This is a genomic window from Pollutimonas sp. M17, assembly GCF_025836975.1.
Taxonomy (GTDB): Bacteria; Pseudomonadota; Gammaproteobacteria; order Burkholderiales; family Burkholderiaceae_B.
On record NZ_CP107548.1, the window covers coordinates 562,989 to 783,126 of the forward strand.

Sequence of the window (220,138 nt, forward strand, 5' to 3'; positions counted from 1 at the left end):
CGCCGCCAAGCACGGCGTGATCGGCTTGACCCGGGCGCTGGCCCTTGAGGTCGCCCGCAAGGGAATCACGGTCAACGCGGTGTGCCCGGGCTACACCGAAACCGACATCGTCCATGGCGCCGTCGAGAACATCGTAAACAGGACGGGCGTGTCGCCCGACCAGGCCCGGGCCACGCTGGCCGAGCGCAATCCGCAGGGCAGGCTGGTACAGCCCGACGAGGTGGCCCGCGCCGTGGCGTGGCTATGCCTGCCGGACGCCGGGTCCATCAACGGGCAAGCCATCCCCGTGGACGGCGGCGAGGTCATGGCGGGTTGATCGCCGCCGGCCGGCGGCGGCTTGCCTTTTAGCGTTAACAGGCCCTAGGGGAAAAAGGAAACAGCATGCGGGAAACAGAACACACCATGGCGGGACACAAGCGTCCCTGTGCGGGCTACCAGGCCAGGAACTTCCTGTGGACCGCCTCGGAGGACGGCAAGGTGGCCACCATCACCCTGAACCGACCGGAACGCAAGAACCCCCTGACCTTCGATTCCTATGCCGAACTGCGCGACCTGTTCCGGGCGCTCGTCTACGCCACCGACATCAAGACCGTCGTCGTAACGGGCGCGGGCGGGAACTTCTGCTCCGGCGGCGACGTGCATGAAATCATCGGCCCGCTGACGCAAATGAGCGCGCCCGAACTGCTGGACTTCACCCGCATGACGGGCGACCTGGTCAAGGCCATGCGGGCCTGCCCTGCGCCTGTCATCTCGGCCGTGGACGGCATCTGCGCCGGCGCGGGGGCCATGATCGCCCTGGCTTCCGACCTGCGGCTGGGAACGCCGCAGGCGCGCACCGCCTTTCTGTTCACGCGCGTGGGCCTGGCGGGCGCCGACATGGGCGCCTGCACGCTTTTGCCGCGCATGATAGGGCAGGGGCGCGCGTCGGAGCTGCTGTACACCGGCCGCTCCATGAGCGCGCAAGAAGGGGTTGAATGGGGCTTCTTCAACAGCCTGCACGAATCCGGCCAGGTGCTGGACGCGGCGCAGGCGCTGGCGCGCCAGTTGGCGGACGGGCCCACTTTTGCGCATGGCATGACCAAGAAGCTGCTGCACCAGGAGTGGAACATGGGCGTGGACGAAGCCATCGAGGCCGAGGCGCAGGCCCAGGCCATCTGCATGCAGACCCGCGATTTCCGCCGCGCCTACGATGCCTTCGTGGCCAAGCGCAAGCCTGTGTTCGAGGGTGATTGAATGAGCGATATGAGCTGGCTCGACTGGCCTTTCTTCGACGCCCGCCACCAGCAACTGGCCTCGGGCCTGGAGAGCTGGTGCCGGGAGGGCCTGCAAGACATCGACCATGCGGACACCGATGCGGCCTGCCGCGGGCTGGTCGCGCAGCTGGGCCAGACCGGCTGGCTGCGATTTGCCGTGCCGCAAGGGCCGGAAGGCGCCTGGGGAGGGCGCTGGCCGGAAATCGATTCACGGTCTTTGTGCATACTGCGGGAAACGCTGGCCCGCCATGACGGCCTGGCCGACTTCGCCTTCGCCATGCAGGGTCTGGGCAGCGGCGCCATTTCACTTGCGGGCAGCGAGGCCCTGCGCCGCCGCTATCTGCCCGAGGTCGCCGCCGGCCGCGCCATTGCCGCTTTTGCGCTATCGGAACCGGAGGCGGGGTCGGACGTTGCCGCCATGTCGTGCTCCGCGGTTCAAGAGGGCGAAGACTATATCCTGAATGGCGAGAAAACCTGGATATCGAATGGCGGCATCGCCGACTTCTATTGCGTCTTCGCCCGGACCGGCGAGGCGCCGGGCGCGCGCGGCATCAGCGCGTTCGTGGTCGACGCGGACGCCCCCGGCCTGAACATCTCGGGGCGCATCGATGTCATTGCACCCCATCCGCTGGCGACCTTGCGCTTCGAGGATTGCCGTGTAAAGGCCGGCAACAGGCTGGGCGCGGCGGGGCAGGGATTCAAGATCGCCATGATGACCCTGGATATCTTCCGGGCATCGGTGGCGGCGGCGGCCCTGGGCTTTGCCCGCCGCGCCCTGGACGAGGCGGTGGCGCGCGCCAAGTCGCGGCGCATGTTCGGCCAGGCCCTGGCCGATCTGCAACTGACTCAGGCGGCGCTGGGCGACATGGCCTGCGAAATCGATGCCGCCGCCTTGCTGACCTACCGCGCGGCCTGGCTGCGCGACGTCAAGGGCGTGCGCACCACGCGTGAGGCGGCCATGGCCAAGATGGCGGCGACCGAGTCTGCGCAACGCGTCATCGACCGCGCCGTCCAGATGTTCGGCGGCGCGGGGGTGGTGTCGGGCGCGCCCGTCGAAAAACTGTACCGGGAGATCCGGGCGCTGCGCATCTATGAAGGCGCCACCGAGGTTCAGAAGCTGATCATCGCAAGGGAGCTGCTGAAGGGCGGCTAGGTTCCGGCGCGCTGCAAGCGACGCCGGCGCATGCACAAGAAGACAGGAGACGACAATGGAAGCATCCGCTCACATCGATACCTTTGCGCGGGATCATCTTCCGCCGCCCCGGGAATGGCCCGAGCTGCTGCTGGATGGCAACCCCGACGTGGCCTATCCGGCGCGGTTCAATTGCGCCTGCGTCCTGGTCGACGACCTGGTGGAGCAGGGGCATGGCGAACGCGTGGCCCTGCGCTGGCGCGAGGGCGCGGAACAGCGCGCGATGAGCTACCGCGAACTGATGGCGCTGACCAACCGCATTGCGCATGTACTGGTGGACGACATGGGCCTGCAGCCCGGCAACCGGGTTCTGCTGCGCGGGCCGAACAACCCCATGATGGCCGCGTGCTGGCTTGCCGCCGTCAAGGCGGGGCTGGTGACGGTCCCCACCATGCCCTTGCTGCGGGCCGTCGAATTGCAGAAAGTCATCAGCAAGGCGAAGGTCCAGGCGGTTCTGTGCGACGAGCGCCTGTGCGCCGAGATCATGCACTGCGCCGACCCGGCCCACCCCAGCCATTGCCCCGACCTGCGCCAGATACGCTATTTCCATAAGGACGGCCCCGAGGGCATCGAGGCGCTGGCCGCCGGCAAGCCCGCCGATTTCACGCCTTGCGACACCGCCGGCGACGATATCTGCCTGATTGCGTTTACCAGCGGCACCACGGGCAAGCCCAAGGGCTGCATGCATTTTCATCGCGACGTGCTGGCCATGTGCGACACCTTCTCGCGCCACACGCTGGGCATGCGCGCCCAGGACATCGTCTGCGGCACGCCGCCCCTGGCTTTCACCTTCGGCCTGGGAGGGCTGCTGTGCTTCCCGCTGCGCGTCGGCGCCTCCACGGTGCTGAGCGAAAGGCTGACGCCCGACGAGCTGCTGCAGACGGTGCAGGATTTCGGCGCCACCATGACCTTCACCGCGCCAACCTTCTATCGCCAGATGGCGGGCCAGGCGGGGAAGTACGATCTTTCCTCGCTCAAGAATTCGGTGTCGGCGGGCGAGGCCCTGCCCGATGCGACGCGGCAGCTCTGGAAGCAATGCACAGGCATCGAAATGATAGACGGCATCGGCGGCACGGAGATGATCCATGTGTACGTGTCGAGCTCCGGCAGCCAGGTGCGCGCCGGCGCCATCGGCAAGGCGGTGCCCGGCTACGTGGCCCGGGTGGTCGATGAGGATCTGCGGCCCGTGGCCAGCGGCGTGGCCGGCCGGCTGGCGGTGAAAGGCCCGACGGGCTGCCGCTATCTGGACGACGAGCGCCAGCGCGTCTTCGTTCAGCAGGGTTGGAACCTGCCCGGCGATACCTTCATCATGGACGACGACGGCTACCTGTATTACCAGGCGCGCAATGACGACATGATCATTTCCGCAGGCTACAACATCGCGGGCCCCGAGGTCGAAGGGACTTTGCTGCGGCACGAGGCCGTGGCCGAATGCGGCGTGGTGGGCCAGCCCGATGCCGAGCGCGGCAATATCGTCAAGGCCTATGTGGTGCTCAAGCCCGGCTTCGTGGGCGATGCCGCCATGGTCAAGGCCTTGCAGGAGCACGTCAAGGCCGCCATCGCGCCCTATAAGTATCCCCGGTCCATTGAGTTCATGGATAGCCTGCCCCGGACCGAAACCGGCAAATTGCAGCGCTTCGTCCTGCGCAACAGATCAACCCAATAAGGAAAACGGCATGGAGTTTCTGCATCCCCCAGGCTGGCTGGAGCCCCGCGGCTACGCCAACGGCATCATGACGGAGATGAAGGTGGGCAGCCGCCTGCTATTCGTGGGCGGCCAGGTCGGCTGGAATGAGCGGCAGGAGTTCGAAACCGACGACTTCGCCGAACAGGTGGGCCAGGCCCTGAAGAACATCGTCGCCATTCTGAAAGAGGGCGGCGCCGGCCCGCAGCACATCACGCGCATGACCTGGTATGTGTGCGACAAGCGGGAGTACGTTGCGGCCTTGCGGCAAGTCGGCCAGCACTACCGCGACATCATAGGCCGCCATTTTCCGGCCATGACGGCCGTGCAGGTGGCCGACCTGGTCGAAGACCGGGCCCGCGTCGAAATCGAGGTCACCGCCGTCGTTCCGCCGCCGGATTGACCGCCCCGGAGCCTTCCCCGGGGGCGGGGCACCGGAAACCCGGCTGCATCCGCCCGACGGAGCCGATCTTAAAGCTTGGCGAAGACTTCCTCGGCCGCATCCAGCGTCGCCTGGATGGTTGCATCGTCGTGCGCGGCGGAAACGAATCCGGCCTCGAACGCCGACGGGGCGAAGTACACGCCCTTGACCAGCATGGCGTGAAAGAATCGCTTGAAGCGCTCCACGTCGCTTTGCGCCACTTCGTCGAAGGTGGTGGGCACGGTCTCGCGGAAGTAGATGCCGAACATGCCGCCGACGTGGTCGCTGCACATCGGGATGCCGGCCGCGGCGGCGCGCTGGGCCAGGCCTTCGGCCAGCTTGCGCGTCTGTATGTCCAGGCGCTCGTAGAATCCGGGCTCGGCCAGCAGCTTCAGGGTGGTCAGGCCCGCCGCAACCGCCACGGGGTTGCCCGATAGCGTGCCGGCCTGATATACGCCGCCCAGGGGGGCGATGTGCTCCATGATGTCGGCGCGGCCGCCGAACGCGCCCACCGGCATGCCGCCGCCTATGACCTTGGCCAGCGTGGTCAGGTCGGGGGTCACGCCGGTCAGGCCTTGCACGCCTTGCGGCCCGGCGCGGAAGCCGGTCATCACTTCGTCGAAAATCAGCAGGGCGCCGTGCCGCGTGCACAGCGCGCGCAGGCCTTCCAGGAAACCGGGGGCCGGCTTGACCAGGTTCATGTTGCCCGCGATGGGTTCCACGATCACGCAGGCGATCTCGGCGCCGTACTGCTGGAAGGCGGCTTCGACGGATTCCAGCTTGTTGAAGTCCAGGACCAGCGTGTGCTGTATGAACTCGGGCGGTACGCCGGCCGAGGTGGGGTTGCCGAAGGTCAGCAGTCCAGAGCCGGCCTTGACCAGCAGGCTGTCGGCGTGGCCGTGGTAGCAGCCCTCGAACTTGATGATCTTCGGGCGGCCGGTGACGCCGCGCGCCAGGCGGATGGCGGTCATCGTCGCTTCGGTGCCCGAGCTGACCAGGCGGACTTTTTCAATCGAGGGCATGCGGGCGGCAATCGCTTCGGCGATCTCGATCTCGGCTTCGGTGGGCGCCCCGAAAGACAGCCCGTCCTTGGCCGCCTCCTGGACGGCGCGTATGACCTCGGGATGCGCATGCCCCAGAATGGCCGGACCCCAGGAACCGACGTAGTCGATATAGCGCGTGTCGTCCGCGTCCCACATATACGGGCCCTGTGCCCGCTTGATGAAGCGCGGCGCGCCGCCCACCGATCGGAATGCCCGGACGGGCGAGTTGACGCCGCCGGGTATCGTCTGGCAGGCGCGGTCGAATAATTGAGTATTGCGGGACATGATTCTGGATTCTTGCGGAAAAAGGGAAATACAGACTATAGGACATTAAGCGCTCGTGTTCAGGCGTCCGGCCTGCTTGCACTGTGCGCTAGGTGAACAGGGCCGCGCAGCGCGACGCGGTCGCCTGGATGTCCTCGCTTTCGAACAGGCCGCTGATCAGCGCAATGCTGTCGGCGCCGGCATGGACGACGGGGGCGGCGTTTTCGGCCGTGATGCCTCCTATGGCGACCACGGCCGGGCGGGGCCGGGCCGGCCGGCTTTCGGCCAGCATGCGGCCCTGCTCGATGTGCTCCAGCGTCGCGCGCACGGCTTGCGGCTTCACGCTGGAAGGGTATACGGCGCCGAAGGCGACATAGTCGGCGCCGGCATCGAGGGCCAGGGCAGCCAGCGCTGGTTCGTTATAGCAGGATGCGCCGATGATTTTTTCGGGGCCCAGCGCCAGGCGGGCCTGCGCCATGCCGCCGTCCTCGCGGCCCAGGTGCACGCCGTCGGCGTCTATCAGCGCGGCCAGCCGCCAATCGTCATTGACGATGCAGGCCACGTCCAGCTCGCGGCATAGGGCGGCCACGCGGCGGACCTGCGCCAGCCCATCTTGCGCCGTTGCGGTTTTGCGGCGCCATTGCAAGGCCGACATGCCGCCCAGCGCGGCGGCGCGTATGGCCTCCAGCAGCCTGTCGGTGTCGTCCCATTCGGGCGTGACGCCATACAGGCCCTTGGGAAATCGTAATGGATGGCTCATGGCGAAGACCTGTTGATCAGAAGATGGCCCATGCCGGGCTGGAAGGTCCGCCCGGCCAGCGGCTCAGCCAGCGCGATGGCGGCATCGACCGCTGCGGGGACGTCCAGGCCCCTGGCCAGCTGGGCTGTGATGGCGCAAGCCAGGGGGCCGTCGGCATCGGCCAGCCGCGCGGCGGGCGCCTGCCGGTTCCAACTGCCGGTCTCGCTGTGCCGGCCCTGAAGCAAGTGGCTGCCAAGGCCGGGGCGCAGGGGCGCGCCGGTGCTCAGCACCCATTTGGCCCCATAATCCAGAAGAGCCTGAGCGGGCGTATCGGCGTCCATGCCCGAAAACATGCCTTCCGATTGCCACTGCTCCAGCAGCTTATGGTCGACGACCGCCACATCGGTTTGCGGCAGCAGCAGTTCGAACAGGGCCAGCTGCACATCTTCGGCGTCTCCGCCCTCCAGCAGCGACTCGTCGGGCGCGGGCCCCAGGTGCAGGACCAGGGGAACATGGCTGTAATCGGCCGCTATCTGAGCGAGTACACTTACCGATTCCGTTGTATAAAGTGGCCCGACCTTGATCGCGTGCACGGTCATGTCTTCGAGCAGGCAGCGCGCCTGGTCGTCGATGAGCTCGGGCGACACGGGCTGGATTTCCTCGGTGCTGGCCGTGTCCCGCACCAGGATGGCGGTCAGCGTGCCCAGGGCATGGCAACCCATGGCGGCACAGGTAACCGTGTCGGCAGGCAGGCTACTCGATCCGCTGGGATCGAAAGGGCCGAAAATAAGTATCAGTGGCGGGTTTGGAGCTTGCACGTATCAGCGATCGGTTAAAGTCTGCACTGTTTCAGCCTGGCGTCGAGTGCGGGGCTATTGGGTTTAGTAACATTGACCCCATTCTAATGGAAGCGTTCGGAGTTCGTCGGATTCCGGATTTGTAAATTTCAGTGAGTAAGAAAAAATGCGTACCTGGATGTGTTTGATTTGCGGTTGGATATATGATGAAGAGGCAGGATTGCCCGAAGAGGGAATTGCCCCCGGCACCCGCTGGGAAGATGTGCCTCCCAACTGGGTCTGCCCCGAATGCGGCGCCCGCAAGGAAGATTTCGAGCTGATCGAGGTATAAGCCCACAGGCGCCGATGCTGCAATTTTTGGATCCAGGAGGCCGAGCCATGAACACATCCGCCAAGCGTCCCGAAACGGAATCGAGCGCCGATCTGTCCCAGCAGCTTTTGCTGGCCATGCCCGGCAAGGTCTCCGGCAATCTGGCCAACACTGTCATTTACGTCTGCGAACACACGGGGCATGGGGCGCTGGGCCTGGTCATCAACAGGCCTACCGATATCACCGTGGGCGATCTCCTGAAGCGCATCGACCTGGACCTTTCCCTGGAAACCGGTCCCGTCCAGGACTTTCCGGTGTTCTTCGGCGGCCCGGTGCAGACGGACAGGGGGTTCGTCCTGCATGCGCCGGTGGGTGGATACAGTTCCAGCATCCAGTTGGGCGACGTGGCCCTGACCACCTCGCGCGATATCCTGCAGGACGTCGCAAAGGGCAAGGGGCCGGCCCAGCTGCTTGTCACCCTGGGCTACGCCGGATGGGGCGCGGGCCAGCTGGAAAGCGAGATGTCCCAGAACGCCTGGCTGAATGTGGCGGCCAGCAACGACATCCTGTTCGAGACGCCTTTTGAAGACCGCTACGGGATGGCGCTTAGCCAACTGGGCATCGATCCGCTCATGCTGACGGGCGATGCGGGCCATGCCTGAGCAGACCCTGCTGGCGTTCGACTACGGAACGAAAAAGATAGGCGTGGCCATAGGCAATACATTGACCGGACAGGCCCGGCCCCTGGAAATCCTGACGTCCGTGCAGCGCGACCGGCGCTTTGCCGACATCGAACAACTACTTGCCGCGTGGCAGCCGGACAAGGTCATCGTCGGCCTTCCCCTGGCGTCCGACGGCGGCGAACAATACGCCAGCTTGCGGTGCCGCCGCTTCGCCAATCAATTGCGCGGCCGCTTCGGCGTGCAGGTCGAGCTGGTCGACGAGCGCGGATCCAGCATGGAGGCGCAGCAGATGCTGGGCACGCATGCGGCCGACGATGCCATGGCCGCCATGGTGATATTGCAGCGCTACCTGGACGCGCTGGCCCGATCCGGAAATTCTTCACAGAGAGAATGATTTGAGCGTACTGCGTTTTTCATTGCGCGCCGTCCTTGTGGCGCTTTGGATCATCCTGGGCTTATTGTCCGTCAGCATCGTCTTTCCCCTGGCTTCCTTGCACATCCGTTCATGCATGACCCTGCACTGGTCGCGCATGCTGATGCGTTTGTGCGGGGTCGCGCTGTGCATCCGGGGCGAACCTAGGCGCGCCGGGCCCGTGCTATGGGTGGCCAATCACGTGTCCTGGGTCGATATCTTCGTGCTGAACAGCGTGCGTCCCACCTCCTTCGTGGCCAAGAGCGACATACGGCGCTGGCCGGTGCTGGGCTGGCTGGTGGCCGGCGCCGGCACGGTGTTCATCGAGCGGGGGCATCGCCATGCGGTCCGGGCGGTGGGCCACCAGATGAAGGCGCGCTTCGGTCAGGGTGAAGTCGTGGGCCTGTTTCCCGAAGGCACCACGTCCAGCGGCTTCGATGTCGCTCCATTCCATTCCAGCCTGTTCGACGCGGCCATCCGGGCCCATGTCGATATCCAGCCGGTGGCCCTGCGCTTCACGCATCGCGGCAGGCGCAGCGACTATGCCGCCTTCGTGGGCGAACAGAACCTGATGCAGAATCTGTGGTGCCTGCTGGGAACGACCGGTGTCGCGGTCGAATTGGTCTTCCTGCCGGTCATGGACAGCCGGCATTGTGAAGACGAGGGGCGCGCCAAGGTGGCGTCCGCGGCGCACCACGCCATACGCAGCGCCGTCACGGATCCCGCCTGATCCAGGGGCTTCCAGCGCCGGGGCGCTTAATGCTGCGCCTGATACTGGGCGCAGGGTATCTGAACCAATAGCTGGTCATGCAGGCGCAAGGCCGTCAGCTGGCGGCCCCAGACGCAGCCTGTATCAAGGCAGATGACGTCGGGGCGGATCAGCAGGCCCAGCGTCGACCAGTGTCCGAAGACCACGGTCTCGTCCTGGATGGCGCGGCCGGGCACGTCGAACCAGGGCATGAGCCCGTCGTCGCCGTGCGATGGGGCGCCCTTGTGCGAGAACTCCATATGCCCATGCCCGTCGCACATGCGCATTCGCGTCAAGGCGTTGATGATGACGCGCAGGCGCTTGCCGCCGCTGAGATCATCCTTCCAGTGCGAGGGGTCGTTGCCATACATGCTGTGCAGCATTTTTTTCCAGTCGGGGCCGCGCAGGGCCGACTCCACTTCGGCGGCCAGTTCCAGCGTTTTGTTCACGTCCCATTTGGCCAGAACCCCGGCATGGACCAGCAGATGGCCTTGCTCGTAGTGCGCAAGAGGGCAGTGGCGCAGCCAGTCGATGAGCTCCTGGGCATCGGGCGCCCGCAAGATGTCGTCGATGGTGTCGGATTTTCCCGGTTTCTTGACGCCGGCCGCCACGGCCAGCAAATGCAGGTCGTGATTGCCCAGGACGGAGATGGCGCGGTCGCCCAGCTCCATGACGGTCTTCAATGTGCCCAGGGAGTCGGGGCCGCGGTTGATCAGGTCGCCCGCAAACCAGAAGCGGGCTTGCGGATCGCGGGCGATTTCGGGGTGTGCAAGCAGCGCTTGCAGCGGCTCGCGGCAGCCTTGCAGGTCGCCTATCATCCAGATGCCGGGTACCGATGTCATGCTGCCGATTTGCTCCAGGGCCAGCGAGTCTGGTTGAATCGCCGGACGTTATGCTGATTTTCCATGAGAATGAGGGCGCCCAGGGCGATGCCCAGCGCGCCCAGGTTGGGAACCAGGGCGGTCACCCAGGGCGCCCATTTGCTGAGCATGCCCACATTCAGGGCAAGCTGGTTCAGCATGAAAAAGCCCACGCCCAGCAGAATGCCGATGAACACCTTGCTGCCCACGCCGCCGCGCCGCGTCTGCATGAAGCCGATGGGAGCGGCAATGGTGATCATGACCAGCAAGGTGAAGGGATAGGCCATCTTGCGCCAAAGGGCCACGACCTGCCGTTCGGTCTGCAGCTGGTTGCTTTCCAGATAGCCGATGTAGTCCACCAGGTCGAGTATCGACATCCGTTCGGGCGTCAGGATGCGCGCGATGAGCCGCTCCGGCGTCAACGTGGTGTTCAGGACGCGGCTTTCCTGGGTTTCGATGCGCGTAAGGGGCGCATCCGGCTTCTGGGCATTGGCCAGGGCGGACACCGATCCCGCGTCGATATGGGTCTGGGTTACCCCGTCCAGCACCAGGGTGCCTTTGGTGAAATGGCCTTCACGGGCCTGCGACACCGACGCCAGTTCCTGCCCCGCATGGAACTCGTACAGGGTGATGCCCGCCACGCCGCCGCTGGATTTCAGTTCGGCGATATTGATGATGCGGGTGCCGCCGCCGGCATCGGCCTCTTTGAACCAGTAGCCGCTGTTCAGCCGGCTGCCTCCCGACCTGCCCAGCAAGGACAGGCTGGCCTCGCTGCTTTTGATTTCGGCCGCGGGCGTGACGATCTCGGACAGGAAAAACGCGCCCACGACCAAAGGGATGGTGACCAGCCACAGCATGGCCATCAGCTTCATGCCGCTGACCCCCGATACGCGCAGGATGACCAGTTCATTGCGCTGCGCCAGCCCCGCCAGCGCAAGGATGGCGCCGATCAGCAGGCCTATGGGCAGCAGGTCGTACAGGCGGGTGGGCAGGGCCAGCGCCTGCATGTAGAAAAGGTTGAGCAGCGTGAATTTCGTGCCGACGTTGTCCAGTTCCTCGATGAGGGCGAAGAACGTGAAGAGCCCGATCAGCGCCAGCAGGACGACGGCGCTGGAGCGGTAGATTTCGCGGGCGAGGTAGCGGCGGGCGGTGCGCATCGATATGCTTGAGGCCTGAATCAAACGGCGAATGGAAAATGCAAGCTTAACATTTGCGGACGGCGCGGCGGCCGTTTTACTTCGGGATTTCCACCATGTGCATGCGTTTTTGTATGGTGGCGGCGCGCGAGCGCAGGTAGCGTGTGCCGCGGTGCGCGTCGTAATAGGCCGGGTTGGGCAGCATGGCGGCCAGCGTGGCGGCCTGGTACTGGCTCAGGCGAGCCGCGTCCGTCTTGTAGTAGTGGCGGGCGGCGGCCTGCGCGCCGAACACGTTGGTGCCCCACTGGGCCACGTTCAGATACAGTTCCAGTATGCGCTCCTTGCTCATGACGAACTCGATCATGTAGGTCAGGACGAGTTCCTGGCCTTTGCGCCAGTACGAGCGCGAACTGGACAGGAAGAGGTTCTTCGCCAGCTGCTGCGTAATGGTGGATCCGCCCCGCCTCTTGCTGCCCCCCCGGTCCGCCTGTTTCCGGTTGTATTCCCAGGCCTTGCGTATGGCATCCCATTCCACGCCTTCGTGATCCGTGAAATTGGCGTCTTCCGAGGCCACCACGGCGCGCTTCAGGTTCTTGCTGATGCCCTCGTAAGGCACCCAGCGATATTCGAGTTCGGCCCGCGGATCCGATGCCCGCAATTGGTTCAGCGTGGCGTTCATGAAAGCACTGCTCCCGGGATTGCGCATGCTTAGCCATATCACCATGACGAGCAGGCCGAACTGGTAGAGCAGCAGCGCCGCGAAGCCCAGCAGCAGAGTGGCGACTATCAGCTTGGCCTTGTTTATTTTTCTGGCGGTCATGGCTCAAGTATAGTGAAGCTCGCGGCGCAGGGCCTCCAGTACCGGCTGCACGTCGGGCATCAGGCCATGCCATATACGGAAGGCGGCGGCGGCCTGGCCGACCAGCATGCCCAGGCCGTCCGCCGCATGCGCGGCGCCCTGGTCGCGGGCCTGCCGCAGGAAGGCGGTGGGCGCGGCGGCATACACCATGTCGTAGGCCAAGGCCCCTTGGGCATACAGGCCGGGGGGCAGTTCGGGCGGCGTGTCGTGCAGGCTGCCGGACGTGGCGTTGATGACGATATCCCATTGGCCGCCCGCCTCATCCAGGCCGCCGGCGCCGAGCCTGTCCGCCAGCGCGGGCAGTTGCTCCACGGCATGGGCGCGCAGGCCGTGGGCGCGCGCCGCCGTGCGGTTCACGACGCGCAGCCGGGCGCAGCCCGCGTCCATCAGCGGCAGCACCACACCCTTGGCGGCGCCTCCGGCCCCGACCAGCAGCACACTTTTCCCTTTTGGGCCATGGCCCAGCCGTTCCAGATCCGTCAGCAGGCCCACGCCGTCGGTATTGCACCCGTGCAATCGGCCGTCCCGCATCCACAGCGTATTCACGGCGCCGGCCAGGCGGGCGCGTTCCGACAGATGGGCGCGGGCCAGCTCGAAGGCCTGCTCTTTGAAAGGCACGGTTATGTTCAAGCCCGCGCCGCCCTGGCCGAAGAACTCGTGCACGGTCTGGGCGAAGCCGTCCAGGGGAGCCAGGATCTTCTCGTACGTCAGGTCGATGGCTGCCTGACGCCCGAACGTCTGGTGAATGAAGGGGGATCGGCTTTGGGCGATGGGATGGCCCACGACGCCGTAGCGTTTCGGTGTCCCGGAAGAACTCATGGAGTGGCGGTTTCCAGTTTCTGGTTGACGAAATTCCAGGTACGCGTGATGGCAAGCACGTCGGTCCTGGCGGCAATGGCCGCGGGCAGCGGCGGAAAGGGAGCGGCCAACTGCACAATGCGCGAGGCGGCCAGATTGAGCACGGCATGGCTGGACGGCCGGTCGATTTCGATGCGCTCCAGCGAGCCGTCCCGGCGGATGTACACCGTCAATTGCAGGCTGCCGTACACCTTGCCGCGCGCCTGGTCGGGATAGTGCTCGGTGCCCAGCAGCTCTATCTTCTTGCGCCAGGCTTCGACATACTCGGCATAGTCCACCGCCTTGGTGGATGGCCCGGTGAACTGCCGACGGGGCTGGGCGTTGTATCGCTCTATGCGTTCCTTCAGCGCGCTGATCTGTGCATTCAGTATCAGGCTTTCCTGATGACGGGAGTCGGCGCCGGGATCGTTGGACTGCTCGAACAAATCGGGCTGCTTGCGCTCCGGCCGGGTCTTCTGTTCGGACATCAACTGCGTGAACAGGCGCTCCTGTTCGGCCTCCAGCTCTTCCTGCCGCTTGCGCAAGGCGGCCAGCACCACTTCATCGGCCGACTCGGCCGCCGTGCGCGGCAAGGGCGAAGCAGCCTGGCCCACCGCGGCTTCGCCTCCGCCGTTCAGCGCATTCTGCGCCAGCATCCTGGGCTGTATCGGCGCGGCCTCGCTGCGGGCATTGACCAGCGTCACCTCCAGGGTGGAGGACTGGGGCGGGGGCGCCGGAGGCGCGACGAAGTGCACCGTCAGCGCGGCGGCGTGGATGGCCAGCGACAAGACCAGCGCGATGCGCAGGTAATCGTTGCGGGGCGCATGCAGCCCCGGCGGGACGGAAGGCATGGGCATGTTCGTTTGGCCTGGGGCCTGTTAACGTGGAAAGGCCCTAGGGCCGGCTCGATGGCTCAGGCGGCGGCGACTTCGCGCAGCCTGCAATCCAGTTCAAGGGCAAGTTCGTCGAATCCAAGAATATCCAAAGTCACTATCTGGCCGCGCTCGAGTTCGGGCAGTGCGGGAACCCGGGTCACCAGCGGCGCGCAATCCAGGCGCACGAGGTCGTCGCGCAGCACAGTGGCCTGGACGGTCCGCATACCCTGTTGCTCCAGCCAGCGCATGCACCAATAGCGCTCCATGGAGGATTGATAGTCGCCCCAGGCCGCATACTGGGAATCGAAGGCGCCGATGATGGCGAACAGGTCGGCGTCCTTGGGCTTGAAGGGCGCCACCAGGCGGGCCGAGACGCCATGCTCGGCCGTCGCCAGTATCTGCCATTGGTTGACCAGGTCGACGTAGCGCCGCAGGGGCGAGGTGGACCAGGCATACTGGGGCACACCTATGGCCTCGTGCGGCAGGGCGTGGGTGGACATGCGCACCCGGCCGGCCTGCTGCGAGCGGTAGATGCCCGGTACGCCGTGCTTGGCCAGCAGACCGCCCCAAAGGTTATTGGTCAGGATCATGTATTCGGCGACCAGGCGGTCCAGCGGCGCATTGCGCCGCCGGGGAATCAGGCGCACGGGCGTATCGGGATCGTCGTAGGGGCCATCCAGCGCAAACGAGTACTCGATGCGGTTGTTGTTCTCGGGCTTGCCCCGCAGCTGTTCGCGCTGGGCCGACAGGTGTTGGGCCAGGCGCCATAAAGGGCGCAGCCATTCGCCGTAGGGCAAGGCGCTTCCGGGATCGCTCAGGGCTTCTTCGGTCACCGCCTCGTCCAGTGTGTCGTGGCGCAGGTTCTCGCGCACCTGTATGCGTTCCAGGCGCGTCTCCCAGGAAAGCAGTTCGCCGGTGGCGAGATTGGCTCTTACATACAGCGACAGCGCGGGTCTGGGCTGGCCGGCGTCCAGCGAAAAAGCGCCGATGAGCTCTGTCGGCAGCATGGGTATCTTCAGGCCGGGAATGTAGACCGTGGACATGCGGGCACGGGCCAGCTTGTCGAATTCGCTGTCGCGGGTAACGGCCAGTCCGGGCGCGGCAATGTGTATGCCTATCGTGGCGAGGTCGCCGTCCTGCGCCGACACGGACAGCGCATCGTCGACCTCGATGGTGCTGCTGTCGTCCACGGAATAGGCCGTGACATCGGCCAGCGGCAAGTCCGCGCCCACGCCGCCGAACTCCACCGGCGGGAACTGCGCTCCCTTGGGGAAATAGGCGGACATGAAGCGGTGCTGGTGCAGCGCCAGGGCATGCGGCCAGGCGCCCAGCGACAGCAGCAGCTTCTCGGGGCTGGTGCCCAGCGCGCCTACGGCCGCGTCGAAAGCCTTCCATTCCATGGAGTTCTTGTCCGGCCGGGCCAGCAGCGACTGGGCGACCGCCGCGATCTCCGGCGGCAGCGTGCCGGCGACCATCTGGTCGGTCCACGCCTGCTGCAGGGCGGCCTGCTTCTGTTTCTTCTCGATCGCCGCCAGGGCCGCGGCAAGAATGTCGGGCGGGGCGGGGCGGTAGCAGCCCTTGCCGCGCCGGTGAAAATAGGCGGGCGCGCTGTTCAGCGCAAAAATGACGGCGGCCTTTTCGACCGCGCTGGGCGGGTGGCCGAAATAATCCTGCGCGAATGTGGCCGCGTCGAACTCCTCCTGCGGAGCGCATTCCCAAAGGAAATCGATTTCAAGGGTCTGGGCAAGCGCCTGCCCCTGTTCCAGCAAGGCCGCCGGGGCCGGCTGCTCGAAACTGAACAATACGCTGGCGTTCTTGATCTTGCTGCGCTTGCCTGACTCGGATTCGACCTGCATGGTCGAGTCGCTTTGCGAAAAAACCTTTTCCGCCTTGAAATTTCCGCTGTCTTCGTAAAGAACGTACATAATGATCCGTCGGGATGCGCGGATGCGCATGGGGTGGTGTTTAAAGTGTCAGCTTGCCGGCAGCGCGAACGCCAGGACCTCGGGCAGCCATTGTTCAAAGTCCGAAAGGCCGTGGTCCCCGCCTTCAAGGATGCGGCCCTGGCAGCCCGAGAACCAGTCGGCCATTTCGCGCCAATCCAGCACTTCGTCGCCTTTTGCCGCCAGCAGGTAGTAGCGCTCGGGGTGGGCGGGCCTGCCCACCGCCATCTCCGCCAGTTCGTCCACATACTCTGGCAGGAAAACGAAGGGGTCATCGGAGTGGTACATGGTGTGCTCGCCCACCTGGGTCGCCAAATCCCTTGCGGCATAGACCACCGGGTTCAGGACGATAGCACGGCATTTCCAGCGCTCGGCCAGGCAGGTGGCGTAATAGCCGCCCAGCGAGGAACCCATGATCGCCAGGTCCCTGCCGGGTTCCATGCCGCGCGTCGTCCTGGCCTGCTCGATCAGGTAATCGGCCAGTTCGATGGCCCGCCTGGGGCTTGCGGGCAGCTGAGGGGCGATCCATTCGCCTTCCAGGCCGCGTTCGCGCAGCGCCCCGGCCAGCAGCGTGGCCTTGTGCGATTTGGGCGACGACCGGAAGCCGTGCAGATAAAGAATCATGGCGCGCCTGCCTTTGCGGTTCGAGCCTATAGGCGATCCAGAAGCTTCTGGTGCAGGCCTCCGAATCCGCCGTTGCTCATTACAAGAATCGAGTCGCCGGGCTGCGCCGCCCGGCATATGGCTTCGGCCATTTTATCCAGATCGGAGTAGGCCGTGGCGCGTTCGCCCAATGGCGCCAGCACGGCGGCCGGGTCCCATCCCAGCGCATGCTTGCCTTCGGTGGCGCCATAGCAGAAGACCAGGTCCGCCTGGGCCAGCGCCTCGGGCAGGCGCGCCGCCATGGCGCCCAGCTTCATGGTGTTGGAGCGCGGTTCCAGCACGGCCAGGATGCGCTTGGATCCCAATTGTTTGCGCAGGCCGGCCAGCGTGGTGGCGATGGCGGTGGGATGATGGGCGAAATCGTCGTAGACATCGATGGCGCGCACGGTGCCGCGCAGTTCCATGCGCCGCTTGACGCCCTGGAAGGCCGACAGCGCTTCGATGCCCGCTTGCGGGGCGACGCCCAGGTGCGCCGCCGCCGCCAGGGCGGCCAGGGCGTTCATCGCGTTGTGTTCGCCGGTCAAGGTCCATTGGACCGTGCCCAGGGGGCGGTCGCCGTCCCAGACCTCGAAATGCGAGGCATGACTGCCGGCCCGCGCGCGCCAGCGGCCGCCAGGGCCGAATGTCTGCACCGGGGTCCAGCATCCGCGCTGCAGGACGCGGTCCAGGGCATCGCAGGCGGCGGGACGGACCAGAAGGCCCTGCGCGGGGACGGTGCGCACCAGATGGTGGAACTGGGTTTCTATGGCGGCCAGGTCGGGGAAGATATCGGCGTGGTCGTACTCGAGATTGTTCAATATGGCGGTTCGCGGCCGGTAATGCACGAATTTGGAGCGCTTGTCGAAGAAGGCCGTGTCGTATTCATCGGCTTCGATCACGAACAGCCGGCGGGCGGCTTCGTAGCGCGCGGAAACCTGCAGGCCCGCGGCGATTCCGCCGATCAGGAAATTCGGCTTGTGGCCGGCATGCTCCAGTATCCAGGCCAGTATCGAGCTGGTCGTCGTCTTGCCATGCGTGCCCGCCACGGCCAGCACGTGCTGGCCCTGCAGCACCTGCTCGCCCAGCCATTGGGGGCCCGACACATAGGGCAGCCCCTGGTCCAGTATGGCTTCCATCAGCGGATTGCCGCGCGTCACCACATTGCCCACGACGTACAGGTCGGGCTTCAGGCTCAGTTGGTCGGCCTCGAAGCCTTCGACCAGGACTATGCCCTGCTCTTGCAGCTGCGTGCTCATGGGCGGGTAGACGCCGGCGTCGCAGCCGGTGACGGTGTGTCCGGCCGAGCGCGCGATCAGCGCCAGTCCGCCCATGAACGTGCCGCAGATGCCAAGAATATGTAAGTGCATTTCTATCCTCCGTGGCGTATTGTAGTCAGGAGAGGCCCGTGATCGCGGTGCTATGATGGAAGGGTTTACAGTACCTCTTCGGATTGTTGCTATGAAACGGCGAGACTTTCTACGCCAGGCCGCGCTGGCGGCCGCCGGTTGCGCGGGCCTGTCGGGGCCGTTCTGGTCGGCGCGGGCCGCCGCCTTGCCCCCGGATCCTTTCTACGCCAATACGTTTCCCGGCCTCGACGACAGACAGGTCGGCCTGGATCGCTACCTGGGCAAGCCACTGGTCCTGAATTTCTGGGCTACCTGGTGTCCGCCTTGCGTGAAAGAGATGCCCGACCTGGAGGCCCTGCACCAGAAGCATCGCGATGTGCAGTTCGTGGGCCTGGCCGTCGACACGGCGGCCAATGTCCGCAAGTTCGGCGAAAAGGTACAGGTGTCGTATCCCTTGCTGGTCGCCGGCCACGGCGGCATCAAGCTGATGCGCGATCTGGGCAACAAGAACGGCGGCCTGCCCTTTACGGTTGTTTTCGATAAAGATGGACGCATTTCCCGCCAGATACTCGGCCAGGTGAAGCCCGCGGAACTGGAGCGCCTCATCGGCGAGCTGGCCTGAGCAAGGGCCGCCGGATCACGGCTCAGGGACGCGCCGGCGCTGGCTTTTTAATGGACAAAGACCACTTTTTAGCGTAAAAAGGCGGTCTGTCTTAACAAAACATTCGCAATGGCGCAGCACATCCTAGTCTTGCACGGCCCCAACCTGAATCTGCTCGGCACGCGCGAGCCCGAGGTCTACGGGCGGCATACCTTGGCAGACATCAATCAGCGTCTGGCGCAGCTGGCAACGGAAAGCGGGGCGCGCTGCGTTGCATTCCAAAGCAATCACGAAGGCGAACTGGTCGATCGCATACAGGCCGCGCGCCAGGACCAGACCGATTTCATCATTGTCAATGCCGCGGCCTACACGCACACCAGCGTGGCGCTGCGCGATGCGCTGTGCGCCGTCGAAATTCCATTTGTCGAAGTGCATTTATCCAATGTGCATCAGCGGGAGAGCTTCCGCCATCATTCCTACCTGGCCGACAAGGCGCAAGGGGTGATAGCGGGGCTGGGCATTTTCGGTTACGAAGCCGCCCTGCGTTATGCTTTAGCCAGTTAAGAGCCGCACACGCTCTTTTTTTAACCTTTAATCATTTGCGTTCACCCTGTGCAATGGCAGCGGGGTAATGCACGGGAAGTTGGTATGGACCTAAGAAAACTGAAAACTCTGATCGACCTCGTTGCCGAGTCGGGCATCGCCGAACTCGAGATCACCGAAGGCGAGGGCAAGGTCAGAATCGTCAAATTCTCGCAAACCGTGCAACCCGTCGCCTACGCCGCCCCTCCGGCTCCCGCGGCCGAAGTCGCCGCCCCGGCCGCGGCTCCCGCCGCCGCTCCCGCGGCGCCGGCGGGCCATGCGGTGAAGGCGCCCATGGTGGGCACCTTCTATCGTTCGCCCAATCCGGGCGCGTCTCCCTTTGTGGAAGTCGGCCAGTCGGTCAAGGAAGGCGAGCCGCTGTGCATCATCGAAGCCATGAAGCTCCTTAACGAGATCGAGGCCGACAAGTCCGGCGTCATCAAGGAAATCCTGGTCGAGAACGGCGAGCCCGTCGAATACGGTCAACCCTTGTTTATCATCGGCTAATCCATGTTCGAAAAAATCCTCATTGCCAACCGGGGCGAGATCGCTCTGCGCATCCAGCGCGCATGCCGCGAGCTTGGCATCAAGACCGTGGTGGTGCATTCCGAAGCCGACCGCGACGCCAAGTACGTCCGCCTGTCCGACGAATCGGTCTGCATCGGACCGGCGCCGGCACGCGACAGCTACCTGAACATGCCCGCGCTCATTTCGGCCGCCGAAGTCACCGACTCCGAAGCCATACATCCCGGATACGGCTTCCTGGCTGAAAACGCGGACTTCGCCGAGCGGGTCGAGAAAAGCGGCTTCGTCTTCATCGGCCCCCGTCCGGAATCCATTCGCACCATGGGCGACAAGGTGTGCGCCAAGCAGGCCATGATCGAGGCCGGCGTGCCCGTGGTGCCGGGCTCCGAAGGCGCGCTGCCCGAGGACCCCCAGGAAATCATGCGCATTGCGCGCGAAGTGGGCTATCCCGTCATCATCAAGGCGGCCGGCGGCGGCGGCGGGCGCGGCATGCGCGTGGTGTATACCGAAGCGGCATTGCTGAACGCGGTCGCCATGACCCGCAACGAGGCGGGCGCGGCGTTCAACAATCCGGAAGTCTACCTGGAAAAATTCCTGGAGAATCCCCGCCATATCGAGATCCAGGTGCTGGCCGACGGCGGACGCAATGCCATCTGGCTGGGCGAGCGCGATTGCTCCATGCAGCGGCGCCACCAGAAAGTCATCGAAGAAGCCCCCGCGCCGGGCATTGCGCGCCGCCTGATCGAACGCATCGGCGAGCGCTGCGCGGAAGCCTGCCGCAAGATGAATTACCGCGGCGCCGGCACCTTCGAATTCCTGTACGAAAACGGCGAGTTCTTCTTCATCGAGATGAACACCCGCATCCAGGTCGAGCACACCATCACCGAAATGATCACCGGCATCGACCTGGTGCAGCAGCAGATCCTGATCGCCGCCGGCGAGAAGTTCACGCTGCGCCAGCGCGACGTGCAGCTCAAGGGCCATTCGATCGAATGCCGGATCAACGCCGAAGACCCGTTCAAGTTCACGCCCAGCCCGGGCCGCATCACCAACTGGCACACACCCGGCGGCCCAGGCGTGCGCATGGACTCGCACGTGTTCGCAGGCTATACCGTGCCGCCCAACTACGATTCCATGATCGCCAAGCTCATCACCTATGGCGACACGCGCCAGCAGGCGATTGCGCGCATGGAAATCGCCCTGTCGGAAATGATCGTCGAAGGCGTGCAGACCAATATCCCGCTGCATCGCGAACTGATGCAGGATGCGCGCTTCGTCGAAGGCGGCACCAGCATCCATTACCTGGAACACAAGCTGTCGCAACGGCCCTAGGCCGCGCGGCCGCCTGCTCGACGAACAGGGGCGCTGCCCCTGTTTTACCAATGGAATGAACTATGCGCGAACTCGTGCTCATCTGCCCCGAGGCACAGGCCGAGGCGCTGTCGGACGCCTTGATCGAAGCGGGCGTATTGTCGGTGTCGGTCGAGGACGCCGATGGCGACACTGACGCCGAGCGGCCTCTTTTCGGCGAACCAGGACTTGAACCCGATGTGCAGGCATGGCACAACAACCGCGTCGTGGCGCTGCTGCCCGACGGCCTGGACCCCGGACAGATTATGGAGCAACTGCGGGAATCGGGCACCGCCGATTATCGCGATGGGGATTGGACGCTGCGCGATGTTCCCGATGCCGACTGGGTGCGCCTGACCCAGGCGCAGTTCCAGCCCATACAGGTGGGCGGACGGATCTGGATCGTGCCCAGCTGGCATCGCGGCAATCCCGATGTGCCCGTTGCGCATAAGGGGGCGGCCGACGGGCTGGTCCGCATCGAACTGGATCCCGGCCTGGCCTTCGGCACCGGCAGCCATCCCACCACGCATCTGTGCCTGCAATGGCTGGACGCCCATGTGGAAGGCGCGAAGACGGTGCTGGACTACGGTTGCGGATCGGGTATTTTGGCCATTGCCGCCAGGATGCTTGGAGCCGGTGCTACTCTGGCCGTGGACATCGACGAGCAGGCGGTGCAATCGACCCGCTACAATGCCAGGGTCAATGGGGTGGAACTGGAAGCCATGCTGCCCGACGGGCTTCCCGATGGGCAGTTCCAGCTGGTGGTGGCCAACATTCTGTCGAATCCCCTGAAGGTGCTCGCGCCCATGCTGGCCAATCGGGTGGCTCCGGGCGGGCACCTGGTCTTGTCGGGCGTGCTGGAGCGCCAGGCACAAGAGGTTGCCGGAGCCTATGCTCCCTGGATCGAAATGAAGGTGTGGCAAGCCCGTGAAGGCTGGGTCTGCCTGCATGGCCAACGTCCCGCCTAGCGGCCTGGAACGATTTTACGCATATGGATTTGACCACGCGCTGCCCGCAATGCGGCACAACGTTTTCGGCTAGCCTGCAGCAGCTGCAGCTGCGCAAGGGCTATATTCGCTGCGTCAATTGCGCCCATATCTTCGACGGCTACGAAGCCGTGGTATCGCCGGCTTCTCCCGCGCAGACGCAACAGGAAGCGGCTGCACCCCATGTCATCCGGCAGCGCCCGGCGCCCGTCCCGAGCATGCCCGCCCCAAGTGGGCCCGAGCCTGACGTGCCGGAGCCGATCTTGCCCGCACACGCGCCGGGCCATACCGTATCGGTCGATGCGCCCGTTCCACGCAGCCGGACCGGCGACCCGTTCACGATTTCCGCCGGTCGCGACGCGGGCCGCGGTCCGGCGCGCCAGGATCCCGTCTTTCGCGTCGGCGAACCCCTGGCTCCCTCCGCGCCCAAAGCCGAGCCGGTGATCGGCCGGGCACAGGCCCCGGCGAGTCCGGTCACGGAAACGGCCGTGGATCTGCCGCCGATACGGCGGCGCGACGACGGGCTCGCCGCGCAGATCTATGTCGAGCCCCGCCACCCGGCATCGGGCCTGGAGCCGGCGCCGCCGGCCTTCCTGGACGACGATATGTCGCCCGGCCGCCTGGGCCGCATCATATGGGCCACGCTGCTCGTCGCCGGGTTGGTCCTGTTGCTGGCCCAGCTGGCCTATGTCTATCGGGCGCAGGTCGCCAATCAGGCCGCTTTCCTCCGGCCCGTCCTGGAGCGTGCTTGCGCGTCATGGAACTGCAAGGTCCCCTACGCGCGGCGGATCGATGCGATTTCGATCATGAGCTCGTCCTTGCGCTCGGGTTCGGCCGCCGCCGCCGATGGCGCCGCCGCCGATGGCGCCGCCGTCGCCGGCAATGCGAAGAACCCGGACAGCATGGTCTTGCAGGTCACGTTGCGCAACACCTACGACAAGGCCCAGGAGTGGCCGACCCTGGTGCTGGACCTGACGGATTTTTCGGGCACACTGATCGTGCGCAAGAACCTGACGCCGGAAAGCTATCTGGCGCCTGATGTGCTTGGCCAGCCCTTTCCGGGGGGCAGCGAAGCGTCCATAAGCGTTCCCATCGCGCTCAATGGCCTGAAGATCAATGGGTATAAATTAGACAAATTTTTTCAATAGGGATTGCAATGTCTGACAAGGTTTTGATTTGCGGATCGGTGGCCTTCGACACCATCGCTGTGTTCGAAGGGCATTTCAAGGACCATATCCTGGCCGACAACATTCAATCGCTCAGCGTGTCCTTTTTTGTACCCACGATGCGCAAGGAGTATGGCGGCTGCGCGGGCAATATCGCTTATAACCTGCGCCTGCTGGGCGGCAATCCGGTGCCGGTGGGCACGGTCGGCGCCGATGCGGCCGACTACATCGTCTATATGCAGCAGCTGGGCATAGACACCAGCCTGATACGCGTGCTGGCCGATACGTACACCCCGCAGTGCTTCATTACCACCGACCTGGACAACAACCAGATCGCATCGTTTCACCCCGGCGCCATGATGCGCTCGGCCGAGAACGACTTGAGCGGCCGCGAGGCGGCATGGGCCATCGTGGCGCCCGACGCCAAGGACGGCATGTTCGCCCATGCCCGCCGCCTGCATGCGCAAGGCATTCCATTCATCTTCGACCTGGGCCAGGCCATGCCGCTGTTCTCGGGCGACGACATCAACGAAATGCTGAAACTGGCCAAGGTGCTGACGGCCAACGACTACGAGGCCAGCATCGTCGAGCAGCGCACCGGGCGCAGCATGCATGATATCGCGCAGTCCATGCAGGCCGTCGTCGTGACGCGCGGCGCGGAAGGCGCGACGCTGTACGCCGATGGCGAGGAAACCCATATCGAGCCCGTCAAGGCCGAACACGTGGTCGACCCCACCGGTTGCGGCGACGCGCATCGCGCCGGCCTGCTGTATGGGCTCACCCAGAAATGGACGCTGGTGGATGCATGCCGCTTGGCGAACGTGATGGGGAGCTTTAAAATCGGTTCAAGGGGCCCCCAGAATCATCGCCCGACCCGTGCCGAGATCGGCGCCGTCCTCGATCGGCGCTATGGCGTGAACCTGTTGGGTTGAATGGCTGTCAAATCCTTGTCGCCCAAGGTCCGGCACCCTGTTTTAAAGGAGTTATTCCATGAGTTCAGTTCATACACAGTTCCCAGGCACGCGTTCGGTCCGTACCCTGGCCGCCGTCGCTCTGCTGGGCTCGCTGGCCGTGTTGGCCGGTTGCGCCAACGATAGCGCATCGTCGTCGGTATACAGCTACGGTCAGGCACAGCGCGAGCAAGTCGTGCGCACCGGAACCGTCGAGTCCGTCCGCAGCGTCACCATCCAGAAAGATCGCAGCAGCGGCGCCGGCGTGCTGGCCGGCGGCGCCCTGGGCGGCGTGGCGGGCAGCGCCATAGGCGGAGGCAGGGGCAATGTGCTGGCTACCATAGGCGGTGGCATACTCGGCGCAGTGGCCGGCAATGCGGTCGAAAACCAGGTCGGGAAAACCAATGGCCTGGAAATCACGGTCCGCCTGGACAACGGCGAAACCCGGGTCATCGCCCAGGCGGCCGACGTCGCCATTTCGGCGGGGCAGCGGGTTCGCCTCATCAGTGGCAACGGCCCCACACGCGTCGTTCCCATGTAATGCCGTTCGCGCCGCGACACCGCGCGGCACGAACAAAAGCAAAGGGGCCGATACCTGCGTATCGGCCCCTTTTTTTCATGCATCCCCGTCAGACGCCGAACAGCCTGAAGGCAAAATGCTGCAGGAACATCATGGCCACCTGCGCGATGACCAGCAGCACCAGCGGCGAGAGATCCAGGCCGCCAAGATGGGGAAGAACGCGCCGTATGGGATCGAGCAGGGGAGCGGTAAGGGTGTGCAGCACCGGCATGATGGGCGCCAGCGGATTCACCCACGAAAGGACCGCCTGTATGAGCGTGATCCATAGTATGACGTTGAACGCCCACTTGAGGACGGTGAACACGGCCGCCAGCAAGGCCGGCAGCAGGCTTTCGATCAGCGGCAACTGCCCCGTGAGCACCCACCATGTCAGAAGCAGGAAGACGAGGGCGGTCAGCCAGCAGGCGATCAGGCTGGGCCAGTCGATGCGGTTGCCCGGCGACACCACTTTGCGTATGGGTTGAACCAGCCAGTCGGTGACGCGCAGCACGGCCTGGGAATAAGGATTGAAGGGGTGCAGGCGTATGGCGTGGATCCACGCGCGGATGATCAGTGCAATACCGAAGAGTGAAAAGACGATATTGATGATGAAATGCAGGGCTTCGCTGAACATGGCGGGGCTACGTGTGATTTCAGAAGCGCCATTGTCGCACGCTGGGCTTGCCGGCGGAAGATGCCCCGAAACGAAAGCGCAGCGGACATGAAAACTGCCCGAACGAGTCGGGCAGCCGGGTACTGCGATGCTACTGACAACGCATCCCTATGCCGTCCGCGCGGGCGGACGGCAAGGGCAGCCTTAAGGACGGCCGCCGGTAGGGAAGGGCCACGATGCGGCCGGGTTGACGGTTTTCTTGGCGGCCGGCGCCGGCGTTGCCGCCTTGGCGGCTTGGGCCGCTGTCTTCACGCTGGCTTTTTTGGGCGCTGCTTTTTTAGCGGGCGCTTTTTTTGCGGGAGCCTTGCTTGCGGCCTTTTTGGCAGGCGCCGCTTTCTTGGCGGGCGCTTTTTTAGCGGCTGCTTTCTTGGCGACTGCTTTCTTTGCCACGGCCTTCTTGGCGGGCGCCTTCTTTGCTACCGCTTTCTTGGCGACAGCCTTTTTGGCTACCGTCTTCTTGGCGGCGACTTTCTTGGCGGGCGCTTTTTTGGCGACGGCTTTCTTCGCTACGGTCTTTTTGGCCACTGCTTTTTTAGCAACGGCTTTCTTGGCGACTGCCTTCTTGGCTACGGCTTTTTTTGCGACCGTCTTTTTGACGGCGGTTTTGCTTGCTGCCTTTTTGGCGGGCGCTGCTTTCTTGGCTACGGTTTTTTTGGCGACAGCCTTTTTAGCGACAGCCTTTTTGGCGGGTGCTGCTTTTTTAGCGGTTACGGGTTTCTTTACAGCGACTTTTTTAGCGGGTGTTGCCTTCTTGGCGGGTGCAGCTTTTTTGGTAGCCGCTTTCTTTGCGGCCTTTTTGGCTGTTGCCATAGTAATGCTCCTTGAGATCGAGTCGAAGAGAACGTCCACCCATTTGATATGGCCCCCACTAAAAGGGTGCGACCCATCTCAAATGGCGCAAGCGTGCAAGCACTAGGTACTTGCACGCCTAGAGTCTAACGTAAGCTTCCTCTGTCTTCCAAGCATTATTCCCAGCTTAATGCTCCGCCGGTCTGATATTCGATGACTCGTGTCTCAAAAAAGTTGCGTTCTTTCTTCAAGTCGATCATCTCGGCCATCCATGGGAATGGATTTTCTTCTTGCGCGAACAGCGGTTCAAGACCGATTTGCTGGCAGCGCCGATTGGCGATGAAACGCAAATATGACTTGAACATCGACGCGTTCAAACCGAGCACGCCGCGCGGCATGGTGTCCTCAGCGTAAGCATATTCAAGGTCTACAGCCTGTCGGAACAATTCGCGCAGCTCTTCGCGGAACTCGGCCGTCCACAAATGCGGGTTCTCGAGTTTGATCGTGTTGATCAGGTCGATGCCGAAATTGCAGTGCATGGATTCGTCGCGCAAGATGTACATGTACTGCTCGGCGGCGCCCGTCATTTTATTTTGGCGACCCAATGCAAGTATTTGCGTAAAACCAACATAAAAGAACAGACCTTCCATCAGGCAGGCGAAAACGATGAGCGATTTGAGCAGCGTCTGATCCGCTTGCGGTGTGCCTGTCTGGAAGTTGGGATCGGCGATCGCATCGATGAAGGGAATCAGAAATTCGTCTTTTGCGCGTATGGATGGAACTTCGTTGTAGGCGTTGAAGATCTCGGCCTCATCCAGGTCCAGGCTTTCGACGATGTACTGATAGGCGTGGGTGTGTATGGCTTCTTCGAAGGCCTGGCGCAGCAGGAACTGGCGGCATTCCGGCGCAGTGATATGCCGGTATGTGCCCAGCACGATGTTGTTGGCGGCAAGCGAATCGGCGGTCACGAAGAAGCCCAGGTTGCGCTTGACGATGCGGCGCTCGTCCTCGGTCAGGCCATTGGGGTTCTTCCAGAGCGAGATGTCGCGCGACATGTTGATTTCCTGCGGCATCCAGTGGTTCGCGCAAGTGGCCAGGTATTTTTCCCAGGCCCACTTGTACTTGAACGGCACCAGCTGGTTGACGTCGGTCTTGCCGTTGATGATGCGCTTGTCGGCGGCGCGCACGCGTCCGCCCGTATCGGCCGCGGCGGAGGACGCGGCGGGCGCCGCCATGGCATTGTCGGCCTGGCTTTGCGCGGCGGCGCGCGGGGCGCCGGTGCCGGCGTTGTCGGAGGCTGTGTTGCCGGCCGGCGTGGCCGGAGTGTCTTCCCAATTCAGCATAGTGGTTCCCTGTATCTGGTTATTGGCAGGCTTCGCATTCTTCGAAGCCTTCGTCGCCGGGGCGCATGGTGCATACGGCACCCACGATTTCCGCTTCGGGCAGCGCCGCGACTGCGGGGGCTGCCGCCGCGGCGGCAACGGGGGCGGATTCGCTCATGGAAACGGCATTGAGTTCGCCGCCTCGGCCGGTGGATTTCTCGGCGTTGGTCGCGCCGATGGAGCGCAGGTAGTACGTGGTCTTCAGCCCGCGCACCCAGGCCAGCTTGTAGATGTCGTCCAGCTTCTTGCCCGAAACGCCGGACATGAAGATGTTGAGCGATTGCGCCTGGTCTATCCATTTGGAGCGCCGCGCCGCGCATTCGACCACCCAGGTCGGATCGACTTCGAAGGCGGTGGCATAAAGCTTGCGCAGGTCGTCGGGGATGCGGTCGATGCGCGCCAGGCTGCCGTCGAAGTATTTCAGGTCGGCGACCATGACTTCGTCCCACAGATTGCGTTCCTTCAGGTCGCGCACCAGGTGGTCGTTGACCACGGTGAACTCGCCCGACAGGTTGGACTTCACGTACAGGTTGCGGTAGTTGGGCTCGATGCACGGCGAGACGCCGATGATGTTCGAGATGGTGGCCGTGGGGGCGATGGCCACGCAATTGGAGTTGCGCATGCCGTACTGGGCGATGTGGGCGCGCAGCGAATCCCAGTCCAGCGTGCTGCTGTCGTCCACCTCGACATAGCCGCCGCGCTCTTCGCGCAGCAAGGCCAGCGTGTCTTGCGGCAGGATGCCGCGATCCCACAGCGAACCCTTGAAGCTGGCGTAATGGCCGCGCTCGGCCGCCAGCTTGCTGGACGCCCAGTAGGCGTAGTAGCAGGTGGCCTCCATGGAGCGGTCGGAGAATTCGATGGCGGCATCAGAGGCGAACGGCACGCGCATCATGTGCAGGCAGTCCTGGAACCCCATCACGCCCATGCCGACCGGGCGGTGGCGCACGTTGGAATTGCGCGCCTTGGGCACGGCGTAGTAGTTGATGTCGATGACGTTGTCGAGCATGCGCATGGCGATGGTAATGGTGCGCTCGAGCTTTTCGTGATCGAGCACGTACCGGCCATTGGCGTCCTGCTTCAGGTGGGCGGCCAGGTTGACCGAACCCAGGTTGCAGACGGCGATCTCGGAGTCGTTGGTATTGAGCGTGATCTCGGTGCACAGGTTGGAGCTGTGCACGACGCCCACATGCTGCTGCGGCGAACGGATGTTGCAAGGATCCTTGAAGGTGATCCAGGGGTGGCCGGTTTCGAACAGCATGGACAGCATCTTGCGCCACAGCGACATGGCGGGAATCTTCTTGTACAGGGGCATTTCGCCGCGCGCCACCTTGTCTTCGTAGCCCAGGTAGGCGGCTTCGAAATCGCGGCCGTACTTGTCGTGCAGGTCGGGCGCGTCGGAGGGCGAGAACAGGGTCCATTCGCCGTTCTCCATGACGCGCTTCATGAACAGATCGGGAATCCAGTTGGCCGTGTTCATGTCGTGCGTGCGGCGGCGCTCGTCGCCGGTGTTCTTGCGCAGTTCCAGGAATTCCTCGATGTCCAGGTGCCAGCTTTCCAGGTAGGCGCATACCGCGCCCTTGCGCTTGCCGCCCTGGTTGACCGCGACGGCGGTGTCGTTGACCACTTTGAGGAAGGGGACGACGCCCTGGCTCTCGCCGTTGGTGCCCTTGATGTGGCTGCGCAGGGCGCGCACGGGCGTCCAGTCGTTGCCCAGGCCGCCGGCGTACTTGGCCAGCAGCGCGTTTTCCTTGATGGCGTCGTAGATTCCGGCCAGGTCGTCGGATACGGTCGTGAGGTAGCAGGACGACAGTTGCGAGTGCAGGGTGCCCGAGTTGAACAGGGTGGGGGTCGAGCTCATGAAGTCGAAGGAGGACAGCACTTCGTAGAACTCGATGGCGCGTGCTTCGCGGTCGATTTCATTGAGCGCCAGGCCCATGGCCACGCGCATGAAGAATACCTGCGGCAGCTCGATGCGGCGGCCGCGCAGGTGCAGGAAGTAGCGGTCGTACAGGGTTTGCAGGCCCAGGTAGTTGAACTGCTGGTCGCGATCGGCCTTCAGCGCGGCGCCCAGCTTGGGCAGGTCGAACTGGGAAAGCTTTTCGTCGAGCAGGCCGCCTTCGATGCCGGTCTTGATGAAGAGGGGAAAGTACTCGCCGTAGCGGGTGCTCATCTCGGTTTGGGAGACTTCCTCGCCCAGGACTTCCTTGCGGATCGTATGCAGCAGCAGCCTGGCGGTGACCTGGCTGTACGAAGGATCGGTCTCGACCATGGCGCGGGCCGACAGGATGGCGGACTTGAAGACTTCGTCGACGGGGATGCCGTCGTAGATGTTCTTGACCGTTTCCTTCAGGATGGCGTCGACGTCGATGGCCTGAGGCAGGTTCTGGCCGGCCTCGGCGATGGTGGCGCGCAGCTTGGCCAGGTCCAGGGGGCGCTTGATGCCGTTGTCGGTCACGTTAAGGCTGCTCTGCTCGGCGGCGGGCTGGGCCGGCACGCTGCGGGCGCGTTCTTGCGAGCGTTTTTCGCGATACAGCACATAGGCTCGGGCGACGTCGTGTTCGCCGGAGCGCATCAGCGCCAGTTCGACCTGGTCCTGGATTTCTTCTATATGGAAAGTGCCGCCGCTGGGACGGTTGCGCACCAGGGCATTGACGGCCTGGGCGGTCAGGGTTTCGACCAGCTCGCGGATTCGTGCCGACGCGGCGCCCTGGCCGCCATTGACGGCCAGGAAGGCCTTCGTCATGGCGATGGCGATCTTGCTGGGCTCGAAGCCCACGACCGCGCCGTTGCGCCGGATGATGTGAAAGTTTTCCCATTGGCTGCCGCTATCGGGCGTGGCGGAAACAGGGGCGCCGCGAGGGGCGGCGTCGGGCCTGGAATCAGCGATCTGTGTGGTTTGCATGAATGCTCCTGGGACAAGAAAAACGTACGGTTTGATGCACGTTGAACAGCGTTTTCTATGTGGGTGGACTGCACGCCGCGCGTCAGGGCGCGGTATGTGGTGAAAATCGTTTCGGGGCGATTAAACCACAATATGTTGTGGTCTTGTTTTTATCGAGCACTAATTGTAGTGAGCGAACAAGGGGTAGGCAAGGGCTTGTATTTTTAATTTTTTATGCTTGCTTCACCCAAAAGGCCGGGGCCCCGCCATGCGAGGCCCCGGCCGGCTTGGCGTAGCGCCGGTTTGCCGATCAGGCGTGCGCCCGGAAAAAAATATTGTTAACTTTCATGACAGGGCGGCCGGGCGCCGTTTGCAACTGTTCCAGCCTTTCCCGATACGCGTGGACGTTGGCCAGCTTCACGTGTCCGAAGCCCCGTATCGTCTGCGGCAGTTCGGCCAGTTCCAGCGCTGCGTGGAAGTTGTCCTCGTTCAGGTTTTCCAGCATGGACAGGACGGCCTGCCGGTACTCTTCTATGAGCCGTCGCTCCATTTTGCGCTCGCCGCTGTACGAAAATACATCCAGCCAGGTGCCCCGCACTTTCCGGCAGCGGGCCAGCAGGCGGAACGCCGTTTCCATACCGGGGCCGAAGGTCATCTTGCGCGGAATGCCTGTCCGAGGATCGCGCCGTGCCAGCAGCGGGGGGGCCAGGTGGAATTGCAGGGTGTAGTCGCCCTCGAACTTCTCGGCCAGTTCCTTGCGGAAGTCGCCGTTGGTGTACAGGCGGGCCACCTCGTATTCATCCTTGTAGGCCATGAGCTTGTGCAGGGAGCGGGCGACCCGGATGGCCAGGCGCGGCCGGCCATCCGGATGCAGGGCGCGTTCCGCGGCCAGCACCTTGTCCACCAGCTGGGTGTATCGGCGGGCGTAGCGCTCATCCTGATAGGCGGCCAGCGATGCGCGGCAGCGTTCCACGACCGCGTCCAGCGATTCGGGCATGTGGATGACCACCGGCTTCTCCGCCCGGGCCGGCTGCAGCGCCTGCGGCTGGGCGGCGGCAAGCCGGCCCAGGCGGAAGGCTTCCTGGTTGGCCTGCACCGCCACCCCGTTCAGGCCGAGCGCATGCAGGATGGCTTCCTCGTCCAGCGGGATGCCGCCGCCTTGCCAGGCGTAACCCAGCATCAGCATGTTGGCCAGAATGCTGTCGCCGAAATAGCGGGTGGCCAGGGCATGGGCATCCAGTTCCCGGGTGTTCGATGCGCCGGCGGCGGCGCGCAGGGCGTCGACCAGCGGGCGCGGGTCCAGGTCCACCTGCGGATCCCGGGTGAATTCCGACGTCGGCGCCAGGTAGGTGTTGACGATGGCCCGGCTATGGCCGTGGCGCAGGGCCTGCAGGGTTTCAGGTTTGGCCGCGGCGACGGTATCGCACAGGATGGCCACGTCGGCCTGCCCGGCATCGATACGCACGGCGCCGGTGGGCTCCGCGCTGTCGGACAGCCGTATGTGGCTGATCACCGCGCCGCCCTTTTGCGCCAGGCCAGTGATTTCCAGCACCGAGGCCGCGCGGCCTTCCAGGTGGGCGGCCATAGCCAGGATGGCGCCGACGGTGACCACCCCCGTGCCGCCTATGCCGGCCACCAATATATTGCAGTCGCCTTTGCGCTCCGTGAAAGCCGGCGCGGGCAATTGAGCGATCAGTTCCCGCAGGCGCTGCCTATCGGCCGGCGCCGTGTTCGCCGCCTTGCGCGGCGTCCCGCCCAGCACCGAGACAAAGCTGGGGCAGAAGCCGTCGACGCAGGAATAGTCCTTGTTGCAGCTGGACTGGTCGATGGCCCGCTTGCGGCCGAAAGGGGTTTCCACCGGCGTCAGCGACAGGCAGTTGGACTGGGTGCCGCAGTCGCCGCAGCCTTCACACACGGCGGTGTTGATGAACAGGCGGCGTGCCGGGTCGGGAAGGGCGTTTTTCTTGCGGCGCCTGCGTTTTTCAGCGGCGCAGGCCTGGTCGTGGATGAGCACGGTCACGCCCGGGATTTCACGCAGCTCGCGCTGCAGGGCGTCCAGCTCGTGCCTGTCGTGCACGGTCACGCCTTCGGCCAGGCGCACGCCGCGGTATTTTTCCGGTTCGTCGGTGGTGACGACGACGCGTTTCACGCCCTCGCCCAGCATCTGCTGGCAGATTTGCGGAACGGAAAGCGTGCCGTCGACCGGCTGGCCTCCGGTCATGGCCACCGCGTCGTTGAACAGGATCTTGTAGGTGATGTTGGCCTTGGCCGCGACCGCTTGCCGGATGGCCAGGTAGCCCGAATGAAAATACGTGCCTTCGCCCATGTTCTGGAACACATGCGGCATGCGTGTGTAGCGCGACAGGCCGATCCAGTCGCTGCCTTCGCCGCCCATCTGCGTCAGTCCGCTGGTTTCGCGGTCCATCCAGGTCGCCATGTAGTGGCAGCCGACACCGGCCAGCGCCTGGCTGCCCTCGGGCACCTTGGTCGAGGTATTGTGCGGACAGCCCGAACAGAAATAGGGGCGCCGCGTCAACGTCGCGGGCATGGCGCCGATGTCGGCCTCCAGCGCGCAACCCGCCGCCTCGGGCATGCGCAGACCGGCCGCCTGGCGCAGCCAGCGTCGCAGCGCGCCGGCGACCAGAGCGGGGCGCAACTGCCCCTCTTTGGGCACCAGCGCTTCGTTTTCCAGGTCGCGCTTGCCGGCGACGCTGGGGCGGACCGCCTGGTTGAACAGCATATCCTTGATCTGGTTCTCGATGACCGGCGCCTTTTCCTCGATGACCAGGATGTGATCCAGCCCTTGTGCGAACCGCAGGAAGCCCGGCTCGTCCATGGGCCAGCTAAGGCCTATCTTGTAGTGGCGCAATGCGGGCAGGGCATGGCCGGACCGGGCCAGATGCGCAAGCGCATCCTGCGTATCCAGGTAGGCTTTGCCCGTGGTGACGATGCCCAGCCGGGCGCCGGGAGCCGGATCCGCCAGCCGGTCCAGGGAATGCAGGCGCGAGAACGCCTTGACCGACTCCAGGCGGGCGGCGATACGGTTTTCAATACCCGGCGTCAGGAATTCCCGCGCACTGTATTCCAGGGCGCCTTGCTGCGGGTCGCCGTCGGGCACGCTGAAATCCGGCATGGGCTGCAGCGTGAACGAGCGGCCGCTCTCCACGGTTTCGGTCACGGCCTTGAAGGCGACCCAGGCGCCGCTATAGCGCGACAACGCCCAGCCCCACCGGCCGAACAGCTCATATTCCTCGACCGAGGCGGGATGCACGATGGGTATGCCCCAGGCCAGCAGCGAGTTTTCGCTGGCATGCGGAATGGACGAGGAGGCGGCGGTGTGGTCGTCGCCCACGATCAGCAGCACGCCGCCATCTTTCGAGGCGCCGGCCGCATTGCCGTGGTGCAATGCATCGCCGGCGCGATCCACGCCGGGGCCCTTGCCGTACCACATGGCGAACACGCCATCCACGGTCTTGTCCTCACGCACCCCGGCCTGCTGCGTGCCCATGACGATGGTGGCGCCCAGGTCTTCATTGATGGAGGGCAGGAAGCTGATCTGGTGCTCGTCCAGCGGCTTCTTGGCGCGCCACATGGCCAAGTCGACGCCGGCCAGCGGAGAGCCGCGATAGCCGGTGACGAAGCCGGCGGTATTCACGCCACGGGCCCGGTCGGCGCGGCGCTGGGACAGCAGCAGGCGCACCAGCGCCTGGGTGCCGGTAAGGAAGATCCGGCCCGATTCCGCGGTCAGGTTTTCGTCCAGGCGGTACTGGGTATCGATAGAGGGCGAAGACATAGAAAACTCCATTGTTCCCACCCATGATAGAGAGCCCCGCCGCTGTTTTTATTGCTATTTCATCGCGTAAAATCCCTAGTAATTGAAATGAATATTTCAAAATAGGGCGATTATGGATAAAACCGATATCAAAATCCTGAAGCAGCTGCAAAACGAGGGGCGATCGTCGGCCCAGCAGTTGTCCGAGCATGTGGGGCTGTCCGCCGCGCCGGTGTGGCGCAGGGTCAAGGCCCTGGAAGCCGCGCAGGTCATCCAGGGCTATTACGCCCGGGTCGATCGCAACAAAGTGGGCCTTCAGGGCTGCATGTTCACGCAGATCAGCCTGGAGCGGCATTCGGCGGAGATCGTCGAGAACTTCGAGCGATCGGTGCGCGACGCGCCCGAAATCCTGGAGTGCTATGCCGTTACGGGCGACGCCGACTTCCTGCTGAAGATAGTCGTGCCCAGCCCGGAGGCCTACGACAGCTTTCTGCACCGCTTCCTGTTCAACCTTCCCGGCGTGCGCCAGACCCGGACCATCGTGGCCCTGCGCGAGATCAAGCACGATATCAGGCTGCCCCTGTAGGCAAGCATGCGCGCCGACGCCTTCCTGGAGCTTCTTAAAGATAGAGCATGGTCTTGGCCAGCAGGATGATGCCCACCATGTGCGTGAACACGCTGATGTGTATGCGCTGTACGTAGCGGGTCTTGAGCAGGCCTTTGCCGCCCAGGACCATGGCGGTGATGAAGTGGCCCAGCACGCTCAGCGCCAGGATTATCTTTATCGTCAGCAGCGTGGCAAAGGTGCTGTCCAGCGGGTGCGCCAGCACCGTCCTGTAATGCCAGGCCATGCCGATGCCAGCCCCATAAAGCACCAGCAGCGTCCAGGGCATGATGCGGCGCGCCCGCCGGCCTATCGCCTTTTCGACGGCGCGCATGGCTTCATGCGGTACATGCTTGCGCACGCCTTCCAACATCAGCACTTCGAAGAATACGGTGCCCACGAAGATGAAGGCGGCGAATAAATGCAGCGTGATCAGGACGACGTAATTCATGGCGGTGGCGCTCCACGGCTACACGAGCGCCGGCGGGTGGCCGGGGCGGCGGTTCGGGTAGAATATTTTTTTGTGGAAGGCCGGCATCCGATGCGGATGCCGGCCGCTTCCAAACGATCCGATTGTAGGTCGCCGGTGTCGTGGCGGCGGCCGATACCCCACGCAGCTTGTGGTTTTGCAAGGACGTCCAGATGGTTGAATTCCTGTTCCGCCGGCACACCATGGCCGGCTTGTCAACGGCGGTATTGCTTGCGGCCTGCGCGGCGCCCAGCAAGCCGCCTCCTCCTGAAGAACCGCAGCCCGCCTGCCAGGCGGCCGCCCAGGGCGATGTCCTGATCGGAAACTGGCTTAGCGTGCGCAAGGAAAAGGGCGTGGCGGGCGAATTGCGCACCTTGTTCACCCTGCATCCCGACGGCACCATGGCCTATACCGAGCAGCTCAAGCGCGGCAGCAAGCCGTCGCAGGGCCTGTCCGAGACCGGGTGCTGGACGCACAGCGGGCAGTCGCTGGTCCTGCTGACGCTGCAATCCAATGGCGCTCCGGTCGACACCAAGGACCCCATCTACACCAACCGCTATGTGGTTTCGTCCCTGGGCGGCAAGTCGCTGTCCATGCGCCACGCCGACGGCACTCCCATCAAGGCCCGGCTCATGTCGCCCGGATACCGGCTGCCGTTCTAGCCCGCCGCTCGGTGTGATTTGCGGGGCGCCGCGGCCTTGCCATGGATTGCACTGGCCGATTTCAGCTCGTCGCGCTCCAGCATGCCGTTGGCCGAGTGCCACAGGTGATGCCGCATGGCGGCATAGGCCTGGTCGGCGTCGCCGGCCAGGATCGCCGCCGCAATCGCTTCGTGCTGCTCTATTGAGCTCCGGATGATCTGCTCGGCGCCCAACGCCTGGCGCAGCAGCGTCATGAAGACGGCCAGTTGATACCTGTCGATCAGTTCGGCCAGCTCCAGGTTGTCGCTCATCTTGACGATGGCTTGATGGAACTCCCGGTTGTGCACGATGAATGACTGCATCGCCAGCCGGGTTTTATGTTGCCGGCCCTGCTTCACTATGGCGCTGAAATAGGCCCGGTTATCGCCGATGTCGATGCGTTCGGCCGCCAGCCGCGCGGCCTGTCCTTCCAGCGCTTCGCGTATCTGGAAGAGATGGATGATCTCGGTGCGCGACAGCCGGCGAACGACGGCACCGCGATTCGGGATCAGCTCGATCAGCCTGTCGGCGGCCAGGCGGCGGAAGGCTTCGCGCAGCGGGCCGCGGCTGATGCCCAGCTCTTCGATGAGATCCCGCGAAATGAGGCGCTGGCCGGGAGCCAGGCTGCCTTCAAGAATCTGTTCTTTCAGGATGGCGGCGACGCGCTCGACCGTGTCGCCGCTGCGCGGCACGGGTTCCGGCGGGGCGGCCCGGGAAGGTTTCATTTTGTTTTGCATTGCGCGGTCATTTTAATGACAAATATAGGGATATAGTTTAATCTAAAAGTGTAGGACAAAAATACACGACACCTATAAAACAGGAGACAAACATGATATTCAAGCCTCTATTGAAATTGGCAGCGAACGGCCTGCTGCTTGCCGGCCTGCTGGCCGGCGGGCAGGCCGGAGCCGTGAACCTGACGGTCACCCACTGGGCGGACGGCATGTATGGCGCGCCCTTTGCCGTGGCCATGGAAAAAGGTTTTTTCAAGGACGCCGGCATCGACGTCACGGGTTTCATCACCTCGCAAGGCGGCGGCACCACGGTGCGCAACGCCATGGCATCCGACATTCCGTATGGCGAGGTCGCCTTGTCGGCGGCCATCGCCGCCATCAAGCAAGGGGTCAAGCTGACCATCGTCCATGGCGGAGTGCTCAGCCTGGCCGACAACGTATGGGTGGCCATGAAGGATTCGCCGCTGTCGTCCATTCAGGATCTGAAAGGCAAGCGTCTGGGCTACAGCAGCCCGAAATCGGTGACCGACATGGTGTCGACCATCGCCCTGACCAACCGGGGCATGCTGGACAGCGTGGAACGCAAGACGGTGGGCAGCCTGAGCTCCGCCTATACCGCCCTGCGCGAAGGCGGCGTGGACGTCATCTACATGACCGAGCCGGTGCTGAGCCGCGAAAAGGACAACATCAAGATCGTCTTCAGGTCTCAGGATGAGATCCCCCACATGACGCAGACGGTGGGCGTCGTCCGCAGCGATTACCTGAAGAAGAACCCCAAGGTCATCCAGTCCATCATCGAAGGGCGCCGCAAAGGGGTGGAGTACCTGATGAAGCACCCGGACGAGGCGGGCGACATCCTGGCCCGTCAATACAAGATGGATCCCAAGATCACCAAGTCGGCCATCAACGACATCCTGTCGGCGAAGGGCACTTACTGGAGCACCGGCAAGCTGGACTACGAAGGCATGGACGGCATGCTCAAGGGCCTGGTCCTGGTCAAGGCGGTCGAAGCGGGGCCGTTCGATTGGGCGGCTATCGTGGATGAAAGCCTGCTACCCGCCGACCAGCGCAGCAAAAAATAGGCGGCGGGACCATGGCATTGACGGAACAGAACCGCCGCGCGTCCGAGCCGGCGACATGCGCCGACGCGCACGTCGCCGTCGAGGGCGCGACCAAGGTATTCACCCCACCCGACGGCAGGCCGCCCGTCCACGCGCTGGGCCCCGTAACCTTCGAACTGCGCCGGGGGGAATTCTTCTCCGTCGTCGGGCCTTCGGGCTGCGGCAAGTCGACCTTGCTTGATCTGGTCGCCGGACTCAGTTTGCCCACCGAAGGTCGGGTCCACTTCGAAGGCGCTGAAGTCAGGGGGCAGGTGCCGGAAGGCGTTGCGGTGGTGTTCCAGGAGGATGCCAGCTTCCCCTGGCTGAACGTGTTCGACAACGCCGCCTTCGGAGCCCGCCACAACGGCTTGCCGGAGAATGAAATCAAGGAAAGGGTGGACCATGCGCTGGCCTTCATGGGCCTGGCCGGTTTTGCAAGGTCCTACCCGGCGCAGCTGTCCGGGGGCATGCGGCAGCGCGTATGCATCGCCCGGGCCATGGTGTTGCGTCCGCGCCTGATGCTGCTGGACGAACCGTTCGGCGCGCTGGATCAGCAGACCCGCTTGCTGATGGGCGAAGAGACGCTCAAGCTCTGGCGCGAGACGGGCTCCACGGTGATGCTGATCACCCACTCCATCGACGAGGCCGTATTGCTGTCCGATCGCATAGGAACGATGTCGGCGCGCCCCGGCACCTTCATCGACATCGTCGAAACGGGCTGGAGCCGTGAGCGGGGCAGCGAAACCGCCATGGATCCGCGCTACGGCGCCTTGCAATCGCAAATATGGGGCATGCTGCGCAACGAGTCGCTCAAGGCCTTGGGGGTGGGGGCATGAGCGCCGCGGCCGTGGCCGCGCCCGAGGTGTGGCGTGCGGGTTTGGCGGGCGCCGCCCGCAGGCATCGCGTCGTTCTTCTGCGCTGCCTGTTCGTCGTCGTCGCCGTGGCTTTGCTTGAGCTGGCCAGCCGCCTGGCATGGATAGATCCTGTCTCCTTCATCCCGCCGTCTGAAATGGCGCTCAGCGCATGGAAGCTGCTGCTCGATGGAGCCTACCGGGACGACATGCTGATGACGCTGTCCTCGGCCGCGCTGGCGGTGCTGCTGGCGACCTCCACCGGCTTCCTGTTCGGCTTGATGCTGTACAAGCTGCCCAGGTTGCGCCGCGTGCTGGACCCTTTGCTGCTTTCGTACTATGCGGTGCCGATCTTCGTCTTGTACCCCATGCTCATCGTCCTGTTCGGCTTGAACAGATGGCCCTTGATCATGCTGGGCTTCCTGTTCGCCGTGGTGGCCATGGCGGTGAACACCCTGAACGGGCTGGAGCGCATTCCGCCGGTCCTGCTGCGCACCGCCCGGGTGCTGCGCATGGGGCGGGTGCAGGAAGTATGGCTGATCAAGCTGCCGGCCAGCCTTCCCTTTGTATTCACCGGCATCAAGCTGTCCATCGTTTACTCCTTCATTGCCGTCATCGGCGGGGAGTTCCTGCTGTCGGGCACCGGCTTCGGCTACCAGATCGCCTTCGCCTACAACAACTTCGACAACCAGACGATGTATGGACTGATGCTGCTGTTGCTGATATTCGTGGGCATGGTCAATCTCATCCTGCATGCGGCCGAGCAGCGGCTTTATCAGCGCCGCGTATTGAAGGAGACGGCATGAATCCGGACGTCAGGCTTGGGGCCGCGCCGCCCACCCGCTGGCTGGACGGGCTGCTGCTCGTCGCCGGAATACTGCTTTTATGGCAGGGCGCAAGCTGGGGCCTGGGCACCGAGGTGCTGCCGGGGCCAATCCGCACCCTGACGCAGTTGCAGCGTGAAATCGCCGAGCCGGATTTTCCGCAGCACCTGATCGAAACCAGCAAGGCCTTCTTTACCGCGCTGCTGATCGCCGTGCTGGCCGGCACCTGCCTGGGGCTGGTCCTGGGCGTGCGCCGGCTGGCGGGCGACGTCATGGAACCCATACTGATCGCCTTGTACTCCATACCCAAGATATCGCTGTATCCCATCATCCTGCTGATGTTCGGACTGGGCCTGTCGGCCAAGATCGCCTTCGGCGTGATACACGGCATCATCCCCATCGTGATCTTCACCATGACGGCGGTGCGCAACATCAAGCCGGTCTATCTGCGCTCCATACGCTGCCATCGGCTTAGCCCCTGGCAGGGCGCCTTGCACGTGCTGATACCGGCCACCGTGCCCGAAATCGTAGCCGGGCTGCGCATAGGCTTCGCCCTGACCCTGCTGGGCACCTTGCTGGGCGAAATGTTCGCCTCGCAACGCGGCATAGGCCATTTGCTGATGCTGGCCATCGATCGCAACAATCCTCCGACCATCATGGCGCTGGCCTTGATGCTATTTACATTCGCCACTGTGGTCAGCGTCGGCTTGCTGCAGTGGGACCGCCATTTACGGCGTGGAACGCAATCTTAGAGATGAGCATGACTAGCGAGCAAAAACTTAAAACCATCCTGGCCGCCGGTGAATTCGTGGCGGCCCCCGGCGTATTCGATATGTTCTCCGCCATGATCGCCAACGAACTCGATTTCAAGGCGCTGTACATGACCGGATACGGTATCTCCGCTTCGTATCTTGGCCTGGCGGATGCGGGCCTGGTCACCTACACCGACATGGTGGGCCGGGCGACGGTCATTGCGCAAGGCACCACGAAGCCGTTGATCGCCGATGCCGACACCGGCTTCGGCGGGCTGATCAACCTGCGCCACACCATACGCGGCTACGAGGCGGCGGGCGTGCAGGCCATCCAGTTCGAAGACCAAGAAATGCCCAAGAAATGCGGGCATACGCCCAGCCGCCGGGTCATACCCCTGCCGGAGATGCTCAAGAAGATCGAGGTCGCCGTGGAGTCGCGGCGCAGCGACGACACCCTGATCATCGCGCGCACCGACGCCCGGACCGGCCTGGGGCTGGACGAGGCCATCCGGCGCGGGCAGGAATTCCTCAAGGCGGGCGCCGACATCATCTTCGTCGAATCGCCCGAATCGGAAGAGGAATTCCGCCGCATAGGCGGGGAGATCGACGGCTGGCTGCTGGCCAACATCGTGCCCACGGGCCGCTCTCCGGAGGTGCTGGGCGAGACGCTGCGCGAATGGGGCTTCAACATCGCCATCTATCCCGCGCTGGGCATGGGCGTGGCGACGGCGGCGTTGGCGGCCGGGTACAAGTATCTGGAAACGCAGGGGCACACCATGAACCTGCCGGTGCCGTCCTATTCCATGGATCAGCTGCACAAGCTGGTCGGCTTTCCGGACGTATGGGATTTCGAGCGCCGCCACGCCGTCGGGGACGCCAAGGACGAGTGACATGAGCGCCACGCTTTTCGACAAGATATGGGATGCGCACGAAGTGTCCCGCCTGCCGGGCGACATCAGCCTGCTGCATGTGGACCGCCACCTGATGCACGAACTGACCGGGGTGGATGCCATGAAAAGGCTGGATGACCGTGGGCTGCCGGTGCGCAGTCCTGACCTGACCTTCGCCACGCTGGACCACGTCAGCTCCACCGAGCCCGGCAGCCGCGCCGGGGACGAGCCCTGGAGCACCGAAATGGTGGAGGCCATGCGGCAGGAAACGGCCGAGCGGGGCATACGGCTGTTCGACATCGATGACGGCCGCAAGGGCATCGTGCATGTCATCGGCCCCGAACTGGGCCTGACCTTGCCCGGGCTGACGATAGTGTGCGCCGACAGCCACACCTGCACGCACGGCGCCTTCGGCGCCATTGCCTGGGGCATAGGCTCGTCGGAACTGGTGCACGTCCTGGCGTCGCAGACCATGCGCCAGCGCCGCCCCAAGACCATGCGCATTACGCTTGCCGGCGTTCCGGCGCCGGGCGTCACCGCCAAGGACATCATCCTGCACGTGATTGGCGAGCTGGGCGCCGCGGCCGGCACCGGCCATGCGGTCGAATTCGCCGGACCGGCCGTTCGCGGCCTGGACATGGAGGCGCGCATGACGCTGTGCAATCTGTCCATCGAAATGGGCGCCAAGATAGGCATGGTCGCGCCCGATGACGTCACCTTCGACTATATACGGGGGCGCGAGTTCGCGCCTCAGGGACCGGCCTTCGACCGGGCGGTGGCCTACTGGCGCAGCCTGCCGTCGGGGCCGGACGCCGTCTACGACAGAGAGGTCGAGCTGGATATCGGTGGAATCGGTCCGCAAGTCACCTGGGGCACCAGCCCCGAACACGTGATCTCCATCGGCGGCGTCGTTCCCGATCCGGATCGGGAACGCGATCCCCAGCGGCGCAAGGCCTACTCGGCCGCGCTGGAGTACATGCACTTGCGGGCCGGGCAGCGCATCGACCAGGTGAGCATCGATCGCGTCTTCATCGGGTCCTGTACCAACGGCCGCCTGTCCGATCTGCAGGAAGCGGCCCGGATACTGCGCGGCAGGCATGTGGCGGCCGGTGTCACCGCCTGGGTGGTGCCGGGCTCGCTGCAGGTGAAGCGGCAGGCCGAAAGCCTGGGCCTGGACCGGGTCTTCCTGGACGCGGGCTGCCAATGGCGCGAGCCGGGCTGCTCCATGTGCGTGGGCGCGAACGGCGACATGGTGCCGCCAGGCCAGCGCTGTGTTTCCACCTCGAACAGGAATTTCATGGGCCGCCAGGGGCCCGGCGCGATGACGCACCTGGCCAGCCCTTCGGTGGCCGCCGCCAGCGCGGTCCTGGGCAGGATCGCCTCGCCGGCGATGATGGAGGACAGGCCGTGAAGCCATTTACCGTATGCGAGGCAAACGCCGCGGCCATCGTCCGCGACAACATCGATACCGATGTCATTGTCCGCATCGAGCGCATCGCGCAACTGAAGCGCGGCCAGTTCGCGCCCTGGGCCTTCGAGACCTGGCGCTATCTGCCCGATGGCTCGGAGAACGCCGATTTCATCCTGAACCGGGAACCCTTCCGGCAGGCCCGCATACTGATCAGCGGCGCCAATTTCGGCTGCGGCAGCTCGCGGGAGATGGCGGTGTGGGCCCTGGAGGAGTTCGGTTTGCGCTGCATCGTCGCGGAAAGCTATGGCGACATCTTTTTCAACAACTGCCTGCAAAACGGCCTGCTGCCGATCACCCTGGACCGAGCCAGGATCGAAGAGCTGGCCAAGGCGTCCCTGGCCGGCCAGATGGTGAAAGTGGATTTGCAGGCTTGCGTCATCTCGACCGCCGCCACCGGAGACATCGCCTTCAGCTTTCCCGAAATACCCCGGCAGGCCTTGCTGCTGGGGCAGGACGACATCCAGCAGACGCTGGCGATCGAGGGCGAGATCGACGATTTCGAGCGGCGGGACAGGCTGGCCCGCCCCTGGGCCTATCCGGCCGCCTCGTAGCGGCCCGTCGGCCTTACAGCGCGGCCAGCCTTTCCAGCACCCGTTCGCGGCCCAGTATGGCCAGCACCGCGCCGATGGCCGGAGTCTGCTTCTGGCCCGTCACAGCCAGGCGCAGCGGAATGCCCAGCTTGGGCATCTTCACGCCATGCTCGGCCAGCAAGGCCTTGATCAAGGCGTCCAGGGCTTCGGTGGACCAGTCGGGCAAGGCTTGCGCCTTCCGGGCGAAGTCGGCCAGCAGCGCCCTGGCGGCATCGTCCAGATGCTCCGCCGCCAGTTCGGAGCTGGCGGGCACATAGGGGCCACAGAACAGCATGGCGCCATCGGTCAGTTGATTCAGGGTTTCGGCCCGGTCCTTGAGCAAGCCCATGACGGCGACCAGGTCGACGGCCTTGGGGTCGCCCTGGCGTTCGCGTATGCGCGGCGCGACGCGCTCGGCCAGATCGGCGTCGTCGCTGTGCTTGATGTAGTGCGCGTTCACCCAGTTCAGTTTCTTCGGGTCCCACTGCGCGGCCGATTTCGTCAGGTTGCGCGTGTCGAACCATTCCACCAGTTGCTCGCGGGTGAAGAGCTCGTCGTTGCCGTGGCTCCAGCCCAGCCGCGCCAGGTAGTTGATCATGGCCTCGGGCAGATAGCCGTCCTTGTCGTATTCCATGACGTTGACCGCGCCGTGGCGCTTGGAGAGCTTTTCGCCATCCGGCCCCAGGATCATGGGCACGTGGCCGTATTCAGGCAGCGCGGCGCCCAGGGCGCGCAGGATGTTGATTTGCCTTGGCGTGTTGTTGACGTGATCGTCGCCGCGCAGCACGTGGGTGATCTTCATGTCCCAGTCATCGACCACCACGCAGAAATTGTAGGTCGGCGTGCCGTCGGGTCGCGCGATGATCAGGTCGTCCAGCTCGCTGTTGTCGAAACTGATGGGGCCCTTGATCAGGTCGTTCCAGCCCGTGGCGCCGTCCTGCGGATTCTTGAAGCGGACCACCGGCTTGCGGTCCGCCGGCGGGGCGGGCAGCGTTTTGCCGGCTTCAGGCCGCCAGGTGCCGTCGTAGCGCGGCTTCAAGCCGGCCGCGCGCGCTTTTTCGCGCATGGCCTCGACTTCTTCGGGGCTGCTGTAGCAATGGTATGCCGTGCCGTCGGCCAGCATTTTGGCGATGACTTCGCGGTAGCGGTCCATGCGCTGCATCTGGTAGAACGGGCCCTCGTCCGGCTGCATGCCCAGCCATTGCATGCTGTCCAGGATGGCCTGCACCGCTTCCGGGGTCGAGCGTTCCAGGTCGGTGTCTTCGATGCGCAGCACGAACACGCCCTTGTGGTGGCGTGCGAAGGCCCAGGAAAAAAGGGCTGTACGGGCGCCGCCCAGATGAAGATAGCCGGTGGGAGACGGCGCGAAACGTGTGCGGACAACGGAAGGGCTGGAAGTGGTCATGGTGAGTCGTTAGGCTTTAGAATGCGCTGGATGATAGTCACGCATCGGATATGGAGCGATCCGCTATTTTAGAGTACACATCAATTCTTGTTGAGAACTGGCCCCCATGATGCCGCGACACCACCTGGCCGCATTGTTTGAGCCGCGCACGGTTCTCGTGCTGGCCGACGAGCCGCCGCCGCTGGTCCGGGACACGCCGCGCTGGCTGCAAAGCGCACTGACCTTCGTCCAGGTCCAGCAAGGCCAGCCCATCGTTCCGCCCGATACGCTGGCGGGAGTGGGGGCGGAAATGCGGCTGGATCTGGCCTTGGTGTGCGTGGCGCCGCAACGCTTGCCCGAGGCCTTGCAGGCGCTGAAGGCGTGCAGGCCCAGAAGCCTGATCCTCTTGCCTCACAGCCAGCCTTCCGCCGACCCCGTCGAGGACATGATCTACTGCCGCTCGTGGGGGGCGCTCAACGATTGCGCGATACTGGGTCCGCGCGCCTTTGGCGTCCAGAGGCCGCACTTGGGGCTGAACCTCGGCTTGCAGGCCAAGACCTCGCTGGGGGGCAGGGTGGCGCTGGTCGCACAATCGCGCTCCATTGCCTCGGCCGTGCTTGACTGGGCCGAAGACATCAGCCTTGGCTTCTCGGCCGTGGTGTCGGTGGGCGACGAGTCCGACGTCGATATCCCCGCTGTCCTGGACTACCTGGCGATGGACCGGCGCACCGACAGCATTGCCCTGTATCTCGAAGAGGCCTCGTCGTCGCGGCGCTTTACCAGCGCCTTGCGCGCGGCCGCCAGCGTCAAGCCCGTCGTGGTGCTCAAGGCCGGGCGCAAGGGCGATTCACCGGCCGAGGACGCGGTGTTCGACGCCTTGCTGCGGCGGGCGGGCGCGGTCCGCATCCGTTATTTCGTCCAGCTGTTCTCGGCGCTCAAGGTGCTTGTGCATACGCGCCGCACGCGCGGACGCAAGATCGCCCTGTTTTCCAACGGCAATGGCGCCGCACAACTCGCGCTGGACGTCATGGACGACAGCGAGTCGGTGTTTCCGGCCGAGTTGTCGCTGGCCACCATGAAGGCGCTGAACGAGTTGCTGGAGCCGGGAGCCATGGCCCGCAATCCGGTGGTCACGCATGCGCCGCTTACCCCTGAAACAGTCCAGCGCATGGTGGGCATCCTGGCCGGGGACCAGGGGGTGGACGGCGTGCTGGTACTGCTTTCGCCGGACCCCCTGTCCGATCTGCACGGCGTGGCGCGGCAACTGGCCGCCATGGCGGCCGATGCGCGCAAGCCCCTCATCACCTGCTTCCTGGGCGATGCGGGCATGCGGCCCTTGCGGCATATCCTGGACAGCGTGGGCACGCCCGCCTTCCGCACTCCCGAATCGGCGGCCAACGCCTTCGGCATTCTGGGTTCCTATCACTACAACCAGACCCTGTCCCAGCAGACCCTGCCGCCCGAACCGCTGGGCAAGCCGCCCCGGCTGGACGAGGCGCGCGAACTGGTGCGGCGCGCGCAGAATGAGCGCCGCCAGAATCTCGGCGCCGATGAATGCCGGCAGTTGCTGGCCTGCTTTCATGTGCCTGTGCGCGAGGCGCAGGGCGCAGAGCCGCCGGAGGACAGCCTGCCCATGGCCATACGCGTTCATCGGGACGCCAAGTTCGGCCCCTGCATCCTGTTCGGCTCGGGCGGGCAGGACGCCCTGATCTCGGCCTCGTATCGCGCCGTCGAGCTGCCGCCGCTGAACCGCTACCTGGCGCGCAAGCTGGTTCAGCGCAGCAGCTTGTGGCATCGCGCGCTGTCGCGCCAGATGACGCCCGGCGCATTCGAGACCCTGCTGGACGCGCTGGAGCGCATCTCGCAGCTTTGCAGCGAACTGCCCGGTCTCGACTCGCTGGCGATCGATCCGCTGTTTGCGGACGACATGCATCTGGTCGCCCACGCCATTCAGATAAAGCTGCGCAGCGAATCCATGCTGGTGCTGCCCGAGACGACCGGCTACGGGCACATGGCCATCCATCCGTATCCGCGCCGCCTGGTGCAGGCGCGGACGTTCAAGGACGGCAAGCCCTGGATGCTGCGCCCCATACGTCCCGAAGATGCCGAGCCCTTGCAGGAATTCGTGCGCGGCCTGTCGGACGAATCCCGGTACATGCGCTTCGTATCCATGCTGCGCGAGCTGACTCCGCGCATGCTGGCGCGCTACACGCGCATCGACTACGATCGCGAACTGGCGCTGGTGGCGACCGTGCAGGTGCCCAATCCCGAGCACCGGGGCCACCCGCGCGAACAGATCATCGGTTTTGCCCACTATCTGCGCAACGCCGACGGCCGTGGCGCCGAATACGCCCTGGTCATCGGCGATGCCTGGCAGCGGCGCGGATTGGGCGCCCAACTGATGGGGGGGCTGATCGATGCGGCCCAGGAGCAGGGCCTGACCTATATAGACGGCCTGGTGCTGGCAACGAACCGTCCCATGCTCAGCCTGATGACGCACCTGGGTTTTCGCAACGACGCGGCCGAGGACGACCCCACCATGCGGCGCGTCTGGCTGGACCTGGGTGAAACGCGCCGGCGCTGATCCGGCGCCGGGCGGGAAGATATGTGGCCGCCTGAAGTGGCGGACCTAGACCAGGACTTTGTTCAGGAATGCCGAAATGTCCGCCACCTCGTCGGGGCAGACCGAATGGGGCATGGGGTAGGTCTTCCAGCTGACCTGGTAGCCCAGGTCCGTCAGCGCCTGGCGGGATGCTTCCGCCCGCGGAAGGACGACGACCGGATCCATGGTTCCGTGCGCCAGGAATATGGGCGTGTCCTGGTTGGACGGATGGCGTTCGGCGGCCGCCGTCGAGGCCAGGGGCAGGTAGCCCGAAAGACCCATCAGGCCGGCCAGCTTGCCGTGGTGGCGCAAGCCGGCCTGCAAAGCCATGGCGCAGCCTTGCGAAAATCCCGCCAGGACGATGTTTTCGGATGGAATCCCGCGCTCGTTTTCGCGCGCGATCAGGGCCTCGATGGCTTGCTGGGAAGCGCGCAGGCCCGTTTCGTCTTCACGGCGCACCAGGTCTGGATGGAAGATGTCGTACCAGGCGCGCATGGCCATGCCATTGTTGATCGTCACGGGGCGTATCGGTGCATGCGGGAACACGAAGCGCAGGGCCAGGCCGTCGCGCAGCCTGAGTTCGGGAACGATGGCCGCGAAATCGTTGCCATCGGCGCCCAGGCCGTGCATCCAGATGACCGCGTGCCGGGGCTCGGGGCCGGTTTCTATTTCGATTGCTTCCAGCAAGGTGGCGCTCATGCCTGCTCCGTGTCGTCAAGCGATTTAAGGGCCTGGAACAAGGCCCGGTAGTGTTTGCGTTGGGGATCCTGGCCGGCCTGAAGCCGTTCGTTGGCCTGGGCTTCCTTGCGTCCTTCCCGGATCAGGGTGCGCAGGCGCTGGGCATCGGCGCCCGGATACTCGTTGAGCAGGCCGGTCAGGGCGTCGTCGTCGCGCAGCAGCAGGTCGCGCAGCGTTTCCAGCCGGTGCATGGCCAGCGTCTGCTCGCGCGAGCCGTTTTCCCAGATGTCCATCTGGGCGCGGATCGCTTCGGCGTCGGCGTCGCGCATCAGCTTGCCCACAAAATGGATCTGCCTGCGGCGCCCCTCGCGGCTGGTGGTGCGCTGCGCCAGCCTTACGGCATCGTAGAGCTTCTCCGCCAGGGGCAGCTGCTTGAGCCGTTCGGGGGACAGATCGACCAGTTGCTTGCCCAGGTCGAGCAGCGCCAGCATTTCCCGCTTTACCTGCGACTTGCTGGGGCGGTCGTAGCCATGGTCGGACGATTCCGGCGTATCGGTGAAAGTATTTGGCATGAAAGATGGATAAAGCATTCTTTAATTGGCTATCATAACCGCCTAAACTGAAAGAGCATCAATGAGCAATCAACCCACTTCTTATCTACCCATCGCCGAGAACCAGGGCCGCTTTCGCGAGCTGGTGGGCGATGCGCTGAAACACGCCAAATCGCTGGGGGCTTCCGATGCCGCCGCCGAGGTCTCCGAAAGCCGCGGCCTGTCTGTTTCCGTACGCAATCAAGACTTGGAAACGGTCGAGCAGACCCGCGACCGGTCGCTCGATGTCACGGTTTTCGCCGGCACGCGGCGCGGTTCGGCCTCCACGTCCGACTTCTCCGCCCAGGCCCTGCGTGAAACCGTGGAAGCCGCCTGGCACATTGCGCGCTATACCGCGGCCGACCCCGCCGCCGGCCTGCCCGACGCCGATCTGCTGGCGACCCGCTATCCCGACCTGAAGCTGCACCATCCCTGGAATGTCTCCGCCGAGGACGCGGCGGCCCTGGCCATACGGGCCGAAGCCGCCGCCCGCGACGTCAGCCCGCTGATCACCAACACCGATGGCGCATCGGTCGATACCTACGAAGGCCATTTCGTGCTGGGCAACAGCCGCGGATTCATGGGGGGCTATCCCTATTCGCGCCATAGCCTGTCGGTCGCGCCCATTGCCGGGCGCGGCGCCGGCATGCAGCGCGACTACTGGTATTCCACGGCGCGGGCCGCCGGCGACCTGGCCGACCCCGTGGCGGTCGGGCGCTACGCCGCCCAGCGCACGCTGGCCCGGCTTTCGGCGCGCCGCGTCAAGACCGGGCGGTTCCCCGTTCTGTTCGAGGCGCCCTTGGCCGTCGGCCTGCTTGGCGCGCTGGTGCAGGCCGCCAGCGGCGGCGCCCTGTACCGCAAGGCCAGTTTTCTGCTGGACACGCTGGGCAAGCCGGTGCTGGCCGATCACCTTGACGTCTTCGAGGATCCGCATGTGGCAGGGGCCATGGGCAGCTCCCCCTTCGATGGCGAAGGCGTGCGCACCGAGGCCCGGCAGCTGGTGACGGGCGGCGTGCTCAACGGTTATTTCCTGTCCACCTATACGGCGCGCAAGCTGGGCATGCAAACCACGGGCAACGCGGGCGGTTCGCATAACCTGCGCCTGAGCTCACGGCTGGGCCAGCCGGACGACGACTTCCCCGCCATGCTCAAGAAAATGGGCACCGGCTTCCTGGTCACCGAACTCATCGGCCAGGGCGTCAACTATGTGACCGGCGATTATTCGCGCGGGGCGTTCGGCTATTGGGTCGAGAATGGCGAAATCCGCCATGCCGTTCAGGAAGTGACCATTGCCGGCAATCTGGCCGACATGTTTCGCCAGATCGTGGCGGTGGGCGCCGACGCCATTACACGCGGATCAAAAACGACCGGCTCGGTGCTGATCGAGCAGATGGCCATAGCGGGGCAGTAGGAATTACCTCGTTACAAGGTGTGCTACACGGTGTAATATCTGGCTTGGCAGTGCAACTGTAAAAAATATTGAATGCCGAAAGGAGAGCTTTTAATGCAGCGTCGTTCATTTCTCAAGAAAGCAGGTTTAGGGGCTGTGGCGGGATCCGCCGCGGTGGCCGCCCCGGTATTTGCGCAAAGCAACCCCAAGATCAGCTGGAAGATGACTTCCACCTATGGGCCTTCGCTTCCCCCCCTTTACTCCACGGCGGCGACTTTCTGCAAGATGGTCGAAGAAGCGTCCGACGGCAATTTTTCGATCCGCCTGTATCCCGCCGGCGAGATCGTTCCGGGCTTCGGCGTCATGGACGCGGTCGGCAATCGCACGGTCGAGTGCGGCCAGACGGCTTCCTACTACTACTATGGCAAAGATCCCTCCTTCTGCTTCGATACCGCTGTTCCGTTCGGCCTGAACGCGCGCCAGATGTATTCCTGGATGTACGAGGGCGACGGCCTGAAGCTGATGCGCGAGCTTTTCGCCCCGCGCAACATCATCAACTTCCCGCTGGGCAACACCGGCACGCAGATGGGCGGCTGGTACCGCAAGGAAATCAAGTCCGTCGCCGATCTTCAGGGCCTGAAGATGCGCACCGCCGGCTTCGCGGGCGAAGTCCTGTCGCGCATGGGCGTGGTGCCTCAGCAGATTCCTCCCGGCGATATCTATCCTTCGCTTGAAAAAGGCACGCTGGACGCCGTCGAGTTCGTCGGCCCCGTCGACGACGAAAAGCTCGGCTTCCAGAAAGTGGCCAAGTACTACTACTATCCGGGCTGGTGGGAAGGTTCCGCCCAGGTCTCGCTGTACGTCAATGACGCCGCCTACAACGAACTGCCCAAGCAATACCAGTCGCTTATCGACATTGCCTCGCGCGCTGCCGGCGGCAAGATGATCGGCGATTACGATGCCCACAATCCCGCCGCCCTGCGCCGTCTGATTGCCAGCGGCGCCGTGCTCCGGGCCTTCCCGCGCGACGTCATGGACGCCTCTTTCAAGGCCTCCAACGAAGTCTACAAAGAATTCTGCGACAAGAACGCGGGCTTCAAGAAGATCTTCGACAACTACATGGCCTTCCGCGACGGCATCGTGCCCTGGTTCCGCGTGGCCGAAGGCTCCTACGACAACTATCTGGGCCTGGCTCTGGCCAACCAGAAGAAGTAATACGCCTTTCGCCGTACGCAACGCAGCCGCCTTCGGGCGGCTGTTTTGTTGTCCAGAGGCGGCACGCCGAGCCCTGGCTATTGAATTTACAGAGAAATTTTCCGCGAATATGCTATGATGATGAGCTTTTCTTGCCAAACGCGCCTTGCGCACGGGCGAAACACAACGTTTTGGCGCTTGCGGCTGGCTGGGAAAAGACCCCTTCGCGGATGTCCGCGGGGGCTTATCTTGAATATTTAGGAACCATCATGAAGACCTTTGTGGCCAAGCCGCATGAAGTCAAACGTGACTGGTACGTGATTGACGCCAAGGGCAAAGTCCTCGGTCGTGTGGCCAGCGAAGTCGCACGCCGTTTGCGCGGCAAGCACAAGCCAGAATTCACGCCTCACGTTGACACCGGCGATTACATTGTCATTATCAATGCAGCCGAGATCGTTGTTACCGGTAACAAGTCGCAAGACAAGAAGTACTACCGTCACTCGACCTACCCGGGTGGCATCACCGAGACCAACTTTCAGAAAATGCAAGAGCGTTTTCCTGGCCGCGCCATCCAGAAAGCCGTCAAGGGCATGCTGCCCAAGGGGCCTTTGGGTTACGCCATGGCCAAGAAGCTCAAGGTTTATGCCGGCGCCGAGCATCCGCACTCTGCTCAGCAGCCCAAACCGCTGGAATTCTAAGGATAGGTCATGATCGGTAATTGGAACTATGGAACAGGCCGCCGCAAAACGTCGGTGGCTCGCGTGTTCTTGAAAAAAGGTTCGGGCAAGATCGTCGTCAACGGCAAGCCCGTGGACGAGTACTTCGCTCGTGAAACCGGCCGCATGGTCGTGCGTCAGCCCCTGGAACTGACCAACCACCTGGAATCGTTCGATTTTCACATCAACGTTCATGGTGGCGGCGAAAGCGGCCAGGCCGGCGCGGTGCGCCACGGCATCACCCGCGCGCTCATCGACTACGATGAAACGCTCAAGGCGCCGTTGAAGCAAGCCGGTTTTGTCACTCGCGACGCCCGCGAAGTCGAACGCAAGAAAGTCGGCTTCCACAAGGCGCGTCGTCGCAAACAGTTCAGCAAGCGTTAATCGGCTGTACTGCGGGCCCCTGGGCCCTGCGACACAAAACCCCCGGCCGATGCTGGGGGTTTTGTCTTTTATCGGCCGGTTTTGTCATGGCCGGCATATCGTCATCGGCAAGCTTGTTGCATAATCATGATGTTGATGACCGTTTTTTGGGAATAGTTATGACTTCGGCAGCACCACGGATCAAGGTCGGCATTGTGGGCGGTACAGGCTATACGGGCGTAGAATTGCTGCGCTTGCTGTCCCAGCATCCGAATGCCCAGCTAACCGCCATTACCTCGCGCAAGGAAGACGGCATGCCCGTCGCCGACATGTTCCCCAATTTGCGGGGCCGCGTCGACCTGCGCTTCCAGACTCCCGAAACCGCCGGGCTCGAGCAATGCGATGTGGTGTTCTTCGCCACGCCCCACGGCGTGGCCATGAGCCAGGCCCAAGGCCTGCTCGAGCATGGCGTCCGCATCATCGACCTGGCGGCCGATTTCCGCTTGCAGGATACCCGGGTATTCGAGCAATGGTACAAAATGCCGCATGCCTGCCCCGGTATCCTGAAGCAGTCGGTCTATGGCCTGGTCGAGCTCAACCGCCAGAAAATCGCCGGCGCGCAAGTGGTCGGCAATCCGGGCTGCTATCCGACCACCATGCTGCTGGGCCTGGCTCCCTTGCTCGAAGGCGGGCGCAAGCTGGTGGATACCGCGCACATCATCGCCGACTGCAAATCGGGTGTTTCGGGCGCCGGCCGCAAGGCCGAGGTCAGCACCCTGTTTTCCGAAGCCAGCGACAACTTCAAGGCTTACGGCGTGGCGGGCCACCGCCACCATCCTGAAGTCAGCGAGCAGTTGCAGATCCTGGCCGGCGGGCCGGTGGGGCTGACATTCGTGCCGCATCTGGTTCCCATGATACGCGGCATGTTCTCCACGATTTACGCGCGCATCCTGCCCGAGGCCCTGGATACCGATTTCCAGGCTCTGTACGAGCAACGCTACGGCGCCGAGGAATTCGTCGACGTCATGCCGGCGGGCAGCATGCCCGAAACCCGCTCGGTGCGTGCGTCCAACCATCTGCGCATTGCGCTGCACCGGCCGGGCGGCGGCGACCAGCTTGTCATCCTGGTTACGCAAGACAACCTGGTCAAGGGCGCTTCGGGCCAGGCCGTGCAGAACATGAACCTCATGTTCGGCCTGCCGGAATCCGCCGGGCTCACGCAGGTGGCGGTGCTGCCGTAACATCTGCGCACCGCTTGCCCCGGAACTGAATCGCGCGCGGCGGGTCTGTTCTGCTATGAAACAGAAAACACCGGATCCAGGCCCTGGCGAACACGCCGGCGTGCGGCCATCGGCACCCGCGCCCCGCAAGTCCAAAGGCCTCAGCCTGGAGATCCCGGCGCTGCTTGCGGGCATGGTGCTTGGCGCGGCGGCCGCCCTGTATTGGGCGGGAAGCGCCAGCGATCAGCAGGCCGAAACGCAGGCGCGGCAACTCCGGGCGGAACTGGTTTCCCATCAAGCCGAATTGGCCGGAATGCGGGCGCAGCTGGATGCGCTGACGGGACGCCTGGTCGTCGAGGAAAGCACGCGCAAGGGACTGGAAGCCACATTGCAGGCGACCCAATCGGAACTGGGGCAGGCCAGAGACCAGCTGGCTTTTTTCGACCAGTTGCTGCCGCCCGGCCCCAAGGGGGCCATCAGCATCCGGGCCCTTGATATCGAGCGATTGGGCCCCACCTTGCAATACAAGGTGCTGTTGATGCGCAATGCCCAGGACGACAGGCCGTTCAAAGGCCACATGCAGTTTGTGGCCTCGGGTGTCCAGCAGGGTAAAGCGGTTAAAATAACGCTGCAGCCCGCCCTGGCTCCCGGCAGCGCCGACCCCGCCGCCGCGGGCGGTGCCGAAGGCCAGGATCTGGTCTTCGACCAGTTCCTGCGCAGCGGCGGCTTGCTGAGCGTTCCCGAAGACTTCACGCCGCAGGCCGTCACGCTCAATATTCTTGAAGGCGGCGCATTGCGGGTTTCCCGCAAGGTCAATCTGCCGGCCCCCGAGTAGTCCGCGAATGTTATAGTAGTTTCTTGATTGCGCAGCCCGACACGGCTGCCAGGAGTGCCTAATGAATACCCACACCGAATCCATCGATCTGCAGGCTCCGCCCTCGCCGCTGATCTTCACCGATGCCGCCGCGTCCAAAGTCAAGGACTTGCTGGCCGAGGAAGGCAATCCCGAACTCAAGCTGCGCGTGTTCGTGCAGGGCGGCGGCTGCTCGGGCTTCCAGTATGGCTTCACCTTCGATGAAACCATCAACGATGACGACACCACCATCGACAAGGAAGGTGTGCAGCTGCTGGTCGATCCCATGAGCTTCCAGTATCTTGTCGGCGCCGAAATCGACTATAAAGACGATCTCGAGGGTGCCCAATTCGTCATCCGCAATCCCAACGCCAATTCCACCTGCGGCTGCGGTTCGTCCTTCTCGCCTTGATTCATGGCGGCGCAAAGGCCGCCAGCCGTCTTTATCAAGCGGCCTTTCATCAAATAAGCTACCCCGCCCAGGCGCTTGCCGTCAGGCGGGGTATTTGCATCCCAGCACCCGCGCGCCGCGCGCGCCGGTAACCGAGGGCAGGCCCGCGGCCCGGCCATGTTCATGCGCCCAGGCCAGCCACGCGAAGGCCAGGGCTTCGACCATTTGCACCGGTACGCCCAGATCCGACGTGGGGCGAACCGGGCAGGGCAGGGCGCTGCGCAGATCGCGCATCAGCCCGCCGTTCAGCGCCCCGCCGCCGCAGACCAGGACTTCCCGGATCCCGGGGGCATGCCGGGCCAGGGCCTGCGCGACAGTGGCGGCGGTAAGCTGCTGCAGGGTCGCCTGTATGTCGTTATCGGCCAGTCTGCCCGGGCCGGCCTGGAACCGCTCGATCCGCCGGCTCAGCCAAGCCTGGTTGAACAGATCGCGCCCGGTCGACTTGGGCGGCGCAAGCTCGAACCAGGGTTCGTCGCGAATCAGCAGATCCAGCAGTTCGGCACTGGCCCGGCCGCTGGCGGCCCAGGCGCCGTCAGTGTCGTAGGCCTGGCCGATCCCGGCTTGCGCCCATAAATCCATCAGGACGTTGGCCGGTCCGGTATCGAAGCCGCGGATGCCGCCGTCGGCATCCAGCAGGGTGAGGTTGGCGATGCCGCCCAGGTTCAGTACCGCAAGCGGCTCGGCGCCGGCGAACAGGGCGTGGTGGAATGCCGGCACCAGGGGAGCTCCCTGGCCGCCGGCGGCGATGTCCCGGCTGCGGAAATCGGCAATGACGGCGATTCGGCTGCGCTCGGCCAGCACGGCGGGCGCATTGATCTGTATGGTGTAGCCAGCGGCTGGGTCGTGGCGCACCGTCTGGCCGTGCGCCCCGATGGCGCAAATCCCGGCGGCGTCCACATCGGCCTGCGACAGCAGCGCCTGGACGGCATCTGCGTAGAGCTCGGCCAGTGCGTTGCCCGCCAGCGCCGCCCTGGCCAATTCGTTCGTGCCGGTCAGGTTCAGGGCAAGGAATTCTTCGCGCAGGCCGGCCGGCATGGGCAGCGATACCGACGCCAGGCTGTGAGGGCGGCCCGCGGAGGAAAAATCGGCCAGCACGCCGTCAACGCCGTCGGTGCTGGTGCCCGACATCAGGCCAATGAAAAGAGAGGATGCCATAGGGGCGGGGCAGCGCGGCGCTTGTTAGCGCTTCGCCACTTGCGTGCCCTCGCCCTGAAGCGTCGTCAGGAAATGGATGTGTTCCTGGTATTGCGCCACGGTGTGCTCGAAGGCCTTGCGCTGCGATTTATCCAGCGTGCGGGCCACGGGCAGGTCGATCGCCAGCGGGTCGACGGGCTTCTTGTTCACGCGGAATTCATAATGCAGGTGCGGCCCGGTTGCCCAGCCGGTGGACCCGACATAGCCGATAAGCTGGCCCTGGCTGACGGAATCGCCCTTTTTCAGGCCGGCGGCGAATCGGCTTTGATGCGCGTACAGCGTGCTGTAGCCGCCGTGGTGCTTCAGGATGATGGTGTTTCCGTAGCCGTTCTGCTGGCCCTTGAATTCCACGACGCCGTCGGCCGTGGCGTGGATGGGTGTGCCGGTGGGTGCCGCATAATCGACGCCTTTGTGCCCGCGCCAACCGCCATGCACGGGATGCTTGCGCATGCCGAAGGTGGAGCTGATGCGCGAGAACTTCAGCGCGGTGCGCAGGAAAGCGCCTTTCAGGCTGCGGCCGTCGAAATCGTAATAGCTGCCCGAGCCACCGTCGGGCGCGAACCATACCGCCTCGTAGGCCTTCTTGTTATTGATGAACTCCAGCGCCAGGACGCGGCCGACGCCGATCTCCCGGCCGTCGTGGGAATAGGATTCGTAAACGATGCGGAAGCGGTCCCCCTTGCGCAGATCGCGTATGAAGTCGATCTTGCTTCCCAGGATGTCGGCGATCTGCATGGTGACGGCATCGGGGATATCGGCCTCGTCCGTGGCGGCAAACAGGGAACTGGTGATCTCGCTTTCGGCGATCCGTATCTGCTGCTTGGCCGCCTGGCTATGTTCTGCGGCGTTGAAGCCGCCCTTGCCGTCGGGGGTGATTTCCAGCCAGCGCGACACGTACTTGCCATTGTCGTTGGCGCCCGGCGTATGGTTGTAGCGCAACCAGACAAGATTGCCGTCCTTGTCCAGGGCGGCCTGTACGCTGCGGCCGGGGTACAGCTTGTAGATGGAGCGGGCGTCTTTGCTCTGCACGAGGAAGGGCTGCAAGCCCCGCTCTTGCACGCGCAGCCGCTGCAAGAGCGCCGCCAGGGTGTCGCCGCGGCGGATATGCGTTTCGCTGATGAAGGGAGAGGAAAAATCCCCCAGGGGCTGGGGGAAGGGATTCGGAAGTGCCAGATTCTGGCTGGCTTGGTAGACGGGAGGCGTTTCGGGCGGCTTCACCACGGCCAGCGCCGCGGCGCCGGCGAACAGGCCCAATGCGACCAGCACAAGGCCGTTGCGCAGAAAATGATGTGTTCGATGTGCCCGAAGGGTGTCACGATAGGAGGGAGTGCCAGTTTTCCCTTTCTTGAACATAAAGCAAAGACCTAGTAATGCGCTGCGATTGGAAGATGTGGCCGGCCGCTTGGAATACTAATAGTGCAAAGGCCGGTGAACACGCCCCTTTTTTAGGGGCCAAGCGCTCTGATAAGATGACGCCATGCGCCGATGCTGTATCCATCCAGTGCAGTACCGGGACCGCGCTCGCACGTTATGCTAGCGTATTAGGCGCGATTTTTCGAGCGTTTTTTTGTATTTTTTCTGATAAAGCCATTTTATATGCCGTCCACCGAAGCCCCAATCAGCCCCGAAGTCGAAGAATACCTGCGCATCGCCAAGCGAGGCTGCGACGAGCTTCTGGTGGAGTCCGAATTCGCCCGCAAGCTGGCGCGCAGCCATGCCAGCGGCAAGCCGTTGCGGATCAAGCTGGGGCTGGACCCCACCGCGCCCGACATCCATCTGGGCCACACGGTTGTTCTCAACAAGATGCGCCAGCTGCAAGATATGGGCCATACCGTCATCTTCCTGATCGGCGATTTCACTTCCATGATCGGCGATCCCAGCGGGCGCAACGCCACCCGGCCACCCCTCACCGCCGAGCAAATACACGAGAACGCCAAGACCTATTACGCGCAGGCCAGCCTGGTCCTGGACCCGGCCAGGACCGAGATCCGCTACAACTCCGAGTGGTGCGATCCCCTGGGCGCGCGCGGGCTGATCAAGCTTGCATCGCGCTACACCGTGGCGCGCATGATGGAACGCGAAGACTTCACCCGGCGCTTCAAGGGCGGCATTCCCATTTCCGTGCACGAGTTCCTGTACCCGTTGATGCAGGGCTACGATTCCGTGGCCCTGAAAGCCGATCTCGAATTGGGCGGCACCGATCAGAAGTTCAATTTGCTGGTCGGGCGCGAACTGCAAAAGGAATACGGACAGGAGCCCCAGTGCATTCTGACCATGCCGCTGCTGGAGGGCACCGACGGGGTCGACAAGATGTCCAAGTCCAAGGGCAACTACATCGGCATCACTGAAGCACCCGAGTCCATGTTCGGCAAACTGATGTCCATTTCCGATACCCTCATGTGGAAGTATTTCGAGCTGCTGTCCTTCCGTTCAATGGACGATATTGCCCAGTTACAAAAACAAGTAAAAGAGGGCATGAATCCGCGCGATACTAAAGTGGCGCTGGCCCAGGAAATCGTGGCCCGCTTTCATTCGGCCAAGGCGGCCGGCGATGCGCTGGCCAGTTTCGAGGCGCGCTTCCGCGATGGGGCGATTCCCGATGAAATGCCCGAAGTCCAGGTTGGCGCCGGCCCCCTGGGCATCCTGAAGGTGCTGCGCGAAGCCGGCCTTGTGGCCTCGGGAGCCGAAGCGCAGCGCAATGTGGAGCAGGGCGGCGTGCGCGTCGACGGCGCACGCGTCGAGGACAAGGCCCTGCAGCTTTCCGCGGGCACCTATGTCGTACAGGTGGGCAAGCGCAAGTTTGCCCGTGTCACATTAACCGGCTGACGGCCTTTATACCAGGAGCATGACATGAAGCTGACCAGTGAATCTTTTACAGATCAGGGAACCATCCCCGAGCGCAATGCCTTCGGCAAGATCGACGGGCAGAATCACGTTGCGCTGGCTGGCAATGCCAATCCGCATCTGGCCTGGTCCGATGCGCCCGATGGGACCCAGTCCTTCGCGATCATCTGCCACGACCCCGACGTTCCCAGCAAGCCCGACGACGTCAACCAGGAAGACCGCGAGATTCCAGGCACTTTGCCGCGCGTCGATTTCTATCATTGGGCGCTCATCGATATTCCGGCCGGGGTGTCCCAGATCGCCGAGGCGGCCTATTCGGACGGCATCACGCCGCGTGGCAAGGCGGGCCCTCTGGCGCTGGACGGCACGCGCCAGGGCGTCAACGATTTCACCACTTGGTTCGCCGCCGATCGCGATATGAACGGCGATTACTTCGGCTATGACGGCCCTTGCCCGCCATGGAACGATTCCATTGCGCATCGCTACGTATTCACCGTATATGCGCTGGACATCGCCGAGCTTCCCTTCGAGGGCCGTTTTACGGGCGGAGATGTCATCAAGGCCATACAAGGCCATATACTGGCCCAGGCATCCATAACGGGCCTCTATACGCTCAATCCCCGCCTGGCCGGCAAGCGCTGATTCTGCGTGTTCCGCCTTGCATGAACGACGCTCAAGCCAGATTGAGCGATGCGCCCGGCATAGGGGGCCGGGCGCCTCCAAAACCGCGGTTCAACGGGGCATTGCCTGCGGTTTACGTCAAATTAAGAGCCATTCGGGCTAAAATAAGTTCTTTGTTCTTCCGCTAGCCGCCACACCACACCAGGATATCCAATGTTTGACCGTTCCCGCACTCTCGATCAAGTCGATGCCGACGTCTGGGCCGCCGTCCAGAAAGAAAACGTCCGCCAAGAGCAGCACATCGAGCTCATCGCCTCCGAAAACTACACCAGTCCCGCGGTCATGCAGGCCCAGGGCACGCAGTTGACGAACAAATACGCCGAAGGCTATCCGGGCAAACGCTACTATGGCGGCTGCGAGTACGTGGACATCGTCGAGCAACTGGCCATCGACCGGCTGAAGGAAATCTTCGGCGCCGAGGCGGCCAACGTCCAGCCCAATTCGGGTTCGCAGGCCAACCAGGGCGTCTACATGGCGGTGCTCAAGCCCGGCGACAAGGTATTGGGCATGAGCCTGGCCGAAGGCGGCCACCTGACGCATGGCTCGCCGGTCAATGCGTCGGGCAAGCTGTACGACTTCGTCTCCTATGGCCTGGATGCCAACGAAGAACTCGACTACGATCAGCTTGAAAAGCTGGCCAGGGAACACAAGCCCAAGCTCATCGTGGGCGGCGCCTCCGCGTATTCCCTGCGCATCGATTTCGAGCGCATGGCCCGCATCGCTCACGATAACGGCGCGCTCTTCATGGTCGATATCGCCCATTACGCAGGCCTGGTGGCCGGCGGCGCCTATCCCAATCCCGTGCCGCACGCCGATTTCGTCACCTCGACCACGCATAAATCGCTGCGTGGTCCGCGCGGCGGCGTCATCATGATGAAATCCCAATTCGAAAAAGCCGTCAATTCGGCGATTTTCCCTGGGATCCAGGGCGGTCCGCTGATGCATGTCATCGCCGCCAAGGCCGTGGCCTTCAAGGAAGCGCTGTCGCCCGAATTCAAGGACTACGCCGCGCAAGTGGTCAAGAACGCCGACGTCCTAGCCCGTACGCTGGTGCAGCGCGGCCTGCGCATCGTGTCCGGCCGCACCGAGAGCCACGTCATGCTGGTCGACCTGCGCGCCAAGGGCATCACCGGCAAGGAAGCCGAAGCGGTCCTGGGCGAAGCCCACATCACGGTCAACAAGAACGCCATCCCCAACGATCCCGAAAAGCCCTTCGTCACCAGCGGCATACGCCTGGGCACCCCGGCCATGACCACGCGCGGCTTCAAGGAAGCCGAAGCCGAGCTCACCGGCCACCTGATCGCCGACGTCCTGGACAATCCGCGCAACGCAGAGGCCATCGCGGATGTGCGGGCGCGCGTCAACGAACTGACGGCGCGTTTGCCGGTGTACCGTTAACGCGGGGACGGACCCGGATTCGTCCGGGGCCAGCCAGCCATGAAATGCCCGTTCTGCGGTAGTTTCGATACGCAAGTGATTGACTCTCGTGTCTCGGAAGAGGGGGACACCATACGCCGGCGCCGCCGCTGCACGGCATGCGAGCGCCGCTTCACCACCTATGAACGGGTTGAGCTGGTCATGCCGGCCTTGGTCAAGCGCAATGGCACGAGGGCCGAATTCGACGTCAACAAGCTGCGGGCCAGCCTGAATCTCGCCTTGCGCAAGCGGCCGGTCAACACCGAAGACGTCGACGCCGCGGTGGCGCGCATCGAGGAAAGCCTGCTGGTAAGCGGCTTGCGCGAGGTCAAGTCCGACTACGTGGGCGAGTTGGTCATGAACGAGCTCAAGAAGCTCGACCAGGTCGCCTACGTGCGCTTTGCATCGGTTTACAAAAGCTTCGAAGACATCGGTGAATTCGTCAAGGCCATAGACGAAATCCAGGTGCCCCCGAAAACGTGAACACCGGCCAGGTAGTCGACGACGAGCGCTGGATGCGCGAGGCCCTGCGGCTGGCGGAAAGCGTCATGTATATTACGGCGCCCAACCCCCGGGTCGCCTGTCTGATCGTACGCGGCGGCCAGGTGCTTGCGTCGGGCGCCACGCAGCCCGCGGGCGGGCCTCACGCCGAAGTCGTGGCCCTGCGCCAGGCGGCCGGGCAAGGCGTCGACGTTGCCGGCGCCACCGTTTACGTCACCCTGGAGCCTTGCAGCCACTTCGGCCGCACGCCCCCCTGCGTGGATGCCCTGATCGCGGCACGCCCCGCGCGGGTGGTGATCGCCATGAGCGATCCCAATCCCCTGGTGGCGGGCCAGGGCATCGCCCGCCTGAAGGCCGCGGGCATTGCCGTCGCCACCGGGGTTTGCGCCCAGGAGGCCTTGTCCGTCAATCCCGGCTTCGTGGCTCGCATGACCCGCAAGACGCCCTGGCTATGGTTGAAGCTGGCGGCCTCGCTCGATGGGCGCATTGCCTTGCCCGACGGGCAGTCCCAATGGATAACCGGCCCGGCCGCGCGGGCGGACGGCCACCACTGGCGGGCGCGCAGCTGTGTCGTGCTGACGGGATCGGGTACGGTGATGGCGGATAATCCCCAGCTGAACGTCCGGCATGTGGAGACAACCCGTACACCCATCAAGGCCATTGTTGATACACGCTTCGAGGTCGACGAAAATGCACGGATATTCGACGGGACGTCCGCCTGGATCTTCACCTGCGCCTCCAATCCGGAGAAGGCCTCGCGGCTGGCCGGAAAGAATGTCCGGGTGGTGCAATTGCCGTCCGCCGGCGGCCGGGTCGACCTTCAGGCCATGTTGCGCTGGCTGGGCGAGCACGACGTCAACGAGGTGCACGTCGAGGCGGGCGCAAAGCTGAGCGGGGCGCTGCTGCAGGCCCAGTGCGTGGACGAGCTGCTGCTGTACATGGCCCCCGTGCTGCTGGGCGAGGGCATGGGCATGGTGCGCATGGGGACGCTGCAGAGCCTGGCGCAGGCTCAGCGGTTCGAATTCCTGGACACAAAAAACGTGTCGCCGGATCTGCGCATACGCGCGAGGCACATGGATCGTTGGAACGCTTTGCTGCATGTATTGCGGCTATAAGGGAATCAAAAGATGTTTACGGGTATCGTCGCTGCTGTCGGCAGGATCATCGAAGTCTCTCCGTTCAATGACGGTCTGGAAGATGCCGGCGTGCATTTGAGGATACAGGCGCCTGGCTTTTTGCGCGATACCACCAAGCTGGGCGATTCCATCGCGGTGCAGGGCGCATGCATGACCGTGGTCGAGCTGGATGCCGACAGCTTCAGCGTCGATGTTTCGCGGGAAAGCCTGAACCGTACGGCGGGCCTGGACGCCGAAGGCGACGTCAATCTCGAACACGCCCTGCGCATGGGAGATTCGCTGGATGGCCACCTGGTATCGGGCCACGTGGACGGGCTGGGCGAAGTCAGTCATTTCGAGCCCGTGGGCGAATCATGGGACCTGCGCATCCGCGTGCCGCAGAACATGGCGCGCTTCCTGGCCTACAAGGGGTCCGTCACCGTCAATGGGGTCAGCCTTACCGTCAACGAGGTGGACGACGATATCAGCGGCTGCGAGATTCGCATCAACCTGATACCGCATACGGTGCAGGTCACCACGCTGAAGGACCTCACGGCCGGCGCGCTGGTCAACCTTGAGATCGACATGATCGCGCGCTATGTCGAGCGCATGGTGACCCAAACCAAAACCGCTTGATTCTGTTAGAATAGCGGACTTCGCTTTGCGTGAATATCGAAGCGACAAGGACAGGTGGCCGAGTGGTTGAAGGCGCACGCCTGGAAAGCGTGTATACGTGAATAGCGTATCGGGGGTTCGAATCCCCCTCTGTCCGCCAAGAATATCGTCCGGTAAGGTATACCGCGAAACCCGCCATAAATCATGTAGGAATTTGATTTTGGCGGGTTTTTATTTGCCTTTTACCGGGGGCCGGAATTGCGTGGCCCGTTGCCCGGCATGGCAGACGCATGGGCGATTGCGCCACCGCTTCTTTCCTGGATCCGTTCTCGATTCAGCCGCAAGGCCTGCGCCGTGGGCGTCCAGTCGTTCCAGAAAGCATCCGGAATACCCTGAAAATCCTCGCGCCGGACGCCGTCGAACGAGGGCTTGTAGCCGCGCCTTCTCATTTCGCTTACCAGTTCGGCATGGCGGCGGGCCAGATAGCCCAGGCGCGTGTAGAAAAATATAAGATGGCCCTTGCCCAACGTATAGCCGTCGGGCTGGCTCAGGCTCGGCCGCCTGGCAGCCTTCTCGGCCAGCGCGAATACCCGGGGCAATTCCCGGTATTCCGCAACCAGATGCGGGCCGCTTAGTTCCTCGACGGGGATGCAATTTATACGGGTCATAGGTATGGGCGGTGTGCGACAGGTGGACAGCATACTACGGATGCGCGTCCTTGCAGGCGTCCCAGCAATTCTGAAGAAATATCCTTTTCTGTCGCTAAATTCATTTAAATTACAGCGAAAATTGGCCAACTGCTCTTATATATGTGATACTGGGTGCCCTGTGTCAGTAAGAGAGTCTTTGCCTTATGGTGTTGCCATGACGATACCCGGCTATAAAACCAAGCTGGAAAGTATCGCCATAGCGGGTGTCGATGATCTTGTCATCCGCTCCTTGCTGGATCGCCAGCAATTCCACGACCCTTGCGGCGTCGCACAGCGTCGCGGCATCAGTTCCGCCACATGGCCCTTGTTCGGCTTGCTATGGCCGTCGGGCGTTCAGTTGGCCATTCAATTGGCGCTGCGGCCTGTTTGCCGGAACGAACGCATATTGGAAATCGGCTGCGGCCTGGGCTTGGCCAGCCTGGTCGGGCAGCGGCGGGGCGCCCGTGTCACCGCAAGCGATTGCCATCCGCTGACCGAGAAGTTTCTTGACGAGAATGCACGCCTCAATGAACTGCCCTTGCTGGACTATCGGTATGGCCAATGGGGCGCCGGCAGCATGCCGTCTGGCCCAGGCGTTTCCGAATCGGCATTGCGGGGGCGCTACGACCTGATCATAGGCAGCGATCTGCTGTACGAGCGCGATGCGCCCCGAAGCCTGGCGGAGTTCATCGACCGCCACGCCGCCGACAAGGCCGAGATCTGGATGGTCGATCCCAACCGGGGCCACCGGCCCGCTTTCAATCGCCACATGGCCGCCCACGGCTTCCGGATGCAGCGGGACCAACGCCTGCCCGATCCGGCCCCGGCCAGCCATGGCGGCGACGCGAAGCTCGATGCCTATAAGGGCCGTTTGCTGGTATACAGGCGCGGCGGGCCGCTGTCCGGCTAGCTCAGGGCAGCGCGGCCGGCGCCGGCGGCTGCGTCATGTTCCGTTCCCACTGGGCCAGCGGCAATGGGGGCGTCGACTGCCATGCCCGCCTCAAGACGGCGGACAGGTGCTCGGTTCCCCGCTGGCCGGGCCAGTAGACGGGGCTTATGGCGGCCCAGCGTCCTTCCGGGCCGGTGCGCCGCGCCATCTCGAACCGAAAGGAGTAATAGCCGCCGCCCAGGCCCATGCGCAGGTCGCTGACCACCAGCCGGCCGTCGATATCGTCGTAGCGCAGCCAGTTGTCGGTAAACCACCGCAGGCCCGCAAGCCGGCTGGACTCGGGCAGCAGGTCCGCCAGCGCGGTGTTGAGCGGCCGCCGTATGCTTTCCGACGGGCCTGTGTCGAACACGCTGCGCACGGTCTCTATGTAGCTGTCGTCATCGGCCTTGGCCACGACCCGCCATAGCACGATGTTGAACGGCTCGGGAGTGGAAAACATGGCGCTCACGGCAATGCCGTCGCGGTCCATGTCCTGCCTGGCCTTGGCTTCGACGGCCGATTTGGCGCCCACGGACAAGGCCAGGTAGGCCGCGCACCAACCCAGGGTCCAGCACAGCGCGCCGCGCGCCTTCCGGGGCAGGCCCACGATGGCGGCGGCCGCCACCGTGGCGAACAGCGGCAAGGTAAAGAACGGATCGATGATGAAAATGCTGGACCAGCTTGTGGGCGTGGGCCGCAACGGCCACCACAATTGCGTGCCGTAGCTGGTGAAGGCATCCAGCAAGGGATGCGTGATCAGTACCAGCCACAGGGTCAGGAAAAGCCGCCGGGCGCTGTAGTGGGGCGATGGCCGCCAGTACCGGAACAACGCCGTAAGGGCCAGCGCCAGTGCGGTCAAGACGAATACCGAGTGGGAAAAACCGCGGTGATTGATCATGCCGGACACGGGATCGCCGTAGTCGATCAGCACGTCCAGGTCGGGCAGCGTGGCCAGCAGGGCGCCTGCCGCCAGCGCCTTGCGGCCCTGGTGGCGGCCCAGCATGGCGCCCTGGATGCCGGCGCCAAGCACGGCCTGGGTAAGGGAATCCATTGCCTGCGTGTGTCAGCCGCAGTTGACGCTGATGACGATGTCCTGGTCGTCGGTACGCAGATTGAGCCGTTGGGGGTTGTATTCCAGGGTCATGACGTCGTTGGGCCGCAGCGCCCTGGCCGTTTCGGAGCCCGATTGCTTGCGATATTCTTCCACGAGCTCAGGGCTTACCTTTTTGCCAACGGCGGATTCCGCCTTGTCGGCATTGCATGCCTGCGGCGGCGCCGAGGTGTCGGGGCCTGCGCCGCCGGAAGGGCCGGAGGGATTCGCCGCGCAGCCCGCAAGCAGGGCAAGCGCCGCCACGGCGCCGGGCATCAGTTTCCTTGTCATGAGCATTCCTCCAGGTACGTTGTCGCGTATTAATGATACTGGAAACCGCGCGGACCGATGACGGTAAAATAACGCCGATGGCGGGCCGGGACGGGCCGGCCTTTTTCATTGTTCAGGTTTATGGCTAATTTTCTCGTTGCGGCCCTTTATAAGTTTGTCGAGCTTTCCGACTATCGGCAGTTGCAGCAGCCTTTATTCGAGTTCTGCGAAGCCCGGGGGGTCAAGGGCACCTTGCTGCTGGCCGAAGAAGGCATCAACGGCACCATCGCCGGAAGCCAGGAGGGCATCGGGGCGGTCCTGGATTATCTGCGGGCGGACTCGCGCCTGGCGGGGCTGGAGCATAAAGAGTCATGGGCCGAAGAAATGCCGTTCTACCGCATGAAGGTCAAGCTCAAGCGCGAGATCGTGACCATGGGCGTCCCCAATGTGCATGCACGCACCATGGCGGGCACGTATGTGAAGCCGGCCCAATGGAATGCCCTGATCGACGATCCGGACGTCGTGGTGGTGGATGTGCGCAACGATTACGAAGTCTCCATCGGTTCGTTCGACCGGGCGGTCAATCCCCATACGACCAGCTTCTCCGAATTTCCGCAGTGGGTGGCGGAGCAATCGCGCGAAGGCGGAGTACTGGCCCATGGCGGCAAAGTCGCCATGTTCTGCACCGGCGGCATACGATGCGAGAAATCCACGGCGTACTTGCGCTCCCAGGGCTTCGACGATGTCTACCACCTGGAGGGCGGCATACTCAAATACCTGGAAACCGTGCCCGAGGAAGAAAGCCGCTGGAAGGGCGAATGTTTCGTCTTCGATGAACGGGTTTCGGTGCAGCATGGCCTGGCGCCGGGCCATTACGAACTATGCCGCGCCTGCCGCCTGCCGCTGGATGCCCAGGACAAGGCCTCGGAGCACTACGAAGAGGGTGTCAGTTGCCCCCATTGCCATGGCACGCACAGCGAAGAGCAGCAGCAGCGCTTCAGGGAGCGCCAGAAGCAGGTCGAACTGGCCCGCGAGCGGCATCAGCGCCACATCGGCGTGCGTATGAAATAGCACATTTCATACGCGTGCAGTCAAAACGGAGTATGGTAATAGCGTGTTAGCAGTTTTTACCGTCTTCATCCGCTTCCGATGGCGGCATGAAGCTCTACCGTGAGGCTGTCATGCTTGTAAAACCCCGTACTCCCACGCCGTTTCGTCCCCTGCAAACGGGAGCCCAGCAGCGTATCAACCAGGAACGCGCGAAACAGGCTTCGACCAAGCAGATCATCTGCATGGCCAGCGTCGGAAACGAGCGTTACGGCAGAAAACGCGACAAATAGCCCCGATCCCCGCTACGGGAAGCGCCGGCCTGGGGTATAACCCTTGGATATGAGTACTCAGCCTGGCCTTTCCCTTCCCATTCTGTATTCTTTTCGCCGTTGCCCCTATGCCATGCGGGCGCGCCTAGCGATTGCCGCCAGCGGCCAGCTTTGCGAACTGCGCGAGGTTGTGCTCCGGGTCAAGCCTCAGGCGCTGCTCGATGCCTCGCCCAAGGCAACCGTGCCGGTGCTGGTCGATACCGACGGGCGCATCGTGGACCAGAGCCTGGACATCATGCTGTGGGCCTTGCGGCGCAAGGATCCCGGCCGCTGGCTGGAGCCCGCCCGGGGCGGCATGACGGCCATGCTGGCGCTTGTCGCCGAATGCGACGGCCCGTTCAAGCAGCAGCTGGACCGCTACAAGTATCCGCAGCGCTACCAGGAGGCAAGCGGCGAGCGCTTCCGCGACGCATCCATGGCCTGGCTGTCATCCCTGGACAGTCGGCTGGACGACGGGTCTTTTTTGTTCGGCGACCGGCCCGCGCTGGCCGACATGGCCATTGCGCCCTTCGTTCGGCAGTTCGCCCATGTGGAAGCGGACTGGTTCCAGGCACAGCCCTGGCCGCGCCTGCGGCGGTGGCTGTCGGATTGGAAGGAAAGCGAACTGTTCCAGGCCGTCATGGCCAGGTACCCGCCATGGAAGGACGGCGATCCGCCTACGCGTTTTCCGTAGCCTGGATCTTCATGTTCCGCCGCGGCCCGGAAACGGGAGGGGCGGCTCGCGGCCGCCCCAAAAAACCGATACGCGCAGGAACTTATTCCATGCCGGGAACGACGGTGGAAAAGCCGCCGTCCACATGCGTAATCTCGCCGGTGACGCCCGCCGCCAGGTCCGACATCAGGAAGGCGGCCACATTGCCGACGTCTTCAATGGTGACGTTGCGGCGCAGAGGCGCATGGGTTTCCACATACTTGAGTATGGTGGAGAAGTCCTTGATGCCGCTCGCGGCGAGTGTCTTGATGGGGCCGGCGGAGATGCCGTTGGCGCGTATGCCCAGCGGGCCCAGCGAGGCCGCCATATAGCGCACGCTGGCCTCCAGCGACGCCTTGGCCAGGCCCATGGTGTTGTAGTTGGGTATGGCCTTTTCGGCGCCGAGGTAAGTCAGCGTCAGCACCGAGCCGTTGCGGCCCTTGAGCAGGGGCAGGGCGGCCTTGGTCATGGCGGGAAAGCTGTAGGCCGAGATGTCGTGGGCCACGCGGAAGCCCTCGCGCGTCATGCCTTCCAGGAAGTCGCCGGAAATCGCTTCACGGGGCGCGAAGCCGATGGAATGCACCAGTCCGTCCAGGCCGTCCCAGTGGCCCTGAAGTTCCTTGAAGGCGTTGTCGATCTGCTCGTCTTCGGAGACATCGCAGGAAATCACGATGCTGCTGTCCAGTTCCTTGGCGAACTCCGTGACGCGCTCTTTGAAGCGATCGCCGACATAGGTGAATGCCAGTTCCGCGCCCTGCTGCCTGCAGGCGCGCGCGATGCCGTACGCGATGGAGCGATTGGACAGCACGCCCGTAACCAGGATGCGCTTACCGTTCAGGAAACCCATGTGATGATCCTTTTTTATGTATGAGAACTAGCCGCGTATGCTCGTGCCGGGAACGCGCAAGCGCTTGCCCTTGGCCAGCCTGTCGTTCTTGAGGTTGTTGAGCTTGCGCAACTCGTTGACCGAGGTGTTGTAGCGTTTGGCCAAAGAATACAGCGTGTCGCCGCCTTTGACCGTATGAGTCCGGACGTTGGCCTTGCGCTGCAGGACGACGATGTCTTTACTGCCGTCGGCGCTGCCGCGCCCGAGCGTGGCGTCGCCCTTGGGCACTTCCAGCGATGCCAGCTGGATCGAGCCGCGAGCGCCCTTGGCCGGGACCAATAAGGTCTGCGCCACCGCGCGGCTTTGCTTCTTGCTCAGGCCATTGACCGCCCGCAGCCGCCCCAGGCTGATGCCGTGCTGCTTGGCAATGGCCGCATAGGACTCGCCTTTCTTGCTTCTGTAGGTATCCCAGGAACTGAGCCGGCCCTGGTAGGCCTGCAGATTGGCATTGAAGATGTCGACGCGATTGGTGGGCAGGAGCAGGGTGGGCTTATGCTCGCCAAGAATGATGGGCCGGTTGAACGAGGCGTTGAGCAGCTTGAATTCCTCGACCGACATCTCCGCCAGCTTGGCCGCGACTTCGATGTCGATGTCGATGTCGCGCTTCTGCACGGTGGTGAAATAGGGGGTGTTGCTGACTTCCGGCAGCGTGATGCCGAATTTCTTGGGATTGGCGATGATGTTCTTGATGGCCTGGAGCTTGGGCACGTAGTTGCGCGTCTCGTCGGGCATGTTCAGCGCGGCGTAGTCGGCGGGCTGGCCGACCTTGGCGTTTTTTTCCATGGCCCGCTTCACCGACCCTTCACCCCAGTTGTACGAGGCCAGCGCCAGATACCAGTCTCCCTGGAAATCGTATAGATAGGACAGGTAGTCCAGCGCCGCGTTGGTCGAGGCGATGGGGTCGCGGCGCTGGTCGCGCCACCAGTCCTGCTCCAGGTTGTAGTGCTTGCCGGTGCTGGGAATGAACTGCCACAGCCCGGACGCATGCGCGCGCGAGTAGGCGGTGGGGTTGTAGGCGCTTTCGACGAAAGGCAGCAGGGCCAGTTCGGTGGGCAGGCCGCGGCGATCGAGCTCGTCGACGATGTAATACAGATACTTGCCGGCGCGCTGGCTCATGAGCAGCACGGATTCGGGATGAGAGGCGTAGTAGCTGGTCCAGCGCTCGGTCAGTTCGCCATGAAGATTGGGAATCGCGAAGCCGCGCCGTATCCGGTCCCACATGTCGCGCGGCGGGTGGGTCAGGTCTATGGTGCGCGAGGTTTCAGCCGCCGTGTAGGTTTTCTTGGCGGAGGCGTAGGGATTTTGCGTGTTATGGGTGGCGCAACCGGCCAGCACTGCTACGAGAAGCAGAATGAATAGTCGCAAGCAGTTCATTGGCAATTCATTTGAAGTTGTTCTTCCATTCGCGTAAGCCGGTAAATACGTCCACTTCTGATTTCAGCTGGCTTCCTGCATAAGCGCTGGCCGCCTTGGCCACCGAGGCCTGCGAAGCGCGCAGAAAAGGGTTGCTGTCCAGTTCCGCCTGTATCGTGGACGGCAACGTCGGCTGTCCAAGCGATCGAAGCCGCGTGGCGGCTTCCCATCGCTGCCGCAAAACGGCGTTGTCGGGCTCGACATGCAACGCCCAACGTAAATTTGCCAGGGTATATTCGTGGGCGCAACATACTAACGTACTAGGCGGCAAAGCGCCTAGTTTACCCAGAGAATTCACCATCTGGACGGGGGTACCCTCGAACAGGCGTCCGCAACCTCCTGCAAACAGGGTGTCGCCGCAAAAAACCAAGGGTATTCCCGTATCGAGCTGGCCGTAGTAGGCGATATGGCCGGCGGTATGGCCCGGAATATCGAATACAGTGAGCTGCAGGTCGACGGCGGGCAATTGTACCGTATCTCCTTCGCGCAGCCGATGATCGCAGGCCGGCAGGGTTTCGGACGCGGGGCCATAGACGACAGCCCCTGTTCGCTGTTGTAATGCCAGCACGCCGCCCACGTGGTCGTGGTGATGGTGGGTAAGTAAAATGGAATCCAGCGTCAGCCCGTGCTGTTCCAGCGCCTGCTCTACGGGGGCCGATTGGCCTGGATCCACCACAACGGCCCGGCCGTTCTTGCATAGCATCCAGATATAGTTGTCGGTAAAGGCGGGCAGCGGGATCAACTGGGTATTTGCCATAGTCATAACGCAAAGCGGGGAGTTATCGTAGCGGTGGAACAACCTCTTATATTAGAGCTTGCAGAGTGGCTTGACACCCCGCCGGGGCGGTATGTGCAAGCTTGGGAACAGAAGCAGATCGATGCCATGGTCGGCAATGTATTCGGCTATCATGCCATACAAATCGGCCTGCCGCATTGGGACCTGCTGCGTGCCAACCGCATACCCTACAAGGGCAGGACACGGGTGCTTTTCGACACGGACGCCCATGCCGGCGAGGTGGTCGTGGCCGACCCGGAGAACCTGCCGTTCGATACGCAAAGCATCGATTTGCTGGTGCTGCCCCATGTGCTGGAAACCTCGGCAAGGCCGCACCAGATACTGCGCGAGGCCGAGCGGGTGCTGATGCCCGAGGGCCGCGTCGTGATTTCCGGGTTCAATCCCTGGAGCCTGTGGGGCGCCAGCGACCGCATTCCCGGACTGGACCCCTTGCTGCCGGTTCCGGCGCATCTGCAGGTGTCGCTGCCGCGCCTGAAGGACTGGTTCAAGCTGTTGTCCTTCGAGCTGGACAGGGGGCGTTTCGGCTGCTACGCCCCGCCATGCACCAGCCAGGCCTGGCTGGATCGCTGGGCCTTCATGGACGCGGCGGGCGACCGGTGGTGGCCGGTATGCGGCGCAGTCTATGTCGTGTCGGCCGTCAAGCGCGTTACGGCCATGACGCTGGTGGAGCCGAAATGGAAGAAGGCCAGGAAGCGCGTCCAGCGGCAGGCGGTCGTCACGGGGCGCCATTCCGATTCCGTGCTGTAGCCTCGGCCGCCGGGCACCCTCGTAATAACTCAGCAAGCGATTCACGCAATACATCCATGGCACTAAATAGCAGTCAAGTTGAAATCTGGACCGACGGCGCCTGCAAGGGCAATCCCGGAATGGGAGGCTGGGGCGCGCTGCTGCGCCAGGGCCGCCATGAAAAGGCCTTGTGCGGCGGGGAGCCCCACACCACCAACAACCGCATGGAGCTGATGGCCGTGATCCAGGCGCTCAAGGCCCTGAAGCGCCGCTGCGACGTGGTCGTGCACACCGATTCCCAATATGTGCAGAAGGGCATGAACGAATGGCTGGCAAACTGGAAGCGCCGGGGCTGGATGACCGCCGACAAGAAACCGGTCAAGAATGCCGACCTGTGGCAAGAGCTGGACGCCCTGGTGCAGGAGCATGTCCTGACCTGGAAATGGGTGCGCGGCCACGCCGGCGACCCCGGCAACGAAAGGGCCGATCAATTGGCCAATCTGGGGGTGGAGCGGGCACGCGCGGACTTGGCGAATAAAAGCATGTAATTAAAAGCAAAGCAATGCTAAAGTCACAAATTGTGTCGCTATCCCTTTTTCTATCCTATTCTCATGAAACACTCCCCTATCGGACTTTTTCTGGTGCTCGCGGTGGGCATTGCGTTGGGCGCGGGCGGCGCCGGCTGGTGGGCGGGGCGTGGAGCCAACGGCGCGGCCAAGCCGCAGGCTCCGGCACAGGCCGCCGACGCTCAAAAGAAGGTGGCGGTCGAAGTGGCGCCGGTAGAGCAGCTTGCCATGCCGCGCGGCGTATCGGCGGTGGGCAGCCTGCGCTCCGAGAACTCCGTCATGCTGCGTCCGGAAATCGCCGGGCGCATCGCTGAAATAAACTTCAACGAGGGCGGCAAGGTCAGGAAGGGCCAGGTGCTGCTGCGCCTGGACGACAGCGTGGCCAAGGCCCAGCTGCAGCAGGCCCAGGCCAACCTCAGCCTGGCGGACAGCCAGTACCGGCGCGCGGTGGAGTTGGGCAAGCAGGGCTTCATCAGCAAGCAGGCGCGCGACGAGGCCGGCAGCCAGCTCAAGGTGCAGCAGGCCGCCCAGGCGCTGGCCAAGGCCAACCTGGACAAGACCGCCATCCTGGCGCCCTTCGACGGCCTGATCGGACTGCGCAACGTCTCGGTGGGCGATTACGTCAGCCCGGGCATAGATCTTGTGCCCATCGAATCCATCGATCCGCTGAAAGTCGACTTCCGCATTCCCGAACAGTTCCTGGGCGAGGTGCGCGAAGGCATCAAGCTGGCGCTCAGCTTCGATGCCTTGCCGGGGCAAAGCCGCGAAGGCGAGGTGGGCGCCATCAGTCCGCTGGTCGACGTCGGCGGCCGCTCCATACTGCTGCGAGCTAATGTGCCGAACGCCGATGGCTCATTGCGCCCCGGCATGTTCGCCCGCGTGCGCCTGCAGTTCGCCGACGACCTGGCGCTGGTGGTGCCCGAGACGGCGCTGGTGCCGTCGGGCGAAGAGCAGTATGTTTTCCGCATCGCCGACGGACACGCCGAGCGTGTCGTCGTCCAGCTGGGCCAGCGCCGCGGCGGCCGGGTCGAAATCGTGACGGGGCTGCGCCCCGGCGACCGGGTCGTCACTGCAGGCTTGCAAAAAGTACGTGACGGCGATCCGGTCCAGGTGCTGTCCACGCCCCAAAACGCTGCCGTCTCATAGCAGCGAGCACAGACATGGTTCTTTCCGAAATCTGCATCAAGCGCCCGGTGTTCGCCACCGTGTTGTCGCTGGTCATCGTGCTGATCGGCCTGATTTCCTACGACAGGCTTACGGTGCGCGAGTATCCGGCCATCGACGAGCCGGTGGTCTCGGTGATCACCGGCTACAAGGGCGCCTCGCCCGAAGTGGTCGAATCGCAGGTCACCAAGCCGCTCGAGGATCAGCTGGCGGGCATGGAAGGCGTCGACGTCATGACCTCGCGCAGCCGTTCGGAGCGCAGCCTGATCAACATCAAGTTCAACCTGGCGCGCGATCCCGACGCGGCCGCCGCCGACGTCCGGGACAAGGTCTCGCGGGCGCGGCGCTACCTGCCCGACGAAATCGACGAGCCCATCATCAGCAAGGTCGAGGCCGATTCGACTCCCATCATCTACATCGGCGTATCGACCGGCAGCTATTCGCATATGGAGGCGTCCGACTACGTCAATCGCTACGTCAAGACGCGCCTGTCGGTGCTCCCCGGAGCGGCTGAGGTGCGTGTTTACGGCGAGCGCCTGCCTTCGATGCGGATATTCATCGACCGCGGCAAGCTTGCCGCCTACGGCCTCATCGTTCAGGACGTCGAGGAGGCACTGCGCCAGCAGAACGTGCTTATTCCGGCCGGTCGCATCGAATCGCAGAAGCGCGAGTTCTCGGTGGTTTCGTCCACCGATCTGCAAACGGTGGAGCAGTTCCGCAATGTGGTGGTCGCCAGCGTCAAAGGCTATCCGGTGCGCATCGGCGACGTGGCCGACGTGCAGATCGCCCCGCTGGACGACAGGGTGCTGGCGCGTTTCAACGGGCAGCCCAGCCTGACCATAGGCATCACCAAGCAATCCACGGCCAATCCGCTGGATTTATCCAAAGAGGCGCGCAAGGAAGTCGCACTGATCAACGAAAACCTGCCGGCCGGCATGAAGTTGAATATTTCCTACGACACCTCCGTTTTCATCCAGGAGTCGATCAATTCGGTGTATCACACGGTGGCCGAGGCCATCATTCTGGTCGTCCTGGTTATTTTCTTTTTCCTGCGCAGCCTGCGCGCCAGCCTGATTCCCATCGTGACCATACCGGTTTCCCTGGTCGGCGCCTTCGGAATCATGTATTTCTTCGGTTTCTCGATCAATACGCTGACCTTGCTGGCCATGGTGCTGGCCATCGGCCTGGTCGTGGACGACGCCATCGTGGTGCTGGAGAACATCTTCCGGCATATCGAAGAAGGCAAGACACGGATAGAAGCCGCCTTCCTGGGAGCCAAGGAAATCGGCTTCGCCGTGATCGCCATGACCTTGACCCTGGTCACCGTCTACGCGCCGCTGGCCTTCGCCACGGGCCGCACCGGCCGCCTGTTCATCGAGTTCGCCCTGACCCTGGCGGGCGCCGTGCTGGTGTCGGGCTTCGTCGCCCTGACGCTGACCCCCATGATGTGCTCCACCTTGCTCAGGCACCAGGCGGGCCATGGGCGGATCTACGTCTTCATCGAAGGCTTGCTGGTTTCCCTCACGGATCGCTATCGCAATGGCCTGGCGCGCGCCCTGCGCCATCGCGTCATCGTGCTGCTGCTGGGCCTGGCTGTGGCGCTGGGCAGCGTGGTGTTGTTCAAGACCGTCAAAAGCGAACTTGCCCCCATCGAGGACCGCGGTGTAGTGTTCGGCGTGGTCAGCGGGCCAGAGGGCTCGACCCTGGATTACACCTTGCAGAGCGTCAAGCAGATCGAGCGCCTGTATGCCGACATACCCGAGTCTGCGGGCAACCAGTCGATTATCGGCTATCCCACCGTGGTTGATTCCTTCGCCATCCTGCGTCTCAAGCCCTGGAGCGAGCGGGATCGTTCGCAGCAGAGCATCGCCAGTTCTTTGCAGCCCGAGTTCGCCGCATTGCCCGGGGTGCGCGCCTTCCCCACCAATCCGCCTTCGCTGGGGCAGCGGGCCACCTCCAAGCCCATCGATTTCGTCATCATGAGCCAGGTGAGCTACCCCGAAATGGACAAGCTGGTCAACAGCTTCCTGGACAAGCTGAAAGACTACCCGGGCCTGGAAAATATCGACACCGACCTGCGGCTGAATACGCCCGAATTGCAGGTGGTCGTCCAGCGCGACAAGCTGGCCGACGTGGGGATCGATGTCGGCGACGTCGGGCGCACGCTGGAATCCATGCTGGGCGGACGGCAGGTGACCCGTTTCCGCGATAGCGGCGAGCAGTACGACGTGATCGTCCAGGTCAAGAAACAGGACAGGGCCGATCCCTCGGATATCTCCGACATCTACGTACGGACCGGCGCGGGCGGCATGGTGCAGCTGTCCAATTTCCTGAGCGTCTCCGAAAGCGTTTCGCCGCAATCGCTCAACCACTTCAACCGCCTGCGCGCGGTCAAGGTGCAGGCATCGATCGCCCCCGGCTATGCCTTGGGTGAAGTGCTGGAGCACATGAATACCGTGGCGCGCGAGGTCCTGCCGCCGACGGTGCAGATCGACCTGGACGGGCAGTCGCGCGAGTTCCGCGATTCCTCCGGCGGCATCTACCTGGTTTTCATGATGGCGCTGGCCTTCATCTACCTGGTGCTGGCTGCTCAATTCGAAAGCTGGCGCAACCCGCTGATCATCATGTTCTCGGTGCCCTTGTCCATGACGGGCGCGCTCCTGGCCCTTTGGCTGTCGGGCGGCACCCTGTCCATCTACAGCCAGATCGGCCTGATCACCCTGGTGGGCCTGATTACCAAACACGGGATTCTCATCGTCGAATTCACCAATCAGCTGCGCGCCGAAGGCGTCGAGAAATTCGAGGCCGTCGTGCAAGCCAGCGTATTGCGCTTAAGGCCTATACTTATGACGACCGGCGCCATGGTGCTGGGCGTCCTGCCGCTGGCCTATGCCACGGGCGCCGGCGCCGAATCGCGCCAGCAGATAGGCTGGGTGCTGGTCGGCGGCCTGAGCCTGGGTACGGTGCTTACCCTGTTCGTCGTGCCGGTGGCCTACACCCTGATCGCCGGCAAGGTCAAACTGAAGGCCGCCACCACGGCCTCCACGGCCGTCCCCGAACACACGGCGCCCCAGCAGGCGCAATAGCTTGAAAGCAACAGGAATCTTATGCGTCAAATAGTGTTGGATACGGAAACGACCGGGCTGGATCCCGCGCAAGGCCATCGCGTCGTCGAACTGGCCTGCGTCGAGATGGAAAACCGCTGCCTGACCGGCCGGCATCTGCACCTGTATCTGAATCCCGACCGCGACAGCGACCCCGAGGCACTGGCCGTGCACGGCCTGACCACCGAGTTCCTGTCCGGCCATCCACGCTTCGAAGAGGTCGCGCATCAGTTGGTGGAATACGTGAAAGATGCCGAAGTCATCATTCACAACGCCGCCTTCGACGTCAAGTTCCTGAATGCCGAATTGACGCGCATAGGCCTGCCCAGGTTCGACAGCATGTGCGTGAAGGTTACCGATTCGCTGCTGCACGCGCGGGAACTGCATCCCGGCAAGCGCAATTCGCTGGACGCCTTGTGCGAGCGCTACGGCATATCGAACGCTCACCGCACGCTGCATGGGGCTTTGCTGGATTCGGAGCTCCTGGCCGACGTATGGCTGGCCATGACGCGGGGGCAAGATGCCCTGCTCATGGATTTCGAGGAAGAGGGCGGCGCCGGCTCGAACGGCATCCGGCTGGAGAAGTTCGACGCCTCAATGCTTAAAATCGTGCTGGCCAACCCTGCGGAGCAGGAGGCGCACGAGGCCTATCTGGCCGCGCTGGACAAGGCCGCCGGCAAGCCCAGCGTGTGGCGCGCCATCGAGTCCTGATCTTTAGTGTACAATTACGGCCTTCCCAACCGTTTGCGCCTAGCCGACACCTTCAGCTGGCCGGCGCTGCGTCCTTGGGGCGGTTAGCTCAGTGGTAGAGCACTGCCTTCACACGGCAGGGGTCACTGGTTCGAACCCAGTACCGCCCACCAGAATTCTAGAGTCATATCAAGCATTTAGCTGATATGGCTCTTATTCGTTATGCATGTCGATTTAGAGTAAATCCACCTATTCAGTGTCCCGAGAGTGTCCCAAGACTCGTTGACAGCGGCGGGTAGTCACTCTAAACTGTTATGCATGGGTGAGCGCACACGGCGGACCTGCCAGACACCCTCATAAACGCTGTGTGCCGCGATACGGCAGGTGAGATCCGAGCGAACGAGAGATAGCCGGATCAAGAGAGCAATTCAACGCTCGGCGTGTACCCGCCGGGGTGTCGATGATGATGCGCAAGCGCAACCGCCATCACTCATCAAGCCCAAGTGAAGGAAGCACCGTGAGGTGCGGCGATAAACCGTCAGGCTGACAAAGTAGCTTGATGCGCCGTACCAACAGCATCGGCTCTCACAAGCGCGTTCGCTTGTGAGGCACGCATGCAAACAATGCACCCGCTGGCCAGCTCTGACAGCTTGCCCAAAATACTTTTCATCGAACAGCTATCTGCCTTGATCGGCAAGACGGCGACAACGATCCGTACCTGCGCAACCAATCAAAAATATGCGCACCTGATCCCACGGCCTTTCAAGATGCCGAACAGCAGGCGGCTCTGCTGGTATGAGCATGAAGTACTGGCGTGGATTGATTCTCATCGACCAGCAGAGCCACCTGCGCCTCGTCGGCCACGGGGGAGGCCGACCAAGGCTGAGCAACTGGCGCGTGAGCGCTGGGAGGGAAATCAGCGACAGTCCAGAGCTTAGCTCATGGATACCATTCACAGGCAACCTGGTGAGCTGACCAAAGCCGACGGAAAGCTTATCGACGCATCGGCAAAAATCATGGGAGCCCCGGCTGAGGGTGAAAACATGGCCTTCACGCATGCTGTTCTGTGTCAGGTCGGGCTACCACGCTCAAAATTCGAGGGGCGCGAGTTCATGCGCCAATCAGGCGCGGCCTGGGTGAACGTTCAGGCCGGATACCTCGATGAAGGGAGGGGGCCTGTGCAGCAGTCTATCCCGTATGGCCCCCTGCCGCGCCTGGCGTTGGCCTGGATCTCGACACAGGCCGTCCGTGAAAAAAGCCGGGAAATAACGATCGGGAACAGTGCGAGTGAGTTTCTACGGATGTTGGGCAAGACTGCAACAGGGGGCCGCACCGGCTCGCTTACCGCGCTGCGTAAGCAGATGCATGCGTTGGCTGCCTGCCGCCTGCAGCTTGGGCTCCATACCGCACAGGAATCCTTTAATCTTTTCCTTTAATTTATCTGGTAATAAGAGGCTGGTTTCTGTGGAAAACCTAAGCGCAGTGAGAGGTATGACAAGAGTCCCCACCCTTCGGGCGGGGAAGGGCAGGCCCCTACGGGGCGGGGCTGCCGCCCCCCATCCTCGCCTACGGCTCGCCCCGTCGCCCCCCGGTGGCAGTAGCCTGCCCCCCACCGCTGCGCGGCGGCCCCCCCCTCGCAACTTGCCGCTACGCGGCCCGGTTCAGCAGTAAAGGAAGGTGCAGGATTGTTTTTAAGGCGAATTAAGGCCTTTTGACGGTCTGGGCATGGAAAGGGGTCAAGGGGAAGCTTTGTAAAGGCCTGAGCCCGGTACGGGCGCTTACAGGGCTTTATGAATACCCCTTGATGCCTTGGAATGTCCTACACGCTTCCGAGCTGGTGGTCAGGGGTGCTTTCCCCCTGACCGCCTGCCACGCGGCGAGTGGCCCCCGGCAGGGTCGCCGAAGGCGGTTTGCCGTGCCACAATAGTTGCATGTGCTGGATGTGGTGTCCAAGTGGGTAGTTAATTTCGGATCTCGTGATGATTACCAAGCTGACACTTTTACAGTGCTTACACCTTGTGAATACGACTCAGCTTTACCAGGCATGGCTATGTCAGCGTAGGGACGATCTCAGCGTGTGCTTGCGGCGTCAGGCGTCCAGAAACCGCCGAGTGGCCCTTGGGACCATGCCGCCTCGGATTGCGTGTGAGCTACGGCAGATAGTGCGGGATCAGCCGGATATGGCTGTAGTCAGCAGCCACGCCTTGTATGCCTATGCTACTTTGGCTGCTGCGCAGCTTGCCCCGCTGGACTCCGCCCAGGCTATCGCAACAGTTCGTTGCCGAGCGCCTCGTCTCGTTGCGTGTGTGGACCGGGAAGGGTTCGCGGTGATGGTGCCTGTGCTCGCGCCCTCTGAGTACCTGGCGCTTGCTGATGAGATGAGCGCTAGTACGGTGCGCACAATGCTTGATGCCGGAGACCTGGGCGATCATGAATGTAATGATTATGATCACATGTATAGTAGCCCCCGGCAGGGCCGCGCTTATGAAGAACTCCGCCAGGGGTGATGAATAAGCATAGTCGGTCTCTATGCATACCAAAAAAGTCGATTTAGAATGGCCCCTATGGGCTACCAGTTTGCACACATCGAGGGCTACGCCCGCAAGGGCAGTCAACAACGTAAAAACGGCAAGATGCAGCCACGCAAGTGGAGTATCCGGGACATCGTCGCCGAAGCGATGAGGGAGCCAGGCGCCTGTCCGCATGTGTGCGAACCACAACCACCGAAGTTGCTGCATGGCGCCATGCCGTCGCAGTTGGAGGCGCTGGCCGAAGCGTACGCGGCGACTGTCCAGGACGCCCAGGGCCGCAAGCTACGCGCTGACGGCCTGTGCGTCGCCGCTGGTGTGGTCAGCCTGCCCGCTGATCGAGCCGACGACTGGCCGCAATACCGGGCGGCGGCGGTGGACTTCCTGCGCGAACAGTATGGCAAGCGGCTGCGCTCTGTGGTCGAGCACATTGATGAGGAGCACCCGCATTTGCACTTCTACGCTGTGCCGCTCGATGGCGAGCGCTTCGAAGCGCTGCACGTCGGTCGCCAAGCCGCCGCCCGGGCCGCACAGGAGGGCGAGGCCAAGGGCGCTCAAAATGCGGCCTACAAGGCGGCTATGCAGACGTGGCAAGATGATTTCCATGCGAAGGTGTCGGCCTCTTTCGGGCTGGCCAGGACTGGCCCGAAACGTGAACGCCTGTCCCGCGCCGAGTGGCAGGCCCGCAAAGCGCGTCTGCGGGCTGATGCCAAGGCCCGCCAGGCGGTGGGGCCAGTGATAACGCCCGATCAGGTGCAAAAGCGCGTGACCAAGGCGGGATTCTTCAAGGAATACGAGACCGGCCAGGAACTGGCCGAACGGCTCGATGCGCTAGCCCGCGAGAAGTACGCCCCGGCAACGAAAGCGGCGGCGCTGGTGGCCAGTAGCCAGAATCGGGCCGATGCCATGCAGCGGCTGGCCGATGAACGCAGCCAGGAGGTCGAGAGCCTGCGAGCAAGGCTAGCGGCGGCAGAGGCCAAGGCCAACGCAGCACAGAAGGATGCGGCCTTGTATCAGCAGGTTTTTATGGACGGGCTGGATGGCTCGGAACAGGCTGAGGTCATAGACCGGGCGCGGAGTCTGCGCCGGGAGAAGGCCGCAAAGGTGAAGGCCCAGCAAGAGGCGTCCTGGTCGCCCGAGTATCGGGCGCACCTAGAGCGCATTGAGGCCGAGTTTCAGCGATCACTGCGGGAGATCGAAGCCGAGGAACAGCGTAAGGATGACGACGGTCATGAGCTAGAAAGGCCGGACGTAGGATAGTATGAGATACGTGTCGTAGGTCATGGCGATTGAGTGCCATCTATGTGTAATCTATCTGGCTACATGGTAGTGTTCCGCTATAAAGCATTATTGAGCCACAATCATGCCGCTGTGTGACCACATACAGGCCACGATGCGTACATCATTCAGCCTCAGTTTTACCACTGTGTTTGTCTAGTACACCATCATTTGCGCACGGTCGAAACGTAATGATTGTTCGATGTGCAGGACTATTTGCGGAATCGATGTCTGCCTGTTTTGATGAGCAGAAAAGGCTCAGCTCCTAATCCGAGGGGAAAGCCTGGTGGGTAGTAATCCATCATGCAGCATGGTTCTGATGGCCTGAGCGCTTGTCTGGTCTGCGTAAGTCAGGTATTCGATGGGATCGAGTACACGCATCATCACTGCGAACCCGGCCTGATCGATGCAGACGACGGGATGTGCGGCGTGGCAGGTAATTGCCTTGATTGGCTGGGCGCGGTTCAGCGGTGCAAGTTGTGCAGCCGTCAGCATCGCATAGGCGTACAGTGCGTGATAGCTGATTGTGGCCGCTTCTGGTCGCTCCCGTGCTATTTGTCGCAGGTCGTGTGCGGTTTGAGGCGGTATGGTTCCGAGACCTATCCGGCGGTTTCTGGACGCATGGCGCCGGAGATTTAAGGCGAGAGTGTCTCGGCCTGTGGCCAGCCAAGCCTCGTAAATCTGGCCTGTATTCACAAGGTTCAGGATCTGTTGCTGCTCCAAGTGCGTCAGTTTCATGGCCCGATACCTACGCTGGCGGCGCTTGGTCTGCTAGGGAGGCTGGTTTTAAAACCTGCGAAGCCTCCAGCAACCGTCCGGCTAAAACCCTTTGTGCGTGTTCTAATTCTGCGGGAGCAGCAGTTTGTACCGCCTGCCGGGCTCGGTGGATATTCAGGTGTCGAGAGTTCGGCAATCGAACCTCGTCGCGCACCACTACGACCCCTGTCACGATTTTGGCCGCGCCACTGGCGTAGGTTTTAGATTTACGCCCTTGAGTGCGCAGCCCGTGACGCCCGATGGTTTGGCGTATTGCGCCCAGTAGTTCTTTCGTGGCCTTTGTGCCGGATACTGTCACATCGTCTACATAGGCAGTCATTTTGCAGCCGACACTTTGCGCCGAGTCCGCGATTTCGTCGAACATGTGGCGCTTTGCAAAAAAAGCCACCCGTCCGCTCAGGGGGCTTCCCGTAGGAAGATGTGCCTGCTTGTAGCAACAAATGTCGGCTAGCCTGTGGGCTACATCAACCGCGCACTCGAAATCGTCCATGAACATGCGGAAGACCGCTTGGCGGGTCACGCTGGGGTAGAAGCGGCTTATGTCGGTTTTGATTAGTGGGGTTTCGCCTCGATGGGCGCGGGCGTTATCGGCGTAGGAACGTCCTTTCTGTGAATAAACATAGTCCGGAAGCTGAATTCTGGAAAGTAGCACTCCTATGCGTTTATGAACTTGGGCCAGCCACCCATGGGGCGCTTGAATTTGGCGCCCTTTGTCATTTGTCCAGACGCGGTAATACTTGACGTCAAGTAGCTTGTACATTGCATCCCATTGCACGCCGAGAACAGTCTCGAACTTTCCCTTGCCTCGTAGACGGTAGAGCGGAGACCGTCCGAGCGGATAGCGCTTAGGTTTGCTTGTGGATTGCATCGCGCTCCTCCAGCCATTCCAGTAGGCGAAGAATCTTGTTTGCTGCCCCTATCCGCAGCTTGCTGCCATGCGGTCTCTCTGTGTCCATCGACTCGGAGAACAGAAGGATGGATGATGTGGGCATCTTGAAGATTTCCGAATATTTTTCCAGCAAGTCTAACTGCGGTGTCTTGTCGCCGCTCTCGATTTCACTGAGATACGAGTTGGAGATGCCAAGGCGTTTGGCCAACTCGACTTGTGTCAGTTGGTGATACGTTCTTAGCAGCCTGAGCGCCCGATTCAACATGTCCAATTCCAATGCCCTGATTTGAAAGAGAAGGGGTGCCGAAGAGCATTAAAACTTGCCTATGACCTTCGCGATCTCGGATACCAGTCGAACCAGCGCGAACGCAAGTCGAATAGTGCCGGGACGCGTCAGCCATGACCATTGGCTCTTCAGCGCTCGCCGCTTGGGAGGCTTTTGAACGTCAATTTGCATGACTGTTCTCCTTGGCTACACCAACCGACACTCACACAAGGTTGTGTGGTGCCGTGGCTGTCGTCCGTAACCAAGCAGAGCAAACGACGGCTTTACCCCTTCACTTCTCTAACGCCTGTCCGGGTGTCGTCCCGGACAGGCTCGCACTAACGGCACATGGCTGTGGGTATCCGGCAGGCGGCGTACCCGGCGACCAGTGAGCCAGGCGAGTTGTTGAAGTCTTATGACTTCACAGAGCGCCGAAGCACTCCTCTGTATCGACAGTTATCTCTGTCAGCCTCAGGGTGAATTATACTAAAGTTTCGCTGTGGGCGAAACATCTTCGGTTGTATGGTTCTGTGCTGTTCAAAAAACGGTAGTTTTCTGAACAGGCCAAAGTGGCGCACTTTACCTTCGTGAAAACAGCCCATCTGGTGTTAATATCGGCGTCAAGTTTTCAATGTCCCGGATGTGTCCATGAATCAACGCATAGGCTACGCCCGCGTATCGACCGATGATCAGCACCTTGACTTGCAGCGTGACGCGCTCCAGCGAGCTGGGTGCGGCGCGATCTACGAGGAAGCGGCCAGCGGCAAGAATGCGGCTCGCCCCGAGCTTGAGCAATGCCGAAAGGCGCTGCGGGCAGGGGACATCCTGGTCGTCTGGCGGCTGGATCGCCTTGGCCGGAGCTTGCCCGACCTAGTGCAGATCGTGACCGATCTTCAGCAGCGTGGCGTTGGGTTTGAAAGTTTGACAGAAAAGATCGAAACCGGCAGCGCGGCGGGCAAGCTGATTTTTCATATATTCGCAGCGTTGGCTGAATTTGAACGTGGCTTGATCCGGGAGCGGACGCAAGCCGGCTTGGCCGCAGCGCGTGCACGTGGCCGATTAGGTGGCCGAAAACCGAAGCTGGACGAGCAACAGATTAGAGATATCAAAGCTCTGCTGCGCGATCCAGGTGTTCAGGTTGCGGACGTGGCCCGTCGCTATGGCGTATCTCGAACCACGATTTACAAGCATTGCGGCGTCGTACAACCGCGTCATCAATAGCGAAGACAGAAGAGAGAAAGAATTTTCGTGTCCAGACTTACTGATTTGATTGCCAAGGCAAAAGCCAAAGATTCGGCTTTAGGGGCTGAATTGGATCGAGAATTTAAGATTCTCTCCTCGCGCCTTCCCTTTGGTTTGAACTTCGAACGACATAGCCCCGAAGCGGTAGAACTACCGCTGCGCCCCATACGCAAGGGCGACAAGGTGCGTGTGTTGCCGCAACGCGGCACAACCCGAAAGGGTGATCAGCGACTATGGCAGGTGAAAACCGTCTACAAGGTGAAGAAGACGGCTGACTTGGAGCTGTTGGGTGCCACAGAGGTCGAAACACAGACCGTGGCGCTGGATGATTTGGTGGTGGTGGCTGAGTTCCGCGACACCATCTATCCCGGCTTGGTCAGCACAGGTAAGGTGCAGCGCGCTAGCGACAAGCCGTGCCATACGGTCATCAATGGAGAGAACTACCACGTCTTGAAGGCACTGACGTACACCCATCGGGGCAAGGTAGACGCCATCTACATTGATCCGCCGTACAACAGTGGAGCGAAGGACTGGAAGTACAACAACGATTACGTGGAAGGCGATGACCTGTACCGGCACAGTAAGTGGCTGGCAATGATGGAGCGGCGCTTACTGGTAGCCAAGGAACTGCTAAACCCGGCAGACTCCGTGTTGATCGTTACCATTGACGAGAAGGAATATCTGCGGCTGGGGTTGTTGTTGGAACAGTTGTTTCCAGAGGCTCAAGTTCAGATGGTGGCATCCGTCATCAACCCGAAAGGCACGGCACGGGCCAATGAGTTTTCCCGGATAGATGAATATATCTTCTTTGCCTCTTTTGGTGTAGCGAAGTTAACGCGCTGGAGTCGGGATATGCTGACCGAACGCGATTATTCGCAAGATGCTGATGTTCGGTGGCGCGGCCTTGCGCGCACGGGACGGAAAGGTTTGCGGCCGCATAATCCTGGCTCTTGGTATCCGATTTACGTAAAAAGCGATGGAAGTGGCATTCACTCCGTTGGTAATACCGTGCCACTCGGCACCGATGATCCTGTGGATGCGCCGCAAGGAACGATTGCGGTGTGGCCACCATCTAGTGACGGGCAGCAATACAGCTGGTCTGTGGTTCCAGACACATTGCGCGCATTAATGTCTAGGGGAGCAGTGCGGATCGGTCGGGTCGATTTGTCCCGTAATTCGGTTCCAATCTATTATTTGTCCTTCAATCAGCTTGAGCAGATTGAAGCCGGCGACATCATCGTCAGTGGCCGCAGGGATGATGGAACGCTAGAAATTTCTTACGCGGAGGGGAGCCGTTCCACCGCGCCAAAAACCATATGGAACATGACTTCTCACGATGCTGGAAGTCATGGAACGAACATAATCCGTGCTTTGCTTCCCGGGCGGCGTTTTCCTTTCCCTAAGTCGCTCTACGCCGTCGAGGATGCTCTCCGTTTCTTCGTGAAGGACAAGCCTGAGGCCGTTATTTTGGACTTCTTTTCAGGCTCCGGGACAACTGCGCACGCAGTGATGCGCCTCAATAAACAGGACGGCGGTCGGCGCCAATGTATCAGCGTCACCAATAACGAAGTCGCCGCCGACGAACAAAAAAAGTTGCGCGAAGCAGGCTTGCGCCCCGGAGATACCGAGTGGGAAAAAATTGGCATCTGTGACTACATCACCAAACCCCGTGTTGCGGCCGCCCTTACCGGCAAAACACCAGACGGCGAGCCGATCAAGGGTGACTACAAGTTCACCGATGAATTCCCGATGGCTGATGGCTTCGAGGAAAACTCCGAGTTCTTTACGCTGACCTATGAGACGCCGGTATCGGTCAATTACAACCTGGCGTTCAACCGGATTGCGCCGTTGCTGTGGCTGCGAGCCGGAGCGCGGGGCAGTCGCATAGACAAGCTGCCCGGCGATGGCTGGGCGGTGGCAGATGCCTATGGCTTGCTCAGCAATGTGGATGCGGCCACACCCTTTATCCAGGCGCTAGCCAAGCCCGCTGAAATCCGCATTGCCTATATAGTCACCGATGACGACCGCCGCTTTCAAGCTATTGCCAAGCGCCTGCCCGATGGCGTCGAGCCTGTGCGCTTGTACGAGTCGTATCTGACCAATTTCAGCTTCGCCAACGGAGAGTAACGGATGAAGTTCACGCTCAAAGACTATCAGCGCGACGCCGTCCGCGACTCCTTGAATAACCTGGGCAAGGCTCGCCGCCTATGGCATAGCGAGAATGATCGGACGGCGTTCTCCCTCACTGCGGTAACCGGTGCGGGTAAGACCGTGATGGCTGCTGCCACGTTCGAGGCGCTATTTCACGGTGATGATGAGTTCAGCTTCGATGCCGACCCCGGCGCAGTGGTGATCTGGTTCAGCGACGATCCTTCGTTGAACGAGCAGACCCGCTTCCGCTTTATCGAGGCCAGTGATCGCATCAATTACACCGACCTGGTGGTGGTGGAAAACACCTTCAACAGACCGAAATTCCAGGCGGGGAAAATCTATTTTCTCAACACACAGAAGCTCAGCAAGAACAGCTTGCTGGTGCGTGGGCATGACCCTGAGGAGATGGCAACCAAGCTGAACGGCACCTTCCCGGACATGCGGCCTGACCTGCGGGCATACACGATTTGGGACACCATCCAGAACACCATTGAAGACCCGGATTTGACACTTTATCTGGTACTGGATGAGGCGCACCGTGGCATGGGCGCACAGACAGCAGCCAGTCAGAACGCCAAGAGCACTATTGTCCAGCGGCTGATCAATGGCGTGGGCAGCGTGCCCGGTATCCCGGCGGTTTGGGGTATTTCGGCCACGGTGGAACGGTTCAACAAGGCGATTGAGTCGGCAGGCAAGCACATCAAGCTGCCCAATGTGGAGGTTGATGCGTCCAAGGTACAGGAGTCCGGCCTGATCAAGGACACCATCCTGCTGGATATTCCGGACAATGTTGGCGATTTCGATACCGTGCTGGTGCGGCGTGCAACCGATAAATTGAAGGAATCCAGTCTTGCCTGGGGCGCTTACTCCAAGCAACAACAGGAAGCCCATGTTGTCGTGCCGTTGATGGTTTTACAGGTGCCCAATTCGCCTGATCCTGATGAAATCGGGCGGGCGCTGGATACTATTTTTGAGCGCTACCCTGAGCTGCCGTCTGCCAGCGTGGCACACGTTTTCGGGGATCACACCACGCAGCGCTTCGGTAAACGCGACGTGCCCTACATCGAGCCGCAGCGGGTTCAGGAATCGACCTGGGTGCGGGTGTTGATTGCCAAGGATGCCATCAGCACCGGCTGGGATTGCCCGCGTGCCGAGGTCATGGTGTCGTTTCGTGCAGCCAGCGACAAAACGCACATCACGCAGTTGCTGGGCCGTCTGGTGCGTTCGCCGCTGGCCCGCCGTATTCCTGGTAATGATCGCCTGAATGCGGTGGGCTGTTTGCTGCCGAAATTCAATCGCAAGGCCGTGGAGCAGGTAGTCGATGAACTGACAACCGGCAACGAGGCGGCAACGCCAGGGCGCGTGTTGATTGACTACATCGAGGTGCGGCCGAACCCTGCTGCTGCGCCTGTTGTGTGGGATGCATTCGAAGCGTTACCGTCACAAACGCGGCCGCAACATGGTGCCAGGCCAGCGGTCAGGCTGACCGCGTTGGCGCACGAATTGGCGTCCGACGATATTCTGTCCGGCGCGGGCAGAATGGCACACGCCGAGATGCACGCCGCCTTGGATGCGTTTCAGGCCGACAACGACGCCAAGATCAAGGCCAAGCGGCAGTCCGTGCTGGTTGTGGACGGCAAGACCGTGAAAGCAGACATGCTGGGCCAGGGCCGGAGTCTGGAGAAATTCTGGGAAGACGCCGATGTGGCAGTCATCGACGATGCGTACCGCCGGGCGGCGCGCATCTTTAGCCCGGCGATTGCCCATTCGTATGTTGACCATCTGGCGAGTCAGGAAGCCGATCGCGACGAAGACCCGGAGGGCTTCCTTGAGGCCATCATGGAGGCCCGTGTAACCGTTGCAGGTTTGGGGCTGGTGATGGAGGCGCAGGCATATTTTGATGCTGAGTCCGACAGACTGGCGAAGGACTGGTTGGTCAAGTATGGGGCGCAGATCAAAGCGCTCAGCGATGATCGGCGGGAGTCCTATAGGCAGATCATTGAAATGAGCACGGAGCCGCAGGACGTGGGCTTGCTCAAGCCTGAGGCCCGTTATGAGGCGACCAAGGCAAACGAAAACGGAAAGATAAAAGTGCTCCCGGTCTGGGATAACCACTTGCTGTGCAACGATGATGGCAAGTACCCCGCTGAACTGAATGACTGGGAGCGGACGGTGGTCGAGACTGAGTCGGCCAAGCCGGGGTTCTCTTTCTGGTATCGCAACCCCCAGCAGCCAGGGCAATCGTCGCTGGGTATCGCCTATGAAAAGGCCGAGCAGTATGGAATCGTCCGCCCAGACTTCCTGTTCTTCGCCGAGCAGGATGGCACGCTCGTAGTCGATCTGGTTGACCCGCACGGTTTGCACTTGAGTGACGCGCTTGCCAAGCTGCAAGGCTTGGCCCTGTACGCTGCCAACCATGCTGATGCGTATCGTCGGATAGAGTCCATTGCCCGGGTGAAGGGCAGTGACAAGCTGCGCGTGCTCGACTTGAAACGGCAGGAAGTGCAGGATGCGATTGCCGCCGCCGACGATGCGGAAGGGCTGTTCAGTAGTGGGCTTGCAAATGACTACCAGTAATCTCGCAACTGCGATTGGCTAAATCAGTTCAACTACCATTGGTGCCACGGCGTATGAAACCATACAATGAAATTGAGCCTTTCTTCATCACGGAGGAGATCGAGGCAGAGCTGATCGCCGCTGGCTACGCGTTCGTGCTGCCGGGCCACGCGCGAACGGCGCGCATCCGCGAGCTGTTCGGCTGGCAGCCCGGCGAGACTCTGTCCGAGCCCGTGAGCAGACACCTGATGATGGCTGGTACAGCTAGCGGGTGCGAGCCGAGAGGCGAAGGCTTATGACAACGGAAGCAGAAGCGCTCGCCAATATTTTTGCGTGGTCTGCTGATAGTCCCGCCTGGCAACGGGACGCACTGCGCAGGCTTGCAATGCAAGAGGCCCTGGATCCAGCCGAGATCGACGAGCTGGCCTCCATCTGCAAGGGCGATAGCCCAGCCGTCCCGTTGGAAGCGGGGCACCTTCGCGGCCCGAACCGCGATCGGGAGGAAGTCTATCTGCGGCAAGTGCATGGAGTCCGGCATGTCAATGCTCTGGCTCCCGACCAACGGCTGACGTTTCACCGTGTCGGTTTGACGATCATCTATGGCGACAACGGATCGGGAAAATCCGGCTACGCGCGGATTCTCAAGAAGGTATGCCGCGCCCGTATGTCTGGTCGGGCCGAGGAAATTGGCCCCAACATCTATGACGCTGCACCAGGCACGCCGAGCGCCATGATTGAATACGCAATCGGCGGCCAGAACCGCACCTGCGCTTGGCAGCTAGGTCAGGCTGCCGATAACGCGCTTTCAGGCATCAGCGTGTTCGATTCCCGCACCGCGAACGTTCACGTGGACGATACGAATGACGTGGCTTACACGCCGTTTCCGCTCAAGCTGCTGAGTGGGCTGGCACAGCTCTGCAAGTCGGTCAAGGACAAGTTGGCAGCCGAGATTGCGCAGATAAAGACGCAAACGCCCGAAGCGATCAGGGCGCCGGCATGCAGCAGGGACACAGCGGTCGGCAAGCTCATGCTCGGGCTCACTGCCAACACTGTGCCGGAGACGGTCGATGCGTTGGCCATCCTCACGCAAGCAGAGCAAGACCGATTGGCGCAGCTCACGGCAGATCTGACAGGTGATCCGGCTCGCGCGGCGCGCCAGCTTGTAGCGTTGAAGACCAAGGTTGACGGACACATTGTGCGCCTGGGTCGGTTATTTGCTTCAATCAGTGACGATACCGCCAACAACCTGTATCGGCTTGCCGCTGATAGCGATGCCGCACGCCAGGCAGCAGAAGCTGCCTCCAGCGCGCTTTTTCGCGACGAACCGTTGCCGCAGATCGGGTCGGAGGTTTGGCAGGCGCTATGGGCGAGTGCACGGGCATTTTCGGACGATGAGGCCTATCCCGAACAGCGTTTCCCCGTCACAGACCCTGGTAGCGTATGCGTGCTTTGCCAGCAGGAATTGACGCCCGTCGCTGTTGATCGCTTCAATCGTTTCGAGGCTTTTGTGCGCGACGACAGCCAGCAACGTGCCGACGCTGCGCGCGTTGCATACGATAGGGCGCTGGCATCGTTTAAGGGGGAGGTCATTTCGTTGGCGGAGCTTGCGGATATTGTGGCAACCATTCGTGACGAACTGCGCCAGGATGCCTTGGCGATGGAAACTAGGAGCGCGATTCTTCGCGCCCTGTGGCGTCATCGTCAGATCAGGCGACGCCACACAAATCCAAGCGCTGCTATTGACGTGCCCGTTGCAGAATATCCTCATCAGGCGCTGGTCGATCAAGCAGCAGGCATTGAGAATCGGGCGAACGCCCTTGCCGCAGAGGCTGACTCTCCAGCTCGTGCCGCCTTACTTGCTGAAAAGTCAGAGCTTTCGGATCGGCAATGGCTTGGCGGCATCAAAGCCGATGTTCTTGCTGAAATCGAACGCCTTAAACAAGTTGCAAGGCTTGAGACAGCCCAACGGGACACCACCACCAATCGCACTACTACGAAGAGCACGGAGATCGCACAAGCCCTTGTGACGGATGCACTTCGCGCGCAGTTTGCCCGCGAGGTAGCGAGCTTCGAGATTGCTGGCCTTGCTGTGGAGCTTCGCCAGCAAAATAGCGTCCAGGGCATTCCCCGGTTCAAGGTCGCCTTTACACGAAAGCCCGCCGCTGCGGTAGGACAGGTTCTGAGCGAAGGAGAGCATCGCTGCGTTGCCTTGGCCGCGTTCATGGCTGAGCTCGCCACGACCGAAAACAAGTCCGGCATCGTCTTTGACGATCCCGTGTCCTCCCTCGACCATATGCACAGGGAGGCCGTAGCTAAATGTCTGGTTGCTGAGGCAGCTCATCGCCAGGTCATCGTCTTCACGCATGACCTAGCGTTCCTGTTCGAGTTGAATCGCGCGGCTGACGATGCGCAGCCTAAGCCCCAGGTTGCGATTAGCTCCATTAGCCGGGGGGGTGACAAGGCAGGCTTTTGCCGCAGCGAGCCGCCATTCAAGGCACGTCGGGTCAGTGACATCACAACAAGTCTGAGCAATCAGCTTGCCGGTGAGCGCTATCATTTCGAGCAAGGCAATGAAGACGCGTGGCGCAGGTCAGTCAAATCCATCGCGGCGACATTGCGCGATACATGGGAAATTGCCGTTGAAGAGGTTGTCGGGCACGTCATCCGTCGACTATCCAACGAAGTGAAGACGCCTGGTTTGGTCAAGCTCACCGCGATCACGGTTCCCGACTGCGAGGCGATGCGGGACGCGTTCGGACGCTGCTCTGGACTGCTGCACAGTGCAGCTTCTGCTTTGAACCGCCCTCTGCCGAGGCCGGACGCACTATCAGCCGAGATCGATGCTCTAGCTACTTGGGCAGACACTCTACGGCAGCGTCAAGGAGCTGCAAGATTACCATGATTGTTGACTGGTGCTGTCCATGACCTTGAGACTGTTGATTGATACATCGGTGTGGCTTGACCTTACAAAGGATCACCGCCAACTTCCACTGCTGGATGCCCTGTCTGCGATGACCGATGCAGGTGAGGTGGCTCTTATCATGCCTCAGATAATCGTCGAGGAATTTGCTCGAAATCGCGACCGAGTGATGGCTGCGAGCCGGGCCAGTCTGTCCAGTCACTTTAAGCGCGTTAGGGAAGCGATTATACAATTCGCCCCTGAAGATGCGCGAGATTCTACGCTGAAGCAGCTAAATGAGGTCGATCACCGGGTAGCAACTGGCGGGGAGGCTGTGAACGAGGCGGTGGACTTGATCGAGCAGTTGCTCGGGAAAACTACGCCAGTGCCGGTCAGCGATAACATTAAGGTGCGCGCTGCGGATCGAGCTATTGCCAAGGTTGCACCGTTTCATCGGCAAATGAACGGGATTGGCGATGCCATCATTATCGAGACCTACATTGATGCACTAGCCGCGCGCAGAGACGAGGACGTGTTTGCCTTCGTGACCCACAACATCCACGATTTCAGCGAGAAAGGGGCTGATACGCGTATCCCTCACCCCGATTTGGCGCCGCTCTTTGATGGTGTGAGATCACGATACGAAACCAACCTTAGTGCACTGCTCAGCGAGTTCGCGAGTGATCTGATCGAAGAGACCAGATTCGAGCGCGAATACAGCCAAGACTCTAGGCAGCTCTCTGAGCTGCTTGAGGTGGAGGGCAAGCTGACAATGCAGGTTTGGTACAACAGGAAATGGAACATCATCGCTCGCGTCGAGAACGGTGAAGAAAAGCTGGTGCCTAAAGAGGTTTGGGACCAAGCCACTCCGGAAGGACGACGAAACCTAATGGTGGATACGATTTGGGAAGGGATGCTTGCTGCAATGAAGAGGGCCGAAGAGGATCTCGGCACCGAAGAGCTGGGGCCTTGGACTGACTTCGAGTGGGGAATGATCAATGGCAAGCTATCTGCTATTCGCTGGGTCCTCGGCGATGAGTGGGATATGCTCGACACATGAGTGCCGAGACAGTTATGCCTTTCGCCACAGGTGGACGGCAGCAGATGGACGATATAACCGAATGGCGAATGCCAATATCGTGGGTGCTCTGGGAATCTCAGCTGACTAACTCCTGGGATGATCAATGACCTTAGCCCAGTTTTTTTGCCAAATCCTCAGCTCTTGGGTGATAGTAGCGCTTCAACATTCTGAGATCACGGTGCCCAGTCACTGCTGACAGCTCCAGTACATTCGGCAGCTTGTCGGCCAAACGAGACGCGGCCTCATGGCGCATATCATGGAAATGCAGATCGTCAAGAAAGCCTGGGAGAGGCGGAGTCCTAGTACTTTGGCAGTCCGACAGATATTTCTCTTTCGCCCGTTCGATGGATCTGGCATAACCCTTCTTCAATGCGGCGGCAGTGGTGGCGAAAACGAGACCAGATGTCGATGGTCTGGGCATGCTTGGCTCTACTTTTGGATAGGACGGCACCTCTTTCAGAATCTCTACGGCACGGGTTGAAAGAGGAACCGTGCGAGAGTCGCCGTTCTTGGTGTCGGGCAGGTAAGCCGTCTGACGATCCAAATCGATGTGCTCCCATTGCAACGACAGCAGCTCCCCGCGTCGCATTGCGGTCTCCAAGGCAAGCTGTACTAGAGGCAGGATCCATGGGTTGCGGATGCCTGCTGCCAAGGTGCCGTTGGGGTTTCTTTCTTCACCACAAGTTAAGGCGGCGAACAGGTAGCGCTGTTCATCGGAGGAAAGCCTACGTTCTCGGGACCGAGAGTGTTCTGGTCGCTTGACGTAGGGGAAGGGGTTTTCAACGTGGATGCCCCATTCGCGCCGAGCGTGATTCAGCACTGCGGAAAGCAGGTTGATTTCCCGGTTGACCGTTGCGCCGGTGACTTCTTTCAGGCGGCGATCCCGCCATTTTGCAATCTCGGTACTGCTGACCGCTGTCATCTTGAGCGAGGCAAGGGTCTTATCGCGTAGCAGGACGTTGATCTTGATGGACTCGATCTCGGCTGATTTCTTGCTTGGAGTGACTTCCTTCTGGTAGCGCTTCAGGAGTAATGCTCCGGCCTGTACCGTCTTGACCGCGCGGGCTCAACAATCCATTCACAATTAAAATCGGCCTTCACCTCTTACCGACATTTAGGCCTGATATGGATCATGAGACCATCAATCGCAATTTAATTATCATTTTGCCCAAGCAACCGGCGTTAGACTGGATCATAAGCGTTGATCCGCAACCGATTCAAGGACTGACGCTGGAGGAATTGCGCCAGGAGCAAGAGGTCTATTTGTTAGCAGGTGGAACGGTCAACACCCCAGAGCAAGCCGAACAGTGGGCGTTGCAGCGCTTTAGCAATCTGTTCGCTACGTTTTTGCACGGTTGGTTTACTGACGATTCGCTATGGCCTAAGCGCCGAACCCGTAAAATGTTCAAGGAATGGTTTGAGGTGCAATACCACTCGACGATTTGGGATTTGTCGACAGACCCTCTTGAACACGAGTCGTGGGACTGATCTATTGCGTTGAGGCGCTGGGCAGGTTCACATTCCAGGGCAACAATTCGTCGACTTGATTGACCGGATGGTCAGCAATCACGGTCAAGACATGACGCAGATACGCCTGGGGATTGATGTCGTTTAACTTGGCTGTGCCAAGTAGGCTGTACATGGTGGCGGCGCGTTCACCGCCCGCGTCGGATCCCAGGAACAGGTAGTTTTTCCTGCCCAGGGCTACCCCGCGCAGCGCCCGCTCGGCGGTGTTGTTATCAATCTCGATGCGGCCATCGTCCAGATAACGCACCAGTGCCTGCCACTGGTTCATGGCATAAGTGATGGCGTCAGCCGTATTCGATTTGCGTGAGAGGGTCGCCAACTGCTCGCGCAACCAGTCATGCAGCGCGAAGACGATGGGTTTGGCGTGTTCCTGGCGAGCCCTTCGCCGTACGTCCGCTGGGCTACCGCGGATGCTGGACTCAATCTTGTAGAGTGCGGCGATCCGATCAAGCACGTGCGTCGTAATGGGCGTGGCACTTTTAACGTGGATGTCGTAGAACTTACGTCGGGCGTGCGCCCAGCATCCGGCCTCTAGCACACGGCCTGTTTCATAAATCTTGTCGTATCCGGCAAACGCATCGGCCTGTAGGATACCGATATAATCCTTCAGGTGCGTTTGCGGGTGGATGCCGCGCCGATCAGGCGAGTAACGTATCCACATGGCCGGCGCCGTCGTGTCGCCACTGGGACGATCATCGCGGGCATAGACCCACAGGCGCGCCTGACGTGTCTTACCGGTTCCCGGCGCAAGTACGTTGATCGGCGTATCGTCAGTATGCAGTTTGTCGGCACTAAAGATGTGGCGCCGTAGCGCCTCCAGTAAGGGGCGCAGCAATTGGTGCACCCCACCGACCCAGTCACCGACAGTGCTCTCACTTAAACTCACGTTCTCGCGCTCGTAGATCTGGCACTGGCGATATAGCGGCTGATGGTCCAGATATTTGCTGACCATGACATGGCTCAGTAGCCCCGGCCCCGCGAAGCTGCGGACAAGGGGGCGGCTGGGCGCGGGCGCTTGCGCCATCCGCTCGCAACAGCTGCACGCCAGGCGTGGGCGCACATGGCGAATGATTCTAAAGCTGGCCGGCACGTGCTCCAGCACGTTGCTCACGTCCTCGCCCAAGCGTGTCCACGCGCCGCCGCAATCGGGGCAGGCTGGCTCGCTCGGAAGATGTTCGTGCACGTCGCACGGCAAGTGCTCGGGTAATGGCCGACGCTGCGGGGCCGGGCGCGAGGCAGGTGCCTGGGCCGATTCGACCCTTTGCGCGCGTTCGCCCTGGTTGATGTGCAACTCTTCGAGCTCAAGCTGCAATTGATCGATCTGCGCACTGAGCTTCTCGGACTTCTGGCCGAACAGCGCGCGCCGTAGTTTATCGAGCAACAGGGTCAGACGAGCAATTTCTTGCTTATCGCCCTGCTTATCCTGACGCAGGGCTTCGCGCTCTTCCTGCCACGCCGCGCGCTCTTGCTCGAAGGCATCGATCTGGGCAGATTTGGCCGACAGCAACGCCTTCAGGGCATCGATATTGTCGGGCAGTTGGGCGCGGTTGAACATGGCCGTTATTATACTAAATAACGACTATTTTCTCTATGAATAAAAGGCTGAAAGACCAATAAAAATGCGGCTCTCAAGCGTTTTATTAACGCTAGGCCTGAGTCGGTTTATGCGTGCGAGCGGGCCGACGCCAGTCGATCCCCTCGAGCAGCATCGATAGCTGCGCGGAGGTCAGATGCACGGCCCCTGATTCGGCGCTGGGCCACACGAAATGACCGTGTTCCAAGCGCTTTGCCAGCAGACACATGCCGTCGCCACTCCACCACAGCACCTTGATGCGATCGCCCTTGCGCCCACGAAAGACAAATACGTGGCCGCTGAAGGGGTCTTCAAGCAGCGTGGCCTGGACCGTTGTCGCCAGGCCATCGAAGCCACGACGCATATCGGTCGCACCGGCTGCCAGCCAGACCCGGGTTCCTGCCGGTAAGCCGATCATTCTCGTAGCGCCTGAATGAGGCAGCGTAACGTAGACAAGTCCGCTGCGCCATGGATCACGACACGCGCGGCTGGGAAGATCAGTTCGACGCCAGAGATCGCCGGCCTATCTTGCCCGTCAATTATCTTGGCCGGTTGGCGCGGTGCGGATACCGGTGGCGCCGCTATCTGCACCGGCAGCAGCAACGGCCCTTGGCTAATTGGCCCGAAGTCGCCACGCCGATACTGCCAGCGCCAATTGTGCAATTGGTTGGCATTGATGCCGTGCGCCAGCGCAACCCGTGCAATGGACGCACCACCCGCCATCGATTCCTGCACCACCTGACGTTTGTATCCGACCGGATAGCGGCGCCGAGGGCTCGCAGAAGAACTCATTACCGAAAGAGAATCGCTCATTGAAATACGTGTACATCTGAAAAAATACATGGACACGTATCTTGATGAGATTTAACCGAGACTTCTAGACGGTACAGGGCGGGCCGTTACCTTCAGGACGCTGGCGAGAGACGTCTTGTCCGCCTCCCTGCGGTCAACAAAGCCGGATGTCTCCAGCTCCCGCTCGATGGTGCGCACCCACTTCTCCGCATCCTCCTTGTACATGAAAGTGCGGGACTGGGACGGAAAGCCTTTGCGCCGTACCTTGGCCTGCCATTGAAGCTCCCCTCGTTTGGTGATCGTGCCCATTCATTGTCCCAAATGTGTCCCAATAAATGAGTGAATTATACTAAAACTGTTTGTTTAAGCCATTATTTGGATTAATTAATATGCCTTCACACGGCAGGGGTCACTGGTTCGAACCCAGTACCGCCCACCAATTCAGTTCGGTTCTTCGACCCTTCAACTAATTCCTTACTTCGCGCCGTCTAGCCGATCAAGGATCGCAAGGGCTTTCTCGCGATCAGCACCGGCTGCTAGCGTCTTGAAGCGCATTTCCACATCGAATGCCGCAATGGCTTGGGCGCTCATTTCTTCGACTAGCTTGTTGACGCTAAGGCCTCGCGATTGCGCTAAGGTCTTAAGGCGCTGGGTGGTGTCGTCCGGCAAACGTATGGTCAGTGTGCTCATCACAGATTCTCCAAACACTGCGCGGGTGTTAGTACCCGCAGATGCTTCCAGGTCAACTCTCCGCGTGCTACATCGCGGACATTGTGCGTAATAATGGCCTGCGCTCCGCCGGCAATGGCCAACTCAATAAGATGATTATCGCCTTCATCGGGAAGATTTGGCCGCCAGCCGTAATAGACTGATACCCAGCGCCCAGCTTGGGCGAGCGCCGCCAGAATTTCTTGACGCTCCTGGGAGGTGGTTATGTCCGTCCAGACGGGGCGATCAAGCAGGTCTTCGTACTCTAGCCATAAGGCATTGCCGAATAGTGGCAAATATTTGCCGCGCAGAATGCGACGCAGTACTTCACGTGCAGCGCCGCCTTCCGATCGAAGGGCGGAAACAAATACGTTGGTATCCAAGACAATGACCGTCATGTCTGATAGCATATATGACAGCATTTTGCTTCGCAAGTTCCATACCTGCTATGAGCGCTAGGCCAATTGAGAGAGTGCATGTTCCACCATTCATGGGCAGGGGGGATTCGTCGCCAAGGGCTGCTCACACCATCCCAACTTCGCATTGCTAGTTCTATACGAAACCCGGCACGCAAGCCCCGGATGCCGGGGCCTATGTCTACTGAATAATTTGTCTCTATACTAACCACGTATTCATAAACCAGTGGGGAGATAGAGATGCCTGCAAGTCGGCCCGATAGCGACAAGATGATGCCGTACCAGTATCCCAACCCGCCCGAGGCCCTGCCTGAGCTGGTTGTTCCAAACGCCATTCCCACCGATGAAAGGCTGTGGGTGCCGCAAGGCGAGAACGTCTGGTTCAGGCCTCTCTGTTTGAACGTCAGCCAGGGCTACTGGATGAATTTATTGCGGGTGCGCAAATCCGGCGTGCTTAGCCGGCATCGGCATCCGCAGGCCGTCCATGGTTTTGTGCTCAAAGGCCGCTGGCGGTATCTGGAGCATGATTGGGAGGCAACGGAAGGCAGCTATGTGTTCGAACCGCCCGGCGAAACCCATACGCTGTATGTACCGCCCGACGTAGAGGAAATGATCACCTATTTCCAGGTCAACGGAGTCATGTACTACTGCGATCCCTGGGGGCAGGGAACGGGTTACGAAGATGTTTTCACGAAAATAGACATGTGCCGCAAACACTTTGCCGAGGCGGGCCTGGGTGAAGATTATGTGCGCCAATTCATACGGTAGGGCCGGAAACAGGCCAGGCAAAACATAAGGACCGCAGGGCGCCCCGCCGCGACTGTGCCGCAAACACCCCGATTAAATAAACCATGACTTATCAATCAAATATATTCGCAGGAAAAACGGCACTGGTGACGGGTGCAACCCAAGGCATAGGCGCCGTGATCGCCAACAGGCTCGCATCCCTGGGGGCGCGCACCATTGCGGCGGGCCTGGGCGACCGGACGGATGTGCTGGATCCGGGAATCGAAGTGCGCGTCGGAGACGTCAGCAAGCAGGAAGACGTGGACCGCCTGCTGGCCAATCTGGACGAGCTGGATATCGTGATCAATTGCGCCGGCATCATCCGTCGCGGCGATGAGCATGATCCGGCGGTGTTCGAGCAAGTGCTTGCGGTCAATCTTACGGGAACCATGCGCGTTTGCAGCGCCGCCCGAGAGCGCCTTGCCCGGCGGGGCGGCTGCATCGTCAATACCGCTTCGATGCTCAGCTTCTTCGGCGGTTCGCTCGTGCCGGGCTATGCGGCCAGCAAGGGCGGTGTCGCGCAGCTGACCAAGTCGCTGGCATTGGCCTATGCCGCCGATGGCATACGCGTGAATGCCATCGCGCCAGGCTGGATCGCCACGCCGTTGACACAGGCTTTGCAGGACGATCCTGCGCGTTCGGCACCCATTCTGGCGCGTACCCCGCTGGGGCGCTGGGGCAGGCCCGAGGATGTCGCCGAGGGGGCCGTATTCTTGTGTACGCCGGCAGCGTCGTTCATGACCGGCGTCATCTTACCCATAGATGGGGGGTATATGGTGGCCTGATTTCCGAAGGCCTCTTCGCATGCCAGCGAGAGCGCAATGCGACGTTATTTTTGCCCCGTAGCGCCGCCGTCGTCGATCCGGTTGACCTTCGTGCCTTCCAGTGAGACGCCCGCCATTAAACCGGCGTTCGTCATTACGAAGCCGACCACCGGTTCGCGCAGAGTGTTCAAATCGACGGAACCGTTGGCGCTGAGGTTGGCGACGGCGACTGTCGCATCGATACCGGCGGTCCATCCGCTGCTGGCAAGGAAATGGTCCAGGGCTTCCTGGGTCTTGAAGACGAAGATGATGGCTTTCGACTGCGCGCCCAGCTGCAAGCCGAAAGATCCGCTGGATGTGCTGTAGTAGCCCTTGTTCTGGCCCTTGACCCTTAGCACCCCGTCGCCATGCTCTGCGCCGACGACCACGCTTGCGCCGATGACCCGGGGGAATATCAACACGCCGGCAGCATTCGAAACCAGTTGCCGGGAATTGGGCGCAACCTCATAGAGCCGACTCAAGGCCGCATCGGCACGAGTATTGATATTGTCTCGACGTTCTACGCCGGTTTGCTGTTCGCGCGGCAAGGTGGTCGTGCAGGCTGCCAACGCCAACGTGGCCGTAGCTATGGCCAGGGCGGCGAGAACGCTGTGTGGCTTTATGGACATTTTTCTTTTCACGGTTTTTTCTCCCAAGTGGAAGTGAGAACTGACTCCTAGGCAGGATGCGCATGCAATTTCCATGCCCGAGCTCAAACGATGGGCGCGGCTTCGGGTTCCGACCAGCACATGTTTGCCGTGGACGTGGCGCATCGCGCCGTCCGCCTTCATGACTGCGCCGTCCTGCCCATAGACAGCGGCTACATGGTGGCTTGATATGCCGGAATTCGACATCTGGCAGGCAAGGCGGGCATATTGTAGATTTGACAGTTAAAACGCATCGGTCATGCATGCGTGTGTTAGGGCTTGCTGGACTTATTCGTTCATCGTCGCAAAGCGCCACCAGCCGGCATCGAATTCAGTCTTCAGAAGATCGCGCAGTATGACTTCGACGCGGCGAGCGGTCCGTGTCAAAGGCCGATCGGATGCATAGGCAACGCAGACTCGACGTTCGATGACCGGGTCGACAATATGCGCGGTAAATAGCTCCTTGTGGGGGATGCGTATATTCTTCAGCGCCGCCAGGGACAGGATGGTTGCCTCGGTACTGCGCAATACGCGCTCCAGCAATAGTTCATGGGCGTCCAGTTCGGTCCGCACATCCAGCTTTATTCCCGCAGCGGCCGATGCTTTCTCCACCAGCGCGCGCAGGCCGTGCTCGCGGCTGGGCATGACCAGAGGCACATGGCGCAGATTGGCGAAGGCGATGCTGTCATTGCTGTGGACGCACATCTCCTTGATCGCGTCCGCGTTGCTGTTGTCCATAGCCAAAAACAGATGCTCCTTCATCAGCAGCTCGAAATCCAGCCCGCTCTGGGTGGCGCTGTCGTACACAAGGCCGAAATCTATCGTGCCGTCCATGATCCATCTGGCGAGATGTCCGGACAGGCCAGTGACGACCTTGATCTTGATGCCGGGGCACTGCTGGCGCACTTGTTCGATCAGAGATAGGGTCAGCAGGGGGCTCAGGGAGCCCGGGATGCCGACGGTGACCGTGCCGACTTCGGTCACCTGATGGGCGCGCAGGCTGGCCTTGGCGGCGTCCAGGGTATCGAGGGCCACCCGTGCATAGCTGAGGAACTCCTTGCCTTCCGGGGTGAGGATAGTGCCGTCCTGGCGGCGTTCGAACAGCTGTACTTCGAGCTCTTCTTCCAGGAGTTTGATCTGTGTGCTGACTGCGGGTTGCGAGATATGCAGCAGCTGCGCGGCCTTGATGATGGAGCGCTGTTCCGCGACTGCGATGAAGTACGAAAGCTGGCGCAGATTCATGCTTTTTGCCGCATTAAAAGGTTATTCTAGCCAAGCTGGATCGCGGTGGGCTGCCGGATGGCAAGCCGCCGCGCCTGCTTGCATTCAAAGCTGTATTTTTCGCTGTCGAAATGCCTCGTCCCGCTCGACCAGCTGGCGCGCCTGCAGCACTACCGGCAGGTCGACCATGCGGCCATTGAAGGTGCAGGCCGCCTTGCCCTGCGCCTTCTGCAGTTCGAATTCCTTGATCAACGCTTTGGCGACGTCGACATCGGAGGATTGCGGAGAGAACTCCTCGTTCACGATCTCGACCTGCCTGGGGTGGATGCAGAAGGCCGCGTCGAAGCCCAGTCCGCGGGCGCGCTTGATCTTGCGCCGAAACTCGTCCGGATCATTGAAGTCCGCCACCGAGCCCACGAAGCCTATGGGCACGATGCCCGCGCGCCGGCACGATGCCACCGCCATGGCGTTGGGAATGTACAGCGCATCGTCGGTGACGGCCATGCGCATGTTGGCCGCAAGGTCTTCGGCGCCAACGATCAAGCCGCAGACGCGTGGGCTGGCCGCGGCGATTTCCGCCATGTTTTCCAGCCCCTGCGCGTCTTCCACCATGGCGATCAGCCTGGTATGGCCGGCGGAAAGATCCTTCTCCATCTCCAACTCATCCAGGATCTCGCCGATGAAGCGTATGTAGGACGCATCGGGCACCTTGGGCAAGGTCAACGCCGCGACGTCCGCACCGACCGATTGCTCGATATCCGGCAGTGCCATGCGCCAGGGCCGGTTGATGCGTACCGTCACGTCATAGCCGGCGGCGGCGAATCTGCGGGAAATTTCCTGTACGCGGCTGCGGGCGAGTTCCTTGTCGTCGGGTGCGACGCTGTCCTCCAGGTCGATCTGCAGCACGTCGGCGGGCCGGTGCAGTGCGCTTTCGATGAAACGGTCGCTGGTGGCGGGTACGAAAAGTATGGATCGCCAAAGGTGTATATCAGGCATGTGTTCTCTCGTTTTCACGTAATGCTTCCGCTTCCAGTTGGGCAAGTTCCTTTAGGACCTGCTCGGTATGTTCGCCTAATGCGGGCGCGGGCCGCCTGAATCCGCCAGGAGTGGTGTTCAGGCGCGGGATGATGTTGTGTGTAGTGATATGTCCGAGATCGGCATCTTCCAGCGACACCATGGCTTCCCGGCCGGTGACATAGGGATGGTCGATCAGGTCGGCCACCGAGCAAACCGGTCCTACGGTTACCGAGGCGGCCTCGAATATGTCCAGATTCTCTTGTTGGGTTCGCTGCGCAATGAATGCGCCAATGATCTCGTCCAGTTCATCCTTGTGCCTGACCCGTGCATCGTTGTCGCAGAACTTCTCGCTGGTTTTCAGGTCGGGCCGTCCGATGGTGTCGAGGATACGCATGGCCATCGATTGCATGGATCCCGACATGGCCACATACTTGCCGTCGCTGCATGCGTAGACATTGCGGGGGGCGGTGTGAGCGGACTGGTTGCCGGAGCGCAGGGTGGGTTCGCCCACGAGCTGGTACTTCAAGGCTTCGGACGAAATAAAGGAAAAAATAGGCTCGAACAAGGATAGATCGATGACCTGACCCTTGCCCTCCCGCTCGGCGACCCGCAGGGCCGTCATGACGCCGGCGGCGCCATAGACGCCGGCGATCATGTCCGCGAGAGCAAGGGGCGGCAGGACGGGAGGCTTGTCGGCATAGCCGTTGAGGTAGGCAAAGCCGGACATGGCTTCGACCAAGGTGCCAAAACCCGGCTTGTGGCTGTAGGGCCCGGTCTGGCCCCACCCGGATACCCTCACAACGACCAGCTTCGGATTCAGCTCCAGAAGCAGGTCGGGAGCGAGCCCCATCTTTTCCAGCCCGCCCGGCACAAAATTCTCGACAAATACATCGGAATGGCGAACCAGACGCTTCAACGCCAGGAGGCCGTCGTCGGACTTCAAGTCCAGCACGGCGGAACGCTTGTTGCGCCCGTACACCTTCCAATATATCGGTTCATCGGCTTCACGCCAGTTGCGCAGATCGTCTCCCTTTCCCTCCCGTTCTATCTTGATGACGTCCGCGCCAAAGTCGGCCAGGAACAAGGTCAGCATATTGCCTGCCACCAGGCGCGATAAGTCCAGCACGCGGACGTCCTTGAGCGGACCGTCCTGCTTCGGGTCAAATTTCTTCATGGGCACTCTTGATACGATTGAAAGCTAAAACGTGATGACGGGCTTGATTTCCTGATAGGCTTTCATGCGCTCCATGGCCGTATTCACTTCATCAAGTTTGTAGCGCCCGGTGATCATCTTCTCGAACGGGAAGGTTTTCTGGTGCTTATCGATGAACTGCAGGGCAAGCGAATAGCTGCGCGCATCACCCGAGAAGGAGCCGATGACGTTGATGTTTTTCTTTACGATCATGGACGGCTGCATTTCCGTCGTGCCTTCGCCCAATTGGCCGACGATCAGGTACTTCGCACCCTTGCGCGCCAGTTGCAAGCCTTCGTTGAAGGCGGCGGGGACGCCGGTGAATTCCATGACAATGTCCGCGCCACGACCCTCAGTCAGGGAAAGCACACGATCCAGGCGATCGGCAGCGGTGGTCCCTTCCACCGGTATGCATTCATCGGCGCCAAACTCACGTGCCAATTCAAGACGGGCGGCAGGGGAGCCGATGACGATCACCTTGCGCGCCCCGCGCACCTTGGCGTTGGCGGTGGCGAGCAGGCCCAGGGGGCCGGCGCCCTGGACGACCACGGTTTCGTACGGTTCGATCTTGCCGATCTGCGACATGGCGTTCATGACCGAGCGCAGCGCGCAACTGGACAGGCTGGCCAGCTCGCTGGAGACGCTGTCGGGCACCTTCAGGCGGCCCGACTCGGGCAGGACATAGCCGTACTCCGAAAACCCGCCCAACAGGTAGGGCGCCTTTTCCATGGTTTCATACATGTAGGCGCGGCGATGCGAGCACAGTGTGGGCTGGCGCGCGGTGGTGCAGAAGAAGCAGCTGCCGCAGGATGTATGCGTATAGACGATACGGTCGCCGACCGCCAGGTCCTGGCCGACCGAGTCGCTGCGCACGCCTTCGCCCAGCGATACGATACGTCCCACCATCTCGTGGCCGATGATCACCGGAAGGTCGACTTTCAGGGACAGGGAGCCCTGCCACAGGTGGATGTCGGTACCGCAAATCGAGCACGCCTCCATCTTTACCAGCGCGGCGCGAGGCTCTATGTGCCGAGGTACGGGCACATCTTCGATTCTTAATTGATCCTTGAAGTTCCTCAGGACGGCGGCGCGTGCAAACTCAGGTATAGCAGACATTTATTCAACCTATTTCAAAGAAATTGATACCACGTCGTCAAGGCGGGTACGAACGTAATCATGCCCAATACAAGCAGCGAACCAAGCAGGAACCACATGACATACCCGAACATCTCGGTCAGTCGGGCTTCGTTGGTGCGCTGGGCGACATACAGATTTGCCGCCAATGGCGGAGTCAGCAGACCGATCTCGATGTTGGTGACCAGCAGGACGCCGAAATGGACCGGGTCTATGCCGTAGTTCACGGCGGCCGGCGCCAGGAGCGGGCCCATCAGCAGGGTGGCTGCATTGGTTTCCATGAACATGCCGATCAGCAGCAGTGCCGCATTGATGGCCAGTAGAAACAGAATGGGATTTCCGGTGAAGCTTGTGGCGATCTCGGTGATCGACTGGGGCACCTGCTCCAGGATCATCGCCCGGTTGAAGATGCTGGTGAAGGCGATAATGGCCAGGATCGCGGCCGAGGCCAGTGCGGCGTGCTCCAGTATTTTTTTTAGGTCCCCCGCCGATGCCTGGCGGGTGAGTACGGTAACCGCCAGCGCATAAACGCCTGCGATGGCTGCTGCTTCGGTGGCCGTGAACACGCCCGAGTAGATGCCTCCCAGAACCAGTATCGGCAGCATCAGCGCAGGCAGCGCGCGAACCAGCACAGAACCCTTGTTGACAGTCTTGTCATTTCTCTCCTGCGCCATCGAAGCAGGAAGCGTTTCCTTTCCGTCAGGCAGTACGCGCCTGGAAAGAATGGAATGAATGAATGAGAAAACAAGTATCGTCAGGATGCCCGGAACGATGGACGCAATGAAAAGATTGGTGATGGATACGCCTACGATGGCCCCATACAGGATCAGGGGAATCGAAGGCGGAATCAGTACGCCAAGCAAGCCCGACGCGGCATTGAGCGCCGCGGTGTAGCCTTTGGAATAGCCGCGCTGGCGCATTTCCACGCCCACGGTGCCGCCTATGGCGGCCACGGTGGCGACCGACGAACCCGTGATGGCCCCCATCAGGGCGCTGGCCATCACCATGATGTGGCCCATCGGCGCCCGGATGCGGGACATGAACAGGTCGCACACCGCCGTCAGCTGCTTGACCAGCCCCCCACGGTTCATGAGTTCGCCCACCAGTAAAAACAGCGGGATGGCCAACAGCGAGAAGTTCGATACCGTATCGAACGGCATGGCGGCCAGAGAGAATGGGTCGATATTCCACGCCTCGGCGTTGGCAATGACAACCAGTGCAAAGGCGACGGCAATCGGTACGCCCAGCACCAGTAAAAGCAATAGGGAAGAAACAATCATCGCGCCACCTCTACGACCCGAGCCGCAGCCCGCCTGAAGAAAACGAAGCGGGCCAGGTCCAGAACACTATGAATTGCCATCAAGACCATGCCGACGAAGAAGAAACATACCGGCACGTACAGCGGTGTGCCCATGTCCAGCAGGCGTTCGCCAGTCAGGATCGCATCTTCGAACAGGCTCCAGCCCAGCCACGCGTAGATCGCTGAAAATATCAGCATGAGAATCGCCACCACCAGGTGCGTGGCGCGTTTTACCAGCTCGGATGGAGCTTGTTCAATGAAGTCCACCGAGATGTGCATTTGCATGCGTGAACACATGGCCGATCCGACGAACGTCAGGGGCGACATTGCCACGATCGCCCATTCGGCCACATTGGGTATCGGCAGATCGAAGAATCGAATGCAGACGCCGAACGCCACTGTGGCGAGCATCACTAGAAGACTTATGGAGCATAGAAAGTTTTCTAATGAGTAGAGACGGTTTTCGAATGTGTTTGCCCAGACGGCCATGCATTTCTCCTGCGCTGTACGTTCGGCGCCGCTTACTTGCGCAGGGCTTTGACTTCCTGGCGAAGGGCAGCCACTCGTTCCTTGCCATAGACCGGCTCAAGGCTGGTCCAGACACCGTCCGCAATCTTGCGGAATTCAGCCAGCGCTTCCGGCGAGAGTGTGGTTACGGTGACCCCGGCAGCGGCGATCTTCTTCATGTAGTCGTCGTGCAGAGCACGGTTGGCGGCGATCTCTTTGGTCGCCACCTCATGAGCTGTGTCTTTGAGGATCTTCTTCTGGCTATCGCTCAGCTTCCCCCACAGCCGCTGGCTGGAGGCAATGGCCCCCATTGCATAGACATGATTGGTCTCGGTCATGAACTTCTGCGCTTCAAACAGGCGCGAGTTATACGTAATGCTGGCGCCATTGTCCTGCCCGTCCACCGTGCCCTGTTGCAGCGCCGTGAACAGTTCCGGGAATGGCATCGCAACGGCCTGGGCTCCGGCCGCGATGAAGAAGTCGCGTATGCCCGCGGAACCCGGTACGCGCAATTTCAGCCCTTGAAGGTCGGCAGGCTTCTCGACCGCATGCTTGGAGTTAGTCACCGCCCGGAACTCCAGCTCGAAGTACCCCAAGGCCTGCATACGGTGCTTGGCCAATGTTTCGCTCAAGGTTTTCTGCAGTATGCCGTTCGGGTTGTAGAAGATCTTGTCGGCCTCTTCGAAGCTGGTCGCGATGTAGGGTAGATAGTGGATGTCCAGCAGCGGGTCCAGGCCCGAGAGAGAACCCGGATTGATGAAGGCCAGGTCGAGCGAGCCTCGCGACAGGTCACGCGCCAGCGATTCGTCGCCGCCTATCTGGCTGTTTGGAAAAACGGTGATTTCGATTTCCCCGTTGCTGCGCTCCTTGACCAGCTTGGCAAAGTCCTGGCTGGCCTGGTCGACGGGACTGTTGATGGCGAATACGTGGCCCAGGCGCAGCTTCATCGTCGCGGCGCTCGACGGGGAAGTCAGTGCCATCATTACCGTGGCCGCGCCAAGCAGCGTGGAAAGCGTCGATTTTTTTAGATTGTTGAACATGGTTTTTGTCTCCTGATCAGGTTTATTTATGGTTGATTACGATTGTTTTGGCCACGGTGTACTCACGCAGGGCTTCAAACCCCTTTTCGCGGCCGTGGCCGCTACGTTTGAAACCGCCGAAGGGCAGTTCGATGCCGCCGCCCGCGCCATACCCGTTGATGTAGACCTGGCCTACGCGCAGCTTCTTGGCCAGGCGCATTTGGCGCGCGCCATTTTCGGACCACACCCCTGCAATCAGCCCGAAATCCGTGCCGTTGGCGATGCGGATGGCATCCTCCTCGTCGTCAAAAGGAATGGCGACCAGTACTGGCCCAAAGACCTCGTCCTGTGCCAGCTCATGGGTTTCGTCCACGGGGCCGAGCAGCGTTGGCTTGACATAGAATCCGCCATCCACTGCGCTGGAATCGAGCTTGCCTTCGCCGATCACACTGATGCCATCGGCTCGGGCACGCTCCAGAAAGCCCTTGACCCGCTCGCATTGCACGGCACTGATGACCGGGCCGCAGTCCAGGTCGGCGGTATGTGAGCCGACCCGCACGGCATTGATGCGCTTGGCCAGGGCGGCGACGAACTCTTCGTAGATCGAGCGCTGGATCAGCACGCGGCTGCCGGCGGAACACGTCTGGCCTGTGTTCTGGATGATGGCACCCACGATGACGGGCAGCGCCTTTTCGATGTCGGCATCGTCAAATACGATCTGGGGTGATTTCCCGCCAAGCTCGAGTACGCAGGGCACGTGATTGTCCGCGGCCGCCTTCTGGATCAAGGTTCCCACTTCCGGCGAGCCGGTGAATGAAAGGAAGTCGATTTCCTTGTGTGAAGACAGTGCCGCGCCTGCTTCTTCGCCCAGGCCGGTAACCACGTTCAACACCCCGGCGGGGATGCCCACTTCCGCGGCAAGTTCCGTCAGGCGTATGATGCTCAGGCAGGCTTCCTCGGCCGGCTTGAGTACGGTTGTATTGCCCGCGGCCAATGCGGCGGCAATTGTGCGGCCAAACATCTGCGCGGGATAGTTCCAGGGAATGATATGGCCGGCAACGCCCCGAGGCTCGCGGATGATAAGGACCTGATAGCCTTCCAGGAACGGAATGGTGTCGCCGTGTAGTTTGTCGGCCGCGCCTCCGTAGTATTCGAAGTACCTCGCTGTCGCGGCGACGTCGCTGCGGGCCAGCTTCATGGCCTTGCCGGTATCCCGCGCTTCCAGTTGGGCCAGCTCCTCGGCATGTTCCGCAATTTTCAGTCCGAGCCTGGACAGCAGCCGGCCGCGCTCCACCGCCGGTGTCGCGCCCCAGATTCCTTCGAATGCCTGGCGAGCCGCGGCCACTGCCGTGTCGATGTCCTCTTGAACGCCGCGGGATATCTTGCCTATCGATTCGCCGTTGCTGGGCGATACCACGTCTATTGTGTCCCGGCTGTGGGACTCCGTCCATTTGCCGTTGATGAAAATAGTTTTGGTGCTTTCGGGCATGTCGATCTACCTCAGTATGTGTGGGCTACACGTTTGATGCGAACGAGTGTATAGATCGACACTCGGGTGCATCAAATACTGTTTATTGATAGATGATTAGGCGAAAGCTATGTTGGGATAAACCCTAGTGGCATTTGCGCCCGCGACAGCGGCGCCAGGCCTGATGCAGCCGCCTTGAAGCGGCCCCTGATTCGATCACCACTGCCCAAAAAACACCCCCGCCTTCTTATAGGCGTTGGTTCCCTTCTCGACGGCTTCGTGGCTTACGGTGGTGCGCCGCTTCAGGCCCGCAAACCAGGCCAGCAGCCGCTCGCGGCATTCGGTCCGAACCTGGGCATAGGCGGGATCCCGGCCCAGGTCGTGGAATTGATCTGGATCTGCATGCAAATCGTAAAGTTGCTCGGGCTCATCCATCCAGTACACATAGCGCCATCGGTCAGTACGAACGGACCAGGCGCGCGCGTTTTGCGGCGTCTTGTCGACCAGCAGCCGCGAGAGCCGATAGCTGTAGTCCAGCTCGGAAAAGACGCAATCCCGCCATTCGACTTGCTGTCCGTGCAGAATGGGCAGCAGGCTGCGACCCTCCAGGCGGTGCATGGGTAAAGGAAGCCCCAGCCATTCCAGGATGGTGGGCAGCACATCCACGGACTCCACCATTCTCGATTCAACCGTGCCGCGCGTCGCATCCGCCGCTGCGGAAGGATCGAACACGATCATCGGCACGCGCTGCACGGTGTCGTAGAACAGCTCCTTCTCGCCCAGCCAATGATCCCCCAGGAAATCCCCATGATCGGCCGTAAAGACGATCAAGGTATTGTCCATGAGCCCCGCGCGTTCCATGTAATCGAAGAGCCGGCCCAGGTGATCATCCAGCTGCGTGATCAGGCCCTGGTAGGCGGGCCGCACCGTGCGTATGCATTCGTCCATGGAAAAACTGATGCTTTCCTCATGCTGGCGATAGGCCGCCAGTACAGGATGGGCATTGTGCCGTTCGGCGTCCTTGCGCACCACGGGCAGGCATTGGTCCGGGCTGTACATCGCATGGTAGGGATCGGGCGCGATATAGGGCCAATGGGGTTTTACGTAGCTCAGGTGCATGACCCAGGGCTGATCGCCCTGCTGCCGCATGAAACGCAGCGCCTGGTCGGTCATGTAGGCGGTCTCCGAGTGCTCTTCCCGCACCAGGGACGGATACTGCGCATTGCGCATGTGCCAGCCGCTGGCGGGCTTGCCGTCGGGGCCTTTCGCGGAAATGACGAAGTCCGTCCAGGGGTCGTCCGATACATAGCCGTGGCGGCGCAGGTAGGCCGGATATCCGCTTTCTTCGCCCGGCTCGTGGTGGCCGTCGTAGCGGTCGATTTCCTCGAAGCCGCCCGTGCTCAGCAGGCGGCCCAGCTCGCTGCCGCCGTCCAGCGCCAGGCGTTCCAGGCCGGCATGGTCCACCATGACATGGGTCTTGCCCGCCAGCACCAGCTTGCGGCCGCTGGCGCGCAGGTATTCGCCCAGTGTGATTTCGCCTACGGACAAGGGCACCCGGTTCCAGGTCGCCCCGTGCGTGGAAGGGTAGCGTCCGGTGTAGTAGCTCATGCGCGATGGCCCGCACACGCCCGAGTTCACAAAGGCGCGATCAAACCGTACCCCCCGTCTGGCCAGCGCGTCGATATTCGGCGTGCGGATGAATGGATGGCCATAGCACGCCAGATGGTCGGCGCGCAGCTGGTCCGCCATAATGAAAAGAACATTCCTGGGCTGGTTCATCGGTGTTGCCTGCTGTGCATCTATTTGGTGACGACGAAGCCCGATGCCTTGACGACGGGCGCCCACTGCGCGCGGAACGCCTCGACCAGCTTGCCGGTTTCCTGCGCATTGGCGGATACCGGGATCAGATCGTTCTCTTGCAGGGTCTTGCGCACCGAAGCGTCTGCCGTTACCGACTTGACGGCTTCGCCCAGCATGTCCGCCTTGTCCTTAGGCATGGCGGACGAGGCGAAGAAGGTGTTCCAGCCCGAGGCCTGCAGGTCGACGCCGGTCTGCTTGAACGTCGGCACGTCCGGCAAGGCGGCTTCACGCTCCTGGCCCGATGTGGCCAGGATGCGGATGCGCTTGCCCTGGTGCTGGCGGGTCAGGACATCGAGCGTGTCGATGGCCACCGGGACGGCGCCGCCGATCAGGTCGGTGATGACGGGCGCGGAGCCGCGATAGCCGATAATCTGGCCTTCGGCGCCGATCTGCTTGGAGAGCATCAGGCCGAAGAAGTGCGGAAGGCTGCCTGTTGCGGGCACGCCGATGTTGAACTTGTCCGGATTGGACTTGGCCCATTCGATCAAGCCCTGCATGTCCTTGATCGGGCTATCGGCCGAGACGGCGACGCCAAAGCCGTACTCCGTCACCATGGAGACGGGCTGGAAGTCTTTCACGGCATCGTAGGCCAGGCTTTCGAATACCAGCGGCGCCACCACCATGACCGCCGGGTTGCCAAGCAGCAGCATGTTTTCATTTGGCCCGGCATTCTTGACATGCTGCGCGGCGATGCGGCCGCCCGCGCCCGTCTTGTTCTCGACGACGACCGGCACGCCCAGTTCGGCCTGCAAGCGGGTGGCCACGATGCGCGCGGCGCGGTCGGTGGCCCCGCCGGGCGCATAGCCCACGACTATGGTCAGGGGAGAGCTCAATTTAGCGGTATTGTCCTGCGCGGCGCCGGCGGTGCTGGCGGCGAAAAGAATGCAGGACAGCAGGGCGGCCCGAAGGGTGTTCTTGATCATGGCTGGTCTCCTCGAACTTGATTTGTCTTAATATTGGATGGCAGCTTACCAAGCTGTGTATTAATTGTTCTAATCAAGTATCCGACAGTCGGGGAAGTCTCTATCCATGGACACCAAAACCACTGGCTCCGGGCGGAAGCCGGCCTTGGCAGCCAAGGCGGCGGATCGTCTGCCCACGCTGGGCGATATGATGATGTTCAGGCTGTACCGCGCATGGTCGGCGGGCAATCCCATATTCACGCGCTTATGCGAGGGCCGCTTCAATATCACCCGCCGCGAATGGCGGCTGCTGGCGATTGCGGTCCAGCACGACAGCCTGACCTCCACCCAGTTGGCCCATGCGGCTGCCCTGGATGCTCCGCGCACGTCGCGTGCGGTGGGATCGCTTTGCGGCAAGGGCCTGCTGGAGCGCAGCCGCGATCCCGGCGACGCCCGGACGGTGCATGTGTCGGTAACGCAACAAGGCCTGCAGTTGTACCGGAAAATCATGCCGGTGGTGGCATCGTTGAATGACGTGATCTTCCAGGATCTGGATGCGGACGAACTGCGGGCGCTGGGGTCCATGCTGGATCGCATCGTGCACCGGGCCGGCCGGATGCTGGAAGACGACTTGGTCAAGGAAAGGCCGCATAGAAGCCGGCCCGGGCAAGCGGTGCTGACCAAAGGGCCGGCCGGCCATTCAGGCGGGTGATGGCCATGCCGTGGCCAAGGCCTGCTTCAGTTCAGCGCTTCCTTGGCGGCTTCTTCTGGGGTCAAGCCGTTATAAAACAGGTCGGTAAACCACTCGGCTTCTTCTTCGATGTACTCCTGCGCCTGGTGCGGTGTCGCACCGGCGGCCACCAGCAAGCCCTCGACTTCTATACACCATTCAATCAGCGCGACTTCGTCCGGGTCGGCAGCGCCTTTCTTCTTTCCCATGTTTCTTCCTTTGGTCGAGCTTGTGCCAATTCGGCATGCCTTGCTTGTTTTCAAGCGCGGCACCGCATACGCGCGAATAATACCCAATATACGGGCTAGCCGCCCGCTCGCTTGACGACCCAGCGCGGCGTCAATTTCGGGATCAAGGCATCGCGATGATCGCCTTGAATTTCGATAACGCCTTCTTTGACCGTGCCGCCCGAACCGCATGCCGCTTTAAGCCGCTTTGCCAGTTCGGCCAATGCGGCGGCATCCAGCGGAACGCCCTTGATCACCGTCACGCCCTTGCCTCGCCGCCCCTTGGTTTCAAGCGATACGCGCACGATGCCGTCAGAGGATGAAACATTCCTGGCGGCTTGGCAGACGCAGCCCGCCATTGGGTGGCGGCATGCGGGGCACATGCGGCCTGATTCCGTCGAGTAGACCAGAGCACTGCCGCCGAGTCGATTTCCTTGTTTTGACATCGTATGCAGCCTTTTGGGGGCGATGATGAATAAACAGCAAGTGTATGCCAGGCGCCTGGGGCTGTTCAGTCGGCATCGGTCAGGACCTGTGCATTCTCGTCCCAGTCGCGCTCTCGCGAAAAACGCCCGAGGGCCTGCTTGACGTCCATTCCAAACGGCGTCAGCGTGTCGGCGAACGAGGCCGCGTTCCGCTCAAGGGTTTCGTCGTCGGGCAACCGGCCCTTGGCGGCGATGATCACGCGGTTTCCGGAGCGCAGATTGAAGAAGTCGCCGAAGACGGCGGCGTAAGTGGTCGATTCCTGATCGTACATGCGGCTGTTGGTGAAGGTATTGGCCACCAGTATGCCGTCGGGCGAGAGGATGGCGCGCACATGCTGAAGGAATTCGCGGGTGAGCAGGTGGGCCGGAATGTAGTCGACGTCGAAAGCGTCCAGCATCACCATGTCGTATTGCCGGCCTTCGCCGTGCGCGCGCTCGACAAAGGCGCGGCCATCATCCACAAACAACCGCTGCCGCGGGCCCTGCCTGTATCCGAAGTAGCGCTCGGCCACGCGGACAACGCTGGGGTCGATTTCGACGGTGTCGATGACGGCGTCGGGCAGGATCTTCTCCAGGGCCATCGGTATGGTGGCCCCGCCCAGGCCGACGATCAGGACGTTTCTGGGCTCGGGCTTCAGAAACAGCGCACTCGTCATCATGCGGGTGTAGGCAAACACCATTTTGTCAGGCTCATCCAGATCGAAGCAGGTCTGCCGTCCGTTGCCCTGGATTTCGGTGAAATTCAGGCACCGTTCGCCGTATTCCTCTATGACCAGCACCGGTGCGAACCGGGAGGGCTCGGTATGGATAAGGCGGGGGCCTGACGCCATACTCAGGGAATAGGTGGCCAGCACGGCCGCGCATGCCGCAAGGGCGCAGCCCAGCACGGCGGCGTAGCGGGAGCGGCGGCTGCCTGGCCTGTTGGAGTTGGACGGCTTCATCTGCTCCTCCGTATCAAGCTTCTAAAGCTGCGACCTGACCATGTCCGCAAACACCTTCGCCAGCCGGGAAGGAGCCCGCTGCGGCGGGTAGGCCAGGTACATATCGACAGGAATGCGCGGAAAGAAGGGAAGTATGGCCAGCTTCTCGGCGAAAACATCGGCCACGTATTCATTGACGACGCCCACGCCATCGGTGCGCGTCGTCATCGAGCAGATGGTCGATGAATAGGTGGTCTCGATCTTGCCGGACGGCGCCACCTGATGCCTGGACATCAGTTCGTCCAGCGAAACGGCCAGCTCATCGTTGGCATTCAGCGACAACAACAGCATACCCTGCAAGTCGCGCACATGGATTCTTTTTTTGCCCGCCAGCGCGTGGCCGGGGCGGACGACGCATACGGCATCGCTTTGATGGATTCTTTCCTCGTCAAACGACGTGGCGCCGAAGGCGGCCGTGCTCAGCACCAGGTCGAACAAGCCATGCTGCAGGCCGTCGCGCAGGTAGTGGCTGCCCAGCGTTTGTATATTGACCTGTACGTCCGGATAGGCCAGGGAGAATTCGCTGATCGCCGCGGGCACCACGCCCAGGCCCAGCGACGGTGTGCAGGCGATGCGCAGCATGCCGCTGCCCGAGCGGCGCATGGCCTCGACGCGCGCTTCGATGCCTTCCAGGCCCAGGAAGTGGCGCTGTATGGTGTCGAACAACTCGTTGGCCTCGGCCGTGGGCCTCAGTCGGCCGTGCTGCATGTCGAACAGCGCGATGCCGGTGGCCGACTGGATCTGGCCGATCAGCCGGCTGACCGAGGGTTGCGTGGTATGCAGCATGCGCGCGGCACCGGTGGTCGTGCCCGTCAGCATGACGGCGCGGAAGGCTTCGATCTGGCGGAAGTTTAGGGGACGGCTCATGGGGGGGCTGGGTGGTGGCGGCAAGCCGGCCGCTGAAAAAAGCGACAATGGCGAGGAAAAGATAATGCTATATCAATTTTGCATAGGTGGTGGCCAAAATAGCATTTTCCCGAATTGGATGCCTTCTTTACACTTTTGTTGAATCCGGCGGCATGTTGGCCTGATGACGCAGCTTCTTTCCTTGAATAATCATAAAAGGCAATCCGATGAAATTATTCTCGACATGGGCCAAAGCGGCCAGCCAGGCAGTTCTTGCAGCTTCCATTTGCGCGGTGGCGCCGGTCTCCAACGCACAGGAAGACTATCCCTCCAAGCCGATCCGCATCGTGGTTCCCTTCTCGCCCGGGGGCAGCTCCGACATCCAGGGCCGTCTTATCGCCGATTATCTGGGCAAGCTCTACGGCAAATCCGTTGTCGTGGAAAACAGGCCTGGCGCCGGCGGCCACATAGGCGGCCGACTGGTGTCGGATTCCGGCGCCGACGGCTACACTTTGCTGCTGGGGTCGATCGGCCTGCACGCAACCTACGGCGTGTATCCCGCCCTGAACTACAAGCCCGGCGAAGACCTGAAGCCCATTACCATCGTGGCGCAGATGCCCCATGTGGTGGTGGCCACGCCCAGCCTGCCCGCCAATACGCTGGCCGAGCTGACCGCGCTGGCCAAGGCCAAGCCCGACTCGATTTATTTCGGCTCCGCGGGCGTCGGATCTTCGGTGCACATGATAGGCGAGCTCTACAAGATGGAATCGGGCGCGCCCATCACGCACATTCCCTACAAGGGCAGTTCGGCGGCCTTGAACGATCTTATGGGCGAGCAGATCCATCTGTTGTTCGAGAACATCCCGACGGTGATCTCGTATGTGCAAACGGGCAAGCTCAAGGCGCTGGCCATCACCGGCGACAAGCGCGCCCCCCAGCTTCCCGATGTTCCCACGGCCAAGGAGGCCGGATTGCCCGGCCTGGAAGTCATGTCCTTCACCACCCTTGTGGCCAGCAAGGACGTGCCCGACGCGTTGGTCGAGAAAATCAACAAAGACCTGCAGAAGGTCTATGCCAATCCGGAGTTCCGCAAGGGACTGGAGAACCTGGGCATGACCCCCGTTGGCAATTCGCCGTCCGAAGCCCGGGCCTATATCAATAAAGAGAAGGCCCGTTGGGACAAAGTCATCAACACCGCCAAGATTACCGTGGGTTCGTAAAGAGTATGACCGCAGCAACTTATCCATCTTGCCGCCGGTTCGGCGGCAAGGACAAGCATCACTTTTTTGGCTATTACAACAAGTCGACCTGGGACCGGGCCAACCGCCGGGTGCTGGCCCTTCAGGTTCCCGTGATGGACGCGCGCCTGACGCCGGAGCTCGAGGCCGAGGTCGGCTATTTCGATACGGCGCAGGGCGATGCCTTCCATGTCGTGGACAGGACCCGCGCCTGGAACTGGCAGATGGGCGCGCAGCTGCAATGGCTCGACGGCATCTCGGATTCCAGGATCATCTACAACGTGCGCAGCGACGACCCGGCCGCCGTCTATGCGGGATTCGGCAGCCGCATCCGCGACATCCACTCGGGCCAGATCCGCGAACTGCCCCTGCCGGTCTATGTGGTGGCGCCCAATGGCAAGTATGCGCTAAGCGTCGATTACCGTCGCCTCTATATTACCCACGAGACGATAGGCTATAGCGAACACGGCGGCCCGTTCAAGGTCGACCTGTGCCCCGCCGACGACGGCATCCGCATCATGGACCTGGACACGGGCGCGCACCGCATGCTGGTCAGCTACGATGCGCTCAAGCAGTTTCACCATCGGGCGTCGATGGACAAGGCGATTCATTGGGTCAGCCATATCGAGATCAATCCGGCGTCTTCGCGCATTCTTTTCCTGCACCGCTGGACCGAGCGGGTCGAAGATGAAACCTGCTTCCTGCACCGCCTGATCACCATCAATCCGGACGGCTCCGGCATGCGCTTGCTGGAATGCTCCGATCATCCGCTGCCGCAGCTGGCCGACGATTTCGATCCGGATTCGGTGGGCACCTTCGATTATGAGAAGTCGGAATACCAGATATCCCACCCGCTGTGGTGCGACGATGAACGCATCATCGTGTGGGGGCCGCACGCGGGCTCCATACACTACCATCTGTACGAAGATCGCGAGGGCGGGGCGGTACAGGTGGTAGGCGACGGGATACTGACCGAGAACGGGCACATGAGCTTTTCTCCCACCGACAAGCGCTGGCTGCTCAGCGACACTTATCCGGATTCGGCCACGCACGAGCGGATACTGTTCCTGTTCAATGTGGCGGACAAGCGCAAGATCGATCTGGGCAGCTTCTATGCCGATCCGGGCTTGAAGAAGGAAAACCGCTGCGACCTGCATCCCCGCTGGAACCGCGACGGAAGCCGTGTATGCATCGATTCGGTGCATGAGAACGAGCGGCAGATGTACGAGATCGACGTATCGGCGATTGTCGCCGGCTGATCCGCGGGAAGGCTCAGTTGCTGGAGGTGGGCGGGCGAGGGCTAGCCTTGCCGGGCGCTCAGCCGGTAAACCACCGTGTCCAGCCGGGTCAGCCCGCGCGCGGCGAACTTGGGTTCCTTGTCCAGGATGCCGCGCCTGTCGATGATTTCAGCATTCGAGTGTGCCGCATACAAGGACTGGACTTCGGCGTCGCCAAGCGAAAACGGCGGGCCGTCCATTTCTTCCTGCGGGTAGTCCAGCGTCAGCAGCAGGCCGCGGTACCGGCGGGAGAGTTGCCCGTACACATGGTCGACATAGCGGGCGCGCATGGGTTCCGGCAGGGCAACCAGGGCGGCGCGGTCGTAGGCAGCCGAACAGGCGGCCAGGGTGCCCGCGTCCAGTGCGAAGATATCGCCGCAGATGATTTCGATGTTTCCGGCGATATAGTGCGTTACGGCGCCGGATGCATGCGTGTCCGGCCGCAATCCGTTCTCGGAAAAGAACTGCTCCACCGCCAGGGGCGAGAGTTCCACGCCCAATACGGAATGGCCTTGTTCGGCCAGCCAGATCATATCCAGTGTTTTGCCGCACAAAGGCACCAATACCCGGCTGTCCGGCGGCAGCTCCAGGGCAGGCCAGTATTTTTGCAGCAAGGGAGTGATGCGGCTTTGATGGAAGTGGGTCTGGCCCTCGCGCCAGCGCTCCAGCCAGAAATCGGCTTTCATCTATGTGTATGGTCGGCTGGGATGCGGGAACGCATCAGTCGAAGCCCCGGCGCTTGGCGTTGATGGCGCGTTCGAGCGAGCTGATGTAGTTCTGCACCTGGATTTCGGTGGAGTTGTGTAGGTCGACGAATTTGCAGCCCACGTGGCGGCTTTCCTGTTCGAAAGGCAGGGCTTCGTTCATGAAGCGCATGACCTGCAGCTTGACGGACAGCGTGCCGGTGCCGGGCAGGTCGAGCTGGCATGAGGTATACAGGGTGCCGGCGGACGAACCCAGTTGCTGCTGGTTGTCGACCAGAGAGACGCCGCCGGTGCTGATGTCTTTGACTTGCAGCGAGATGGCGCCGGCGCCGCCGGGCAGGATAATGCGGCAGGTGGCCGGATCGGTGACGGGGACATCCAGGCGATAGGACTCGCGGCGCTGTATGCGCGTCACGGATTTGGGCAGGCTCAGTCGCAGCGCCGGGCGCTTGTCGTGTTCGCAAGGCTCGACTTCCTGCGACGAAAACAGGATGCGCGCGGATTCGAGCGTGATCTCGTAGGAAACGTCTTCGTTTTCGTGGAAGTGCTTGAATTCGCTTTCGGAGGAATCGTCCAGGATGATGGCATTGTTTTCAAGGTCGACGTCCAGAATGGTTGCCGAGACGGCGACCGCGCGTTGCTGGACATATATTTTCATCAGCGATTTTTTTTCTTCGACGGAACGCAAAAGCTTGGCGATTTCAAGCCGGGAGGCAACGACTTGGGCATCGTCTTCGGTTCTGGGGATTGCGTAGGTGGCGATGGACATGGACCGTGTGCACTCAGATAAGCGATGAACAGTTGGGTGAAGTGACGCTTGTTCCAAGTCTACCCCGTTTATTGTGCTTTTTCTATGACAATTACCCCTACTTGACGGCCTGTGGAAACTCTTTTTTTCGAAGGGCGCATCGGGCCGCTGCGAGGTCCCAGGCAGCGCATCCGACCGTCTTGAAAACAATGGGTTTTCCGGGCGGAACGCCCTGGCTCAATGCCGCGGAAAGGGATTCGACCCGGCTCCAATCGATGCCGGCCTGGATGAGATCGCCGGCCTCGTGGCGCGCGCCGGCCGGGTCGTCCACATACACCAGGCTGGCGCGCAGGGTATCGGGGCCGATTTCGGCCAGTTCGGGCTTGAATGCGCCGACGCCGATCAGCAGCCGCCCGGCACGGGCCGGCTCCGTATAAACCGGAATGGAGCTTGTGGTCAGTGTGATCACCACATCGGCCTCGGCGGGAACGGATCCGGCGGCTTCGAGCGCCAGGTCCAGATCCCGATGCGTTTTCACGAAGGCCCGGGCGCCGGCCGGGTCGCGGCCCACGACCACGGTGCGCACGCCGGGATGCAGCGCGGCCAGGGCCTGGGCATGGCCGGCCGATTGCGTGCCGCAGCCTATCAGCGCAACGCACCGGGGCGCAGCGGCCATGAAGCTGCGTATGCCCAGCATGGATACGGCGGCGGTGCGCCGCGCCGTCACGGTGGGGCCGTCCAGCACGGCAAGCGCCTGACCCGTGCGGCCGTCGTAGACGGACACCACGCCGTTGATGGTGGGCAGGCCCAGCGACTTGTTGCCGGGCGCCACGTTGACCAGCTTGTGTATGCCGATGTCCTGCGCCGTGGCGGGCATGGACAGCATCACCCCGCCTTGCGGAAACGGAACCACCTGCCGCTCGGGCGCGTGGATGCGGCCCGCCGCGTAATCGTCCGCCGCCACGGCCAGGGCGTCGACCATATCGTGAAAGTCGAGCAGCCCGGCGGTTTGCGCGGCATCGAAGACGGCCGGCGGCCGGACGGCATTGATGGCTGGCTGGATCATGGGCGGTCCTACTCCACCGCCTTGACCATGTCCTCGATGACTTTCTTGGCGTCGCCGAAGACCATCATGGTTTTGTCCATATAGAACAATTCATTGTCCAGGCCGGCGTAGCCCGCCGCCATCGAGCGCTTGTTGACGATGACGGTGCGCGCCTTGTAGGCCTCGAGGATGGGCATGCCCGCAATGGGCGACTGCGGGTCGTTCTTGGCGGCCGGGTTGACCACGTCGTTGGCGCCCAGCACCAGCACCACGTCGGTTTGCGCGAATTCGCTGTTGATGTCGTCCATCTCGAAAACCTGGTCGTAGGGCACTTCGGCCTCGGCCAGCAGGACGTTCATATGGCCGGGCATGCGGCCCGCCACCGGGTGGATGGCGTATTTGACGGTGACGCCCTTCTCGGTGAGCTTTTCGGCCAGCTCTTTAAGGGCGTGCTGAGCGCGCGCGACGGCCAGTCCGTAGCCGGGCACGATGGTGACCGATTCCGCATTGCCCATGAGGAAGGCGGCGTCGTCGGGACTGCCCGACTTGACGTTGCGCTGCACCTGGCCGCCGGCCGCCGCCGCGCCCGGCTCGGCGCCGAAGCCGCCCAGAATCACGTTGAAGAAAGACCGGTTCATGGCCTTGCACATGATGTAGGACAGGATGGCGCCGGACGAACCCACCAGCGAGCCCGCGATGATGAGCATGGGGTTGTTCAGCGAAAACCCGATGCCCGCCGCCGCCCAGCCCGAATAGCTGTTGAGCATGGACACCACCACCGGCATGTCGGCGCCGCCGATGGGAATGATGATGAGCACCCCCAGCACGAAGGCCAGGATGGTCATGACGATGAAGGGCAGCCAGGCCTGCGTGGCCATGAACCACAGGCCGCAGCCCAGCATGGCCAGGGCCAGCACCAGGTTGACCATGTGCTGGCCGGAAAACACCACGGGGGCGCCCTGGAACAGCCGGAACTTGTATTTGCCCGAAAGCTTGCCGAAGGCGATGACCGAACCGGAGAAGGTGATGGCGCCCACGAAGGTGCCGATGAAGAGCTCCAGGCGGTTGCCCACGGGAATGGGGGCTCCGGCCGCGGCGATGTTGAACGCATGGGGCTCGGCGACGACCGCCACGGCGATGGCGACAGCGGCCAGGCCGATCATGCTGTGCATGAAGGCGACCAGCTCGGGCATCTTGGTCATCTCGACGCGCTTGGCCATCAGCGTGCCCACGCTTCCGCCCACCAGCAGGCCCAGCAACACCCAGCCCAGGCCGATGCCGGCCGCGCCGTCGGCGGCCAGGCTGACGATGAGCGCGGCGGTGGTCAGCACGGCGATCGCCATGCCGACCATGCCGAACGCATTGCCGCGCCGCGAGGTGGTGGGATGCGACAGGCCCTTGAGTGCCTGGATGAAGCACACCGACGCAACAAGATAGAACAGCGTAACCAGATCGGTGGATATCATGCCTTGCCTCCCGGGCTTGGTTTTTTATCTTTTTTCTTGAACATTTCCAGCATGCGCCGGGTAACCAGGAAGCCGCCGAAGACATTGACGGCGGCCAGCGCCACGGCGAACACGCCCATGTAGCGCGCCAGGCTGCTTTCGGTCAGTGCGGCGGCCAGCATGGCGCCCACGATGACAATGGCCGAGATGGCGTTGGTGACCGCCATGAGCGGCGTATGCAGCGCGGGAGTCACGTTCCACACCACATGGAAACCGACGTAGACCGCCAGCACGAAAATAATGAAGTTGATCAGGGTAGGGCTGACTGCTTCCATCAGGCGCTCCTTAGGACCTTGCCGTCCTTGCACATCAGGCAGGCGGTAATGATTTCGTCTTCATCCTGTATGGCCAACCGGCCCTCGGGGCCCGTGACCAGTTTCATGAAGTCCAGGACATTGCGGGCGTAGAGCGCCGAGGCGTCATGCGGCACCAGCGCGGCGAGATTGCTGTAGCCGATCAGCGCGACCCCGTGTTTTTCCACGACCTTGTCCTTTTCGGACAGCGGGCAATTGCCGCCGCGCTCGACCGCCAGGTCGACGATGACGGATCCCGGTTTCATGCCCTGGACGGTTTCCGCGCTGATCAGCTCGGGCGCCGGGCGTCCGGGGATCAGCGCCGTGCTGATGACGATGTCGGCCTGCTTGCAGCGCTCGGCCACCAGGGCCGCCTGGCGCGCCATCCACGCGGCCGGCATGGGCCGCGCATAGCCACCCACGCCTTGGGCGACCTCGCGCTCTTCATCGGTTTCGAAGGGAACGTCGATGAACTTGGCGCCCAATGATTCGATCTGCTCTTTGGCGGCGGGACGGACGTCGGACGCCTCGACCACGGCGCCCAGGCGCTTGGCCGTGGCGATGGCCTGCAAGCCGGCGACGCCGGCGCCCAGCACCACGACGCGCGCGGCCTTGAGCGTGCCGGCCGCCGTCATCATCATGGGGAAGAGGCGACCGTACTGATTGGCCGCCAGCAGCACCGCCTTGTAGCCGGCCAGGTTGGCCTGGGAAGACAGCACGTCCAGGCTTTGCGCGCGCGTGATGCGCGGGGCGGCTTCCAGGGCGAAGGCGGTCAGGCCGGCCTGGGCCAGTTCGGCCAGGCCGGCGGCGTTGAAGGGATCGAGCATGCCGATGAGGACGGCTCCGGACTTCATGCGCGAGCGCTCTTGCGCATTGGGCGAACGTACCTTCAGGACGATGTCGGCGGCCAGCGCCTGCGCGTCGTTGGCCAGCTGGGCGCCCGCCTGGGCATAGGCGTCGTCGGGAAAATGGGCTCGCCCGCCGGCATCGTTCTGGACAATGACCGTATGCCCGGCCGCCACGTACTTCTTGACGGTCTCGGGCGTTGCGGCCACCCGCGTCTCGCCCTCCGCGCTTTCACGGGGAATTCCTATGATCATGTAGCTCCTCCACCACCGGGGTTATTTTTTGCTGGGGATTACTATACCCGAAGTCATCACAGTTATTTGCAATCCATGCGCCTGAAATCCTTTAGACTGGAAGCGCTGTCCGGTTTTACGAGGTGATACATGGGACTTTTGGATTCGATAGTTTCTGCCATGGGTGCGCAGAATCCGCAGGCTGCCGAACAGGCGGCGCTGCTTCCCGCTCTGGTCGAGCAGGTCAAGGCGTATCCGGGCGGCCTGCCCGGGCTGGTGGAGCGGTTTCAGCAGGGCGGCCTGGGCGAAGTCATCGCATCGTGGATAAGCACACAACAGAACCTGCCCGTTACGCCGGAACAGTTGCGCCCGGTCCTTGGCGAAGACCTTGTCGGCAGGCTGGCCCAAGGCTCGGGCCTGGACGCCGACTCGGTGCTGAACAACCTGAGCATCATGCTGCCCAGCCTGGTCGACCAACTGACGCCCGGCGGCCAGGCCGAGCAGGGTGCCGGCGCTTCGATGCTGGGTTCGCTGGCCGGCATGCTGGGCAAGCGCTAGGGCGCGTTCTCAGGCGGCGCGGCCCGTTTCCAGGAAGAGGCGCCGCCCGTCGAAGGCATCAGGCCTGGCTGGCGTCCAGGGCCTGGGCCAGGTCGGCCAGGATGTCGTCGATGTGTTCCAGCCCTATCGAGAGCCTGACCATGTCTTCGCCGACGCCGGCCGAAGCAAGCTCTTCGGGGCTCAATTGGCGGTGCGTTGTCGAGGCGGGATGGCAGGCCAGCGACTTGGCGTCGCCGATATTCACCAGCCGCAGGATGAGCCCGAGCGCGTCGATGAACTTTGCGCCCGCGGCGCTGCCGCCCTTGATGCCGAAAGACAGGATGCTGGCCGGCTTGCCGCCCAGGTATTTTTTGGCAAGCGCATGTTCAGGGTGATCCGGCAAGCCGGCGTACTGCACCCATGACACGTGCGCGTGCTGCTTCAGGTACTGGGCGACCTTCAGGGCGTTCTCGGTGTGGCGTTCCATGCGCAGGGGCAGGGTTTCGATGCCTTGCAGCACCAGGAAGGCATTGAAGGGCGACAGGGCCGCCCCGGTGTTGCGCAACGGCACGACGCGGCAGCGTCCGATGAAGGCGGCGGGACCGAATGCCTCGGTATAGACCACGCCGTGATACGACGGATCCGGTTCGTTGAGCATGGGGAAGCGCTGCTTGTGCTCGGCCCACGGGAACTTGCCGGAATCGACGATGGCGCCGGCGATGGTCGTGCCATGTCCGCCCATGTATTTAGTCAATGCGTGAACGATGATGTCGGCGCCGTGCTCGAAAGGCCGGCATAGCGCGGGCGAAGCCACTGTATTATCTACAATGAGCGGTACGCCATGGCGGTGGGCGGCATCCGCGATCGCCTGGATGTCCACCACGTTGCCCGCCGGGTTGCCTATGGTTTCGCAGAATACGGCTTTGGTGTTTTCGTCGATCAGTGCTTCCAGGGCGGCCACGTCGTCGTGCGGGGCGAACTTTACCGTGATGCCCTGGCGTGGGAAAGTATGTGCGAAAAGGTTGTAGGTGCCGCCGTACAGCTTGGCGACCGACACGATGTTGTCGCCGGCCTGCGCGATGGCCTGGATGGCGTACGTTACGGCGGCCATGCCCGACGCGACGGCCAGGGCCGCGATGCCGCCCTCCAGGGCGGCGACGCGTTCTTCGAGCACGGCATTGGTCGGGTTCATGATGCGGGTATAAATATTGCCGGGCACCTTCAGGTCGAACAGGTCCGCGCCATGCTGGGTGCTGTCGAACGCATAGGACGTGGTCTGGTAGATGGGCACCGCCACGGATTTGGTGGTGGGGTCGGGCTGGTAGCCCGCATGGATGGCCAATGTCTCGAATTTCATATGTGTCGCCGTGTAAGTTGTTTTAAGGGGTGGGAATAGGAAAGGCGTCGATCGGGGCGGGCAGATTCGCCGCCGTCGGGCATTTGCCCGATTTCATCTGTGGGCATAGTAATAAAATGTCGACACGTATGCCACCCTTTACGTTTTGTAAGCCCGGTGCGTCCGGCAGCCCGGCTTGCCTGAACATCATGAGCGACTTGGGTTAGCATTCTACGTATCGCCGTGAGCCGCACGGGGGCTCTTCCGTGGTTTTTGAGGCCGTAAATGAAAGTTTGGTTGAAACGGGTACTGATCAGTCTCGTGGTCGTGGTTATTGTTGCGCTGGTGGGCATCGCCATTTTTCTCCTGACGTTCGATCCGAACGCGTATAAAAGCAAGCTCGAGGAAATTGTCTACAACCGCTACCAGCGCACCCTGGCCATCAATGGCGATATTCAGCTATCGCTCTTTCCACGCATAGGCTTGTCCGTCCAGGATGTCTCGCTATCGAACAGGAATAGCACGGAGGCGTTCGCGTCCATAGACAGCGCCCGTTTCGCGGTCGCGATCTGGCCCTTGATGTTCAATCGCCTGGTTGTGGACCATGTTGCGGTAACGGGGTTCAAGGCCTGGATAACGCGCGACGGCGATGGCAACTACAATTTTCACGATCTGATGCAGCGCTCCGCGGTGCTGGGATCGATGGGGCCCGTGCTTGCCGTGCCTACGCTGCCCATGGCCGAGGCGCATGCGGAAGGCCAGTCCGCCCTGGCCGCGCCGGCGGCCTATAGCGTAGGCGCCGCCGCGGGCGCCGATTTCCAGATAGATATAGCGGGCCTGGACTTGAAGAACGGGGAAATCCACCTGTACGACCAAGTCACGGGCGCGGTCGGGCGCGTTGTGAAGCTTGACGTCAACACCGGACGCATGACATTCAACCAGGCGTTCGACGTCGCCTTGAAGGGCAAGCTCATCGGTGAATTTCCGGCGGCCGATGCCAACGTCGATGGCCAGGCGCTCATCAAATTCAATCCCGAACAGCAGACCTATTCCGCCCAGAAGCTGAATCTCGTGGTGGCCGGCAAGCTGGGTCCCTTGCAGGCCAAGGCGGTCACCTTGCGGGGCAACCTGGCCTATAGCGCCTATTCTGAAATGTTCAGCGCCAGCGGCGTCGAGCTCGTGATGCAGGGCGACGTCGACGGGCCCAATCCCATCAAGGGCCTGGATAGTAGCCTGACCGTGCCGCAGCTGAAAGTGGATCGCAGCCAGGCCGAGCTCCAGGTCGAGAAGCTGGCCTACCGCGCCAGGGGCAATCAGGTCGGCCAATCTTTCGATATCGCCTTCGACGCGCCGCGCCTGGCCATTTCGCCCGATGCCGCGAAAGGAGAGCCGGTATCGGGCACCATCAAATTCAGCGGCAAGGATAGTACGCTGGGTGTCGCGCTGGGCATGAGCGGCCTGGGGGGCGACGCGCGCAAGCTGACATTGAAGGAACTGAAGATCGATGGCGGCCTCAAAGAGGGCGACCGGCTGGTGCAGCTGAAAATGACCTCGCCCGCCAATTGGGACGTCTTCGAGGAAAAAGGCGGTTTATCCGCCATGAAGGGCGATATCCGGATCGAAGACGCCGCTCTTCCCGGAGGCAGCTTCGAATTCCCGTTCATCGGCAGCATGCAGGCCGACCTGGTTCAGGATGAGCTAATCAGCGAGATCAACGCGGTGCTCAGCGGCAGCAAGCTGGATTTCAAGGTCAAGGCGACCCAGCTCAAGAGCCCCAAGGTAAAGTTCGGGCTGGCCGCCGACAAACTCGATTTCAATACCTTGTTTCCGCCGGTGGCGCCCAAGGAAGCGCCCGCAAAGACGGCCAAAGAGGGTAGCGATACGCCCGCCGAGGCCGCGCCGGCCCCGGCGCCCAAGCCTGCTGCGCCGGCCGCTTCCCCCGCGCTGGATCTGTCCTTCCTCAATTCCGTCGACCTCACCGGCGACATCGCCATCGGAAGCCTCAAGGTCCAGGACGTCAAGGCCGACAAGTTCGCCGCGTCGCTGCGGGCGGCCGAAGGCAAGCTTTCCATCGATGGCATCAAGGCGGACCTCTACGGAGGCAAGCTGGCCGGTACGCTGAAAGCCGATTCCGCCAACTCGGTGGCGCTGGACATGGCGCTGGAGAAGGTTGCGCTGGAGCCGCTGCTGCGCGACGTCGCGCAAGAGGGGCGCCTGCTTGGGCAGGGCTCGATCAAGCTCAAGCTGAGCAGCCAGGGCCAGACGATGGCTGCGCTGGAGGCCGGCCTGACCGGAGCGGTTCAGGCAAGGGTTCGCGACGGCGCCATCAGGGGCATCAACGTGGCGCAGACCCTGCGCGAAGCCAACGAGGTCGTGCGCAATGTCTTCAGCGGCCAGTTGCCCGACGTCGCCACGCAGTTCGATACGGGCCGTCAGACCGACTTCACTTCGCTGGATGCGGACATCGACTTCGATCACGGCCAGGGAACCGTCCGGAAATTGAACCTTGCGGCGCCCTTGCTGCGCATCTCGCAAGGGACGCCGGCGTCGGTGGATCTGGTCAACGACCAGCTGGACCTGGTGATGAACGTGCGGGTGGTGAACACCAAGACCGGGCAAGATGGAAAAGAGCTATCCGAACTGCAAGGGGTGGCCGTTCCCATCCGGGTTTCGGGGCCTTTCGACAAGCTGGGCTACCAGGTGCAATGGAAAGAGATCGGCAGCAAAGCGGTCAAGGAGGCCGTGAAGGGCGGCCTTATCGACATGCTGTCCAATCAGGTCGGCAAGCCGGGCGAGGGCGCGGCGCCGCCCAATGCTCCACAGGCGCCGCCCAAGAAACCGGTCGACCCCGTCAAGAGCATAGGCGAGGCATTAAAAGGATTACTCGGACAATGACGACACCGCTCTATTTTCCCATCGCCGCCTGCGGCGGACTCGGCAACCCCGACGCGGCGCCCTACGACAAGCGCTGGCTGGTCATCGATGAAGCCGGCGCATGGCTGACGCCCAGCCATTGTGAAAAGCTGGGCGAAATCAAAGTCGAGGTCAGCCTGGGGTATCTGGTCATGAAAGCGCCCGGCATGCTGCGCCTTGACATACCGCTGGATGTGATCGAGGACGACGACAGCGTGCGGCGGCAGGCCGCCATCGGCAGCCAGCATATCGACGTGATCGACGAGGGCGAGCTGGCCGCCGCATGGTTTTCCAGGTTTCTGGGACAGCCCTGCCGCCTGGTGAAGATACATCCGGACGCGGGCCGGGTGCTTTGGCCCGAGCTTTGACCGCGCAAGAGGCGGTTGCCCCGCCTGGCATTCAGCCCGTCATTCAGCGGCGGCTGTAAGCTGCCGGTATTTGGCCAGCAGGGCATCCTGGTCTTCCGGATGGTCCAGGTCGAACACGATGCACTCGACCGGACAGACCACCTGGCATTGGGGCTCGTCGAAATGCCCCACGCACTCGGTGCACCGGGAAGGTTCGATTTCGTAGATTTCCGCGCCCATCGAGATTGCGTTATTGGGGCATTGCGGCTCGCAGACATCGCAATTGATGCATTCGTCGGTAATGCGCAGCGCCATGATTATTCCTGCAAAGACAAACTGATCCATAAACAGGCCGCCCCGCAAGGACAGGCCTTTTCAGCAGTGTAAGGCGGTTTGCCCGGCGGCAGGCGATTACCCCTGCTTGCCTTGTTCCTGCTGGTCGCGGCGCTCTTTGGCCTTGCTGTGCAGCCATCGTTCGACCGAGGGGAAGACGAACTTGCTGACGTCGCCGCCCAGAATGGCGATCTCGCGGACGATGGTGCCGGAAATGAACTGATATTGGTCCGAAGGCGTCATGAACAGGGTTTCGACCTCGGGGAGCAAATGGCGGTTCATGCCGGCCATCTGGAATTCGTATTCGAAGTCGGAAACCGCGCGCAGGCCGCGGACGATGACGCGGCCATTCTGTTCGCGCACGAAATCCTTGAGCAGGCCCGCAAAGCTCTTGACTTCGACGTTGGGGTAGTGGCCCAGCACCTCTTGCGCGATTTCGACCCGTTCTTCCACGGAAAAAAACGGCTTCTTGGCCTGGCTGTGGGCCACGCCCACGACGACATGGTCAAACAGGCCGGCAGCGCGACGCACCAGGTCTTCGTGACCGCGGGTCAGGGGGTCGAACGTTCCGGGGTAGACTGCAGTAATCATGCAAATTCCGAGTTTTGAAAAATGGGTGTGCGCCGGGATGGCGGGGCCGGAAGGCAAACACCCGGCCAATGAATCAGGTCTGTATTTTTCAGCTTATTGCGGGATTATTGTCTGTTTTTTGCGTTGCAGCAAATCGAAGCAGATGGAAGTGCACCTGCCCCGCCCGGGACTGGCGCAGAAGCTGGAAGCCGGCGGGCGGCGCCAGCGGCGTCCCGGCTTCAATATACAGCAAGCCATCGGGCCTGAGAACATCGGGAAGCCGCGGGTAGACGCGGTCCAGCCATCCCTGGTCGAAGGGCGGATCCAGCATGATCAGGTCGAAGGAGGCGCGATCCAGCCGGTCCAGCACCGCCAGGGCATCGCCCGCATGGATGCGCACGTTTTCCGCCTTCAGGCGGCCTCGCAGGGCTCGCAATGCGGCGATCGCCGACGGGTTGACCTCGACCATCTGGACATGCGCGACGCCGCGTGAGGCCGCCTCGAATCCCAGCGCGCCCGTTCCCGCGAACAGATCCAGTATCTGCTTGTCGGCATAGTCGCCGCCCCAGAAATGATGCAGCCAGTTGAACAGCGTTTCGCGCACGCGATCGGGGGTCGGGCGCAGCCCGGCCGCCTCCACCACGGGAATGGGCGTCTTGCGGTAATCACCGCCTACAATACGTACTACATGCTTCTTCATGCGTGGCCAGGGATCGTCGGGGTTTGGATTAAAACTATTCAGGTAGTGTAAAACGTATGTTCAGTATTTTTAAAAGAAAGAAGCCGGGTCCCGCTGAAGGCGCTGGGCAGGGGCCGGCACAGGGCGCGGATGCCGGGCTGGACGCGCCGCGGGACACCTCGCCGGACGCGATCCCGCCACCGGCGGACGAAGCCGCGTCGGCCGAGGCTGCGCCACTCTCGTCCGATGCCGCCGGAAACGAGCCGGCTGGCCGCGATCCCGAGCCCGAGTCGACTGCGGTGCCCAGCGCCGTTCCCGTCTCCGAGACCTCCGTCCCCGCTCCCGTCGTGCCGACGCCAGAGCCGGCTCAGGCCGCCGAACTTCGGCCCGAGCCGGAAGCCGAACCCCCGGCGCCTGAATCGCCGCCGACCGTCATGCCGGCGCTCGCGCCAGCCGCCGGGAAGTCATCCTGGCTGACACGCTTGAAGAAAGGCCTGTCGCGCACGGGGCAGAGCATCGGCGGCCTTTTCGTCGGCGTCAAGGTCGATGAAGACCTTTTCGAGGAGCTTGAAACGGCCCTCATCATGGCGGACGCGGGCGTGGAAGCCACCCAGAAGCTGTTGACGGCCTTGCGCGCCCATGTGCGAAAAGAACGTCTGGACGATGCCGCGGCGGTCAAGGCGGCGCTGTGCGACATATTGACCGATCACCTGGCGCCGCTGGAGAAGGCCTTTCCCCTGGGGCAGGCCCAGCCTTTGGTCGTGATGATCGCGGGCGTGAACGGGGCGGGCAAGACGACATCCATCGGCAAGCTGGCCAATCATTTTCAGGCCCGGGGCGCCAAGGTCCTGCTGGCGGCGGGCGATACCTTCCGGGCGGCGGCCCGCGAGCAGTTGATGGAATGGGGCGCGCGCAACAACGTGACCGTCATTGCGCAGGACGGCGGCGATCCCGCGGCGGTCGCCTTCGACGCGGTGAACGCGGGCAGGGCGCGCGATGCCGGCGTCGTCATGATAGACACCGCCGGCCGCCTGCCGACGCAATTGCACCTGATGGAAGAGCTCAGGAAGATCAAGCGGGTCATCGGCAAGGCCGATGGCGCGGCGCCCCACGAAGTACTGCTGGTCATCGACGGCAACACGGGGCAGAACGCCATTGCCCAGATACGGGCCTTCGACGCCGCCATCACCCTGACCGGCCTGGTCGTGACCAAGCTGGACGGCACGGCCAAGGGCGGAACCCTGGCCGCGGTCGCCGCGGGCAGCCAGGGCGTGCGGCCGGTGCCGGTGTATTGGATAGGGGTGGGCGAAGGCCTGAACGACCTGCAGCCCTTCGTGGCCCGCGAGTTCGCGTCGGCCCTGCTGGGCGATTAGCGCGCCTTCAGCGGGCCGGCCTTGGCCAGTTGCTTGAAGGCGGCCTGCGCTTCCGTCTGCTTGTGTTCCTGGGCGGCCTTGAGCCAGCCCAGCGCAAACAGCGCGTTGGGCTGCGAGGCCGCCAGGGGCGCGTAGTGCGCCTGGGCCACGTACAAATCGTTCAGTTCGCCCAGCGTTTCCTGCGCCAGCGCCAGCGCGCTGCGGATCGCAAGCAGTCGTTTGCCCTTCATCAGGCTGGCTGAAAAATCCAGGCTGTAGCGCAGGCGCTTCACGTCTTTGCGCAAGTCGTGCTGCGCTTCGGCCGGCAATTGCCGAAAGTGTTCGCCGGCGTCGCAAGCCTGTCTCAGCCATTTGTTCAACCGGCTGGAAAGCTGCTTGCCGGGCGAGCGGACATGTTTGGGACGGGCCCGTGCGCCGCTCTCGGCGCCGCATTCGAGCAGGCGCTCGAGCAGGTCCAGCAGGAATGACTGGAACGGGCTGCTGGCCGCCAGCGCGCGCATGTCCTGGGCAGCCTTCTTGCTGTGCGTCGCCGCGGTTTCGGGCAGCGCGGGCATGCCCGCCTTGGCCAGGCGCGGCGCAATGGACAGCTGGACGACATCGTGGTCGCGCGTCTGGCCCAGCAGGGAAAAGTAGCGGCGCAGTTCGTCCAGCGGCAAGGCCTCGTCCAGCCGCAGCCACTTGCCGAAGAATTTCCAGCATGAGCGCAAGCGCCGCATGCCCACGCGCAACTGATGCACGTAAGCCACGCGCAGGTCGGGCCCGGCGCGAGGGCGGCTGTCAACGCCGGCCAGGAAGGCGGCATTGCGAATGATCTGGTTCAGGCATTCATTGGCGCATCGTTGGTAGGCCTGCTCCACGCTGGCCGACGGGTCCAGTGTGACGGGCTCCGCTCGCCGCGCTTTCAGCAATTGGGCCAGCACCGGCTCTGGAAGCTGTCTCGATGCCTTGGGCGGGATGGCGTCGCGGAAGGTCCGGACGGCCTGGGCCAGGGCGTCGCCGCGCTCGGCCTTGCTGCGCAGGTCGATGAGCAAACCGTGCTTGTTCAGCCATTCGCGGCCCAGCATGAACAGATTGGCGGTGTCGCCCGATATCTGTTCCAGTTCCAGTTCGTGCACCGCAAGCCGCAGGCCGCCTGCCTTGATCCATCCCCGGTCATAGGCCAGTTCGATGATGCCCTGGCCGGTATCGTGCCGAACCGCCAGCCGGCTGATCTGGGTTTCGTAGCGCAGCGCCAGCGTATCGTTCCAGGGAGCCAGCAGGGGCTCCAGGGGCGTGTCGCGATACACGGACAAATCCAGCTCGGGGCCGGGGCGTTCGTGGTTGGTTTCAATGCGTGACAGCTCATCCGGGCCGGGCGCTTTGATGGTTTGCACCCAGCGGTCCCCCTCCTGGCGCAGGCGCAGGGCGACGCCCGCCATGGCCAGGTCGCGGTTTTCGGTGTCGAAATAGCAGGCATGCAGGGCGATCCCGGTGGCGCCCAGTCGTTTTAATTCTTCCTCCACGCGCGCCTGGCCGGCTGCGGGCACATGGAGTTTGAGTTCGCGTTCAAGCATCGGGAGCCCCAGATAGACTGGGCGCATGATACCCGCTTTGGCGCCGTTTTTGATGACGGGTATATGACAAAGGCGCGTATCCGCCGTCACGCCGTCAGGGGGGCGCCGGCCGGTAGCCCAGTTGTCGGGAGATCTCCGCGGCGCACTCCCGCAGAGCCAGGGCGATGGGGCCGTTTTCGCTGGCGTCGAACAGGGAGCTGGGGCCCAGGCTGGTCAGCGCCAGCGCGATATTGCCCGAATGGTCGAAAACGGGCACCGACAGCGCATCGATGCCCGGGAGCGGATTGCCCAGCGCGCGCGCCATGCCGGCGCGCCGTACATCGTCCAGCAGGGCTTGCAGAGCGTCGGGGTCGGGCAGCAATGGGCTGATGCTGGTCACGACGGCCTGGTCGCCGATTTCGCGCTCTATGTAATGCTGGGCGATTTTCGGAGGCAGCCAGGCGGCGAAAACATGGCCGGTCGCCGTGTGCAGCATGGACATGACGGTGCCGTTGCGCATATTGACGTGCACCGGATAACTGGCCTGCGAGATATGTATCATGGTCGGGCCGTGCGAGCCCAGCGCCGCGATGGCCAGGGTATGGCCTATTTTGCCGGCCAGCTGGCTGGCGTGGGGCAGGGCGACGCGAACCGGATCCAGGCGCTGAAGACTGACCAGGCCCATTTGCAGGGCAAAAGGCCCCAGTTCGTACTGGCCTGTGGAGGCGTCCTGCTGGACCAGGCCCACGCGGGTGAAGCTGACCAGATAGGGATGGGCTTTGGCCGACGTCATCCCGGCGCGCGAGGCCAGGTCGCGCAGCGTAAGCGGCACGCCCGCGTCGACCAGCGCGGCCAGCAGGGGGAAGCCGGTTTCGACGGACTGGATGCTGCGGCGCCCGTCTTGCGGGCTGGCGGTATTTTTATTTCCTGGCATGATTGCATTGCCTTAGTGCATTAGGGGCGATATTACCCGGCTTTGGGCGTGCCGGCGGGCGCTCACGGCGGGGGCCTGCAGGGAGGCGGCCTGCGCGGCCCGCCGCTTCGGGCGACAATGGGGCGCCGAGCCTGATTCAGGCGTTAAAATGAGCCAACTTTCTACCGAGCCCCTAATACCATGAGCAACACCTCCGATGCGGACCTGAGCCCCGTCCAGTCCTTCGACATATCGCCCGTACCCGAAATCGTCGCCGAGCTGCGTGCCGGCCGGCTGGTGATACTGGTCGATGAGGAAGACCGCGAAAACGAAGGCGACCTGGTGATGGCGGCTGAGTTCGTCACGCCCGAGGCCATCAATTTCATGGTCACCCATGCGCGCGGCCTGGTGTGCCTGACACTGACCGAAGAGCGCTGCCGGCAGCTGGACCTGCCCCTCATGGCCAGCCGCAACGGCACCCGCTTCGGCACCAACTTCACCATGTCGATCGAGGCCGCCGAAGGCGTGGACACCGGGATTTCCGCCGCGGACCGCGCACGCACCATCCAGGTGGCGGTGGCGCGCGAGGCCAAGCCGGCCGACCTGGTCCAGCCGGGCCATATCTTCCCGGTGCAGGCGGTGCGCGGCGGCGTGCTGGTGCGCGCCGGCCACACCGAGGCCGGCTGCGATCTGACGGCGCTGGCGGGCCTGACGCCCGCTGCGGTCATCTGCGAAATCCTGAAGCCCGACGGCACCATGGCGCGCCTGCCCGACCTGAAGGTTTTTGCGCAAGAGCACGGCCTGAAGATCGGCACCATCGCCGATCTCATCCAATACCGCAGCGAACACGAATCCATGGTCGAGCGCCTGGCCAGCCGCCAGGTGCAGACAGCCTGGGGCGAATTCCAGGCCGTCGCCTACCGCGACCTGGCCTCGGGCGCCCTGCATCTGGCCCTGGCGCATGGCTCCATCACGCCCGAAGCCGAAACCCTGGTACGGGTGCACGAGCCCACCAGCCTGGTCGATGTCCTGTTCGAGGGCGCCACCTCGCATAGCTGGAGCGTGCCCAATGCGCTCAAGGCGATCGCCGCGGCGCCTTCCGGGGTGCTCATTCTCATGAACTGCCAGGGCGATTCCGAATTGCTGTTCAGCCAGTTCGATGCCTGGAATCAGGAATCGGCGCCCGAGACGCCGGCCTCCGACCGCGAGAGCCGCTACGGCTTGCGCACCTACGGCATCGGCGCGCAGATCATGCGCGATCTGAATGTCGGAAAGGCGCGCCTTTTGGCCCGCCCACGAAAAATGCCCAGCATGGCGGGTTTTTCCCTGACGATAACGGGTTACGATAGTGAACCTCTTGCCACTCCCTAACAGGAACTACTGACTATGAATCCTTACACTCTGTCCCCCGACCTGAACGGGGAAGGTCTGCATATAGGGATTGTCCAGTCCCGTTTCAACGAAGAAATCGGCCAGGCCGAGCTTGAGTCCTGCCTGGCCGAATTGGCCGAACTGGGCGTGGACGAGCGCGACGTCATGGTGGTGACCGTGCCGGGCGCCCTGGAACTGGGTGTCACGCTGGCCCAAATGGCCGAGACATTCGAATTCGACGCGCTGATCGCCCTGGGGGCCGTCATACGCGGCGAAACCTATCACTTCGAAATCGTCAGCAATGAAAGCGCATCGGCCATCAGCCGCGTGGCGCTCGAAACGGGCATTCCCGTGGCCAACGGCGTGCTGACCACCGACACCGACGAGCAGGCGCAGGAGCGCGCCGCCGAGAAGGGCCGGGATTGCGCGCGCAGCGCCGTCGAAATGGCCAATCTGGTGGCGGCTCTCGAGCCCGAGTCCGATGACGACGAAGGCTACGACGATGACGAGGACGATGACGACGAGGATGACGATTTTGACGACAAGTAGAACACCGGCTGCGCCTTCGGGCGCATCCGCCCGGGGCAATGGCCGCAGTGCGCGCCGGCGCGCGCGCGAGTTCGCCTTGCAGGGCGTTTACGCCTGGCTGCTGCGCGGCGATGCCGGCCTGCAGGAAGCCGGCGAAATCGACGCGCACATCCGCGACGACGACGAATTCCAGGAAGCCGACGCCACCTGGTTCAAGACGCTGCTGCATGGCGTGCTGCGCGAGGCGCCCGCCCTGCGCGAACGATTCATGCCCTATGTGGACCGGCCCATTGAAGATCTGTCGCCCATCGAGCACGGCATTTTGCTGATCGGCAGCTTCGAGCTCATCCATCACATCGAAGTCCCCTACAAAGTGGCCATCAATGAAGCGGTCGAACTCGCCAAGTCATTTGGCGGCACCGACGGATTCAAATTCGTCAACGGGGTGCTTGACAAGATGGCGGCCGACGTCCGGCCTACCGAAGTCCAGGCTGCCGCGCGCCGCTAGGGCTTGACGACGCTAAAGGGCAAGCCGCATGAGTACGCAACTAGCCGCCCATCGGGGCCCCCGGGCCTGAGCGTGTTGAACAACGAGTTCGATCTCATTGCGCGTTATTTCTCACGTCCCGCGCCCCCGGGCATCCTGGGGGTCGGCGACGATTGCGCGCTGCTGGCGGTCGCGCCCGGCCATCAATTGGCATGCAGCACCGACCTGCTGATCGAAGGCCGGCATTTTTTTTCCGATGTCGATCCGGCGGCGCTGGGCCACAAGGCCCTGGCGGTCAACGTATCCGATCTGGCCGCCATGGGCGCCCAGCCCTTGGGCTGCCTGCTCAGCCTGTCCTTGCCGGCCGTCGATCACGATTGGCTTGCCGCGTTCGCCGGCGGCTTTCATGCGCTGGCCGAGCGGGCGCAGTGTCCTTTGATCGGCGGCGACACCACACGCAGCCCCGCGGGCATCGTCATCAACGTGACCATCATGGGACAGGTCAGGCTGGAGACAGCCTTGCTGCGCTCGGGCGCCAAGGCGGACGACGACATCTGGATCACCGGGACACTGGGCGCGGCCGACGTCGCCTTGCGTCTGCTGAATAACTCCCTGCCCGGCGATCCCGCCTTGCTGGCCGCGACCCGGCCCGCCCTGGAGCGGCCGCTGCCGCCCTGGCATTTCGGGCGCAGCCTGGCGGGTGTCGCGCATTCGGCCCTGGATATCTCGGACGGCCTGGTGCAAGACCTGAGCCACATCCTGAAGGCCAGCGGCTGCGGGGCGGAGCTCGACTACGATGCGCTGCCTGTCGATCCGGCCCTGCGCGGGCTGGACGATGCGCTGCTGCGCACGGCCGTCCTGGCCGGCGGCGATGTCTATCAGCTGTGCTTCACTGCTGCCCGCGATCAGCGCGGGCGCATCCAGGAACTGGCCGGCCAGGCTTCCGTGCGGGCCACGCGGGTAGGCCGCATAACAGCGCGGCCCGGCCTGGCCATCCACGATGCGCAAGGCCGTCCCATTACCGTGGCCACGGGCGGTTTCGATCATTTTTCATGAGTTTTGCCGCCGACAAGCTAAGATATCGCATGCCGTCCTCCGACCATCCCTCCGACACCCGCGAAGCGCCCATTCCAACGATCGCCTGGGTATTCCGTTCTTTTCCGCGCATCCTTTCCTTCGGATTCGGCAGCGGCCTGATACGTCCGGCCCCCGGCACCTGGGGCACCCTGCTGGCCTGGCTGTTGTGGGCGGCGGCGATTTCACGCCTGTCCGATCCGTTCATCGCCGCGGTGCTGCTGGCGTCGTTTGCGTTGGGCTGCTGGACCTGCCACCGGGTGGGCAAGGAAATGGGGCGACCCGATCACGGAGGCATGGTCTGGGACGAAGTCGTGGCCTTCTGGCTGGTCCTGTGGCTGACGCCCGATACCTTCGGCGCCCAGCTGCTGGCTTTCCTGGTGTTCCGATTTTTCGACATCGTCAAGCCGCCGCCCATCCACTTTTTCGACCGCCGCTTCAAGAACGGCTTCGGCGTCATGTGGGACGATATCCTGGCGGCGGCATATAGCTTGCTGCTTATCGCCATCTTGGTCAGACTCGAGGTATTCCTATGAGTGTCAGCGTATCGCCGGACTATGCTCCGCAATTGGGCCAATTATTGATCGACCGCGGCTGGATGTTCGCCTGCGCCGAATCCTGCACGGGCGGCCTGCTGTCCGCCGCCATGACGGACACCCCGGGGTCCAGCCAGTGGTTCGATCGGGGTTTCGTCACCTACAGCAATGCGGCCAAGGTGGAGCAGCTGCTGGTCAATGTGGATACGCTGGAACGCTTCGGCGCGGTCAGCGAAGAAACCGCGATGGAGATGGCGGCCGGCGTGCTGGCCGCCGCCGGCCTGTCGCAGCTGGCCATCTCGACCACCGGCATTGCCGGGCCCGACGGCGGAACGCCCGGCAAGCCCGTGGGCATGGTCTGCTTCGGTTTTGCGCAGCGCGCTTCGCAAGGCGTGGTCACCCGCGCGATGACCAGGATATTCGAGGGCGACCGCGCGCAGATCCGGCGCGCCGCCGTGGATTTCGCTCTAAGTACGGCGATAGGGCTTATCGAGCCGCGTTGATCGCGTCGCGGGTGGCGCGTGCCGCCGCCGCCGCCGCCACGCGCCAGTCGTCGCCGCCGCTGGCATACAGGATGGCGCGCGACGAGTTGATCATCATTCCCGTTCCCCGGCTGTCGCGTCCCGCCTTCACGGTGGCGGGAATGTCGCCGCCCTGGGCTCCTATGCCTGGAACCAGCAATGGCATGTCGCCGACACGCTCGCGGACCTTCGCGATTTCCTCGGGAAAGGTGGCGCCCACGACCAGTGCGCACTGGCCGTTGGTGTTCCAGCGCTCGGCGGCCAGGCTGGCCACGTGCAGGTACAAGGGGGTGCCGTCGCCGGCGGTCACGAACTGCAGATCGGAGCCGCCCTTGTTCGACGTGCGGCACAGAATGATCACGCCCTTGTCGTCCCAGGCCAGATAGGGTTCGAGCGAATCGAAGCCCATATAGGGATTGACCGTGACGGCGTCGGCCTGGTAGCGCTCGAAGGCCTCCAGGGCGTACTGCTCGGCGGTGGAACCGATGTCGCCCCGCTTGGCATCCAGGACGATGGGCAGGCCGGGATGCTGTTCGTGGACATAGGCGCACAAGGCCTCCAGCTGGTCTTCGGCGCGCTGCGCCGAAAAATAGGCGATCTGCGGTTTTATCGCACAGGCATACTGCGCGGTCACATCGACGATGGCGCGGCAGAACTCGTAGATGGCATCGGGGCGGCCCTGCAATTCGGCGGGGAAGCGGGCGGGGTCGGGATCCAGCCCCACGGTCAGCATCGAGCCGCTTGCGGCCCAGGCCTGATCGAGTTTTTGCGTGAAGGTCATGAGTAGCTTTGAGTGTGTGCCTGTTGGAATGCGGCTTGTGATTATAGGCGGCGGCCTAGGCGGCCTGGGTTGCCAGGAAGTGCGAAGCGATCACCGCCAGCCACACAAGCGTGCCGAATACGATGGACAGCATGACGGCGGCGCTGCCCAGGTCTTTGGCGCGGCCGATCAGGGGATGGCTGTCCAGCGTGATGGTGTCGGCCAGCGCCTCCAACCCCGAGTTCAGCAGTTCCACGATCAGCACGAAGAACAAGGTGCCCAGCAGCATGAGCACTTCACCCAGGCTGCGGCCCAGCCAGATCGCGACAGGCGCGAGTACGGCCACCAGCAGCAGTTCCTGCCGGAAGGCGGCTTCATGCCGGAACGCCGCGCCCAGCCCCTGGGCGGAATAGCGCAGGGCATTGACCAGGCGGCCCAGGCCGCCTTTGCTTTTGTACGGTGATTGGTTCGAAGTCATGAGGGCCAGGGTTGCGCAGCGGGGCCGCGTTGGAAGTCGACGCTGCATTATAGGTTTTTTGTTGTTTCGGCTTTGCGCAGGGCGCGCAAATGAAAAAGCCCCCGACGAATCGGAGGCTTTGGACTGCATGCCCGGGCGCATGGCCCGGGCCGGGAAGGCAAGGGCAGTGGCTTAGAAGCCGCCCATGCCGCCCATACCACCCATGCCGCCCATGTCGGGCATTGCGGGGGCGGGCTTGTCTTCCACGATTTCAGCCACGGCGGCTTCGGTCGTGAGCAGCAGGCTGGCAACCGATGCCGCGTTCTGCAGCGCGGTGCGGGTGACCTTGGTGGGGTCCAGCACGCCCTGCTCGACCAGGTCGCCGTACTCGCCGCTAGCGGCGTTGTAGCCGTAGTTGCCCTTGCCGTTGGCCACGTTGTTGACCACAACGCTGGGCTCGTCGCCGGCGTTGGCAACGATGGTGCGCAGCGGAGCTTCGACGGCGCGCAGGACCAGCTTGATGCCGGCTTCCTGATCGACGTTGTCGCCCTTCAGGTTGGCAATGGCAGCCTTGGCGCGGATGAGCGCCACGCCGCCGCCGGGAACGATGCCTTCTTCGACGGCAGCGCGGGTGGCGTGCAGTGCATCTTCCACGCGGGCTTTCTTTTCCTTCATTTCGACTTCGGTGGCCGCACCGACGCGAATCACGGCAACGCCGCCTGCCAGCTTGGCAACGCGCTCTTGCAGTTTTTCACGGTCGTAGTCGGACGTGGCTTCGTCGATCTGCACACGGATTTGCTTGACGCGTGCTTCGATGGACTTGCTGTCGCCAGCGCCGTCGATAACGATGGTGTTTTCCTTGCCGACTTCGATGCGCTTGGCCTGGCCCAGGTCTTCCAGCGTGGCTTTTTCAAGCGACATGCCGGTTTCTTCCGAGATCACGACGCCGCCGGTCAGGATGGCGATGTCTTCCAGCATGGCCTTGCGACGGTCGCCAAAGCCGGGGGCCTTGACGGCGGTGGTCTTCAGGATGCCGCGGATGTTGTTGACAACCAGGGTGGCCAGGGCTTCGCCTTCGACGTCTTCAGCCACGATCAGCAGCGGGCGGCTGGACTTGGCGACTTGCTCCAGCACGGGCAGCAGATCGCGGATGTTGCTGATCTTCTTGTCGAAAATCAGGACATAGGGATCGTCCAGCACGGAAACTTGCTTGTCGGGGTTGTTGATGAAGTAGGGCGACAGGTAGCCGCGGTCGAATTGCATGCCTTCGACGACGTCCAGCTCGTTGTCCAGCGACTTGCCGTCTTCAACGGTGATGACGCCTTCCTTGCCGACCTTGTCCATGGCGTTGGCGATGATTTCGCCGATCGAGGAGTCGCTGTTGGCCGAAATGGAGCCGACCTGGGCGATTTCCTTGCTGGTGGTGCAAGGCTTGGACAGCTTCTTCAGCTCGTCCACGGCAACGGCGACAGCCTTGTCGATGCCGCGCTTCAGGTCCATGGGATTGATGCCGGCGGCAACGTACTTCAGGCCTTCTTCAACGATGGACTGAGCCAGGACGGTAGCGGTGGTGGTGCCGTCGCCAGCATTGTCGGAGGTCTTGGAAGCGACTTCCTTGACCAACTGGGCGCCGATGTTTTCGAATTTGTCTTTCAGTTCGATTTCCTTGGCAACCGACACGCCGTCCTTGGTGACGGTGGGGGCGCCGAAGGAGCGGTCAAGAACGACGTTGCGGCCTTTGGGGCCCAGGGTGGTCTTGACGGCGTTGGCGAGGATGTTTACGCCACGGACGATGCGCACACGTGCGTCGTCGCCAAATAAAACTTGCTTAGCAGCCATTGTAAAATTCCTTGATTGATTCGGGTGCGATTACAGAACCACGGCGAGGATTTCTTCCTCGCGGATGACGAGGACTTCTTCGCCATCGACCTTGACCGTTTGGCCGGCGTATTTGCCGAACAGAACCTTGTCGCCCACTTTCAGGTCAACAGGCTGAACTTTGCCGTCGTCGGACCGTTTGCCGGGACCAACAGCAATGACTTCACCCTGGTCGGGCTTTTCAGCGGCGCTTTCAGGGATGACGATACCCGAGGCAGTTGTGCGCTCGTTGTCCAGACGCTTGACGATCACGCGATCGTGCAAAGGACGCAGTGCCATGGAGGAACTCCTGTTCAATAAATGATTAATCAATAGGCAGAGGGGCGATGTTAGCACTCAACCCCTTCGAGTGCTAATTATAAGGACGATGTCGGGATCTTCAAGAGGGGGGAGATGGGTTGTTGCATTTTGAATCATTTACAGAGAAGGGAGCCATCCGGCTGTCGAATCCCCCGTCCTAAGATTCCAGGTATCAACTTCAAGACGCGGTTGCCCCCGGTATGAGGGGGAGGAGATGCTGGACGCCGCCGATTTTACAAGCGCGAGGACCCAGGGTCAGCGTCGTCACTAGGCAGGCAGAAGGATGCTGGTGGCGAACTGCCACCAGGAATTAACCCGAGTGGGCGCGCTTGCCGGGATTTTTCTTGTGGTGGGTATGCGAGCCACGCTCCTGGCTCACACGTTGGCCGCGGATTTGTGTAACGGTCACGCCCTTGGGAGCGGCGGGACGGGGAGTGCGCTTGCGATCGGCTTCAGTAACGATTTTGTTGCCCATGAAAATCTCTCTAGGTTGGTTAAGCTTGCTATTGTTCCACATTCGCTCGGTTTATTCTTGGCAGCGGAAAACAGGTCTGGGTTAATATAACTAAATACCATAAGCTTATTTCGAATCGAGATATATCTTGCCGGACACCGCAACACTCCACGAATCAGCAGAAGTCCCCACATTGTCTGGACGAGAACAACGCGGCAATATCGCACGTCTTACGATAGCCCAGGCGCTGGCGGGGGCGAACTCCGTGGTCGTCTACGCCACCGGCGCCATCATCGGCCACACGCTTGCGCCGGATAAAACGCTGGCGACCTTGCCGATATCCATTTTCGTGGTGGGCATGGCCGCCTGCATCCTCCCGGCCGGCACGATCGCGCGCCGGTATGGCCGACGCATGGCATTTCTGGCGGGGGCCGGTTGCGGCGTCCTGGTCGGTCTGCTGGCGGCGCTTGCAGTCATGATCGGCTCGTTCTGGCTGTTCTGCCTGGCGACCTTCTTCGGCGGAGCCTACGCCGCCGTGGTGCTCACCTTCCGCTTTGCCGCCGCCGATGGCGTCAGCCCGGCGATGCGGCCACGCGCCTTGTCGTTCGTGATGGGCGGCGGCGTCGTGGCGGGCGTGGTGGGGCCGCAACTGGTCACCTACACCATGTACCTGTGGCCGGCGCACATGTTCGTGGCCACGTTTATCGCGCAGGCGGCCGTGGCCGCGTTGTCCGCCATCGTCCTGCTTGGCGTGAAGCTGCCCAAGCCCAGCGCGGCCGAGATCGCGGGAGGCAGGCCGCTAGGCGTCATCGTGCGCCAGCCTCTCTTTGTCACCGCGGTGATTTGCGGCGCGGTTTCCTACATGCTCATGAATTTCCTGATGACCGCCGCGCCCCTGGCAATGCAGCTGTGCGGCCATTCGCAGGAGAACTCCAATCTGGGGCTGCAGTGGCACGTGATCGCCATGTATGCGCCCAGCTTCTTTACGGGCCGGCTCATCACGCGCTTCGGCGCCGGGCGGGTGGTGACGGCCGGACTGATGCTTACCGGCCTGTCGGCCGCCGTGGGCCTGACGGGGATCGATGTCGCCCACTTCTGGCTCACACTGATCCTGCTCGGCGTCGGCTGGAATTTCGGGTTCATCGGCGCATCCGCACTGGTGCTGGAGTGCCACCGCCCCGAAGAAAAAACGCGTGTCCAGTCATTCAATGACTTCATCGTCTTTGGCACGATGGCCATGGGTTCCTTCGCCTCGGGCGGGTTGCTGGCGGCCTATGACTGGGATATGGTGCTTTGGGTCTCGTTCGCACCGCTCGCCCTGGCGGTGCTTGCGCTGGCATTCGCTTCGTTCAATAACAGGCGGGTTCCGGCGGTGCAGGGGCGCGGCGATTGAACCGCTCCAGGGACCATGCCGCGGCATTGCAGTGGCGGGCGCCTTGCCGCGCGGCATGCCGGCGGCTAAGGGCCCTCGCTCGCCGGCGCGAGCGCCACGCTATTCACGATTCCCTTGCGGGCCACTTTACCCGCTCGGGTCCGGCGATCTCGACGATGCCATTGCGGGGTTCGCCGATTGCATAATCCGAGACCGCCGCGGCGGTAGCGCCGCGCGAGACCTCATGGTGTTGCATCAGGAGCACCAATGGAGCGGCGTTCAGGCCGCGGCGGTGCTCGTCAGGATGGCCGGGCATTGAAGATCGAGCGAGCGAACGTGCTCGGTGATGTACTCGGCGAACACGCGGATCCTGGCGGGAAGCTGTTTGCGGCTCAGATAGCAAAGATAGTGGCCGCCGTCGTCGGGCGCATGCTGCGCGAGGCAGGCGACCAGTTTCCGCTCGCGCAGCAAATCGCACACCAGATAGGCGGGAAGCTGCGCAATGCCTTGGTCCCGCAGCACCGCCTGCAAGATCAAATCCAGATCGTTGTATGTATGCCGGGCGGGATGCAGGCGCCTCTGCGCAAAGCCATCGACCTTGAACTCCCACTCCCGGGCGCGGCCCGAGGCCGTGCGAAAGTTGATGCAACGATGGCGGGCCAGGTCGTCGACATGGCGCGGGAGGCCATGCGATTTCGCATATACGGGCGAAGCGCATACGACCATCTGCATGGGAATCAGTTGTCGCGCCACGATGTCGCTGTCTTCCATCCGGCCGTCTCGAAAGGACACGTCGATGCGATCCGCGGTGAAGTCAGCGGGACGGTCGTCCAGCAGCAGCTCCAGCGTTATATCGGGATAGTGCGCATGAAAGTCCTGCAGCAGCGGGGCGATCACCTTGCGTCCAAAGCCGGGGGTCGACTGGATGCGCAGATGGCCTTGCGGGGGGCCGTTGCGCAATTCGCGCATGTCTTCCAGCGCCTGGACGATACGCGCCACGCCGGGCTGGCAGTTTTCGTAGAACAGTTCGCCTTCGCGGGTCAGCGATGTGCTCCGGGTCGTCCGATGAAACAGGCGGGCATCGAGTTGCGCCTCGAGTTTCTGCACGCTCCGGCTGACCGCCGAGCGGCCTATGCCCAGACGATCGCTGGCACGTGAAAAACTGCCTTCGTCGGCCACGGCCAAAAAGGCGACTACACCCGCGTAGCTGGTGACGAAGCTTCCCGCAAGCGGGTCCGCCGTCCCGGTTGCGGAATGGCGCGCGTGCTCGGGGCGTGAAAGAGGGCTGGTTTTGTTGTCCATACCCGCTAGACGTATGGGGATCGCGGGATGTGACAGCGCCAGCCGAAATTTTTGTTGCTAAATATTTCTGCCAGGAAGTCAGTGCTCGGGAATGAAAAACGGCATGTTCCGTTCTTTCAGCAACACAACCAGGAACTTCGCCGGTTCGGTCTGGCTCGCATTGCGCCCGACGGTGTGAAGGTCGTTCGGCCCTTCATAAAAGCTTTGTCCCGGCTTCAATGTCACGGCTGCGCCGCCCTGAACCTGCATGACGATCGAGCCTTCCAGCACATAGACGAAGCTGTGTGCATTGTGGCGATGCACCGGATCCACGGCTCCGGGGGGATAGTCCACCGTGATCATGAGCGCTTCTTTGCCGGGATAATCGTCCAGGGGCCTGGACATGACTTGTTTGACGATCGCTTCGGGCGGCGCCGCGTGGGCGGCGCCCAGCGGCAGGCTTGCAATCATGAAGAGGATGAGGGCGGCTTGTTTCAGGCTGGACATAGTGGAACCCCGAAGAGGTGAGCCCGATCTCCCGGGCCCGGGGGCCAGCCGGATGACTGACCATATGTCGCCATCGTAAAGAGCGGCAGCGCGCGGCGGTAGATATGCCGACGGACTCACGGCGTTGCCTGATGCGCATCAAATGCCGCGCCGCGGCGGGCTCCTCTGCTCGCTGACGGGTGTGCTGCCTAGCGCCTTCCCCATTTCCATGCGATCAGCGCGACCGGCACGGTAAGCGCCGTCCATGACAGGACATCGTGCCAGCCATCCCCCACCAGCGCGGCGATCAGCCCGACCAGCGTGATCAACGCAACGAAGAAAGGCGCTTGCCAGGTTTCCCGCATGGTGCTTGGCAATCCCCTGCGGCCGCCCTTGGAGGAGCGGGCGGAGCGCGCACTTCCCGTGGACCGGTCCTCCTGCGTGGCGGCATTGCGGCCGCGGACCAGCCAGAGGTACAGGCCGCTGCCCAGCACGATGATGGTGATGACATCGAGGACCGCCCAGAGTATCTTCAGAGGCAGACCGCCATAGTCGCCGAAGTGCAGCGGCTCCGAAAGAAGCAGTGCGGTCATGTACCAGGGAGGGGGACGGTTGTCCGTGACTTGCAGCGTTTGCGCATCCACCAGCACAGGCTTCAGCAGGCGCGCGGTCAGCGGTTCGGTCCCGCGCATGAATACCGCATAGTGATGCGGGCTGGACAGCGCCGAGCCGGGAAAAGCCACGAAGCCCAGCTGCATGTTCGGCTCCAGCCCTTGGGCCGCCCGCAGCGCCTGTTCGAGCGAGCCGGGTTGTGTCACGGGCGGCTGGCCCGCATAGGGTGCGATCATCTCGGCCATCTGGTCGGACCGCCACGCGCTCACGATCAGTTCCGCCCAGGTATTGATCATTCCGGTCGCGCCGACCGTAACGACCCATACCAGGGTGACGATGCCCAGCAGATTGTGCAGGTCCAGCCATTTCAGGCGGGAAGTGCGATCGCGGCGCACTTCGCCGAAACGCAGCCGCCGCATGAAGGGCGCGTACAGCACCACGCCGGATACGATGGCTATCAGCAGCAACAACGCCATCAGCCCAAGGAACAGCTTGCCGGGCAAGCCAAGAAACATATCGGTGTGCAGCTGCAGCATGAATGCCATGAATCCGCTGCGCTGCGCCGACGCGTCCAGTACCTGAGCCGTGTAATAGTCCACGGTCACTGTCTTGCGCGCGCCTTCGCCCGCGACGGTGTCGGCAAGGTTGACGTACCAGAACCCGTCATCGGTAAAGTCGCCCACATACATGACGGCTTTGCCCGGGGCCTGTGCCTGGGCCGCCGCCAGGACGTCGTCCATATTGGCCATGGGCAGGCCGCTGGCGGCCGTGGTGTGCTGGGCGCCGTCGTCCAGCCAATGCTCGATCTCGTGTTCGAAGACAAGCGGCAGGCCGGTCAGGCACAGCATCAGCATGAAAATCGTGCAAATCAGGCTGGTCCATTTGTGCACCCAGGACCAGCCGCGCAGCGCTACGGGAGACAGCATGGTCAGAATCCGCCCAAGATCGAAGGCATGGATCGGCCCGCGCAAGCCGGTTCATGAAGGGGCGCGAGGAAGGGGGGAGTTTTACTGGCCATGAGGAATTCCATGTGCGTAAGCCAGCCTGTATATGCTGGCGTCGAAATTATTGGTAATGATATTGATAACGATTGCCATCATAGGGTCGGGGGATTATACACAGGACGGGTAGGGGGGCATGCAGCCTGGCGACCGCGTTTGTACGGGCTATGCAAGCCCATCAAGAATTCTGATAAGGGCAATGTTAATGCAACTGATTCTTGTTATGTTTCAATTGTATTGCTATAGTTACGCGTTTTCATCATTTCACCGACTTTACTCCGCGATCAATCAAGCCGCCCCATGAATGGGCGAGCGGGCTGCTCCCGGATCTTTTTTTCTTGCCTGCTTTTTAAAGAGTGATCCCATGCCACAACGACCCTTGCTCCATCCACCCCTGCTGCGGCATCTGGCCGCTGCCGGCCTTCTGGTCGCTTCCACCGGAGCGATGGCGCAGACGTCGGCGCCCGCCACAGAGTTGCCGGCAGTCACCGTGCAAGGCAGTCGCGACGGCGGCCTGGAGCCGTCCTACGCGGGCGGGCAGGTGGCGCGGGGCGGCAGCCTGGGCCTGCTGGGAACGGGCGATGTCATGGACACGCCTTTCAGCACGGTCAACTACACCTCGGAATTGATCGAGGACCAGCAGGCCAAGACGCTGGCTGATGTGGTCACTCAGGATGCCTCGGTCCGCACGACGACCTCCGCTGCTGGCTTCAGTGAAGACTTCATGATTCGGGGATTTACCATCGGATCGGGCGACACGGGTATGAATGGCTTATACGGCTTGCTGTCCGCCAATCGAGTACCAATTGAAATCGTTGAACGTGTCGAATTGCTGAAAGGGCCCGGCACACTCATGCGCGGCATTCCTCCCAATGGCGGCATAGGCGGCAGCATCAACGTCGTGACCAAGCGCGCCCAAGACGAGCCGCTTACTCGCCTGACCACCAGCTACACCAGCAAGGCCAACTTTGGCACACATCTGGATGTGGGCCGTCGTTTTGGTGAGGATAATGCTTGGGGCATACGCTTTAACGGCGTGCTACGGGGCGGTGAGGCGTCCATCAACGACGGCAAGCAGAACCTGGGTTTGGGAGCGCTTGCCCTAGACTACCGGGGAGCACGTCTACGCTGGTCATTGGACGCTATCTATTCGGATGATAAGATGGACGACTTCCGAGGGCAGATCGCTTTCCGGCCCGATATCACTGCGATCCCGGAAGCGCCGGATGGGCGAATTACCTTTTATCCCGGCACAGATCTAACGCAAGAGGATCGGACCATTGCGTCGCGGCTGGAATATGACCTTACCGATAGCCTGACGGCCTACGCTGGAGTGGGGTACCGCGACAATAAGATAAAACAGATTTTCCCGGCTAACACCAGTGGCGGCATCGATGCCAATGGCAATTTCGAAGTGGGAAATAACTACTACGACTCCTACTCTAAAACATTGAGTGGTGATATTGGTATAAGAGCCCATTTTGATACTTGGGGCGTCGGCCACTCATTGACCTTAGGTGCCACGCGCTTGGAACAGGAAATCGGTAATGGCTATTCACCGGGCACATCTAGGGCTCCGTCGAATATCTACGATCCTGCGCCGTTGCCTGCCCTTCCCGCGACTCGTATTGCGACGCAGCGGTCCGGTGAAACTACGCTGGACAGTATCGCAATTGCCGATACTTTGTCGTTTGCTCAAGATACGGTGTTACTCACCGTGGGCGCAAGAAAACAGACAGTGAAAACTGATAGTTACAGCACGACTACCGGCGCAAAAACAGGGAGCTACAAGGCTGACGAAATTTCGCCTGTTGCAGGTATCGTAATCAAGCCGTTAAGCAATGTATCGGTCTACGGCAATTTTACGGAAGGGCTAACGGCGGGCTCCGTCGTAGGGCCTGACTATAAAAATAGGGGCGAAGTTCTTAAGCCGTACAAATCCAAGCAATATGAAGCCGGTATAAAGGTGGATTGGGGACGGGTGACCACTACTGCTGCGGTCTATCAGTTGGCGCGCCCCACCGCTTTCGCTGATGGGCCTGTGAGCGCACCCAATAGTGAGAAAAACTACGGTTATTATGGTGAGCAGCGTAATCGGGGCTTGGAACTCAGCGTCTACGGCGAATTGCAGCCCGGCTTGCGTATGATGGCCAGCGCTGCTTTCGTTCAAGGTAAGCTGACGAAAACCCGCGATGGTTTGAACGAGGGCAATGCGGCACCGGGTGTGCCCAACCGAACATTCAATGTGGGTCTGGACTGGGATACTCCGTGGGTGCAAGGGCTGAGCCTGAATGGACGTGTTGCCCATACTTCCTCTACGTACATCAGCGATGCCAATACGCTGAAGCTTCCCAGCATCACAACCTTTGGTGTGGGCGCGCGCTACCGCACCAAGGTAGCAGGTAAGTCAGTCGTATTGCGAGCTGACATCGATAATCTCACAGACAAGAAGTATTGGCTGGTCAGCACCGTCAGGGGGGCCTATGCAACCAACGCCGCAGGCCGTACGGTCATGCTGTCCGCCTCGGTGGACTTCTAAACGGCAAAACGAAAGGCGCGGCCTGGCATGAACGCATTGATGCGCAGGGCGCGCCACATCGCCCCGCTCGTCTCCCGTATCGTGGCCGCCCTTTTCGGCGGCTACGTACTGGCCGCGCTGGCCAGTGTGGCAACGCTGGCCTTGCCCATGAGCAAGCCGCAGGCGGTGCTGGCCGGCATGCTGGCCAGCTTCGTCATTTATGCCTGCGCCGTGATTTGGGTCTTCGCGGCGCGCAGCGCCCTGCGGGCCTGGGCCGGATTGCTGGCAGTGGCCGTGCCGCTGCTGGCGGCCGCCTGGCCCGTCTGGTTTCAAGGAAGCCTGTTGTGAAGCAAGACGGCCGAGTACGCCGCGCAGCGCCAACCCTGCGCCAGAACATGTCCGGTCTGCACACATGGGTCGGCCTGTTGCTGGGCTGGGTGCTGTATGCCATGTTCCTGACGGGCACGGTGGCCTACTTCAAGGACGAGCTTTCGCAGTGGATGCGCCCCGAACTGGCGCATCAAAGCCATGTGCCCGATCCCGCCGCGACCGCTCAACGGATCGCGGACGAGCTCAAGATCATCGCGCCCGGCAGCACGCAGTGGAGCATGCGCCTGCCCGACGAACGCAACAACAGCGTCTATGCCTTCTGGCGCAAGCAAGGCAATGGTCGCGGCGGTTTTGCCGAAGGCCACTTCGATCCTGCCACCGGCAAGGCCATCGCCGCGCGCGAAACCATGGGCGGCGATTTCTTCTATCGCTTCCATTTCCAGTTCCATTACATGCCCGTGCTATGGGGACGTTGGCTTGCGGGCCTGGCCGCGATGTTCATGCTGGTGGCGATCATCAGCGGCGTCATCACGCATAAAAAGATCTTTATCGATTTCTTCACGTTCCGCCGGGGCAAGGCGCAGCGCTCATGGCTGGACGCCCACAATGCGCTGTCGGTATTCGGCCTGCCCTTCCATCTCATGATCACCTACACGGGACTGGTGACCCTGATGGCGCTCTACATGCCCTGGGGCCAGCAGGCGGCCATCCAGACTCCCGCCGAGCGGCAGGAACTCAGCGCTGAACTGAGCGCTTTTCTTCGGCCGGGGAAAGCCGATGGGGAAGCGCATGCCCTGGCATCCATCGAGAACATGGTGCGGCAGGCTCAGGCGCGCTGGGGGCACGACAAGGTCGGCAATGTCACCGTCGTTCATCCCGGCGATACCGCCGCGCGCGTGAGCATCGCCCGTGGCGATTCCGGCCGGGTCTCAAAAAGCCCTCAGTATCTGCTGTTCGAAGGCAGCAGCGGCAAGCTGCTTGAAGTCCGCGAGCAGGTGGGGCCGGCGGCGGAGGCACGCGGGGTGCTCTATGCCCTTCATCTGGGGCGTTTCAGCGATGCCGTGACGCGCTGGTTGTACTTTCTGGTCAGTCTGGCGGGCACAGCCATGGTGGGCAGCGGCCTGGTGTTGTGGACAGTCAAGCGAAGACAGAAGCAGTCCGGCGCCGATCGGCCGGGTTTCGGTTTACGCGTCGTCGAGCGGCTGAACATCGCGAGCATTGCCGGCCTGTCTCTGGCCATGACATCCTTCCTGTGGGCGAACCGGCTGCTTCCGGCCGATCTGCCCGCAAGGGCGGCAAGCGAAATCCAGGTGTTCTTCATGGTGTGGGCGGCCGCATTGGTGCATGCTGTGTTGCGCCCGTCCAAGTCGGCCTGGATCGAGCAACTGGGGCTGGCGGCGGCGCTTCTGGCCTTGTTGCCTGTGTTGAACGCCTTTACTACCTCTCGACCGTTGTGGAGCAGCCTGGCCGATGGCGACTGGGTATTCGTCGGTATGGACCTGATGTGCTGGGCCCTGGCGCTGCTGCATGCGAAGCTGGCCTGGCATACGGCGCGGCATACGCCGAAAGTGGCCGGATCGAAATTTCCGGCAAACAGGCGGCAAGCCGCCGCGCTGAATAAACCATGATTCATCTGATGTCCATCCTGCTGTGCCTGGCCGGGTTCACCGCGCTGGCATGCGCCATGGAGCGGCAGCAGCAAGATATCTTTGGCCATGCTTTGCCTGGCCCGATCACGAAGAGATTGCGCATGGCGGGTACGTGCGCACTGTTGGCGGCATTGGCCGTGGTGCTGGCCGGGCAGGGGTGGGGACTTGGGCTTGTCATATACAGCGGCCACACCAGCTTCGCCGCCGGCGCCGTCTATTGCATTCTGATCCGCTGCTATGCAAGATAGCGCCTGGAAGTTCGAAGCCGGTTCCAGGGCCGCAGGCAAATGGACCGCCCATGGTGTCCGCCCCGGTCGGCTTCCAGTCCGAGGCGGCTAGGGATTTCACCTTCATTCTGCTCATTGTTTGAATGAGAAGGCCTCATGTTGAGGGGAAATTCGAGCATAAATTCGGCTTGTTGAAGAGTAATTTCGCTTCTCCGGCAAAAATGCCGGGGAGAGTGGGTATCATCGGCGCACCTCATTTTTCTCGATGGGCATATGGCGCATGGCTGCGGCCCCATCGTTTACTGGATTTGTATCATGCCTACACTTTTACCTACGACTCTGGTTGGCTCATACGCGCAGCCCGACTGGCTGATTGACAGGGCCAAACTGGGCGGCCGTTTTCCTCCGCGGGTCCGTGCCCAGGAGCTATGGCGCGTTGAGTCCGATTGGCTGGAGCAGGCGCAGGACGATGCAACGCTGCTTGCCATTCGCGCTCAGGAAAATGCCGGCCTGGACATACTGACCGACGGTGAAATGCGGCGGGAAAGCTATTCCAACCGTTTTGCAACCGCTCTCGAGGGTGTCGACATCGACAATCCCGGCGTGGCGCTCGACCGCAGCGGGCACCCCAATCCTGTGCCGCGCGTCGTCGGAAAGATCCGGCGCAAGCACTCCGTGCAGGTGCGCGATGTCGAGTTTCTGCGCGCCAATACGGATCGCCGGATCAAGATCACGGTGCCGGGCCCCTTCACCATGACTCAGCAGGCGCAGAACGATTTCTACAAATCGGAAGAGGAGATGGCCTACGACTACGCCGTGGCCGTCAATGAGGAAATCAAGGATCTGTTTGCGGCGGGAGCCGATGTCGTGCAGATAGACGAGCCGTATCTGCAGGCCCGGTCCGAAAAAGCGCGGGACTATGGCGTGCGCACGCTGAACCGCGCACTGGAGGGCGTCACCGGCACCACTGCGGTGCATATCTGCTTCGGCTACGCCGCCATCATCCACGAGCGCCCCGCCGGATACTCTTTCCTGGCCGAACTGGAGAACTGCCTGGCCGACCAGATATCGGTGGAAACCGCCCAGTCCAATCTCGACTGCGCAATTCTGGAACAGCTGCCGTCGAAGACCATCATGCTCGGTGTCCTGGACTTATCGACGCCCGAGATAGAAACGCCTGAAACCGTGGCCCAGCGCATCCGCCGCGCCTTGCCTCACGTGCCGGCGGAGCGTTTGGTGATCGCGCCCGATTGCGGCCTGAAGTACCTGCCGCATCATATTGCCTACGGCAAGATGAAAGCCATGGCCGATGGCGCCCGCATTGTCCGAAACGAGCTTTCCCGCTGATGTTCTCCGCCATTGCCGGACCCTTTGGATTTCGCACCATGATCAAACTTCTTGTAATTGCCCTGTCGGCCTTTTTCATGCAGGGTGCGGCAGCGCAAGACTTCCCCACTCGGCCCATCACGATCGTCGTTCCCGTGCCCCCCGGCGGCATTGTGGATATGGCGGCGCGCCTGGCCAGCGAGCCCTTGACCCAGGCATTGAATCAATCGGTCGTCGTCGACAACCGTGCCGGCGCAAGCGGTAACATCGCCTATGGCTACGTGGCCCAGGCGGCGCCCGACGGCTACACGCTGCTGGCGTCGTACTCCATGTATCACGCCGGCAATCCTTCCCTGTTCTCCGACTTGCGCTGGAACGCCGAGTCCTTCACGCCCGTCGCCATGCTGGCCGTGGCGCCGCATGTCGTGGTGGTTCATCCCTCTCTGCCTGTTCATACGCTGAAAGAACTGATCGCCTACGCCAAGGCGCATCCAGGCGAAATCAATTACGCCTCCCAGGGCAGCGGCTCGGTGCCGCACGTCGGCACCGAGCTCCTCAAGCAGATGACGTCGACCGACATGGTCCATGTGCCTTACAAAGGTTCGGGACCCGCCATTCAGGATGTGCTGTCGGGCCGTGTGCAGCTGTTCATCACGACGCCGCCTTCCATCATCGGCCACGTCCAGCAGGGCAAGCTGCGCGCCATTGCCGTAGCCAGCGGATCGCGCCATCCCATGCTGCCCGACGTGCCGACTTCGGTTGAGCAGGGCTTTCCCGATTTCGAACTGGACGCCTGGGTATCCCTGTTCGCTCCGGCCGGCACACCACCGGATGCGATCAAGCGAATTTCACAGGCCCTGGAGGCCGGTTTGGCGACACCTGAAACCATACAGAAGGCACGCGCCGCCGGTATAGAAGCACGCTATCAATCGCCCGAGGCGCTTGGCAAAACCGTCAGGGCGGATACCGAGCACTGGTCAACGGTCATACGATCGGCGGGTATTGTCGCCAACTAGAATTGGCTTGCGGCTCTCATAGTATATTGTTCGGGTACGGCGGCCGATGTCCATCACGGGATATCGGCCACGCTGTTTTGTGGAACCCTTACCAGATACGCATATGACAAACCGTTTACCGTTTTCCAAGGCCATCCTGGCCTGCGCGCTGATCGGCGCCGCCGGCATGGCGCACGCCGCCTATCCCGACCGCCCCATCACCATGATCGTGCCCTTTCCGCCGGGGCAGGCGACCGATATCTTTGCACGTGTGATAGCCGAAAAGCTTTCCGCCGAAGTGGGCCAGCCCGTCATCGTGGAGAACAAGGCGGGCGCCGGCAGCAATATCGGCATGCAATTCGTGGCGCGGGCAAAGCCCGATGGCTACACTCTTGCCGTGGGCGGCAGCGCCGGCGCCGTCAACCAGACGCTCTACAGCAACCCGGGCTATTCGCTGAAATCCGATTTTGTTCCGGTGGGTGGTATTTTCACGGTCCCGCTGGTTTTCCTGGCCAATCCGAAAAGCGGCATCACTTCGCTCTCTCAACTGGTCGAGCGGGCCCGCGCCAACCCCGACGATCTGGCCTATGCCAGCGCCGGCATAGGCGGCACCCAGCATTTGTCGGCTGAAATGTTCAAGGCCGATGCCAAGATCGAGCTGCGTCATATTCCCTACAAGGGTAGCGGTCCGGCGCAGGCCGATTTCCTGGGCAACCATGTACCGCTTATGGTGGACTCGGTGACCGCCGCCCTTCCGCATGTGCAGTCCAAGTCGGCCATTCCCTTGGCAGTGACGACACGCGAGCGTGTGCCGCAGTTGCCGCAAGTGCCTACCGTGGCAGAGTCAGGCTACCCGGGCTTCGAAGCCGTGGGCTGGGCGGCCATTTTTGCGCCTGGGGCAACGCCACCGGAAGTCGTAAAGTTCCTGAACGAAAAAATCAACGGGATTCTCAAATCGCCTGAAGCGGCAAAAACACTGACGGATCGCGGGGCGCAGCCCTTGATATACACGCCCGAGGAAGGCAAGCATTTCATCGTGACTGAAATCGCCAAATGGGGCAAGGCTGTCAAGCAATCCGGCGCGTCGGTCGATTGATCGGGCGTTGGGTTAGAGTGCCCTAAGCGCAAGCCGGCACCAGCAGCACCGGTAGCGTCTCCCAGACAATGGCCACGGCCGACAGCAGGCTCAGCGCGCCGGCCAGCCATGGGATGAAGCCGGGGCAGGCCGTGCGCGGCATGCGCGAGCGCAGACGCAGAAAGATGGCTGCCATTGCCAGCAGCGCCAGCAGACTTGCCGCGACGATGATCCACAGCGGCGCCGGCAAGCCCATCCACACGCCGTCCAAGGCCGGCCGTGCGCAGTTGATGCCGTTCACGGTGTAGACGAACAGGAAGTGCACGGCCCAGATGATCGGGCCGGAGAGCATGAACAGGAATGTGCGCGGAAAGCTGCCTGGCATGGCGTTCACTCCAGCAAACGTGGAAAGCCGTGGATCGCGCAGAGGCCCAGCAGACCCTGGGCGACCGTGTAGTGCCAGAAGAGCATCGTGCTGTCGAAGCTGGCGCGCCGGGCGGGCCCCAGCCGTCCGGCCAGGGATCGAGCCACCGTAAAGGCGGCCATGAAGCACAGTGTGGTCACAAATACTGCCTGAAGCCCGATCAGGGCGTAGACGGCGGCGGCATAGCCGCTATCTTGCGGCCGCAGTCCGGCCTGCCACTGCCCATGAGCCTCCAGGCCGATTGCCGCCGCGATCATCAGCATGGCGGCCGGAAGCCCCAAGCGGACCGCTACCTGTCTTTCCCGCTCCAGGGCGCGGCTCAGCCACGCCAGCAGTACGCTGGTGCCAAGCAACAGGCCGGTGGATGTCAACGGCAAGCCCATGGAGGGCAATCGCGCAAGAGGCGGCCAGGTTTCCGGGGATGTGACCCACAGAAACAGATATGCGAACAGCAGCGAACCGAAGATGCTGGCGCAGACCATGAGCAGGATGACCATGGCCCACCAGGAATGGGAGGCGCTGCCGCCGCACGATACCGGCAGGCGCAGGCCGCCGCCGATATCGACGGGGGGGCGGACGGGATTCGCGTCGGCGTCCCACAGCCAGCGCCATATCATTGCCACCGCCAGGACGCCGCAGGCTCCCGCCAGCGCCTCCAGCTTGAAGGTAAGAAGCAGGAAGAAGCCGGCGGTGCCCAGCGCGGCAAGAAGGGGCGACCATCCCGGCCCGGGCAGCTCCAGCACGTACTCGGGCCTGGCCTGCACAGGGCTTGTGACCAGCGTCGAGCGCCGGCCCGTTGGGGCGTTCGGCAGGTAATAGCGCCCGGCGTCCACGTCCCGGGCCAGGCCGGGTTGATTCCACAGCGGTTCGCGGCTTGTCACGAACGGGATGCTGCGGGATCCGTAAGACCGGCTGGGCAGCCACTCCAGGGTGCCGGCGTCCCATATGTTGCCGGCGTTGGCATCGCCGACCGGCCGGAAGTTGCGTGCCAGATCGATCAGGAAGGCCAGGACACCGGCGGCGATCATATAGGCTCCAAGGGTCGAGGCCATGTTCAGAGGGCCCCAGCCATAGCTGTCCGCATAGGTGTAGACCCGACGCGGCATGCCCGCCAGGCCGGTCAGGTGCATGGGGAAGAAGCTGACGTTGAAGCCGATGAACATCAGCCAGAAGGCCCAGCGGCCCAGCTTTTCGGACAGCGCGCGCGCACTGACGAACGGGGCCCAATAGTAGAACGCGGCGAATAGCGGAAAGACCATGCCGCCGAACAATACATAGTGGAGGTGGGCGACGATGAAGTAGCTGTCATGGGCCTGCAGGTCGAAGGGGATCACGGCGACCATCACCCCGGTCAGTCCGCCCAGGACGAAGATGAAGAAGAAGCCCAGGATGAACAGCATGGGCAATTTGAACGGTCGCAATCGTGCCGCGGCGGCAATGGTGGCGATCCAGGCGAATATCTGTATGCCTGTCGGCACCGACACCGCCATGCTGGCGGCCGACGCGAAGCTGAGCGAAAGCTGCGGAATGCCGGTGGCAAACATATGATGCACCCACAAGCCGAAGCTCAGAAAGCCGGTTGCCACGACCGCCAGTACGACGAGCCGGTAGCCGATCAGCGAGGTGCCGGTCATGGCGGGGATGATCATCGATACCATGCCGGCCGCCGGCAGGAAAATAATATAGACCTCGGGATGGCCGAAGAACCAGAATAGATGCTGCCACAATAGCGGGTCGCCGCCTTTCTGGGCGATGAAGAAAGGCATGCCGAAGGCCCGTTCCAGTTCAAGCAGCGCGGTACCCACGATAACCGCCGGGAACGCGACGATCACCATGCCGGAAAACACCAGCATTACCCAGGCAAAAATAGGCATGCGGTCCAGGGTCATGCCCGGGGCGCGCGTGCGCAGGATGCCGACCGCCAGTTCAATGGCGCCGGCGATGGCCGATATTTCGATGAAGCCGATGCCAAGCAGCCAGAGGTCCGCGTTGAGCTCCGGCGAATAGGCGGAGCTGCTCAGGGGCGGATACATGAACCAGCCGCCATCCGGGGCCAGCCCGACGAAGATGCTGCAAAAGAATATGAGGCCGCCCACGGCATAGGCCCAGTATGCATAGGCGGACAGGCGCGGGAAGGGCAGGTCTCGCGCTCCCAGCATATTCGGCAGGAGAAGTACGGCCATGGCTTCGACCGCGGGCACCGCGAACAGGAACATCATCACCGTGCCGTGCATGGTGAACAACTGGTTGTACAGCTCATGCCCGATCAGATCGTTGTCGGGCACGGCCAGTTGGGTGCGCATCAGCAGCGCCAACACGCCGGCAAGCAGGAAGAAGAGCAAGGCCGTGCCGATATAGAGCAGGCCGACATGATTGTTGTTGACGACGGTAAGGGCCCGCCAGCCAGTGGGGCGCTTCCAGACACGTTGCAACTGCTCCAGCTCGCCGTCCGGACGAGGAAGCGTATTGGGCGGCGAGGGCGCCACGTCGGCCATGGATTCGTCCGCCATCATTCGAGACTTTCCAGGTATTGCGCAACGGCGCGCAGATCCTGGCTGGACAGGCGGTTGAAGGAGGGCATGGCGTTGTCCGGCTTGATATGCTGGCCGCCGGCGATCCAGCCGGCCAGTGTGCCGACGTTGTTGGGCAACACGCCCGCCGCCAGCGAACGGCGACTGCCGATATGCGTGAGATCCGGTCCCAGCGTACCGGCCGCCGCGGTTCCGCGGATTGCATGGCATTGCGCGCAGGCCTGCAGGAAGTGCCGCTGTCCCGCGCGCAGCGTGTCATCGGCCGGCTTCCGCGCGGGCTCGCGCTGCGCCGCCACCCATTGCTGGAAGTCGCCCGGGTCAAGCGCCTGCACGTCGAACATCATTTTCGCGTGCTGGGCTCCGCAATATTCCGCGCACTGGCCCCGGAACACCCCCGCATTCTTTGCCTGGACGCGCAGGCGATTGACATGGCCCGGCACCATGTCCAGCTTGCCCGCCAGCTCGGGCACCCAGAAGCTATGGATCACATTATCGGACTTGAGCACGAATTCCACGGGCTGCCCATAGGGGATGCGTATGTCGTTGGCCGTCTCGAAAAGCGGCTGGCCGTTGGCGGCCAGGTACCGGACCCGCCACCACCACATTTCGCCGACGACCTCGATGCGGACCGCCGGCGCCGTATCGGCCATGGCCGAAGAGGAGGCCGCCTTCAGGTTGTAGGCAAGCAGCGCGCTCAGCACGGCTATAGGAAAAGCAAGGCCTCCCGCCACGATCAGCGAGCGCCTGCCCAGCAGCGTCCTGGCTTGCGGCTTGCCGTATAGCGCCACAGCCAGCAAGATCATGACAAGAAGAAAGATGACGCCCGCGCCGATGAACATCACCCAGCTGATTTCCGCGATTCGGCTGGCGTCTTCTCCGTGGGGGCGGAGAACCGATTGCACGTCGGCCGACGCCTGTATCGGCAGTATGGCGAGCAGTACGGTTGAGCGCAAATGGAGCATGCAGAGGCCGGTTATTGGAGCTGTCGGAGAGGCGCGCGGCTGGAAAGTGCCACTGCGGTACTGGATTTGCATGCAGCACATGCCGTACCAAGCGGAGTGTCATCCTGCATCCGCCTGATGAAACGGCAAATTGCCAACTGCGCCGCCATGCCCCTCGGCATGTTTTGGGCTTGTTTTGAAAAATTTACACGCATTCGGCAAACCTCCCCATACTGGCCTCGCCCGAGGCATGCTCTCCCGCAGCCGCCGGCGGCAAAGAATTTGCTGTACCGACCTGAATCCAGGAATAGTGAAATGCGCAAATGCCCAGTCCTATCGCCCGCCGAGTCCCGATGCTGCTGCTCGGGATGATCGCCCTCTTGCTGCTGGCAGGCTGTGGAGAAAAGCGCCCGCCGCTTGCGCCGCCGGGGCAGGCCGGTCAGCTGGTCGGCGCCGATACGGCCAGGGGCCGGCAACTCATTGCCGACTATGGCTGCGTTGCCTGTCACACCATAGAAGGCATCAAGGGACCGGTATCCAGGGTTGGTCCTCCGCTGGACGGCATGGCTATGCGCGCCTACGTGGGCGGCGTGCTTCCGAATACGCCCGAAAATCTGGTGCAATGGCTGCTTGACCCCCCGGCGATCGACCCGCGCACCGCCATGCCTGATCTGGGGCTGAGCACAGCGGATGCACGGGACATCGCCGCCTATCTTCTTACCCTGCACTGACGCCACGGACGCCTGAAGATGACGACATGGAAACGAGTTGCGGGCATCACCCTGGCGGCATCCGCCGCCGCCGCCGCACTGCTGGGGGGCGCTGCCGTATACATCGGCGTATATGACGTCAGTGCCACAAGCCAGCATACGGCGTTCGTCTACCACCTGCTTGAAACGTCATTGCGGCGTTCCGTCAAGCTGCGCACCTCCGGCATGGAGGTGCCCGCCCTTGACGACCGGGATCGCATCATCAATGGCTTCAGGCACTTTCGTGCGCAGTGTGTGCAGTGCCATGGCGCTCCGGGCGTCGCGCCCCAGCCTTTCGCGCTGGGTCTGACGCCCGCACCCGCGTCGCTGGTCGACGCCGCCCGGCACTGGCCGGCCGCCGAGGTTTACTGGATCGTCCGGAATGGCATCAAGATGAGCGGCATGCCCGCCTGGCAGTACCGCCTGAGCGACGACGAGATATGGGATGTCGTGGCGTTCATGAAGGTCTTGCCGGCATTGTCGCCAGCGGACTATGCGATGTGGAGCGATGAGCACGCGCCCTTGCCTGCAAGGGACGAAACACCGCCGGCATCCGCCCCGGAACCGCGCCTGGGCGACGCCGCGGCCGGCCGAAAGGCGCTGCAACAATACGTGTGCGTCACATGCCATGCGATCCCGGGCATCGTCGGCGCGAACAAGCACGTCGGGCCGCCGTTGGCCGGCATTGCGGACAGGCAGTACATTGCCGGCGTGCTTCCCAATACGCCCGCCAACATGCTGCGCTGGCTGCGCGATCCGACGAAGGTGGATCCATTGTCGGCGATGCCCGATCTGGGCGTGAGCGAACAGGATGCGCAGGATATTGCCGCATTCCTGTATACGCTCCGCGATGGGGAATGACGGGCCGGCTCGCGGTTCCGGAGGCGGATGGGCAGTATCCGCAGCGCCCCGACCGGTATTATCATGGGCTGTTGCCGAGGGTTTCAGGCTTCGCCGCAGCGCCGGGCCGCCGGGTCGCCGGATCGCCGGATCGCCGGATCGCCGGATCGCCGGGTCGCGCGCATAACAGGAGTTCCCCATCATGAAACTGGTCGAACCCATACTCGAGTGGCAGGACGAGATCATCGCCATTCGCCGCGATATCCATGCGCATCCCGAGCTCGCCTATCAAGAGGTCCGCAGCTCCGATCTGGTAGCCGGGCAGCTGGAGTCATGGGGCGTGGAAGTGCATCGCGGCCTGGGCATCACGGGGCTGGTGGGTGTCATACGGGGCAAAACGGACAGCGGAAGGTCCATCGGCTTGCGCGCCGACATGGACGCCCTGCCCATACAGGAACTCAACACGTTCGAGCATGCCAGCAAGCACCCTGGAAAAATGCATGCCTGCGGCCACGACGGCCACACGGCCATGTTGCTGGCCGCATCGCGCTACCTTGCGCAGCACCGCGATTTCGACGGCACGGTGTATGTCATATTCCAACCGGCCGAAGAGGGGCGGCTGGGCGCCAAGAAGATGATCGAAGACGGCTTGTTCACGCGGTTTCCCGCCGAGGCGGTTTTCGGCATGCACAACTGGCCCGGAATGGAAGTGGGGCGCTTCGGCGTCTGCGCGGGGCCCATCATGGCATCGAGCAATTACTTTACGATATCCATCATGGGCAAGGGGGCGCATGCCGCCATGCCTCACCTGGGTTGCGATCCCATCATGGCGGCCACCCATCTGGCCCAGGCGCTGCAAACCATTGTGACCCGCAATCGCAATCCTTATGATCCGGCCGTGCTCAGCGTTACCCAGATCCATGCCGGCTCGGCGGACAATGCCATTCCGGACAGGGCCGAGCTGCGCGGGACGGTGCGCGCTTTCACGCGCGAGACGGTCGACCTGATCGACAAGCGCATCGGCGAACTGGCGGAGCGGATCAGCGAGGGGTTTGGCTGCACGGCCGACTTCGTCTTCGACCGCAAGTATCCGCCCACCTACAACCATCCCCGTGAAACCGCCTTCAGCGTCCAGGTCCTTGAAGGACTTGTGGGCGCCGCCAATGTCGACGCCGCTGTACAGCCGTCGATGGCGGGCGAGGATTTCGCCCTGATGCTGCAGGAGCGGCCGGGCTGCTATATATGGATAGGCAACGGACAGGGCGATCATCGCATGCCGGGCCATGGCGAAGGCCCCTGCATGCTGCACAACCCCGCCTACGACTTCAACGACCATCTGATTCCCCTGGGCGCCAGCTATTGGATAAGGCTCGCCCAGGCCTGGCTGTCGCAGCCTTATAACGATAAGTAATGGAAAAATAATTATTTAGTCGTTCTTGTTCGAGTCCATTCTGTTTACGCTATCTGATAGCCATGGGTATCTGGCTTCCGGCTTGTTTCGCTGAAATATCCGTATCGGAAGGGCTCTTATGTCCAAAATCTATGTGATCCACGAAAACTCGGCATGGGTCGAGCCTCTCAGGGCCGCATTTGCGGAACAGGGGCTGCCCTACGAAGAGTGGTTCCTGGACGAAGGCGCGCTGGATCTTGCCCAAGCGCCGCCGCAAGGGGTGTTCTACAACCGGATGAGTGCGTCGTCGCACACCCGGAATCACCGCTATGCGCCGGAATACACGGCTGCGGTGCTGGCCTGGCTGGAATCGCATGGGCGGCGCGTCATCAACAACGGCCGCGCCTTGCAGCTGGAAATCAGCAAGGTGGCGCAATATGCCGCGCTGTCCAATTACGGCATACGCACGCCTCGCAGCATCGCGGCCGTGGGCAAGCGCCATATCGTCGAGGCGGCGGGCACGATGCCCGGCTCGTTCATCACCAAGCACAACCGCGCGGGCAAAGGCCTGGGCGTGCGGCTGTTCCATAGCGTCAAGGCGCTGGAAGACTACGTCAGCGGCGAGGCCTTCGAGCCGTCCATCGACGGCATCACCCTTATACAGGAATACATCCGGGCGCCGGAGCCCTACATCACGCGCGTGGAATTCGTGGGCGGCAGGTTCCTGTATGCGGTGCGTGTGGATACGTCGCTGGGCTTCGAGCTTTGCCCGGCCGATGTCTGCCAGGCGGGCGATGCGTTCTGCCCGGTAGGCCAAGAGGCGCCGGCGGCGCCCGCTCCCCGCTTCCAGATCGTTCAGGGTTTCGACAACCCCATCATCGAGCGCTACCAGCGCTTCATCGCGGCCAATGGCATAGGGATTTCGGGCATCGAATTCATCACCGACGAAAACGGCCAGATCTACACCTATGACGTCAATACCAACACCAACTACAACAGCGACGCCGAAGCGGCGGCCGGGTTGTATGGGATGCAGGCTATTGCCCGATACCTGGGAGAGGAGCTCCGTGGCCTGCGCGCCGGGCAAGCCCGGCCCGAACCCGCACTCGACACAGCCTGACACGTTCCGATAATGTCAGGTTGACGTCACCCCTCTCCTGGCTGGCGGGGGGGGGCTGCCAGCCAGTGTTTTCATCGGTTGCGGTGTGTCGGCCGGGCTCACGCGGGCCGCAGCGTGGGGCGGTCGGATGGCACTTCCAGATCCAGGCCCCAGTCGCCGAACTCGTACCAGTCCTCGCCCATGGATTCCGACGGGTGCTGGGTGCGGCTGGAACCGTTGCCGCACAGCATGGAATCGGCGGGGCAGTATTTATCGCAGCCCCAGCAGATACGCTCGGGATGCTTGGGATTCAGCGGAAATTTCTTGGCCATGTTCGGGCCTCAATGCGAATTGAGTTCTAAGGGTATACCCGAGTATCCTACTCGGGTATACCCCGGAAAAACATGACGGATATCAAGGAATCGCTTATTGCGCTGACGCCGGGTTGCGTTGCTGTATGAGTGTTAACGCACGTCTTCGGCTGCATCCGCTATGTTTATAAGGTCCGATAGATCGCGCGTAGAGGGTTGATGGCGTTTGTTCTGAAGTGATTCCTGTTCGTCCAAGGCAAGGTTTTCAATTATAGCGAGCAGTGTTTTACGAGTTGTCTGGATGGCAGACTCAGACACACCATTTACAGCTATGTTGTTTACTTCTTCTGCAATCGGAACCAGAACTTTTTTCAAGGCACGCCCTTTGGGCGTTAAATAAATATGGATATTTTTATTATTGTTCGGAAGCTTGCGTCGAGAAATATATCCCAGCTTCTCCATTGCGCGAAGCGCCGAATGTGTGGTGGGATCCATCAAGCCAGCCTCTTCGCTTAGCTGGCGCTGGGTCAATCCATCGTTCTCCCAAAGTATACGCAGGAAAGTCCAATGGCCGAACGATACGGAGTGTTCCATAAGGCGCATCTGAAGGGCTCGCGACACTCCTCGCATGGCATCTTTGATTAGATGGGCAAGGCGGTCGTTGGGCACAGCTTCACGCCAATGGCGCAGTACCGCATGAGATGATCCATATTGGGCTTCAAACTTTGATTTAGGCATGGAAGCGCTGTTCGATTAGAGATGATCGAACGGTTATACCACCACTTATGCTTAGATTGCATTGATCTGGTGCAAAAGTGGGATTTCTCGATTTTCGCGGCTGGATTGCAATATTGCCAAGCAAATTTCCAAGTTGGCTGTGCCCCATTCTCCAGAGTGTATGGGCTTTTTTCCTTCGATAACGGCAGCGTAGAGTTCGTCGATGACCTCGCTTCTTGGTACTGTCGGGTCTTCAAGTGGATCGAAGCGTACGCCTTCGTCATCATATATTGCTATTCCGCGAGGCCCCGGACGCAGGTCGGCACGGTCGCAAGAGGCAATTAGAAGGCCGAAATGCTCATGGTGCACCCTTGGAGCATTGCTGGAAGATGCCAAGTTGGGTTGTATGTAGTTCGGCCCACCGTAGCCTCGATCTCGCTTCAAAGCATCTTCTTCGCCAGGAGCCATGCTGTTCAATAGCCGTCTGGCGGCACCGTAGTTGCGCTGATCTTTACGTTTCCCCGTCTCGCCGACCCAGCCGCAAAACTCATCGCTATCAAAATGAGCGTTGCCGCTGTAGACCATCGATGCAGCGGCTCCATCTTCAAACGTGAGCAGCGCCGAATAGGCTGATTCGGCCGCCCGCTGAGGATCCCAGATTCCAGAATAGGCCCGGACGCTTGCCGCCCGTCCTCCGGCGATAGTTCGTACCACGTCTATTTGATGCGAGCCTTGGCTGAATATCACTCCGCCGCCTAGCTGTGTTTGCAGTTCTTCGCGACGACGAGGACGATAAAGGAAGTCGGTGTAATTCAATGCCGAGATCATTCGCAACCGTCCGAAGGCACCGCTTTGAATCAGTTGCCGGGTTCGTCGAACGGGCGTATCGAAACCATGGCTATGTCCGACGATCAAGCATACGCCAGCTGCGTTTGCCGCGTCGGTCATTGCACGGCAATCATCCAGGGTCAATGCCATCGGTTTCTCGACTAGCATGTGTCTACCATACCGAGCCGCTATCTGAACCTGCTCGCGATGAAATTGGTGTGGGGAGGCAATATAGACAGCATCGACATCGGCATCGGCGCAAAGCGCCTCAAACGACTCATATGAGTACGCACCGAAATCCCGCACAAAGCGTTGGCGAGCCTCGGCACGCGGGTCCATGCCCGCTACTACATGAATATCGGGATGCAAGGCCAAGGTGGGCTGCATTACAAGAAACCCGCGGCCCATCCCTGCGATGCCGAGCTTCAGCTTACGCCGGGGCTCTTCCGTCCTCGTGGAGGCGGCCGCATGCGACGGGAAATCGGCGCTCACTAGCGTGCTCCAGTTACGGTATCCAGCAAGGCCCCGACGTCTTCGGGTACCGTGTCGCCGCGCCAGCAGATATGCTGATCGGGACGTATGAGCGCTTTACCCACACCATACATTTCCAGAGCTTGGCTATTGTCGATATGCAGCACTTTTAGCGGTATGCCGCGTGCCTTTGCCGCCCGCTTCAAAGCATCCACATCAAACCCCACGTTGTTCAGGCAAAGCAGCGTAAAGCCTACTCCCAAGTGATCGTATAGCGAACTCCCTTCTTCTCGGCCCTTATCCAGCCAGAAGTGCGGGGCGCGGCCGCCTGGAACGCTGGTTGGTACATAATTGGCCAAGTCGTCATCGGGTGCTTGCCCATCTTGAACAATGATGGGCGAGCTGTCGTAGCGTGCGCCTAACTGCACACCCAGTGAGGCATATTCTTCGCCGAATGTGGACAGGAAAGCTCCTGTTTCAACTCGTGCATGAGCACCTTCCGGACTGTCCTTATCCAGTTCCGGCGGTATCGGCACTAAACCGACATTTCTTGCCAGTTCGCGTGCTGCCGCCGTGTTACGCTGTGCGATCGGCTTGCGCTCCAGCTCGTAGGAGGCAAGCAGATTTTTGCCTCCCCATTCTTGAACGGCTGCCGCAAGCTTCCAGGCAAGATTGGCTGCATCATCGACGCCCGTATTCATCCCGAAGCCGCCTGTTGGCGTAAACAGATGCACGGCATCGCCCGCCAATAGGATACGGCCTTGCGCGAATTTTTCAGCGACAAGTGCAACGCCAGCGGTCCATTTTGCATGTGCAAGCACTTGAACGGGAAGATCGGCCCCGGTGCATTGCCGCAATATCGCGACAATGGCGGCTTCGTCGATGTTTGAGCCGGGCGTTTCGTCGCGGGACCACAATAAGAACTCATCGTCGCCATTCAATGGAACCAAGGCTGTGCGCAGTGTTGGATTGACAATCCAGTATTGCCAGGCTCGCTTGCCATGCAGATGGTCGCGGTAGAGCGTGGGCGCGCGCAAATAGGTTGATACCATACGCCCTCCAAAAAATGCCTGGCGCAGATTTTCAAAACCTTCATAGGAGACTCCCAGTACGCCTCGCACAAAGCTGCGTCCTCCGTCGCAACCGGCAAGGTAGGATGCTTTCCAGGTTGATTGCGCTTCTGTGGAGACGTCGATTGCATCAAGGCGGACTCCATCGCATTCTTCTTGCACTCCTATGACCTTCATGCCGAACTTCAGTGTTATGCGAGGCCTTTTGGCTGCCTCCTCCAGGAGGACCTGTTCTACATACATCTGGTTGGCTCGATGTATCGGTTCGGGGACTTGATCCAGTGGACTCGATGCGGCTACGCTTAGCCGCTTTTCGGTTTCGGAAGGCATGGGTAGCCTTGCCAGCTCCCATTCGTTGAAGCGTGTAAAGTATGCGACATCGGTAGGATGATCCATGGGTAGCCCAAGATTCCGTATGCGTTTGGCGAAACCCAGGCGGCGGTAATGTTCCATGGTGCGCGAGTTATGAGTGCTCCCCTTGGGGTGCATGCGCGCCGATGATTCCGTATTGAAGACTGTGCTGTTGACCCCGTGCCGGTCAAGAAACATTGCCAGCAGCAGACCCACGGGTCCGCCGCCGACAATTGCCACGGAAGTTCTTTGTGCGTGATCCGCAGGACTGTTCAAACCGTTGCTCCGTCAGATGTTGATATGGATTTTTGGATATTCCGGCCCATGCTCTTGCTGTAGTGGGCCGGCCCTGCTGGCTAGTTCGGGTCGACGCCAGACAGCTTGACCGCCGCCTCGTATTTTCTGAGGTTTTCACGGATGTTTTTTGCATACTCTTCAGGCGTGCTCCAGACGGGAATCGATCCTAGGATTTCAAAACGATCGCGCATTTCCTTTGTATCAAGGGCCTTTTCGATGGCCTTGGATAATTTGTCCAGAATTTCCGGCGGGGTGCCTGCCGGAGCGAGTACCCCCACTTCGGAGGGGAAGTCGTATCCAGGAAATAATTCGGATAGGGTCGGCACATTCGGTGTTCCTGGAAATCGCTTCGCCGATGTAACGGCCAATAGATTGACTTGCCCCGTTGTCGCATAAGGGCCGACGGTGGGCAGTGCAGTCATCAGAACAGGGACTTGACCGGCAAGAAGGGCCGGAACGGATTGACCGGATCCTTTGTATGGAATGTGCGTCAAATTGATACTTGCTTCGGACTTGAACACCTCCATGGCGATCTGATGGATGCTTCCCACGCCGGACGATCCATAGTTAATGGAACCGGGTTCTTTCTTGGCCTGGGAGATTAGGTCCTGAATTGTCTTGAGCGAGGTTGTCTTTGCATTCGCGGCGATGAACATGGGCGTTACCCCAGCCAGGCTGATGGGTGCAAAGTCCTTCACAGAATCGTATCCGACCGACTTGAACAGATAAGGCGCGATAGCCAGCTGTCCTATATCCGCAACCAGTAATGTGTATCCATCGGGGGAGGAGTTCGCAAGTTGCCTGGTCGCAAGCGTGCCGCCAGCGCCAGGGCGGTTGTCGATAACGAACGATTGACCCAGCAGGCTGCCCAGCTTCTCGCCAAGTGTGCGGGCAATGATGTCAGGAGTTCCGCCCGGTGCGTAGCCTACAAGAACCTTAACAGGCCGATTGGGATAGTCGGGAACTGCATACGCACAGCCCGCGAACGTGGCCAAGCTTAGCAGGCCTACTGCGATATTCTTTGAAAAAGTTAACATTTTCTCTCCTTTGGGATGATGGTGTTGCCCGCTCTATCGAAAGAAGGCGGTTATCTACTGCTTGTTATTTCTTATGTTTCCGTTGCTGCGTTACTAATACTTTATAAGCGGCTTCCTCCATTGGATTCGGATGTCTGTGGCGTGGAAAAAATCGGGGGCGTGATTTCAAATATCCAGGACAAGTTCTGGCGAGCATGCCCGGGACACGCAGCTTATGATCCGATCGTGTTGCTCGCTTTCAGACAATACGAAATCGCGGTGATCGGCTTCGCCTTCCAGCAAGCCCACCTGACAAGATCCACAGCTGCCACTCTCGCAAGAACTGGCGATGTGAACTCCCGCATTGCGTAAGGTCTGTAGCAGGGTGTCCTGGGCCGGCACGGTAAGTTTCATTCCAGACTTGGCCAAGCGCACGGTGAATGCCTGATCATCAGGCCGAGGTTTGGGTTTGAGCGCGCAAAAATCCTCAAAGTGCACGCTTGACGAAGGCCAATGTCCTGCCATATCGCGTACGGCTTGCATAAGCGGGCTCGGCCCGCAGCAATATAAATGGGTGCGATCCGGCTTTTCCAGCATGGGCCACAAGTCCAGGCGGCGATCGGGCTTGCCTTCGTCGTGGTGAATGACGACCTTCCCTTTGAACTCCGGTTTTTCCCAATCTTCCATGAATGAAGTTTCTTGCAAAGAACGCGTGCAGTAATAGAGCTTGAATGATTTGCTTCCTGCGGCAGACAAGGCCAGCAGCATTGAGCGTATTGGTGTAATGCCAATTCCGCCGGCGATGAACAGGTATCGGGCGGCGTCCGGAACGAGCGGGAAAGCGTTTCGCGGTTCGGAGGCGAGTATGGTGTCGCCTACTTTCAGGGTGTCGACCATACTCTTCGAGCCTCCCCGTCCAGCGGCATCCCGCTTTACGGCTATGACATAGCGATTACGCTCGGTTGGCGCATTGCACAGCGAGTATTGACGCAACAACTCATTCGGGGTCTCCACGAATATATGAGAGCCCGCAAGGAAGATGGGGAGCTCGCCGCCGTCCGGCCGCTGCAACTGAAAGCTCATGGTATCGTTCGCAATCTTGTTGGCGGCGGTAACAAGCAGCGGCATATTTGCGATTTGTTTTGCTTCAGACATGATGATTTCTCTGTTTGAAACCCGGGGGGACGGGTTCCAGGCTATCGACAGGCGTTTTTCTCGCTAGACCTTATGGCGCTCAAGTGTTCCAGGTGCGAAGAGCTCTTCTATCTTGAGAAGCCGCTCTGCTGTGCCATGCTTGTGCGCATACTGCACGACTGCGCTCAATGCCTTCTGGTTTTCGGCCACTCCGTATGGCCAGTAGTCGGCTCCCATCTGGGATCGAGTTTGCTCCATCCAGGGGCCGAGCCAGGGGAAGGTAATAGGCAATGCGGCAATGTTCTCCAGCGCTGCTACCGCTATTTCCTTGGCCTTGATGAATGCTGTGTAGACTGAGTTCGCCAGCCAGGGATGAGCATGCACCAGCTCTCGCCGGATACCGATGACATGCATTATGGGAAATATCCCTGTGCGCGCGAAATACTCGGCCTCGGCGGCTTGGTAATCCGGAAATAGCCTTTTAACCATGGGCACGCCTTCATTGAAGCAACGGGGAGGGCGCATTGCGATCAGAGCGTCCAGCTTCCCCTCTCGCAGCCAGGAGTCCAGAGTTGCATCTGATGAAATGGAGGAGACTTGTATAGCGGGCGGCAGATTGAGTGCGAGCTTTTCCACACGGCCGGGTTGTTCGAGTCCGCCCTGGAACCATTCGAAATCCCACGGCTCCACGCCGTAATCCTGGGACAGGAGTGCGCGTGCCCACAAGGCTGCGGTAATTTGGTATTCGGGAACTCCTACGCGTTTCCCCTTGAGGTCTACCGGGGAGTCGATGCCGCGATCTGTGCGTATATAAATAGCCGAATGGCGGAAGGTGCGAGAAATGAAAACCGGTATCGCAACGTAGGGCATTTCTACGCCGCGGCTAAGGTTTAGAATATATGAACTGAGCGACAGTTCGCAGACATCGAACTCTTGGTTCCGGTATGCGCGGAAGAAAAGCTCCTCCGGCTCCATGGTCATGAAGTTCAGGTCGCAGCCTTCAATAAGAACGCGGCCATCACATATCGCTTGAACGCGATCATAATCACCGCAGGCCAGGGTGATGGGCAATTTTTTCACGGCTTTCTCCTGCATAGGTCAATGCACAAGCAAGTTTTTTTATAAAGTAAGGTCGACGCGGATGGATCATGTCTGCATCGAGCCCGGCTTTGCCTTATGTGGCGCTTTCGGTTTCCTTGCTGCGATTGAGGGGCAAGCCCGTGATCAGCGTGCGCCAATCCGTTTCCTTTTCGGCGATTCCTTCGTAGGAACGGATATCTGCGAACGGGGTGCTGCGGCCAATCGTGCCGATTGCGGGTTTGCCTTCCAGGATGCCTTGTGCCGCTTCGACCATGATTCGGCGGAACTCGACGATGGCGATATCGCTCGCGCCTAGCCTGTCGTCGGATCGGTTAGCGATTCTCCCCATGGTTTCCCACATTGCAATATCCTGATTGGGTATGCCACGAAGACCGGTGAAGTCGCCTAGCTTCATCGCCTTGCGATCCTGAAGATAATCGTTGTCGCGTGAGCGTACACGGTGAAACTTCTCATCCAGGTCTATTCCCACCTGAGCTCCGCAGAACTTGCGCCAGCTTTCCTGGTCGATGCCAATGCCTGGCGTCGTATCGTCGCTCCAGGCTATGAAGTACAGGAAGGTATTGATGTCATCGATCGGGACCGTATACTGGATGAGGCTGTACTGGCTATTTGGCGGAATTTGTACGGTAATGGGCGCGATGAAGTTGGTCACCCGTAAATAGTTGTGCGTATCGGCGTTTGTGATTGGACGCCGAATGGCAACATAGCTCATCCCGTAATCGGTATGCTGGACCTGGATGCGTGGCGATTTGTCCGTTGAGGGACGAGTCATGTATGCATCGGTCATCCCCGCATTTGTTACGCGGGCCGGTCGGATATCGGTGGAGTGCAAGCTAGAGCTGTGAGCTGAATCTATGGCTCCTTCCAACACCTGGGCCCAATTGCATCCCACATGCACCTTGACGATGCTTACTTTGGCTTTTGAGCCATTGGCGAAACCTGGGCGTTCAAATTCGGGCATGGCGTCAGGCGGCCCCATATATACCCATACCAATCCGTTGGCTTCGCGCACGGGGTAGGATTTATGTTTGACCTTTTCCGCCAGCGCACTGCCGTCGGGCTCGGAGGGCATATCGACCACATTGCCGTCCACGTCCATCTTCCAGCCATGATAGAGGCACCGTAGTCCACATTCCTCGTTACGGCCATACACCAGAGAGGCGCGCCGGTGCGGGCAGAACTCGTCGAGTAGTCCGACACGGCCATCGCTATCCCGGAACGCAACCAGGTTTTCGCCCAGTATGCGTACTCGTACGGGATTGCCGTCAGCCTCGGGTACCTCTTCCACCAAACAGGCTGGTAGCCAATGGCGCCTCATTATCTGCCCCATCGCCGCGTCGCCTTCGACTCGGCACAGCAGTTCATTTTCTTCGTGGGTCAACACCGTACTTTCTCCTTGCCCTTGCTATGTTGCATGACGCCGATTCTGCGGATCAGGTCTCCACAGATAAATCATCAGCTGTACATATAATTAGATATCTAAGTATAATATTAGTGATCTAATTATTTTCCGTCAAGCATGATTTGAAACTCAATGACTGGGACGGCTTCTATCGCTCAAAGGAGACATGTATGCGCTACATCAGTTTTATTCACGAAGGTCAGGCTGTATTGGGTATCAGGGAGGGGAAGAAGATTCATATACTCGGCAATGAATTGCTTGATTCCTTGCTTGCAAGAGGAGCGGACCTGGCGGAGTACGGACGAAATCAGCCTTATGCGGCTACGCTGGATGAGGCACAGGTAAAGGAATTCCTTCCGCCCCTGGTTCGACCTCCCAAGATCTTCTGCGTAGGCTTGAACTATGCGGACCATACCAAGGAGAGTGATTACGAACAGCCCGACTATCCCACGATTTTTCCGCGCTACCACAGCAGTCTGGTTGCTCATCAAGAACCCATTGTTCGGCCACTGGCCTCGGATTCACTGGACTTCGAGGGGGAAATGGCAGTGGTTCTTACCGGTGGTGGACGGCATATTGCCAAAGAGGATGCTCTGCGATGGGTGGCGGGTTACTCGGTATTCAACGATGGATCGGTAAGGGAGTATCAATTCAAATCGCCGCAATGGACGATAGGCAAGAATTTTGACAATACGGGCGCCTTTGGTCCGGACCTGGTCACGGCTGACGAGCTACCTCCAGGAGGGCGTGGATTGATATTGGAGACTCGCCTGAATGGCGTGGTGGTACAAAGTGCTTCAACCGACGACATGCTGTTCGATGTAGCCACGCTTATTTCCATTCTCAGCGAAGCCATTTCTCTTGAGGCGGGCGATGTCATTGTTACCGGAACACCATCGGGCATAGGCTGGGCTCGGGATCCCCGATTGTTGATGCGCGAAGGCGACATCTGCGAGGTGTCGATCTCACAAATAGGCACCTTGCGGAACTCAATCGAGAACGAGCGATAAGGGAGCGGATTCCTATTGAGATTCCTATTGAGTATCCCAGCAAGGAGAGGAGCAGATTATGAGTTCCATAAACAATAGCGCCGGCTTGGCTGATGTCAGCGTACATTCAATCGATCGGTTTGTCCTGACTGTGCCCGACTTGAAGGCCGCGGTGCATTTTTATACGGCCTTCGGTCTCGATGTGTCGAATGAAGGCGGCAAGCTGATCATCAAGGCAGCAGATGGCCATGCCTGGGGCATGGTCGAGCAAGGCCGGCGCAAAGCGCTAAAGTACCTGAGTTTCAACTGCTTCGAAGCCGACCTGCCTTTGCTTCGCAAACAATTGAAAACGGCGGGTGCACGCGACGCGGAGTCTCTGGATTTAACCGGTTCGACTGATTACTGGTTTTATGACCCTGACGGCAATTTGCTGCATGTACAGGCCGGACCTAAAACATCTCCCGATACCAAGGCCCCCAATCCATGCGTAAACATCGCTGCGAATGAGCGGGGGGCGCCAAGGCGCGGAGATATGGCAAAGGTGCGGCCTCGCCGACTGTCTCACGTCTTGCTGTTTTCGTCCGATGTTTCTCGCAGTATCGATTTTTATTGTCGAGGACTCGGATTGCGGCTTTCCGATAGGTCGCAAGATATAGTGGCATTTCTGCATGCACCTCATGGTTGTGATCACCATTTGGTTGCGTTCGCCAAGAGCTCGGTGCGCGGTTGGCATCATTCTTCCTGGGATGTCGATGGCGTTGACGAGGTGGGGTTGGGAGCGGAGCAAATGGCGATAGCAGGTTACACAGAAGGATGGGGAACGGGACGTCATGTGCTCGGGTCGAATTACTTCCATTATGTGCGCGACCCGTGGGGTTCGTTCGCGGAGTACTCGGCTCACATAGACTATATAGAAGCTGGTTATCAATGGGCGGGGCGTGATCATCCGCCTGAGAACTCCCTTTACCTATGGGGACCGAAAGTTCCTTCCTACTTCATCGAAAACTCTGAAGTGGAACGGTAATATCAGGAGGGGTACGCGCAATAGCGAAACGGGAGCGTGGCATTTTTTCTAACGCCTTTTCATTGTGATGCCTTTGACGCTGCTCCGGTTTTCGATGCCTCTGCCGGAGGCGCCGACAGGCTGCCCAGCACCTGGGCGGCCTGTCTTGCCAAGGCGCGCTGGGCGCATGGACGCCGAGCGCATAGATGAACATGGCGGAAGGCCGGCCAAGGGCTAGCTTCATGAAGCCCCACACATGAAATCAGCGGCGCCGGCGATCATGGCGGTCATGGCCGCGCCCCTTGCCCCGGTCGTATGAAGGCCGGTTCTGCCCGCTGTTCCAGTTTCGTCCGCGGCGTTTGTCGCGGTCTTCCGTCAGGACATTGCCGAGCACGCCGCCCGCGGCCGCGCCGCCCAGGGTGTAAAGGGGATCGCCGCCGGAGAACACGGCGCCGGTGGCGGCGCCCAGCCCCGCGCCCAGCAGCGTATTGCTGGATTTTCGGTCGTGAGTGGCGCAGCCGGCCGCGGCCAGCGACATCAGGCCTATGGCGGCGATGCGTACGATAGTGCGTTGCAGTGTCATGGCGTACTCCTGTCTGTTGTTGACGAAGCCAGAGTAGCCATGCGTTTTCATGCAAACAAGGGCCAGGCGGGCGTTTGCAGCCCATTGAAATATCTACCGTCCCGCCGGGCGGTTTTGTAATGGTTTTGTGTCAAATGCGCGGCCCTCACGCAACGCGGGGCGGAATGATCCGCCCCGCTAAGGTATTGCCAACCCGCCGGCCGATGGCAGCCGGCGGGCCTGCCGTTCCAGCCTATTCCAGCTTGATGCCGGCCTCCTTCACGACCTTGGCCCAGTTGGCCACCTGCGTCTTCAGCCAGCCGCCGAACTCGTCCGGCGTCATCTGGATGGGCTGGGCGCCCAGTGTTTCAAGTTTCGCCTGCACGTCGGGCATCTGGATGATCTTGGCCATTTCGGCGTTCAGCTTGTCCACGATGGGCTTGGGTGTTCCCGCGGGAGCGAGTACGCCTTGCCAACTGCCCGTGACGAAGCCCGGGATCATCTCGCTGACGGTGGGCACGTCCGGAAGCTGGGGCAGCCGCTTCTCGCTGGTGACGGCCAGCAGCCTGATCTTGCCGCTCTTGACGTGGGGGTAGGTGGCGACCATGCCATTGGTGGTGGCGTCGACCTGGCCGCCGATCAGGTCGGTCAGTGCTTGCGCGCCGCCCTTGTAAGGAATGTAGCCCCATTCGACGCCGGTTTTCTGGGCGAACAGGACGCCGGCCATATGCGGTGCGCTGCCCATGCCGGCCGCGGCGGCGAAGTTCATCGCGCCCTTCTTTTCCTTGGCATAGGCGACGAGCTCTTCCTGGGTCTTGACCGGCAGGGAGTTCGTGGTCACCAGCAGGTGAGGCGAATAGGCCAGCATGGAAACCGGTGCCAGGTCTTTAATGGGATCGAACGGCATATTGGGGTAGACACTGGGGCTGATGCTCAGGTTGCCCAGGTCCAGCAGCAGCAAGGTGTAGCCGTCGGGCTGCGACCGCACGACATAGTCCGCGCCTATATTGCCGTTGGCGCCGGCACGATTTTCCACCACGACGGTTTGTCCCAGTGCCTGGCCCAGCTTGTCGCCCACCAGCCGGCCCAGCACATCCGAGGTGCCGCCCGCGGGGAAGGGCACGATCAGCTTGATGGGCTTGTCGGGATAATTGGCGGCATCGGATTGGGCCAGCGCGGGCGCGCCGGCTACGGCGATGCAGCAGGCCGCGATTGCTGTTTTGACGAATGTCTTCATGAAATCTCCTCGGCGGCGCTTGTGGCGCCACATGCTTTGGTTGGTGATCGAATTTTTATTACGCGGGGATTATCATAGCTACTTGTCAGTTGTCGGACAAGAAGAATTATCGATTTTTACCGGATATTTTTTCTTTTCCTGCTTTTTATGATGAATCGGGCGGGGCCCCGGCCGTTTCGGACGCGCGCTTGAGCCGGTCGCGGCTGTTGCTCAGATGCCGGTGCATGGCGGAACGAGCGCCCTCGGCGTCCTTGTCGGCGATCGCCTGGAAAATGGCCTGATGTTCCAGGTCCACTTTTTTCAGGTAGGCGTTTCGCGCGGCGGAATCGCTCTTGTACATGCCGATGCGCGAGCGCGGAATGGCCATCATGCCCAGATAAGCGAACAATTCGATGAAATAGCGGTTGTTGGTGGCCTGGGCGATTTCCTGATGGAAGCTGAAGTCGGCGTCGACGCCATCCTCTTGTGTATCCACGACCCGGCCCATTTGTTCCAGAGCCTGGCGCAGGCGTGCCAACTGAGCCGGGCTGCGGCGTTCGGCCGCCAGCGCCGCCGCCTCGGACTCCAGGCTGGTGCGCAGTTCGAGCAGGCTGATGACTTCCTTGACGGTGTCCAGCTCGCCGGGATCGATGCGAAACGGTGCTGTGGATGAGGCATCCAGGACGAATACGCCGACGCCCTGGCGGGCTGATGCCAGACCGGCGCTTTTGAGGCTGGAAACGGCCTCGCGCACCACGGTCCGGCTCACGCCATAGGAAGCGACCATGTCATGTTCGCTGGGCAGCTTGTCGCCGGGCTTCAGGTCGCCGCGGGCGATGCGGTCGCTCAAGTCCTTGGCCAACTGCGCAGCCAGGCTTTTGGGCCGCTGTAGAGAGAGGGAGGGACGGATCAATGAGGCCATGGCCGCGCGAAAAGAATGCTCGATGGCCCATTATAGCTGTCCGCTTGTATGATGACAGGCTGAAGCGGCCCGCCAGTGTCCGCCCGCATGCGGGCACGCTTCTTTCCCGATACGCATCCTTCATCGCAGTAAATACGGTCAACATTTCATTCTGGAGTATTTATCGTGCCTATCATTGAATCGATTGACGTTTGTGCTGTTGCAGTGCCGCTGGACCGTGTCACTTCCTTCTCCAACCGTACGGTCAGCACACGCTACTACGGATTGGTCAAGATCCGGTCCAGAGAAGGAATCGAAGGCATCGGCTTTTGTTATATCGGCAGCGCCGGCGGGCCCGTTTTCACGGCGGCCGTCGAGCACCTGCTTGGCGGCGTCCTGATCGGAAAAGACTCCCATGGCGTGGAAGGCCTATGGCAGTCCATGTACCAGGAGGCGTTGCTGCAAGGCCGTCAGGGTACGGTCATGCGGGCCATCAGCGCGCTGGACACGGCCATCTGGGACATGAATTCAAAGGCGGCCGGCCTGCCGCTGCATAAGTATCTTGGCGCGGTGGAGCTGGAAAGCGTGCCGGCCTATGCCAGCGGCGGGTACTACCTGGACGGAAAGACGCCCGAGAAGCTGGGCGAGGAAATGGCCGGCTATGTGGCGCTGGGCTTCAAGGCCGTTAAGATGAAAACCGGGCGCCACTCGCCCAAAGAGGAAGAGGCGCGCCTGAAGGCTGCGCGTGATGCGGTCGGCCCCGATGTAGAGCTGATGATGGATTGCAATAACGCCTGGCAGGATGTGACCCAGGCCATGCAGTACATTCGCCGTTTCGAACAATATGAACCCTACTTCATCGAAGAGCCCTTCGGCCCCGACGATGTGGACAGCCATGCCAAGCTGGCGCGGCTGACGCACCTGCCTATCGCCACCGCCGAAATCGGCTATGGCCGGTGGTATCACAAGGAGTTGCTGGACAAGCAGGCGGCATCCATTCTTCAGACCGATGCCGCGGTGTGCGGCGGAATCACCGAATGGAAGCGCATTGCCGCCACGGCGGCCAGCTATGGCGTGGTGGTCTGCCCGCACTGGTTCCACGACTTGCACGCGCCACTGGTGGCTGCCACGCCCAATGCGCGTTACGTGGAGTTCTTCTGGGACGACCAGGTGCTGAACTTCCGGCGCCTGGTCGACCGGCAGCTTGCGCAGAAGGACGGCCGGGTCATCCTGCATCAAGAGCCGGGGCTGGGTTTTGGCTTTGATGAGAAGGCTGTGGGCCTCTACGGGGCTTGGTCTACCGTGCGCTAGGGCTCGTCGGCGCTGGAAAGGAAGCCGAATCGGCTGGTAATGGGCAGGCAGGCTAGGCGCGGGAGTGTAGCGGCGATGAGTGTGCCAGTAAAAGCGCAAGCGTCTTTTCCGTTTCGCCGGCTGCTTGCGTGATGGCGCCGGCGTTCCACGCCGCCACCTTGCCCGCAACCCGTTCGACCCGATTCAGCCTGTCCACGGGCAGGCCTGTTTCCAGCAGCTCATCCGTTTGCACGGCCATTACGATGGCGTCCACATGCTTGTTCATCAGCAAGGCCGTGCAGCGCGCGAACAGGCCTTGCGCCGCCATGGGAACGGCATGGCCCGATGGATCTTCGGTAAGGGCATGGCTGGCCACATAGCAGGCCAAGCCTCGGTCCGCCCAATATCGCTGGCGCGCGCGGGCGACGCGCAGCGCGTCATCTCCGCCTGCGACCGCTTCGATGGGGATGCGCCCATCGCCAGGCACCAGCCGCGCCATCAAGGCCGGCAGGCTGTCCAAAGAACTTTGACTCGCGCCCAGCAGCGGCGACGAGTTGACCTCGTTGATGACGGCCCCATTCTCGTGCCAGGGATGGGTGATGTCCGGTGAAATGATGTCCACGCCGGCGATGTCCAGCCCGAAAAGCTCGGCCGCCTGTATGGCGATGGCCGCGTTGTCCGGATGCAGCGTCGTTGAGAAGTCTTCATCCACTCCGCCCCAATCGGTGGATTCGATGCGGCGCAACGGAGCCCATGCGCCCGGCGCAAGAATGCTGTCCAGGGTCAAGCCGGCGCGGTCCAGTTCCTGGCGCGCCAGGTCGTCGGCGGGGTAGGGCGGCGGCCTGTTCCAGGCGGGCAGGGCCATGCGCCGGGCATTGGCGACCTGTATGCGCTCGGCGATGGTGCTGCGTCCATCGCCCTCGACTCCAATAGGATGGCGCCTTACGGCATACAGCACCCGGCCCCGCACGACCAGCAAGCGGTGACAGGTGCCCGGCACCATGCGTTCGACCAGCACCTGCTTGGAGAAGCGCGACGCATGTTGAAAAGCGGCGCGCAGTGATTCCTCCGACTCCACGCCCACCGTCACGCCCTCGCCCCGGTCGCGGTCCGCGGGCTTGACGACCACGGGCCAGCCGATGGCCGCGGCGGCCTGCATCGCCTGGCCTTCTTCGGCTAGCAGCGTGTGTGTGGGGGCGGGCAGGCCGAACTGCCGCAGCCATTCGGCAGCCACGTACTTGTGCTGGGCCGCGTCCACGCCCAGCGAGGAATCGGACTCCGATTTGCTGTGCCTGACCCTGTGGGAATGGCGGCCCCAGCCCAGCTGGAACAGGCCATTGCCCAGATGGCGCCAGGGCATGTCCAGCTCATGCGCGGTGCGTAATAGATGAATGGACGATTTTCCCAGGGGGAGCGCTTGCCGCAAGGGCTGGAGAACCTGGCTTTCCACTTCGGCATACAGCCGCTCGGGCTCGGCAAAGCTGGCCGGATCGCCCGCCAAGCCCAGAATCAGCGCGGTCGCCGCGTTATAGACGGCATGCAGGGATGGGGCCGGCATATGGTCCAGCTGCGGCACGGCTACCGTAAACAGCCAGGCGCCCGGCATGGACTCGTCGGGCATGCGGGACAGAACGCGGCCGGGCTCGAAAACAGGCAGGCGGGCGGCGCGCTGGAGTTCCGCCGCAAGCTGCAGGATGCGCCATATCGTTTCCGCCGCATCGTCTGTCGAGCCGCCGCTGCCGGAGCGCGGCTGGATGGGAAGGCCAAGCTTCGCGCTCAGCCAGTGGTCGACCGGCGTCCAGTCGGCTCCGGCGGGGCAGTGGGCAAGCCGTATGGTCAGGGCTTGATCGGGCTGGCTCAGTCCGTGATGGAATCCAGCCGGGCTCGAGCCGCTTGCCATTGGGTCAGAACGCCACGCGCAGCTTGGCCGAAGCCGTTTGGTTGGTGAAGCCGCTGCGGCCTTCGATGTCGTAGCGCATGCTTATTTCCACGCCCGATTGTGTCGTGGCGACCAGGCCGAGCCCGGCGCGGGCCAGCCATGGCGTGGCGTCCCGGCCGGTCGTGGTAAAGGCCGGGCCGCCGCCCGCGAACGACGAGACGATGTTGCGCCGCTTGGCCAGGGCGTCGTAGCCCACGCCGGCGTCGGCGCGCAGGCCGATGGAGTCGTTGATCTCGTGCATCAGCTTGCCGCCGGCCATGAAGACCAGCGCATCCGTGTCGCGCGCATCGACCTTCAGATTCAGCGCATCCGCGCCTTTCTCGGTATAGCCGCGATCGCGTATCCATGTATAGTCGGCGCGGACATAGGGGGCGATCTTGGTCTGTTCGCCGACACTGTAGTTGCGCGTGAGCCCGGCGCCCAGGTGGGCGCTCCAGCTGTCGTAGCTGGCCGTGGCCTGCCGGCTGATTTCACCGAATTCGATATTGCGCCGCCCATCGGTCCGATGCTGGCCCACGTCGGCCTGCCAGTTGATCTCGCTGCGCTCGTCCAGCGCATGGCTGCCATAGCCGATCAACTGATAGCTGTCCACTTTGCCGCGATTGCGCGCGATGGACGAGTTGCCGGTGATGTCGGTATGGCTGTAGGCGAAGGCCGCGCCCAGGTTCGTGGTGGCGGAAACATCGGCGTCGCCGCCCACGACCATGCCGTAGGTATCCGCCGAGAAGCCCGCTATGCCGCCGCGGTCATTCTGGTCGGCGCGGCTGCCGAAGGCCTTGGCCCACACGCGCTTGCCGCCGGCGAACTCATCGCCGGAAGACATGCCGCGATTGCTGTCCTGGCGTGCCTGGATGATGCGCCCGGTGCCGGCCATCGTATTCTGCACGGCCGTGGTCTGGCTGTTGTTGAGCGTGGGCGCCGTCTGGCTGACGGCGTTGGACACTTCCTGGTCCGTGCCCAGTTTGCCCAGCGCATCGATTACGGATTGCATGTCCGCGTTGCCGGCGCCCTGGGCGATGATGGAGTCGAAGGCCTGGGCCGCGCCCAGGGCGGCGGGATTGCCGGTGGCGCTGACGATCTGGGCGATCTGCTTGGCTTGCGTGATCTTGAAATCGATATGCCCGTCTTCGCCCGTGGTGGCGATGCTGGTGAAATCGAACAACGCGCTGTTGTCGCCGACGCTGGAGAAGTTTCCGTTAAGGGAATAGCCGTGGTCCACATAAACGACTTTTTTCAGCGTCTGCCCTTCGGCCAGCGTGTTGACCGCCATAACGTCCACATAGGCATTGCCTGCAATGTCGGCGCCGCGTAGGGCCCGAAGCTGGCTGTATCCGCCGGCATCGGCGCTTTTGGCGGCGATGCGCAGTGTGCCGGTGGCGGTTTGATTGAAGGTGCCCACAACACCGGATGAACCCCCCAGGGCCGCCCCCGAATACAGGGGCAGGTCGATAATGCCTGCGTTGTTGACGGCGCTGTCTTGGCCAGTGTGCAGCATGCCCGTAAGCCGCCCCGTTGCCAGGTTATTGACGATGCCCGATCCATTGTCGATGAACAGGGAATAGCCTTCGCCGCCTTCCAGGGCCGCGCCGGAAATGGTCCCGGTGTTGTTGATGGTGCCTGAAAAACTCGATATTTCTATGCCGGCGGCGATTCTATCCTCGCCGGCGGAGGCCGAGTTGTTCAACACAGCCTGGATCGTGCCGTGGTTGTTGATCGTGCCGGATGAGCTAAGGGAGTATATGCCTGCGCTGTGGCCGCTGGAGGCATTGATGGTGGCGGTGATGACACCGCTGCTTTCGTTGGTCACGATGGCATCTTCGCCTATTGTGTCCAGGTAGACGCCCGCTACTACGCTGCTGATATCTTCACCGGCGGTCCCGGTGGAATTGATGCTGCCCTGATTGATCAGATGCCCTATGAACGCGCCACCGGCCGTAATGGCTGAGCCGGGGCTTGTGTTGGGCCCCACGCTTAACACCACCCCCGGATTGACAGTCGTATTGCCTTCCTCTGCTATGTTACAGACCGTAGGTCTGCTCTGGTTGATAACCCCATCTTCACCGCTATTCCCATTCCAACCGCAGTAATCGGTCGGGGCAGCATGGGCATCCGCCATAACAAGCAAGCCGCTGCCACAGGCCAAGGCCAGGGCGCCATGCAGCACGGTGGCTTTCAAGGCCGGATTTTTCGTAAACTTATTGGGGAACATGAGGATGGGATCGCAAGGGTTGACTATTCCGGAACATGCCTTGAATCAAGAGTGTTCAAGCGATTAACACTGCCGGAAAATGGTGCGAAATATTACAATGCCAGCCATGCCGAAGTCGATTGCCGCCACACTTTTTTTTCTTGCTTTTTGTTCAGGTTGCGCCACGATTTCGTCGCCGGAAGAGCGCCGCGTCATAGCGGATTCCCTGGCCGCCGGCCATGATTGGCAGGCCAGTGTTTTGCCGGCCGGCGGCTTCGATCTTGTTGCGTATGCACCACGGGATGTCCAAGTCGCCGACACTTTGACGGTCTATATCGAAGGCGATGGGTTTGCATGGGCGACGGGGGCTCGGCCGTCCAGCGATCCGACGCCGCGCGATCCATTGGCCTTGCGGCTGGCTTTGGCCCAGCGTTCCGGCAATGCCGCGTACCTGGCGCGGCCCTGCCAATATGTGGATGCGGCGCGCTCCGGCTGTCCGCAGCGTTATTGGACCGGGTCGCGTTTCTCAGCCGAAGTGGTGCATGCCGAAAGCCAAGCATTGGATGTCCTGAAACGGCGTTTCGGTGCGCAGCGGCTGACCTTGGTGGGGTATTCGGGCGGCGGCGCCGTGGCGGCATTGCTGGCCGCCCGGCGCGGCGACGTCGAGCGCCTTATCACCGTGGCGGGCAACCTGGATCATCGGGCATGGACGGCTCACCATCGAATACGGCCCCTGACCGGCTCGCTCGATCCCGCGGATGAAAGCAATGCCTTGCGCGGCGTCCGGCAATGGCATTTCGCGGGTGGGAAAGATACGGTGATCCCACCCGGCCTAGTTCAGGGGTTCGCGCAGCGCTTTCCGGCCGATGCCAGGCCTGTGGTCCATGTCGAGCCGGGCTTTGATCACCGCTGCTGCTGGGCCGAGGATTGGCCGCGGTTATATGGAGTGGCAGCCCGATTCCCAGGCTGAAACCCTTATCCTTTACAGCGCTTGTCCGGGATGCGGATTTATTCCAGGATGCCTGTCCCGGGCCGCAAGCCGTCCGGCCCGCGCGCCCGGAGTATCATCATGGCTCGGGCGCGTTTCCGCCCCGCATGACGATAAGAACGAGTATGACTTCCACAGAAATCCGTGCCGACGGCGCCGCCATGGCGGCGCCCGTCCGGAGCCGAGCGGCGGCGATCCTTCTGGGCTTCAGTTTGATGCTGATCGCCTACAACCTGCGGCCCTTGTTTTCCAGCCTTTCCGTGTTGCTGCCCGATTTGCTTCGGCAGACCAGCCTGACGTCGGCCGGCGCCGGCTACCTGACGACGCTGCCTGTGCTTTGCCTGGGTCTGTTCGCGCCGCTGGCGCCCAGGATATCCCAGCGCCTAGGGCCGGAACGCACACTGCTGGCTGTCCTGTTCTTCCTGATGGCCGGCACGGCGCTGCGGGGCATGGGCGATATGTACTCCCTGTTCATCGGCACGGCGCTGGGCGGGGCGGCCATCGCCACGGGCAATGTCCTGCTGCCCAGCGTGGTCAAGCGCGACTTTCCGAAACAAGCGGCATTGATGACCGGGCTGTATACCATGGCCTTATGCGGCGGCGCGGCTTCGGCGGCGGCCTTCACCTTGCCCATCGCGCATTACTTCGGCGGCTCGTGGTCGATCGGCCTGGCGGTATGGGCCGTGCCGGCGGCCCTGGTGCTGCTGGCCTGGGCGCCGCAATCGCTGCGCGCCGAGCATGCGTCGCGGCAAGCCAGGCGCAGCGTAAGCGGTTTGTGGCGCGACCCGCTGGCCTGGCAGGTGACCTTCTTCATGGGGCTGCAATCGGCCCTGGCCTATTGCGTCATGGGCTGGATGGCGCCGATCTTGCGCGATCGAGGCATGGACGGCGTGGGGGCTGGACTGGTGGTGTCGGTTTCCATCATTGTCCAGGTCTTCACATGCCTGCTGGTGCCGCCGCTGGCGGCGCGGTGCAGGGATCAACGCCTGTTCAACGCGGCGCTGGCGCTGATTGCCGGCGGCGGCTTCATCGGTTTGCTCTTCGCGCCCTTGTCGACCATCTGGATCTGGGCGGTTTTCCAGGGCATCGGGCAGGGCGGCTTGTTCGCCATCGCCATGACCGTCATCGTCCTGCGTTCCCCCGATTCCCACGTGGCCGCCCATCTTTCAGGGATGGCGCAAGGGGTGGGCTATGTACTGGCCGCCTTCGGCCCACTGCTGGTCGGGGTACTGCACAGCGCGACGGGCAGCTATCGGGCGGCTGCGTGGCTGTTCGCTGCCCTGGGCGTGGCGGCGGCCGTGAACGGATGGGGCGCGGGCCGCGCCATGCTGGTCAAGGCGCGCAGCCATGCCAAGGCGGCTGTGCACGACACCTGATCGGCGCGGATCACGCGCAAGCCTCGGTTCGCGGCTTGCGCATGACGAGATAGATGCCCGCGGCGGCCAGCGCCATGCCCGGCCATGCGGACAATGGCAGGGCCTCGTCCAGGATAAGAAAGGCAATCACGGCCGTCACCGGCGGCACCAGGAAGAACAGCGCCGATACGCGCGAGGCTTCGCCGCGCCGTATCATCGCCAGCAGCAGGGAAATCGCCACGATGGAATTGCACACGACGAGATACGCCAGCGACATCAGGAACTCGGCGGACCATTGAATGCGCATAGGCTCCAGCAGAAAAGCCAGCGGCGCGGAGACGGCCAGCCCCACCGCATATTGCACCATGTTGGCGGTGACCGGATGCGCCTGGACGCCATAGCGTTTTTCCCATAGCGTGCCGCCGGTCATGGACAACAGGGCCATGACGGCAAACAGCAGCGCGGCCGGCGAGGCGATTTCTATCGCGGATCGGGACAGGATGACAATGCCTGCGCCCGCCACGCCCATGATCAGGCCGAGCCAGCGGCCGGTGCTTACCCGTTCGCCGGCGATGGCGGGCGCCAGCAAGCCGATCAAGATGGGTTGCTGCGAGGTGATCAGCGCTACGGCGCCGGCGGATATCCCCAGCTTCAGGCTCAGATAGACAAACGAGAAATAGCCCGCTTGAAGCAGCAGGCCCACCATGGCCAGATGCAGCCACGCTCTGGGCGTGGGCGGCAGGGCGGGGCGCAGCCAGAGGAATGGGATGGCCAGCAAGGCCAGGACACAGGCATAGCGCAGCGCCAGAAAGGTCAAGGGGTCGGAATAGGCCAGACCCATTTTCAGAAAGACGAACCCGAATGACCACAGCATCAGGAACAGGGCGGGACCCCACTTCAGCCACGAAGAGGCTCCGCCCGCGGAGTCTGGGGATGGCGGCATAGTGCTGGCCTTGCCGGGCTATCAGCCCAACTGGCCAACGCCGCGCGCCATCAGCGCGGCGCACAGGATCAGCAGCGCCAGGGCCGCCAGTTCCGCATGGATGGTCTTGCGCAGCTTCTGCAGCGTGATCGCATCCACGGAGGGCGCTTCGCCGGCTTTTATTGCGCTTCGCCAGGACAGGAATTCGCGGGTCGGCCGGATGGACAGCACGCCGATCAGCGCGAAGAGCGCCAGCTTCGCCAGGAAGGGAATGTTCGTGAAATAAAAGGCCGCGCCTTTTTCAAAGAAGAATACCCGCAGCAATCCGATCACCAGCACCGCTGCGGCGGAGGCGCCGAACACCAGGTCGGCAAGCAGCAGCTTGCGCGCGACGGTGACGGACATGGCTTCCTTGATCAGGACGAACTCCACGGCCAGGGCCGCGGCCAGTGCGAAGGCGGCCATGTGATGCAGGAAGGCGAACAGTGAACTCATAAGGACTCCGGCGGATGCATGCGCTTGGGTGGAAGGCCGAAAGTGTACCGCCAGGACTCAAGCCGCAAAATGATTTTTTTGTGGCAAGGACGCGTCAATTTCGGGACGATTCAGCTATTCGTAAATCAACTTATAAATATATGTTTATTTCTTACGGATATGAAGAGCACGCCCTCATCGGCCTGAGACGATTCCATGGCCGCCCCAAACTTTATATTTTTCAGCGTTTTAGGCAAAGCGATGGGCATGTGATGCGGTGAATGTATTTGGGGCGCAGGATTTACGACCCTAGTAATACTACTAGTAGAGGCATCTTTTCTTTAAGCGCATCATCCGCCCCGGTTTCCGTTTCCGCCCAAGAGGACGGAGCGTGCAAGGCTTATTTCATCATTCCCACAAGGAGTATTCATGCAACGCCGTTCGTTTCTGAAGAACGCCACATTGGGTGCCGTCGCCGGCGGCGCCACTCTGGCAGCACCCGCTTTCGCGCAGCAGGCGCCCACCATCAACTGGCGCCTGGCGTCCAGCTTTCCACGTAGCGCCGACGCGATCTACAGCGGCGGCGAGAATGTCGCGAAGTTCGTCTCGGAAGCGACCGACGGCAAGTTCTCCATCCGCGCATTTCCCGCAGGTGAAATCGTCCCGGCGCTGGCCGTCCTGGACGGTGTGCAAAACGGCACGATCGAATGCGGCCATACCGCATCCTATTACTACTTCGGCAAGAATCCGGCCTTGTGCTTCGACAGCGCCGTCCCGTTCGGCCTGAACACGCGCCAGATGAATGCGTGGGTCAATCACGGCGGCGGCCTGGCCTTGTTGCGCGAGCTGTACAAGCAATACAACATCGTCAATTTCCCCTGCGGCGCCAGCGGCACGCAGATGGGCGGCTGGTTCCGCAATGAAATCAAGTCGGTCGAAGATCTGAAGGGGCTGAAATTCCGTTGCAGCGCCTTTGCCGGCGCGGTGCTTTCGCGCCTGGGTGTAGTGCCCCAGCAGATTGCCGGCGGCGACATCTACCCCTCGCTGGAAAAAGGCACGATCGACGCCGCGGAATGGATAGGTCCCTACGATGACGAAAAGCTGGGCTTCCACCGCGTCGCGCCGTACTACTACTTCCCGGGCTGGTGGGAAGGCACGCTGCAGGTTTCGCTGTACGTCAACCAGGATAAGTACAACAGCCTGCCCAAGCATTACCAGGCCGTGCTGGCCCAGGCCAGCGCCATGGCCAACAACCAGATGATCGCGACCTACGACGCGGAAAACCCCAGCGCGCTCAAGCGCCTGATTTCCGAGGGCGCCAAGCTGCGCGCCTTCCCCAAGGCCGTCATGGAAGCCTGCTACAACGAGTCCAACAAGGTGTATGCCGAATACTCCGCCAAGGACCCCGTGTTCAAGAAGATCTATGACAGCTATTCCGAGTTCCGCGACCACGAGATCCCATGGTTCCGCGTGGCCGAGGGCAGCTACGATCAGTTCATGGCCAGCACGACATCGCGTCGCTAGTACTTGCATTAGCCGTTCATACAGGACAGAGCCGCCACGGCTGGCGGAGCCGGCCGCGCACGGAGCGAATTTCCGTGCGCGCCGGTTTCTCCATATGTCCTGCCGATTCCTGCTTCAAGAAACCCAGCGATGAAAACCCTACTTGCTTTATCGCGCCTGATTGATGCGATCAATCGGCGCGTGGGCCGAGCCGTGACCTGGCTTATCCTGATCGTCGTTCTCGTGAGCGCCGGCAATGCCGTCGTCCGCAAGGTGTTCAATGTGAGCTCCAACGCCTGGCTGGAGCTGCAATGGTATTTGTTCGGCGCCATCTTCCTGCTGTCGGCCGGCTATACCCTGCTCAAGAACGAGCACGTGCGGGTCGACGTGATCGCGCAGCGATTCTCGCGCCGCACCCAGATCAAGATCGAAATCTTCGGCGTCCTGTTCTTCCTGCTGCCGGCCTGCGTGCTGATCATGTGGCTGTCCTGGCCGATGTTCATGGACTCCTGGCTGACCCACGAATACTCCTCCAATTCCGGCGGCCTGCTGCGCTGGCCGGCCAAGCTGCTGATACCCATAGGCTTCGCCCTTCTGATCGCCGCTGGGATTTCGCATTTGATCAAATGCATCGGCTTTCTGGCCGGCGCCGCGCCCGATCCCACCGAAAAGCTTGCGGAGAAGACGGCCGAGGAGCTCCTGGCGGAAGAAATCGCCCGCGATGCCGAGGCTCGCGCGGACGGCCAGGCAACATCCGATAACTCAGCGGGGCGGTAATCATGGAATTCTTCATAGCCAACATGGCCCCCATCATGTTCGCGACGCTGGTCGTGTTCCTGCTGCTGGGCTTTCCCGTGGCCTTCGCATTGGCGGCCAACGGCATCTTCTACGGCCTGATCGGCATCGAGCTGGGCTTGTTCACCCCCGCCCTGTTCCAGGCCTTGCCGCAGCGCGTCTTCGGCATCATGGCGAACGATACGCTGCTGGCCGTGCCGTTCTTCACCTTCATGGGGCTGATCCTGGAACGGTCCGGCATGGCGGAGGACCTGCTGGAAACAATAGGGCAGTTGTTCGGCCCGCTGCGCGGCGGCCTGGCCATCGCCGTCGTCCTGGTCGGCGCCATGCTTGCCGCAACCACGGGCGTGGTATCGGCCTCCGTCATTTCGATGGGATTGATTTCCCTGCCCATCATGTTGCGCTACGGCTACGACCGCAGGCTGGCCACGGGCGTGATCGCCGCATCGGGCACCTTGTCGCAGATCATTCCGCCTTCCCTGGTGCTGATCATCCTGGCCGACCAGTTGGGGCGGTCCATCGGCGACATGTATCGCGGCGCCATCGTACCGGGATTCGCGCTTACCGGCCTGTATATCCTCTACGTGACCGTGCTGTCGTGGCTGCGCCCCAAGGCGGCTCCCGCCATTCCCGAAGAGGCGCGCTCGTTCGTCGAACCCAACGGCAGCCGCGGCATTCCTTCGCTGCTGGTCCTTATGGCGATAGCCGTCACGGCCGCCGTAAGCTGGATCGTCTTCCTGATGCGGGACAATGCGCCGGTCGATGAAAAAGTCGTTCTCGGCATACTGGTCTGGGGCGCCGTCGCCTTCGTGCTGGCCGTTGTCAACAAGCTGCTGCGCCTGGGCCTGCTGTCGCAGATCGCCGAGCGCGTGACCTTCGTGCTGATTCCGCCGCTTGCCTTGATTTTCCTGGTTCTGGGAACCATATTCATCGGGGTCGCCACGCCGACGGAAGGCGGCGCCATGGGCGCGGTCGGGGCCATCATCATGGCCGTCATGCGCAAGCGCCTCAGCTGGTCGCTGTTGCGCCAGGCCATGGACACGACCTCGACGCTGTCCTGCTTCGTGGTGTTCATCCTTATTGGATCGACCGTGTTCGGGCTGACCTTCCGCGGCGTCAGCGGCGATCTGTGGGTGGAGCATCTGCTGATCGGCCTGCCGGGCGGTGAAATGGGCTTCCTGATCGTCGTCAGCCTGATGACCTTCGTGCTGGCCTTCTTCCTGGACTTCTTCGAACTGGCATTCATCATCGTGCCGCTGCTGGGACCGGTTGCCGACAAGATGGGCATAGACCTGATCTGGTTCGGCGTGCTGCTGGCCGTCAACATGCAGACGTCCTTCATGCACCCGCCTTTCGGGTTTGCACTGTTCTATCTGCGTTCCGTGGCGCCCAAGGAGGATTACAAGGACCGGGTCACGGGCAAGACCATTGCCAAGGTCACGACCGGCCAGATTTACTGGGGGTCGGTGCCTTTCATCATCATTCAGTTGCTGATGGTTGCCCTGGTGCTGGCTTTTCCCGGCATGGTCACTCATTACCGGCATGAGGCCACCGGCGTCAATCCGGAATCGATCGTGATCGATTTCGACAAGGCCTACGGCGGCGAAACCCGGTATGGAGACGACAGCCTTCCGCCCGGCGCCGAGCAGGATGCGTCGCCCGAGGTGTCCAATTCCGATGAGGAACTGAACAACCTTTTCAAGTAGAATGAGGACTGGAGTTTATGGCCGGATGGCCGTAAACTCCTTCTGAAAGCCCTGAAGCGCGCGAAGCCGGAGCCGGCATTTTTTTGGGCGCGAACAATAGTGTAAAGCTATTCAATCAATAATATTAATCAATTTTACAAATCAACCTGGCTTGCCTATACTGACGTTGTGTTCAATTTCTTTAACCAACAAAGGAAACGCAATGTCCCTGATCAACACCAAAATCAAACCCTTCAAAGCAACGGCTTATCAGAACGGAAAATTCATCGACGTCAGCGATGAGTCCGTGGCAGGCAAGTGGTCGGTCTTCGTTTTCTACCCCGCCGACTTCACCTTCGTGTGCCCCACCGAACTGGAAGATCTGGCCGAGCAATACGAAGCCTTCAAGAAAATCGGCGTTGAGATCTACAGCGTCTCGACCGATACCCACTTCTCGCACAAGGCGTGGCACGACACGTCGGCCGCAATCGGCAAGGTGCAATACCCCATGATCGCCGATCCCACCCACGTCCTGGCCCGCAACTTCGAAGTTCTGATCGAAGAAGAAGGCATTGCCCTGCGCGGCACCTTCGTGGTGAACCCCGAAGGCGAGATCAAGGTCATGGAAGTTCACGACAACGGCATCGGCCGCGTCGCTTCCGAGCTCCTGCGCAAGGTCAAGGCAGCCCAGTACATCGCCGCCCACCCCGGTGAAGTCTGCCCCGCCAAATGGGAAGAAGGCGCCAAGACCCTGACTCCCTCGCTGGATCTGGTCGGCAAGATCTAAGGCCAGCCGCTTGCGATAAGCAGGTAGCCACTCGCCGCCGCGCGCAGGGTCAAAAGCCCGCGCGCGGTCCCCAAGAATATTCCTCTTATCAAGAAGGTTGCTACGTTATGTTGGATGCAAATCTCAAATCCCAGTTGAAATCCTATATGGAAATGGTCTCCCTTCCGGTCGAGATCGTTGCCAGCCTGGACGACAGCCCCAAGTCGCAAGAATTGCGCGAGCTGTTGCAGGAAATCGAACTGATGTCCGAAAAGATAACGCTGACCGAACGTAGCGACGACCACCGCAAGCCTTCGTTCAGCATCAACCGCAGCGGTACGGACGTCGGCGTGCGTTTCGCCGGCATCCCCATGGGCCACGAATTCACGTCGCTCGTGCTGGCTCTGCTGCAGGTGGGCGGCCATCCCATCAAGCTGGATGAGGCCGTTATCGAACAGATCCGCAATCTCGACGGCGATTACGAATTCGAGACCTATTTTTCCTTGTCCTGCCAGAACTGCCCCGACGTGGTGCAGGCGCTGAACGTGATGTCCATCATCAATCCGCGCATCAAGCACGTTGCGATCGATGGCGCGCTGTATCAGGCCGAGGTCGACGCCCGCCAGATCATGTCGGTTCCGACGATGTACCTGAACGGCGAGGTTTTCGGCCAGGGCCGTTCCAGTGTGGAAGAAATCCTGGCCAGGCTGGATACCGGAGCCGAATCGCGGCGCGCGGATGAACTCAGCGCGCGCGAACCCTACGACGTGCTGATCGTCGGCGGCGGCCCCGCCGGCGCGGCCGCCGCGGTGTATGCGGCGCGCAAGGGCATACGCACCGGCGTCGTGGCCGAGCGCTTCGGCGGCCAGGTGCTGGACACCATGGCGATCGAGAACTTCATCTCGGTCAAGGAGACCGAAGGCCCCAAGTTCGCGACGGCGCTGGAACAGCACGTCAAGGCCTATGACGTCGACATCATGAACCTGCAGCGCGCGGAAGGCCTGACGGCCGGCAAGCTGATCGAAGTCAAGCTGGCCAACGGCGGCGTGCTGAAAGGCAAGTCGGTCATCCTGGCCACCGGCGCGCGCTGGCGCGAAATCAACGTGCCGGGCGAGCGCGAGTACCGCAACAATGGCGTGGCCTATTGCCCGCACTGCGACGGCCCGCTGTTCAAGGGCAAGCGCGTGGCGGTCATCGGCGGCGGCAACTCCGGCGTGGAAGCGGCCATCGACCTGGCCGGCCTGGTCAGCCACGTGACGCTCATCGAGTACGGCGACAGCCTGCGCGCCGATGCGGTATTGCAGCGCAAGCTCAAGAGCCTGCCCAATGTCGACATCGTGGTCTCGGCGCAAACGACCGAGATCCACGGCGACGGCAAGAAGGTAAGCGGCCTGTCGTACAAGGATCGCGTCACCGACGAGCTGCGCAACATTGAGCTGGAAGGCGTCTTCGTGCAGATCGGCCTGGTGCCCAATACCGAGTGGCTCAAGGGCAGCCTGGCTCTGTCGCGCCACGGCGAGATCGAGATCGACGCCAAGGGCCAGACGTCCCTGCCGGGCGTGTTCGCCGCGGGCGATTGCACGACCGTGCCCTACAAGCAGATCGTCATCTCGGCGGGCGACGGCGCCAAGGCCGCGCTCAGCGCCTTCGACCACCTGATCCGAAGCTCCGTATCGGACCAGGAAGACGTGGCGGCCAAGGCCGAAGCCGTATCGGCTTGACGCCTTACGCTCGACATTAGTATCAGGGGCCGGCACGCCGGCGCGGTTTCACCGCGTCGGCGTGCTTTTTTTTTGCGCTCCGGCCCTTGCTCGGTCTTGCGCGCCTGGGCGGCGACGCGAAGCGCTCCGGTATCCCGCGTCCGGATTGTCTGGCCTACAATCCGGACATCGTCAAACAGAAGCAAGGACAGACATGGCAGAGAAGATCAGGATAGGCATCGTGGGCTACGGCAATCTGGGCCGCGGCGTGGAGTCGTCAATCGCGCAAAATGACGACATGGAGCTGGCCGGCGTATTCACCCGCCGGGATCCCGGCACGGTCAGCCTGCTCGACGGCAGCGTGCCCGTGCATTCCCTGGACTCCATCCAGTCGTTCAAGGGGCGGATCGACGTGCTCATCCTGTGCGGCGGCTCCAAGAACGACTTGCCTCGCCAAGGCCCTGAACTGGCGGCCATGTTCAACACTGTCGATAGCTTCGATACCCACGCGAAGATCCCGGACTACTTCTCGGCGGTCGATGCGGCGGCGCGGGCGGGCGGCAATACGGCCATCATCTCGGTGGGTTGGGATCCCGGCCTGTTTTCGCTGAACCGCCTGTTCGGCGAGGCCGTCCTGCCCCAGGGCGCCACCTATACTTTCTGGGGCAAGGGCCTGAGCCAGGGGCATTCCGACGCCGTGCGCCGTGTTGCGGGAGTGAAGGCCGCCGTGCAGTACACCATACCGGTGGACGACGCCGTGAATCGCGTCCGCAGCGGAGACCTGCCCACCCTGTCGACCCGGGAGAAGCATACGCGGGACTGCTATGTGGTCCTGGAGGACGGCGCCGACGCGGCGGCGGTGGAAGCGGCCATCAAGACCATGCCGGATTACTTCGCCGATTACGACACCACGGTCAACTTCATCGGCGAAGAAGAGCTGCGCCTGAAGCATGGAGCGATGCCGCATGGGGGGTTCGTCATCCGCAGCGGCAAGACGGGCCCCGGCCAGGCCAGTGCGCAAGTCATGGAGTATTCGCTGAAGCTGGACAGCAACCCGGAGTTCACGTCCAGCGTCCTGGTGGCCTATGCGCGTGCGGCGGCCCGGTTGGGCAGGCAAGGGGCCGCGGGCGCCCATAGCGTATTCGACATTGCGCCCGGGCTGCTGTCGCCGAAGACGCCGGCGCAGTTGCGCAAAGAACTGCTCTAGCCGCTCGAAGCCATAAGAATACCCTTGGTTTCTTTTGGAATGTTCCCGTTGCATGACGCCCGCGGCCTTGCCCTACAATGAAATGACCTTGTTGCAGCATTGTCGCCATCATGTAAACGGGAGCCCCTATGCCACGTTATCTAAGAATAATATTGTGGACATGCCTGGGTTTGCTGTTGGCCCTCGTCCTGGCTGTCGCCGTGCTGGCGACCATGGACTGGAACCGGGCCCGGCCGTGGATAAACCAGCAGGCCACCGAGCTGGCCGGCCGGCCCGTGGCGATACAGGGCGATCTGTCCTTGGACTGGGTCAGGCCGCAGGGGCAAGAGAAGGGCTGGCGGGGCTGGCTGCCATGGCCGCAAATCACCGCCCATGACCTGGTCGTCGGCAACCCCGAGGGGATCGCCTCCGATCGTTCCATGGCGCAGGTCTCGGCGCTGACCGCCGTCATCAATCCGGCAGCCCTGCTGGAACGCCGCGTCCAGCTGGCCAGCCTCGACATCGAGAACGCGCAGCTCTACCTGGAGCGCCAGGCCGACGGCGTCGCGAACTGGACGTTCGCCCGCAAGGAAGGAGCCGCCTCGGATAAGGGGAAGTGGACATTCGACCTTGAGAAACTAAGCTTGAAAAGCGTGCGCGCCCAGGTGGTCGATGCCGCCAGCAAGCTGGACATGAAGGCCGACCTGGATACGCTGGAAGAAGGCGGCCCGGAGGGCTACGGCATGGCCTGGAAGGCCAGCGGCAGCTACAACGGCGCCGAGATCACCGGCGAAGGCAAGACCGGCGGCGTGCTTTCCCTTCGGCAGGGCGACGATCCGTTTCCCTTGCGGGGCAAGGTCGCCGTGGGCACGACCACGATAGGGCTGGAGGGCTCGGTCACCCGGCCGCAAGCCCTGGCGGCGCTGGACGTAAGGCTCAAGCTCGAGGGCGACACCATGGCCGACCTGCTGCCGCTGATCGGTGTTGCGCTGCCCAATACGCCGCCTTACAGCACCGAAGGGCGGCTCATCGGCATGCTTGAAGGCGAGGAGGACACCTGGCGCTATGAGGATTTCAAGGGCGTCGTGGGCGAGAGCGATCTTGAAGGCACCCTGGTGTATGAGCAGCATGAGCCGCGGCCGCTGCTGAGCGGGGAGGTCGAATCCAGGCTTTTGCGCTTCCAGGACCTGGGGCCGCTGATCGGCGCGGACACCAGCGATGTAAAGTCCGCCTCGTCCAAGAAGGCCAAGGCAAAACAGCCGGCCGACAAGGCCTTGCCGACGGCGCCCATCGGCACGGAGTCCTGGGATGTCATGGACGCGGATGTCCGGTTCAAGGGCCGCAAGATTCTGCGCGACAAAGACCTGCCGCTGGACAATATCGAGGCGCATGTAAAGCTGAAAGACAAGGTGCTGACCTTCACTCCGCTGAACTTCGGCGTCGCGGGCGGCACACTGAGCAATACGCTGAAGCTGGACGGCGGGGCCGAAAAGATCAAGGCGGAACTCAAGACGGAGGCGCGTCACCTGAAATTGAAGAAGCTGTTTCCGGGGGCGGAGAGCATGGATGCCAGCTTCGGCGAACTGCACGGAGATGCGGAGCTTTCCGCGCAGGGCAGTTCCATCGCGGAACTGCTGGCCCACTCCAACGGCGAGATCAAGGCCTTGGTCAGCCGCGGCACGATCAGCCAGTTCCTGCTGGAAGCGGCGGGCCTGAATGTTGCCAATATGGTGATCGTGAAGCTGTTCGGCGACGAGCAGATCGTGCTCAATTGCATGGCCAGCGATTTCGGCGTGAAGGATGGCGTCATGCAGATTCGCGCCTTCCGGCTGGAAACCGACGACACCATCGTGGACATCACCGGTCAGATCAATCTGGCGACCGAGAGGCTGGATCTGGACATACGCCCCGCGAACAAGACCTTGCGGATATTCACCCTGCGTTCGCCCCTGTACGCCAAAGGCACGTTCAAGAATCCGGATGTGGGCGTGCAAAAAGGCCCGCTTATCGCACGGGCCGGTGCGGCGGTGGCGCTGGGCGTGGTGGCCACGCCGTTCGCCGCGCTATTGCCGTTGTTGAACGTGGGAACGGACGATTCGGCGAATTGCAGTTCTCTGGTCGCCACCGCCAACGAGGATCCGAAGGCGCCTCCGCCCGGGGAATCCGCCAAGGATACCGAAGCGAAGCCCCGCGCCGGGAACGGCAGCGAAGCCAAGGCCGACCAGGAGGCCGAAGAGCGCGCCAACTGGCCGTCCTCGCAAGCCAAGCCGTGATGCCGCGGCCCTTGCCGCTGCGCATCGCCAGATTGGGCTTGGCCGGTTCGGCGTCGGATTCCCGCGCCGCCCTGATTGCGCTGACGGTGCCGCCGCCGCGTTGCAGGTGGACATCATCCGGACTCCTTGGTCGGCCTTGGCCCGATGGGAGCGTGCGGTTCGTCTTCTCTGCTTATTGCAGCGTGAAGCTCAGGCCGGGCCTGTTGGGCGAGCGTGTCAGCGGCGCCGTCCGTGCCCGGTTCCATGCGCTTGACGATGGCCAGGATGAAGAGCGCGGCCAGGGTGCTGACGACCGCCGTGGCTTCCCGCCCCGTGCCGGCCGCGATGCCCACGGCGGCGGCCACCCATATGCTGGCGGCGGTGGTCAGCCCTTTTATTTCATGGCTGTCGCTATGCTTGATGATGGCGCCCGCTCCCAGGAAGCCGATGCCGGCTATGACGCCCTGGAGCACCCGGCTGGCGTCGGCGATCTGCATGCCGCTTTGCAGGGGCACCAGCACGAAGATGGCGGCGCCCAGGGATACCAGCATGTGCGTGCGCAGGCCGGCCGCCTTGCCCTGGAGCTCGCGTTCGTAGCCGATGGCCGCACCCAGTAAAATGGCCATGGCCAGGCGCAGCACGATGCGCGTGGCTTCTTTCGCATCGGGGATATCGGAAAATTCCTGGACTATGGTCAGCCATACCTGTGTCGCGATTTCGGTCATTTCGGGTGTCCCAAGACGAGGCAGAGGTTAGAATAGCAGGCTTTGCACCTGCACAATAACGGTGGAACATGAGACTGATCATTGCCCTGCTGCTGCCCTGGCTGACCTTTTTCACGATCGGGCGCCCCATTGCGGGCATCATTTGCCTGATTCTTCAGATTACGCTTATCGGCTGGCTGCCGGCAACGATATGGGCGGTCTACGCGCTCAGCCAATACAAGACGGACAAGAAGATCGAGAAAGCACTGTCGCAGCGCTAGAGGCCGTTCGACGGCCCCGATTGCCCGCCAGAAAAAGAAGATGACTATACGCCTTGCCCTGAAGCAGATCACCAAGCGGTATCCGGCCGTGGTGGCCAACGACGCGGTCGATCTGACCGTGTTGCCCGGTGAAATCCACGCCGTGCTGGGCGAGAACGGGGCGGGCAAGTCCACCCTCATGAAAATCATCTATGGGGTGACCCGTCCGGATTCCGGCCAGGTTTTCTGGAATGGCGCTGAAACGGACATAGCCAGCCCGGCCCTGGCCAGGCAGCTTGGCATCGGCATGGTGTTCCAGCATTTCTCGCTGTTCGATACCCTGACGGTGACCGAGAACATTGCCCTGGGCTTGCCCAGGGGCTTGCGCATGGACGAGCTGGAGCGCCGCATCGCGGACACCGCCCATCAGTACGGGCTGGACCTGGAGCCGAAGCGCCACGTACACACCTTGTCCGTGGGCGAGCGCCAGCGGGTGGAAATCGTGCGGGCGCTGCTGGGCGGGCCCCAGCTGCTTATCCTGGACGAGCCCACCTCGGTGCTGACGCCCCAGGCTGTCGGCAAGCTGTTCGAGACCTTGCGCAAGCTGGCTTCCGAGGGCTGCAGCATTCTCTACATCAGCCATAAACTGGATGAAATCCGGGCCTTGTGCCAGGCCTGCACGGTGATGCGCGGCGGCAAGGTCACCGGCGTGTGCGATCCGCGCGGCGAGACCAACGCCAGCCTGTCGCGCATGATGATAGGGGCGGAGCCGCCGCCCGTCGCTCATCGCGAGAAGCCCGCGGGCGCGACCATGCTGTCGGTGCGCAATCTCGCCTTGCCCAGGGCGCATCCCTTCGCCACCGAATTGACGGGCATCGATTTCGATATCCGCGCCGGCGAGATACTGGGTGTGGCCGGTGTGTCGGGCAATGGCCAGCAGGAATTGCTGGGCGTGTTGTCCGGCGAGGACATCCGCGCCGACGAGGGCGCCATCCTGCTTGAAGGCGTGTCGATCGGGCGTCGCTCGGCCGCATGGCGGCGCGCGCGCGGCATGGCCTTTGTCCCCGAGGAACGCCTTGGGCGCGGCGCGGTGCCCGAACTGAGCCTGGCGCAGAACGTCCTGCTGTCGCACCAGGACGGCGCCACGGTTCGCAACGGCTTCATCAGGCCCGCCGCCACCCATCGCCTGGCGGCGGGCATCATCGAACGTTTCCGGGTCAAGGCGGCCGGGCCCGGCGCGGTGGCGGCCAGCCTGTCGGGCGGGAACCTGCAGAAATACATCATCGGCCGCGAGGTCGCGCGCAGCCCCCGGGTCCTGCTGGTGGCGCAGCCGACATGGGGCGTCGATGTGGGCGCGGCCGCGCAGATACGGGCCGAACTGCTGGATCTGCGCGATGCGGGCTGCGCCGTGCTGGTCGTTTCCGAAGAGCTGGATGAATTGTTCGAGATCTCCGACAGGCTGGTGGTCATGTCCAAGGGCAGGATGTCGCCGTCCATAAAGGCCGCCGAGGCCGACAACGATCTGGTCGGCCGATGGATGAGCGGGCTGTGGCACGAAAACCGTCAGGAGGCGACCCATGCTCAGGCTTGAGCCTCGGGCCCGCCCCTCGGTCTGGATGTCCTGGCTTTCGCCGGTGCTGGCGGTGTTGCTGACCGCGGCTTGCGGCGTGGTCCTGTTCCTTGCCGTCGGCAAGGACCCGGTGGCGAGCCTCTCGGTGTTTTTCTATGAGCCCATCAAGGACCTGCGCGGCTGGTCCGAGGTGGGTGTGAAGCTGGCCCCCTTGCTGCTCATCGCCGTTGGGCTGGCCCTGTGCTTTCGCGCGAACGTATTCAATATCGGCGCCGAGGGTCAACTGGTCGTGGGCGCCATCGCCGCGGGTTCGGTCATCCTGTATTTCGATGACGGAAGCAATGGCGGATTCGGCCTGATTGCCCTGGCGCTGCTGGCCGGCGCGGCGGGCGGCGGCCTCTGGGCCGCCGTCACGGCCTGGCTGCGCGACCGCTACAACGCCAATGAGATCCTGGTTTCGCTGATGCTGGTCTACGTGGCCCAGTTGCTGCTGAGCTATCTGGTGCATGGCATATTGATCGACCCGGACGGCTTCGGCTTCCCGCAGTCGCGGCTTTTTTCCGACGGTTTCCTGCTGCCCATCGTCCTGCCCGGCACGCGCTTGCACCTGGGCATCGTGCTGGCATTGCTGGCGTCGGTCATGGGCTGGCTGTACCTGTCGCGCAGCTTTTCCGGTTTCAAGCTGCAGGTTGGCGGCATGGCGCCGCTGGCGGCGCGGTATGCGGGGTTTTCCTCAAGGCGATCGCTATGGGTGTCCTTGTGCGTATCCGGCGCGCTGGCCGGCGTGGCCGGCGCGTGCGAGATCATGGGACCGATCGGCCAGCTTACGCCGTCGATCTCCCCGGGCTACGGCTTTGCGGCCATTATCGTGGCCTTTGTCGGGCGCCTGCATCCCATAGGCGTGATCTTCTCCAGTTTCATCATGGCGCTGTTGTATATCGGCGGCGAGCTGTCTCAAAGCCGCCTGGGCATGCCCAGCGCCATCACCGGTATCTTCCAGGGCATTTTGCTGTTCTCGCTGCTGGCCTGCGATGTGCTGATCAACAACCGGCTGCGGTGGGGGAAATAATGGACGCATTGGCTCCCTTGATCGCATCCGCCATCAACGCCGGCACGCCGCTCATGCTGGCCGCGCTGGGCCTGCTCGTCAATGAAAAATCGGGCGTGATCAACCTGGGCTCCGAAGGCATGATGCTGGTGGCGGCGGTCATCGGCTTCGCCGTCACCATCCATACCGACAGCGTGGCGCTGGGCTTCATGGCCGGCGCCCTGGCCGGCATGGCGCTGGCCGGCTTCTTTGCCTGGCTGACGGTGTGGCTGGGATCCAATCAGGTGGCCACCGGTCTGGCCCTGTCGCTCTTCGGCGTCGGCGCCTCGGCCTACATCGGCATCGACTATGTGGGCGCCACCTTGCAGGGCGGCCATTTCGGCATACCGCTGCTGCAGGACATCCCTTTCCTGGGGAAGGCCGTTTTCCAGCAGCATCCCATGGTGTATCTGTCGCTACTGCTGTGCGCCGGCATTGCCTGGTTCCTGAACCGGACGCGTCCAGGGCTGATCCTGCGTTCCGTGGGCGAATCGCCGTCCTCGGCCCACGCGCTGGGCTACAAGGTCAGGCGCATACGGCTTTTCGCGCTGCTGTTCGGCGGCGCCTGCTGTGGCCTGGCCGGGGCCTTCATGTCGCTGGTCTACACGCCCATGTGGGTGGAGGGCATGGTGGCGGGACGCGGATGGATCGCGCTGGCGCTCACGACTTTCGCCACATGGCGGCCGGCGCGCGTGCTGATGGGCGCCTATCTGTTTGGCGGCATCACCATACTTACCTATCATATGCAGGCGCTGGGCGTGCCGATCGCGTCGCAGCTGCTGTCCATGCTGCCCTATCTGGCAACGATCGTGGTGCTGGTCCTCATTTCACGCAACGCAAACTGGATCAGGCTGAACATGCCTGCTTCGCTGGGCAAACACTTTAACCCGAACTCCTAAGGATAATCATGTCTGCAAAGTTTTTACGCCATGCGCTATGCGCCGCGGCCATTGCGCCGGCCATCGCCTTGTCCACCGCCGCGGGAGCGGCCGGGCAAGAGCCGCTGAAAGTCGGCTTCGTCTATGTCAGTCCCATCGGCGAGGCCGGCTGGACCTGGCAGCAGGACATCGGCCGCAAGGAAATGGAGCAGGCCCTGGGCGACAAGATCAAGACCCAGTTCGTCGAGGACGTTCCCGAAGGGGCCGACGCCGAGCGCGTCATACGCGACCTGGCCCAGCAGGGCAACAAGCTGATCTTCACCACGTCCTTCGGCTACATGAACCCCACGCTTAAAGTGGCCAGGCAGTTTCCCGATGTGAAGTTCGTGCACTCCACCGGCTACAAGACCGCCGCCAACGTGGCCACGACCAATTCCCGCTTCTACGAAGCGCGCTACCTGGCAGGCATCCTGGCGGGGAAAATGACCCAGACCAATGTTGCCGGATACGTGGGCGCTTTCCCCATCCCCGAAGTCCTGCAGGGCATCAATGCCTTCACGCGCGGCATGCGCAGCGTCAATCCCAAGGCCGAAGTGCGTGTCATATGGGTGAACAGCTGGTTCGATCCCGGTAAAGAGCGCGATGCGGCCCTGGCGCTGATCGGCCAGGGCGCCGACATCGTCACGCACCACACCGACTCGACCGCCACGGTCCAGGCCGCCGAGGAAAAGGGCAAATACGCCGTGGCCTACCATTCCGACATGAAGAAGTTCGGACCCAAGGCGCAGTTGGCCGCGGTCACCCACCATTGGGGCGAGTACTTCACCAAGGAAGCCCAGGACGTGCTGAATGGCACGTGGAAGCCGGACAGCACCTGGGGCGGCATCAAGCAGGGCATGGCCGCGATCGAAGGCTTCGGCCCGGCCGTGCCGGACGACGTGAAAAAACTGGTCCTGGAAAAGCAGGCTGAGATCGTCGCCGGTACCCTGGCGCCGTTTGCCGGCCCCATCACGGACAACGAAGGCAAGGTCCGCCTGGAGTCCGGCGTGCTGGACGATGCGGGGCTGAACAAAATGAATTACTACGTGCAGGGCGTGGCGGGCAAGCTGCCCACCAAGTAATTCAGGTTCCACATACCGGCAAATCAAGTGGGGCCAGGTCTTGCAAGACCTGGCCCCATTCTTTTACCCCATTGATTTGGAAGCGGAATAGCTGCCTTGGGAATCAACCGTGAACAGTCCGGCTTGGCTATCGTCCGAAGAAAGGGTAGTTCGGGTCGTTGTAGCCGAGCGTCGATGCATGGCCCGGTGTCACCAGGCTGTCGACCAGCGCTTCTTCCTCGGCGCTGATCTGCAGGTCGACGGCGGGGTAATAGTCTTCCAGCTGCGCCAGCGTGCGCGGGCCGGCGATGACCGCGCTGATATGGCGGTTGGCCAGGACCCAGGCGGTGGCGAAATGCCCCAGCTTGATGCCGCGTTCCTGGCAGTGCTCCTGCAGGCGTTGCGCGATGAGCAGCGACTCGTCGCGAAATTCGGTCTCCATCATGCGCTTGTCGCCGCGCCCCGCGCGGCTCTCTTGCGGAGGCGTCTGGCCCGCCTTGTACTTTCCGGTCAGCACGCCGCGCGCGATGGGGCTGTAGGGAACCACGCCCAATCCGTAGTGCCCGCAGGCCGGCAGTATCTCGACTTCGGGCCCGCGATTGAGCAGGTTGTAGTAGGGCTGGCAAACCACCGGCTGCGGCACATTGGCCTGCTGGCACAGGCGGATCATTTCGGCGATGCGCCAGCCGCGGAAGTTCGACAGGCCGAAGGCGCGTATCTTGCCCGCGCTGATCAGGTCGCCCAGCGTGCGGACGGCTTCGTCCAGGTTCTCTTCGTGGAAATCGCGGTGCAGGTAAAGGATGTCCAGGTGATCGGTGGCCAGGCGGCGCAGGCTTTCATTCACTTCGCGCATCATCCAATGGCGCGAGTAATGCGACTGGTTGGGCGCCTTGCCCATGGCATTGCCCACCTTGCTGGCCAACACCCAATCGTGGCGGCTGGCGCCAATGAGCTTGCCCACCATCTCTTCAGAGCCGCCTTTGCTGTAGACATCGGCGGTGTCGATGAAGTTGATGCCGTGTTCGCGCGCCGAGTCGACCATGCTGCGCGCTTCGGCATAGTCGGTCTGGTCGCTGAACATCATGGTGCCCAGGCAAAGGGTGGAAACGCGCAGGTTGCTCGCGCCAAGGCGTCTGTATTGCATGGTTGTCGTCCTTCTTGGTGGTTTTTTCATAGCGGTGCGTACCGTCATCCGCGAAGTTAGCACAAAGAAGGACGGGGGGCGCGGCTTACTTCAGTTCGAGGCCTGCGGCTTTCACGACCTTGGCGTACTTGTCCAGCTCCGCCTTGAAAAAGCGGGCCGTATCGTCGGGGTTCATCAAGAGGATGGTGTTGCCTTGGGTAGCCATGCTCTTCTTGACCTCGGGGTCGGTGTAGGCGCTGGATACGTTCTTGTAAGCCGTCTGGACCTTGTCGGCGGGCAGCTTGGCCGGGCCGATAAGCGCGAACCAGCCTTCGACGTAGTAGTCGGGCAGGCCTTGCTCGGCCACCGTGGGCATGTCGGGCAGCGAGGGGGTGCGTTGCTTTCCGCCTACCCCCAAGGCGCGCAGGCTACCGCTTTTCAGATGGGACAGGACGGAGGGCAGCGATGTCACGCAGAAGTCCACCTGGCCGCCCATCAGGTCGGTCAGCATGGGGCCCACGCCCTTGTAGGGGATATGGCGTGCCTGGATGCCGGCCTGGTCCACGAACATTTCGGCCGCCAGGTGCAGTATGGTCCCGTTGCCCGAGGAGGCGTAGTTATAGGCGCCCGGCTTGGCCTTGAGCAGGGCAGTCAGTTCCTGGACATTATTGGCCGGCAGTTTCTTGGGGTTGACCACCAGCAGCAGGGGGGTGGTGCCGATGACGGAAATCGGCGTGATGTCCGCGATCGGATCGAAGGGCACCGACTTGTAGACGCTGGGGAAAATCACATGGTTGTTGGATACGACGCCCAGCGTATAGCCATCGGGCACAGACTTGACCAGGGCGGAAGTGCCCAGTATGCCGCCCGCGCCCGGTTTGTTCTCGACGACCACGGTATGCCCGGCCGCCTTGGCCCATGCCTGGCTGGCGGACCGTACGATGGTGTCCACGCCCGAGCCCGGCCCGACCGGAAGAATCAGGCTGATGGGCCGGTCGCTCTGCGAAAAGGCGGCAAAGGGCATGGCGGCCGCGGCGGCCCCGAGTGCCGCCAGAATCTGGCGGCGGGTGGAATCGATGCTGGATGATTTCATGTTGTCTCCGTTTTTATTGAGGGTGTGAATGGTTGCCGCCAGGCGCTAGGCAACGGCGCCTTGCGCCGCCAGGCGCCCGGCCTGTTCTTCGGAATAGCCCAGCTGGGCGAGCAGCTCGCTGGTGTGCTGGCCCAGTGCGGGAGGGTTCAGGCGCACGCCCAGACGCTCGCCCGACATGCTGAGCGGCAGCAGGGCGGCCTGGGCCGTGCTGCCCGCGCGTTCGCCGTCGGTCAGCCGTATGTCGGCCAGGCCGCCCGTTGCTTTCAGGTGCGGATCGTCGAACAGTTCCTCGGGTTTGACGATGGGCGCGAAGGGCAGGCCGTTCTTCTCGAAGATGGCCGACAGGTCGGCGGCGCTGTAGCCGGCCAGCCTGCCGCGCAATTCCTCCAGCAAGGCCGGCCGCACGCGGACCCGGTCGTTATTGGTGGCGAGTTCGGGCCGGGACAGCAGATCGGTGAAGCCCAGCGCACGGCAGAATACACCCCACTGGGCGTCGCTGACGGCTGCCAGGAAGATCTGCTCGCCATCCTTCACGGTGAAGACGTCGTACAGGGCCCAGGCGGATATGCGCTCCGGCATGGGCGCGGCGGCGACGCCGGTGATGGCGTATTGCAGCATGTGCTGGCCGACCAGGAAGATATTGTTCTCGAACAGGGCCGATTGCACCTCCTGCCCCTTGCCGGTAATGCCGCGTTCTATCAGGGCCGCCATGATGCCGATGGCGCCGAACATGCCGCCCATGATGTCGTTGACGCTGGTGCCGGCGCGCAAGGGGTCGCCGGGCCGCCCGGTCATATAGGCCAGCCCGCCCATCATTTGCACGACTTCGTCCAGGGCGGTGCGCAATTCGTAGGGACCGGGCAGGAAGCCCTTGAGGCTGGCATAGATCAGCCGCGGGTTGGCGGCGCTCAGCGAGGCGTAGTCCAGGCCATACTTTTGCATCATGCCGGGCCGGAAGTTCTCGGCGACCACGTCGGCCGAGCCGGCCAGCTTGCGCGCGATCTCGGCCCCTTCGGGAGCGTGCAGGTTCAGGCCTATGCTTTTCTTGTTGCGGTTGAACATGGGGAAGAAACCCGCGCCCGCGCCCAGCAGGTGGCGGGTCCGGTCTCCTTCCACGGGTTCTATCTTGATCACTTCCGCGCCCAGGTCGGCCAGCACCAGCCCGCAGGTCGGTCCCATGACCATATGGGTGAACTCGACGACCCGCAGCCCGGTCAGCGGCAGGCGCCGCTTGGGAGGGGCTGCGGCCTGGCCGGCGGCGTCGTGGGAAGGGGGTGAAGCGAAAGACGACATGCGTATCCTGTTAGTGATGTTGACCGGGCGGGATCGCGCCGGCGGCGGCCGCCTTCGGCAAGCCGGCCTGCCACAAGGCGCCGTGCAGCGGCGTCTCCGGCAGCCACCGGGCGATCCGTCCACGCAGGGCAAGCACGGCATCGATGTCGCAGCCGGTGTCGACCCCCATGCTTTCAAGCATGAAAATCAGATCTTCGGTGGTGACGTTGCCGCTTGCGCCTGGCGCATGGGGGCATCCGCCCAGGCCCGCCAGGCAGGCATCGAACCGGGTAATGCCTGTTTCCAGCGCCGCCAGCGCGTTGGCCATGCCCATGCCGCGCGTGTCATGGAAATGCGCGCAACACAGCTTGTCGCCGGCCATGCGCAGCGCCTGGCTGAAAAGACTGTCCACGGCGGCCGGGTCGGCATAGCCGACCGTGTCGGCCAGGCTGATGCGATCGGCGCCGGCGTCCAGCAAGGCCTGCGCCAGCCGCAGGACTTCAGCGGGTTCCACGCGGCCTTGCAGGGTGCAGCCGAAAGCGGTGCCTACGCCGCCCTCGATGATGGTTTTCGATCCCGACGAATCGCGCGCCGCCCTGATCCGGGCCACCTCGGCCACCACGTCGTCCGGCGTCTTGCGCAGGTTGGCCAGGCTGTGGGCATGGCTGGCCGACAGCGGCATGATCATCGAATGCACCCGGGCGTCGAGGGCGCGTTCGGCGCCTTTCAGGTTGGGCACCAGCACCGATGCGCGCAGTCCCGGCAGGGTATTTGCGAACGCGACAAGCTCGCCGGTATCGGCCAACTGCGGCATCAGGCGGGCGGGAACGAATGAGCCGACTTCGATTTCGTGCTGGCCCGCGGCATGGGCCGCCGCGATCCATTCTTTCTTCTGCTCGGTCGATAGGATGGCGGAGATGCTTTGCAGGCCGTCGCGCAGGCCCACTTCGCGCACCACGGCGTGCTCGGGCCAGGTCTTGCGCGATACGGAAGGAGAGCTTGTGGCGGCGGTCATGTCGTTGGAAGGGGCTGAAGACGGAAAGGATTTCTATTTTAGGTATTCTTAAAAATATGAAAAGCTCACATTTAGAACTATAAAAGTTCCATAATGGAATATCATGTGCTTCAATCGTTCATGCCTTGATTTTTTCATCCTGGAATAAATGCGCGACCTGGACCTGACCACCCTACGATTGTTTGTCGCCGTCTGCGAGCTGCGCAGCATTGCCCGCGCGGGCGAGCAGTCCAGCATCGTCGGCTCGGCCATCAGCAAGCGGCTGGCGGCGCTGGAAGAGACCGTCGGGGTCAGGCTGCTGATCCGGCGCCGCCATGGCGTCGCACCCACGCCCGCCGGAGAGACCTTGCTGGAGCATGCCCGGGCCATGCTGGCGAGCGCCGACCGCATACGGCGGGACATGCTGTCGTATGCATCGGGCGTGAAAGGGCAGGTCCGGGTATTGGCCACCGCCTCGGTGCTGGCTGAAAAGCTGGCCGAAGACCTTGCGGGGTTTCTGCAGAATCCCGACTATCGCAATATACAAATCGATATCGAAGAGCGCCTGAGCGTCGATGTCATACGGGGCATCAAGGAAGGCGTGGCCTCCGTGGGCATCTGCTGGGATGCCGCCGATTTCCAGGGGCTGCGCACCCGCCCCTACCGGACCGACCATCTGGCGATCGTCATGCATCCCGATCACCCTCTGGCCGGTTTCAAGGCACTGCCGTTCGACGCGACCCTGGATTACGAGCAGGTCAGCATATCGTCGGCCAGCGCCGTCCAGGTCATGCTGAAGCGCCAGGCCAGCCTGGCCGGCAAGCAGTTGGTCGAGCGCGTATTCGTTTCCAATCTCAATGCGGTTCTGCGGGTCGTCCTGGCCAACCTGGCCATCAGCGTGCTGCCCATCGAAGTGGCGCAGACGTACGCCAATGTGCAGGCCTTGCGGGTCATTCCGCTGACCGATGAATGGGCCAGCCGCCGATTCGCCCTGTGTTTCCGCTCGGAAGACGCGCTGACGCCCGCCGCCCGTTTGCTGGTCGACCACCTGGGTGCTTTTTCATTGGCCCGGTCCGAGGCGCCGGCTGTGACGCACCCAGCGCGCGGTTAACAGCACGGCGACCAGGCTCAGGCCCGTGGCCAGGCCGACCCATACGCCTTTGCCGCCCCAGCCCAGGCCAAAGGCCAGGAAGGCGCCGAAAGGGACGCCCAGAACCCAATAGCCGACGGCGGCGAGCATCATCGGCACGCGCGTGTCGTGCAGGCCGCGCAGCATGCCCGCGCCGACGGCTTGCGCGCCGTCGGCCAGCTGGAACAGGGCGGCGAGGGCAAGAAACTGGATGGCCAGTTCCACCACGTCTTTATTGGAGGGCAATCGGGTGTCGATGAACAGCCCGATGATCGCATGGGGAAAGAGCCACATGGTCAGCGCGGCGATGCCCATGAAGCCCACGCCCATCGCGTACGAGGTCCATCCGGCGCGCAGCAGCCCCGGCCATTGGCGCCTGCCGGCGGCCAGGCCGACGCGTATGGTGGCGACCTGGCCGAAGCCCAGCGGCACCATGAAGGAAATCGAGGCGATCTGCATGGCGATCGCATGCGCCGCCAATGCGGTCTTGCCTATCATTCCCATCATCATGACGGCCGCGTAGAACACCAGGGTTTCCAGCGTGAAGGTGACGGCGATGGGAATGCCCAGCCGCCACAGTTCCGCCAGGCGCTTGAAGTCCGCAAGCCAAAGGCGGCCGAATAGATGGTATCGGCGAAATCGCCTGTGGCGCGTAAGCACCGTCGCCATGCCAAGGAACATGGCGATGCTGGAGCATGTGCTTGCAATGCCGGCGCCCTGGAGTCCGAGCGCCGGAAATCCCCAATGCCCGAAAATCAACAGCCATCCGACCAGGGCGTTGAGCGCAATGGCCGCGCCGGCGACGAGCAAGGTCCAGGCGGGCCGTTCCAGGGCGGCCAGGACGGAGCGCAATACGATATAGCCCAGGTAGGGCAACAGCGCCCACTGCAGGGTGCGCATCAGGCCGGCCGCATCGGCCGCCATGGCGGGCCGCTGTCCCATCAGCAGCAATACCGCTTCCGCGTGCCACAGTATCAGCCACATGGGAATGCAGATCAGCAGCGCCGACCACAGGCCCTGGCGCACGGTGCGCCGCACTTCGCGCACCGCGCTTCGGCGCCTTCCGAGCGTGGCGGCGAGCATGGGCATGGTCGCCGATACCAGGCCCATGCTGAAGATCATCAGGGTGTGATACAGGCTGACCGCCAGCGAGCCGGCCGCCAATTGATCCGCGCCAAGCCTGCCCATGTAGATGAGGTCCGTGGTCAGCAGCGCTATCTGGGCCAGATTGGTGAGGATCAGGGGCCAGCCCAGCCTTAGCGACGCGCGTGCTTCATCCGCCCAAGCGCGCGCCGTTTCGGTGTTTGCTGCATGGCCGATCGATGGACGCCGTCTGGACGCGGGTTTCATGAACTGCGCGGCAATGCCCAGGTGCTGATGGCCTGTGCCACGGGGGCTCCGCCTGCTTCCGGGACCAGCAGGACCTCGCCGGCGGCCATGCGGCCGGTTTTGAGGATGTTGGCGTGAGCCAGCACGCCTCCCGGCGGCGTCTTGCGCAGGAAGTTCATGCTCAGGCTGGCCGTCACGGCATCGCGGTTTCCGGTGCCTCCGACGATGGCGGCATAGAGCGCCAGGTCGGCCAGTCCCATCAGCATGGGTCCGGCGATCATGCCGCCCAGCCTTTGGTGCGAGCTGCGCTCGGGCAGGCGCAGTACCGCCGTTCCCGCGCCGATATCCAGGATATCGATTTCCAGCACCGAGGCAAAAGGGTGGTGGCTTTCCAGCAATTGCCGGAACTCGGCGATCGTGACTCGGGGCGTTTCGGCGGGAGCGGCTGCGTTCATGGCGGGAGCGATAGTTGACGGTCTTGCGACATAGTACACTCCGGTTTCATGGACAGGCCTATGCGTATTTTCTCTTCGGGAACACGGTGGCGCGCTTTTTCGGGCGTGCTGCTGATCATGTTCTTGTTGCGGGCCCTGATCCCGGCGGGTTTCATGCCGGCCCCGGCAAGCAGCCAGGCCGGAATCCCGGGCCTGACCTATTGCATAAGCGGCTTGCCCGGCGGTGCGGCGCAAAGTCCGGCCTCCAGGAAGCCCGGCGCGGATACCGAGCCGCAGATATCGCATTGCATCTTCAGCATCGCCACGGGCCAGGCCGCCATGCTGCTGGCCGCCCTGATGCTGGCGCCCGCCATCTTCTACCTGGTCCGCGCCGTTTTTACCGGGACGGCCCGCAAGGCGCGGGCGCACATCGTGCGCGGGCCGCCGCTGGGTTCGCGAGCTCCTCCGCCCCGTCCTGCGTAAAGCGGCCGGCTTTGCCGTGCCCAGCTTCGGCTGTGCCCGATCCGTATCAGGCATGGCTTCAGGATCCAAGGATAATGTTCGAGCAATCGAATAGAGCAAACAACTATATAAGGTTTCGTGATGAAAAAAATGATTTTGATCGGCCTTGCGGCCATCGGCGGCGCAGCGGCTGTGTCGGCGCAGGCGGCGGACATGAGCGTGCGGCAGGACGATGCCGTGATGATGCTGGCGCACGCCGGGCATGCGCATGCCCAGCACGGCCACGACATGGGCAAGCATGCACAGGCCATGGCCGACGCCAAGACCTCGTCGACGCTGTCCGTATCCGCCTGCTGGATACGCTCGCTGCCGGCGCCGGCCCCATCGGCCGGCTATTTCCTGGTAAAGAATACGGGCAGCCAGCCCGCCAAGCTGCAAAGCGCTTCCTCGCCCACCTACGGCATGGTCATGCTGCACCAGACCACTCAGCACGAGGGCATGAGCAAAATGTCGGAAACGCATGACATCGCCATTCCGGCCGGGGGCGAGCTGGAGTTCAAGCCCGGCGGCTACCACGCCATGCTGGAGAAGCCATCCGCCGCACCCGCCGTCGGCAGCCATGTCAGCATGGATTTCCTGTTCGACACCGGTGAAAAGGCCAGCGCGCAGTGCGAGGTCAAGCCGGCGAATACCAAGGGGCATTGAGGGGCCGCCCCGCGATCCATCACGGGCGTCGGCGACGGTCCGCCGCCCGTGAGTCGGGGTGTCCTGGTGCCGGTCAGCCTACCTCTTGCAGTCCTGCTCCAAGACGCGTGGCGAGGCTGGAAGAGCCGGTGCATCAGGATCCCTGCGTCGACTCCAGGAAGCGGGCGACCGCCTGGTTGAAGGCTTTTGGATTGGCCAGGTTCATGCCATGCGAGGCCAGCGGAATCGTCACGCGGCTTGCCTGGACCAGCGCCTGCTCCAGCGCGTCCAGCCTGCTGCCATAACGGGGCGGGCTGTTCGCCCCGCCGATCAGCAGCACCGGGCACAGCAGGCGGCTTACACGATCCATGTCCACGGACAGGTTGACTTCGCGAAACTGCGAAAGCAGGGTATAGGCATTGTCCTTGACCATGGTCTTGAACCATCCCACCATCTGCCTCCATGTTCCCGCGCCGTTGACCGCGTCGACGAATGACGATAGCGCAAGCTCGATCTCGCCGTCCTGCAGCAGCCGGACGACCTCGCTATGGAAGGACGGGGCCGGAAGCTCGCCTCCCAACTGGAAGCCCGGATCGGCCAGGATGAGGCTGCGCGCCAGTTCCGGAGCCGCGCAGGCCAATTCCAGCGCAACCTGGGCTCCCCGGGAATGGCCCAGGATGTGAACCGGCCGGCCATTGCCGATATGTTCAATGAAGACGGCCAGGTCGCGTGTATGCCGGGCGATGCTGAAGCTTGCGTCCTCGACGGTGAATGCCGCCGGCCAGTATCCGCGCAGACTGGGAGCCACCAGCCGGTGTTCCTTCGACAGCGCGGGCAACTGCCAGCGCCAGTAGCGATAGTCGCACAGGGAGCCATGGATCAGCAACAGCATTTCGCCGCTGCCCGCCTCGATGTAGTGCAGGGGATGGTCGGGATGCGCAAAGCTGCGCTGCAGGGCTTCAGGATTGGACTGCATGGGAATAGGCTAGAGTTGGATCAGGTCGTCGACCAGGACATTGGCATGGCCCAGGCTGCAGGATTCGACGCGGGCGCGAACCTGGAAAGCCTGGGCGATGGACGAAGGGGTAATCACCGATAGCGGTTCGCCGGCGGCCAGCAGCCGCCCCTGGCGCAACAGCACCGCGGTGTCCGCATAGCGCAGGGCGATGTTCAGGTCATGCAGCACGATCAGCACCAGAAGGCCATGGTCGGCGGCCAGCCGCTTCAGCAGCCGCATGGCGTGGTGCTGGAAATTCAGGTCCAGGGATGCCAGCGGCTCGTCCAGCAGCAGCACGGCGGGTTCGTCGGCCAGGGCCTGAGCCAGCCCGACCAGTTGCTTTTGTCCGCCGGAAAGCTCGTCCAGGTAGCGCGGGCCAAGGTGGCCTATGCCCAACGTGTCCAGCACCGCCTCCGTGCGCGACATAGCGGCGGCCGGTGCCAGGCCGCCGCGGGCATTCAATGCCACCAGCAGGGCTTCGGTGACCGTCAGGTGTATCGACTCGGGCAGGAATTGCGGCAGGTAGCGGATGGTGTCGGCGCGCGCCCGGGCGGACAGTCCGCGCATATCCAGCTTGTCCAGGGACAGCGTATCGAAGCGGGCCGGCGCCAGTCCGGCAATGCTTCTGAGCAAAGTCGACTTGCCGCTGCCGTTGGGGCCCAAAAGCGCGGCCAGTCCGCCGCCGCGCAAGGCGGGCAGCGTCAGGCCCTGCAGAATCTGATTGCCGCCCAGCCTGCACGACAGGCCTTCTACACGTAGGATACGGGACGCTGGACTATTCATGACTAGTGCACGGTCCGGCGCATCAAGGCAAGAATGAAGAAGGGAATGCCCACCAGCGTGGTGACGATGCCCACCGGCACCAGGGCCTGGCCGCCGACGAGCTTGGCCGCGACCGACGCGCCGGCGAGAATCGCGCCGCCTATGCAGGCGCTGGCAGGCAGATACCATCGGTGGTCCTCCCCCCACAGCCTTCTGGCGATATGCGGGGAGATCAGCCCCACGAAGCCGATGACGCCCACCAGGGCCACCGCCAGCGAGGCCAGCACGCTGACGCGCAAAAGCGCGCCGCGCCGTATGCGCTGCGGGTCGACGCCAAAGCTTGCGGCGCGGTCGTCGCCGAAACGCAGGGCGGTAAGCTGCCAGGCGCGGCGCAGGGAAAAGGGCAGCGTCAGAAGCAGGGCGGCCGCCATCATGGCCAGCTTGATCCAGTCGCTGCGTGCCAGGCTGCCCATCATCCAGAACACCAGGTCCTGCAAGGAAGACGCGTTGGCCGTCAATTGCACCAGGGACAGCAGTGCGTTGAAGGTGAACACCAGGGCAATGCCGAACAGCACGATGGCCGCCGCGCCGATCCGCGCCCGCCGCGCGACGGCATCCAGCAGCAGGGTGCACAGCAGGGCCAGGACAAAGGCATTGAAGACCAGGGCGTACTGCGTGGGCATGAAAGGAAGATGCCAGTCGAACACCAGGGTAATGCCCGCGCCCAGGGCGGCGGCCGACGAAACGCCCAGGGTGAAGGGGCTGGCCAGTGGATTGTTCAGCACGGTTTGCATTTCGGCGCCGGCCAGGCCCAGCGCCGCGCCCACCAGCACCGCCATCAGGGCCTGGGGAAGGCGTATGTTCCAGACGATGGCCTGCGTGGTGGGGTCGGCCGAGGAGGGGGAAAGAACCGCCAGTGCAAGCTGGGCCAGGCTCATGTCGGCCGGCCCCAGGGTCACGTCGATGGCGGCCAGGCAGGCGACGCCGGCCGCGAGCAGCGCCAGGAACGCCTTGCGGCGCCTCCATGACTGCCGATAGGCGGCGCCGGCCGATATGCTGGCGGGCATTACTGCAGCAGCTTGAGGCGGCTCTTGGCGGTTTCGGCGGCCGAGGTCTGCGGGTAGTCCTTGACGATCTTCTGCAGGCTGGCCTTGGCGCCCGCCATGTCATTCAGCTCGATCTGGCTGGCGGCGATGACCAGCAGGGCGTCGGGAGCACGCGGATCTTGCGGCGTGGCCTTGACCATGGCGGCCAGGCCCTGGACGGAGCCCTTGAAATCCTTGCTGGCGTAACGGCTGCTGCCTTGATAGAAGCGCGCCTCGGGGGCCAGTTGGCTGTCCGGATAGGCTTCCAGGAAGGTGGCGAAGCTGGCCGCGGCTTCCTTGTACTTGCCGGCGCGGAACAAGCCCATGGGCGTTTCGTATGCGGCTTGTTCTTGCGGATCGGCCACCTTGGTGGTGTTCCCGCCCGATTGATCCTGGCTGGAACGTTTTTCGAGATCCGCCTGCCAGTTCAGCTGCTCGATCTGGCCGCGCATGCTGGCCATTTCGTGCTGCAGGGTTTCCATCTGATCGGCCAGCTGCAATCGGGCTTGCCGGTTTTGGTCGGTCAGCTGCTTGATCTGTTCGCGCAGTTCCAGAATGGCGCGACGCGCTTCGTCATCGGAGAAAGCCTGTGCGGGGGCTGCAAATGCCGCGGACAGGGCAATGCCGGTGGCCAGCACGGCGGTGCGCAGGGACTTGGGGTAGACGCTCATTTTCTGTTCCGTTCAAATGAAAACGCCGCGGCGGAATGCCGCCACGGCGTTGCAGGGGGAAACCTGTTCAGATATTACTGCTGATACACGATATCTGCACGACGGTTTTCAGCGTAGTCGGCTTCGGTGTTGCCCATTGCCTTCGGGCGCTCCTTGCCGAAGCTGATGGCTTCGATCTGGTTGCTGTTCACACCCAGCAAAGTCATCATGCGTGCAACGGCGTCGGAACGGCGCTGGCCAAGGGCCAGGTTGTATTCAGAGCCTCCACGGGCATCGGCGTTGCCTTCGATGCGGATCTTTTGCTGCGCGTGGCCGGTGAGGTAGGAGGAATGCATTTCCACCAGGCTGCGGTATTGATCAGGGACGGTGTAGCTATCGAAATCGAAATAGACCGAACGCTGTTGGGCGAGCGGGCTTTGCGGGTTGAATGGGTCCATAATCTGACCCGCACTGGCCGAGTCGCTACCGCTGCCAGTTCCGCTGCCGGACTGGTCGAGAGGCACCGAGCTACATGCAGCCAAACCAGCTGCAAATACGGCTATTGTGAGGGTTCTTGCGATGCGCGAGCTCATTTAAGTTCCTTTGAAAAAGAGTCACACTGAAAATTAATTAGTAAATGGTCCCCAGGTCGGTTCGCGTACTTTGCCGTTAAGCGCCGAAAGCGTTTGGCGTACGCGGCCATCAACAGAAGTAACAGCTAAAACACTACGGCCGCCTTGTACGGAACTATATAGGATTTGCATTCCGTTCGGTGCAAAACTTGGTGACTCGTCATCGGGTCCGGCGGTTAGCAACTGTTCGGAACCGGACCCCATGTTTTGTATTGCAACCCGGAAAGCACCATTTCTACGTGTAACGTACACCAGGTTGTTTCCATCGGGCGACAGGGCCGGTGAGATATTGTAACTTCCGTTAAAGGTAATGCGTTGCGCATCCCCGCCGCCGACAGGGACTTTATAGATGTGCGGGCTGCCGCCGCGATCGCTGGTGAAAACGATGGATGCGCCGTCCGGTGTGTACTGCGGCTCGGTGTCGATCAGGGGCGATCGCATGATGCGGCGCAGGCCGGATCCGTCGGCATTGATGGTGTAGATCTGCGAGATGCTGTCGCGCGAAAGAACGATGGCGAGTTGCTGTCCGTTGGGCGACCATGCCGGGGCGCTGTTGTTGCCCTTGAAATTGGCCAGCGGAACGCGTTGGCCGGAGGCCAGGGTCTGCACATAGACGACCGGCTTGCCGGACTCGAAACTGACATAGGCCAGCTGTTTGCCATCGGGCGACCAGGCGGGCGAAATAATGGATTGCTTCGAGCGCAGCATCACTTGAGGATTTTGCCCGTCCGCATCAGCAATTTGTAACTCATAGCTGTTGCCAGTTTGCAACACGTACGCAATGCGCGTGGAAAAGACACCGCGTACGCCGGTGATTTTTTCATAGATGCGATCGGCGATCTGGTGGGCGATGCGGCGCAGCTCTTTTTCGGTGCCGCTGAAGGCGACGCCGTCCAGCTGGGTCTTGCGGACCGAGTCCACCAGTCGATAGCTGACGTTGTACTGGCCGCCGGACTGGGTAATGGCCCCATAAGCAAGGTAGTCGGCCCCACGATTGCGCCATTCTTCATAGGCGATGGAGCTTTCCAGGTTCAGGTTGACGCCGGTGGCGTTGATCAGCCGGAACTGGCCCGAGCGGGTCAGGTCGGCCCGGATGACTTCGGCAACTGCCTGCCCCTGCGCATCGCCGGCGAAATCGGCGATGGCGATGGGGTACTGGGTGGCGCCCACCCCCGAGATGTCGACCCTTAACTGTGCTTGGGCGGATCCCGCGGCAAGCAGGCTGGCGGCAAGCGCCAGTATCCCGAAAGCCCAGACGCGCCATAGGCTGGGCGCGGCGGTTTTGGCTGGAGTGACGGCTGTCATATCTACTATCTCCTGTTAATCGTACATTCGGTAGTCACCCTCGATTTCCGAGGGGTATTTGCCTGACGGCGGTTTGGGGAAGGGCGAGCAGGCCTGTATGCCCTTTCTGACCGCTTCGTCGAAACGCGGGTTCCCCGACGAGCGCCTGATGTCGACTTTTTCGACGGTGCCGTTCGACTTGAGCTGTGCCCTGTATTGTACTGTCGGGTTGCTGCTTCCTTGCTGGGGCGGCACGTTGTAGACCACGCGTGGGCGCACGCAGGCCCTGACCTTGGCGGCGTAGCCGTTGTCGTTGCCTCCGCCGCCGGACTGGTTCCGGTCGGCGGTGCCGCCCGGTATGCCGGCCGCGCCCAGGGCGTCGCTGCGCATGGCTTCGCGGATGGCTTCGCGCTTGGCCGCGGCTGCTTTCTCGGCTGCCGCCTTCTTGGCCGCCGCTTCCTTGGCTTTCTTCTCGGCGGCGGCTTTCTTCTCGGCCGCTTCCTTTTCGGCTGCCGCTTTTTCCGCCGCGGCCTTCTCGGCAGCCGCCTTTGCAGCGGCTTCCTTGGCTTTCTTCTCTTTCTCGGCTGCGGCTTTTTCGGCTGCGGCTTTTTCGGCTGCAGCTTTTTCGGCGGCGGCTTTTTCCGCCGCGGCCTTCTCCGCCGCGGCCTTCTCCGCCGCCGCTTTTTCGGCGACCTCTTTCCTGGCCGCTTCTTCCCTGGCCTTCTTTTCGGCCGCCGCTTTCTCGGCCGCCAGTTCGCGGGCCTTCTGCTCGGCGGCGGCTTTCTCGGCCGCCGCTTTTTCAGCGGCTTCCTTGGCTTTTTTCTCTTCAGCCGCCTTTTTCTCGGCCGCGGCCTTCTCAGCTGCGGCCTTTTCGCGGGCGGCCTCCTGGGCGGCGGCCTTTTCCTTGGCTTCGCGTTCCTTGCGGGCTTTCTCCAGGGCGATGTCGGGGTCCACTTCCGGCTCGGGCTGGGGAACCGGCGGCTGTTGCTCGGCGGGCGGCGTTGGAGGCGTCGGCTCGGGAGCAGGCTCGGGTTCAGGCGCGGGCTCGGGTTGAGGCGCGGGCTCGGGTTCGGGCGGCGGTTCGGGAGCGGGCTCCGGCGGAGTGCTGGCCTCTTCGGCCGTTTCGGGCTCGGTCTCGGGTTCCGCGGCGGTGGGCGTGGTGCCATCGGCCCATAGCTCCACCTGCACGGGATTCGGATTGCTGGGCGAGGCAATGAAACCGAACAGCATGAACAGGATCAGGGCGCCATGTATGGCCAGCGCATAGCTCAGCGCCCGACGCTCATCCCGTTGCTCGGGCGTCGGTGGCTGGGTCTTGCGGGTATTTTTCTGTGTCTGCTTCATTGCGTCGCGTGAAGTCCCGCAGGCGAGCCCGCGGGCGCAGCCTTATCTGTTTTGCTGTTCAGGATTCGATTTCTGGTCGACCAGCAAGCCCAGTCGCTGGATGCCGCTGCTGCGCAACTGGTCCATGATTTTCATGACGGTCTCATAGGGCACCCGGCCGTCGGCGGCGATCACGACCGGCGTGTCCGCGGTCGCCCTGGAGCGGACTTCGGTCACCAGTTCCTGGCTGTTGATTTTCTCGAATTCGGCGCCGGCGTCGCGCACGCGCAGGGAAACGGTGCCGTCCTCCTCGACCTGGACCTCCACGGGCTTGGACTGCACCTCGGCGGCCTGGCCGACGGAGGGCAGTTCGATGAGCCCGGGTGTGATCATGGGGGCGGTGACCATGAAAATCACCAGAAGGACCAGCATGACGTCGATGTACGGCACCACGTTGATCTCGTTCTTCAGACGGCGGGAGCGGCTGTTGCCGCCGCGGACGGACGGCATCAGCGCACCTGACGTTGCAAGATGTTCAGGAATTCGTCGATAAAGCTATCGAAACGAATGGACAGCCGGTCGATCTCGTTGGTGTAGCGGTTGTACGCCACCACCGCCGGGATCGCCGCGAACAGGCCGATGGCCGTGGCGATGAGCGCCTCGGCGATGCCGGGAGCGACGGCCGAAAGCGTTGCCTGCTGCATGGAGGACAGGCCGATGAAGGCGTGCATGATGCCCCATACCGTGCCCAGCAGCCCGATATAGGGGCTGACCGATCCGGCCGAGGCCAGGAAGTTCAGGTGCGATTCCAGGCTGTCCATTTCGCGCTGATAGGTGGCGCGCATGGCGCGGCGCGGGCCGTCCAGCAGCGCGTCCCCGCCGCCGTTGTTGCGGCGCGCCTTGATGAACTCGGTCATGCCGGCGTCGAAAATGCGCGCCAGGGCGCCATGTTCGCTGCGGCGGGTGGCCACGGCCTGCTGCAGGACGGACAGATCGCCGCCCGCCCAGAAATCGTCTTCGAAGCGACGTGTTTGCTCGTTCGCGCGTTTCAGGGTGGCGCGCTTGCTGAAAATATAGGTCCAGGACAGTATCGAAATGCCCAGCAGAATAAGCATGACGACCTGCACGGGCAGGCTGGCATCGACAAGTAAGGTAAGCAACGACAGGTCGCTGGTGGGTTGCATGGTTATTTCTTGGCCTTTTCCAGTAGAGTTCTGAGTTGGTTGGAGAACGCGGCGGGACGGAACGATTGCGCGTCCACGCAGCACACTTGGATCCCGCTTTCGCAAAGCAGTTCCGTGTCGCGTAGGGCGGATTGCCTGAAGTTGACGGATGCGGGGCCAACACGGGTGATCGTGCTGTGTATTGCAATCAAATCATCGAGCCTTGCGGGCTTGCGATATTGTATTTCAACGTTCTTCACTACGAATATGCGTTTTTCTTGTTCGGCCATCGTGGATTGGTCGACGCCGAGCCGCCGCAGCCATTCCGTCCTGCCCCGCTCAAAAAACTTCAGGTAGTTAGCGTAATACATTACGCCGCCCGCGTCCGTGTCTTCGTAATATACGCGAATATCCAGGCGTGAAAATGAAAGGGGTGTTTCGATGGACATGTCTTTCGTTAAGTGGTGTGACATCGCCCGGCAGCCGTCCGGTGCCGTAAAGATATCGGGCCGGTCTTGCCGGCCCGGACACGCGTCATAGCGATTTTAACTGCTCCAGCGCATGGGCGAGGGCGTCGGCCACGGCCACTTTGTCGGCCGTTTCCTGGCGCCGCGTCTGGATTTCGACGATGCCGTCCTTCAGCCCCCGGTCTCCGATCGTGATGCGCAACGGAGCGCCGATGAGCTCCCAGTCCGCGAACATGATGCCGGGGCGGGTGTCGCGGTCGTCCAGCATGACGTCCACGCCCTGCTGGCGCAGCGATTCATAGAGTGTTTGCGCGACGTTGCGGACTGTTTCACTTTTATGCCAGCCCATGGGGCAGATGACGGCTTCGAACGGTGCGATGGCACGGGGCCAGACGATGCCTTTTTCGTCATGGTTCTGCTCGATGGCGGCGGCCGCGATGCGGCTGATTCCTATGCCGTAGCAGCCCATCTGCAGGACGGCCGGTTTCCCGTCGGTTTCCAGGAAGGTGGCGCCCAGCGCCTTGGAGTACTTGTCGCCCAGGAAGAAGACATGGCCGACTTCGATGCCCCGCTGTATGGCCAACTGGCCGCCCTGCGGATCGGGGTCGCCGGCGACCACATTGCGCAGATCGGCGACTTCGGGCTCGGGCAGGTCGCGGCCCCAGTTCACGCCGGTGTAGTGGAAGCCTTCCTGGTTGGCCCCGCAAATGAAGTTGCTCATGTTGGCGACGGTCCGGTCGGCAATGACCGTGACCGGCCCGATGGGATTCACTGGGCCCAGGTAGCCGGGCACGCAGCCGAAGGCCGCCATGATTTCCTCTTCGGTGGCGAAACGGTAGCCGCCTTCGAAGCCGGCCAGTTTGCCGGCCTTGACCTCGTTCAGTTCGTGATCGCCGCGCAGCAGCAGCAGCCATATCCTGGCCTGCCCGGAGGCCTCGGGGCTGTCGGTGGCCAGAACGATGGATTTGACCGTGTCCGTCAGGGGCCTGTTCAGTTGCTCGGCGACGATTTCGCATTTGGGCGCGGCGGGCGTCGGCGCCTTGAACAGATCTTCGGTGGCGGCACCGCGCTGCGGTATCAGGCAGGCCGCCTCGGCCAGCTCGATATTGGCCGCGTATTCGGAGTCCGGGTTGTAGACGATAAGGTCTTCGCCGGTATCGGCGATGACCTGGAATTCATGGCTGCGCGAGCCGCCTATCGAGCCCGTATCGGCGGCGACCGCGCGGAACTCCAGGCCCAGGCGCTTGAAGATGCGCATGTAGGCGTCGTACATGCTGTCGTAGCTGGCCTGGGCGGATGCTTCGTCGCGGTCGAAGGAATAGGCGTCCTTCATGGTGAACTCGCGGCCCCGCATCAGGCCGAAGCGCGGCCGGCGCTCGTCGCGGAACTTGGTCTGGATGTGATAGAAGTTCAGCGGCAGCTGGCGCCAGCTGTGTATTTCGTTGCGGGCAATGTCGGTAATGACCTCTTCCGACGTGGGCTGCAGCACGAAATCGCGCTGATGCCTGTCCTTGATGCGCAGCAATTCGGCGCCGTATTGCTCCCAGCGGCCCGATTCGACCCAGAGTTCGGCCGGCTGCACCACCGGCATCAGCAGTTCGATGGCGCCGGCCCGGTTCATTTCCTCGCGCACAATGGCTTCTATCTTGCGCAAGACCTTCAGCCCCAGCGGCATGTAGGTGTAGATTCCTCCGGCGGCCTTGCGGATCATGCCGGCCCGGGTCATGAGCTGATGGCTCTTGACTTCGGCTTCCGCAGGCGCTTCTTTCAGTGTATTGATGTGATACTTGCTTGCATGCATGGTGGGGATCTCGACAGATACGTATAATCAACAGTAATTGTATTGAATTCGCTTTGGGGTGGCCCATGTTAGACCGTGAAGGCTACCGTCCTAATGTCGGCATTATCCTCGTAAATCAGAAAAACGAGGTTTTCTGGGGTAAACGCATTCGGGAGCATGCATGGCAGTTTCCGCAAGGGGGCATCAAGTACGGGGAAAGCCCCGTTCAGGCCATGTACCGCGAGCTGCACGAAGAAGTGGGCTTGCTGCCCGAGCATGTGCGCATATTAGGTCGGACGCGCGAGTGGCTGCGTTACAACGTGCCGAGCAATTTTGTTCGGCGCGATTCGCGTGGCCACTATAAAGGGCAAAAACAGATCTGGTTTTTGCTCCGGCTGGTCGGACGCGATTCCGACGTGTGCCTGCGCGCCAGCCACAACCCCGAGTTCGATGCCTGGCGCTGGAGTTCCTATTGGGTTCCGCTCGAGGCCGTCATCGAGTTCAAGCGCGAGGTCTACACCTTGGCGCTGAACGAACTGGCCGCCATACTTTTCAAAAGAGGGCAGGAAACCCGCTATCTCAGGCAGCGCGTCCAGAGCCAGCGCGCCGCCGCGCCCCAGC

The 220,138-nt window shown here is 62.2% G+C and carries 220 protein-coding genes and 2 tRNA genes (2 of these 222 only partly in view); 109 read left to right on the forward strand and 113 right to left on the reverse strand.

Features of this window, described 5'->3' with window-relative positions:
* The 5 genes from OEG81_RS02675 to OEG81_RS02695 form a co-directional block, all read left to right on the forward strand.
* Positions 1-316: the final stretch of an SDR family NAD(P)-dependent oxidoreductase gene (locus tag OEG81_RS02675; protein ID WP_264131178.1), read on the forward strand. It extends 473 nt beyond the left edge of the window; only the last 316 of its 789 coding nucleotides appear in the window; its start codon lies off the left edge, out of view; it ends in the stop codon at positions 314-316.
* A gap of 65 nt (positions 317-381) precedes the next feature.
* Positions 382-1,233: an enoyl-CoA hydratase family protein gene (locus OEG81_RS02680; protein WP_264131179.1), complete on the forward strand. Its 852-nt coding sequence runs from the start codon at positions 382-384 to the stop codon at positions 1,231-1,233.
* Positions 1,234-2,406, forward strand: coding sequence for an acyl-CoA dehydrogenase family protein (locus tag OEG81_RS02685; RefSeq protein WP_264131180.1), 1,173 nt, complete (start codon positions 1,234-1,236; stop codon positions 2,404-2,406).
* A 55-nt stretch (positions 2,407-2,461) separates the two neighbouring features.
* Positions 2,462-4,111, forward strand: coding sequence for an AMP-binding protein (locus tag OEG81_RS02690; protein WP_264131181.1), 1,650 nt, complete (start codon positions 2,462-2,464; stop codon positions 4,109-4,111).
* A 10-nt stretch (positions 4,112-4,121) separates the two neighbouring features.
* Positions 4,122-4,532 (forward strand): RidA family protein, encoded by a 411-nt coding sequence (locus OEG81_RS02695; RefSeq protein ID WP_264131182.1) that lies wholly within the window; start codon positions 4,122-4,124, stop codon positions 4,530-4,532.
* A gap of 68 nt (positions 4,533-4,600) precedes the next feature.
* Here the strand turns inward: OEG81_RS02695 and hemL are convergent, their stop codons facing one another.
* From hemL to thiD, 3 genes are all read right to left on the reverse strand, one after another.
* A complete protein-coding gene (gene hemL, locus OEG81_RS02700; protein WP_264131183.1) occupies positions 4,601-5,878 on the reverse strand; it encodes a glutamate-1-semialdehyde 2,1-aminomutase in 1,278 nt (425 codons plus the stop codon).
* A gap of 88 nt (positions 5,879-5,966) precedes the next feature.
* Positions 5,967-6,617 (reverse strand): thiamine phosphate synthase, encoded by a 651-nt coding sequence (gene thiE, locus OEG81_RS02705; protein WP_264131184.1) that lies wholly within the window; start codon positions 6,615-6,617, stop codon positions 5,967-5,969.
* A complete protein-coding gene (gene thiD / locus OEG81_RS02710; protein WP_264131185.1) occupies positions 6,614-7,414 on the reverse strand; it encodes a bifunctional hydroxymethylpyrimidine kinase/phosphomethylpyrimidine kinase in 801 nt (266 codons plus the stop codon). Before thiD ends, thiE begins: the two co-directional genes overlap by 4 nt.
* Positions 7,415-7,559: 145 nt before the next feature.
* Between thiD and OEG81_RS02715 the strand changes: the two genes are divergently transcribed.
* The 4 genes from OEG81_RS02715 to OEG81_RS02730 are packed head-to-tail and all read left to right on the forward strand — an operon-like array spanning position 7,560 to position 9,528.
* A complete protein-coding gene (locus tag OEG81_RS02715; RefSeq protein WP_102068856.1) occupies positions 7,560-7,724 on the forward strand; it encodes a rubredoxin in 165 nt (54 codons plus the stop codon).
* A 47-nt stretch (positions 7,725-7,771) separates the two neighbouring features.
* A complete protein-coding gene (locus OEG81_RS02720; RefSeq protein WP_264131187.1) occupies positions 7,772-8,365 on the forward strand; it encodes a YqgE/AlgH family protein in 594 nt (197 codons plus the stop codon).
* On the forward strand, positions 8,358-8,780 hold the full coding sequence (ruvX, locus tag OEG81_RS02725) for a Holliday junction resolvase RuvX (protein WP_264131188.1): 423 nt from the start codon (positions 8,358-8,360) through the stop codon (positions 8,778-8,780). The genes OEG81_RS02720 and ruvX overlap by 8 nt, the downstream gene beginning before the upstream one ends.
* A gap of 1 nt (position 8,781) precedes the next feature.
* Positions 8,782-9,528 carry a lysophospholipid acyltransferase family protein gene (locus tag OEG81_RS02730; RefSeq protein ID WP_264131189.1) on the forward strand — a complete coding sequence of 249 codons (747 nt, stop codon included), beginning with the start codon at positions 8,782-8,784 and terminating at the stop codon, positions 9,526-9,528.
* A 26-nt stretch (positions 9,529-9,554) separates the two neighbouring features.
* Here the strand turns inward: OEG81_RS02730 and OEG81_RS02735 are convergent, their stop codons facing one another.
* From OEG81_RS02735 to mpl, 8 genes are all read right to left on the reverse strand, one after another.
* Positions 9,555-10,388 carry a symmetrical bis(5'-nucleosyl)-tetraphosphatase gene (locus tag OEG81_RS02735; RefSeq protein ID WP_264131190.1) on the reverse strand — a complete coding sequence of 278 codons (834 nt, stop codon included), beginning with the start codon at positions 10,386-10,388 and terminating at the stop codon, positions 9,555-9,557.
* Entirely contained in the window at positions 10,385-11,563 is a 1,179-nt protein-coding gene (gene lptG, locus OEG81_RS02740; protein WP_264131192.1) for an LPS export ABC transporter permease LptG, read from the reverse strand. Before lptG ends, OEG81_RS02735 begins: the two co-directional genes overlap by 4 nt.
* Before the next feature lie 76 nt (positions 11,564-11,639).
* Positions 11,640-12,362, reverse strand: a complete 723-nt coding sequence (gene mtgA, locus OEG81_RS02745; protein WP_264131194.1) for a monofunctional biosynthetic peptidoglycan transglycosylase — start codon at positions 12,360-12,362, stop codon at positions 11,640-11,642.
* A 3-nt stretch (positions 12,363-12,365) separates the two neighbouring features.
* Complete coding sequence (gene aroE / locus OEG81_RS02750; protein ID WP_264131195.1) at positions 12,366-13,220, reverse strand: shikimate dehydrogenase; 855 nt, start codon at positions 13,218-13,220, stop codon at positions 12,366-12,368.
* Positions 13,217-14,089 (reverse strand): TonB family protein, encoded by an 873-nt coding sequence (locus OEG81_RS02755; protein ID WP_264131196.1) that lies wholly within the window; start codon positions 14,087-14,089, stop codon positions 13,217-13,219. Before OEG81_RS02755 ends, aroE begins: the two co-directional genes overlap by 4 nt.
* A 62-nt stretch (positions 14,090-14,151) precedes the next feature.
* Positions 14,152-16,038, reverse strand: a complete 1,887-nt coding sequence (locus OEG81_RS02760; protein ID WP_264131197.1) for a ribonuclease catalytic domain-containing protein — start codon at positions 16,036-16,038, stop codon at positions 14,152-14,154.
* Positions 16,039-16,086: 48 nt separating this feature from the next.
* Complete coding sequence (locus OEG81_RS02765) at positions 16,087-16,680, reverse strand: YqiA/YcfP family alpha/beta fold hydrolase (RefSeq protein ID WP_264131198.1); 594 nt, start codon at positions 16,678-16,680, stop codon at positions 16,087-16,089.
* 26 nt (positions 16,681-16,706) lie between these two features.
* Positions 16,707-18,065, reverse strand: a complete 1,359-nt coding sequence (gene mpl / locus OEG81_RS02770; protein WP_264131200.1) for a UDP-N-acetylmuramate:L-alanyl-gamma-D-glutamyl-meso-diaminopimelate ligase — start codon at positions 18,063-18,065, stop codon at positions 16,707-16,709.
* Positions 18,066-18,156: 91 nt separating this feature from the next.
* Between mpl and OEG81_RS02775 the strand changes: the two genes are divergently transcribed.
* The 8 genes from OEG81_RS02775 (at position 18,157) to OEG81_RS02810 (ending at position 24,745) form a co-directional block, all read left to right on the forward strand.
* A complete protein-coding gene (locus OEG81_RS02775) occupies positions 18,157-18,666 on the forward strand; it encodes a TlpA family protein disulfide reductase (RefSeq protein WP_264131201.1) in 510 nt (169 codons plus the stop codon).
* 108 nt (positions 18,667-18,774) lie between these two features.
* Positions 18,775-19,209, forward strand: a complete 435-nt coding sequence (gene aroQ, locus OEG81_RS02780) for a type II 3-dehydroquinate dehydratase (protein ID WP_264131203.1) — start codon at positions 18,775-18,777, stop codon at positions 19,207-19,209.
* A gap of 84 nt (positions 19,210-19,293) precedes the next feature.
* Positions 19,294-19,734: an acetyl-CoA carboxylase biotin carboxyl carrier protein gene (accB, locus tag OEG81_RS02785; RefSeq protein WP_264131204.1), complete on the forward strand. Its 441-nt coding sequence runs from the start codon at positions 19,294-19,296 to the stop codon at positions 19,732-19,734.
* A 3-nt stretch (positions 19,735-19,737) separates the two neighbouring features.
* Positions 19,738-21,084, forward strand: coding sequence for an acetyl-CoA carboxylase biotin carboxylase subunit (accC, locus tag OEG81_RS02790; RefSeq protein ID WP_264131206.1), 1,347 nt, complete (start codon positions 19,738-19,740; stop codon positions 21,082-21,084).
* Between the two features lie 62 nt (positions 21,085-21,146).
* Positions 21,147-22,070, forward strand: coding sequence for a 50S ribosomal protein L11 methyltransferase (gene prmA / locus OEG81_RS02795; RefSeq protein WP_264131208.1), 924 nt, complete (start codon positions 21,147-21,149; stop codon positions 22,068-22,070).
* A 23-nt stretch (positions 22,071-22,093) separates the two neighbouring features.
* Complete coding sequence (locus tag OEG81_RS02800) at positions 22,094-23,236, forward strand: DUF3426 domain-containing protein (protein ID WP_264131209.1); 1,143 nt, start codon at positions 22,094-22,096, stop codon at positions 23,234-23,236.
* An 8-nt stretch (positions 23,237-23,244) separates the two neighbouring features.
* Positions 23,245-24,186, forward strand: coding sequence for a carbohydrate kinase family protein (locus OEG81_RS02805; RefSeq protein WP_264131210.1), 942 nt, complete (start codon positions 23,245-23,247; stop codon positions 24,184-24,186).
* A 58-nt stretch (positions 24,187-24,244) separates the two neighbouring features.
* Entirely contained in the window at positions 24,245-24,745 is a 501-nt protein-coding gene (locus OEG81_RS02810) for a glycine zipper 2TM domain-containing protein (RefSeq protein ID WP_264131211.1), read from the forward strand.
* A gap of 88 nt (positions 24,746-24,833) precedes the next feature.
* Here the strand turns inward: OEG81_RS02810 and OEG81_RS02815 are convergent, their stop codons facing one another.
* The 5 genes from OEG81_RS02815 to OEG81_RS02835 form a co-directional block, all read right to left on the reverse strand.
* The gene (locus tag OEG81_RS02815) at positions 24,834-25,397 is read right to left on the reverse strand and encodes a YggT family protein (RefSeq protein WP_264131212.1); all 564 of its coding nucleotides are present in this window, start codon (positions 25,395-25,397) and stop codon (positions 24,834-24,836) included.
* Positions 25,398-25,580: 183 nt separating this feature from the next.
* Positions 25,581-26,246 (reverse strand): histone H1-like DNA-binding protein, encoded by a 666-nt coding sequence (locus tag OEG81_RS02820; RefSeq protein WP_264131213.1) that lies wholly within the window; start codon positions 26,244-26,246, stop codon positions 25,581-25,583.
* Positions 26,247-26,401: 155 nt separating this feature from the next.
* Entirely contained in the window at positions 26,402-27,568 is a 1,167-nt protein-coding gene (locus tag OEG81_RS02825) for a ribonucleotide-diphosphate reductase subunit beta (protein ID WP_264131214.1), read from the reverse strand.
* Positions 27,569-27,587: 19 nt separating this feature from the next.
* Positions 27,588-30,509 carry a ribonucleoside-diphosphate reductase subunit alpha gene (locus OEG81_RS02830; protein WP_264131216.1) on the reverse strand — a complete coding sequence of 974 codons (2,922 nt, stop codon included), beginning with the start codon at positions 30,507-30,509 and terminating at the stop codon, positions 27,588-27,590.
* Positions 30,510-30,798: 289 nt separating this feature from the next.
* Positions 30,799-34,281, reverse strand: coding sequence for an indolepyruvate ferredoxin oxidoreductase family protein (locus OEG81_RS02835; RefSeq protein ID WP_264131218.1), 3,483 nt, complete (start codon positions 34,279-34,281; stop codon positions 30,799-30,801).
* 112 nt (positions 34,282-34,393) lie between these two features.
* Here OEG81_RS02835 and OEG81_RS02840 point away from each other — a divergent pair, with 112 nt between their 5' ends.
* On the forward strand, positions 34,394-34,846 hold the full coding sequence (locus OEG81_RS02840; RefSeq protein ID WP_264131219.1) for an Lrp/AsnC family transcriptional regulator: 453 nt from the start codon (positions 34,394-34,396) through the stop codon (positions 34,844-34,846).
* 34 nt (positions 34,847-34,880) lie between these two features.
* Here the strand turns inward: OEG81_RS02840 and OEG81_RS02845 are convergent, their stop codons facing one another.
* Complete coding sequence (locus tag OEG81_RS02845) at positions 34,881-35,315, reverse strand: CopD family copper resistance protein (RefSeq protein WP_264131220.1); 435 nt, start codon at positions 35,313-35,315, stop codon at positions 34,881-34,883.
* Between the two features lie 191 nt (positions 35,316-35,506).
* Here OEG81_RS02845 and OEG81_RS02850 point away from each other — a divergent pair, with 191 nt between their 5' ends.
* Entirely contained in the window at positions 35,507-35,995 is a 489-nt protein-coding gene (locus tag OEG81_RS02850; protein WP_264131221.1) for a hypothetical protein, read from the forward strand.
* On the opposite strand, the gene OEG81_RS02855 is transcribed toward OEG81_RS02850, so the two are convergent.
* Entirely contained in the window at positions 35,992-36,738 is a 747-nt protein-coding gene (locus tag OEG81_RS02855) for a GntR family transcriptional regulator (RefSeq protein WP_264131222.1), read from the reverse strand. The two genes, OEG81_RS02850 and OEG81_RS02855, sit on opposite strands and share 4 nt — an antisense overlap.
* 104 nt (positions 36,739-36,842) lie before the next feature.
* Here OEG81_RS02855 and OEG81_RS02860 point away from each other — a divergent pair, with 104 nt between their 5' ends.
* The 7 genes from OEG81_RS02860 to leuD are packed head-to-tail and all read left to right on the forward strand — an operon-like array spanning position 36,843 to position 43,186.
* A complete protein-coding gene (locus OEG81_RS02860) occupies positions 36,843-37,829 on the forward strand; it encodes an ABC transporter substrate-binding protein (RefSeq protein ID WP_264131223.1) in 987 nt (328 codons plus the stop codon).
* A gap of 11 nt (positions 37,830-37,840) precedes the next feature.
* The gene (locus OEG81_RS02865; RefSeq protein ID WP_264131224.1) at positions 37,841-38,683 is read left to right on the forward strand and encodes an ABC transporter ATP-binding protein; all 843 of its coding nucleotides are present in this window, start codon (positions 37,841-37,843) and stop codon (positions 38,681-38,683) included.
* Complete coding sequence (locus tag OEG81_RS02870; protein ID WP_264131225.1) at positions 38,680-39,504, forward strand: ABC transporter permease; 825 nt, start codon at positions 38,680-38,682, stop codon at positions 39,502-39,504. Before OEG81_RS02865 ends, OEG81_RS02870 begins: the two co-directional genes overlap by 4 nt.
* Positions 39,501-40,274 (forward strand): ABC transporter permease, encoded by a 774-nt coding sequence (locus tag OEG81_RS02875; protein WP_264131226.1) that lies wholly within the window; start codon positions 39,501-39,503, stop codon positions 40,272-40,274. Before OEG81_RS02870 ends, OEG81_RS02875 begins: the two co-directional genes overlap by 4 nt.
* An 8-nt stretch (positions 40,275-40,282) precedes the next feature.
* Positions 40,283-41,164 carry an isocitrate lyase/PEP mutase family protein gene (locus tag OEG81_RS02880; RefSeq protein WP_264131227.1) on the forward strand — a complete coding sequence of 294 codons (882 nt, stop codon included), beginning with the start codon at positions 40,283-40,285 and terminating at the stop codon, positions 41,162-41,164.
* A gap of 1 nt (position 41,165) precedes the next feature.
* Positions 41,166-42,575, forward strand: a complete 1,410-nt coding sequence (leuC, locus tag OEG81_RS02885; protein ID WP_264131228.1) for a 3-isopropylmalate dehydratase large subunit — start codon at positions 41,166-41,168, stop codon at positions 42,573-42,575.
* Complete coding sequence (gene leuD / locus OEG81_RS02890; protein ID WP_264131229.1) at positions 42,572-43,186, forward strand: 3-isopropylmalate dehydratase small subunit; 615 nt, start codon at positions 42,572-42,574, stop codon at positions 43,184-43,186. Before leuC ends, leuD begins: the two co-directional genes overlap by 4 nt.
* 13 nt (positions 43,187-43,199) lie before the next feature.
* Here leuD and gltX read toward each other — a convergent pair whose 3' ends face one another.
* Positions 43,200-44,609 (reverse strand): glutamate--tRNA ligase, encoded by a 1,410-nt coding sequence (gene gltX, locus OEG81_RS02895; protein ID WP_264131230.1) that lies wholly within the window; start codon positions 44,607-44,609, stop codon positions 43,200-43,202.
* Positions 44,610-44,718: 109 nt separating this feature from the next.
* Between gltX and OEG81_RS02900 the strand changes: the two genes are divergently transcribed.
* Entirely contained in the window at positions 44,719-47,172 is a 2,454-nt protein-coding gene (locus tag OEG81_RS02900; protein WP_264132681.1) for a GNAT family N-acetyltransferase, read from the forward strand.
* Positions 47,173-47,217: 45 nt separating this feature from the next.
* Here OEG81_RS02900 and OEG81_RS02905 read toward each other — a convergent pair whose 3' ends face one another.
* The gene (locus OEG81_RS02905; RefSeq protein WP_264131231.1) at positions 47,218-47,889 is read right to left on the reverse strand and encodes an alpha/beta hydrolase; all 672 of its coding nucleotides are present in this window, start codon (positions 47,887-47,889) and stop codon (positions 47,218-47,220) included.
* A complete protein-coding gene (yjgA, locus tag OEG81_RS02910; protein ID WP_264131232.1) occupies positions 47,886-48,440 on the reverse strand; it encodes a ribosome biogenesis factor YjgA in 555 nt (184 codons plus the stop codon). Before yjgA ends, OEG81_RS02905 begins: the two co-directional genes overlap by 4 nt.
* A gap of 61 nt (positions 48,441-48,501) precedes the next feature.
* Here yjgA and pmbA point away from each other — a divergent pair, with 61 nt between their 5' ends.
* From pmbA to erpA, 7 genes are all read left to right on the forward strand, one after another.
* Positions 48,502-49,869 carry a metalloprotease PmbA gene (pmbA, locus tag OEG81_RS02915; RefSeq protein WP_264131233.1) on the forward strand — a complete coding sequence of 456 codons (1,368 nt, stop codon included), beginning with the start codon at positions 48,502-48,504 and terminating at the stop codon, positions 49,867-49,869.
* A gap of 93 nt (positions 49,870-49,962) precedes the next feature.
* Positions 49,963-51,063 carry a TRAP transporter substrate-binding protein gene (locus tag OEG81_RS02920; RefSeq protein WP_264131234.1) on the forward strand — a complete coding sequence of 367 codons (1,101 nt, stop codon included), beginning with the start codon at positions 49,963-49,965 and terminating at the stop codon, positions 51,061-51,063.
* Between the two features lie 248 nt (positions 51,064-51,311).
* Positions 51,312-51,740, forward strand: coding sequence for a 50S ribosomal protein L13 (rplM, locus tag OEG81_RS02925; protein ID WP_264131235.1), 429 nt, complete (start codon positions 51,312-51,314; stop codon positions 51,738-51,740).
* 9 nt (positions 51,741-51,749) lie between these two features.
* Positions 51,750-52,142, forward strand: a complete 393-nt coding sequence (gene rpsI, locus OEG81_RS02930) for a 30S ribosomal protein S9 (RefSeq protein ID WP_264131236.1) — start codon at positions 51,750-51,752, stop codon at positions 52,140-52,142.
* Positions 52,143-52,300: 158 nt separating this feature from the next.
* Entirely contained in the window at positions 52,301-53,362 is a 1,062-nt protein-coding gene (argC, locus tag OEG81_RS02935) for an N-acetyl-gamma-glutamyl-phosphate reductase (protein ID WP_264131237.1), read from the forward strand.
* Positions 53,363-53,417: 55 nt separating this feature from the next.
* Complete coding sequence (locus OEG81_RS02940; RefSeq protein ID WP_264131238.1) at positions 53,418-54,176, forward strand: DUF6776 family protein; 759 nt, start codon at positions 53,418-53,420, stop codon at positions 54,174-54,176.
* 61 nt (positions 54,177-54,237) lie between these two features.
* Positions 54,238-54,606: an iron-sulfur cluster insertion protein ErpA gene (gene erpA / locus OEG81_RS02945; protein ID WP_264131239.1), complete on the forward strand. Its 369-nt coding sequence runs from the start codon at positions 54,238-54,240 to the stop codon at positions 54,604-54,606.
* Positions 54,607-54,687: 81 nt separating this feature from the next.
* On the opposite strand, the gene OEG81_RS02950 is transcribed toward erpA, so the two are convergent.
* Both OEG81_RS02950 and OEG81_RS02955 read right to left on the reverse strand, forming a co-directional pair.
* Positions 54,688-55,800, reverse strand: a complete 1,113-nt coding sequence (locus tag OEG81_RS02950; RefSeq protein WP_264131240.1) for an anhydro-N-acetylmuramic acid kinase — start codon at positions 55,798-55,800, stop codon at positions 54,688-54,690.
* 24 nt (positions 55,801-55,824) lie between these two features.
* Complete coding sequence (locus tag OEG81_RS02955) at positions 55,825-57,192, reverse strand: M23 family metallopeptidase (protein ID WP_264131241.1); 1,368 nt, start codon at positions 57,190-57,192, stop codon at positions 55,825-55,827.
* Positions 57,193-57,435: 243 nt separating this feature from the next.
* Between OEG81_RS02955 and tyrS the strand changes: the two genes are divergently transcribed.
* From tyrS to OEG81_RS02990, 7 genes are all read left to right on the forward strand, one after another.
* Positions 57,436-58,665 carry a tyrosine--tRNA ligase gene (gene tyrS, locus OEG81_RS02960; protein WP_264131242.1) on the forward strand — a complete coding sequence of 410 codons (1,230 nt, stop codon included), beginning with the start codon at positions 57,436-57,438 and terminating at the stop codon, positions 58,663-58,665.
* Positions 58,666-58,689: 24 nt separating this feature from the next.
* The gene (locus OEG81_RS02965; RefSeq protein ID WP_264131243.1) at positions 58,690-59,325 is read left to right on the forward strand and encodes a YbhB/YbcL family Raf kinase inhibitor-like protein; all 636 of its coding nucleotides are present in this window, start codon (positions 58,690-58,692) and stop codon (positions 59,323-59,325) included.
* A gap of 192 nt (positions 59,326-59,517) precedes the next feature.
* Positions 59,518-60,762, forward strand: a complete 1,245-nt coding sequence (gene glyA, locus OEG81_RS02970) for a serine hydroxymethyltransferase (RefSeq protein ID WP_264131244.1) — start codon at positions 59,518-59,520, stop codon at positions 60,760-60,762.
* Between the two features lie 39 nt (positions 60,763-60,801).
* Positions 60,802-61,263: a transcriptional regulator NrdR gene (gene nrdR / locus OEG81_RS02975; RefSeq protein ID WP_264131246.1), complete on the forward strand. Its 462-nt coding sequence runs from the start codon at positions 60,802-60,804 to the stop codon at positions 61,261-61,263.
* Positions 61,260-62,396 carry a bifunctional diaminohydroxyphosphoribosylaminopyrimidine deaminase/5-amino-6-(5-phosphoribosylamino)uracil reductase RibD gene (gene ribD, locus OEG81_RS02980; protein ID WP_264131248.1) on the forward strand — a complete coding sequence of 379 codons (1,137 nt, stop codon included), beginning with the start codon at positions 61,260-61,262 and terminating at the stop codon, positions 62,394-62,396. Before nrdR ends, ribD begins: the two co-directional genes overlap by 4 nt.
* A 12-nt stretch (positions 62,397-62,408) precedes the next feature.
* On the forward strand, positions 62,409-63,032 hold the full coding sequence (locus tag OEG81_RS02985) for a riboflavin synthase (RefSeq protein ID WP_264131250.1): 624 nt from the start codon (positions 62,409-62,411) through the stop codon (positions 63,030-63,032).
* A gap of 48 nt (positions 63,033-63,080) precedes the next feature.
* Positions 63,081-63,171, forward strand: a tRNA-Ser gene (locus tag OEG81_RS02990).
* Between the two features lie 82 nt (positions 63,172-63,253).
* Here the strand turns inward: OEG81_RS02990 and OEG81_RS02995 are convergent.
* Positions 63,254-63,679 (reverse strand): pyrimidine dimer DNA glycosylase/endonuclease V, encoded by a 426-nt coding sequence (locus OEG81_RS02995; RefSeq protein WP_264131252.1) that lies wholly within the window; start codon positions 63,677-63,679, stop codon positions 63,254-63,256.
* Positions 63,680-63,875: 196 nt separating this feature from the next.
* On the opposite strand from OEG81_RS02995, the gene OEG81_RS03000 reads away from it, so the two are divergent.
* On the forward strand, positions 63,876-64,610 hold the full coding sequence (locus OEG81_RS03000) for a class I SAM-dependent methyltransferase (RefSeq protein ID WP_264131254.1): 735 nt from the start codon (positions 63,876-63,878) through the stop codon (positions 64,608-64,610).
* Position 64,611: 1 nt separating this feature from the next.
* On the opposite strand, the gene OEG81_RS03005 is transcribed toward OEG81_RS03000, so the two are convergent.
* Both OEG81_RS03005 and OEG81_RS03010 read right to left on the reverse strand, forming a co-directional pair.
* On the reverse strand, positions 64,612-65,679 hold the full coding sequence (locus tag OEG81_RS03005; RefSeq protein ID WP_264131256.1) for a metal-dependent hydrolase: 1,068 nt from the start codon (positions 65,677-65,679) through the stop codon (positions 64,612-64,614).
* Positions 65,680-65,691: 12 nt separating this feature from the next.
* On the reverse strand, positions 65,692-66,009 hold the full coding sequence (locus OEG81_RS03010) for an I78 family peptidase inhibitor (RefSeq protein ID WP_264131258.1): 318 nt from the start codon (positions 66,007-66,009) through the stop codon (positions 65,692-65,694).
* Positions 66,010-66,129: 120 nt separating this feature from the next.
* Between OEG81_RS03010 and OEG81_RS03015 the strand changes: the two genes are divergently transcribed.
* From OEG81_RS03015 to OEG81_RS03025, 3 genes are all read left to right on the forward strand, one after another.
* Positions 66,130-67,059: a rhodanese-related sulfurtransferase gene (locus tag OEG81_RS03015; RefSeq protein ID WP_264131260.1), complete on the forward strand. Its 930-nt coding sequence runs from the start codon at positions 66,130-66,132 to the stop codon at positions 67,057-67,059.
* Between the two features lie 86 nt (positions 67,060-67,145).
* Positions 67,146-67,328 (forward strand): hypothetical protein, encoded by a 183-nt coding sequence (locus tag OEG81_RS03020; protein WP_264131261.1) that lies wholly within the window; start codon positions 67,146-67,148, stop codon positions 67,326-67,328.
* Positions 67,329-67,377: 49 nt separating this feature from the next.
* Positions 67,378-68,040, forward strand: coding sequence for a glutathione S-transferase (locus OEG81_RS03025; RefSeq protein ID WP_264131262.1), 663 nt, complete (start codon positions 67,378-67,380; stop codon positions 68,038-68,040).
* Between the two features lie 82 nt (positions 68,041-68,122).
* Here the strand turns inward: OEG81_RS03025 and fabI are convergent, their stop codons facing one another.
* From fabI to gloB, 3 genes are read right to left on the reverse strand one after another with little or no spacing between them, the layout of a single operon-like run.
* Positions 68,123-68,905, reverse strand: a complete 783-nt coding sequence (fabI, locus tag OEG81_RS03030) for an enoyl-ACP reductase FabI (RefSeq protein WP_264131263.1) — start codon at positions 68,903-68,905, stop codon at positions 68,123-68,125.
* Positions 68,906-68,932: 27 nt separating this feature from the next.
* Complete coding sequence (locus OEG81_RS03035; RefSeq protein WP_264131264.1) at positions 68,933-70,318, reverse strand: transglycosylase SLT domain-containing protein; 1,386 nt, start codon at positions 70,316-70,318, stop codon at positions 68,933-68,935.
* Between the two features lie 7 nt (positions 70,319-70,325).
* Positions 70,326-71,120: a hydroxyacylglutathione hydrolase gene (gene gloB, locus OEG81_RS03040; RefSeq protein ID WP_264132682.1), complete on the reverse strand. Its 795-nt coding sequence runs from the start codon at positions 71,118-71,120 to the stop codon at positions 70,326-70,328.
* Positions 71,121-71,147: 27 nt separating this feature from the next.
* On the opposite strand from gloB, the gene OEG81_RS03045 reads away from it, so the two are divergent.
* From OEG81_RS03045 to OEG81_RS03075, 7 genes are all read left to right on the forward strand, one after another.
* Positions 71,148-71,900 carry a class I SAM-dependent methyltransferase gene (locus tag OEG81_RS03045; RefSeq protein WP_264131265.1) on the forward strand — a complete coding sequence of 251 codons (753 nt, stop codon included), beginning with the start codon at positions 71,148-71,150 and terminating at the stop codon, positions 71,898-71,900.
* A 56-nt stretch (positions 71,901-71,956) separates the two neighbouring features.
* The gene (gene rnhA, locus OEG81_RS03050) at positions 71,957-72,427 is read left to right on the forward strand and encodes a ribonuclease HI (protein WP_264131266.1); all 471 of its coding nucleotides are present in this window, start codon (positions 71,957-71,959) and stop codon (positions 72,425-72,427) included.
* Between the two features lie 63 nt (positions 72,428-72,490).
* On the forward strand, positions 72,491-73,591 hold the full coding sequence (locus OEG81_RS03055; protein ID WP_264131267.1) for an efflux RND transporter periplasmic adaptor subunit: 1,101 nt from the start codon (positions 72,491-72,493) through the stop codon (positions 73,589-73,591).
* A 14-nt stretch (positions 73,592-73,605) separates the two neighbouring features.
* Positions 73,606-76,695 (forward strand): efflux RND transporter permease subunit, encoded by a 3,090-nt coding sequence (locus OEG81_RS03060; protein WP_264131268.1) that lies wholly within the window; start codon positions 73,606-73,608, stop codon positions 76,693-76,695.
* 21 nt (positions 76,696-76,716) lie between these two features.
* Positions 76,717-77,424: a DNA polymerase III subunit epsilon gene (gene dnaQ / locus OEG81_RS03065; protein WP_264131269.1), complete on the forward strand. Its 708-nt coding sequence runs from the start codon at positions 76,717-76,719 to the stop codon at positions 77,422-77,424.
* A 77-nt stretch (positions 77,425-77,501) separates the two neighbouring features.
* Positions 77,502-77,576, forward strand: a tRNA-Val gene (locus tag OEG81_RS03070).
* Positions 77,577-78,344: 768 nt separating this feature from the next.
* Positions 78,345-78,839, forward strand: coding sequence for a replication protein RepA (locus OEG81_RS03075; RefSeq protein ID WP_264131270.1), 495 nt, complete (start codon positions 78,345-78,347; stop codon positions 78,837-78,839).
* Between the two features lie 714 nt (positions 78,840-79,553).
* Here OEG81_RS03075 and OEG81_RS03080 read toward each other — a convergent pair.
* Entirely contained in the window at positions 79,554-79,856 is a 303-nt protein-coding gene (locus tag OEG81_RS03080) for a hypothetical protein (protein WP_264131271.1), read from the reverse strand.
* A 111-nt stretch (positions 79,857-79,967) separates the two neighbouring features.
* Here OEG81_RS03080 and OEG81_RS03085 point away from each other — a divergent pair, with 111 nt between their 5' ends.
* Entirely contained in the window at positions 79,968-81,191 is a 1,224-nt protein-coding gene (locus OEG81_RS03085; RefSeq protein WP_264131272.1) for a plasmid recombination protein, read from the forward strand.
* A gap of 276 nt (positions 81,192-81,467) precedes the next feature.
* On the opposite strand, the gene OEG81_RS03090 is transcribed toward OEG81_RS03085, so the two are convergent.
* Genes OEG81_RS03090 through OEG81_RS03105 form a run of 4 tightly spaced genes read right to left on the reverse strand, consistent with a single transcriptional unit; the run spans position 81,468 to position 83,332 of the window.
* Positions 81,468-81,947, reverse strand: coding sequence for a hypothetical protein (locus OEG81_RS03090; protein ID WP_264131273.1), 480 nt, complete (start codon positions 81,945-81,947; stop codon positions 81,468-81,470).
* Positions 81,948-81,957: 10 nt separating this feature from the next.
* Positions 81,958-82,854, reverse strand: a complete 897-nt coding sequence (locus OEG81_RS03095; RefSeq protein ID WP_264131274.1) for a reverse transcriptase family protein — start codon at positions 82,852-82,854, stop codon at positions 81,958-81,960.
* A complete protein-coding gene (locus OEG81_RS03100) occupies positions 82,832-83,140 on the reverse strand; it encodes a helix-turn-helix transcriptional regulator (RefSeq protein WP_264131275.1) in 309 nt (102 codons plus the stop codon). The genes OEG81_RS03095 and OEG81_RS03100 overlap by 23 nt, the downstream gene beginning before the upstream one ends.
* Positions 83,141-83,188: 48 nt before the next feature.
* Positions 83,189-83,332 carry a hypothetical protein gene (locus OEG81_RS03105; RefSeq protein WP_264131276.1) on the reverse strand — a complete coding sequence of 48 codons (144 nt, stop codon included), beginning with the start codon at positions 83,330-83,332 and terminating at the stop codon, positions 83,189-83,191.
* Positions 83,333-83,788: 456 nt separating this feature from the next.
* On the opposite strand from OEG81_RS03105, the gene OEG81_RS03110 reads away from it, so the two are divergent.
* Genes OEG81_RS03110 through OEG81_RS03135 form a run of 6 tightly spaced genes read left to right on the forward strand, consistent with a single transcriptional unit; the run spans position 83,789 to position 93,048 of the window.
* The gene (locus tag OEG81_RS03110) at positions 83,789-84,361 is read left to right on the forward strand and encodes a recombinase family protein (RefSeq protein WP_264131277.1); all 573 of its coding nucleotides are present in this window, start codon (positions 83,789-83,791) and stop codon (positions 84,359-84,361) included.
* A gap of 27 nt (positions 84,362-84,388) precedes the next feature.
* Complete coding sequence (locus tag OEG81_RS03115) at positions 84,389-86,509, forward strand: site-specific DNA-methyltransferase (RefSeq protein WP_264131278.1); 2,121 nt, start codon at positions 84,389-84,391, stop codon at positions 86,507-86,509.
* 3 nt (positions 86,510-86,512) lie between these two features.
* Entirely contained in the window at positions 86,513-89,110 is a 2,598-nt protein-coding gene (locus tag OEG81_RS03120) for a DEAD/DEAH box helicase (protein WP_264131279.1), read from the forward strand.
* A gap of 53 nt (positions 89,111-89,163) precedes the next feature.
* On the forward strand, positions 89,164-89,388 hold the full coding sequence (locus OEG81_RS03125; protein WP_264131280.1) for a transcriptional regulator: 225 nt from the start codon (positions 89,164-89,166) through the stop codon (positions 89,386-89,388).
* A complete protein-coding gene (locus OEG81_RS03130) occupies positions 89,385-91,991 on the forward strand; it encodes an AAA family ATPase (RefSeq protein WP_264131281.1) in 2,607 nt (868 codons plus the stop codon). Before OEG81_RS03125 ends, OEG81_RS03130 begins: the two co-directional genes overlap by 4 nt.
* A gap of 19 nt (positions 91,992-92,010) precedes the next feature.
* Positions 92,011-93,048 (forward strand): PIN domain-containing protein, encoded by a 1,038-nt coding sequence (locus tag OEG81_RS03135; protein ID WP_264131282.1) that lies wholly within the window; start codon positions 92,011-92,013, stop codon positions 93,046-93,048.
* A 130-nt stretch (positions 93,049-93,178) separates the two neighbouring features.
* On the opposite strand, the gene OEG81_RS03140 is transcribed toward OEG81_RS03135, so the two are convergent.
* The gene (locus tag OEG81_RS03140; protein WP_264131283.1) at positions 93,179-93,991 is read right to left on the reverse strand and encodes a site-specific integrase; all 813 of its coding nucleotides are present in this window, start codon (positions 93,989-93,991) and stop codon (positions 93,179-93,181) included.
* Between the two features lie 203 nt (positions 93,992-94,194).
* On the opposite strand from OEG81_RS03140, the gene OEG81_RS03145 reads away from it, so the two are divergent.
* Positions 94,195-94,557: a hypothetical protein gene (locus OEG81_RS03145; protein WP_264130851.1), complete on the forward strand. Its 363-nt coding sequence runs from the start codon at positions 94,195-94,197 to the stop codon at positions 94,555-94,557.
* Position 94,558: 1 nt separating this feature from the next.
* Here OEG81_RS03145 and tnpC read toward each other — a convergent pair whose 3' ends face one another.
* The 6 genes from tnpC to OEG81_RS03175 all read right to left on the reverse strand — a co-directional run bounded on the left by tnpC (position 94,559) and on the right by OEG81_RS03175 (position 98,067).
* Positions 94,559-96,151, reverse strand: a complete 1,593-nt coding sequence (gene tnpC / locus OEG81_RS03150; protein ID WP_264130850.1) for an IS66 family transposase — start codon at positions 96,149-96,151, stop codon at positions 94,559-94,561.
* A gap of 91 nt (positions 96,152-96,242) precedes the next feature.
* On the reverse strand, positions 96,243-96,587 hold the full coding sequence (tnpB, locus tag OEG81_RS03155; protein ID WP_264130849.1) for an IS66 family insertion sequence element accessory protein TnpB: 345 nt from the start codon (positions 96,585-96,587) through the stop codon (positions 96,243-96,245).
* The gene (gene tnpA, locus OEG81_RS03160; protein ID WP_264130848.1) at positions 96,584-96,982 is read right to left on the reverse strand and encodes an IS66-like element accessory protein TnpA; all 399 of its coding nucleotides are present in this window, start codon (positions 96,980-96,982) and stop codon (positions 96,584-96,586) included. Before tnpA ends, tnpB begins: the two co-directional genes overlap by 4 nt.
* Positions 96,983-97,033: 51 nt before the next feature.
* On the reverse strand, positions 97,034-97,270 hold the full coding sequence (locus tag OEG81_RS03165) for a hypothetical protein (protein ID WP_264131284.1): 237 nt from the start codon (positions 97,268-97,270) through the stop codon (positions 97,034-97,036).
* 165 nt (positions 97,271-97,435) lie between these two features.
* A complete protein-coding gene (locus OEG81_RS03170; RefSeq protein ID WP_264131285.1) occupies positions 97,436-97,651 on the reverse strand; it encodes a ribbon-helix-helix domain-containing protein in 216 nt (71 codons plus the stop codon).
* Complete coding sequence (locus OEG81_RS03175; RefSeq protein ID WP_264131286.1) at positions 97,651-98,067, reverse strand: putative toxin-antitoxin system toxin component, PIN family; 417 nt, start codon at positions 98,065-98,067, stop codon at positions 97,651-97,653. Before OEG81_RS03175 ends, OEG81_RS03170 begins: the two co-directional genes overlap by 1 nt.
* A 258-nt stretch (positions 98,068-98,325) precedes the next feature.
* Between OEG81_RS03175 and OEG81_RS03180 the strand changes: the two genes are divergently transcribed.
* Positions 98,326-98,853, forward strand: coding sequence for a 2,4'-dihydroxyacetophenone dioxygenase family protein (locus tag OEG81_RS03180; protein WP_264131287.1), 528 nt, complete (start codon positions 98,326-98,328; stop codon positions 98,851-98,853).
* An 83-nt stretch (positions 98,854-98,936) separates the two neighbouring features.
* Positions 98,937-99,656, forward strand: coding sequence for an SDR family NAD(P)-dependent oxidoreductase (locus tag OEG81_RS03185; RefSeq protein ID WP_264131288.1), 720 nt, complete (start codon positions 98,937-98,939; stop codon positions 99,654-99,656).
* Positions 99,657-99,700: 44 nt separating this feature from the next.
* Here OEG81_RS03185 and OEG81_RS03190 read toward each other — a convergent pair whose 3' ends face one another.
* The 11 genes from OEG81_RS03190 to OEG81_RS03240 all read right to left on the reverse strand — a co-directional run bounded on the left by OEG81_RS03190 (position 99,701) and on the right by OEG81_RS03240 (position 111,962).
* The gene (locus OEG81_RS03190; protein WP_264132683.1) at positions 99,701-100,303 is read right to left on the reverse strand and encodes a YSC84-related protein; all 603 of its coding nucleotides are present in this window, start codon (positions 100,301-100,303) and stop codon (positions 99,701-99,703) included.
* 306 nt (positions 100,304-100,609) lie between these two features.
* The gene (locus tag OEG81_RS03195; RefSeq protein WP_264131289.1) at positions 100,610-101,563 is read right to left on the reverse strand and encodes a LysR substrate-binding domain-containing protein; all 954 of its coding nucleotides are present in this window, start codon (positions 101,561-101,563) and stop codon (positions 100,610-100,612) included.
* 84 nt (positions 101,564-101,647) lie between these two features.
* Positions 101,648-102,538, reverse strand: a complete 891-nt coding sequence (locus OEG81_RS03200) for an HpcH/HpaI aldolase/citrate lyase family protein (protein ID WP_264131290.1) — start codon at positions 102,536-102,538, stop codon at positions 101,648-101,650.
* A complete protein-coding gene (locus tag OEG81_RS03205) occupies positions 102,531-103,733 on the reverse strand; it encodes a CaiB/BaiF CoA transferase family protein (RefSeq protein ID WP_264131291.1) in 1,203 nt (400 codons plus the stop codon). Before OEG81_RS03205 ends, OEG81_RS03200 begins: the two co-directional genes overlap by 8 nt.
* A 24-nt stretch (positions 103,734-103,757) precedes the next feature.
* Complete coding sequence (locus OEG81_RS03210; RefSeq protein ID WP_264131292.1) at positions 103,758-104,867, reverse strand: zinc-binding dehydrogenase; 1,110 nt, start codon at positions 104,865-104,867, stop codon at positions 103,758-103,760.
* 14 nt (positions 104,868-104,881) lie between these two features.
* On the reverse strand, positions 104,882-106,165 hold the full coding sequence (locus OEG81_RS03215; protein ID WP_264131293.1) for a TRAP transporter large permease: 1,284 nt from the start codon (positions 106,163-106,165) through the stop codon (positions 104,882-104,884).
* Positions 106,162-106,674, reverse strand: coding sequence for a TRAP transporter small permease (locus OEG81_RS03220; RefSeq protein WP_264131294.1), 513 nt, complete (start codon positions 106,672-106,674; stop codon positions 106,162-106,164). The genes OEG81_RS03215 and OEG81_RS03220 overlap by 4 nt, the downstream gene beginning before the upstream one ends.
* A 32-nt stretch (positions 106,675-106,706) precedes the next feature.
* Positions 106,707-107,732, reverse strand: coding sequence for a TRAP transporter substrate-binding protein (locus OEG81_RS03225; RefSeq protein ID WP_264131295.1), 1,026 nt, complete (start codon positions 107,730-107,732; stop codon positions 106,707-106,709).
* Positions 107,733-107,754: 22 nt separating this feature from the next.
* Positions 107,755-109,200 (reverse strand): aldehyde dehydrogenase family protein, encoded by a 1,446-nt coding sequence (locus tag OEG81_RS03230; RefSeq protein WP_264131296.1) that lies wholly within the window; start codon positions 109,198-109,200, stop codon positions 107,755-107,757.
* A 195-nt stretch (positions 109,201-109,395) separates the two neighbouring features.
* Complete coding sequence (locus OEG81_RS03235) at positions 109,396-110,958, reverse strand: alkaline phosphatase family protein (RefSeq protein ID WP_264131297.1); 1,563 nt, start codon at positions 110,956-110,958, stop codon at positions 109,396-109,398.
* Positions 110,959-110,978: 20 nt separating this feature from the next.
* Entirely contained in the window at positions 110,979-111,962 is a 984-nt protein-coding gene (locus tag OEG81_RS03240) for a tripartite tricarboxylate transporter substrate-binding protein (protein WP_264131298.1), read from the reverse strand.
* A 106-nt stretch (positions 111,963-112,068) separates the two neighbouring features.
* Here OEG81_RS03240 and OEG81_RS03245 point away from each other — a divergent pair, with 106 nt between their 5' ends.
* Entirely contained in the window at positions 112,069-112,653 is a 585-nt protein-coding gene (locus tag OEG81_RS03245) for a MarR family winged helix-turn-helix transcriptional regulator (RefSeq protein WP_264131299.1), read from the forward strand.
* Positions 112,654-112,679: 26 nt separating this feature from the next.
* Here OEG81_RS03245 and OEG81_RS03250 read toward each other — a convergent pair whose 3' ends face one another.
* From OEG81_RS03250 to OEG81_RS03265, 4 genes are all read right to left on the reverse strand, one after another.
* Positions 112,680-112,880 (reverse strand): hypothetical protein, encoded by a 201-nt coding sequence (locus tag OEG81_RS03250; protein ID WP_264131300.1) that lies wholly within the window; start codon positions 112,878-112,880, stop codon positions 112,680-112,682.
* A 95-nt stretch (positions 112,881-112,975) separates the two neighbouring features.
* Positions 112,976-113,344, reverse strand: coding sequence for a translation initiation factor Sui1 (locus OEG81_RS03255; protein ID WP_264131301.1), 369 nt, complete (start codon positions 113,342-113,344; stop codon positions 112,976-112,978).
* A gap of 65 nt (positions 113,345-113,409) precedes the next feature.
* Complete coding sequence (locus OEG81_RS03260; RefSeq protein WP_264131302.1) at positions 113,410-114,324, reverse strand: spermidine synthase; 915 nt, start codon at positions 114,322-114,324, stop codon at positions 113,410-113,412.
* A 21-nt stretch (positions 114,325-114,345) separates the two neighbouring features.
* Complete coding sequence (locus OEG81_RS03265) at positions 114,346-115,230, reverse strand: LysR substrate-binding domain-containing protein (RefSeq protein ID WP_264131303.1); 885 nt, start codon at positions 115,228-115,230, stop codon at positions 114,346-114,348.
* A gap of 206 nt (positions 115,231-115,436) precedes the next feature.
* Between OEG81_RS03265 and OEG81_RS03270 the strand changes: the two genes are divergently transcribed.
* Together OEG81_RS03270 and OEG81_RS03275 are read left to right on the forward strand one after the other, a co-directional pair.
* Positions 115,437-116,429: a Bug family tripartite tricarboxylate transporter substrate binding protein gene (locus OEG81_RS03270; RefSeq protein ID WP_264131304.1), complete on the forward strand. Its 993-nt coding sequence runs from the start codon at positions 115,437-115,439 to the stop codon at positions 116,427-116,429.
* Positions 116,430-116,434: 5 nt separating this feature from the next.
* Positions 116,435-117,706, forward strand: coding sequence for a hypothetical protein (locus OEG81_RS03275; protein WP_264131305.1), 1,272 nt, complete (start codon positions 116,435-116,437; stop codon positions 117,704-117,706).
* 41 nt (positions 117,707-117,747) lie between these two features.
* On the opposite strand, the gene OEG81_RS03280 is transcribed toward OEG81_RS03275, so the two are convergent.
* The 6 genes from OEG81_RS03280 to OEG81_RS03305 form a co-directional block, all read right to left on the reverse strand.
* Positions 117,748-118,410 carry a thiopurine S-methyltransferase gene (locus OEG81_RS03280; protein ID WP_264131306.1) on the reverse strand — a complete coding sequence of 221 codons (663 nt, stop codon included), beginning with the start codon at positions 118,408-118,410 and terminating at the stop codon, positions 117,748-117,750.
* Positions 118,411-118,444: 34 nt separating this feature from the next.
* Positions 118,445-119,197, reverse strand: a complete 753-nt coding sequence (locus OEG81_RS03285) for a flagellar brake protein (RefSeq protein ID WP_264131307.1) — start codon at positions 119,195-119,197, stop codon at positions 118,445-118,447.
* Positions 119,198-119,294: 97 nt separating this feature from the next.
* Positions 119,295-120,242, reverse strand: a complete 948-nt coding sequence (gene lhpI / locus OEG81_RS03290; protein WP_264131308.1) for a bifunctional Delta(1)-pyrroline-2-carboxylate/Delta(1)-piperideine-2-carboxylate reductase — start codon at positions 120,240-120,242, stop codon at positions 119,295-119,297.
* A gap of 8 nt (positions 120,243-120,250) precedes the next feature.
* On the reverse strand, positions 120,251-121,687 hold the full coding sequence (locus OEG81_RS03295; RefSeq protein ID WP_264131309.1) for an NAD(P)(+) transhydrogenase (Re/Si-specific) subunit beta: 1,437 nt from the start codon (positions 121,685-121,687) through the stop codon (positions 120,251-120,253).
* Positions 121,684-122,001, reverse strand: coding sequence for an NAD(P) transhydrogenase subunit alpha (locus OEG81_RS03300; protein ID WP_264131310.1), 318 nt, complete (start codon positions 121,999-122,001; stop codon positions 121,684-121,686). Before OEG81_RS03300 ends, OEG81_RS03295 begins: the two co-directional genes overlap by 4 nt.
* Positions 122,001-123,119 carry a Re/Si-specific NAD(P)(+) transhydrogenase subunit alpha gene (locus OEG81_RS03305; RefSeq protein ID WP_264131311.1) on the reverse strand — a complete coding sequence of 373 codons (1,119 nt, stop codon included), beginning with the start codon at positions 123,117-123,119 and terminating at the stop codon, positions 122,001-122,003. Before OEG81_RS03305 ends, OEG81_RS03300 begins: the two co-directional genes overlap by 1 nt.
* A gap of 159 nt (positions 123,120-123,278) precedes the next feature.
* Between OEG81_RS03305 and OEG81_RS03310 the strand changes: the two genes are divergently transcribed.
* Positions 123,279-123,656, forward strand: coding sequence for a YidB family protein (locus OEG81_RS03310; RefSeq protein WP_264131312.1), 378 nt, complete (start codon positions 123,279-123,281; stop codon positions 123,654-123,656).
* Positions 123,657-123,714: 58 nt separating this feature from the next.
* Here the strand turns inward: OEG81_RS03310 and OEG81_RS03315 are convergent, their stop codons facing one another.
* Positions 123,715-124,992 (reverse strand): bifunctional O-acetylhomoserine aminocarboxypropyltransferase/cysteine synthase, encoded by a 1,278-nt coding sequence (locus tag OEG81_RS03315; RefSeq protein WP_264131313.1) that lies wholly within the window; start codon positions 124,990-124,992, stop codon positions 123,715-123,717.
* Positions 124,993-125,256: 264 nt separating this feature from the next.
* Between OEG81_RS03315 and OEG81_RS03320 the strand changes: the two genes are divergently transcribed.
* Both OEG81_RS03320 and OEG81_RS03325 read left to right on the forward strand, forming a co-directional pair.
* Positions 125,257-127,866, forward strand: a complete 2,610-nt coding sequence (locus OEG81_RS03320) for an AsmA family protein (protein ID WP_264131314.1) — start codon at positions 125,257-125,259, stop codon at positions 127,864-127,866.
* The gene (locus tag OEG81_RS03325) at positions 127,863-128,252 is read left to right on the forward strand and encodes an MOSC domain-containing protein (protein ID WP_264131315.1); all 390 of its coding nucleotides are present in this window, start codon (positions 127,863-127,865) and stop codon (positions 128,250-128,252) included. The genes OEG81_RS03320 and OEG81_RS03325 overlap by 4 nt, the downstream gene beginning before the upstream one ends.
* A gap of 39 nt (positions 128,253-128,291) precedes the next feature.
* Here OEG81_RS03325 and OEG81_RS03330 read toward each other — a convergent pair whose 3' ends face one another.
* From OEG81_RS03330 to OEG81_RS03340, 3 genes are all read right to left on the reverse strand, one after another.
* Positions 128,292-128,546, reverse strand: a complete 255-nt coding sequence (locus OEG81_RS03330) for a YfhL family 4Fe-4S dicluster ferredoxin (RefSeq protein WP_264131316.1) — start codon at positions 128,544-128,546, stop codon at positions 128,292-128,294.
* Positions 128,547-128,642: 96 nt separating this feature from the next.
* Positions 128,643-129,155: a pantetheine-phosphate adenylyltransferase gene (coaD, locus tag OEG81_RS03335; RefSeq protein WP_264131317.1), complete on the reverse strand. Its 513-nt coding sequence runs from the start codon at positions 129,153-129,155 to the stop codon at positions 128,643-128,645.
* An 88-nt stretch (positions 129,156-129,243) separates the two neighbouring features.
* Positions 129,244-129,834 carry an RsmD family RNA methyltransferase gene (locus OEG81_RS03340; RefSeq protein WP_264131318.1) on the reverse strand — a complete coding sequence of 197 codons (591 nt, stop codon included), beginning with the start codon at positions 129,832-129,834 and terminating at the stop codon, positions 129,244-129,246.
* Between the two features lie 56 nt (positions 129,835-129,890).
* Here OEG81_RS03340 and ftsY point away from each other — a divergent pair, with 56 nt between their 5' ends.
* Positions 129,891-131,186, forward strand: a complete 1,296-nt coding sequence (gene ftsY, locus OEG81_RS03345; protein ID WP_264131319.1) for a signal recognition particle-docking protein FtsY — start codon at positions 129,891-129,893, stop codon at positions 131,184-131,186.
* On the opposite strand, the gene OEG81_RS03350 is transcribed toward ftsY, so the two are convergent.
* Together OEG81_RS03350 and OEG81_RS03355 are read right to left on the reverse strand one after the other, a co-directional pair.
* Positions 131,183-132,766, reverse strand: coding sequence for a CYTH and CHAD domain-containing protein (locus OEG81_RS03350; RefSeq protein ID WP_264131320.1), 1,584 nt, complete (start codon positions 132,764-132,766; stop codon positions 131,183-131,185). The two genes, ftsY and OEG81_RS03350, sit on opposite strands and share 4 nt — an antisense overlap.
* Positions 132,767-132,833: 67 nt before the next feature.
* On the reverse strand, positions 132,834-133,652 hold the full coding sequence (locus tag OEG81_RS03355; RefSeq protein WP_264131321.1) for an IclR family transcriptional regulator: 819 nt from the start codon (positions 133,650-133,652) through the stop codon (positions 132,834-132,836).
* A gap of 180 nt (positions 133,653-133,832) precedes the next feature.
* Between OEG81_RS03355 and ribBA the strand changes: the two genes are divergently transcribed.
* The 6 genes from ribBA to OEG81_RS03385 all read left to right on the forward strand — a co-directional run bounded on the left by ribBA (position 133,833) and on the right by OEG81_RS03385 (position 138,130).
* Positions 133,833-135,002 (forward strand): bifunctional 3,4-dihydroxy-2-butanone-4-phosphate synthase/GTP cyclohydrolase II, encoded by a 1,170-nt coding sequence (gene ribBA / locus OEG81_RS03360; protein WP_264131322.1) that lies wholly within the window; start codon positions 133,833-133,835, stop codon positions 135,000-135,002.
* Positions 135,003-135,017: 15 nt separating this feature from the next.
* A complete protein-coding gene (gene ribH / locus OEG81_RS03365) occupies positions 135,018-135,551 on the forward strand; it encodes a 6,7-dimethyl-8-ribityllumazine synthase (protein WP_264131323.1) in 534 nt (177 codons plus the stop codon).
* Positions 135,529-136,038 (forward strand): transcription antitermination factor NusB, encoded by a 510-nt coding sequence (gene nusB / locus OEG81_RS03370; RefSeq protein ID WP_264131324.1) that lies wholly within the window; start codon positions 135,529-135,531, stop codon positions 136,036-136,038. Before ribH ends, nusB begins: the two co-directional genes overlap by 23 nt.
* Positions 136,039-136,113: 75 nt before the next feature.
* The gene (gene thiL, locus OEG81_RS03375; RefSeq protein WP_264132684.1) at positions 136,114-137,073 is read left to right on the forward strand and encodes a thiamine-phosphate kinase; all 960 of its coding nucleotides are present in this window, start codon (positions 136,114-136,116) and stop codon (positions 137,071-137,073) included.
* A gap of 29 nt (positions 137,074-137,102) precedes the next feature.
* Positions 137,103-137,627, forward strand: a complete 525-nt coding sequence (locus OEG81_RS03380) for a phosphatidylglycerophosphatase A (protein WP_264131325.1) — start codon at positions 137,103-137,105, stop codon at positions 137,625-137,627.
* Positions 137,624-138,130 (forward strand): CinA family protein, encoded by a 507-nt coding sequence (locus OEG81_RS03385; protein WP_264131326.1) that lies wholly within the window; start codon positions 137,624-137,626, stop codon positions 138,128-138,130. Before OEG81_RS03380 ends, OEG81_RS03385 begins: the two co-directional genes overlap by 4 nt.
* Here OEG81_RS03385 and pyrF read toward each other — a convergent pair.
* The 5 genes from pyrF to OEG81_RS03410 all read right to left on the reverse strand — a co-directional run bounded on the left by pyrF (position 138,114) and on the right by OEG81_RS03410 (position 142,018).
* The gene (pyrF, locus tag OEG81_RS03390; RefSeq protein WP_264131327.1) at positions 138,114-138,929 is read right to left on the reverse strand and encodes an orotidine-5'-phosphate decarboxylase; all 816 of its coding nucleotides are present in this window, start codon (positions 138,927-138,929) and stop codon (positions 138,114-138,116) included. The two genes, OEG81_RS03385 and pyrF, sit on opposite strands and share 17 nt — an antisense overlap.
* A 55-nt stretch (positions 138,930-138,984) precedes the next feature.
* Complete coding sequence (locus OEG81_RS03395) at positions 138,985-139,386, reverse strand: diacylglycerol kinase (RefSeq protein WP_264131328.1); 402 nt, start codon at positions 139,384-139,386, stop codon at positions 138,985-138,987.
* Between the two features lie 171 nt (positions 139,387-139,557).
* A complete protein-coding gene (groL, locus tag OEG81_RS03400) occupies positions 139,558-141,204 on the reverse strand; it encodes a chaperonin GroEL (RefSeq protein WP_264131329.1) in 1,647 nt (548 codons plus the stop codon).
* Between the two features lie 30 nt (positions 141,205-141,234).
* Complete coding sequence (locus tag OEG81_RS03405; RefSeq protein ID WP_264131330.1) at positions 141,235-141,522, reverse strand: co-chaperone GroES; 288 nt, start codon at positions 141,520-141,522, stop codon at positions 141,235-141,237.
* A gap of 331 nt (positions 141,523-141,853) precedes the next feature.
* A complete protein-coding gene (locus OEG81_RS03410) occupies positions 141,854-142,018 on the reverse strand; it encodes a hypothetical protein (RefSeq protein WP_264131331.1) in 165 nt (54 codons plus the stop codon).
* Positions 142,019-142,190: 172 nt separating this feature from the next.
* Between OEG81_RS03410 and OEG81_RS03415 the strand changes: the two genes are divergently transcribed.
* Positions 142,191-143,390: an MFS transporter gene (locus OEG81_RS03415; protein WP_264131332.1), complete on the forward strand. Its 1,200-nt coding sequence runs from the start codon at positions 142,191-142,193 to the stop codon at positions 143,388-143,390.
* Between the two features lie 103 nt (positions 143,391-143,493).
* Here the strand turns inward: OEG81_RS03415 and OEG81_RS03420 are convergent, their stop codons facing one another.
* The 4 genes from OEG81_RS03420 to OEG81_RS03435 all read right to left on the reverse strand — a co-directional run bounded on the left by OEG81_RS03420 (position 143,494) and on the right by OEG81_RS03435 (position 146,674).
* Positions 143,494-143,625, reverse strand: coding sequence for a hypothetical protein (locus OEG81_RS03420; protein WP_264131333.1), 132 nt, complete (start codon positions 143,623-143,625; stop codon positions 143,494-143,496).
* Between the two features lie 23 nt (positions 143,626-143,648).
* Positions 143,649-144,671: a LysR family transcriptional regulator gene (locus OEG81_RS03425; protein ID WP_264131334.1), complete on the reverse strand. Its 1,023-nt coding sequence runs from the start codon at positions 144,669-144,671 to the stop codon at positions 143,649-143,651.
* A gap of 78 nt (positions 144,672-144,749) precedes the next feature.
* Positions 144,750-145,157: a cupin domain-containing protein gene (locus tag OEG81_RS03430; RefSeq protein ID WP_264131335.1), complete on the reverse strand. Its 408-nt coding sequence runs from the start codon at positions 145,155-145,157 to the stop codon at positions 144,750-144,752.
* Positions 145,158-145,345: 188 nt separating this feature from the next.
* A complete protein-coding gene (locus tag OEG81_RS03435; protein WP_264131336.1) occupies positions 145,346-146,674 on the reverse strand; it encodes a PepSY-associated TM helix domain-containing protein in 1,329 nt (442 codons plus the stop codon).
* 439 nt (positions 146,675-147,113) lie between these two features.
* Between OEG81_RS03435 and OEG81_RS03440 the strand changes: the two genes are divergently transcribed.
* The 7 genes from OEG81_RS03440 (at position 147,114) to OEG81_RS03470 (ending at position 154,890) form a co-directional block, all read left to right on the forward strand.
* Positions 147,114-149,288 (forward strand): TonB-dependent receptor, encoded by a 2,175-nt coding sequence (locus OEG81_RS03440; protein WP_264131337.1) that lies wholly within the window; start codon positions 147,114-147,116, stop codon positions 149,286-149,288.
* 27 nt (positions 149,289-149,315) lie between these two features.
* Positions 149,316-149,615 carry a DUF3649 domain-containing protein gene (locus OEG81_RS03445; RefSeq protein ID WP_264131338.1) on the forward strand — a complete coding sequence of 100 codons (300 nt, stop codon included), beginning with the start codon at positions 149,316-149,318 and terminating at the stop codon, positions 149,613-149,615.
* 47 nt (positions 149,616-149,662) lie between these two features.
* On the forward strand, positions 149,663-151,225 hold the full coding sequence (locus OEG81_RS03450) for a PepSY-associated TM helix domain-containing protein (RefSeq protein ID WP_264132685.1): 1,563 nt from the start codon (positions 149,663-149,665) through the stop codon (positions 151,223-151,225).
* A complete protein-coding gene (locus tag OEG81_RS03455; protein ID WP_264131339.1) occupies positions 151,222-151,494 on the forward strand; it encodes a DUF3325 domain-containing protein in 273 nt (90 codons plus the stop codon). The genes OEG81_RS03450 and OEG81_RS03455 overlap by 4 nt, the downstream gene beginning before the upstream one ends.
* Before the next feature lie 294 nt (positions 151,495-151,788).
* On the forward strand, positions 151,789-152,820 hold the full coding sequence (locus OEG81_RS03460) for a uroporphyrinogen decarboxylase family protein (RefSeq protein ID WP_264131340.1): 1,032 nt from the start codon (positions 151,789-151,791) through the stop codon (positions 152,818-152,820).
* Positions 152,821-152,858: 38 nt separating this feature from the next.
* The gene (locus OEG81_RS03465; protein WP_264131341.1) at positions 152,859-153,815 is read left to right on the forward strand and encodes a Bug family tripartite tricarboxylate transporter substrate binding protein; all 957 of its coding nucleotides are present in this window, start codon (positions 152,859-152,861) and stop codon (positions 153,813-153,815) included.
* Between the two features lie 103 nt (positions 153,816-153,918).
* Positions 153,919-154,890 (forward strand): Bug family tripartite tricarboxylate transporter substrate binding protein, encoded by a 972-nt coding sequence (locus OEG81_RS03470; protein ID WP_412034098.1) that lies wholly within the window; start codon positions 153,919-153,921, stop codon positions 154,888-154,890.
* Positions 154,891-154,912: 22 nt separating this feature from the next.
* On the opposite strand, the gene OEG81_RS03475 is transcribed toward OEG81_RS03470, so the two are convergent.
* From OEG81_RS03475 to OEG81_RS03485, 3 genes are read right to left on the reverse strand one after another with little or no spacing between them, the layout of a single operon-like run.
* Positions 154,913-155,254, reverse strand: a complete 342-nt coding sequence (locus OEG81_RS03475) for a hypothetical protein (RefSeq protein ID WP_264131342.1) — start codon at positions 155,252-155,254, stop codon at positions 154,913-154,915.
* Positions 155,255-155,259: 5 nt separating this feature from the next.
* Positions 155,260-157,803, reverse strand: coding sequence for a cbb3-type cytochrome c oxidase subunit I (locus tag OEG81_RS03480; protein WP_412034159.1), 2,544 nt, complete (start codon positions 157,801-157,803; stop codon positions 155,260-155,262).
* Positions 157,803-158,786 (reverse strand): c-type cytochrome, encoded by a 984-nt coding sequence (locus tag OEG81_RS03485; RefSeq protein WP_264131344.1) that lies wholly within the window; start codon positions 158,784-158,786, stop codon positions 157,803-157,805. Before OEG81_RS03485 ends, OEG81_RS03480 begins: the two co-directional genes overlap by 1 nt.
* A 302-nt stretch (positions 158,787-159,088) precedes the next feature.
* On the opposite strand from OEG81_RS03485, the gene OEG81_RS03490 reads away from it, so the two are divergent.
* From OEG81_RS03490 to OEG81_RS03505, 4 genes are all read left to right on the forward strand, one after another.
* Positions 159,089-159,496, forward strand: coding sequence for a c-type cytochrome (locus OEG81_RS03490; RefSeq protein WP_264131345.1), 408 nt, complete (start codon positions 159,089-159,091; stop codon positions 159,494-159,496).
* A gap of 18 nt (positions 159,497-159,514) precedes the next feature.
* Positions 159,515-160,375 carry a c-type cytochrome gene (locus OEG81_RS03495; RefSeq protein WP_264131346.1) on the forward strand — a complete coding sequence of 287 codons (861 nt, stop codon included), beginning with the start codon at positions 159,515-159,517 and terminating at the stop codon, positions 160,373-160,375.
* Positions 160,376-160,556: 181 nt separating this feature from the next.
* On the forward strand, positions 160,557-161,765 hold the full coding sequence (locus OEG81_RS03500; protein ID WP_264131347.1) for a M20 aminoacylase family protein: 1,209 nt from the start codon (positions 160,557-160,559) through the stop codon (positions 161,763-161,765).
* A gap of 118 nt (positions 161,766-161,883) precedes the next feature.
* Positions 161,884-162,864: an ATP-grasp domain-containing protein gene (locus tag OEG81_RS03505; RefSeq protein ID WP_264131348.1), complete on the forward strand. Its 981-nt coding sequence runs from the start codon at positions 161,884-161,886 to the stop codon at positions 162,862-162,864.
* A 98-nt stretch (positions 162,865-162,962) separates the two neighbouring features.
* Here OEG81_RS03505 and OEG81_RS03510 read toward each other — a convergent pair whose 3' ends face one another.
* From OEG81_RS03510 to OEG81_RS03545, 8 genes are all read right to left on the reverse strand, one after another.
* On the reverse strand, positions 162,963-163,175 hold the full coding sequence (locus OEG81_RS03510; RefSeq protein ID WP_264131349.1) for a DUF3079 domain-containing protein: 213 nt from the start codon (positions 163,173-163,175) through the stop codon (positions 162,963-162,965).
* Between the two features lie 132 nt (positions 163,176-163,307).
* On the reverse strand, positions 163,308-163,892 hold the full coding sequence (locus OEG81_RS03515) for a MarR family winged helix-turn-helix transcriptional regulator (RefSeq protein WP_264131350.1): 585 nt from the start codon (positions 163,890-163,892) through the stop codon (positions 163,308-163,310).
* Positions 163,893-163,943: 51 nt separating this feature from the next.
* The gene (locus OEG81_RS03520; RefSeq protein WP_264132687.1) at positions 163,944-165,128 is read right to left on the reverse strand and encodes a Gfo/Idh/MocA family oxidoreductase; all 1,185 of its coding nucleotides are present in this window, start codon (positions 165,126-165,128) and stop codon (positions 163,944-163,946) included.
* A 62-nt stretch (positions 165,129-165,190) separates the two neighbouring features.
* The gene (locus tag OEG81_RS03525; RefSeq protein WP_264131351.1) at positions 165,191-166,867 is read right to left on the reverse strand and encodes an FAD-dependent monooxygenase; all 1,677 of its coding nucleotides are present in this window, start codon (positions 166,865-166,867) and stop codon (positions 165,191-165,193) included.
* Between the two features lie 80 nt (positions 166,868-166,947).
* Complete coding sequence (locus OEG81_RS03530) at positions 166,948-167,925, reverse strand: Bug family tripartite tricarboxylate transporter substrate binding protein (protein WP_264131352.1); 978 nt, start codon at positions 167,923-167,925, stop codon at positions 166,948-166,950.
* A gap of 165 nt (positions 167,926-168,090) precedes the next feature.
* The gene (locus tag OEG81_RS03535) at positions 168,091-169,059 is read right to left on the reverse strand and encodes a PDR/VanB family oxidoreductase (RefSeq protein ID WP_264131353.1); all 969 of its coding nucleotides are present in this window, start codon (positions 169,057-169,059) and stop codon (positions 168,091-168,093) included.
* A 63-nt stretch (positions 169,060-169,122) separates the two neighbouring features.
* On the reverse strand, positions 169,123-170,118 hold the full coding sequence (locus OEG81_RS03540) for an ABC transporter substrate-binding protein (RefSeq protein WP_264131354.1): 996 nt from the start codon (positions 170,116-170,118) through the stop codon (positions 169,123-169,125).
* A 94-nt stretch (positions 170,119-170,212) separates the two neighbouring features.
* Entirely contained in the window at positions 170,213-171,523 is a 1,311-nt protein-coding gene (locus OEG81_RS03545; RefSeq protein ID WP_264131355.1) for a Rieske 2Fe-2S domain-containing protein, read from the reverse strand.
* A gap of 188 nt (positions 171,524-171,711) precedes the next feature.
* Between OEG81_RS03545 and OEG81_RS03550 the strand changes: the two genes are divergently transcribed.
* Positions 171,712-172,551, forward strand: coding sequence for a fumarylacetoacetate hydrolase family protein (locus OEG81_RS03550; RefSeq protein WP_264131356.1), 840 nt, complete (start codon positions 171,712-171,714; stop codon positions 172,549-172,551).
* 58 nt (positions 172,552-172,609) lie between these two features.
* A complete protein-coding gene (locus tag OEG81_RS03555) occupies positions 172,610-173,554 on the forward strand; it encodes a VOC family protein (protein ID WP_264131357.1) in 945 nt (314 codons plus the stop codon).
* Positions 173,555-173,795: 241 nt separating this feature from the next.
* Here the strand turns inward: OEG81_RS03555 and OEG81_RS03560 are convergent, their stop codons facing one another.
* The 3 genes from OEG81_RS03560 to OEG81_RS03570 all read right to left on the reverse strand — a co-directional run bounded on the left by OEG81_RS03560 (position 173,796) and on the right by OEG81_RS03570 (position 176,233).
* A complete protein-coding gene (locus OEG81_RS03560; RefSeq protein ID WP_264131358.1) occupies positions 173,796-174,116 on the reverse strand; it encodes a glycine zipper domain-containing protein in 321 nt (106 codons plus the stop codon).
* A gap of 232 nt (positions 174,117-174,348) precedes the next feature.
* A complete protein-coding gene (locus OEG81_RS03565) occupies positions 174,349-175,332 on the reverse strand; it encodes a Bug family tripartite tricarboxylate transporter substrate binding protein (RefSeq protein WP_264131359.1) in 984 nt (327 codons plus the stop codon).
* 145 nt (positions 175,333-175,477) lie between these two features.
* Complete coding sequence (locus tag OEG81_RS03570; protein WP_264131360.1) at positions 175,478-176,233, reverse strand: FadR/GntR family transcriptional regulator; 756 nt, start codon at positions 176,231-176,233, stop codon at positions 175,478-175,480.
* 165 nt (positions 176,234-176,398) lie between these two features.
* On the opposite strand from OEG81_RS03570, the gene OEG81_RS03575 reads away from it, so the two are divergent.
* Positions 176,399-177,523 carry a mandelate racemase/muconate lactonizing enzyme family protein gene (locus OEG81_RS03575; protein WP_264131361.1) on the forward strand — a complete coding sequence of 375 codons (1,125 nt, stop codon included), beginning with the start codon at positions 176,399-176,401 and terminating at the stop codon, positions 177,521-177,523.
* 52 nt (positions 177,524-177,575) lie between these two features.
* Here the strand turns inward: OEG81_RS03575 and OEG81_RS03580 are convergent, their stop codons facing one another.
* Together OEG81_RS03580 and OEG81_RS03585 are read right to left on the reverse strand one after the other, a co-directional pair.
* Complete coding sequence (locus OEG81_RS03580; RefSeq protein ID WP_264131362.1) at positions 177,576-179,402, reverse strand: hypothetical protein; 1,827 nt, start codon at positions 179,400-179,402, stop codon at positions 177,576-177,578.
* Positions 179,403-179,406: 4 nt separating this feature from the next.
* Positions 179,407-181,410 (reverse strand): autotransporter outer membrane beta-barrel domain-containing protein, encoded by a 2,004-nt coding sequence (locus tag OEG81_RS03585; protein WP_264131363.1) that lies wholly within the window; start codon positions 181,408-181,410, stop codon positions 179,407-179,409.
* 346 nt (positions 181,411-181,756) lie between these two features.
* On the opposite strand from OEG81_RS03585, the gene OEG81_RS03590 reads away from it, so the two are divergent.
* Both OEG81_RS03590 and OEG81_RS03595 read left to right on the forward strand, forming a co-directional pair.
* Positions 181,757-182,599, forward strand: coding sequence for an alpha/beta hydrolase (locus tag OEG81_RS03590; protein ID WP_264131364.1), 843 nt, complete (start codon positions 181,757-181,759; stop codon positions 182,597-182,599).
* A 143-nt stretch (positions 182,600-182,742) separates the two neighbouring features.
* Positions 182,743-183,993: a CynX/NimT family MFS transporter gene (locus tag OEG81_RS03595; RefSeq protein ID WP_264131365.1), complete on the forward strand. Its 1,251-nt coding sequence runs from the start codon at positions 182,743-182,745 to the stop codon at positions 183,991-183,993.
* Between the two features lie 10 nt (positions 183,994-184,003).
* Here the strand turns inward: OEG81_RS03595 and OEG81_RS03600 are convergent, their stop codons facing one another.
* Together OEG81_RS03600 and OEG81_RS03605 are read right to left on the reverse strand one after the other, a co-directional pair.
* Entirely contained in the window at positions 184,004-184,915 is a 912-nt protein-coding gene (locus tag OEG81_RS03600; RefSeq protein WP_264131366.1) for a DMT family transporter, read from the reverse strand.
* Positions 184,916-184,936: 21 nt separating this feature from the next.
* Complete coding sequence (locus OEG81_RS03605) at positions 184,937-185,389, reverse strand: DUF2214 family protein (protein WP_264131367.1); 453 nt, start codon at positions 185,387-185,389, stop codon at positions 184,937-184,939.
* A gap of 14 nt (positions 185,390-185,403) precedes the next feature.
* Here OEG81_RS03605 and OEG81_RS03610 point away from each other — a divergent pair, with 14 nt between their 5' ends.
* The 8 genes from OEG81_RS03610 (at position 185,404) to OEG81_RS03645 (ending at position 195,276) form a co-directional block, all read left to right on the forward strand.
* Positions 185,404-185,649 carry a hypothetical protein gene (locus OEG81_RS03610; protein ID WP_264131368.1) on the forward strand — a complete coding sequence of 82 codons (246 nt, stop codon included), beginning with the start codon at positions 185,404-185,406 and terminating at the stop codon, positions 185,647-185,649.
* 148 nt (positions 185,650-185,797) lie between these two features.
* Entirely contained in the window at positions 185,798-186,892 is a 1,095-nt protein-coding gene (locus OEG81_RS03615) for a TRAP transporter substrate-binding protein (RefSeq protein ID WP_264131369.1), read from the forward strand.
* A 129-nt stretch (positions 186,893-187,021) separates the two neighbouring features.
* Entirely contained in the window at positions 187,022-187,648 is a 627-nt protein-coding gene (locus tag OEG81_RS03620) for a TRAP transporter small permease subunit (protein ID WP_264131370.1), read from the forward strand.
* 2 nt (positions 187,649-187,650) lie between these two features.
* The gene (locus OEG81_RS03625) at positions 187,651-189,372 is read left to right on the forward strand and encodes a TRAP transporter large permease (RefSeq protein WP_264131371.1); all 1,722 of its coding nucleotides are present in this window, start codon (positions 187,651-187,653) and stop codon (positions 189,370-189,372) included.
* Between the two features lie 202 nt (positions 189,373-189,574).
* Positions 189,575-190,138, forward strand: a complete 564-nt coding sequence (gene ahpC / locus OEG81_RS03630; protein ID WP_264131372.1) for an alkyl hydroperoxide reductase subunit C — start codon at positions 189,575-189,577, stop codon at positions 190,136-190,138.
* Positions 190,139-190,245: 107 nt separating this feature from the next.
* On the forward strand, positions 190,246-191,838 hold the full coding sequence (gene ahpF, locus OEG81_RS03635) for an alkyl hydroperoxide reductase subunit F (protein WP_264131373.1): 1,593 nt from the start codon (positions 190,246-190,248) through the stop codon (positions 191,836-191,838).
* A gap of 193 nt (positions 191,839-192,031) precedes the next feature.
* The gene (locus OEG81_RS03640) at positions 192,032-193,024 is read left to right on the forward strand and encodes a diaminopimelate dehydrogenase (protein WP_264131374.1); all 993 of its coding nucleotides are present in this window, start codon (positions 192,032-192,034) and stop codon (positions 193,022-193,024) included.
* Between the two features lie 128 nt (positions 193,025-193,152).
* Positions 193,153-195,276, forward strand: coding sequence for an AsmA family protein (locus tag OEG81_RS03645; protein ID WP_264131375.1), 2,124 nt, complete (start codon positions 193,153-193,155; stop codon positions 195,274-195,276).
* A gap of 113 nt (positions 195,277-195,389) precedes the next feature.
* On the opposite strand, the gene OEG81_RS03650 is transcribed toward OEG81_RS03645, so the two are convergent.
* Positions 195,390-195,980, reverse strand: coding sequence for an MgtC/SapB family protein (locus OEG81_RS03650; protein ID WP_264131376.1), 591 nt, complete (start codon positions 195,978-195,980; stop codon positions 195,390-195,392).
* A gap of 68 nt (positions 195,981-196,048) precedes the next feature.
* Here OEG81_RS03650 and OEG81_RS03655 point away from each other — a divergent pair, with 68 nt between their 5' ends.
* The 5 genes from OEG81_RS03655 to OEG81_RS03675 are packed head-to-tail and all read left to right on the forward strand — an operon-like array spanning position 196,049 to position 200,875.
* Positions 196,049-196,240 (forward strand): YqaE/Pmp3 family membrane protein, encoded by a 192-nt coding sequence (locus OEG81_RS03655; protein WP_264131377.1) that lies wholly within the window; start codon positions 196,049-196,051, stop codon positions 196,238-196,240.
* A gap of 40 nt (positions 196,241-196,280) precedes the next feature.
* Positions 196,281-197,810 (forward strand): ABC transporter ATP-binding protein, encoded by a 1,530-nt coding sequence (locus OEG81_RS03660; RefSeq protein WP_264131378.1) that lies wholly within the window; start codon positions 196,281-196,283, stop codon positions 197,808-197,810.
* Entirely contained in the window at positions 197,797-198,858 is a 1,062-nt protein-coding gene (locus OEG81_RS03665; RefSeq protein WP_264131379.1) for an ABC transporter permease, read from the forward strand. Before OEG81_RS03660 ends, OEG81_RS03665 begins: the two co-directional genes overlap by 14 nt.
* Positions 198,858-199,775 (forward strand): ABC transporter permease, encoded by a 918-nt coding sequence (locus tag OEG81_RS03670; protein ID WP_264131380.1) that lies wholly within the window; start codon positions 198,858-198,860, stop codon positions 199,773-199,775. Before OEG81_RS03665 ends, OEG81_RS03670 begins: the two co-directional genes overlap by 1 nt.
* A gap of 8 nt (positions 199,776-199,783) precedes the next feature.
* Positions 199,784-200,875, forward strand: coding sequence for a BMP family ABC transporter substrate-binding protein (locus OEG81_RS03675; protein WP_264131381.1), 1,092 nt, complete (start codon positions 199,784-199,786; stop codon positions 200,873-200,875).
* Positions 200,876-201,002: 127 nt separating this feature from the next.
* Here OEG81_RS03675 and OEG81_RS03680 read toward each other — a convergent pair whose 3' ends face one another.
* The 4 genes from OEG81_RS03680 to OEG81_RS03695 form a co-directional block, all read right to left on the reverse strand.
* A complete protein-coding gene (locus OEG81_RS03680; protein WP_264131382.1) occupies positions 201,003-201,998 on the reverse strand; it encodes an aldo/keto reductase in 996 nt (331 codons plus the stop codon).
* Positions 201,999-202,083: 85 nt separating this feature from the next.
* The gene (locus tag OEG81_RS03685) at positions 202,084-203,070 is read right to left on the reverse strand and encodes a Bug family tripartite tricarboxylate transporter substrate binding protein (protein ID WP_264131383.1); all 987 of its coding nucleotides are present in this window, start codon (positions 203,068-203,070) and stop codon (positions 202,084-202,086) included.
* 45 nt (positions 203,071-203,115) lie between these two features.
* Positions 203,116-204,363 carry a CaiB/BaiF CoA transferase family protein gene (locus OEG81_RS03690; RefSeq protein WP_412034099.1) on the reverse strand — a complete coding sequence of 416 codons (1,248 nt, stop codon included), beginning with the start codon at positions 204,361-204,363 and terminating at the stop codon, positions 203,116-203,118.
* 10 nt (positions 204,364-204,373) lie between these two features.
* Complete coding sequence (locus tag OEG81_RS03695) at positions 204,374-205,357, reverse strand: hydroxymethylglutaryl-CoA lyase (RefSeq protein ID WP_264131384.1); 984 nt, start codon at positions 205,355-205,357, stop codon at positions 204,374-204,376.
* A 148-nt stretch (positions 205,358-205,505) separates the two neighbouring features.
* On the opposite strand from OEG81_RS03695, the gene OEG81_RS03700 reads away from it, so the two are divergent.
* Entirely contained in the window at positions 205,506-206,447 is a 942-nt protein-coding gene (locus OEG81_RS03700; protein WP_264131385.1) for a LysR family transcriptional regulator, read from the forward strand.
* Here the strand turns inward: OEG81_RS03700 and OEG81_RS03705 are convergent.
* Entirely contained in the window at positions 206,397-207,815 is a 1,419-nt protein-coding gene (locus OEG81_RS03705) for an MATE family efflux transporter (protein ID WP_264131386.1), read from the reverse strand. The two genes, OEG81_RS03700 and OEG81_RS03705, sit on opposite strands and share 51 nt — an antisense overlap.
* Positions 207,812-208,249, reverse strand: coding sequence for a PaaI family thioesterase (locus OEG81_RS03710; protein ID WP_264131387.1), 438 nt, complete (start codon positions 208,247-208,249; stop codon positions 207,812-207,814). Before OEG81_RS03710 ends, OEG81_RS03705 begins: the two co-directional genes overlap by 4 nt.
* Before the next feature lie 60 nt (positions 208,250-208,309).
* Here OEG81_RS03710 and OEG81_RS03715 point away from each other — a divergent pair, with 60 nt between their 5' ends.
* On the forward strand, positions 208,310-208,711 hold the full coding sequence (locus OEG81_RS03715) for a hypothetical protein (protein ID WP_264131388.1): 402 nt from the start codon (positions 208,310-208,312) through the stop codon (positions 208,709-208,711).
* A gap of 120 nt (positions 208,712-208,831) precedes the next feature.
* Positions 208,832-209,395, forward strand: coding sequence for a copper chaperone PCu(A)C (locus OEG81_RS03720; RefSeq protein ID WP_264131389.1), 564 nt, complete (start codon positions 208,832-208,834; stop codon positions 209,393-209,395).
* Between the two features lie 133 nt (positions 209,396-209,528).
* On the opposite strand, the gene OEG81_RS03725 is transcribed toward OEG81_RS03720, so the two are convergent.
* The 11 genes from OEG81_RS03725 to OEG81_RS03775 form a co-directional block, all read right to left on the reverse strand.
* Complete coding sequence (locus tag OEG81_RS03725; RefSeq protein WP_264131390.1) at positions 209,529-210,350, reverse strand: alpha/beta fold hydrolase; 822 nt, start codon at positions 210,348-210,350, stop codon at positions 209,529-209,531.
* Positions 210,351-210,359: 9 nt separating this feature from the next.
* Positions 210,360-211,154 carry an ABC transporter ATP-binding protein gene (locus OEG81_RS03730; protein ID WP_264131391.1) on the reverse strand — a complete coding sequence of 265 codons (795 nt, stop codon included), beginning with the start codon at positions 211,152-211,154 and terminating at the stop codon, positions 210,360-210,362.
* Positions 211,155-211,156: 2 nt separating this feature from the next.
* On the reverse strand, positions 211,157-212,200 hold the full coding sequence (locus OEG81_RS03735) for a FecCD family ABC transporter permease (protein WP_264131392.1): 1,044 nt from the start codon (positions 212,198-212,200) through the stop codon (positions 211,157-211,159).
* A complete protein-coding gene (gene ybgF, locus OEG81_RS03740) occupies positions 212,200-212,889 on the reverse strand; it encodes a tol-pal system protein YbgF (RefSeq protein ID WP_264131393.1) in 690 nt (229 codons plus the stop codon). The genes OEG81_RS03735 and ybgF overlap by 1 nt, the downstream gene beginning before the upstream one ends.
* Positions 212,890-212,963: 74 nt before the next feature.
* On the reverse strand, positions 212,964-213,461 hold the full coding sequence (gene pal / locus OEG81_RS03745; protein ID WP_264131394.1) for a peptidoglycan-associated lipoprotein Pal: 498 nt from the start codon (positions 213,459-213,461) through the stop codon (positions 212,964-212,966).
* Between the two features lie 33 nt (positions 213,462-213,494).
* Positions 213,495-214,805 carry a Tol-Pal system beta propeller repeat protein TolB gene (gene tolB / locus OEG81_RS03750; RefSeq protein ID WP_264131395.1) on the reverse strand — a complete coding sequence of 437 codons (1,311 nt, stop codon included), beginning with the start codon at positions 214,803-214,805 and terminating at the stop codon, positions 213,495-213,497.
* A 15-nt stretch (positions 214,806-214,820) separates the two neighbouring features.
* Entirely contained in the window at positions 214,821-216,128 is a 1,308-nt protein-coding gene (gene tolA / locus OEG81_RS03755; RefSeq protein WP_264131396.1) for a cell envelope integrity protein TolA, read from the reverse strand.
* Between the two features lie 42 nt (positions 216,129-216,170).
* Entirely contained in the window at positions 216,171-216,617 is a 447-nt protein-coding gene (tolR, locus tag OEG81_RS03760; RefSeq protein ID WP_264131397.1) for a protein TolR, read from the reverse strand.
* Positions 216,617-217,291 carry a protein TolQ gene (gene tolQ / locus OEG81_RS03765; RefSeq protein ID WP_264131398.1) on the reverse strand — a complete coding sequence of 225 codons (675 nt, stop codon included), beginning with the start codon at positions 217,289-217,291 and terminating at the stop codon, positions 216,617-216,619. Before tolQ ends, tolR begins: the two co-directional genes overlap by 1 nt.
* Positions 217,292-217,293: 2 nt before the next feature.
* Positions 217,294-217,719 (reverse strand): tol-pal system-associated acyl-CoA thioesterase, encoded by a 426-nt coding sequence (ybgC, locus tag OEG81_RS03770; RefSeq protein ID WP_264131399.1) that lies wholly within the window; start codon positions 217,717-217,719, stop codon positions 217,294-217,296.
* 85 nt (positions 217,720-217,804) lie between these two features.
* Positions 217,805-219,538, reverse strand: a complete 1,734-nt coding sequence (locus OEG81_RS03775) for a proline--tRNA ligase (protein WP_264131400.1) — start codon at positions 219,536-219,538, stop codon at positions 217,805-217,807.
* Positions 219,539-219,603: 65 nt separating this feature from the next.
* On the opposite strand from OEG81_RS03775, the gene OEG81_RS03780 reads away from it, so the two are divergent.
* Positions 219,604-220,138: the 5' portion of an RNA pyrophosphohydrolase gene (locus OEG81_RS03780; protein WP_264131401.1), read on the forward strand. 35 nt of this gene lie beyond the right edge of the window; 535 of the gene's 570 nt are visible here — the first part of the coding sequence; the start codon lies at positions 219,604-219,606; its stop codon lies beyond the right edge, outside the window.

What these genes read in the sequence shown, in the direction of transcription:
- OEG81_RS03195 (WP_264131289.1), bottom strand. Translation starts at nt 101,563, where the DNA reads ATGAATCTGCGCCAGCTTTCGTACTTCATCGCAGTCGCGGAACAGCGC.
- OEG81_RS02825 (WP_264131214.1), bottom strand. Translation starts at nt 27,568, where the DNA reads ATGCTGAATTGGGAAGACACTCCGGCCACGCCGGCCGGCAACACAGCC.
- OEG81_RS03170 (WP_264131285.1), bottom strand. Translation starts at nt 97,651, where the DNA reads ATGAGCACACTGACCATACGTTTGCCGGACGACACCACCCAGCGCCTT.
- OEG81_RS02810 (WP_264131211.1), top strand. Translation starts at nt 24,245, where the DNA reads ATGAGTTCAGTTCATACACAGTTCCCAGGCACGCGTTCGGTCCGTACC.
- OEG81_RS03445 (WP_264131338.1), top strand. Translation starts at nt 149,316, where the DNA reads ATGAACGCATTGATGCGCAGGGCGCGCCACATCGCCCCGCTCGTCTCC.
- OEG81_RS02850 (WP_264131221.1), top strand. Translation starts at nt 35,507, where the DNA reads ATGGTTGAATTCCTGTTCCGCCGGCACACCATGGCCGGCTTGTCAACG.
- OEG81_RS02815 (WP_264131212.1), bottom strand. Translation starts at nt 25,397, where the DNA reads ATGTTCAGCGAAGCCCTGCATTTCATCATCAATATCGTCTTTTCACTC.
- mtgA (WP_264131194.1), bottom strand. Translation starts at nt 12,362, where the DNA reads ATGACCGCCAGAAAAATAAACAAGGCCAAGCTGATAGTCGCCACTCTG.
- OEG81_RS02715 (WP_102068856.1), top strand. Translation starts at nt 7,560, where the DNA reads ATGCGTACCTGGATGTGTTTGATTTGCGGTTGGATATATGATGAAGAG.
- argC (WP_264131237.1), top strand. Translation starts at nt 52,301, where the DNA reads ATGACTTCGGCAGCACCACGGATCAAGGTCGGCATTGTGGGCGGTACA.
- OEG81_RS03595 (WP_264131365.1), top strand. Translation starts at nt 182,743, where the DNA reads ATGACTTCCACAGAAATCCGTGCCGACGGCGCCGCCATGGCGGCGCCC.
- pyrF (WP_264131327.1), bottom strand. Translation starts at nt 138,929, where the DNA reads ATGACCTTCACGCAAAAACTCGATCAGGCCTGGGCCGCAAGCGGCTCG.
- OEG81_RS03035 (WP_264131264.1), bottom strand. Translation starts at nt 70,318, where the DNA reads ATGAACTGCTTGCGACTATTCATTCTGCTTCTCGTAGCAGTGCTGGCC.
- OEG81_RS02880 (WP_264131227.1), top strand. Translation starts at nt 40,283, where the DNA reads ATGACTAGCGAGCAAAAACTTAAAACCATCCTGGCCGCCGGTGAATTC.
- ahpF (WP_264131373.1), top strand. Translation starts at nt 190,246, where the DNA reads ATGTTGGATGCAAATCTCAAATCCCAGTTGAAATCCTATATGGAAATG.
- OEG81_RS02955 (WP_264131241.1), bottom strand. Translation starts at nt 57,192, where the DNA reads ATGTTCAAGAAAGGGAAAACTGGCACTCCCTCCTATCGTGACACCCTT.
- OEG81_RS03340 (WP_264131318.1), bottom strand. Translation starts at nt 129,834, where the DNA reads ATGAAGAAGCATGTAGTACGTATTGTAGGCGGTGATTACCGCAAGACG.
- OEG81_RS03185 (WP_264131288.1), top strand. Translation starts at nt 98,937, where the DNA reads ATGACTTATCAATCAAATATATTCGCAGGAAAAACGGCACTGGTGACG.
- OEG81_RS03480 (WP_412034159.1), bottom strand. Translation starts at nt 157,803, where the DNA reads ATGGCGGACGAATCCATGGCCGACGTGGCGCCCTCGCCGCCCAATACG.
- OEG81_RS03700 (WP_264131385.1), top strand. Translation starts at nt 205,506, where the DNA reads ATGCGCGACCTGGACCTGACCACCCTACGATTGTTTGTCGCCGTCTGC.
- OEG81_RS02680 (WP_264131179.1), top strand. Translation starts at nt 382, where the DNA reads ATGCGGGAAACAGAACACACCATGGCGGGACACAAGCGTCCCTGTGCG.
- OEG81_RS03440 (WP_264131337.1), top strand. Translation starts at nt 147,114, where the DNA reads ATGCCACAACGACCCTTGCTCCATCCACCCCTGCTGCGGCATCTGGCC.
- pmbA (WP_264131233.1), top strand. Translation starts at nt 48,502, where the DNA reads ATGAGCAATCAACCCACTTCTTATCTACCCATCGCCGAGAACCAGGGC.
- OEG81_RS03570 (WP_264131360.1), bottom strand. Translation starts at nt 176,233, where the DNA reads ATGGCCTCATTGATCCGTCCCTCCCTCTCTCTACAGCGGCCCAAAAGC.
- OEG81_RS03255 (WP_264131301.1), bottom strand. Translation starts at nt 113,344, where the DNA reads ATGTCAAAACAAGGAAATCGACTCGGCGGCAGTGCTCTGGTCTACTCG.
- OEG81_RS03240 (WP_264131298.1), bottom strand. Translation starts at nt 111,962, where the DNA reads ATGATCAAGAACACCCTTCGGGCCGCCCTGCTGTCCTGCATTCTTTTC.
- ribH (WP_264131323.1), top strand. Translation starts at nt 135,018, where the DNA reads ATGAATCCTTACACTCTGTCCCCCGACCTGAACGGGGAAGGTCTGCAT.
- OEG81_RS03455 (WP_264131339.1), top strand. Translation starts at nt 151,222, where the DNA reads ATGATTCATCTGATGTCCATCCTGCTGTGCCTGGCCGGGTTCACCGCG.
- OEG81_RS03215 (WP_264131293.1), bottom strand. Translation starts at nt 106,165, where the DNA reads ATGATTGTTTCTTCCCTATTGCTTTTACTGGTGCTGGGCGTACCGATT.
- tolA (WP_264131396.1), bottom strand. Translation starts at nt 216,128, where the DNA reads ATGAAGCAGACACAGAAAAATACCCGCAAGACCCAGCCACCGACGCCC.
- OEG81_RS03615 (WP_264131369.1), top strand. Translation starts at nt 185,798, where the DNA reads ATGCAACGCCGTTCGTTTCTGAAGAACGCCACATTGGGTGCCGTCGCC.
- OEG81_RS03010 (WP_264131258.1), bottom strand. Translation starts at nt 66,009, where the DNA reads ATGACAAGGAAACTGATGCCCGGCGCCGTGGCGGCGCTTGCCCTGCTT.
- OEG81_RS03265 (WP_264131303.1), bottom strand. Translation starts at nt 115,230, where the DNA reads ATGAGCCGTCCCCTAAACTTCCGCCAGATCGAAGCCTTCCGCGCCGTC.
- OEG81_RS03685 (WP_264131383.1), bottom strand. Translation starts at nt 203,070, where the DNA reads ATGAAATCATCCAGCATCGATTCCACCCGCCGCCAGATTCTGGCGGCA.
- ribBA (WP_264131322.1), top strand. Translation starts at nt 133,833, where the DNA reads ATGAGCAACACCTCCGATGCGGACCTGAGCCCCGTCCAGTCCTTCGAC.
- OEG81_RS03505 (WP_264131348.1), top strand. Translation starts at nt 161,884, where the DNA reads ATGTCCAAAATCTATGTGATCCACGAAAACTCGGCATGGGTCGAGCCT.
- OEG81_RS03225 (WP_264131295.1), bottom strand. Translation starts at nt 107,732, where the DNA reads ATGTTCAACAATCTAAAAAAATCGACGCTTTCCACGCTGCTTGGCGCG.
- OEG81_RS02755 (WP_264131196.1), bottom strand. Translation starts at nt 14,089, where the DNA reads ATGCCTTCCGTCCCGCCGGGGCTGCATGCGCCCCGCAACGATTACCTG.
- OEG81_RS03245 (WP_264131299.1), top strand. Translation starts at nt 112,069, where the DNA reads ATGGACACCAAAACCACTGGCTCCGGGCGGAAGCCGGCCTTGGCAGCC.
- OEG81_RS02690 (WP_264131181.1), top strand. Translation starts at nt 2,462, where the DNA reads ATGGAAGCATCCGCTCACATCGATACCTTTGCGCGGGATCATCTTCCG.
- OEG81_RS02735 (WP_264131190.1), bottom strand. Translation starts at nt 10,388, where the DNA reads ATGACATCGGTACCCGGCATCTGGATGATAGGCGACCTGCAAGGCTGC.
- OEG81_RS03165 (WP_264131284.1), bottom strand. Translation starts at nt 97,270, where the DNA reads ATGGGCACGATCACCAAACGAGGGGAGCTTCAATGGCAGGCCAAGGTA.
- OEG81_RS03500 (WP_264131347.1), top strand. Translation starts at nt 160,557, where the DNA reads ATGAAACTGGTCGAACCCATACTCGAGTGGCAGGACGAGATCATCGCC.
- OEG81_RS03060 (WP_264131268.1), top strand. Translation starts at nt 73,606, where the DNA reads ATGGTTCTTTCCGAAATCTGCATCAAGCGCCCGGTGTTCGCCACCGTG.
- OEG81_RS03675 (WP_264131381.1), top strand. Translation starts at nt 199,784, where the DNA reads ATGTCTGCAAAGTTTTTACGCCATGCGCTATGCGCCGCGGCCATTGCG.
- OEG81_RS02695 (WP_264131182.1), top strand. Translation starts at nt 4,122, where the DNA reads ATGGAGTTTCTGCATCCCCCAGGCTGGCTGGAGCCCCGCGGCTACGCC.
- coaD (WP_264131317.1), bottom strand. Translation starts at nt 129,155, where the DNA reads ATGATTACTGCAGTCTACCCCGGAACGTTCGACCCCCTGACCCGCGGT.
- OEG81_RS03025 (WP_264131262.1), top strand. Translation starts at nt 67,378, where the DNA reads ATGAGTACTCAGCCTGGCCTTTCCCTTCCCATTCTGTATTCTTTTCGC.
- lhpI (WP_264131308.1), bottom strand. Translation starts at nt 120,242, where the DNA reads ATGATCCAGCCAGCCATCAATGCCGTCCGGCCGCCGGCCGTCTTCGAT.
- tolB (WP_264131395.1), bottom strand. Translation starts at nt 214,805, where the DNA reads ATGACAGCCGTCACTCCAGCCAAAACCGCCGCGCCCAGCCTATGGCGC.
- OEG81_RS03305 (WP_264131311.1), bottom strand. Translation starts at nt 123,119, where the DNA reads ATGATCATAGGAATTCCCCGTGAAAGCGCGGAGGGCGAGACGCGGGTG.
- OEG81_RS03680 (WP_264131382.1), bottom strand. Translation starts at nt 201,998, where the DNA reads ATGCAATACAGACGCCTTGGCGCGAGCAACCTGCGCGTTTCCACCCTT.
- rpsI (WP_264131236.1), top strand. Translation starts at nt 51,750, where the DNA reads ATGATCGGTAATTGGAACTATGGAACAGGCCGCCGCAAAACGTCGGTG.
- OEG81_RS03425 (WP_264131334.1), bottom strand. Translation starts at nt 144,671, where the DNA reads ATGGACAACAAAACCAGCCCTCTTTCACGCCCCGAGCACGCGCGCCAT.
- OEG81_RS03475 (WP_264131342.1), bottom strand. Translation starts at nt 155,254, where the DNA reads ATGCCAGGCAGCTTTCCGCGCACATTCCTGTTCATGCTCTCCGGCCCG.
- OEG81_RS02760 (WP_264131197.1), bottom strand. Translation starts at nt 16,038, where the DNA reads ATGTACGTTCTTTACGAAGACAGCGGAAATTTCAAGGCGGAAAAGGTT.
- tnpC (WP_264130850.1), bottom strand. Translation starts at nt 96,151, where the DNA reads ATGTTCAACCGCGCCCAACTGCCCGACAATATCGATGCCCTGAAGGCG.
- OEG81_RS03650 (WP_264131376.1), bottom strand. Translation starts at nt 195,980, where the DNA reads ATGACCGAAATCGCGACACAGGTATGGCTGACCATAGTCCAGGAATTT.
- erpA (WP_264131239.1), top strand. Translation starts at nt 54,238, where the DNA reads ATGAATACCCACACCGAATCCATCGATCTGCAGGCTCCGCCCTCGCCG.
- OEG81_RS02875 (WP_264131226.1), top strand. Translation starts at nt 39,501, where the DNA reads ATGAATCCGGACGTCAGGCTTGGGGCCGCGCCGCCCACCCGCTGGCTG.
- OEG81_RS03730 (WP_264131391.1), bottom strand. Translation starts at nt 211,154, where the DNA reads ATGAATAGTCCAGCGTCCCGTATCCTACGTGTAGAAGGCCTGTCGTGC.
- OEG81_RS03300 (WP_264131310.1), bottom strand. Translation starts at nt 122,001, where the DNA reads ATGGAAGCAGTCAGCCCTACCCTGATCAACTTCATTATTTTCGTGCTG.
- OEG81_RS02800 (WP_264131209.1), top strand. Translation starts at nt 22,094, where the DNA reads ATGGATTTGACCACGCGCTGCCCGCAATGCGGCACAACGTTTTCGGCT.
- OEG81_RS03005 (WP_264131256.1), bottom strand. Translation starts at nt 65,679, where the DNA reads ATGGATTCCCTTACCCAGGCCGTGCTTGGCGCCGGCATCCAGGGCGCC.
- OEG81_RS03620 (WP_264131370.1), top strand. Translation starts at nt 187,022, where the DNA reads ATGAAAACCCTACTTGCTTTATCGCGCCTGATTGATGCGATCAATCGG.
- OEG81_RS03640 (WP_264131374.1), top strand. Translation starts at nt 192,032, where the DNA reads ATGGCAGAGAAGATCAGGATAGGCATCGTGGGCTACGGCAATCTGGGC.
- OEG81_RS02995 (WP_264131252.1), bottom strand. Translation starts at nt 63,679, where the DNA reads ATGACCCGTATAAATTGCATCCCCGTCGAGGAACTAAGCGGCCCGCAT.
- OEG81_RS03410 (WP_264131331.1), bottom strand. Translation starts at nt 142,018, where the DNA reads ATGGGCAACAAAATCGTTACTGAAGCCGATCGCAAGCGCACTCCCCGT.
- OEG81_RS03000 (WP_264131254.1), top strand. Translation starts at nt 63,876, where the DNA reads ATGACGATACCCGGCTATAAAACCAAGCTGGAAAGTATCGCCATAGCG.
- OEG81_RS02855 (WP_264131222.1), bottom strand. Translation starts at nt 36,738, where the DNA reads ATGAAACCTTCCCGGGCCGCCCCGCCGGAACCCGTGCCGCGCAGCGGC.
- OEG81_RS03470 (WP_412034098.1), top strand. Translation starts at nt 153,919, where the DNA reads ATGACAAACCGTTTACCGTTTTCCAAGGCCATCCTGGCCTGCGCGCTG.
- OEG81_RS03565 (WP_264131359.1), bottom strand. Translation starts at nt 175,332, where the DNA reads ATGAAGACATTCGTCAAAACAGCAATCGCGGCCTGCTGCATCGCCGTA.
- yjgA (WP_264131232.1), bottom strand. Translation starts at nt 48,440, where the DNA reads ATGCCAAATACTTTCACCGATACGCCGGAATCGTCCGACCATGGCTAC.
- OEG81_RS03205 (WP_264131291.1), bottom strand. Translation starts at nt 103,733, where the DNA reads ATGAAGAAATTTGACCCGAAGCAGGACGGTCCGCTCAAGGACGTCCGC.
- aroQ (WP_264131203.1), top strand. Translation starts at nt 18,775, where the DNA reads ATGGCGCAGCACATCCTAGTCTTGCACGGCCCCAACCTGAATCTGCTC.
- ybgC (WP_264131399.1), bottom strand. Translation starts at nt 217,719, where the DNA reads ATGTCCATCGAAACACCCCTTTCATTTTCACGCCTGGATATTCGCGTA.
- OEG81_RS03560 (WP_264131358.1), bottom strand. Translation starts at nt 174,116, where the DNA reads ATGACACTGCAACGCACTATCGTACGCATCGCCGCCATAGGCCTGATG.
- OEG81_RS03105 (WP_264131276.1), bottom strand. Translation starts at nt 83,332, where the DNA reads ATGCAAATTGACGTTCAAAAGCCTCCCAAGCGGCGAGCGCTGAAGAGC.
- OEG81_RS03705 (WP_264131386.1), bottom strand. Translation starts at nt 207,815, where the DNA reads ATGAAACCCGCGTCCAGACGGCGTCCATCGATCGGCCATGCAGCAAAC.
- OEG81_RS03310 (WP_264131312.1), top strand. Translation starts at nt 123,279, where the DNA reads ATGGGTGCGCAGAATCCGCAGGCTGCCGAACAGGCGGCGCTGCTTCCC.
- OEG81_RS02870 (WP_264131225.1), top strand. Translation starts at nt 38,680, where the DNA reads ATGAGCGCCGCGGCCGTGGCCGCGCCCGAGGTGTGGCGTGCGGGTTTG.
- OEG81_RS03275 (WP_264131305.1), top strand. Translation starts at nt 116,435, where the DNA reads ATGACCGCAGCAACTTATCCATCTTGCCGCCGGTTCGGCGGCAAGGAC.
- OEG81_RS02805 (WP_264131210.1), top strand. Translation starts at nt 23,245, where the DNA reads ATGTCTGACAAGGTTTTGATTTGCGGATCGGTGGCCTTCGACACCATC.
- OEG81_RS03325 (WP_264131315.1), top strand. Translation starts at nt 127,863, where the DNA reads ATGACGACACCGCTCTATTTTCCCATCGCCGCCTGCGGCGGACTCGGC.
- OEG81_RS03110 (WP_264131277.1), top strand. Translation starts at nt 83,789, where the DNA reads ATGAATCAACGCATAGGCTACGCCCGCGTATCGACCGATGATCAGCAC.
- OEG81_RS03715 (WP_264131388.1), top strand. Translation starts at nt 208,310, where the DNA reads ATGCGTATTTTCTCTTCGGGAACACGGTGGCGCGCTTTTTCGGGCGTG.
- OEG81_RS02840 (WP_264131219.1), top strand. Translation starts at nt 34,394, where the DNA reads ATGGATAAAACCGATATCAAAATCCTGAAGCAGCTGCAAAACGAGGGG.
- OEG81_RS02940 (WP_264131238.1), top strand. Translation starts at nt 53,418, where the DNA reads ATGAAACAGAAAACACCGGATCCAGGCCCTGGCGAACACGCCGGCGTG.
- OEG81_RS03315 (WP_264131313.1), bottom strand. Translation starts at nt 124,992, where the DNA reads ATGAAATTCGAGACATTGGCCATCCATGCGGGCTACCAGCCCGACCCC.
- OEG81_RS02765 (WP_264131198.1), bottom strand. Translation starts at nt 16,680, where the DNA reads ATGATTCTTTATCTGCACGGCTTCCGGTCGTCGCCCAAATCGCACAAG.
- OEG81_RS03230 (WP_264131296.1), bottom strand. Translation starts at nt 109,200, where the DNA reads ATGCCCGAAAGCACCAAAACTATTTTCATCAACGGCAAATGGACGGAG.
- OEG81_RS03095 (WP_264131274.1), bottom strand. Translation starts at nt 82,854, where the DNA reads ATGCAATCCACAAGCAAACCTAAGCGCTATCCGCTCGGACGGTCTCCG.
- OEG81_RS03510 (WP_264131349.1), bottom strand. Translation starts at nt 163,175, where the DNA reads ATGGCCAAGAAATTTCCGCTGAATCCCAAGCATCCCGAGCGTATCTGC.
- glyA (WP_264131244.1), top strand. Translation starts at nt 59,518, where the DNA reads ATGTTTGACCGTTCCCGCACTCTCGATCAAGTCGATGCCGACGTCTGG.
- OEG81_RS03435 (WP_264131336.1), bottom strand. Translation starts at nt 146,674, where the DNA reads ATGCTGTCTCCCGTAGCGCTGCGCGGCTGGTCCTGGGTGCACAAATGG.
- OEG81_RS03350 (WP_264131320.1), bottom strand. Translation starts at nt 132,766, where the DNA reads ATGCGCCCAGTCTATCTGGGGCTCCCGATGCTTGAACGCGAACTCAAA.
- rnhA (WP_264131266.1), top strand. Translation starts at nt 71,957, where the DNA reads ATGGCACTAAATAGCAGTCAAGTTGAAATCTGGACCGACGGCGCCTGC.
- OEG81_RS03055 (WP_264131267.1), top strand. Translation starts at nt 72,491, where the DNA reads ATGAAACACTCCCCTATCGGACTTTTTCTGGTGCTCGCGGTGGGCATT.
- tyrS (WP_264131242.1), top strand. Translation starts at nt 57,436, where the DNA reads ATGCCGTCCACCGAAGCCCCAATCAGCCCCGAAGTCGAAGAATACCTG.
- OEG81_RS02845 (WP_264131220.1), bottom strand. Translation starts at nt 35,315, where the DNA reads ATGAATTACGTCGTCCTGATCACGCTGCATTTATTCGCCGCCTTCATC.
- gloB (WP_264132682.1), bottom strand. Translation starts at nt 71,120, where the DNA reads ATGACTATGGCAAATACCCAGTTGATCCCGCTGCCCGCCTTTACCGAC.
- aroE (WP_264131195.1), bottom strand. Translation starts at nt 13,220, where the DNA reads ATGAGTTCTTCCGGGACACCGAAACGCTACGGCGTCGTGGGCCATCCC.
- OEG81_RS03710 (WP_264131387.1), bottom strand. Translation starts at nt 208,249, where the DNA reads ATGAACGCAGCCGCTCCCGCCGAAACGCCCCGAGTCACGATCGCCGAG.
- OEG81_RS03665 (WP_264131379.1), top strand. Translation starts at nt 197,797, where the DNA reads ATGCTCAGGCTTGAGCCTCGGGCCCGCCCCTCGGTCTGGATGTCCTGG.
- OEG81_RS03380 (WP_264131325.1), top strand. Translation starts at nt 137,103, where the DNA reads ATGCCGTCCTCCGACCATCCCTCCGACACCCGCGAAGCGCCCATTCCA.
- tnpB (WP_264130849.1), bottom strand. Translation starts at nt 96,587, where the DNA reads ATGATCGGCTTACCGGCAGGAACCCGGGTCTGGCTGGCAGCCGGTGCG.
- OEG81_RS03555 (WP_264131357.1), top strand. Translation starts at nt 172,610, where the DNA reads ATGAGTTCCATAAACAATAGCGCCGGCTTGGCTGATGTCAGCGTACAT.
- OEG81_RS03385 (WP_264131326.1), top strand. Translation starts at nt 137,624, where the DNA reads ATGAGTGTCAGCGTATCGCCGGACTATGCTCCGCAATTGGGCCAATTA.
- OEG81_RS03625 (WP_264131371.1), top strand. Translation starts at nt 187,651, where the DNA reads ATGGAATTCTTCATAGCCAACATGGCCCCCATCATGTTCGCGACGCTG.
- OEG81_RS03725 (WP_264131390.1), bottom strand. Translation starts at nt 210,350, where the DNA reads ATGCAGTCCAATCCTGAAGCCCTGCAGCGCAGCTTTGCGCATCCCGAC.
- OEG81_RS03200 (WP_264131290.1), bottom strand. Translation starts at nt 102,538, where the DNA reads ATGCCTGATATACACCTTTGGCGATCCATACTTTTCGTACCCGCCACC.
- OEG81_RS02835 (WP_264131218.1), bottom strand. Translation starts at nt 34,281, where the DNA reads ATGTCTTCGCCCTCTATCGATACCCAGTACCGCCTGGACGAAAACCTG.
- OEG81_RS03135 (WP_264131282.1), top strand. Translation starts at nt 92,011, where the DNA reads ATGACCTTGAGACTGTTGATTGATACATCGGTGTGGCTTGACCTTACA.
- tnpA (WP_264130848.1), bottom strand. Translation starts at nt 96,982, where the DNA reads ATGAGCGATTCTCTTTCGGTAATGAGTTCTTCTGCGAGCCCTCGGCGC.
- OEG81_RS03100 (WP_264131275.1), bottom strand. Translation starts at nt 83,140, where the DNA reads ATGTTGAATCGGGCGCTCAGGCTGCTAAGAACGTATCACCAACTGACA.
- OEG81_RS03515 (WP_264131350.1), bottom strand. Translation starts at nt 163,892, where the DNA reads ATGCCTAAATCAAAGTTTGAAGCCCAATATGGATCATCTCATGCGGTA.
- OEG81_RS03090 (WP_264131273.1), bottom strand. Translation starts at nt 81,947, where the DNA reads ATGAAACTGACGCACTTGGAGCAGCAACAGATCCTGAACCTTGTGAAT.
- OEG81_RS03405 (WP_264131330.1), bottom strand. Translation starts at nt 141,522, where the DNA reads ATGGCACTGCGTCCTTTGCACGATCGCGTGATCGTCAAGCGTCTGGAC.
- OEG81_RS02965 (WP_264131243.1), top strand. Translation starts at nt 58,690, where the DNA reads ATGAAGCTGACCAGTGAATCTTTTACAGATCAGGGAACCATCCCCGAG.
- OEG81_RS03330 (WP_264131316.1), bottom strand. Translation starts at nt 128,546, where the DNA reads ATGGCGCTGCGCATTACCGACGAATGCATCAATTGCGATGTCTGCGAG.
- OEG81_RS02865 (WP_264131224.1), top strand. Translation starts at nt 37,841, where the DNA reads ATGGCATTGACGGAACAGAACCGCCGCGCGTCCGAGCCGGCGACATGC.
- OEG81_RS03020 (WP_264131261.1), top strand. Translation starts at nt 67,146, where the DNA reads ATGAAGCTCTACCGTGAGGCTGTCATGCTTGTAAAACCCCGTACTCCC.
- nusB (WP_264131324.1), top strand. Translation starts at nt 135,529, where the DNA reads ATGACGATTTTGACGACAAGTAGAACACCGGCTGCGCCTTCGGGCGCA.
- OEG81_RS03085 (WP_264131272.1), top strand. Translation starts at nt 79,968, where the DNA reads ATGGGCTACCAGTTTGCACACATCGAGGGCTACGCCCGCAAGGGCAGT.
- OEG81_RS03355 (WP_264131321.1), bottom strand. Translation starts at nt 133,652, where the DNA reads ATGCCAGGAAATAAAAATACCGCCAGCCCGCAAGACGGGCGCCGCAGC.
- OEG81_RS02905 (WP_264131231.1), bottom strand. Translation starts at nt 47,889, where the DNA reads ATGAGCGCCACCTTGCTGGAAGCAATCGAAATAGAAACCGGCCCCGAG.
- lptG (WP_264131192.1), bottom strand. Translation starts at nt 11,563, where the DNA reads ATGCGCACCGCCCGCCGCTACCTCGCCCGCGAAATCTACCGCTCCAGC.
- OEG81_RS03125 (WP_264131280.1), top strand. Translation starts at nt 89,164, where the DNA reads ATGAAACCATACAATGAAATTGAGCCTTTCTTCATCACGGAGGAGATC.
- OEG81_RS03775 (WP_264131400.1), bottom strand. Translation starts at nt 219,538, where the DNA reads ATGCATGCAAGCAAGTATCACATCAATACACTGAAAGAAGCGCCTGCG.
- dnaQ (WP_264131269.1), top strand. Translation starts at nt 76,717, where the DNA reads ATGCGTCAAATAGTGTTGGATACGGAAACGACCGGGCTGGATCCCGCG.
- OEG81_RS03600 (WP_264131366.1), bottom strand. Translation starts at nt 184,915, where the DNA reads ATGCCGCCATCCCCAGACTCCGCGGGCGGAGCCTCTTCGTGGCTGAAG.
- OEG81_RS02985 (WP_264131250.1), top strand. Translation starts at nt 62,409, where the DNA reads ATGTTTACGGGTATCGTCGCTGCTGTCGGCAGGATCATCGAAGTCTCT.
- OEG81_RS03430 (WP_264131335.1), bottom strand. Translation starts at nt 145,157, where the DNA reads ATGTCCAGCCTGAAACAAGCCGCCCTCATCCTCTTCATGATTGCAAGC.
- OEG81_RS03550 (WP_264131356.1), top strand. Translation starts at nt 171,712, where the DNA reads ATGCGCTACATCAGTTTTATTCACGAAGGTCAGGCTGTATTGGGTATC.
- ahpC (WP_264131372.1), top strand. Translation starts at nt 189,575, where the DNA reads ATGTCCCTGATCAACACCAAAATCAAACCCTTCAAAGCAACGGCTTAT.
- rplM (WP_264131235.1), top strand. Translation starts at nt 51,312, where the DNA reads ATGAAGACCTTTGTGGCCAAGCCGCATGAAGTCAAACGTGACTGGTAC.
- OEG81_RS03285 (WP_264131307.1), bottom strand. Translation starts at nt 119,197, where the DNA reads ATGTCCATCGCCACCTACGCAATCCCCAGAACCGAAGACGATGCCCAA.
- OEG81_RS03460 (WP_264131340.1), top strand. Translation starts at nt 151,789, where the DNA reads ATGCCTACACTTTTACCTACGACTCTGGTTGGCTCATACGCGCAGCCC.
- OEG81_RS03485 (WP_264131344.1), bottom strand. Translation starts at nt 158,786, where the DNA reads ATGCTCCATTTGCGCTCAACCGTACTGCTCGCCATACTGCCGATACAG.
- OEG81_RS03495 (WP_264131346.1), top strand. Translation starts at nt 159,515, where the DNA reads ATGACGACATGGAAACGAGTTGCGGGCATCACCCTGGCGGCATCCGCC.
- OEG81_RS03140 (WP_264131283.1), bottom strand. Translation starts at nt 93,991, where the DNA reads ATGACAGCGGTCAGCAGTACCGAGATTGCAAAATGGCGGGATCGCCGC.
- OEG81_RS03735 (WP_264131392.1), bottom strand. Translation starts at nt 212,200, where the DNA reads ATGCCCGCCAGCATATCGGCCGGCGCCGCCTATCGGCAGTCATGGAGG.
- OEG81_RS03605 (WP_264131367.1), bottom strand. Translation starts at nt 185,389, where the DNA reads ATGAGTTCACTGTTCGCCTTCCTGCATCACATGGCCGCCTTCGCACTG.
- OEG81_RS03690 (WP_412034099.1), bottom strand. Translation starts at nt 204,363, where the DNA reads ATGTCGTCTTTCGCTTCACCCCCTTCCCACGACGCCGCCGGCCAGGCC.
- OEG81_RS03260 (WP_264131302.1), bottom strand. Translation starts at nt 114,324, where the DNA reads ATGAAGCCGTCCAACTCCAACAGGCCAGGCAGCCGCCGCTCCCGCTAC.
- OEG81_RS02830 (WP_264131216.1), bottom strand. Translation starts at nt 30,509, where the DNA reads ATGCAAACCACACAGATCGCTGATTCCAGGCCCGACGCCGCCCCTCGC.
- OEG81_RS03075 (WP_264131270.1), top strand. Translation starts at nt 78,345, where the DNA reads ATGGATACCATTCACAGGCAACCTGGTGAGCTGACCAAAGCCGACGGA.
- leuC (WP_264131228.1), top strand. Translation starts at nt 41,166, where the DNA reads ATGAGCGCCACGCTTTTCGACAAGATATGGGATGCGCACGAAGTGTCC.
- OEG81_RS03210 (WP_264131292.1), bottom strand. Translation starts at nt 104,867, where the DNA reads ATGTCTGCTATACCTGAGTTTGCACGCGCCGCCGTCCTGAGGAACTTC.
- OEG81_RS03695 (WP_264131384.1), bottom strand. Translation starts at nt 205,357, where the DNA reads ATGACCGCCGCCACAAGCTCTCCTTCCGTATCGCGCAAGACCTGGCCC.
- ybgF (WP_264131393.1), bottom strand. Translation starts at nt 212,889, where the DNA reads ATGAGCGTCTACCCCAAGTCCCTGCGCACCGCCGTGCTGGCCACCGGC.
- OEG81_RS03645 (WP_264131375.1), top strand. Translation starts at nt 193,153, where the DNA reads ATGCCACGTTATCTAAGAATAATATTGTGGACATGCCTGGGTTTGCTG.
- OEG81_RS03720 (WP_264131389.1), top strand. Translation starts at nt 208,832, where the DNA reads ATGAAAAAAATGATTTTGATCGGCCTTGCGGCCATCGGCGGCGCAGCG.
- accC (WP_264131206.1), top strand. Translation starts at nt 19,738, where the DNA reads ATGTTCGAAAAAATCCTCATTGCCAACCGGGGCGAGATCGCTCTGCGC.
- OEG81_RS03530 (WP_264131352.1), bottom strand. Translation starts at nt 167,925, where the DNA reads ATGTTAACTTTTTCAAAGAATATCGCAGTAGGCCTGCTAAGCTTGGCC.
- tolR (WP_264131397.1), bottom strand. Translation starts at nt 216,617, where the DNA reads ATGCCGTCCGTCCGCGGCGGCAACAGCCGCTCCCGCCGTCTGAAGAAC.
- OEG81_RS03450 (WP_264132685.1), top strand. Translation starts at nt 149,663, where the DNA reads ATGTCCGGTCTGCACACATGGGTCGGCCTGTTGCTGGGCTGGGTGCTG.
- OEG81_RS03590 (WP_264131364.1), top strand. Translation starts at nt 181,757, where the DNA reads ATGCCGAAGTCGATTGCCGCCACACTTTTTTTTCTTGCTTTTTGTTCA.
- OEG81_RS03670 (WP_264131380.1), top strand. Translation starts at nt 198,858, where the DNA reads ATGGACGCATTGGCTCCCTTGATCGCATCCGCCATCAACGCCGGCACG.
- OEG81_RS03120 (WP_264131279.1), top strand. Translation starts at nt 86,513, where the DNA reads ATGAAGTTCACGCTCAAAGACTATCAGCGCGACGCCGTCCGCGACTCC.
- OEG81_RS03610 (WP_264131368.1), top strand. Translation starts at nt 185,404, where the DNA reads ATGCATGCGCTTGGGTGGAAGGCCGAAAGTGTACCGCCAGGACTCAAG.
- OEG81_RS02775 (WP_264131201.1), top strand. Translation starts at nt 18,157, where the DNA reads ATGAAACGGCGAGACTTTCTACGCCAGGCCGCGCTGGCGGCCGCCGGT.
- OEG81_RS03220 (WP_264131294.1), bottom strand. Translation starts at nt 106,674, where the DNA reads ATGGCCGTCTGGGCAAACACATTCGAAAACCGTCTCTACTCATTAGAA.
- OEG81_RS02920 (WP_264131234.1), top strand. Translation starts at nt 49,963, where the DNA reads ATGCAGCGTCGTTCATTTCTCAAGAAAGCAGGTTTAGGGGCTGTGGCG.
- OEG81_RS03190 (WP_264132683.1), bottom strand. Translation starts at nt 100,303, where the DNA reads ATGTCCATAAAGCCACACAGCGTTCTCGCCGCCCTGGCCATAGCTACG.
- OEG81_RS03180 (WP_264131287.1), top strand. Translation starts at nt 98,326, where the DNA reads ATGCCTGCAAGTCGGCCCGATAGCGACAAGATGATGCCGTACCAGTAT.
- gltX (WP_264131230.1), bottom strand. Translation starts at nt 44,609, where the DNA reads ATGACCACTTCCAGCCCTTCCGTTGTCCGCACACGTTTCGCGCCGTCT.
- OEG81_RS03420 (WP_264131333.1), bottom strand. Translation starts at nt 143,625, where the DNA reads ATGCAACACCATGAGGTCTCGCGCGGCGCTACCGCCGCGGCGGTCTCG.
- groL (WP_264131329.1), bottom strand. Translation starts at nt 141,204, where the DNA reads ATGGCTGCTAAGCAAGTTTTATTTGGCGACGACGCACGTGTGCGCATC.
- OEG81_RS03655 (WP_264131377.1), top strand. Translation starts at nt 196,049, where the DNA reads ATGAGACTGATCATTGCCCTGCTGCTGCCCTGGCTGACCTTTTTCACG.
- OEG81_RS03280 (WP_264131306.1), bottom strand. Translation starts at nt 118,410, where the DNA reads ATGAAAGCCGATTTCTGGCTGGAGCGCTGGCGCGAGGGCCAGACCCAC.
- mpl (WP_264131200.1), bottom strand. Translation starts at nt 18,065, where the DNA reads ATGCACTTACATATTCTTGGCATCTGCGGCACGTTCATGGGCGGACTG.
- OEG81_RS02820 (WP_264131213.1), bottom strand. Translation starts at nt 26,246, where the DNA reads ATGGCAACAGCCAAAAAGGCCGCAAAGAAAGCGGCTACCAAAAAAGCT.
- OEG81_RS03660 (WP_264131378.1), top strand. Translation starts at nt 196,281, where the DNA reads ATGACTATACGCCTTGCCCTGAAGCAGATCACCAAGCGGTATCCGGCC.
- OEG81_RS02685 (WP_264131180.1), top strand. Translation starts at nt 1,234, where the DNA reads ATGAGCGATATGAGCTGGCTCGACTGGCCTTTCTTCGACGCCCGCCAC.
- prmA (WP_264131208.1), top strand. Translation starts at nt 21,147, where the DNA reads ATGCGCGAACTCGTGCTCATCTGCCCCGAGGCACAGGCCGAGGCGCTG.
- OEG81_RS03490 (WP_264131345.1), top strand. Translation starts at nt 159,089, where the DNA reads ATGCCCAGTCCTATCGCCCGCCGAGTCCCGATGCTGCTGCTCGGGATG.
- pal (WP_264131394.1), bottom strand. Translation starts at nt 213,461, where the DNA reads ATGAGCTCGCGCATCGCAAGAACCCTCACAATAGCCGTATTTGCAGCT.
- OEG81_RS03320 (WP_264131314.1), top strand. Translation starts at nt 125,257, where the DNA reads ATGAAAGTTTGGTTGAAACGGGTACTGATCAGTCTCGTGGTCGTGGTT.
- OEG81_RS03580 (WP_264131362.1), bottom strand. Translation starts at nt 179,402, where the DNA reads ATGGCAAGCGGCTCGAGCCCGGCTGGATTCCATCACGGACTGAGCCAG.
- OEG81_RS03175 (WP_264131286.1), bottom strand. Translation starts at nt 98,067, where the DNA reads ATGACGGTCATTGTCTTGGATACCAACGTATTTGTTTCCGCCCTTCGA.
- hemL (WP_264131183.1), bottom strand. Translation starts at nt 5,878, where the DNA reads ATGTCCCGCAATACTCAATTATTCGACCGCGCCTGCCAGACGATACCC.
- OEG81_RS03015 (WP_264131260.1), top strand. Translation starts at nt 66,130, where the DNA reads ATGGCTAATTTTCTCGTTGCGGCCCTTTATAAGTTTGTCGAGCTTTCC.
- OEG81_RS03235 (WP_264131297.1), bottom strand. Translation starts at nt 110,958, where the DNA reads ATGAACCAGCCCAGGAATGTTCTTTTCATTATGGCGGACCAGCTGCGC.
- OEG81_RS03535 (WP_264131353.1), bottom strand. Translation starts at nt 169,059, where the DNA reads ATGTCTGAAGCAAAACAAATCGCAAATATGCCGCTGCTTGTTACCGCC.
- OEG81_RS03270 (WP_264131304.1), top strand. Translation starts at nt 115,437, where the DNA reads ATGAAATTATTCTCGACATGGGCCAAAGCGGCCAGCCAGGCAGTTCTT.
- nrdR (WP_264131246.1), top strand. Translation starts at nt 60,802, where the DNA reads ATGAAATGCCCGTTCTGCGGTAGTTTCGATACGCAAGTGATTGACTCT.
- OEG81_RS02900 (WP_264132681.1), top strand. Translation starts at nt 44,719, where the DNA reads ATGCCGCGACACCACCTGGCCGCATTGTTTGAGCCGCGCACGGTTCTC.
- tolQ (WP_264131398.1), bottom strand. Translation starts at nt 217,291, where the DNA reads ATGCAACCCACCAGCGACCTGTCGTTGCTTACCTTACTTGTCGATGCC.
- fabI (WP_264131263.1), bottom strand. Translation starts at nt 68,905, where the DNA reads ATGGGTTTCCTGAACGGTAAGCGCATCCTGGTTACGGGCGTGCTGTCC.
- OEG81_RS03295 (WP_264131309.1), bottom strand. Translation starts at nt 121,687, where the DNA reads ATGATATCCACCGATCTGGTTACGCTGTTCTATCTTGTTGCGTCGGTG.
- OEG81_RS03250 (WP_264131300.1), bottom strand. Translation starts at nt 112,880, where the DNA reads ATGGGAAAGAAGAAAGGCGCTGCCGACCCGGACGAAGTCGCGCTGATT.
- OEG81_RS02720 (WP_264131187.1), top strand. Translation starts at nt 7,772, where the DNA reads ATGAACACATCCGCCAAGCGTCCCGAAACGGAATCGAGCGCCGATCTG.
- ruvX (WP_264131188.1), top strand. Translation starts at nt 8,358, where the DNA reads ATGCCTGAGCAGACCCTGCTGGCGTTCGACTACGGAACGAAAAAGATA.
- OEG81_RS03395 (WP_264131328.1), bottom strand. Translation starts at nt 139,386, where the DNA reads ATGACTTCGAACCAATCACCGTACAAAAGCAAAGGCGGCCTGGGCCGC.
- thiE (WP_264131184.1), bottom strand. Translation starts at nt 6,617, where the DNA reads ATGAGCCATCCATTACGATTTCCCAAGGGCCTGTATGGCGTCACGCCC.
- OEG81_RS02860 (WP_264131223.1), top strand. Translation starts at nt 36,843, where the DNA reads ATGATATTCAAGCCTCTATTGAAATTGGCAGCGAACGGCCTGCTGCTT.
- OEG81_RS03145 (WP_264130851.1), top strand. Translation starts at nt 94,195, where the DNA reads ATGGATCATGAGACCATCAATCGCAATTTAATTATCATTTTGCCCAAG.
- ftsY (WP_264131319.1), top strand. Translation starts at nt 129,891, where the DNA reads ATGTTCAGTATTTTTAAAAGAAAGAAGCCGGGTCCCGCTGAAGGCGCT.
- accB (WP_264131204.1), top strand. Translation starts at nt 19,294, where the DNA reads ATGGACCTAAGAAAACTGAAAACTCTGATCGACCTCGTTGCCGAGTCG.
- OEG81_RS03130 (WP_264131281.1), top strand. Translation starts at nt 89,385, where the DNA reads ATGACAACGGAAGCAGAAGCGCTCGCCAATATTTTTGCGTGGTCTGCT.
- OEG81_RS03465 (WP_264131341.1), top strand. Translation starts at nt 152,859, where the DNA reads ATGATCAAACTTCTTGTAATTGCCCTGTCGGCCTTTTTCATGCAGGGT.
- OEG81_RS02950 (WP_264131240.1), bottom strand. Translation starts at nt 55,800, where the DNA reads ATGGCATCCTCTCTTTTCATTGGCCTGATGTCGGGCACCAGCACCGAC.